Origin of the sequence: Thalassoroseus pseudoceratinae (assembly GCF_011634775.1) — a bacterium.
GTDB lineage: Bacteria > Planctomycetota > Planctomycetia > Planctomycetales > Planctomycetaceae > Thalassoroseus > Thalassoroseus pseudoceratinae.
The window spans coordinates 115,343-346,028 of record NZ_JAALXT010000001.1 but is presented as its reverse complement, the minus strand read 5'-3'; the positions used below and the strand labels follow the sequence as shown (position 1 = coordinate 346,028).

Here is a 230,686-nt window from a genome sequence, read left to right as displayed (position 1 = left end):
CGTTTGAGACAGCCGCGATTCTAACGGTTGACGGTGTCGGAGAGTGGGAAACCGCGACTTGGGGAGTGGGCCAAGGAAATCGAATCGAGTTGCAACGACGTCTCCGGTTTCCGCATTCGCTCGGGTTGTTGTATTCCGCGTTCACCGCGTATTGTGGCTTCCGCGTGAACTCGGGCGAATACAAGCTGATGGGCTTGGCACCGTATGGAAAACCGGTCTATGCCGATCGTATTCGCCAGCACCTCGTGAACGTTCGGGCGGACGGTTCCTTCCGGTTGGATCTATCGTACTTTCGATTTATCCATGGGCTGCAAATGACGTCACGAAAGTTTCATCGTTTGTTCGATGGTCCGCCGAGGAAGCCAGAGAGCGAATTGACAAAACGGTTCATGAATGTCGCGGCGTCGATTCAGGCGGTCTTGGAAGACATTCTGCTCCGGATGGTTCACGGGATTCATGAAGAAACGGGTTTGAAGTCACTGTGTTTGGCGGGTGGAGTTGCGTTGAATGCCGTCGCCAATGGTCGAATTCTGCGAGAGGGCCCGTTCGAACATGTTTGGATCCAACCCGCCGCGGGTGATGCTGGCGGTGCATTAGGCGCCGCTTTCTGGGTTTGGCATCAACGATTGAACAAGCCGCGTTGCGAGTCCAATGAGGATCGGCAGGCCGGTTCTTTGTTTGGTCCTGAGTTTTCGTCATCGGAAGTTCGGGACGCACTCGATCGAAGCCAACTTTGCTATGAGGAGTTTGCCAGTCACCAAGATTTGTGCGATCGGGTGGCGGCGTTGCTTGAGGAGCAGCGTGTCGTCGGATGGTTCCAAGGTCGTATGGAGTTCGGTCCGCGATCGCTGGGGAATCGGAGTCTGTTGGCGGCGGCGAATCGGAAGGAGATGCAGACCACGCTGAATCAATGCGTGAAGAGACGCGAAGATTTTCGCCCGTTCGCACCGGTGACATTGCACGAATTCACCCAAGAGAACTTTGAGATTCCTCCGGGAGCGGAGTTCCCCTATATGCTTGTTGTGGTGCCGGTCCGTGGGGAGCGATTTCCAACGATCACGCATGTCGACGGTTCCGCACGTCTGCAAACCGTCCGCGATTCGCAGAATCCGCAACTGGGTCAGTTGCTACGCACATTCCATAGCCGAACCGGGCAGTCGGTACTGGTTAACACGAGTTTCAACGTCCGTGGTGAGCCGATAGTCTGCACACCAGACGATGCCATCCGTTGCTTCCAAATGACAGGTATCGACGCTTTGGCGATCGATCGATTCCTTGTGACCAAGCCAAGTCATTCAGAGGACTGATGTTGATGAAGAAGTCTCCGACGATCGTGGAACTTCGCTTCTTTGCGGGCGGATTGCTGATTCTTGGCGGGATCGTTTGGCTGACGGCTTCGATACAACGACCTGAGACACTGTCTGTCGTATCGGCAGGCACTTTGACTGGATTGGGCCTGCTGGGTTTGCTTCGCCCAGATAGGATTCGTATGGTCTATCGGGGTTGGATGCTGCTTGTGACGCCGATTGGTTGGCTCGTTTCGCACTTGGTGATGGCTGCGATTTACTTTCTCGTCGTCACACCAATTGGATTGATGCGGCGAGTCTGCGGCACGGATTCTTTGGGACGAGATTGCACCAGCGAAGCCGAAACCTTTTGGGAACCAATTCACCAGACGGATGACCCCGTTCGTTCGTTCCGTCAGTATTAAAGGCGTACCGTTGGTGACGAAATCTCGCATGGTTCTGAAAAACGTTGATTCTCGGGAGTTCACGAGGGCATGGATAACATCGATGCTCGATCGTTATTGGAGCAACTTTGCCAGGGGCAGCGGCGTTGGTTGATTCGCCGCGGGGCTGGCAGTTTTCACGCGGAGTTCATGGAACGTCCGACGGGAATCCTGTGTGGCTCGTTCAACCCGTTGCACGAAGGGCATCTGCGGTTGCGGAAGATCGCGGAACAGTTGCTTGGTGGACCGGTTTGGTTCGAGCTGACGGTTGTCAATGCTGACAAGCCGCCTTTGGACGTGCCCACTGTTTCTTCACGGAGCAGACAGTTCCGAGGACACAACGCATTACTGACCAATGCCGCAACATTCGTGGAGAAAGCGAGCGAGTTTCCGAACACGGTTTTTGTCGTTGGTTTTGACACCGCGATCCGTATCCTCGAGCCACGGTTTTACGGCGACTCGATACCGCAAATGGAGTCGGCGATGCGTCGAATCCACAACGCTGGTTGCTCGTTCTTGGTTGCGGGAAGACATCATCGAGGAGGGTTTGGGACCCTTCAGACTCTCGACATTCCTATGGAATTCCGTTCGATCTTTCGGGAGATCTCGGAATCCGATTTTCGGATCGATATCTCCTCGACCGAACTCCGCAATCGACAGGCTGCCGACACTGATGCCGAATGAACGGTTACGCCGCGTCTTCGTCTTGGGATGTGTCTTCGGCGGGGGGATTGCTCAGCCGTCGGTTGAGATTGAGGCCACTGTCTTGCAGCGGATCGTGCGTGGAGAGCGTGTTGTCTGCCTGATACCGAATAGGAAGTTTTACCGTGAACGCTGAGCCTTTTCCGAACTCGCTTTCAAGTGTGACTTCGCCACCGAGTAACTTCGTCAATTCCATGACGATTGAAAGCCCTAGCCCTGTCCCGCCGTACTCCCGCGTCATTGTGTCACGTTGACCGGGGGCCGATCGCCCTTGTCGGAACTTCTCGAAAATCGTTTCTTGATCCTCGAGTGGGATTCCAACACCCGTATCCTCGACCACCACCTCGAAACTCGGTGGGGACTCCTCAAGCACGCCAATGTCGTCCGCAAGTCGAGCCGTCACACGCACACGGCCGCCTTCAGGCGTGAACTTAATGGCGTTCGACATCAAGTTGTTGAGGACTTGCTGAATCTTGCCCGAGTCCTGCCAGATCTTCGGGAGATCGTCCGCGACTGCGGTTGTCAGGGCGATGTTCTTTTTCTCGGCGACTACAGCCAAGGCGGCGACTTGGCGTTCGATGACGTCACCGATGATGAACTCGGACGGTTGCACGTCCATCTTGCCACTTTCGATCTTAGCGAGATCAAGTAAATCGTTAATCAACGTCATGAGATCATGACCGGATTTCTGAATGTTGCCAACGAACCGGTCTTGTTTGTCGGTCAGGTTCTTGGCACCAGCAAGCACATCGGAAAAACCGAGAATGCTGTTGAGTGGTGTTCGAAGTTCATGGCTCATTGTGGCCAAGAACTCGTCTTTCAGTTTGTTCGTTTCGTAAAGTGACAGGTTCGCTTGGGCCAACTCGTCGGCCTTCTGCCCGAGGTTGTCGTTGGCGTCGCGGAGTTCGTCCTGCACGGTGGTAAGGTGTCGCAACATCCGGTTGAATGCGTGGCTGAGTTCCTCGAACTCATCACCCGTGCGGATGTCTGCCCGCAAGTCGAGCGTGCCCCGAGCAATCTCATCGCTGACATCCTTAAGGTGCAGCACTGGTTTGACGATGACATACCGCACGATGACATAAGCCGCGAGCATGGCCAGGAATGCGGTCACGATCGCGGTGGCCAACAAGACCGCATTGTTCCAAGCCAAAGCCTCTTCGGTGCTGTTGAGAGGGAACATGACTTCCGCCATGCCCATCAGATCGCCCCGTTGCAGATTCGGTGACCAATCCCGATGGCAGGTGACGCACGATTGTTCCGCACGAACCTCTCGGTAATACGTGTATTTGCCGGCGTCGCGGTCGATGTCGATGACTTCGTTTTGGCCGCGGCTGATCAGTTCCCAAGCATCCCAGCCGGCAGAACTTCCTGGGCGACGGACATCTTCTGCCCGTGCCGTCGTCGAGTTGCCAGGCTTCGTCGATTCATCCGGCTTGCGTCTCGTGAAATAGAAATTCCACTGGTAGCCACGCAAGTCTTCGGGTTTCAGTGAAGTCGCCAACTCATCGATCAACGGTTTGATTTCGTCGCGTTGCTCGAAGTGCTTCCAATGCGTTTCCAGAATCATCGGCGTAATGAGCATTCGGCCGGTGAACTGGTTCTGCTCGTAGATCAGATTCGCATTGAGACGTGCATAGACGTAGAAACTGCCTGTGATAAGCAGCATGAGACCACCTCCGAACAAGAAGCGGCACTTCCGTTCGAGGCTGGTCTCGCCAAGCAATCGTTTCACGGTCCGGTACGACATGTTCGTACTAGACCATGAGACGATCGAATTTGTCCAGAGAAGATCGCAATTTTCTAGCAGCAATCTTGGACATATTAGTCATCGTTGACGTGTTGCATTGCACTCTAGTGTGCTGGCGGCGGGCTGGTTTGCACGGCACGATTGCGGAACAGGAATTCCGTGAGGTTTCCTTCGTGCGGTTGCATCCAGTTGATTTGCATCGTCTTGATCCGCCCGAGATTCAGCCGATCGATGTTCGTGGCGTCGAGCAGTTCTTGCTTCCACTTTTCGTCGTCGGTGATCGCCGTGCAAATGAGTGTCGTCTTAATCTTCTTGAGCATGTCTTTTTGCGGACAATCAACGACCGACGCATATGGGAACATGTATTCCGTGTTCGCCAAGAATGCGTCGGGGCTTTCACAGTGCACGATCGTTGGTCGCAAGAAATCGTAACGTTCGTTTTCGACGAGGCGGCTGCCTTCCCGGTATTTCGCTGTGACTTCCGTCACTCCCGACTCACCAAGCTTTTCTTCGATCTGATTGTGCATTGCCTCCGCGACACCTTTGGTTGTGAAGGCGGCGAGTTGGGCATCGGGATCGGTCATTGGTTTGGGAGCAATCGGACCCAGTCGTTCGGCCAGAGCTTCCGCGATCTCACGGCCGTGACGCGGAGTCCAAATCCCCGAGGCGTTGATGCAACTTCGTCCCGAGTTCGCAAAGACGCTGTCAGCGAGAATATCAATGAAGTCTTCCCACTGATCGACGACATCTTCACCGATCAGGATTTTCGAGAAACCCGGACCATGCGCTTGCACGCGTGGGTCACCGTGGTACTGCTCGACGGTCTGTGCACTTCCGAAGATCATCGCCCGATCGCAGCATTCCATCACGGCTTGACCGCAATCACGGGCACCGGGGTAGAGTCCCCAAACCTCGGCCGGGATTCCGGCTTGAGTCATGGCGGCGAACATACGGTACGGAGTCCAGGGCTCTTGGGAGCCCGGTTTCAGAACCAACCCCATTTGCAGGGGGATCACTGGCAGCCACAGCGTGTGGACACCCGGCGAGTTGTTCGGGAGAACGGCCCCCAAGACTGGTGCCGTGGCTTGGTAACTGACGGTCACGCCACGATCTTCTTCCCCGTATCCGCGTGAGAGAATGTCGAGAGGAAGACCGCGAGTCAGTGCATCCAACACTTCCCGCATCTTGCCAAGTACGAAAGCATTCTTTCGCATGTTGAACGCACACATGTGCTCCGGCAACCCGGTCGTAGCGGATTGAATTCGGCAAAACTCTTCCGGCGTTTGCGTGCCATTGCCGAGAGGCAACGTCGCTTCCATGTAGAGTTCCGCGGCTTTCTCGCAGAGTTTGCACAACTCCTCGATGGAAAACTCACGCAGCCGTTCGCGGGCCTTCTTCGCTTTCCGATTGTCCATTTTGATCTGGCCACCCACGGCCTGATTCATTTGGGCCAATTCCTCGCCCGTTTCAAAATGGACGACGGGGGCTTTCTCGGTCGACTCGTGCGGTTGACCCCAACGGATGACTGGAATTTCTAGCATGATTTTCTAGGGGTTAGGATTTGAAATATTCGGGGATTGATCTGCGGCGGTGGTTCCGTGTGCGTCAACGCTGCAACACGAATCGTCTGTGTTCATTGTCTTGCGATCCGCTGCGTTGGCGATGACGGCTGACAGAATTCGGCGGAGAAGATTGGTCTATCGGGCGACAACGACCTCAATCTGATTTGTGGCCAACCTGCCAAACGACTCGACCTCGCTTAATGGAAGTCGTGTCGTTTGGCGATGTCTCCGCCGTTTGCTTCTCGGTACCGAAGCCTGAATCATCGACTCTAATACACACCCACGGTCGTCGTTTTCGCGAAGACGTGGAACGGGCGTGTGCCACTGATGCCTTCCCAGGGGAATTTTTCGCAAGCGGGTTCGCGTTCGCCTTCGTCACGTTCCATAAAGCCGGGGATGAACAGTTCATCGGTGAGTGTGTAGAGCTTGGCTCGACCCGTACCACCGATTTCCACGACCTTATTGTAGTCATCGAAATCCACCACTTCGACAACGGCTCGCGGTTGCGGAGCATAGTAGGTGATCTTGTAGTTGTCGGCCGGGTCAAACGGTTTGCCGCAAGCCAACCCCATTAGAGTGTTGCCGTAGGTCGGTGTGATATACACATCCGGTCCCAACAACTCCTCCATACAGAACTTGTACCAATCGGGTTTGAATTCGGTTCCACCCCCGAAAATCCCAGTGATTCCCTCATCGGCGATGCTGGAATCGTTGTCGAACAGACGCATCGCCAAAGACTCCAATAGCTTTGGCGTGGTGAACATACATTTGATGTCATGACCGGCCGAGAGCACCGTCATCGCCTGATCGATCACGTGTTCTTGATAGGCCTTCGCTTCTTCGACTTTGTTCTTCTTCAAAAGCTTGACCACATACCGCGGGTCCAAGTCGACGCAGAAACAAATTCCGCCGCGGTGCTGGGCGAGGTGTTCAACTGCCAGTCGCAACCGTCGTGGACCTGATGGCCCCAACATTAGCCAGTTCGATCCTTTGGGGAAGTACTCATCCGGGAGCGTATCGCTGAAAACTTCGTAGTCGATGAAGTGATCTCGCACGACACAGCGACTCTTCGGAATCCCCGTGGTTCCGCCGGTTTCGAAGACGTAACGGGGTTCGTTGTGCAGTGATTTGGGAAGGAATCGCGTGACCGGACCGCCGCGGAGCCAATCGTCCTCGAAGAGTGGAAACTTCTTGAGGTCGTCGAAACAGTTGACGTCGGTCATCGGATCGAAATCGTACGTCTTTGCTTTCTCCAACCAGAACGGAGCGCCGTTTTCCGGGTGAAAGTGTTTGCGGACGATATCCACGGTGTGAGCATCAAGTTGTTCACGAGCGGCAGCTGCGCGTTGATCAAGAGTGTCGGACACGGTCGGCTCCAGGCAGGCAAAGTCTTGTGAGGCTAGGAAGGTTGATTCCGGTGGCTGGTGTGTCGCAAATTCGGAACATTTGCAGGAGTCCAGCACGGTCGGACGCATTTCCGTCCTCATCTTAGACATTGCCGATGCGATTTCCAATCGACCGCGACTTTTCCCCTAACACGACATGGCGTTTTTCCCCAACGCAACATCGCGAATGAAACGGATGCAACGCAGTGCGGAACCGACTAAAGTGGGGCTGGCTACTCAATGTCTTTCAGTACTCGATTGATTCGCGTCCCCCGCAGAACGGTTTTTTATTGTGATCATCCGACCCAAGACAAGCTGGATTCGCCTGCTGTTTTCTCTGCAAGGAAGCATTCTGGTCAAAACTTGGAAGCGAATCCTCTTCGTAATAATTGTTTCGAGCTTAGTCACCTACTGGTATTGGAGCACACCGGAGACCGAACCCAGCCTGACGCCACTGCCCTTTCAATTGATTGCGGTGGCGTTGGGGATTTTCCTGGGTTTCCGCAATAACGAAGCTTATGACCGGTTTTGGGAAGGTCGACAGTTATGGGGACGCATGGTGAATGTCTCGCGGACATTCGCTCGCCAAGTCACGATGTTGGTCGATCCGCTCCGAGAGCATGACGAAACAGATGTGGAGACATTCCGCCAAGATGTGATTCTCCGAACAATCGCCTATGTCCATGCGTTTCGTCATCGACTTCGCGATACCGATCCCTACCCAGAGTTGGAAGCATATCTGGAACCGGCGGAAATCTCCGAGTTGCGTCGACATACCAACGTCCCCATCGGGATCTTGCAGAACATTGGTGGACGGCTGAGAGAGGCTTACCGTCAGCGTTGGGTCAGCGAGTACCATTTGCCGGTGCTTGAGGCGAGTCTGACCGAAATGACATCGGTCCAGGGCGGGTGCGAACGGATCAAAGCCACGCCGATCCCGTTTGCCTATACCGTACTGATCCACAGACTTGTGGCTGCCTATTGCGTGGCACTGCCGTTCGGCATTTACGACAATGTCCAATTGATGACGCCGGTGGTGACGCTGCTGATCAGTTACTCGTTCTTTGGGCTCGATGCAATTGGCGAGGAAATCGAAGAACCATTCGGTATGGATGCGAATGATCTTTCGCTGAATGCCATTTCTCGAACCATTGAAATTGATCTCAGACAAATCCTGGCAGAGGAGGAAGTTCCTCCGCCATGGACCGCTGAAGATTCCGTTTTGACCTAACCAAAAATCGTTTCTGTTCGACATCTGCGGGCAGATAATGCCCGTCAACCGATCAGAACCCGACGGGAATCCAGTTCTGACCTTGTGGGCCATGATGGGTTGCAGTCGGTTGCGTTTGTCCGCCGTCCATTGGCATCGGCTGCGGATTCATCGGCATCGGCTGAGTCGATGGTCCCATGGGCTGGCCATTGTTCATCGGATTTGGCATGGGCTGACCCGGTGCCGAATGGGGGGCCATTGGAACGGGATGCGGAGCCATCGCCGGTCCCGGTTGTCCCGAATTCTGAGGCATTTGGAACTGGTCAGGCGTCATCGGAGTGGGGGCGTCGTAGTACTCGGTGGTTTGTGGCTGAAAGATTTCCGGGTAAGACGGAACCGGGGCATTTGGGATTTCCGTTTCACCACACGTCCCAGTGGGGCAGCCACCGAAATTCGTTGCTGGCGGAGTGTGGAGCATTTGCGGTGCCATCGTGGTTTGAGGCATCATCGCGGTCTGCGACGGCATCGGACCGTAGTTCGTCACGTTCGAACTCAGCATCGGTTGCCCGACTCCGGCACTGGCAACTGGTTGCGACGAAACAACTTGCCCCTGGACAAATCCGGTCGGAATTGTGCCCCGGAACACACCAGGTTGCAAATTCGTGCCCATACCGGTCGGAATTGCCGGTGGTGGGCAGGCTCCGGTTCCGCACGACGTTGGCGGACAAGGCGTTGGTGGGCAGACCGTTCCCGGTGTGCACCTTGCAGGTAACGTAATGGGCGACAGCGGTCCACCAACAGCCGGTGGCATTGGCCCGCATGGAGGAGCAACCGGATACGGTTGGACGCATTGCATCGGTGGCAGTCCCGCTGGGGTAACCACGCAAGCACCGTCCCCACAGGAGAACAGTCTCTCGATGAGACAATCGTCGTCGTCACAGTCTTTCCGGCATGTGACTCCCCCACCGTAATAGGCTTGAAGACAGCCCAATTCTCCGGTGTGCAGACAAGAACAGCCTGCCGAGGTCGCGATCAGCAACAATCCGAGTTGCAATTGAAAGATGCGTTTCATTGTTCATCCCTGACGAACGCACGAAGTGCGGAAGTTTGCGATGCCATTCCAATCGAACGGCATCACTTGAGTATTTTTTCCTCGCTACAGAAAGAATCGTCCTGGAAGCTGGGTGAACTTTAATGGTCCGGCCGGAAAAATCGGATTTTTTCACTCTTTCACACCGGATTGACTGAAGACTTGACGTGTTAAGCATTTATGATGACCAGAAAATTCGCGCCCGAAGTTGCCTTCTTGCCATTTGCCCCTCAGAATTTCATCCACACCCCCACGATCATTCTTCCTGCCTCGGACGGCTCATGATTGAGACATTCAAGTATCGGATTCAGCCCGCCATCCTCGAATTGCACGAGACATTGGTGGCACAGATGTCGGATTGCCCGCTTGCAGACGCACTTGGCGAAGACCTGGACCAACTCCGAGGAGACGGGACCGGGCGATCCATCGTGTTGTTGGCGGTGATGAATGACGTTCTCCGGATGAACCAAATCGCCTTGGAGTCTCATCCAGAGATTCCTTCCCGCACGCTCGATGCGATTCTTCCGTTCTGTCAGTCGGTCGCAAAAACGTTCGCGACCAAAGGGCTCGATCATTATCAGCCGTATACGGATCTCCAACGCGAATCTATCGAGTCGTTTTTCGATTTCTATCGAACCTCGCGTTTGCCATTCACGGCGGAGTCACCGATTACGCATTGGAGCGGACTGCAAATCTGTCGCAACGTGGCTCTGCAAACCCGTGATGGCAGTGTTGTGGATGCGTACGAGCAGCTCGTGAGTACCGTCATCGAATTTTTGGACGAAATCGGTCTGACGAGACGCCATTCACCGGCCATTGGCTCGTTGGAGGAATTCTTGCTCGACAGCTGTGAGGATATTCGGGACGATCTCAGCGATCATTCCGCCGATCGGAATCGGATGTCGTCGAGTGCGTCCCGCGAATTGGACAACGATCGCCAACGCTTGCTGAGTTGGCAAAAGAATCTCAATCATCAACAAAACGAATTAACCACCCTTCGGTCGGATTTGCAACGTCGTCTCGCCGATCTCCACAATCGTGAAACGCGACTCGGACAACTCCAAGATGAACTCGCACGAGAACGCGAGAAACTTTCCGAACTGCAACGACAAGTCCAAGCTGACCGGGAACGCTTGACGATTGATCAGTCGGCATTCGAGATGCGTCGGCAACAGATCGAGGAAAAACCTCAGCCGAAATCGGAAACCGTCCAATCGCCGAATACGTCACTCGACGAGGAGCGAGCGGCTCTTTGGAAAGATCGGGAGGAACTGGCCCTCGAACGGGATCGACTGTCGCTGGAGCGAGCTAACCTGGAGCGTGAGAGAAGAGCCTGGGAACTTGAACGCGAACAGGCCGATCAAGCCGAACCGTCCGCTTCCGGCCGCTCGGTCTCATCAGACGATGCGACCCCGCCAGCGACCGCAATGCCCGATGGCGAGGAACCGGATGGCCACGATTTGCTGTCCGTATTGATGCCCGCCTCGCAAGTCGGCGACCTTCCGACAGTTCGGGCCGTGCTGGACCAGATCCGTGGGACCAGCGACGAGAATCTAGTGTGGGGAAATCGTGAGTCCAACAATGCGGTCCTCGCTGCGACCGTCGGCCACGACGACGAAAAGTACGATATGATCGTCGAGCTAATGTCGGAAACCTGTCCGAACTGTGTCCGGTCTGCGTTTCCAACGCTCTTGCAAATCCTCCGGGATTCGAGTTCACCGCCGTCGGCCCGACGGAGAAGTGCTCAGGCGATTGGTAGCCTCCGAGAAGATGCCAGCCAAGCCATTCCCATTCTCCTAGGAGTTTTGGAAAGCGAAGATCGGTCCGTCTCGTATGCCGCGAGCGAAGCCATCGCGAAGATCGATTCCGAGGCTGTAGTGAAGGAAGCCATTCCCTATCTCAATTCGATTCTCGAGCAAACCCAGTCGTCGCAACAGAGTCGCTCCTGGACCGCAAATCTTCTGGCCGCACGTGCGGATTTGTATCGCCTCAGCGACCAACCGCAGCGAGCACTGGCCGACTACGAGGAAAGCATTCGTCACCGCACGAAACCAAATCGCACCGACGAGGAACTCTGTTCACAAATCCGGGAACAGCTAAAAAATTCGCCGAACGTGACGAAACGAGCCACTCGAACTTGACATCATCCCGCCCCCCTGATACGTTTCGCATCACCTGGAACGGGATTCAATCCACATCCAACCGGGGGATTAGCTCAGTTGGGAGAGCGTCTGGCTGGCAGCCAGAAGGTCAGGGGTTCAAGTCCCCTATCCTCCACTTTAGCCGCCTTTGGGCGGCTTTTTTCATGCGCTTCACTCGCCTTGTGTAACGGGATTCGCGGTCTTTAGAGTTTATGAGGGGCTGTTTTCTCGGTGGCTTTCTGGTCTGCGAATCCGTAGGCACCGTTTCGCTGGGACTGCTCTATCGCATGAGAGCATCGAATATCGGGAAAGTGGCAGTATCGAGCTGTTTTGGCTGTAGTGAAACTTCGGCGTAACCGGCAATGCGACTGGTCCATGATGGACTGTGTTTTCGAAGCCCGTCTATGCCAGAATTCCCATTCCCCTGCGGCTTGTGACAGGGGGATTCTTTCCTCATCCGTTTTCTGTTGCGCAAGCAACTGTAATCATATCAGCGATGACTTTTTTCAACGGCTCGATGCCTTGCTGCTCGATCATTTGATGAAGCTCGGAAAACATTTCCGGCTCGTCCCTAGCACCTGTTAACGCCTCCATTCCAGTTGATACAACCCCTAGGTAGTTTCTGAGGTCGTGTTCGAGTTGCCGAAGTTGCTTACGACGTTCTTGAGTCGAAAGTTGTGTCGTTTCTGATTCCCATGTCATTGGATAGTTTCTGTCTGAATGGCTATTGATTGGATGATTTTCTAAGCCGGGAAAGGATTTGTTGCAAATCTGCCGGCTCCGCGGGTTTGACCAAGTGGTGATCGAACCCTGCGTTTTTGGTCTGCCGTTTGTCTTCCTCCTGACCCCAGCCGGTCAGAGCGACCAGCATCATTTTCTTGCCCCAAGGTTGCTCGCGGATGTACCGAGCCGCTTCGTAGCCGTTCATTTTCGGCATACCAAGATCCATGAGCACCACATCGGGTAAGAACTTTCCGGCAACTTCGACGGCTTCTTGACCATCGTGGGCCATACGGACGTCATGTCCTAACATCTTGACGACCATTTTGAGCATCGTCGCCGCGGCCGTATTGTCATCCACCACCAGGATGCGGTGGCAGGTCTTTCCCTCGACTTTTTCGGAAGTCTCTTTCGTATCCGTTTTCGGGGCCGTCGTGTCAAGCAATCTTGGAAGTCGGACTGTGAACTCGCTTCCTTGATTGGCTCCTTCACTATGAACCTCAATGGACCCACCGTGTAATTCCACAAGGGTCTTGACCAACGTCAATCCGATTCCCAGCCCTGCGTATCCGCCTTCGGTCGTATGCTCGATCTGTCCGAACATCTCGAAGATGCGTTCCCGCATTTCGGCTGGAATGCCAAGGCCGGTGTCCTTCACAGCTACAACCACATCTTTTTCATGAGGCTCAGCTGAAAGGCTAATTTGCCCCTTCTCGATCGTGTACTTGGCTGCATTGTTCAGCAGATTAGATAAAACCTGAGCCAACCGGGTTGGATCGGCTTGCAGAAGTACCGGTTGTTCGGGAATGTTCACAGACAAATCGTGACCCACTTCGTCGATAAATGGTCGAGTCGCCTCGACTGCACTTCGCATGACATCAGCCAGTTCAACTCGGCGTAAACGCAGTTTCAACTTCCCTTGAGTGATGCGGGACACGTCGAGTAGATCGTCAATGAGGTGAACCATTTGTTCGGCCTGACGTTCCATCGTTTCGCGAACTTCCTGTCGCATTTTCGGGTCGTCTTCCGCCAACTTCAGAGCTTCTAACCCTGTGCGAATGGGAGCGAGGGGGTTTCTCAGTTCGTGAGCCAATGTCGCTAGGAACTCGTTCTTGCGACGGTCGGCCTCTGAGAGTTTCGCAGCGATGATGCGAAGTTCCTTCTGGATTTGCTTTTGCTCGCTGATGTCTGTGTTCGTTCCAAACCAACGAACGATCTTCCCATTGTCATCACGGAAGGGAACAATTCGTGTGAGGAACGGGCGAAACTGTCCATCGCTCCCTCGAATCGGGAACACCTCGTCGAATGGTTCACCGGTATCGAGAGAGTTTTGCCAGAGTTCAAGGACTTCGGGTAGGTTTTCGGGGGCAAGCACCTTCTGCCATCCCCAGCCTTCCATTTCTTCGAACGTGGTGCCGGTGTATTCATACCAGCGACTATTATACCAGTCGAGATGCCCATCGGGTTTCGCCATCCATGCCAACTGCGGAATCGCATCTGCCAGGTGCTCGAAGCGAGTTTCGACCTCTTGTAATTTTTCCGCTGCCGCTTTTTCTTCGGTCAAGTCGCGAACTTCAATGACGGTGCCGATTTGCTCATCACCTTCGTTGATGGGACGGGCGTTGCACTCGACGGGAAAAGCCTCGCCATTTTTCCGGAAGAATAAATCTTCGTGAGCGCGAACCACGAACTTCTCCGGGAGTGCCCGGTCGAGTGGGCATTCCGGCATCGGATAATGCGAGCCATCCGGACGAGTGTGATGAATCAGATCATGGAGAATCTGACCGTCAACCTCTTCGAAAGAGAATCCTGTCATCCTTTCCGCTGCCGGATTCATAAAGGTGCAGCGACTCTGGTTGTCCATCATAAAGATGGCTGTGGTGGCATTGTCGGTGATCGTTTTGGTGAGACGGAACTGGTATCGCAACGCCTCGTCGGATCGATATTGTTCGGTGATGTCGCGGAAAACCAGCACGGCTCCCGTTACTGCTCCCGCTTCACCCTTGATGGGAGCAGCACTGTCGTCGATATTGCGTTCCGTGCCATCCCGGGCGATCAACACCGTGTGATTCGCCAAGCCGACGATGTGGCCCTCACGTAAAGCCCGTAACGCTGGGTTCTCGACACGCTCGCGAGTGGTTTGGTTAATGATGTGAAACACGGTCGTCAGCGGCTGGCCCTCGGCCTCGGATTGCGTCCATCCCGTCAAAGTTTGGGCAGCTCCGTTGAGGAATGTCACCCGTCCTTCAACATCGGTCGCGATCACACCGTCGCCGATACTGCTGAGCGTGAGTCGTAGTAATTCAGCTTGTGCCCGGACTCGTTCCTCGGCTTCCTTACGCTCGGTGAGGTCGAACATAGACCCCACCATCCGGACGGGCTTGCCATTTCCATCATGAACGATCCGGCCCCGATCGAACACTGACGCATACGATCCGTCCGCTCGTCGATAGCGGTATTCGTCTTGCCACAGTTCCTCGCCGTTGTCGATGGCCTCGTGAATGTCGTGGACGATTCGCTCGCCGTCTTCCGGATGAATCTGCTCATACCACCATGTGATGTCGTCTCGAACTTGATCGGGCAGGTAACCGAATCGGGTTTGAAGTCCCTCGTTCCAGACAACTTGATTGGTGACCAAGTTCCAATCCCAAATGGCGTCATTGGCCGCCTGACCAATCAAGCGGTAACGTTGCTCGCTTTCTCGCAATCGCTGTTCGTTTTGCTTGCGTTTGATGTATTGAGCCACTTGGTGGGATAGCGGGTCAAGGTCCGTCAGCACTTCGGCGGAAATCGGTTGATGAGAGAACATCGCCAGCACGCCGACAGATTGGCCATCGACCAGCAGTGGATATCCGGCGAAACCGACCATCCTTTCTCGCTTGGCCCAGGTTGAGTCGCTGATCTGGGGATCATTGAGGACATCGTTCGTCAAATGAGGTTGCCGATTCTGGGCGATTCGGCCAATCTTGTATTTGCCCAGGCCGATTCGGCTATGCGGGCCGTCCAGATGAGTGTACATCCCGGCACTGGCTTGGAGCTCCAAGACCTCTTCATCTGTATTCACGTTCCAGATACGGGCGAAGGCCATGTCGAGATGTTCGACGAAAGCCTCGCAACACCTTTGAAGGACGCTTTGAACATCATCTCCCGTCGCCAAAGCCATACTGACATCGGCACGCAAGTTGGTGAGTCGGGCTTGCTCGGCCGCGGCAGCCTCCGCCAACTTGCGGTCGGTGACATTTCTGGCAATCTTGGACGCACCAATCACTCGACCGGTCGCATCATAGAGGGGGGAAATCGTTAGCGAAACGTGGACACGTTCGCCATCCTTCCGCTGTCGCACCGTGTCGTAGTGTGCCACCCGCTTGCCAGCCCGAATTTGGCCGAGGATGTGTTCTTCTTCGCCTGCTCGCTCGGCGGGGATCAACATTGTAATCGAGGAGCCCACGGCCTCTTCGGCAGAGTATCCAAAGATATTCTCGGCCGCGGCATTCCAGGTTTGAATGATCCCGTCCAATGACTTCGTGATGATCGCATCGTTTGACGTCTCAACGACGGCGGCCAATCGCCGTAACCCCTCTTCGCCTCGCTTTCGTTCCGAAACGTCCCGAAAGACTAAGACACTCCCGATAATGTGCCCATCGGCGTTCCGGATCGGAGCCGCATTGTCGTCGATAAATCTTTCCGTACCGTCTTTGGCAATCAGGATCGTGTGGTTCTTGACCCCCACAACGACCCCTTCCTGCAACACGCGGATTGCCGGGTTTTCGACCGGCACACGAGTTTCCTCGTGGACGATTCGAAAAACCTTGTCCAAGGGTTTTCCGTGAGCGTCTCCGCTTGTCCAACCCGTGAGTTTTTCCGCAGCGTCGTTTAAGGTTGTGATCTGCCCTAAGGAATCGGTGGCAATTACCGCATCACCGATACTACCGAGCGTGACTCGCAGTAACTCGGCCTGGTCACGCTCCTGGCGAAGTTCGACCAGTTCATCGAGAAGTGCCTGAGTCGTCTTGCTATCGACCTCGTCAGGAGAATGAAGAACGCATTGAGCCAATGCCTCCTGTGTGCTCAGCAACTGGTCAATGTCAGACTCTTGTTGAAGTTCTGGATGTAATTGTGTCCAAAAATGAGCAGTACGGACAAATGTAATGAACACCAGGAGGTGTTGCAGCTTGATGCTTCCTAAGACACGCTGCAAGCCTTCCAAGCATCGAGACGCGTCCGCAGTTTGAAGGAACACATGAGCCGCACATGCAAAGATCGTTTCCTCGGCAAATGATCCCGTTTCGGGCATTTCAGGAAGTGGGGTCTCGCGCGTCTGGCAAAACTCAATGTGCGGGACGAGAGCTTCACCTTTCGGGACCGGACGCTGGATGAGACGCACGGTCTCTTCAATCGTCGCCTGCGGGGATTCTTTGTCCCCCGATGGCCGCCCGAGACCAATCAGGAATCCGACATGCCGAGAAATGCAGTATCGAACCTTGCAGAATTGGGAGAGATAAACGAACAAACGTTCCTTAAACAGCGACGGAAGCGGATTATCGAGATAACCGAACTTGGCGAATCCCCAAAGATTCTCCATGACTTCCGGCGTATCGGGAGCCAAACGAAAAAAGTTTGGCAAGACGCCAAAGCGTTTTTCGACCTCTGTATGTAATGCAGAGAGACGGTCCGATGGTTCCGATTGTTTGCTCATCGACGCATTTTATCCAGAAAGTGATTCTCTGTCACTAATCCCGCGCACACTGTTGAAATGGGGTCGTCGCCATGACCGTTCGGTGATAGCCTAAATTTCCTGGATCATCGTATCTACTGAGTACAATTTTTCTCGGCTAAACTGTTGTCGTGTGAGTGATTATTTGGCCATGTTGATTGGGAAGAGGATGCTTGATGAGATTCATTATGAACACGTATTTCGCTTTGTGAACCCGAATCATGGTCGATCGCAATTCCGTCAGTCGAAGTGTGTCTGCAAGGCAGTCTTGGGTGTAAGTCTATTTACAGAAGACAATTGCGGAGACGGGGGATTCCCGGTTCTAGTGTTCGACAAATTGGCAAATGACATTATGAAATGGCGTTTTTCAGGTGAAGACTCGTAGCGGGCTAGGTAAAATCTTCGGACTGGGATAGCTGTTGAAGTTGCGGGATCATGACCGGTCCTTGAAAAATTGCTGTTGTTAAGTTTGCCCACCCTTCCAATAATCTGTGAGATTCTCTCATGGGGGGCGTCAGCGAACGGCAACAGACCGAATCTCAATCTGGATGATCGATGGATACGCAACGGGACTTGCAGGGGCGAAACGAACAGGAAGTCTGCGCGAGACAGTCGACGCCATGTGTCGAGATCCTAACGCGACTTCTAGAATCTCAGAAACGGACCATGGACCGTGCAGCGGTTCGTCGCGCCGTTAGTGAAGCTATTACCGCTTGGCCTGGTGATGTTTCAACTACCTGGTGGCGGTGGTTGGTGGAGGCGGCACGCAGCCTCGACATGGAACTCACGGTGCTGGACGTGGAACCGTTGGAAATGACCAACCTCGTCCTGAATCGCGAATGCGTGGCCACCTATCTTCCCCAGCAGGAAGCTCCTTGGTTGATCGCACAGTTGAAACGCCGACGCGTTGATACAGTTCGATTCACCGAAAAAACTGTTGTATCGCCAAAAAGAGAGCTTCTGTCCGCGAAGCAATTTGAACGCACCATTCGGCATTCTGACCATCCGTCTTCGGTCCGATGTGTCGTTTCCGATCCGGTCAAGCCGGTCCAGCATCCCGAACATGCCGGGCTTTCGCCACTCGATCGTTTGGTTCAACTTGTTCGACCGGAATGGCCCGATATTTGGGTGGTGCTGGTCTTCGCAATGATTGTCGGTCTGCTGACCCTCGCAACTCCGGTGGCGGTGGAAGCGTTGGTCAACACGGTCGCCTTCGGTCGGTTCTTACAGCCGGTTCTCGTTTTGGCACTGATGCTGTTCGCGTTTCTGGCGTTTTCAGCCGCCATTCGTGTGCTACAGACGTTCGTGGTCGAAATCATTCAGCGGCGATTGTTTGTGCGGATTGCCGGTGAACTGGCTCGGAGACTTCCACGCGTGCAAGTCTCCGCGTTCGACGACCATGACGGGCCAGAATTGGTGAACCGATTTTTCGATGTTGTCACCGTGCAGAAGGCAGTCGCAGGTCTGCTGCTCGATGCTGTGGTGATCGTGCTGGGAACATTCGTCGGGATGGCCGTGCTGGCCTTTTATCACCCGTGGTTGCTCGGCTTTGACGTCGTATTGCTGGCGATGATCGGTGTCATCGTGTTTGGTCTGGGACGCGGAGCCGTCAAAAGTGCGGTGAAAGAGTCGAAGCGGAAATACTACATTGCCGAGTGGTTTGAGTCCGTGGTGAGTTGTCGTCATACGTTCCGTTATGGCGGTGGACGGCAGTTCGCCATCGAACGGTCGGACTTGCTCGTTTCGGAATACCTTGAGGATCGACGCAAACACTTTAAGGTGCTGTTCCGACAAATCGCATTCGCGCTCACGCTTCAGGCCATCACCAGCACCGCGTTGCTTGGATTGGGCGGTTGGCTGGTGATTCAAGGCCAACTCACGCTGGGGCAGTTGGTGGCCGCGGAATTGATTGTGGCCGTGATTGTCGGTGCCTTCGCAAAATTAGGGAAACACCTGGAATCGTTTTACGACCTGTTGGCGGCCGTCGACAAAATTGGAATCTTGCTCGATCTGCCGCTCGAACGTCGCGATGGTTTACTGTTGATTCCGCATTCTCAACTGGCATCCGTGCATTTCTCTGACGTTTCTCATAAATATGCCTCGACCGGTCGTGGACTCAAACCCTTCAGTGCGGACGTCCGTCCTGGAGAGTCGATGGCCATTTTCGGGGAGCGGGGTTCGGGGAAATCGACCCTCGGCGACCTCCTATTCGGACTTCGAGCCGCGACTAGTGGTCGGTTGGAAATCGATGGTTTCAACCCACGAGATATCCGCCCGGATGTTTTTCGACATCACGTCGCGTTGGTAAGGGACCCGGAAATCTTCACGGGCCCCGTCACCGAGAACGTGCATTTGGAACGTACCGGTGTGACGACGACGGATGTCAAAGATGCGTTGCGGCTGGTGGGGATTTATGAAGAAGTCCTCAGCCTGCCCGACAGCCTTGAGACCAAACTAACGCCTAATGGTTTGCCATTGACGCAACGCCAGTCATGTCTGTTGGCGTTGGCCCGTGCCATCGCCGGACGTCCGAAACTATTGGTAATTGATGGGATTCTCGACACACTTTCGTCCAAAGAGATCGAGCAATTCTTCGAACGGCTCTCTCAGAAGACACTCCCGTGGACCTTAATCATCCTGACCGCACGCCGTGAAATTGCCGACCGCTGTCAGAACGTGACTTACCTCGAAGAGCCGAAACACGATTAGCCGGTCGCACCATGGCGGCTGTTGTCAGTCGCGTGTGTGATGGCCAATTTCGCACTCAATTTGACCTTTACACGAAGCCAGTCACGATATGCTCGATGAACGAACACAATCGACGATGGTGATGACCGAAACCACCTATTGCGATCAGGCACTGCCTGCGTTGCGGTTGGCGCGGTCGTCGCGGTTGGCCCGTCGGATCGCGCGGTTGCTGATCGCACTTATGTTCATCACGATTATCCTGCTCCTGTTCGCGCCCTGGCAGCAATCTGTCAGCGGGAGCGGCAACGTGATTGCATACGCACCGCTCGATCGGCAGCAAATCCTCGAAGCACCCGCGAAAGGGCGAGTCACGCGTTGGGGCGAGGGCATCTACGAAAACGCTTTCGTTGAGGAAGGCCAGGTCATCTTGGAGATCCAGGACCTTGACCCCGACTATCTCACGACGCTTGTCCAACAACGTGACCTTTCCCAAAGTCAGGTTGATGCGTTGGAACAGCAGTTAGAGGCGGAACAGTCGAATCTCCGTACGAACCGAGCAATCATCCCGATTCAAGAAGGCATGGTCGAGGCATATCGATCCGCGCGTGATGCTGACTTAGCCGCCACAGACGCCTTGATATCGGCGGCGGAACAAAAGGTGGTTGCGGCTCGCGAAAAAGTCCGCAAAGCCGAAGCGGAGAAAAGCCAACTTGAGATCGACTACGGTCGACAGAAACGTCTCTCCGAAAAAGGTTTGACGTCAAAACTGAAGTTTCAGGAAGTCGAAGCCAAGTATCTCGGGGCCGTCGCAACATTGGGCGTGGCAGAGTCACAGTTAGAGGCCAGTCAGAAGGAAGTCGAAGGCAAAAAGAAAGAGCGGGAATCGAAGTCTCAAAAATGGGATGCAGAAATCGCCGCTGCCGATTCAAAGCTTCAAGACGTGAACGCAAAGGTCGCTCAATCGCAGAGCAAGATTGCAAAAAGCCAAAGCGAACTTAGCAAGGCGAAGCAGGAGTTAGCGAAGGCGCAAATCTCAGTGAATCGACAACAGAATCAAATTGTCACCGCGCCACGGTCGGGGTACATCCAAGACTTGGTGGCGACGGAAGGAAAGATCCTCAAGGAAGGCGATAAACTCTGTACACTCGTCCCAAGAGGCGGTGAGCGGGCGGTGCAAATTTGGGTCGATGGCAATGATGCCCCGCTAGTGGAAGCGGGTCGGCATGTGCGACTGCAATTCGAAGGCTGGCCGGCTGTTCAATTTACGGGGTGGCCCTCGGTTGCTGTTGGGACCTTTGGCGGAACAGTCGCGTCTGTCGACAATACCGACGACAACAAAGGCCGATTTCGAGTCATCGTGTTGGCGGACTCAGAAGATCAGGAGTGGCCAGATGATCGTTACCTTCGCCAAGGTGTTCGAGCGAACGGGTGGATTCTGCTTGACCGTGTGGCTCTCGGCTATGAGGTCTGGCGTCAGTTGAACGGCTTCCCCCAAAGCGTGAAAAGCGGTAGTGAGGACAAGCCCAAGAAGATTCCCGTCAAGGTCGGCAAATAGCCGGACTTGCGGAAATCCACGACTCTCACAGGGCTTACGACTATTGAAGTCGTAAGCCCTGTTTTCGTTTCTCGCTATCAACCTGGCTGTATCCCGATACGTCACCCACGCAAAGATTTCAATTTCGATGCGACATCGCTGATAACATCTGGAGAAGCATTTCCGGTTATGACGATCAGAGAACTAGTATTCGTATTCCGTCATGACTTGCATGAGATATCCGATGGTACGCAAAAAAGTGTTCGCATGGGCATGCGTACTTTCGCTTTCTTGGGGCGGTTGTACGTCAGTAGAGCTGAGCGATCGTGCTGTCAGCAATGCTCGGCTGGGACACCGTGGTACGGTATCGGAACTGCCTCAAGACGCGGGTTCACCGCAAAAGCCACACGCATCGGTTGAACTTGCGGCGTTCGAAGAACCAGCGGACGAAAGCGAACCGACAGTCACTGCACCGTTACCGGAATTGTTGGGGCCGGAAGAATCTCCTAATGATTCCGCAGACCAAACAGCCGGTCAGCCGTTGTCGCTCGACGAGGTGTTGAACTCCATCGTGCGGGCGTATCCACTTCTTGAGGCTGCTCGACAAGAGCAATGGATCGCCTACGGTAACGTGATCTCGGCGAGTGGTTCATTCGATACGAAAGCCAAGGCCGGCGCGTTGGAAGCCCCGCTTGGATTTTATGAAACCTACCGCCATTACGTTGGGTTTGAACAACCGCTTTATAACGGGATGGATGTTTTCGCGGGCTACCGGATCGGCCGAGGCTTCTTCAAGCCTTGGTACAAAGGTCGTGAGACAGACGAAGGTGGTGAATTCAAAGCGACGATCAACTTGCCGCTAATGCAAGACAAAATCATCGACGAGCGTCGTGCAAATCTCGGCGTGGCAAACATCGAACAAGCGGCCGCGCAGCCGATGATCCAAGCCGAGCTGATCGACTATCTCCTTGCCGGATCCGTTGCCTATTGGGATTGGGTCGCGGCTGGACAAGGTGTGCGAATCGCGAGGGGGCTGTTGGATCTTGCCAACGAAAGAAAAGTGGCGATTCAGGAACGAGTCGATGAAGGTGACTTGGCAGAGATCACCATGACGGACAATCAACGGTTGATTGCATCACGTCGCTCAAAATTGATTGCTGCTCAACAGAAGTACCAATTGGCCGCTGTCAAACTCTCATTGTTCTTGCGAACTCCACAGGGGGAACCAATCCTACCTAGTGAATCTGCATTGCCAAAGGACTTCCCAGCTGTCGAGTCCATCGACCCTTCGTTGGGGCATGAATTAATTCAGACCGCATGGGCTCAACGTCCGGAATTAGCTTCGCTCATCCTGAAACAACAAAGTTTGGACGTCGAGTTGAACCAAGCGCGAAACATGGCGTTGCCGGAACTAGACTGGTACACCAGTGTCTCGCAAGACGTGGGTGATCCTCGGAAGGATAAGGGGAAAGAGAACAAGCAACCACTCGAACTCGATACACAACTTTTGTTGAGTGTTCCGCTCCAACGACGCAAAGCACTTGGTAAGCAAACTTCGCTCGAAGCGAAAATCGCACAAGTTCGGGCTAAAGAAGAGTTCACGCGAAACAAGATCGCCACGCAAGTACAAATGGCACTTGTGTCGCTCCAAGCAGATCTTGCGTTGATCGAGCAATCACAAACGAACCTAGAACTCGCGGAAGAACTCCAGACCGCGGAAGAAGATCGCTTCCGGGAAGGCGAGAGCACAATCATTCTCGTCAACATTCGCGAACAAGCCACAGCCGACGCCCGTGCGGGAGTCGTCGCTGCACGAGCCGACTATTTCCGGTCGCGAGCCGAGCTCGAAGCGGCACTTGGTTCTCTCCCAGACCACGTGAAGAACTAGGCTGAGCCTGAGTTTCGTTAGCGCCTGTCTAGTTTTAGTGGAGCAGCTGACGCTATATATCAACTCAACATGCGCTGGTCGTGACTTAGGATGACAGTGCAACTGGCCGATTGTCTAGTCCGGCTTCGATAGGATTACAGCGGTCACAACACGATTCAGTGGAAACCGTATCTTCTGTGGAATTGAACGTTCGTAGAATTCTCGACCAACGACAATCGTTCGATTCCGCAAACTCTTGCATGTCTTTGACACTCCATTTTGCCCGTTCGATCCTTTCTTCCCCAGCTCTTGCAATGTGATCGAACAGAGTGTGCCGAACTTCCGGAAGCACACACCGCCACTTCCCTCGCCCTGCCGGTGCAACCACACCGTGGGCCGCGAGTTGATGAAAACAGCGTTTCAAAGCTGTTCGCCCATACGGACTAATATCGACGAGATCTTTGATTCGCACACTGCCATCGGGGAAGCTATTCGTGTTCTTTAAACCCAAGACAAGTGTGTGATGTCCGCTCGCGAGTTGACAAGAGTCCGAGCCCCCGCTGGCGAATAACTTCTGGATGCTCAAATCGTCGGGGTCGTATAGCAATGTGCAGAGTGCTGGCTCACCATCGCGACCTGCACGTCCCACTTCTTGGTAATAAGACTCAATGGAACCGGGAAGGTGATAGTGAATCACTTGGCGAATGTTCGGCATGTCGATGCCTAGACCGAATGCGTTTGTCGCGACCATAACGCCGGATTCATGGTTGAGGAAATCGTGTTGGTTCTCAAACCGATCCTTTTTTCGCATTCGTCCGTGATACCGAAACGTATTTAGGCCCATGCCTTGAAGGAAGTCTGCAATTTCATCGACACCCTTCGTCGTTGCCGAATAAACGATGGCCGGTTTGCCGCAATGAAGACCGTGCTGATCTGTCAGTAACTCTCGAAGTCGGTCTTTCTTGATTGAGTCACCAGTTCGGCGTTCCACTCGCAACTCGATGTTCTCGCGAAACACTCCGGTCGAAACAATCTTGGGATCGCTGAGCTTCAAGATCGTCTTGATTTCCTCAATCATGCGAGGAGTGGCCGTTGCGGTCATGGCGAGCACCGGAGGATTGCCAAGTCGCTTCCGAACGTGTCCCAAGCTTAAGTAGTCGGGGCGAAAGTCGTGGCCCCACTGGCAAACGCAGTGGGCTTCATCGATGACAAAGATATCAACACCGATTTTTGCGATCGTCTCACAAAGTCCGGTGTTCTGGAGTCGTTCGGGAGTTGTGAACAAAAATTCGACTTCACCATTCCGTAGCTGCTCTTCAGCTTCACGAATCTGCTTTTTGGTCCGCGAGCTGTTCAAGACCACCGCTGAGAGTTCGAGGTCTCGGAGATGTCGCGCCTGGTCTTCCGCGAGCGAGATGAGTGGATTCACGATCACCGTGACTCCCGGCAACTCGTGTCCCGGCAGTTGATAGCAGAGACTTTTTCCGGAGCCGGTCGGCATGAGGACAATCGTATCCTGACCGGCTACTGCAGATTTGCACGCAGCGAGTTGACCCGGACGAAAACGGTCGTACCCAAACTCTTGGTGGAGTGTCGCGCGAAGGTTGGTCATCGAGTCTCTCGGGTAGAGGTGGAATCCAGGTGTCTCATACGTGATTGCACGGGAAGGCAAATGCCTTGCCAGTCCACCGGAATAATTTGGAATTCCCGAGCGTCTTGCACCTCAACCTGCTTTGCAGTAGGGACTTGCGAGATGTTTCAAGGAACATTTGAGGATTTGCTACGGACTTCGGTGTGATTCGATTCTGACCATTGGTCAAATTCAGACCGATGTTCGATGTCCCATCCTTGGTTTCATTCGATGTCAGAAATGTCCCTGCCAGAACCGCCGTGCGATCTGAAACGTGTGGCATTCAACGTTCCGGAATCCGAACCATGACAGAAGTGAGCTATGTGCGTCGGCTCCCAAACGAGCGTGCAGTTTTTCGCCGACGCGGAGTTCGATCGTTAGACCCATCGTGTTCAATACGCTGCCGATTTGTCTCAGCGGAACGCGAAGTCCTGGTTGCTGTCGTTTCAACCAAGAAATCGGTTGGATGGCGACACCAAGGCTGTTGGCTCGAACAACGATCGTCGGCCCATGACCGACGATCGTCAATGTGTCCGATCCATGTTGAAGACTGATTTCACCTTCAACATCGACTGGCCGGTAGACCGAAGTGTCCGGTTCAGTTGGCATTTTCGCCGACTCCGACGTTACGGGTTCGGATTTTCAGAGCACCATTAAATCGCCACTTGGCTTGGGGTGCGTCGGCGTTTTCGTTGGCGGCACTGGGAACACAGAGGTCGAAGTTGTCGAACTCGTATGTGATCTCGGCGTTATGTCCGGTCAATCGTTCGTACAATCCAATGGCGAGATCCGGCCAGTTTTGGGTTTCGTTTGTCATTGGGGCTCCAATCATGTCGTTTTGAGGTTCGTGTGTGTCAGCCCTCCGCTGGGCGACCTGTGAACTTATAGGCAGAACACTTCTGGCGTCCGCCAAAAAAACAAATTGCTTTCCGAAACTGGACCCGCTGCTTTACGTTGGGCGGAGTTGATCTTCGGATGGTCGCGGTCAAGTTGACCCGAATCCCACACGCTCTAGAATAGGCCGTTGCTGATCGAACGAAGTTATGCCAACATTGAGGCCCTGATGATTTCCATTCTCACTGCCCTGCCTGTCTACAACGAAGCTGATCATGTCGCTGACGTGCTCGCGGAGGTGCGTCGGTATGCCGACCGGATGGTGGTCATTGATGATGGATCGTCCGACGCCACGCCAGAAATTCTTCGGCAATTGCAAGTGGAGTGGGGTGAGGATGTGCTGGCGGTTGTCCGGCATGAAGAGAACAGTGGCTACGGAGCCGCGTTGAATACGGCATTTCAATATGCCCTGGATCATCGATTCGATGTGCTCGTCACGATTGATTGTGACGGTCAGCACGAGCCCAAGTTGATTCCGGAAATCGCCCGGCAGGTGTTTGACCCCAATCTCGATCAACCGAACGATATCGTTTCCGGTAGCCGTTACTTGACATCATTTGAAGGCGATAGCACTCCGCCGGAAGAACGTCGTTACATCAACCTACAAATCACCCGAGAACTCAACCGACGTCTGGGTTTGAATCTGACGGACGCGTTTTGCGGTTTCAAAGCGTATCGTGTGGATACTCTGAATTGTTTGGATGTCACGGACTACGGCTACGCGATGCCGTTGCAGGTTTGGGTTCAAGCGGTTGCGGCGGGAATGCGGATTGTCGAGTTTCCTGTTCCGTTGATTTATCTCGATGAAGAACGATCTTTTGGCGGATCGTTGGACGACGCCCAGCGTCGGATGGCATACTATCAAAGTGTGCTCAGTCGGGAGTTGGCCGCTCCGCAACCATGTGGTGCGGTTCCAGATGCTCCATAACGCCTGCGTCTCGGCTGCCTGCCCCGAAAACCGCTGTTGAAAGTCCCGCCTCCGTGAATTGTTCCGCCTCGGCTGCTGATCCAGCTTCGATGTCCGATTCGACCTTGGTTCCACAAAGCTTGCGTGTCCCAAGGGACAATCGCACCGTGTTTGCGCAGCCGGCGTTATCCGAGGCGTTGTTCTTGGCCGAGGCAAATCAGAAAGCACTCGATTCCACCCGGATTTCTCTCCAAGGACGCACGTTGCGACAATTGCGGGAATGGTCTCGCCGTGAGATTCTCAAATCGGCTCGCGACTATACGGAGAAACTCACGGGCCGTGCTTGTGATGACTTCAACGATTCCGCCCTGCTGTTCGCGACGGGACATCAACCGGAGCTGTACCACCCCGGTGTTTGGATCAAGAATTTTGCAGTTTCGGAATGGGCGAAGCGATCGAATGGATTGGGGCTGAACATTGTCATCGACAATGACACGCTTGGACAACGTGAGATTAGCGTGCCGACGGGGCGGCGGTCTCACCCCGAAGTCACGAACATTGCATTCGATCAGGATGTCCCAAGTTGTCCGTGGGAGGAAGCTCATCTGGCGGATGCGGACGATTTCCAGCGGTTCCTGAAACGCGTCTCTGAGGTGATGGATGCTTGGAATGTCGATCCACTTCTCAACGAGTTTTGGCCAACGGAGCCGATTCGGTCTGGCCAGGGCCTCCGAGATGTTTTGACAGCGTCTCGAATGCAACTGGAACGCAATTGGGGAGCGGGCAACCTGGAATTGCCGCTGAGTACTGTTTGTGAGACGGATCCGTTCTTGTGGTTCACGGGGTGGGTGTTGGCCGATCCGGAACGATTTCGACAGATTCACAACCAGGCGTTGCAAGAGTTCCGCAAAGTGAACCGCGTTCGTAGCGGTACTCGACCAGTGCCAGATCTCGTCCAGAATGGAGATTGGATTGAATCGCCGTTTTGGGTGTGGCGTGCCGGAGATGCTCAGCGTTCGCGAGTGTTTGCTCGGCAGGAAGGCCGTGAAACAATTTTGTCCGATGGCGACACAGAGTTCGCTCGGTTTCCGCTCGACCGCTCGATGGATGCGTGTTGTGCCGTCGAAGCCCTCCGCGAACTGCCAAAGCAAGGAATCCGCCTGCGAACGCGAGCACTGACAACGACTCTGTTTGCTCGTTTGTGTCTTTCCGATCTCTTCGTGCACGGAATTGGCGGCGCGAAATACGACGAAGTGACCGATTGTCTCATTGCCCGCTTACTCGGGATCACCGCACCCAAGTTCATGACACTGTCCTGCACGCTTCATCTGCCGTTGGGAGAACCGTTCGATGTGACGGAATCCGAACTGACACAGTTACGAGAAACCCAACGCGATTTGCAGTGGAACCCCGAGCGTTGGCTGGACGGTTCCGTGGACCCCGAAGTTGGTCAACTCATCACTCGCAAACGTCAGCTCATCCAAGAGCACAATCACCGCCAAGCCGCGGTTGGTTCGGATCGACAACTGATTCGCCGGGAAAACCGTGAGCGTCATCGAGAGTTGCGTTCCGTCTCCGACAAATTGAAGCAGTGGACGCAATTGCAGAATGAGCGAATTGCTTCCGATATTGAAGCCACCGAAGCCGAACTCTCGGCGAACAAGATTCTGAAAAGTCGAGAATTTCCGTTTGTGCTCTACCCGGCGGAGATGCTGCGGGATTTCTTGACGAGCACGGTTTCCTCGGACTGTTGACCGGAAAACGACGCATTCGCTTGGGACCGGTCAGTGGCATCGGGAAACGCCTCTTGTCGGATGTGCTTGGGCTGTGTAGTGTTGTGGTAAGGGGATGGTTTCTCCAAACCCGGCGAAACAATCTGTTGGTTTGACCACACGAAATCGTCTTCAATAGTGGTGCCCCAACCGTTTTTGGGGAAAACGATCTGTGAAGTCGATGCTGTGGATCAATCAGGGAGCGATCGATGCAAATTCGTCGAACCGTTGGACTGCTGGCCGTCGTAGTTTTGTCTTCGACATTCGTCGCTCCAGCTTCTGCCGAAAAGTTAGATCCGAAAATCGAAACGGCAGTGAACAAAGGTTTGGAGTGGCTCGCCAGTCGTCAACGTCGGCAGGGCTATTGGGAAGCCAATAGCAACCAGTACCGCGTTGCGATGACGGCGCTCGCCGGAAATGCGTTTCTGTGCGAAGGATCAACCACGACCCGCGGAAAGTATTATAAGAATATTCGCTCGGCGGTGGATTACCTCGTCTCTGTCGCTCGCCCGAACGGATTGATCGGTTACGAGAACGATTACCACTACACCTACGGTCATGGTTACTCGATGCTGTTTCTCTCGCAGGTCTATGGTGAGGAGGAAGACGCCGAGCGTCGTGAGAAACTGCGGAAGGTGCTGACGAAAGCTGTCGAGTTCTGTGCGAATGCCCAAACAACTGCCGGCGGTTGGGGGTACGTCTCCGCGAAAGATGGAAATGGTTTCGACGAAGGTTCGACGTGTATCACCCAAGTCCAAGGACTGCGTGCCTGCCGAGACGCGGGGATTCCCGTCTCGCGAGAAATTATCGATAAGGGTAAGGAGTACGTTTGGGAGTGCACGATCAAAAAAGGTCCGCAAGCGGGTGGCGTCCAATATAGTATTCGCGGTGGTGGGGCTCGTCCGCCGATTACCGCCGCTGGTGTCGCTGCCATGTTCAACTTCGGCGATTACGAATCCGAACGAGCGGCGTTGATGCTGGACTTCTGCAAGAAAAATGTCTGGCCGGGGCAAGGCAACATGTATAGTGGCCATTGGCATTACATGCACTTCTACTACGCCCAGGTGATGTACCGTTTCAAAGACGAATGGCCAAAGTACTTCAAAGAGATCAGCCAAGAACTCATCCGTAAACAATCGCACGATGGGGCCTGGAAAGAAGGCCACGTCGGACCGGTCTACGTGACGGCGATCAACCTCACCATCCTTCAATTGCAACGAGGATATTTGCCAATCTATCAACGCTGAGCATGGTCAAATACCTGCGGTCAGTCACGAAACGATTGCATCCGAACTAGGAATGCTTTAAGGTCATCGCCGATTCCATCGTTCACTCTTCGGGTGTACTTCCGTGCAAGAAGGATTGACCGTATTTCTGGGCTTGCTGTGTTTCTTGGCATTCACAGTCAATGCGGTGTTGCTTGCCGTGTTGCTGGTGCGTCGAAATGGACAAGGCTTGGCCCGCTGCCCACGTTGCAATCGGCAGATCATCTGTCCGCATTGTGAAGACGAAGACCAACCGCCCGACTTCACCTAGACGGGCTTGGAATGGTTCGGCGATCGACCGCCCCTACGCCGGATCTTTGAAGGCGAGTTGCCGGAGCCGTTCGTAGTCGGTGGGGGTATCCATATCGAGTCGAATCGCCGGATCATTGACGGCGACTTCTTCCACCTCGGAGGCGAACTCGCGAACCAAGGTGTTCAAACCTTGATCCGCAGGAATTGCTGCCACGTGATCTGCAAGTGTCCAACGGAAAATTACGGGGTGACCTCGTCGACCTTCATGCGTGGGAATCAAGATCTTTGCGTTGGAACTCATCCAAGTGGCGAGCAATGATTCAACAGTGTCGCGACTGATCAGTGGATAGTCGGCTGGGGTCAGCATCCACGCATCGTTTGTGTTCGGAGAGAACCGGCACGCGATTTCCGTGAGGGCAACTTCGACACTCGACCGCATGTCTGGCGGGGCGTGATCGGGTTGAATGACCGTTGCATTGGCGGCCCTCACAGCGTCTGCCAAATACACGTCGTCTTTTCGCATGACAACAAGACGCTCCGTGACTCGCGACGAATCCAATGCGTTCAACAAACGCTCGATCACCGTCTGCTGACCGATCGGCAACAGCAGTTTGGGTTGTCCCATTCGACGGCTGTGTCCCGCTGCGGGAATGATGACAAACACGCGGCCGCTCGGCATGGATTCGTCTCCTCGACAACGTCGTTCTTAAACCCCTTGTTCGCTGCTAGGTCACACCCTACGCTACATCGTGTTGCCACTGACGGTGTTTATTCGCGGAAAATAGCGGTTCAAAGGCTCTCAACCGAACCCAAAATTCGCCCGAGTTACTGTGACAACCTCGCAAGCCGAACACTCTAGGTCGATGGACTTTCGATGAAAATCTTACTTGTGAATGATGATGGAATCCATGCTCCGGGTCTACACGCTTTGCACGATGCATTGTGCGAACTGGGCGAAGTCACGGTCGTCGCGCCCGCGTTGGAACAGAGTGGAGTTGGCTTGTCGATTACGTATCTTCATCCATTGATGGTTCACAAGGAGCAACGTGACGGCGAGCATTTTGGCTGGGCGGTCCACGGGAGCCCAGCGGATTGTGTGAAGCTCGGCATGCTGGAGTTCTGCGAAAACCCACCGGATTTGGTCGTTAGTGGAATCAATTCCGGATCGAACGTGGGAATCAATGTTCTGTATTCCGGAACCGTCGCGGGAGCAATTGAAGGCGCGTTTTTCGGTGTGACGTCGGTGGCGGTTTCGCTCTCGATGGAGACGCTCCCTGACTATCCCAGGGCGGCCAAGATTGCTGGGAATTTGATCCGCGACCTACTTGCGACTGACCCGCCGACCGGATCGCTATGGAACTTAAATCTGCCGAAGACGACACCCGAGGGGCCGAAGGGCGTGAAAGTCGTTCGGATGGGGGTCAAACGCATTGACGACACCATTGAAAAGCGTCTTGATCCACGTGGCCGTCCCTACTACTGGAGTGGCTTAGACCCGGCTCGCAATCATGCTCAGATCCCAGAAACCGATAATTACGAAGTCTCGAAGGGTTTCGTAACTCTGACGCCGTTGCACTTTGATCTCAGTGAGACCACACTGATGGAACAAGCGGCGAAGATTTCGTGGTCGATTGATTCGGAAACTTAAGATTCCATCGCTTTGTGATTCGCTTCCGAGAGCATTTTCACCACGACACAAAAAACGTTTTTGAAAATCGTAAAGGTGTTTTATGAGCGTTCGGTCTTTCGTTTTCCCGTTAAGCGTTTTCCTTGTCTGCGGTTGCGTGGACATCAATCAGCCAGATCCCGCACCGCAACAGCAGACCAGCCAGGCTCCGACGGAACCGGGAACGGAATCACAGGCACCAAGTAGTCACGAACAAGCCCCGTCGGCACCGCCCCGTCCGACCATTGCCAAAGAAGATGGACGTCTCGTCGACTTGCAGGCCGAGCAGGCGAAGAACCCGGAGTTGGTCATCATCGATAACAAGATCAACGCCAGCGATCCCATCTCCGCCATTGGTTCGGCCTATGTCACGCAAACTTCGCGAGTCCAGGCGTTGAATATGCAGCATCAGCTGAAACTCATGCAAGCGGAAAAAGGGCGGCCACTCAATTTCAATGAGTTCAAAGATTTGGTCAAGCAGTTGAACATTCAATTCAACAAGTTGCCGCCCTATCGCATGTTCGGTTACGACTCGAAAACCGGTGAGATCGCCATCATCGAAGACAAAGCCATGAAGAAAAAGATCTACGACGAGAAAGGCATTCCCTGGGACGAATAGTCTCTACCGTTGAGAACTCGCGATTCGATTTCGTTTCGGCTCTTTGCGAACGGGGGCCTTGCGAATACCCGCGATTTGTCGCCGCAGGACATCACCTGTGAAGATGTTCGGCTTCTGCACAAACAACGACCGGAACAGCGGGAACTCCGTGACCGGGGTATCGTCGGTCATCACGGGAACATTGGTAAGTAGTTTACGAACTTCGTTTCCGTCACCCAGGTACAAGGCTTGGAGTTCGGCAGCGGAGTCCACAATGTCGTCCCACTCTTGCAGGTCGCGGACGACGTTTGCATCGCGATACATTTCGGTGATTCGCTGATCGACATCTTTAAACGGTTGACGTCGTCCCAGCATATAGAAGCCTTGCGGAAAACCATCGGACCCAGGGCCGGACCAAATTCGTGTATGCTCGAAAACATTCAGATAAGTTTTCATCACATAGCGAATTTCGTGTTCTTCCCAAGGCGGAATCCACAGGCAAAAAACTCCGCCGTCTGTGATGCGACTCTTCGCGAGTTCGAAGAATTCCTGCGTGTAAAGATTGACGGTGCCCGCACTGTAAAATGGTGGTGCAGGATCGACAGTGATGACGTCGTAACGCCGGTCGTTCATTTGGAGGTAGTTGCGTCCATCGTCCGCGATGGCATGCACATCCGGTCGACGTAGCAGGTCTTTCTGGTCGGGATGGAAGAATCCGAAGCAATCGAACACGTCTGGCAACAGTTCGACCACCCACGATTCCACATCATCATAGACCATCGCAGATTTCAGCGAGGTTCCCATTCCGCAACAAATCACGCAAACGCGTCGATCGCGAGCGGGTTGGTCTGGCGTGGCTTGGGGATCGTCGGCCAATGCTAATGGCAAATGAGCCATGAGTTTTGTCTCGACGCAGAGGTGCGTCATCCCTTCGCCATTGACCCACAGTTGTTTGTACGGACCAAACGCGGTCGTTGTGCCGGTTGCGGACTCGGTATGTCGAAAGACTTGCAGCGAATCGGCGCTTTTCGTCGCCATCCGTGCCTGCATGCGGCTTTCGATGACTCTCAAGTACGGATCGCCCACGGTCACCGCGAGTACGCAGCACGCGACCAGCAGCCCCCAAGAGACGTGTTTGCTCTTCGATGGAGTTGACTGTCCGAGGACTTGCCGACGAGCATCAAGTTTTAACAACCATCCCCCGACAAGGGCACTCGCGATGGCCAACACGATCCCGGATCGACTCACGCCGAATGTCGAAATGAACAAGAACCCGCCAGCAAGGGCACCCAAAATGCTGCCGAACGTGTTCCAGGCGTATAAGTCGGACACATCGCGACCGGCTCTTCCAGCCACTCGGGTGTAACAATGGGCGGCCAATGGAAAACCCATGCCCCATAAGAACGAGAGCGGTCCCAAAAGTAAGATGGGAGCCGTCAGTAGAACTCGGAGGTTTGTGCCTGTAAGGAACGACGGCCGAGCCATTCCGCCCATCCAGCCGAAAAGATGCAACGCGAACAACGCAGCCACAGCGGACAAAATTTGCACTCGGGCATACGTTCGGAGCGGGTTGGTCAACTCGTCCAGCGATCGTCCCATCCAATAACTGCCGAGTCCAATTCCCGCGAGGACGACACCCAACATCGAACTGAAAGCGTAAATGCTCGTGCCTTGATACAGCACCAACATCCGTCCCCAAATGACCTCGGTTGCCAAGGCGATGAATCCGTTAATGGCGAACGCGAGAAGAATAGCCCATCGCAATTTGCGGTCCGTTGGTTGTTGAACTGACGGCTCCTCGGCGACCTTGATTCGTTCAATGCGTGTTGCCGACTCATATTTTCGAGACAACCCGACCGCGACCATTGCGACGATTGCATTGAGCATAGCCCCACAAACGATGGTGGCAGTTTCCCCAATAGTTCCAAGCAGCACGAAGCCCGCGGTTAAACAGCCGACGAACGCTCCGAAGGTGTTCACGGCGTAGAGGTTCGCTACACCGCGTCGGAAATCTGGGAACCATCGGCCACCGAAGCTGCACAGTGTGGGCAAGGTTGCCCCCATAAGAAGTGTCGGAAGCAGCAAGACCACCGTAGAAATACAGACCTGCCATGTGGTGAGGATCGTACGAGAGCCATCGGCCGCGTGGTACAAAGTTCGATACAGTGGCAACAATTGCTGCGGCAAGATCAACGTCATCAAGGCTGCCGCCGCGACTGCCAGTTCCAGCATGGCGTACCATAGGAGTGGTCGGCGGACGCGATCCACAAATCGTCCGGAGAGAAAACTTCCGAGTGCCAAGCCACCCATGAAGACAGCGAGCACGGTCGATGTGGCGTACGAAGTGCTACCAAGGATCCGAGTGAGCATTCGCACCCACACAACCTCGTACATCAACCCGCACACACCAGAAACAAAAAACATTCCGAACAGGATTCGAGAGGCCGAAGCCGTCCAGCTTGCTTGGGGCGCGTCCACACGCATGGTTTTATCCAATAATGAGTCGTATGTGATTGCACATCGTTGCGCAGGGAATTGCAATTTGCGGGGGCAGTTCCTCGGAGTTCTTCACCGACCACGTGAAGTGTTTACGGAACGCATCCCGCCGCAATTATTCGTGGGATAAAAAACGGACCTCGTCAAATGGGACCTGATGGATCCGCATGTGTGCGGCGAGTTCAATATGATCTGTGGCGATATCGGCGGATTGTAGGAATTTTAACACCAGATGAACCCTTGCTTCGCTGATCGGAATACGTCACCCTCCGGGTTGGCGATTCACCGCCCCATATCAGAAGAGGAGCTTTTTGTATGTCCGACCGCGTGTTCGCCATTGGTGATATTCACGGCTGCGATACCGCATTGAACGCCCTGCTGGATCGACTCAAACTGACACCGACGGACACGGTCGTTGTTTTGGGTGATATCGTCGATCGCGGACCAGGAAGTCGGCAAGTCATCGAACGGTTGATGACGCTTCACGACGAATGCAATTTCGTGCTAATTCGTGGCAATCACGATGAAATGATGATCAAAGCTTACGAAGGCACCGATTCCTACATGTCCGCCATGTGGCTGCAAGTCGGAGGTTTGGAGGCTTTGGAATCGTATGGCGGACAGACTCTTGGTTTGGTTCCGGAAGCCCATATCAACTTTTTGAAGACCAGCGTGGACTATTGGGAAACGGAGACCGACGTGTTCATTCATGGGAACTTGCGGCCCGAAATTCCCCTGCAAAGCCAACATTGGGAAGCAATGAGATGGGAACACCTGAGCGGGGTCGAAGCCGCCCTGCCGGACGGTCGTCGTGTGGTCTGTGGCCATACCAGCCAGAAAGACGGTCGTCCTGTGGTTATGGAGGGCTGGGTCTGCATTGATACATTCGCCAGTGGGAGCGGCTGGCTGACCGCCTTGGAGACCGGCACGAATGAGATCTACCGTTCCAAAGAAACTGGCCAAATCGAAGGACCACTGTGGCTTGACGAAGTCGCCAACGAGTTTCACCGGTGAATGACCCGCCGCTTTCGTCGCAAAGTCGAACAGACCGAGCTGGTGGTGATCTTAGCGTCGTCTTCCTGTGGCCGTTTGAAAATCGAATCCTATAAACCGTATGCACTACGTCCCCGACTCCTTCCGTGAATTCCTCCCAACCGATTCCGATTCCAAGCGGGAGCGCAGTATCCATTACCGGTCTGCACCGCTGTATTTGTTAACGGGGATCGTGCTGGCATTGATCGGGTTCGATTTGCTGTTCGGCGTTGCTCCACCACCGGGATGGGAAACGCAGACCGTGTTCGGATTTCGTCTGGCGATGTGGGCTGCACTCGTCGGCGGTAGTCGGCTGCTCTACCACACGCTCGATGACTTGTGGGAAGGCAAAGTCGGGGCAGGATTGGCGTTGGTGATCGCGTTGGCGTCGGCCATTTTGCTGGGGGAGTACATCACCGCAGCGTTGGTTGTCGCGATTACGCTTCTCGGTGAGTGCTTGGAAGGTTACACGATTGACCGGGCACAAGCGGCGATCCGTGAAAGCCTCATGACGTGTCCGGCGACAGCGCTCGTCGTGAGAAACGGACAGGAAATCGAAGTCTCCGCGAGCGAAGTCGCAACCGAAGACACCGTTGTCGTGCGACCGGGGGACGTCATTCCGGTTGATGGTCATGTGACGGACGGGAGCTCCGAAGTCGATGAAAGTTCGCTCAGCGGCGAATCTCTGCCAGTCGCAAAAACGGAAGGCGCACGGGTTTTCGCCGGAACCATTAATCAACTCGGTCTGTTGAAGGTTTCAGCCGAGCGAACCGGAGAGGAAACGACATCCGCTAGAATTGCCCAGTTCACGCGTGAAGCAGCCGCCGAACGCACAGCGACAATGCGGACGGCCGACCGATGGGCACAATTGTTTCTCCCAATTCTGCTGTTGGCGGCAGTACTCACCTTGATCGGTTGGCGTCTTGCCAGTGGTGAGTGGAGCCGCGGATTCGAGCCGGCTTTGGCCGTGCTGGTGGTCTCGTGTCCGTGTGCATTGGTCTTGGCGACACCGACCGCTGCGATGGCGGCTCTGGCTTGGACGTCCAAGCATGGCGTCGTACCCCGGGGGACTTCGGTACTTGAGCGATTAGCCGAAGTCGACACCTTCGCATTCGACAAGACCGGCACATTGACCGAATCACGGTTTGCCATTGCGAGAGTCGAATCTTCGGAAAAGTTCGATGAAACCGATGTGCTGACTTTTGCAGCCGCACTGGAACAGCACTGCGAGCATCCGCTGGCCGATGCCGTCTGTGATGTAGTGCGGGAACGCGGATTGATTATCCCTGAAGTCCAAAGCGTCCGGATTCATCCCGGCTTCGGGGTGACTGGGGAGACCGTCACAGACGGTCGGCAGATTGTTGTCGGGAGTGAAGCGTTTCTTCGGTCTCGCGATGTCGCGATCACCGAAGGGAATCAGAGTGACGAAACGATATTCGGTGTCGCTGTCGACGGCGACTTTTATGGATGGATTACCTTGACGAGCCGCGAACGAAATTCGGCTCGGCAGACCTTGACCGAACTTCGTGCCCTTGGGGTGACGGAAATGGTGTTGCTCACTGGCGATCACCAAAAAGCGGCGGATTCACTCGCGAGCCACCTTGGTCGATTCGACGAAGTGCACTCAGGGTTGCAGCCCGAAGACAAAGCACGCTGGATCGCCAATCGTCAATCGGATGGTCGTCATGTCGCCATGGTCGGCGATGGGATCAACGACGCCCCTGCCCTGGCGGTTGCGTCGGTGGGGATCTCAGTTGGGAATACTCGCAATGAACTTGTTCGGCAGGCGGGAGATCTGCTTCTGCTCGGTGATCCGCTTCGGCCGCTCTCGGGGTTGGTCCGGTTGTCACGAGCGATGGTCGCGAACATTCGCCAGAACATTTTGGTGTTCGCGTTCGGGCTGAACATTCTTGGAGTGTTGCTTAGTGCAACGGGATGGCTGGATCCTGTTGCCGCAGCGATACTTCACGAAATCGGTTCCCTCGCCGTCATGCTCAACGCAATGCGTTTGCTGTGGTTTGAACCCGCACCAACAAGCTCACTCGCACGCTGGACAACTCGTTTGGGGCAAGCTGCGGACTCCGTCGCCCAGTTTTTGTCGCCGACTCGGATCACGTTTTGGTTCCTCGATCGTGCGAGTTTGCTGACGCGACTTGCAATGGCCGCAGTGGCGATGGTTTGGCTTTCTTGGAACATTGTGCAGATTCGCAGTGATGAATCGGCCTTCGTGACTCGTTTTGGCCGAGTTGAGCAGCAACTCGCGGCAGGTTTGTATTGGCGTTGGCCACCACCGTTCGAGAATGTTTATCGCAGTCGGACGGATGAAATCCATCAAATTCCGATCGGATTTCGACCAGTCGATGAAACTCAGTCGGAACAAACTCCAGACGTTGACTTCGACGCTTCCACCGTTGAATGGGTCAGCGAACATCACACGGATCGAATTCGTTCGGACACGCAGGAATCACTCATTTTGACCGGCGACGAAGTTCCGATCGAACTCACGGCCGAAGTGCTTTACCAGATTCACGATTTGCAAAAGTTCGCGTTTGGCATGTCCGGTGCAGATGGACTACTCCGGGCAGTTTCAGAAACAGAGATTCGGCAACTCGCGGCGGGCTTGACGCTGGACGAGATTCTCACCACCGAACGCAGCCAACTCGAACGACGTTGCCGGGACCGGATCGAACGGCGATTCAACCAAATGGATCTGGGACTCACCGTTGCCGCGGTTCGGTTGTTGGACGTGCATCCGCCGACATCCGTTGTGGCGGCGTATCGGGATGTGGCGGATGCGATGGAGAATCGCGAGCAACTGATTAACCTGGCATTGGAGTATGAGTCACAGAAGCTGCTGACGGTCGCCGGCGAGACGGCTTTTGACCGCTTACGCTCCGGGCTCGCTGGCGGTTCTCGCACGATTGATCCGGCGGCGTGGGATGCGGTCACGAAGTCGCTAACCGCCCATCCAGAGATTCCGCAAGACAACCAAAGTTATGAGTTGGCGGGGCAGGCAGCTCGATCAATCTTGGAAGCCCATGCCGATGCAATCCGGACACGCTCGAAAGCCGACGGTGAGTCGGATCGGTTTCGCAGCTTGCTGCAAGCCTATCAACAGCATCCCGAAGAAACCTCATTCGAGATCTTCTGGCAGACGATCGAAGAAAATCTAGCCGATCGCGAAATGACCATTCTCGACCCGGCGGTGCAGGGACGCCGACGTATTTGGATTGGAGCGGAAAGCCCGCTGACATTGCCGGGAGCCGTTCCGCGACCTGAAAGCCAACCTCAGGTCGATGCAGAACACACACCGACGAACTGAATCAAACGCATTGGCAATTTTGTTGAGGAATCGATGCCAACCGAAAAAGAGAAGATGCTCGCCGGCGAGTTCTATGATGCATTGGACGGGGAGTTGGTTCGGGATCGCGAACGAGCACGGGACCTGTGTACGCAATTAAATCAAGCCGATGCCAGTGACACCAACCGCATGCGTCAGGTCATGATTGACTTGTTTGGAACGGGCGGCGACACCGTTTGGATGCAGCCTCCATTCTACTGTGACTACGGTCAAAACATTCATCTTGGGCAGCGTGTCTTTTTCAATTTCAACTGTGTCGTGCTCGATGTTTGCCCCGTTCGCATTGGCGATTTTTGCCAGTTTGGTCCAGCGGTTCAGATTTTGACTGCCAGTCATCCGATGAACGCCATGAGTCGTCGCGGTCGGGAATTCGGGAAGCCTATTGAAATCGGTTCCGATGTCTGGGTCGGTGGGGGCGCGATCATTTGCCCGGGGGTAAGCATCGGTGAAAGATCGGTCATCGGTGCCGGAAGTATCGTCACCAAGGATGTGCCTGCCGGAGTTTTTGCCGCGGGAAATCCTTGCCGCGTCATTCGTTATATCTCCGAAGACGAGCAGTAAGGGCGGCAAATTCTTTGAGTGACTCTCGTCGTGGGAACCGACGGGCTACAATCGCTGGCCATTGCGGACTATGATTCGCAAAAGCCCAGGGCGTGTTTCGACTTTGTGTTTTGTTCGAGGAATGTGTTCCAACGAAATCACAGTGCCAGCCTCGACATCACGACTCGACTTGGTCCCAGATGCCACATCAAATCGAACAAGGAAAAATCCGTGGATCGCATTGTCTTTGACGTACTCTCACGATGGCTGCATGTGTTCTTCGCCATTGTCCTGCTGGGCGGTGGCATCTTCATCCGCTTCGTATTGCAACCGGCTGCTTCCGAACTTCCTGAGGACCAACACGCGGCTCTCCATTCTCGAGTGATGGCTCGATGGAAGCGGCTCGTGATGATCACCATTGGACTGCTACTGCTCAGCGGTTTCTACAATTACATCGTCGTCATGATTCCGAAGCACAAAGGGGACGGCCTCTATCACGGTTTGATGGGCGGCAAAATGATCCTGGCGTTCGTCGTGTTCTTCCTGGTTTCCGCACTGACAGGAAAGTCCGCAGGCTTGCAAAAGATTCGTGACAATTCTCGGCTGTGGACCACAGTCACGGTTGTTCTAGGAACCATCATTGTGCTCATCGCCGGGTTCTTGAAAATTCGAGGGTGACCCGTGGAACCAGACTTCGAACGCATCGCGTTGGGAATTCGCCAACCATGGGCGGAATTGATCCTGCGAGGGATCAAGACGATCGAGGTGCGTTCAAGCCACACCCGGCAGCGGGGTACGATCTATGTGTACGCTTCGAAAAAAATCTCGAACAATGCCGCCGCGGACCTTATGGTTGAAGAACACGGTTTGGATCTCGACGAACTCCCGCGTGGCGTGATCGTTGGCACGGTTCAAATCGTGGATTCCGTGGCGACAAGACCGCAGGACGAAGATCAAGCCTGTTTGCCACCGACGCTGCTCGATGGAAAGTTCGGTTGGCGCTTGCAGGATGCGAGTCGGTTGGAGGAACCACTCACTCCACGTTTTCTTCCGTATGGCGTGTGGTTTTATCCATTTCGTCGCCGATCGTCTGGTTCAGACGGCGAATAACGAGAAATCGGATTTGCTCGAAAAATCGTTTGGCAGTCCGAGTTTTGTGACCTACGGTTGGGAAGACATTCCCCGCCATTCCAGAACTCGGTCGGTTCGTATGTTTCAACGACATCAGCGAACCCTTGCCTACTTGTTTTTCGGAGCACTGATTGATGAAGACGTTGAGTTTCCGAAACCCGCCTGATGATCTTGTGTGTTCCTCGAACCAACTGGGGAATCGGCGTGGTGGAGTCATCATTGTCATGTCAGCCGCGATGATGGTCATGATTTTGGCCATGGCGGCGTTCTCGCTGGATGTCGGTTGGATTTCGCTCACCAAGGCGCAGATGCAAAACGCTGTCGATGCTGGTGCGCTCGCTGCCGCAATGGAGTTGAATCCGTATGCCAACCAGGAGGACGTCGAAGCTGCCGCTCGGCAAGCAGCGGGCGAGATTGCGGCGTTGCACCGAGCTGGCGATAAGCGAAGTGTGAGCTTAACCGCCGGAAACGGAAACGTCGAATTCGGTCGGCAGACCTACGACCCCGATACGGGAGAGACGATCTTCGACTGGGGGCCAGACGCAAGACCGTACAACATGGTCAAGGTCACTGCGGAAAAACGAAAAATCGAGACCGGCGTGACGACCGACGATCGGCGATTGCCTTTGTTTTTCGGACCGGTCATCGGACAGCCAAAAGCTCCGCTGGAAGCTCATGCGATCGCCACGTTCCAACCTCGGGACATCGTCCTTGTGCTGGACTATTCGGCATCCATGAACGACGACAGCGAGCTTCGTTCAATCGGCACACTCGGGCAAGACGCCATTGAAGACAACATCTATCAAATGTGGCAAGACCTAGGCTCGCCAACCTATGGCAACATGGGTTTTTGGCCAGATTGGGTGACTGTTCCTGGCCAGGATGTCGATTTCGACGTCACTTGGAAATCGGACGAAGTGTACGTCCAGAAGACCGGTTCCCGAAAAATTCGAGCAATTTATCTGGAATACGCCAACGGTCGCTATGACTATTGGACCATGAACCGAAATAGCGGTACTTGGAAAGGCAGCGGAAGCAATAATGGCCAACGCATCACATCGGCGTGGGTCAACGATGGGAACGAGTGGGAAGAATTCGATTTCTATCGAAACAGCACCATCCGTCGCGGCCTAGGTCTTAACGGCGTGAACTACCCGTCCTCCGGCGATTGGGACGACTTCATCGAGTATTGTCGATCACACAGCAACAATATGCCGTGGTACGACGGTGATGTTTACTCCGCCGGGTATCGTCGCAAGTTCGGTATGCTCACGCTGATCAACTTCTGGAATAAGAACAAACCGAAGCACAGTCAAACACCTGACCTGTGGCGAGCCAGCCAACAGCCGATTACGGCTCTGAAAGACGCTTGCGATATTCTGCTGGATTACCTCGTTGCCGTTGCGGCGGAAGATCAGGTGGGGTTGTCGATCTATACGGCGGCGGACTCTCATGGGCTTTTGGAATCCGGATTGACTCGTGACTATGGATTGCTGAAAACCATCTCCAGGCAACGACAGGCGGGACACTACCACACGAATACCAACATCGGTGCGGGGATGAACAAGGGACGCATCGAACTGGAAAACAACGCCCGTCCGAAAGCCTATCGAATGATGGTTTTGATGACGGACGGTTTGGCCAACATGTCGTCGACGGGAGCCAGCCCAAGGGATTATGCCATCGACGAAGCCCAATATGCCGCCGCTTCTGGAATCAAAATCATGACGATTAGCTTGGGAGCCGGGGCTGACACGGGATTGATGCAACAAATCGCCGACATCACCGGAGGCAAACATTTCAACGTTCCCGGTGGACAAGGGGTGGCTCAGTACACCGAGCAACTCAAAGAAACATTCGCAACGATCGCCTCGAGTCGTCCGCTCAAGTTGATCGAAGTTCCATAAGTTAGAAAAACATTCCGCAAACACCTCGGTGGGTCTTTCGATCGACCGAGGTGTTTTCGTGCGCGGTGCGGCAACGATTGGGTTTACACTTGCGTGCGAACCCAACGTCCGAGCGAAAACCAAGTCGATGCGAGAATCGCTCGCACGGCCATGTCGCCGCACATCCCGAACCAAGCTCCCCACAAACCGCCACCGAGCAGCACACCGAACACGTAGGCAACCGGGACGCGAACCACGAACACACAGATCAAAGTGAAGAGCAGCGGCGAAAATGTATCCCCTGCCCCGCGGAGTGCCGCCCCGTAGACAATTGAGATGATCAGCGGGATTTGGAATAGTGCGACCATCCGAAACGGTGCGGCTCCAACTTCTCTGACCGCTGGATCGTCATGCATGATGCCGTAAATCATCTCCGCACCGAAGAAGAAACTGGCCGTGACGAAAACTCCCAATAATACGCACTGTCGTGTGGCTTCGTGTCCGGCTTGGATGGCACGTTCTGGTCGCTGAGCTCCGAGCGATTGCCCGACCAATGTTGCCGCGGCGGCTCCCCAGGCAACAGCCGGAAGATACGTCATTGCTTCCACGCGAACGCAAATAATGTGTGCGGCAAACGCAGCCTTGTCCATCGCACCTTCGCCCAAGTTCGACACCACCATCAGGAACAAAAATTGTCCTCCCCACATGATGACCCCGTCGCCCGCCGCTGGACCGCCAATTCGGAGAATTCGCCCGGTGGTTTCGCCACGGAGTTTCCATTCACGCCAACTCAGGCGGAAGTCACCTCGTCCCCGCGCGAGGATTCCCAGAATCAATAGGCAACCACATACACGAGCTGTCACCGTACCGAAAATGATTCCGTCGATGCCGATTCCCCCGTCCGCCGGCCATGAGATGACTCCGCCCTGGAAAACCGGCACTCCGAAGACCAGCAGCGTCGAAACAACCATGTTGAGGACGTTGACCAATCCTAGGACGACCATCGGCGTACGCATGTCGCCGGACCCACGCAGCGCAGCGGATCCAGCTAAGGTGAGACTTGTGAACGCGAATGCAAGAGCGTCGATCCGCAGGTATCTGACCGCGTACGTGAACGTCTCGCCGTTCATTTGCAGAAGTGTCGCGGCAACGGGAGCCAACAACCAGACGAAGACGGAAAACAAAAGCCCCAACACGACGGCCATCGCCAGAGACCGATTGAGCACACGATTGGCGGTCTTGAAGTCCTGTGCTCCCCAACTTCGAGAAACTAATGCCGTCGTGCCGACTGCCACAAGACTGAAGATGAGCGAAGCCAACCAGCCGACGTACGCGCCGAGTCCGACGGCGGCGGTTGCTTCCTTACTGAGCCGTCCTGAAAGATAGGTGTCCGTCAGGCTCACACCGAAACTCAAAGCCTGTTCACACAAAACCGGCAACGCCAAATGAAACACCGTCGCGCGAATGGAACCCGTCATCAAAGACGATTCCACCGGTTGCTCGTCACTCATTCGACGTAACCATCGGCTCGCAAGCGGTCAATTGCTTGATCAAATGCCAGAATCGTTTTCTCAAGATGCGATGAGTCGTGTGTCGAACTGCTCATACCGCCCCAGCCCATCCAATCCACGCCGCCGAGTAACAACGCTGCTCGAAATGCGTGAGTCAACTTGCGGTCGATCGGTGAGTCCAAACGGCGGAAGTCGTTGTGATAGGGGCGGAATTCATCGGTTCCATCCCATGCTGGTCCGTCGTAATTCGGGCAGATTCGAGTGAGTGATGGCACGCCATACGCGACCCAATCGACCGTCTTGCGTTTGAACAATTCATTCAAGTTTCGGCGGAGTTCAATCGCGTATTGACAGGCTTTCTCACAGGGAATGCCGGTTGCGACTTGCTCCAATGCCGCGATCCCAGCTGCGGCGGACAACGGATTTCCATTGTACGTGCCAGGGTGTTTCATTTTCTGTCCGAAGGGGTTGTCGAAGGCCAGCGTTTCCATCAGGTCTGCTCGCCCAGCCAAGCATCCACCGGGCAATCCACCGGCGAGAATCTTCGCCATGGTGGTCAAGTCCGGCGTAATCCCCGTTGCCGCCTGCATGCCACCGGGATGAACACGAAAACCGCTGATGACTTCGTCCATAATCAGCAGTGAATCGTGTTGTTGAGTGAGGTTTCGCAGTTGACGCAGAAACGGCACATCAATCGGAACTTGTCCCCAATGCCCGCCGGTTGCTTCCACAATAACCGCCGCCGGTTGATGTGTTTCAATGGAATGTTGAACCGCTTCGACGTCATTCGGCGGAACGATGACAATGTCTCCCGCCAAACCATTGGGGACACCAGGAGTGGTGTATTCCAATGACTCTGAATGCGGCCCATCGCTGGCGATGATGAGCTGATCATGCCAACCATGAAAATGACCGGCGAATTTGATGATCTTCGGGCGACCCGTAGTAATGCGAGCGACACGCAAGGCCATCAGCGTTGCTTCCGTACCACTGCTGGTGAAGCGAACCTTCTCTGCCGATGGCACGAGTCGCTTGACCAACTCCGCCCATTTGATTTCCAATTCGTGACACGCTCCCCAGTGCGTGCCCTTCCCGACTTGTTCCTGAACTGCCGCCACGACCGCCGGATTGCCATGCCCGAGAATTAGCGAGCCGTGTCCCATCCAGTAGTCGATTAACTCATGCCCTTCCGGCGTCCATTTGAGCGGCCCGGCAGACCGCTCGACATAAACCGGATTTGGGGTGAGAAACCGGCTATCGTGCGTGACGCCACTCGGAAAACATGCGGACCCGCGTTCGTAAAGCTTCGCCGACTGAGCGAATGTGTTGCGGAACTCGGTTTCTAATGTTGTGCTCGCTGTGGGCATTCGTGGAACTCGATTCTCGAAACGGATGATGAGATTCGTCATTCAAAAGGTGCGTAGCTTCCATTCGGGTCTTCCGTCAACGCTGGAAGGACGGAACGGAGAGCCGAACAGACGCCACGCAAGGCATGCAGTCTCATCACCAATCGGGGTTATTCGCGTGGCAAATTGAAATCGCCATCGATGTTTCGCCAGATCGTGTGCAGGTGATTGGCGTCGTTCTGGGTGTTGTTGTACTCGATGATGAAGGTGTCGCCCTGCACGACATAGTGATGTCGTTCGTTCGGTTTATCACTACCCCACCAAGCGAAGTGAATGCCTTCCCAGCCGGCATCGTTAATGCGTTTGCGACGGTCGGCTTCAACGTCTCCTGGCATGTTCTTGAGGTACTCCGCCAATAACGCCCGCAGAAGTTTCTTCTGCTGGTCGTTCATATCGCCAGCCGCAAGCCCCACGGCTTCTGTGACCACGGGCTGCACTTCGCCACCACCACGAATGTCGTCAGGAGCTTCTTTGCTGATCCAAATCGTCTTCATCTCTTCTGGATCCGTTGCATTGAGGAGTTGGCGGGCCAAATCCTCTTCCGGGCCAAGGACGCGAATTTTTCGTTTCGGACCGGAATCCACCAAGGCGGGGTTCGCTCCGAAGAATTCCGGAGTCGATGCAACGACATGTCCGTTCTCGATCGTGTAGTTCAGCGAAAGGTGATGGCCTTCCACTCGCCATCCCCAAGTGCCCTGAGCGTTTGGTTCGCCGAACACGCTGAAGTAATACTTCTGCGGATCACGGCGGTCTCGTCGGTACTCGCGTTCGCCACCTTCGAGAAGAAAGAGAATTTCTTCCAAACTCATGACGTTCACAGCTTGGTCGTAGCCAGCTTCCGACAAACCAGCTTGGAGAAGTTGCTCAGCCGCTTTGCGAGCATCGCCTTCCAGGTCTTTCAGCGGCAGACCTTTCCGCTCGCGTGGAATGAAGTGCCAATTGACTCGTTCGTCGCTGTCATACGCGAAGGTGGCCTGTTCTTTCTGCTCTTCGCTGAGTGTTTCCAAGAAATTGTCTGCGGCGGCGATCATTTTTTTGCCGGCAGGATCGGGTTTCTTCTGGTTCTGGGCTGTCACTGTCAACAGCACACCGAAACAGCCGATAACCAAAAACGAAAGCAGAAGCTTTTTACGAGCCATCAGGAATCCCTTAGTTGAATTACGAATCTGAAGCTGAGATTGATCTCAGTGCGGCGCATTCCGTGTTTTTTGAATTACCCTGGTGGCCACGTCAGCTTGCGGCCACCCAAAACATGCAGATGCAAATGATCGACGGACTGCCCACCATCGGGGCCGGAGTTCGCCACCACGCGGAACCCGTCCTTCAGACCTTCCTGTTCGGCGACCCGTCGGGCCACACAGAGCAAGTGCCCCATCACCGCCGCGTCATCATCACACGATTCTTTGACCGAAACAATGACTCGCTTGGGAACGACGAGAAAGTGGGTCGGGGCTTGCGGGCTGACATCCTTGAAGGCAATGCAGTCATCATCCTCGTGGAGAATCTCCGCCGGAATTTCCCGCGCGATAATCTTCTCGAAGATTGTTCGGTCCGGATTGGACGAGTCGGAACTTGTCGACATCAATGCATTCCTCGCAATTATCCAATGGATCGGCACGTGTTTGTGCGAGTGAGCATAACGATTCAATGGCCGTTTCCCAACCCAACGCCCTTGTCGGAAAGCGAGTGAGTTGCCACAATTCGCGGGATAACTGGTCAATACGACCGGAGCCAAACGAAAAACACGCGAATGGAACCGCGACGATGTCTGAAACGCCAACGCCCGAAAAGACAGCTACTCACTTCGTTCATAAGATTATCGAGCAAGATCAGGCCGCCGGCAAACACGACGGTCGGGTCCATACCCGGTTTCCGCCGGAACCGAACGGATATTTGCACATCGGGCACGCAAAAAGCATCTGCTTGAATTTCGGCACGGCTGAGAAATACAGCGGCAAGTGCAACTTGCGATTCGACGATACCAATCCGGAAGCCGAGGATGTGGAATATGTCGATTCCATTCGCGACGATGTTCGTTGGCTTGGTTTTGACTGGGACGATCGCGAGTTTTTCGCCAGTGACTATTTCGATCAGCTCTACGAGTGGGCCGAAAAACTGATTCAGGACGGGAAGGCATACGTCGATAGTTCGTCTCTCGAAGATATTCGCGCCGGTCGCGCCGGTTGGGACAAAGCCGGTCAGGAGAGCCCCTATCGAAACCGCACTCCAGAGGAAAACCTCGATCTGTTTCGACGGATGAAAGCCGGTGAATTCCAGGACGGAGAGCACGTCCTACGCGCGAAGATCGATATGAATTCGCCGAATATGAATCTTCGCGATCCGATCATGTACCGGATTCGACATGCTCACCACCACCGCACCGGTGATAAGTGGTGCATCTATCCGATTTACGATTGGACTCACGGGCAAAGCGACTCCATTGAAGGCATCACGCATTCCATCTGCACGTTGGAATTCGAGAATCATCGCCCGCTGTATGATTGGTACATCGAGCAACTCGGCATCCATCATCCGCAGCAAATCGAGTTTGCTCGTTTGAATCTGACCTACACCGTCATGAGCAAACGCAAGCTCTTGGAATTGGTCAAAGGCGGACTAGTAAGTGGTTGGGACGATCCGCGAATGCCCACGATTCGGGGTATTCGGCGTCGTGGTTACACACCGGAAGCCATGCGAGCGTTCTGCGATGAAATTGGTGTCACCAAATACAATAGCCTGACGGACCTTGCAGTCCTCGAAAACGCCGTTCGTGCGGACTTGAACAAACGCTGCGAACGTCGAATGGCGGTCCTCAATCCGCTGAAAGTCGTCATCACGAATTACCCCGATGACAAGTCGGAGATGCTGCAAGCGGTCAACAATCCCGAAGATGAGTCGGCTGGCTCACGGGAAATCCCCTTCTCGCGGGTGCTCTACATTGAGCAGGACGACTTCATGGAGAATCCGCCGAAGAAGTTCTTCCGGCTCGGACCCGGTCGGGAAGTGCGTCTGCGGTACGCGTTTTTCATCAAGTGCGAGGAAGTCATCAAGAATGATGACGGCGAGATCACCGAGATTCATTGCACTTACGATCCCGAAACCCGTGGCGGAAATGCTCCGGATGGACGGAAAGTCAAAGCCACTTTGCACTGGGTTTCTGCCGCTCATGCTGTCGATGCGGAAGTGCGGCTATACGATCACCTCTTCGAAATTGAGAACCCCGCCGATGTGCCTGAAGGAAAAGACTGGAAAGATTTCCTCAATCCAAACAGCTTGGTCAAGGTCACGGGGGCGAAACTCGAGCCGAGTTTGAAAGAACTGGGTATCGGTGAGCGAGTTCAATTTGAGCGACTTGGCTACTTCTGTGTCGACAAAGACACAAAACCCGAGAACCTCGTTTACAACCGGACTGTGACTCTCAAAGACACATGGGCCAAAGCCAAGAAGAAGCGGTGAGCCTCACTGGGGATAGCAAGGTTGTTTGGAAACGCCGTTGCCATTCCGGGCCTTCCACCCAACTCCAAATTTGATGTAGCAATACGACATCAAGGATTGACGTTTTGGAGAACTAAGCAACCGTCGTCACACCTGTTCCCCATGCCTGGGTTCGGTCGGCGTTGGGAACAGGAACGACGGGCCGATCCGCTACATTAGGGTTTCGGCTTTACCCGGCGTGAAGAAGAACGGCCCGATAGAGTCCTCTAGCCAAGCGAAACTTTGATCATCGGCAAACGGCGCATCGCGTTGCTCTAGCGGAGAGTGCTAGTCGTGCGTTTCTTGGTTTTGGTCTTCGATGGGAATGGGGCGTCCATGCGGGTCGACATCGGGCAAACCGGTCGCCTCGTCTAGTTGTGCACGAAGTTGGCGGCTTGTGAAGTGCTCGAACTGCTCGGCCTTGTCGTGGATCTTCTCATGCTCTAGACCCGCATGTGAGACAAGATACTGCTCCCACAATCGGTGAGAGCGAACGAGTTCTCTGGCACGTGTCTCGCCTGCTGGTGTCAACCGATATTCCTGATCGTTGACTTTGATCTGCTGACGAATGCTTAACCACTTCAACGCGACTTGCAGTTGAAGATTCTTAGCAAACAGCATATTGACCAAATCATCCCGGTGGACCCATTCGCACGGTTCCTTCTCATGAAGGCGATACAACACACCGACGATGTCATCAGCAAGAATTTGGAACGACAGCAACTGATGTCGGAACACTTTCACGAGAACGCCATGACGGGGAGCAAAGAGCACCGCCAACCCCAAGAATAGCCCTGACGTTGTCGCCATCATTCCTGCTGTGGTTGTACTGGCATAGCCGAACCAAGCCGGCACGATGATGGCAAGCAAATGCCCGAAGCTAGCCGAGGCGATTGCGAGTATCACGCTCAGAAAGATCATGATCTGGAGGCGATCGGTCAGCAGATAAGCAGTCGCGGGTGGGACAACGAACATTGCGACAACTAAGATATTCCCAACGCTTTCAAAACTCGCAACAGCGGTGACCGCGACAAGCGTCATTAGTAGGTAGTGCATCAAACTCGCGCTGAATCCAGCTGTTGTCGCTAGACTTGGATCAAAGGAACTGAGTTTGAGTTCTTTGTAAAATAGAGTGACAAACAAGGTGTCAACAAGTGCGATAAAACCAAGAATCAAAGCAGCGCGTGGCACGTCGAGATTGAATATTTGAACTGTGTCGAGAGGCGTCAGTTCGAGAGCACCATACAAGACACAGTGGGCATCCAAATCAACTTGGTCAGCGGCTTGGACAATCATGATGAGGCCGATTGCGAAAAGCGATGTAAACACCACTCCCATTGAAGCACCTTCATCCACCCGGCCAGATTTTCGAATCCATTCTGTGAAGAATGCCGTCAACACACCAACTAACACGGCACCGATAAACATGACGCCGCTGTTTCGCGAACCACTAAGAAAAAACGCACCCGCCAATCCTGGCAGTATTGCGTGCGAGATCGCATCGCCAAGCATGCACATTCGCCGCAAGACCAAGAAATTACCGAGCAAAGCCGCAGATACGGCGGATAGGATTCCAGTCAGGATGATCCAGCCATCAAGGAACCAATCCCAACTTGTCAAACCCATTATTAGTTCTCCTCGCGTACGGCTATTGAATATCGTTAGAGAAGCTTAGTTTTCTAGTGCGGACTCGTTGGGACTTGGGGGTAGTTTTTTTCGAGCAATGCTTCAAGTTCGATGATGACCTCCGGTTCGAGAACATGTTCGATCGCGTCTGCCTCTTGGTCAACTCGGCTGGCGGCGACATCGGCATGTGTCATCAAGTAAAGTTCCCACAAACGGTGTTGCCGAGTCAATCGAATTGCTTCGCTCATACCGCGTGGGGTGAGATGCAGTCCATCATTCGTCTCCACGACAATGCGGTCGTTCTTTGCCCTTGCTATCGCTTGGTGAAGTCGTTTAGCAGACCAACTGCGTTTCGCGAGAAGCTGACAAAAGGGAATTGGAGGGCATTGTGGGAGCCCGCTTGTTGGGTTCTCCCCGAAACCTTCTTCAGCGAGCTCGAACATGCCACGGAGGAAGTGCTGCCGATCGATTGTTAAGTTGAAGTGTCGTCGCCGAAGCCACCGGACTAGCATTCCACGTTCGGTTCCAAACAACAGGCTAATCGCGAACATGGTCGAGCACACGAGGACAATCATGGCACCAGACGGCAGACGATAAAAAACAGCACTGACTGCTGCTCCGACGAAACCCGAACAGGCACCGATGATGCTTGAGATGAGAGTCATTCTCGATAAGGTCTTGGTCCAAAATCGAGCAGCAGCCGCTGGGATAATCAGGATTGCAATGACTAGAACAAGCCCGACCGCTTGGAGTCCTACGATGCAAATGACAGTGACTAGGCCCATTAGTGTGAGGTCGAGCCATTTCGATGGGAAACCCTGGGAATCCGTGAAACCCTCATCAAAACAGAGTAGTTTGAACTCCTTGAATAAGAGTCCGCAGACGATTAGGCAAATCGTCGCTGCGACGGCGATAGTCTTGATATCTTGGATTCCCATTGACGCGGTCTTGCCATAAATAAACGACTCAAGACCCGCGGCATTTCCTTTCATCTGCTGAATGACACCAAAAAGTGCAACGCCAATCCCAAAGAAGATACTTAGAACTGCTCCCAATGCGGCATCTTCTTTGAGACGCGTGGCATTACGGATTACAAGTATGAAACATAGTCCTAACAACCCACTGAGCGTGGCTCCTAGCAAGAGTGTTGCAAGTGACTTTTCATCCTGACCAAAGTTCTTGGCGATAATGAATGCGAGTGTGATCCCAGGCCAAGTGGAGTGACTCAAAGCGTCACCCATGAGTGCCCGTTTTCGCAACAGTGTCAAGCTACCCACCACACCTGCCGCACAACAGAGTAGCGTGACTCCGAGCAAGACTACTCTTGTATTATAGTCTTCCAATAGCACAAGCGGTTGCCAAACCGCGTGCGTGACTTCCTCCGACATTTCAGGACTCATGGGCTCTTGGTTTCCGGCCTCCAATGGTTGCGCCATACTTACGCTGAGGCAGAAAGACAGAGCCAAGAGAATATAGAGCGTTTTTAGACGTCGGCCAATCATAGTGACCGCTCTCGATGTCGCATGGCTTCCGAAACTTCTTCAAGTAGCGTTAGGCGTCCGCCGTACGTCTTCTGAAGATTCTCAGTCGTGAAAGCGTCTTCGACAGCTCCATACGCGACGACTCGCATGTTGAGTAAAACCACATAGTCGAAATACTCCGCGACGGTTTGCAAGTCATGATGAATGACTAGTGCCGTTTTTCCTCGCGATCGCAGTTCACGGAGGACATCGACGATCGCCCGTTCGGTCGATGCGTCAACGGCGGCAAACGGCTCGTCCATAAGATAGAGATCGGCGTCTTGGACTAATGCCCGTGCCAAGAACGTTCGTTGTTGCTGACCGCCGGAGAGCTGACTAATCTGGCGTTTCGCGAGGTCGGCCATCCCCACTCGACTGAGCGCTTCCATAGCCGCATTACGATGCTTCTTTCGTACAGGCCAACACCAGCCAACTTCCCGGTATAGCCCCATTGTGACAACATCGAGCACGTCGATGGGAAAATCCCAGTCAACGGACTCACGCTGGGGAACATATCCGACTCGATGACGATTCGTTGCGTAGTCGGCACCGAAAACTTCGACGATTCCTGACGCCCTCGGGATGAGGTCCATGATCGCTTTCAGTAGCGTGCTTTTTCCAGCACCGTTCGGGCCGACGATTCCCACAAGCGAACCGGCCGGCACCTCGAAGCCCACGTCCCAAATAACGGGTTTTCGATGATAGGCAACGGTGAGGTCGTATACGGATAACGGGATATCGTCTGACGAATTCCCGTCACTAGCTGATGTTTTCGTGTTCGATGGATCGCTTAGTGTCATGGCGTGTTCTGAGTTTCGACTTGAAGCCGATCTTGCATTCCCCTCGGAGCTGCCTCTCCCCCGAGCGCTCGGGCGATTCGTGTGAGATTTGCATCCAGCATGCCGATGTAAGTACCTTCATAGGTGCCAGCTTCCCCCATTGCATCAGAGAACAACTCGCCGCCAATGCGGACTTCATGACCCTTTGATTGAGCACCCTCGATTAATGCTTCGATGTTCTTCGGAGACACACTGCTCTCGACAAAGACCGCTGGGATTTGTCTGTCGACGATCAATTTGACTAACTCATTGACCCGTCGCAAGCCAGCTTCCGACTCCGTCGACAACCCTTGGACACCTTCAACTTGGAGATTATACGCTCGCCCGAAATAGTTGAATGCATCGTGCGAGGTGATCAAGATGCGACTTTGCTCGGGGATCGTTGCTATCACCTTGAGTCCGTACTCGTGAAGCGACGCCAATTGTGTTTGATAGTTTTTCGCGTTGGCTTGGTAATCGTCCTTGTGGTTCGGGTCGAACTCGATCAGCGCTGTCGCGACGACGTCAACCGCTTTCGACCAGAGAGAGACATTCATCCAGACATGCGGGTCACTTTGGCCTTGGGCACCGTTTGGCGTGAGCAAATCTGACTTGTCAAGACGGTCGGCCACCGCAACGATTCGTTGTCGTTTAGACAGTTTGGTGAGTGTGTCGGTCATTTTTCCTTCGAGATGCAGACCGTTGTAGAAAATCATGTCGGCCCGCATCAACTTTTGCACGTCGTCCCGTGTGGCGTTGTGCGTATGGGGATCGATTTGTGATCCCATCAACTGCGTGACCTGAACATGATCGCCACCAACTTCGCGAACAATATCTGCGACCATACCGACCGTCGCAACAATTTCGATAGGGTATTCTCCGGCGAACGTGCTGGGGGCTTCTGCGGGATCGGAAGTTGAGTTGCCCCCGTTACAGCCGGTAAATGACACGATGGCAATCAGACCAGTGATCCATGCTGTCTTTGACACGTAGTGATCCATTCTTTACTTGGTTTTTAGCAAATGCTAAATCTGCGTTTGCCCGATTCTATCCATGGCGGGAGCACTGTCAAGCCGCTAGACTACGACTGGTATGGCGTTCGGAATTTTCGCAGATTGGAATGAGGTGTGACAAAGGAACTCCCCAGTTCGGAGCCGCATCGGAGAACTCGGAAGGCTCATGCGACGGAAACCGCAGAAGACTACGTCGAGGCGATCGCTGAAATTCTCGGTCAGCGAGGCGTCTGCCGACTGAAAGATTTGGCGGAGCGGTTTGCGGTCAGTCATGTCACCGTGCACCGCATCGTGGAGCGGTTGACGAACGAGGGGCTCATCTCGACGGAACCTTACCAGCCACTTACGCTGACCGCAGCTGGAAGCAGTTTGGCCGAACGCTGTCGCCAACGACACGAGATTGTGTATCGATTTCTCGTTGCGATCGGTGTTGACGAGGCGACGGCCGCAGTGGATGCCGAGGGAATCGAGCACCATGTGAGTCCGGAAACGCTGCGTCAATTCGAGTCCGTCGTGAACGAACGTCAGAAGTCCGAGGATGTCGGAAGTCGGTAGACACTGCCGATCCTCAGTTGCGTCTTAGAACGTGAACGCTGTCGATTCATGTTGAAACACGCGCTGCGTTTTCACATTCGATCTTTGGTCCCAACGAAAATGTGTCCATTGTCGGTCCTTGTGGCGAGGTCGGTTACCGCCCCTGGGATTGCAAGTGAGTCAAGCCTTGCGAGTCAAGCCTTGCGAGTCAAGCCTTGCGAGCCAAGCCGCCGCCGATTACGCTGCGCAGCATCCTCCGGCCCGATAGTCCTCCAAACCCCATCGAAAACCTTGAAACGCTACTTCTCCGAATTTCTGCGGATTTTCGACCTACACGCCTCTGGGAAATGGTTTTTGTTGGCAAGCGCGATCGGCGTTGTGGCCGGTCTGGGGGCGATTGCGTTCCAGTTTCTCAGCCATCTCGTCCTGCATTATGCGTTGAGTTCGGTGACTGGGTTTCACCCTCGTGAAGCGGCGGGAGAACACGCGGTCTTTGAACCCGAAGAGACGCCATTCCAACCCTGGTTGATTGTTGTCGTGATGACCGGGGGCGGCGTTGTTTCCGGGTTGCTGGTTTACACGTTCGCGCCGGAAGCCGAAGGTCACGGAACTGATGCCGCCATCGATGCATTTCACAACAAACGGGGCCAAATTCGGGGTCGAATCGGGGTTGTGAAGACGTTGGCATCGGCGATCACATTGGGAACAGGCGGGTCTGGAGGACGTGAAGGGCCAATTGCTCAGATTGGTGCATCGTTTGGTTCGTTTCTCTCCCAGAAGTTGAACCTCTCCGCTCGTGATACACGTATTCTGATGGCCGCTGGGATGGGGGCGGGAGTTGGTGCGATTTTCCGGGCCCCGCTGGCCGGTGCACTATTCGCCGGCGAAATCATGTACCGCGATGCGGACCTGGAATCCGATGTCATCGTGCCCACTGCGATTTCCTCGATTGTCGCTTACAGCGTGTTTGCACTGTCGATGCCGCAAGAGATGTGGTTCACACACTTGTTTGGTCAGGGACTGACTTACCGACCAAGTTCGCTGTTGGAACTCATTCCATTTGGCCTGATGGCAATCGTGTTGGTCCTCTTTGCGATTGTCTACATCAAGACGTTCTACGGCGTTCACCACCTTTTCAAAAAGATTCCCGTTCCGCCGCACATCAAACCTGCGATCGGGGCGGCGATTGCCGGTTTGCTGGGGATTGGGACGTTCTTCTGGTGTGGGCAGAATCCTCAAGCGCTCGCGGTGCTGGCGACCGGTTACGGGACCCTACAGGATGCCATTACCCCGGGCGTCACTGTGAGCATGGCTGTGCTGCTGATCGTGGCGGTCGTCAAGATTCTTACAACATCACTCACCATTAGTTCCGGTGGTTCGGGTGGGGTTTTCGGTCCGTCGATGGTGATCGGGGGATGCATCGGCACGGCGACCGGGATGTTCTTCCAACAGACACTATTTCCCGAACTCGTCAAGAATCCGCAAATGTACGGGATAGTGGGGATGGCCGGTTTTTTCGCCGCGTGTGCTCATGCGCCGATCTCGACGATCATTATGGTGAGCGAGATGACAGGCGACTACAATTTGCTGCTGCCCACGATGTGGACGAGCACGCTTTGTTTCCTATTGTGTCGACGTTGGAGTCTCTACACCAAGCAAGTCCCCACACGCTTGGAATCGCCAGCCCACCGTGGTGATTTTATCGTGGATGTGTTGGAAGGCATCCTCGTCAAAGACGTCTACCGCAAAGATCGAAAAATTCGACTTGTGCCTGAAGGGACGTCTCTCGATGATATCGTTCACAAGTTGGCGACGACTCATCAGCACTACTTCCCCGTTGTGGACGCGGATGAGAAAGTCGTCGGAATTTTCTCCGCAGACGATGTTCGCAGTTGGTTGTACGACGACTCCATTTGGAAGCTGGCGAATGCTCGGGATGTGATGGTGACGAATATCGTTTCTGTCACCCCGGACGACGATTTGAACACTGCCCTTCGACGGTTCACGGCCCTAAACATCGACGAAATTCCGATCCTCGACCCCGCAAACGACGACCGTCTAACGGGCATGTTGCGGCGAAAGGAAGTCATTGCCGCTTACAATCGCAGGCTGATGGAGTACAAAGTCGCGGCGGAGGAAAGTCGGAGTCCCGTTTCGTCGAACTAAACAACAAGAACCGAAGGTTTCTTCGCGTCCACCACCATCGTTGAGAAAGGCAGAAAGCATCTACACCGAGGCCGATTTCACGGATTGGGGCGAACTGGTCAATTTGCGGCCTGGCAACACACGATGGAGAACTTGTCTCGCGGCGAACAGCACATCATGACTGAGGTCGCCCGCACGTCGCCTGAGCCAACGCAGCATCGATACCCGACTACGCCAACGTTGTGGAAATGGTAATTTTGCTAACGTGGTTGTTCTCCAAAGTTCACGTCCCTCACGCCAATGTGGAAAGAGGATCTTCCCGGCGAGTTTAGGATTGTGTGCGACTGCACGACTTCGGTTCGTCGCGTGAAGTTGATTGATCGCCTGGGCGTGAATTCGGCGATCGAGCAGTGTTTCTGGGATTGGTCGGATCTTGCCCCGAAGTGCTAATTCCACGACGAGAATATAGTCGTTGAAAGCGTACAGGCCCTCTAATCGTGTGGTGCGAAGGATGTCCAATCGGATCATCCCGAGTAGTGCCTCGCCGGTGTAGCCGTAGATGACTTGCCGAAATCGCTCGGATGGCGTGTCGCCATCAACCGCGTCGAGTGGCTCCCGAAGACGAAGAAACGTGCCGTTCGAATCGATCTCATTCATCCGGGGGACCACGATGGCAATCGATTCGTCGGCTTCCAACGCCGCAATGCATCGCCGATTGAAGTCCGGAGCAATCGGGTCGTCGTATCCGGCCCACCGGAAGAATTCCCCCCGAGCTTCCGCCACGCACCGGTTATGATTCCACGCCGATCCGTTGTTTTGCTCAGATGTGAGCAGTCGAATTCGGGAATCGGACTTCATGTACTCCTCGCAGATGGCAAGCGTCTCATCTGTCGAGGCGTTGTCAGCGATGATCAACTCCCAATCCGGATCGGTCTGGGCGAGAATCGAATCAATCGTCGGACGCAAGTAGTCCGCAGCGTTGTAAACGGGGAGTCCAATGGTCACTCGCGGAGATTCTGACATGTCACTTCGAGTCCCTGCTGATTACTAAGCAGCAATGATTTCGGGGGATAGTCCGAGTTCTTGGAGTTGATTGGAAATTTCCGTGAGGTACACGGGATTCATGACAATCACGACATCCGGCTGGCTTTGGCAGAGCGATTCCGGAGAAACGATTTGATGTCCACTGCCGGGAAGATAGCGATTCCATTTTCGCGGATTGACATCGACCACGCACTCGATGATGTCCGACAGACCGAGCGTGTTCACGAAACCGACCGTTTTGGAGCTTCCGCCCCAAATCACCACTTTCTTCCCAGACGCGGCGAACTCGTTGAATCGGTCGTGCCATAAGCGAACGGTTTTTCCGAGTTCGGTTTGGAACCGCTCGACATCATCGTGAATCGAATCGAGATCGAATTCGTCCGGCAGGTGTGGCAGCGTCGGAGCCACTGCGGGCGTGGCAACCAAGCAGATGTATTGATCACCGTATTCGGTCCACAAGTGAGTCACGTCGAAATCAGTCTCACGAAACAGCCGAGCTAAGGAACCCATTGTGAAATATGAACAATGTTCGTAGTAAATGTCCCAAAACGCAGCCTCTCGCAATACGCGTCCGGTATCGGGAAGCTCGAAGAAAACTTGGGTTTCGAGTCGATTGCCGATGGACTTGCGAACGGTTGTCAGAAGTTCTTTGGTCTTTGGGATGTGTTCCAAGGAGTGCCGACAAAGAATGGCATCGGCGGCAAGTTTCGAATGTCGCTCGCTGTAGTATTCGGGAAGGAATCGAATTCGGCTTGAATCGGAGTGGGCCAGTCGTTTGGGATCGCTCGCGGGATCAATGCCGATACCGAAGTTTTCACCGACGCGACAGATCAATTCGAGGAAATCCCCACCACCGGAGCCAATTTCCACCACCGTTTTCTCTCGGATTCCCAAATCGTTGACGAGACGATTGGCCAACGAATCCGCATACCGATTGAAGTGAGCCGAGAAGTGTTGCGTGTCTTCGCATTTCGACGAATAGTTGAGCAAAGATGGATCAAAACGCGTGTTCGTGATAAACCCGCAACCCTCACAGAGGCCGAGGCGAACCTCACCCATCGGGTGAGAGATGGCTTCCTCGTAGGTTTCCATGACGAGAACGTTATGCACCGGCAGCAAACCGGCGTCGTAGAATTCCCGGAGTCCAATGCGTCCGCAACTCGGACAGGCTACGGAGACGCGGCGGTCGCAAATCGGGTTGGTGTTGTGGCTGATGGGCACGAAAGAACCTCGGTCCATTGATCGGCGGTTTTTTCCAAATCTAGCACGTAAGCGAGTGACCTTTGTGCAGAATTCGGACACGCGTTCCGCATATCGATAGGCCGTTGGCCTTGGCATCCGTTTACCAGGGTGTGTTGCATTTCGACAACATGCTGTCCATGTCACTCAGATGGTGTCGCCGTGCTCGGTTGCCAATCTTCGAGCCGAAGTTCGACATTTTCGCGGCCGCGAAATCGGTTGATGCCGGCTGTGAATCCGATGTCGATCGTTCCGTCGACTGCGGCAATTTCCTCGGCCCATTCACCACGACCAAATGCAATCGCACGCAGACTTGTTCCGTGCTGTTTCACACGGATATCGAGATGCCTTCCGCCCTCGCCCATTGTCTTGGGAGGGGCCGCCAGTTCGACACGGTTGGCGGCAAAGACCGGTCGCGGGTTCTGTTCGCCGAACGGTCCGAGTCGGTCCAGCTCCTTCACACCATGACGAGTCACGTCCGCCAAACGCACTTCGGCGTCGATGCGGATTTCACCGACTTCACGCGGTACTTGGTGTGTAGACGCGTGTTGTGAAAGTTGCTGGCGGAAATCGTCAAGTCGGTCTTCCGAAACATGCACACCACAGGCGGCGTGGTGACCGCCGAACCGCACCAAGGTGTCCGCACACGCAACCAACCCGTCGTACAAATTGTAACCGCCGAAGCTTCGTCCGGACCCGTGGGCCACTCCCTCATTACGGTCGATCGTCATGAGAATTGCCGGCTTTTGGAATGTCTCCGCGATTCGACTGGCAACAATTCCAATCACCCCGGCGTGCCAACTGGCGTCGGCCAAGACCAGGGCGTGATGGTCTTCCCACTCCGGTTTGGCCTCGACCATTTCCTTGGCCGACTTGAAAATCCGACGTTCCACGGTTCGTCGGTTCCGATTCAATTCTTCCAAATACTGTGCCAGTTGTGTGGCACGATCTCGATTGGTTGTTGTGAGGAGTTCGACCGCCAACCGAGCTTGCCCAAGTCGACCGGCGGCATTCAAACGTGGTGCGATTCCGAAACCGATATCTTCCGCGTCTAGAGTCTGACCGATTTCGATCCCAGCGAGTGTCATCAGGCTGCGTAACCCAATCGAAGATCGCTGGGCAAGACTTCCCAACCCGTAACGAACGATTGTCCGATTCTCCGCTAGCAACGGCACTACGTCGGCAACGGTTCCGATGGCGGTGAGTCCGACGGCACTTTTCAGAAACTCGCGAAGTTGATCGTTCGCACGTTCGCCATCACCCAATTGAACGCAGATCGACCACGCCAATTTAAACGCCACTCCGACACCACAGAGGTCGCCAAACGGATAACTTGTGCCCGGTAAACGGGGATGGACCAAACACGCGGCGTCAGGTAGCTCCTCCTCGAATTGGTGGTGATCGGTGATGATCAACTCCAATCCCAATTCCTTTGCGAGTGCCGCCTCCTCAACCGAAGAAATCCCACAATCCACGGAGATGACAAGCTGCTTGGGATCGCTTTCGGCTAGTTGTCGAATTGCGTCACAATTGAGCCCGTAACCCTCTTCCAGTCGGCAAGGAATATAGTAATCGACTTCCGCACCGGCCAATTTCAGGCAGTTCCAGAGCAAGGCCGTCGCCGTCACGCCATCGACGTCGTAGTCCCCGTAGATCGTCACCTTACGCTCGGCTTTGATCGCAGAGACAACCCGCTCGGTCGCCTCGCTGATGCCGGGTAGCAAACTTGGGTCATGCAGGTCGGTTAGTTTCGTTTCAAGGAACTTCTTGCCGTCTCCGGGTGAGTCCATCCCCCGCGCAATTAGAACCTGAGCCGTCAACGGCGACACTTGCAACGCCTGACAGAATGCACGCACGCGGGCTTCGTCGTACGGAAAGAATCGCCAAGTTTTGGCCATGATGAAATATGGTCTGGTTAATGGGTCGAAACGATTATTACACCATGGCCCGGCAAGGCTGTCAAAGTGTACGATCCGCGAAAAAATGTCGGAAACTTGCGGAATAGAACAAGCGTCTGGAACTCTTAGAAATAGAACTCGATCAAAAGTGAAGTCGGCAATCGCCTGACTTTTCTGACTTTCCGAACTTCTCTTCCATCAAATGTATAAACCAGAGGCCGCAATGAAAACTCGCGCTATTGGATGTTTGATCTTTTTGCTTGTCGGTTGTGGAGCCAGTTACCAGTCGGACGGTGCCGCGAAATACACCGCAGCCGAGGGGGGCGAGGCTAACGCCGATTTCGATGCCCCAGCGGGTGCTGAGAGAGCGGCCGTTGCTGAGAACAACGGCGGTGTGGATGTCGAATCGGCCGAGCGGAAAATCATCTATGAGGCAAGAATCTCCCTCGTTGTTGACGACTTCGAAGCAGCCAGTAAGAGCATCCAAAAACTGGTCGAACGCTACGAGGGGTATCTCGGTGAAACGTCCGTCGATCGCACTCAAGGGGCCTATCGCACGGGGCGTTGGGTTGCGCGGATTCCGGTCAAAAAGTTTTCGGAATGTCTCGATGAACTTGCCGAGATCGGTGTGGCTGAACGACAAGGCCAGACGGCTCAAGACGTCACAATGGAATACCTGGACGTCGAAGCTCGCATCAAGACCAAGAAAGAATTGGAGCAACGCATTCTTGATTTGCTGGCCGATCGCGATGGAAAACTGCAAGACGTGATCGCTGCCGAGCAGGAGTTGGCTCGCGTGCGGAGTGAGATTGAGTCGATGGAGGGCCGCTTGCGTTATTTGCAGAATCGAACCTCGTTCAGCACCGTCACGATCGATGTTCGCGAAGAGAAAGATTATGTCCCTCCGAAAGCCCCGACGTTTTCCGACCGCATCGCCACGGTGTGGAATCGTTCGCTGGATTCTCTCCAAGACGCGGGCTTGGCGGTCGTCTTGGCAGCGGTCGCGTTCGTGCCTTGGATGATTCCAACACTGCTGTTTTTGCTGGTTTGCTACTTGGTTCTCAAAACGGTGTATCGAAAAGTTCGCCACCGGTTCTTCGGTCCCGCCGACACGTAATGCGGACAATTGATGGGGTTTCGGCTGGGCACTCCGTTTGCAATTTGCGACGCAACGCCGTGTAATGAGAAAAAAACTTCCAAGGAGCCAGTTGATGAGTCTAAAATTTGCGTTCAGTTTGATCGGTTGTTTGCTGATTGCAAACCTGAATTCGACAGCCGCTGACGAAAAGAACCCCTCGACGCGGTGGGAATCCACGATTCAGAAATTTGAACAAGCCGACAAAAAGCAATCCCCGCCAAAAGGGGCCATTCTCTTTGTGGGCAGTTCGAGCATTCGGTTGTGGGATCTGGAAAATTCCTTCCCAGAGCACACTGTAATCAACCGGGGTTTTGGTGGGTCGGAAGTGGCCGACTCTTTGTTCTACGCCGATCGGATTGTGACCAAACATCAACCCCGGCAGGTGGTCATGTACGCTGGGGACAACGACATTGCTCACAATAAGACGCCGGAGACGGTGGCTCGGGATTTCCGTCAGTTTGTGAAGAAGGTTCGTCAAGAGTTGCCAAACGTGCCGATTGCTTACATCGCGATCAAGCCTTCGTTGAGCCGATGGAAACTGGCGGAGACCATGAAAGAAGCCAACGCCCTTATCGAACAGCAATGCGAGGCGAATGAGAACTTGGAATACATCGATGTGTGGAACCCAATGATCGGCAAAGACGGCAAGCCACGTCCCGAGTTGTTCCGCGATGACGGTTTGCATCTCAACAAAAAGGGGTACACGCTTTGGAATTCCCTTGTCGAACCCGTGTTAGTCGATGAATAACACCGTCAAAATCGACCGAGGATTACCGGGACAACGTCCAGTTGAACGCGTCATTGGCTACCAAAAATGGCGCGATTTATTGTTCGTTCACTGGACCGTCTCTTCCGAGACATTGCGACCGCTGATTCCCGCTGGCTTGGAGCTTGACTTGTTCGACGGGAAAGCGTGGTTGGGTTTGGTTCCGTTTGCGATGCGGGGTGTCCGACCCTGGTGGGGTCCGTCGGTTCCGTTCGTTTCGAACTTCTTGGAAACGAACGTGCGAACCTACGTGTTGCTCAATGGTGAGCCGGGCGTGTGGTTTTTCAGTCTGGACGCCGCCAACTCTTTGGCTGTTCGCATTGCCCGATCACGGTGGGCGTTGCCATATTTCCGGGCCCAAATGAGCCTGCAGCAAACGAGCGGCGGCATTCGTTACTCGGGGCAGCGGTTGTGGCCGGAACCGTCCGATGCTTCGTATACGATTTCGGCGGAGCTTTCGCCGGACCAACCGAAGCCCGCAGAAATTGGCACGCTGGAACACTTTCTCGTCGAACGCTATCTCCTTTTCGCGGTACATCGCAGTGGAGAGATTTACCGCGGGCAGGTCCATCATACGCCCTACGAAATTCAGCCTGCGACAGTCATGCAATGCGAGGAGAACTTGAGCGTCGCCGCCGGTTTGCCGCCTTGCAAGGAGATTGCACACGCTTGCTTTTCGTCGGGTGTGGATGTCGAGATTTTTCCGTTGCGAGCACAGAAATACTCAAGTCGCGGTCGGTGAAGATGTTCATCGCAACTGTTCGGCGGTCTTCGATAAAGAGAATGCTGAAATCTTCATCACGGAATTCATGATTGGCCGATGAAAACTGCATGAGTCACGTGCGGTCCTGGCAATTATTCGGATTACTCCTGTTCGGCTTCGCCGCCGTGTCGGGGTGCGCACAGGTGACGGCTGGTCCGGGAATGCACGGATTGGGGATCGTCGCGGATCAGCATGTGACTTGGACTTGGTTCGACTGCAACCTGCTGCGTCGTCCGGCGTTATTTGTGGGAACGATCGATGCTCGTCCGTTGGCTGCCGATCGTGTTCGACATGCCCGGTGGCGGCACGGTGCGGGAATCGCTGATACGCCTGCCATGCCTGCCGGGGCCAACAACACCTGGATGACGAGTGCTGGCCCAATCGTGTCCGACACCTTCGAAGAACCGGTGTCGTCGGAATATCTTGACGAAACAGAGAGCTCAGCGGAAGACGCAGTCGAGAATGCTCCCGCACCAACCGAATCGTCCGACGTGCCAATCCCCTCGGAGTCGGAAACAGATGGCCTTGAGTCGGACGATAACGCTCGCGATCAGGATCTTCGCGCCGAGTTACCGATCGACGATCTGATTCTTGAGCCGGAGCCGTTTGCCGAGGATCGATCGTCCTTAGGGCAGCCCGTTCAATTTACGGACGAGCCACTCGCCGGTGAGCAATACGAAGAAGAGGATCAGAACGGGCCAGTGATCCCACAGCTCGAACTCTTCACGCCTCGACGATCGTATGTCGGGTGGAGTCAACCGTTCGGGCAGGCGGCTGACAGTGTCGGGGGTGAATAGTTCCCCACCACTGACGTCAGCAATCTGTTGCAGCAATTTGCGGTTGGCACTAACGTTGGTAAGTTCGGCGGTCGGGCGTTCCGTGACGTAAAACTTCGTTTCCAGGTTGCCAGGATCAACAGCCGCACCGGCGACACGGAGATTGACTCGGTACTCACCGGCGGGCAGGTTGGCAGCTTGTCCTTCGTGCATCAACGAGCCATCGGTGATCGGTGACAAGTCCACCTCGGTCATCGAGGACCAACGGCCCCGTGCGTCTTTTTGTTCGATCACTGCTGTTGCGGTGACGTCTGGGTTCTGACGCAGAAAATTCGCCCGCCACCGAGCTTGAAACACGGCGTCTTCGCCGGCATTCAAATCGGTCCGCAGCATGCCAAAACGAACAAAATCATTCCCCGCGACCGCTTTGTTCATTGCCGCCCAGCGAGCCAGTTGTCCCCAAAATCGGTGGTGGTAAGCATCTCCGACTCGGCTTCGCCATCGCCATGTGCTGTCGATACCCAACCACAAAACCTGACCGGCTCCGACGTACTGTTGGACGATCATGGCGTTGTTTCGTTCTTCGGTTAGCGTGTGACCGACAGGCCGGTTGGCCGGGTTGACGTCCGCGACTGCGTAGACCATCGCCTGAGGTTTGGCTTCGCCGAAGATGCCCCAAGTGTGTCCGGGTAAGTTCTTCCAAACCGACTGGTTGGCCGCTGCACCATCCGTGCTGAGTTGGAACATCGCCTCGCGTTCCGCTTCGGGAGTCAGACGCAGATGGAAACCTCTTTCGTGCGGACTTCCGAAGGAGTTTGCTCCCGCGACGACATGAGGCTGCGGGTTTTCGATCGGCAACAGACGCTCCACGATTGGTGAGCGATGTTGCATCGGGAAGTGTCGTTGTCCCGCGGTCAGCACAAGCGTGCCTGCGTCTTCCGACACGAATCGGTCCAAGAGTTCCCAAGCATTCGGGGGCAGATTCGCCGGTGCGACATCTCCCAGGATCACGAGATCCGCGTCCGCAAACGGTGATTGAGTTTGGTCATTCGCATCACGGGGGAGATTGAGTTTCCGGGGGAACCAAGTGTCTGGCAGCACACCCAGATAGGGTTGATCGAACACGATGGCATCGACGTTGTCCCGCCCGACCGCTTCGTCACGAATGTATGCGTTGTGAATGTAACGAAACTCCCAGCGAGCGACGCCATCCAAGAGAATAATTCGAACTTGATCATCTACAATCGTCATGGCGAACGTTTGCAGGTTGTTGTCTGTCCGTGTTTCGGTCTCTTGCGGTTCGATCTTGAGAGTTAGCTCGTGCCGACCGATTTCGTCTTCGTCGATTTCAAATTGAATGTCTGCTTCGTCGGATGTGGGAATGATCGTCTGTTTAAGCGGTTCTTGACCGTCTTGTTCGAGGGTGACGACAATGGACTGCCCTTCAAACCCGGACGTGCTGAGTAACGCCTTCACAACCCGTGTGTCGTTCGGGTAGGAGGTCTGCGGATAGTCGATATGGGCGATGGCCAAATCGCGAGGTCGCCGCTCCGATCCAATCATCACGGGGAACACCGGTGAAGACACATTTCCCAAACGGGCAGCCAATTCGACCGCGTTGCCATCCGACTGATCACGACCATCGGTCAGCAACACCACGCCAATCAGAGGTTTCTCGGAATCGCCATTGAGCGAACGTAGTCCCTGCGAAAGGTCTGTAGTCTCGGCCTGAATCTTATCGGGTGGTTCGAGTGATGTTTGCTCAATGAAGTCGGCCGTTTGCTCGTCGTCGAGAGCGGCGAGCATCTCCGATTGTCCCGCGAAGACGATGAGTTCCCTTTCACCGGCCTCGCCAATGGCGGACCAGAGTGGTGTTTCGTCTTCAAAAAGCAGTCGTTGCACCACGGCTTTGCGACTGAGTCGATCGACACTCTCAAAAACCGCGTTCAGGTTTTCCCGCCGCACCTGCGTCAGTTCACGACGCTCTTCGATCGTCTCGACCTCATCGGGACCCACCCACTCGGGTTCTTGTCCCTTCTCGAATGCTTCGAGGTATTCGTCGAGACGTTGATCGATTTGTGAGTTGCCGATCATCCCCAGGCCGCGTGCCCAGCGGAGTTTTTCGGCGGAAGTGGCGTGGGAATCGAGGGTGTCCATGCTGTCGGACAGATCAATTGCCACCAGAATGCGGCCGTCATGAGACTCGATTCGCTCCCAGACCAGCGACGGTTTGAGCAATGTCACGGCGAAGACAAACAATATCGCCAGCCGAAGCAGCAGTAACGTATTTCCGACGGAGGGGCGGACAAGACGTCGTTCATACTGGAGTAGAACGAAGATCAAACCGACAGCGGCCAGCACCGCCAAAATCGATCCGACGGCCCATGCTCCGAGCGATGACCATGCCAACTTACCGACGGCGAAAATCGTCAATCCGCTGAACAAGATGAGTGGAAGCCACCGGCGTTGTTTTTTCGTGGCGTTGGTGGCCAGACCGATCACCCCGACGGCGGCGATGACAATTGTGACGAGAATCCACAGCGAAGCGTCACCTTCTTGGAAGATCAATCTTCGTTCGAACATGACGACGATAAACCTTAGGGGACGGGACGTTCGAGTATCCAGCGGCGTTCACTGGGGAGGGAGTTGGCAATCACCACCCACGAAGATAACGCTACTGAATACGGATCACAACATCCGCGTCAGCCCAAGGTTTCGTCTTCCTCTGGAATCGGCCTGGCGGTTATTCCTCTGAATTCGCGGCATCGGTGGTTTCGTCGTCTGGTTTGATCGACTTCAATGCTTCCTGCATCGTGATCGTGTTTTCTTTGCTGACGAGTTCCTCGATTCGGATAGCCGCTTGCAACGCCGGAATCGCAACCTCTGCTGCTGGTCCGAGGTCACCCAGCGAACGAGCCGCACCGGTCCTGACATCGGGATCGGAATCGCTCAACATGGCGGTTAACCGAGGAACGACGGCAATTGCTGCCTGGCCGACTCCGCCAATTTCACCCGCAGCGGCCCCACGAACTTTTCCGCCAGGTAGCACAGCCAAGTTGGCAAGCGTCTCAACGGCTTGCTGCTTCGCTGATTGAACCGAGTTGTCATGTCCCGGCAAGTCGCCGATCAGGGTTGCAGCCTCGAGTGCTACATACTGGTTTGCGGTGTGCATCGATTGCAACAGCGGGCTTGTCAGCAATGTCGGATCCGCTTCCAGGTCGGACAATGTTCGCAGAACCAGCAATCGATTCTCGGCGGGAAGTCGGCGGATGTATCCGACCAATCCCACGGGAACGACACTGGCATCGAGCTCGATCTCAGTGAAATCAATTGAGCGTCGATGAAGGATGTCGAACAACGCGGGTTCCAACATCGCGCGGACATCCACCAGGGATTGTCGCCGTTGATTGGCCGATTTCAAAGTTGCACGCAGCTCGGTGTCCGTCTTGGTTCGATCCGATTTGGGACGGGCATTGATGCGATCGATCGCAGCTTGACGAACCGCTGCGGCATTTCGACTCGCGACCAATTCGATCAGCGAAATCACTTCGTAGGCACGGAATCGGTCGGGATTCGCGAGAGTCTCTGCCCAAAGTTCCGGGTGATCGGCAGCGGTTTCGGGAGCGAAGTTTCGCACGAGTTGAGCAGCGATCGCCCAACGTTGCGGCTGCAAACTTCGGTCCTGCATTAAGCGGTAGAGTGAGTCGATCAACGCATCTTCGACCGGTCTGCGTGGAGATGAGGACAGGTCAAGTTCGATCAACGCCGACCCAGCAACGACGGCGTATGGCAGTTCACCTCGTTCGATGACAGCGACAAGACCTCCCACTGCCGCCCGCAACGATTCTCCATCGAGTCCTTGAATCGCAGCCGCAGCCGCTTGACGGACATTGGGATCGCGGTGAGCCAAGGCGTCGACCAGCTCCCGTGCCACAGCGACTTTATCTGGCTCGGGCGGAGGGGCTTGATTCTGGGTTGCGTTGTCCTGAGCCATGACGGTACCGCAAAGCACAACGGCCACCGCCCCCAACCCAGAACACGTTCCTATCGACAATCGCATGAGAAACTCCCAAGACTCCGGTTTTATCGTGAATGCTGTTCAGTCTAAAGAACGTGCCCCCCGGAACGCATCTAGAATCTGGATTAGTCAAAGCAAAAAGAAACCTTGCAATCGGTTTGAACGACTGCAAGGTTTCAAATTGTTGGTTGATTTTCGGCAACACGACACTCGAGCCGGTCGCGTCAGGTTCGAGGCCAATGTGACCGAATTCGATTCCGTGTCACGTGCGGCAATTCATTGCGGCCTGTGAAGACACCCCGCCATTTGCGACACCGAAAACAAGCCTTTTTTAGTTACCGGAACCGAGGGAAACCGAACTGCCTTGGTTGCCGACTTGAACTTGAATCTGGTGTGGTTTGGCCCGTTCGGATTTCATCAAGACAATCGTCAGCACACCATCGTTGACCTCGGCGGAAACCTGTTCCGGGTCTACGGGTGCGGGCAGAGGCAGTGCGCGGGAGAAACTTCCGACCGCCCGCTCATCGAGGTGTGTCACCTGACCTTCACCACTTGGGGAAGGTGACTTGATGCCTTTGACTGAGAGCATGTTGCCCGTCAAATTGACTTCCAGCGTTCGCGGATCGACGCCGGGAATATCCAGAAACACACGCACGTCTTCGGTTGTCTCGACCAAGTCCGCACTAGCGATAAACCGATGATCGACGTTTCGCGGTTTCAGTGTTTCCCACGCCCGGGAACCGGAGCTTCGCACCACTTCAATCCACTTGTCCATTTCAGATCGCAATTTTTCGACCGAACTCCCCAGAGGGCCGTCGGCTTGGGGGTCTTCCGTCACCATGAGATGCCTCGTAGTTGAATTTTCAAAGTCGTTCTTTCCGGCTGTCGACCGGGAAACGCATTCTACCATACTTCGGCACAAGAACAGGACCTTGGAATCAGCAGACCCACAAAACGGTCAAAATTTTTCATCCGTACTAATCAGTTCACAGGCTAGTCGAACCGATGGTTCCATCCACCGTCGGGGAATGGTTGGGCAACTCCCGCGACAATCAACTCCTGAACTGACGGTTCCTCGATGGTCCCAATAACATGAATTGGAACCTTGCAAGTCGGAAGACGTGGACCGTCCGACGCCGCTACGGTGAAAAGCAGTTCGAAGTCTTCCCCGTCTTCGAAGGCGTTCTGCCAGTGATCACACTCGGGTTTGAGCGGAATGGCCTCCGCCTCGACTCTCGCTCCCACATTGGCGGCATCAAGTAGGTGTCGTAAATCGGAGGACAGTCCGTCGCTCACGTCGATCATGGCGTGAATATCGAGTGCTGTCCGTAGTTGGTGAGATTCGCGAATTCGTGGCGTGAATTTCAGATGGTGACCAAACCGACTTCCACCCAATGGGCCGGTGACACCGATTAAGTCGCCAACTTGTGAACCGTTCCGGGTGATCATGGGCGTGGCCGATTCCCCCAAGACGGTGACACTAATCATCAGCGGCCCGTTCCAGGTATTCGTGTCACCACCGACAATGGCCATATCAAATTCTTCGGCAAGTTCACGGACACCGTTCATCACTCGGCTGGCGAAATCGGCACCCCGCCGACGATCGAAAACGACACCCACCACTGCCGCAAGTGGATGAGCCGCCATCGCTGCGAGATCGCTCAGGTTCACTGCCAGTGCCTTGCGACCGGCAAGTTCCGGCGTTGCGGGGGGATAGTCGGGATTTTCATCGAAAACAAAATGCACGCCCTCGATGAGCGTATCGACAGCCATCGCCAAGCGGTCACCTGAGGCGGAAGAGACGATGGCGGCGTCGTCACCGATCCCCAATGGCACACGCGGATGAGCTGGCATGCGGGCTCGGAATGCGTTGATCCAGTCAAACTCGTTCATCACAACAGTCACTTGGCTTTGTCACAAAAAAAAGACGCCACCGGAGAACGGCGGCGTCTGTATCACAGACTTTTCGTCGTCAAAAATCAATCATCGAAGTCAATTCGGAATCCTGGCAGACTCAGGCTCCAACCGCCATCACGATACCCGCGATAACCGGTTCCATACCGTCGATATCCCGAGTCGAATCCTCGATTGTAAGAACGGGAATACGGACGCGGATAGTAACCATAGCCCCGATTCCGTGGCGCGTCGAAATACCGGGAGTACGGCTGACTATAACCATATCTGCGGTTTGGGCGGGGAAAGTAAGATCCGTAGGGACGCACGTAGTCTCGCCGAAAATCTTCCCGATCTTCGTAGCGGTCCTCAAGTCGCTCACGATATTCTTCGCGTCGCTCTTGGATACGCTCACGATATTCCTCTTGAGCCTCACGTCGATCTTCGAGGTAATCCTCATAGTCGTCGTCTGCTCGTGCCATACCGGCACTTGCCGACAACAATGCAGCGGCCAGGCTGAATGTCGTGATGTGGTGCAGTTTCATGATAGTCTCCTTCAATTCTGGAATCGACCCGTCATTGGTCATTCGGGGAAGTTGCAATTCACAGACCGTCGGAGAGCAAAATTTACAAGATTCGAATAAGTCGTTCTTCCTCAGGGATTTAGGATACGTGTTCGCTTATCTGGTTGTTTTCGTTGTGCGAGGGAATACACCGAGTTGGTCGGTTGATGACCAACTTCGACGGAATTGCGATCGGTAAGCAAAAACACCCAGGCAGGTGAATATCACCAGCCTGGGTGTTGTCACTCAATGGTACTCGTATCAGCCAAACAGATGTCGTTCCAGGCCTATTTTTGGCCGATTTCCGTCGGGATGGCCAAGTGACCGAACAGGGTTTCGCTTCCGCGAAGAATGTAGAACTTCAACGGGTTGAAGTTATTCAATTTCGGATGCTCGAGCACATAGGCCACGTTCTCGGCGTTCACGGTTTCCCAGATATGGAGTCCGACCAGGACATCACCTTTGCGAATGCCATTCCGATCGGCCGGGCTGCCGGATCGGACATCCGTGACTTTCATGCCACCCCGATATCGGGAGGAAAGCGAACCGAGTTGGATCAAGTTGGTCTTTGCCAATTGCAAGCCCAGCGTTTTCCAGGTGCTGCTTTCAATTTCGGTATCGGTATTTGCCGATGCGAGCATTCCGTAAGCGGGCTTCGTGCCACTCCCGGCTCGGCTCTCAATGGCCATCGAGAGAGTTTTCTCGTCGCCGTTTCGTCGGATCACAACCTTTTTCTGGTTGCCAGGGCGGACGCCAATCCAAGCTCGTTCAAAGTCGACGGCATCCACAATCGGTGTATCGCCAACACGCAACACGACATCACCGGCTTTCAAGCCAGCTTTGCGAGCCGGGCTATCAACCATCGTCGTGACAACTTCAAAACGACGTTCCTCAGCCTTTTTGTAGCTATTCCCCAATAGTCCGTGCCAAGTGCCGTCGATCTGCTCAATGCTGAGCAACTGAGCGATGGTTTCCCGAGCATCATCGATGGGAATTGCAAAACCAATCCGCTGGGCACCGGCTCGAATCGCGACGTTGATCCCGATGAGATCGCCATCCATATTGAGCAACGGCCCGCCGCTGTTGCCGGGGTTGATGCTGGCATCGGTTTGCAGCAGGTTGTCGTAGGATTGAGTCTCATTGACTTCGACATCTCGCGACAACGAACTGAGAATCCCACAGGTCACGGTATGTTCGTAACCATAGGCGTTGCCGACGGCGATCACGGTCTCACCGAGCATCAAGTCCGACGAGGTTCCCAATGGCATAATTGGCAAGGGAGTACTCGGCTCGATTTTGATGATCGCCAAGTCTTTGGCGGCATCGTACGTGAGAACACGTGCGGTATAAGTTCCACCGTCTTTGAGCGTGCAACGCAAGACGTCGACACCTTTAACGACGTGATGGTTCGTCGCGATGTAGCCGCGTTCGTCGATCACAATTCCCGTCCCCATGCCGTTGACTTTTCGGCTTTTATGCGGGGCGAAAAGTGTGTCCGCCGAGGCAGTTTTTTCGCTATGGATATTGATCGCGGACGCTTGCGCCCGTTTGACAGCCCGGACAATGGGCGTCTGGCGGAGTTCCGAAGCCGACGCGAGCGACAGCCACACGACTTGGAACGCCAGACAGAGTCCGTATGGCAGAATACGTCTAATCATAGGCCGGTTCAGTCGATACGCTGGTCAACCGGGCGTGTCGGTTGGGCGCGACGGATTTCAAAGCCGCAATACGACTGTGAAATCCCGAGCCGAACACGCAATGCCCGTTTGAGTTGCAGTCCAGTGAGTGCCTCATTCCTTTGGCCGACCGGAGAACGCTCCTTCAGGTCTCCGCAGATTGAGACATCGTCCGCACCGCCAAGCACCCTTGAAACGCCGGGGCCGATGACGCATAACTTGCCTAACCGGATAGCGAACGGTTCCTGCCTTTGATACGGAACCGGAGCGTTCGGCAAACTAATCCTAAACCTTGCAAACCTCCTGTATTCTCACCGAAAAGGACTCGACCATGCCCAGCCCGCAACAATTGGAAGCGATGTTGGAGTCCGATCCGGACGACGTCTTCCTGCGATATGCATTGGCGATGGCGCATCGTAGCGCCGGCGATCACGAGCAAGCCATCCAAGTTTTCGATGACGTGCTCGAACGCGATGCCGAACACGTGCCGTCGTATTTTCAGAAAGCGCAGACGCTCGCCGAACTCAAGAAGGTTGACGAGGCGCGGGCGGTGATCAATGACGGCATCAAAGTCGCCGACCGTGTCAACGACGCCCACGCCGCGGGAGAAATGCGTGAGTTTCTGGCGCTGCTGTAAATGTTTGCCTATCGACCGCAATGTGCCACAGCTCTGTGAGCCGTGTTTCCAGCAAGTTCACGTCGATCCGCCCGACTCTATGAGCCTTGGCACACTGAACTCGAAAAAGGGGGCCACTAGCTTCGCCAGTGCGATAAAGGTTCAACGTTCAAATGCTTTCACTGGCAAAGCCAGTGGCACCCGCGCACGAGTTTCTCGCACTTTTAGGAGAGCAAACATGATCGACGAAGCAATGGCGATTCAGATTGCAAACGATCGACTCAAAAAAGTGCGGGGAACCACGAAGCACATGTTCGCAGGCTGCGACTTTCGCGAAGAACGGACTGGTCGGTATTCCTCACCGGCCAGTTGGATTGTCACGTATCTGAAGCCGCCGCCGTCCGGTATGACGGTTGATGACGGCGGTCAACTTATTGCTATTTCGATCGATGCTGAAACCGGGAACGCGAAGGTTTTTCGCGGTCTCTGAAAGCGTGTGAACAAGCAAATTGGCCGTTCGGGATCATTCGGAGACGAGATTGTTGCCGGTTGCGTTCGGCGAAAGTTTGTTGAGTTCCGCTTCCACATCCGTGAACACGTTGCCGTCAACCAAGATGTTTTCCGTTGGCTCCGTGACAGCAATTGCTTTCGGTCGGACGGAAGAGAAACCGTTGCCCGTGATGGTAATCTCGCGGGTCTTTTCGAGAATCAAGCCGCCGGCCGCCAGATCATTCTCGGCTCGGCGAACTTTGTCGTCGCCAATGTAACTGTTAGAAAAACTGTTGCCGGTGACGGTGATTCGCCCGCTATTCGGGCTGATCCGCAGACCAAAATCCTTGTTGATCGTGAAGGTGTTCGCACTGACAGCACACCCGTGGCCGTCTTTCAGATCGATTCCGGAACCGTTGTGAGCGATCACATTCGCGCTCAGGGTGTCTCCGTAACAGTCGCGATCCAGGATAATGCCCGTGCCGTTGCATTCCTCAATCATGTTTCCGGAAACCACGGAACCATAGGTATTTTCCACAACAACACCGTGGCGGAGATGGTCGTCCAGGTTGTTTCCGTTCATGCAGAGGTTGTAGCCATCTGCGCATCGCACGGCATCTTGGTTTTCTTCGAAGTGGTTGGCGGAAACGACAATGTCGTGGCAGCCGATCAAATTGAGGCCGACTTTCTTGTTGTACGTGATCAAACAGTCACACACGCGTGGGTCTTCATAGCAGAAGTCGAGCCGAATGCCATCGCCGCCGTGCTCACTCACGGTCACGCCTTCGAGATAAATCTCGTTCACGAACTCCGCCAAAATGCCATGCCCACTCTTTTCTTGTCCGACAACACGGAGATCGCTGATTTGCACTCGCCATAGCCGGTCTTTTTTCGCGACTTCCTTCCGCGTGGGATGAGCGACCAGAATCGTGGGCTGACCATCTTGGTTGGTGTTCACAAGCTGAGTGGACGTTCCGGCACCTTTGATGTGAATGTCACTTCGTTCGATTCGCAGCGGTTCGGAAAGCTCGAATCGCCCTGGTGGAAGACGAACAAGACCGCCTTCTTCCGGAACGGCATCGAGGGCAGCTTGAAGAGTCTTGTAATCGGCGGCGTCGATGACCGTCCGTGCACCAGATAGAACGATCGGTTTCGTGGAGTCTGGCCAGAGCATCGTGCCGGTCAGCACGGAAATGACCAAAAGACACGGGATCAGCGTGTAAGTGTTCTTCCTCATCGAATGGGGAATCCTTCTTGGAGATTCGGCGGGTGGTTCGAAAATTTGACGTAAGAACACATCAGACTCGATTGATTCATGAATGTCAAACCGTCTAACCAGCGACACTTAAGGACTTTCCGCGCGCCGAATCTCAAAAATTAGGAATTCCGATGCAGATGGTCCGATTAGTCAACCGATACCGATTGTATCGGCGGATTGCGCCGACCGTTGACTATTGGAACTGACACGCCATGCGGATGGCCGATCCTTCGCCTCGCTGGAGACAAACTATGATGGATCGTCGGCTGGGCCGACCTTCTCGGGCACTTTTGTTACTAACGTGTTTTGCCGTTGGTTGTGCCCAAATGAAGGGAATTCCTGAGCGATACCTCGCCCTCCGCGATAGCGAGCTGGAGTACTACCGTGAGGTCGCGACGGAAGTCGATTTTCCAACACACGTTGAGACGTTCGAAGACGACCCGCTTGCCGGTTCGGAAGCTCCGTTACGCATCACGAATCCGGAACGACGGGAAGTTCGCGATATCACCTTGAGTGAAGCAATCCATACGGCATTGGCTTCGAGTGAAATTATTCGGGATCAAGGCTCGTTCTTCTCACCCAATAATACGCTTCTGCGAAACACAGTCAGTGCGCCGAGTGTGTACGATCCGGCGCTGAGCGAGACCGGTGTTCTGTTCGGAAACCGCGGCGTTGAGGCGGCGTTGGCTGATTTCGACGCTCAATTGACGAGCAGTTTGACTTGGAGTCGAAACGAACAGGTACAGAACAATCTGTTCACATCGGGCGGTTTGCGTCCGGGGCAGACACTCGCGGAAGAAGGCGCCCAGTTTCAGACTCGAATTCAGAAAACGTTGGCCAACGGCGGGATTCTTGCGGTCCAGCATGACGTGAGCTACTCGGGGAACAATGTGCCCTCGCGGTTGTTTCCGTCGGTGTTCACGGGGCAGGTTTCGACGGAATACCGTCAGCCGCTGCTGGCCGGACACGGTATGGAGTACACGCGGATTGCCGGTCCGATCTCGCAAGCGATTCGTGGCGTTGTTGGGGTGAACCAAGGGGTCGTGATTTCGCGGATCAACACCAGCATTTCCATCGCAGACTTCCAATTGGCCGTGCGAAATCTTTTGAAAGACGTCGAAGACTCCTACTGGAATCTCGCGTTGGCCTACCGAACTTGGGACGCCGAAGTCGTTTCCCGAGATGCAGCCTTGGGAACGTGGCGAACACTGCGGGCAGATTTGGAAGCCGGACGCCGTTCGATCACCGACGAAGCACAAGCACAGGAAACGTATTTCGACGCGCGTGCTCGGGCGGAGTCGGCACTCGCGGAACTCTACAGCACCGAAGCCCGATTGCGTCGATTGCTGAATCTGCCACCGGGTGACGGCACAATTCTACGTCCGATCGACACGCCCACAACGGCGGAAATTGTTCCAAACTGGGATATCTCGCTCGCCGAGGCCCTCACGAACCGTGTGGAGCTTCGTCGTCAGAAGTGGCAGCTCAAGAGTTTTGAACTCAGTCTGCAAGCGGCCCGAAGTGTGGCTCGACCGCGTTTCGATTTCGTGTCGAGTTACCAAGTCAATATGTTCGGCGACCAACTCTTTGGCAGCATGGACGACGACTCTGGCGACACCATGCAGGGTTTGAACTCGGCCTACGAAACTCTCACGCAAGGCGACCAAACCGGTTGGACGCTGGGATTCGAATTCTTCGTTCCGATCGGATTGCGACTGGCGAAAACGCAGGTTCGCAATCAAGAACTGCAAGTCGCGAAAGCTCGTGCGGCATTGGCGGCACAGGAGTTGGAAGTCAGTCACGAATTGGCTGAGGCATTCCGGCGGTTGGATCGTGCTTACAGAACCGCGAGAACCAACTTCAATCGTCGAGAAGCGTCTCGGAAGCGTTTGGCGGCGACCCGTGCGAGTTACGACGCGGGACGTCAGGAAACGACTGTCGACTTGCTGTTGCGTGCCCAGACCGCCGTGGCTCAGTCGGAAGTGGCGTACTTCCGAAGCTTGATCGAATACAACCAAGCGATTGCGGAAATGCACTACCGTAAAGGTACGTTGTTGATGCAAAACAACGTGCAGTTGGCCGAAGGTGGTTGGGACCCGCAGGCCTATACGATGGCATTGCGACAGGCGTGGGCAAGAACTCATGCATTCGAAGCCGATCCGCTACTGCATTCAACTCCGGAACCGTTCGCGACCGGCGAAACTCAAGAGATGATGCCGTTCACACCGACGGAAGCCATGCAGCCGACGTTGGACGAACTCCTCGCACCACTTCCACCAGAAGTCGGTCCGATTCCGAAGGAAGATTTCCAATTGGACAACCCGGCACCACTCGCCCCCGCTCCCGAACCGGAGTCAGATGACAGGGAGGAAGAACTGATCAACTGGACGTTGCCAGTTCCGTCGACCGAAGGCGAGCAGCACGAAAGTCTCTTTGCGAAGCCTGGCACGGCACGATTAGGGACCGAGTAGTCACGGTGTGATGCCCTGACGTCTTGTCGGGGATGGGGATCAACATCAAGCCTGGCACGACCGACACGGTTGTGCCAGGCTTGATCGATTCACACTCGCCACAATTGGCCACCTACTTTTGCGTCATGTCCCACACGCCGTCCCAGTCTTCGACCGGGTTTTCCATCATCGCTCGGCAGCGTTTCTGAAAGAGTCTGGACGGCGGGTCGTCAATCAAATCCAAGACGGATTGAAACGCCCGGCCCGCAGATTCCCAATGGCCTCGACGGTAGGCGTCTAAACCAGACCGATAGTGCGGGATCGCACGGAGAATTCGGGGGTCGATGTCGTGCTGCAAATCACCGATGAGTTCATAAATTCGCAACGGTTGTTGTTTACCAACGACCCGGATTAAGTCCAATTCACGGATGAGAAATTCGTCGGCGACTTCGGCACGGGTGAATTCACTGATGATGATCGTTGTACCGTAAGTTTTGGTGGCACCTTCCAACCGCGATGCCACATTCACGCTGTCGCCGATGCAAGTATATTCCAATCGGCGTTCCGATCCGATGTTGCCCGTGATGACGGTGCCCGTGCTGATGCCGATGCCAATACCGACCGGCGGCAACTCCGATTTAGAGAGCCATTGATTGAACTCTTTGAGTGCCCGTTGCATTCGCAGGGCGGATCGGCATGCGCGAACGGCATCATCGTCTCGCACGAACGGCACTCCGAAGACGGCCATCAAGGCGTCGCCGATATACTTATCGAGCACCCCACCTTCCGCGAACACCCCGTCGACCATCAATGAGAAGTATGCATTCAGGATTTCGACGATCCGACCGGCATCCAACGACTCGGTCAGCGACGTGTAGCCGCGAATATCGGAAAATAAGACGGTCACATCTTGCCGGACTCCACCGAGGCGATCGCCACCTTCGTCGAGAACTTTCTGAGCCAACACGGGGGACATGTAGCGTCCCAAAGTCGTCATGGCTCGTTTTCGTTCGGTAATGTCCTCTAGCACGATGACCACACCATCGTGATTGCCCTTCGGATCACGTAGCGGAACGATATTGTAGTTGAACGAAACCGGATGACCGCTGCCGTTCAAGTCGACATCGGCTGCGTAAATCGGGGTCGGATCATCGTAGACACGCTGGATGTGCTCCACCAAATCAGCGTTTCGATTGCCCGGCCACCATTCCGTGAACGACTTCGTTTGCATCTCTGCCAACTGCCCACCGAGTAGTCGTTCAAATGGGCGGTTGTTGCTGACGAGTTGTCCTTTTTCGTTGAGCGTCAGCACGATTTGGCTGATACTCTGCATAATGCCCTCAAGATAATTCCGCATCTCGAGAGCTTCATCGAACAAAGCGGCGTTTTCCATGGCGATGGCCGCTTGCCCACAGAACGCCCGGAAGAGTTCTTCGTCTTCATCAGTAAAACCGCCGGCACTCTTGTTGACCAACTGTGTGACGCCGACAACCTCGCCGCTTTTGCTCACGAGAGGCATGCAGAGCACACTTCGCGTCCGATAGCCGGTCGCCCGATCGACGGCCGGGTTGAATCGCTCGTCGGCGTGGGCATCGGGAATGTTGACCGGCAGACCGGTGCTGGCCACATGACCGGCGATTCCAACACCGATGGGAAACCGCACTTCCGCTTCCGCTCCTTCGATGAACGTGGAATACAATTCGTTCTTGCCACGATCGACCAGAAACACGCTGGCCCGCTCCGCACCCAGTAGCTCACGAGCGCGACTCATGATCGTGGCCATCAGGCGGCGGGTATCCAAGTGAGACGACATCGTCGCCGCCACGTCGAGCAACGCTTCGACACGCAGACGGACTTCTTGTCGCTGCCTTCGCTCTTCGTCGGCCTTCTCCTGCATCTGCCATTTTTCGACGCCGACCGCCGCGAAAATTGCCAAGGCTGTCAGAATTTCGAGGTGCTGCTCTGAGAACGCAATCCAATTGCTCACAGAGTCGACATAAATGAAACCGAGTACCCGCCCTTCCAAGTACAAGGGGGCACAAATCGCGGACCGGATATTCGCTTGGTCAATACTGTGAACCCCCGCGAATTCCTCGACCGCATTGCTCACCAGCAGCGACTGCTTCGCACGTACCGCCTTGTTGACGATCGTGCGACTGACCACGATGCGTTCGGAGCGATCCGGGTTTTTATGGAACGTGGCTCGATTCGAGACGGTTCCCTCGCCCGTATCGACAAGCCAAACCGAGCCACGCTCGGCCGGCAGTTCCTCGAAGCCCAATCGCAGGACTTGGTCCAACATCTCGTCCAGCGTTTCGCTTTTCAGCAACGCATGCCCCATGCGAGTGAACAAACCAATAATCACGGCGGAGTCCACCAAGCCCGAATGCGACTGGGGAACTTTGAAGTCCCGAGAACTTGTGCTCAAGGCATTGAGCACGCTCGACTTACCAGCTTCCAGATTCGGTGAATCTTGATTGGTCGGCGTAATTCGCTTCTCGTAATCCGCCATATTGATCATGGCGTTGACGCTCGGAGCCGACGATGGGTCGGCTTCCGCTTTGAATTCGACTTCGTCAGGAGCATTCGCGCTGGGCGATTCCTTGTCGACCTGCATCAACGGTTCGCTCTGGTCCCAAAAATCTTCCGGGACCGGCTCCGCGTCCTCAGGATCCTCGACCCGGGACGACGGAGCGTGAAACACCAATGTCACCGGAACCAAACCGGGTGGGCCAAGCGTGAGTTGATCACCGTCTTCGAGTCGAACTTGACTGACTTGCCGTTTGTTGACGAACGTGTGGTTGGTACTCTCCAGGTCATGGACAAACCAATCGGACTCGACACGCAGGATCTCGAAGTGGACGCGGGAAACACCCTTGAGTGGTAAAACAACGTGACAATCACGTCCACGTCCGAACACAGTTCGCGTCTCGCCAAGATCGACACGATTCTGTCGACCTCCACGGGAATAGGTCACATAGGCTGGCTCATTCGGAAGTGACACTCTCGGAAGACTCCCCATACACGCGATGCGTTGAAGGATTCCTATGGAATCGGAGGTTTCGGCGCGATTGATCGTGAATTGACACACCCAGTACCGGATCAAAGACGAAAATAGAGACGTCGATGATCGGAACGGTGCAAAATTGACACCGTTTGCCTCTTTCGATTTTGTCGCGAAAGTTCTATAATTTCAAAAGAAACTCAAACTCTTTTGTTTTAAGCATCGGTTGTAGTAGTCACTGTCATGGCAAAAACACAGCGAAAATTGAAGAAGGCCAACCATGGCCGCCGTCCAGCTAGCTCTAAAGCCCGCAAACTGAAGCGAAAAAAATTCAAGACCTAATGTAACGACCTCGCGGAACCCCGATTGACTCGTAAGATGCTCAATCGGGTCATCAGCGGCGGTAGTGGGGCTGCCCGCTCCACCCAAGTTTGCGATGTAAAGTTCTATAGTAACTGTGGTTTGGCAAACGAGCGAGTTGAAATGTGACCGGTGCACGGCGGATTTCGACGATATCGCCGCACGCGATCGGTCGTCGGATTTGACCGTCGACCACTACAAGTACGCCCTCGGGAGCTTCGGGGACTGCAAGTCGGTACACGCAATCGGCTCCGTCGACCAACGGTCGGTTGCTTAGGGTATGAGGGCAAATTGGCGTAATCACAAACGCCTGCAGGTTTTGCCGCAATAACGGACCCCCAGCTGACAGGCTGTGCGCGGTCGATCCCACCGGCGTACTCACGATCAGGCCGTCACACGAATACGTGGTGACCTTCTCGCCGTCGATGTTCAAGTCGACTCGGATCATTCGAAACGACGCCCCAGCCGTAATGGCGACTTCATTCAATCCGAGCCATCGTTCCTCACTGCCATCGGCACGGATGAGTCGGCATTCGTACATGAGATGTTCGACCACTCGGTACTCATGATTCTCAATGTGCTGGTAGTTGTCTCGAAACTCTTCGCTTGAGAGGTCCGCCAAGAATCCGAGACGTCCGTGGTTGATGCCCAAGATCGGCAGTTGCTTTTCGCCAAGCTGTCGACAGGCCCGCAAGATCGCCCCGTCTCCACCCAAAACGACGACGAGATCTGCTTGCAAACTATCGAGTTGCAAGTCCTCCGTAACTTCCGCCGCAACCAAATCCGTACCCGGCTGGGACTTCAGGAAGTCGGAGAGTTCACCCCAAGCTTGTTGCACCCGTGGACTTTGGTCACGTGCGAGAACGATCAACTTGAGACTGTTCGTTGCCATGTCGGTTTTGGTTCCGTAACGATCCTGCGGTAAACATATTGCATCGATAGTTTGACACGTTTCCCCGAGAAACGAAACCTTGCTTCCGATCAGGAAGTTTTTTTTCGGATTGCTTGGGGGCTCACGGGAATGATCCCAAGCCTTCTTCCAAATTACAGGACGTGCACGACCCGCCTGTCTGCGGAAACCTGCCAAAATATGATTGACGAATAATTCTTGATGCTCGGATCAAGGCTTGTTACGATCACTTATCCCTTTGTTCAATATTCACTCAGACACATCTCTTCTGAGCACTTTCTTCACCATGGTCTCTCGTGATCTTCTTCTGCGAGAATTCTCGCGATCCTCTCTCGACGGTGGAACACTGAGATGAAAATCTTCTCAACCGGTCTGTTGATTTGCCTTGTTTTCCCCACGTTGGCGTTCGGCGGCCGACCCCGAAATTGGGAGGATCCTTCCGGCGAGACGCTGGTACGAGGCGAGTACTTTGGGTGTCGGAACGGGCAAGTGGTGATTTCGCTGAATTCCGTCAAGAAGTTGTTTCCACTCTCCGCGTTTAGCCTGGAAGATCGGGACTATCTCGTTGATTTGATGCTCAAGCGAAAGCACGAGCGTTTGCTGGCACAGTTGATGGACTACGAAAACAGTCGCGCGCGTCAGCAGGTTGCGGCGGCTTCCGGGATCCCTGGTTTTCCGCGGCCTAACATTCCGGGAGTTCCGAATTTTCCCGAGGCACCCGGATTTCCAGGGAACACCGCGGAAACGCCCCAAGTCGACCTCAGACCCCAAGCAAACGTTCCGGAGCGAGACGTCTATGGACTGACCGTGCCCACTCCGGAACTTCTTGAAGAAGAGGCCGCCCGTGTTTGGACGGATCTCCGTGGGAGCAACGTTTCAGCCGTCTATCTGGAGTTGGTCGCGCCGGCCCACGTCAAGTTGCGGACGGAAAATGGTCAGGTCAGTGACTTTGCGCTCGTCAACTTCGTGCGAGATGACATCGACTACATCAAAGAGGCCATCAAGAAGGATCAGTCTCGCGATGTGTTTCCCGTGGTCGATCAGGAGCCACTAACCACCGATCAGAAGTCCGACGGATATCGAACCTGGACCGATCGCAATGGCCGAACACTCGGTGCGAAGTTTGTCCGAGTGTTTGGGAAGGAAGTCGTCTTGGACGTCGATGGTGAAAATCAAAACTATCGGATTGTTGGCCTGTCGGATTCGGATCGCGATTGGGTGAATGCGGAACTCAGACGAAAAGCGGCCGAGAAGGCGGCTCAATCGAGCGAGATCGCCGGCAACGGACCGCCAGGAATTCGAAACTTCGGCCCGCCTGCGAACCCGTACCAACCTGGTGTGGGGGCATCCGGTCCGGGAAGCCACGCCGAGCAGGCATCTCGCGATGAAGTTCCACCGGGTTACGACGACTTGCGAACAGGTGGTGGGTTCTTGACCTATCAAAACGTTTGCCGGGATTGCGGCTACAAATTTGTGACGTCCTCACACGCATTTGAGTGCCCGAAGTGCAAAGAGCAAAGGCGACAACAGCGGAATTCGACACCATCCTGGCCGAGCAATCAGATGGCATCGGGCAGTCATATGGAGATGGAGACGCCAGACATCACCATCCCAACGATGCCGGAGCCCAGCCTTCCCGATTTTTCCTCGTCCTTTGGTTCGAGCGGGATCAAGCCCGGTTTGGCCGACCACCGGACCGACAAGATCTCGTTGGTCTACTACGAATTCGATTGCGAACACTGCAATTACAAATGGGCGGCGAGCGAAAAATACGCCCGCAGTTGCCCGAAATGTCATAAATCGTTTGGTGGTGGTTTTTCAGGCGTGGGGATTGTCATCAAGCTGGTCATTGCGGCGGTTGTGTTCTTGGTGGTGAAGTTTTCTCGCGGTAGTTAGCCGACCGGAAACTTAGGAATCGTGGCGTCTCACTGTGAGTCACGATTCCGCATGTTTCAAGCCGAGTCTCTTAGCAGGAGGCGTGGCACACCTGACGAATTTAAGCGGTTGATTGGATGGCATTCCAATGCTGCCCCACGGTTTGGAGGACCTGGGAATCATCCCAGGTTTCCAGATCTGTATAGCGAGGATGACGAGAATCCTTGTATGGGTTGTTCGATCGCGTGTTGTAGCAACAGATGAATGCCCACCGTGGGTTGTCACTGTGGTTTTGGTCCGATCGGTGCAAGAGATTTGCGTGAAAGAACACCGCGTCACCGGGTTCCAAATTGACGTAAACACGTTCAAAACGCTCGCAAGCAACCGCTACACGCTCCGGGTCGGCCCCGGTTTGCTGCCCGACGGGACCATGATCAATCCGGCCGATTCGGTGCGAACCGCGTAAGACTTGGAGGCAACCGTTCTCCGGCGTCGCCCGATCCACCGCGATCAAACAACTCGCCATCGTCGGCATCAAACACCCGAAATTATACCAATAGCCGTAATCTTGGTGCCAAGCCCAAGCTCCACCGGTCCGTGGTTCCTTGCAAATCATCTTGTGGTGGTAATGGTAAACCGCATCGTCCGCGTCTTGGCAGAGTAGGTCCGTCATTCGATTGACAATCCGGTGGCTCCGCACGATTGCTCCGTAGACGGTATCCGTCGGAAGTTCATTCCGCACGACGAGTTCAACCGCTCCACCTTCGCCGTCAGCCCGACTCGATCGTTCCGCTTCCAGTGTTCGATCCCGACGCGCAATTTGCCCAAGTCGTTCGGTTGTCAACGAATCCAGCAGGCCCGGTACGATGAAAAAACCATCGGTCTCAAATGCGTGGGATTCTTCGGGGGCTATGGTGGTTCCTGTCATCGAATGCCTTTCAGTCGTGATCGGATCAATCCGCTTTACGATACCAAACTGATGTCGACTTCGCAGTCCGACAGCTTGTCCGTGATGCGCTTGCCGATTCTAAGGGCGACCGGTAGAGTGTCGTTTTGCCTTTCCATCAGTGCTTATGGATCGGTCGAACCGATTGGGAATACACTATATGTTGATCTTTGACGCTCATCTCGATATGGCTTGGAATGCTCTCGACTGGAATCGAGACTTGATGAAGCCCGTCTCGGAAATTCGCACATTCGAGAAGCACTTCCCCAACCAAATTCCGGGTGACTGCTCCGTTTCGTGGGCCGAGTTACGACGCGGGCGAGTTGGCATCACGATTTCGACTTTGTTGCCCAGGTTGCATCGCCCCTACCCCGAACTGACGTTCTTTCAATCGCGGGAAGCCGACTACGGGGCCGCCTATGGTCAGTTGGCGTATTACCGAGCCATGTCCGAACGCGGTGAACTGCGTGAGATTTCCGATTGGCCGACGTTGGAAAAGCATATCCAAGAATGGGTCGCCGATGACACCCCGGACGGGCAGAACGGTTTACCCATCGGCTACATTCTCAGTATGGAAGGCAGCCAGCCGATTTTGCATCCCGAGCAGATTCACGAGTGGTATGCGGCGGGCTTGCGAATCCTTGGCCCGGCACACTACGGCGAGAATCCTTATTGTTTCGGCACGGGGAGTGAAGGCGGATTGAAAGCCGACGGGCCAGAGTTGCTGAAGCAGATGGATCAGGCTGGGATGCTGCTCGATGCGACCCATCTGGCGGATCAATCCTTCTGGGAAGCCCTTGAGATTTTCGAAGGCCCCGTGCTCGCCAGTCATCACAACTGTCGGAGCCTGGTACCCGGTGATCGGCAATTAACGGATGAGCAAATCAAAGCGTTGATTGGACGAGGCTCCGTCATCGGGGCTGCCTTTGACAATTGGATGATCAAGCCCGGTTGGAAGAAGCATGTGAGCGACCCGAACACCGTCAGTCTCGAAGACATTGCGAATCACACGGACCATATCTGTCAGATTGCCGGCAACGCCAAGCACTGTGGCATCGGTACTGACCTTGATGGTGGTTTCGGCAAAGAACAATCACCTGGCGATATGGAGACGATTGCCGAGCTTGGGAAGTTCGCGGATGTCCTTGAGCGACGCGGCTATTCTCAGGAAGATATCGACGGCATTCTCTATCGGAACTTCGTCGAGTTCTTTCAGCGAGCATGGTCCTGAGCAAGTTGGGAAGCGTGTCTGGATTAGGCTTGGCTGACAGGGGTGGCTTCTGGCTGGGATTCCGTTGGGTTGGGCTCGCCTAAAATTCGGCGGTAGACTGCGACCGTTTCCCGAACCATTTTCTCCACACTGAATTCATCGTGAACCAAATCTTGGCCCGCCGAACCCAGTCGTCGGGCTTCTTGTGGATCGTTCAATAATTCCAAGATCCGTTCGGCCAAACGTGCGCTATCCGAAGGCGGCACAACTAACCCCGTTTCCTCATCTCGTACAACGCTGTAAACACCTCCGACACCAGTTGCAATGACGGGTTTCCCCAACGCCATCGCTTCGAGCATGATAGTTCCCAGTCCCTGCTTGAGCGACGGCAAACAAAAGATGTCCATCGCCCGGATACTGGTCGTGTAGTCGTGCAGCTTCGGAACGAAAGTGACGTGATTGGTCAGATCCAATACGCGAACCAGCCGCCGTAAGTTGGCTTCCTCCGGACCAGCACCGGCGACCAAAAACATTACGTCCTCACGAACCTGATGGATCGCATGTGCGGCACCCAGAAAGAAGGGGAGACCTTTTACTGTTTCGAGCGGACAGGCAGTTCCGACCACCGGAGTTTTCTGCGGCGACAAAACCGGGATGCGATCGAGAACCGCGGGCGTTTCCACACCGGTATGAACGATGCTGGTGAACTCGTCTTTAATTCCTGTTCGTTGACGAAGTTCGGACCGTACTGAACGACTCACACAGATGATATGCCGTTTGATTGAACGATCGAAATACAATCGCTCTCGGCTTTCGAGATATCCATGAAGCGTGAAGACCAGCGGGACATTCAGATGTCGTGCAAGCCAATTGCCGGTGGGCAGCATTTGCCGGGATTGGATGTGAATCAGGTCCGGTTTGAACTCCTTGAGGTGTTCTAAAACCGCTCCACGAACGACACCCCGCCAAACCGGTGTCTGAAGGTGTGGAAAGACCCGGATCGGTAGTCTGGCACGAAGCTCTGTTTCGATGACGTCAGCATTCGGCGTCACAATTTCTACAGCGACGTTGTAGGTGTTCAGATTCTGCGCCAGCCGCAACGTGTAGGCGGATGAACCTCGGACCTCGAACCGGTCCGCAAGCAGGACAACGCGAATCGGAGAGCCAATGGCCATACCGACTTTCTACCGAAGCGACTTCGGTTTGGCGAGAATCTCATTCAGGACAATCGCTTGCCGAACCTGATTGGGATCGCGGAAGATTTCTGCCCACGAATTGGCAGTCAACTTCGCTCCATAGACTGCTTGCATTTCCGCCGCGTTCGCCTCAGCTCGCTTCGCGGATCGTTCGGATTCCGTCAGGGGCACTGAAACGGCCTCCGCCACGATCGGGGCGGGCGAATCAGCTTTCGCCAGATTGCTTTCCAAATGTGGCAGTTCCTTTTTGCCAACTTTCGGACGCAACCGAGCCTTCTTCATGGCGGCTTTTCGAGCTTCCTGCTCAGCCTGTTTTTTCTTCGCTTCGATTTGCTCACGAAGTGATTCATGGTGCGGGTGAGGTTCTTCCTCTGGAATCACTTCCGCGACGAGTTCCGGCTCGGCCGATTTCTGACGCCCTTCCCGTTTGCCGCGAACTTCCTGCAGGAATACCTCGATTTCACTCTGAATGCGTTCGTCAGTGCGTTCGCGGCGACGCTGCGGAGGTCGCGATCGCTCCCGAGTCGGTCGCTCGTTCTTCTGCTTCTGGCTGTTTGCCAAATTGACAATCCAGCTGATTAACGTAAACACCACGACCAACAGATAGATCACCGCCTCACCGGCAGCTGCAAAAATTGGCTCGGCGATGGGAAAAGTCATGGGAAGACAACCTTTAGCAACATGATGTTACGAGATGATATTGCTTCAATTCGTCGAAGATCAGTCGCGTTGCGACAGACTTGATTCCTCGCCGGTCCCAGCGATCGACGTTCGCATTTTGGTGTCGGCCTGAACATTCTTGAGTTCGTAATAGTCCATGAGACCCAATCGCCGTTGCTGGAAAGCTTCCGCGGTTGCCTTTGGAACTTCCGCTTCTGCGAGCACAACTTGGGCACGGTTGGCTTGGACACTCGCCGTCATTTCCTGTTCCCGAGCCATCGCATCCGCACGTCGTTGTTCTGCCTTGGCTTGGGCCACTCGCATGTCGGCTTCCGCTTGGTCTGCGGAGAGCTTCGCCCCGATGTTTTCACCGACGTCGATATCGGCAATGTCAATCGAGACAATTTCGTAAGCTGTGTGCGCTTCCAGACCTTGGTTCAGCACGATCCGCGAGATGTTGTCGGGGTTTTCCAGCACAGTGGTGTAGGAATCGGTCGAGCCGATGGCTTGCACAATCCCCTGCCCGACACGTGCGACAATCGTCTCTTCCGTCGCACCACCCACGAGCTGTTTGATGTTGGTCCGCACGGTTACACGGGCGCGGGCTTTGAGTTGAATCCCATCGCCCGCGACAGCGTCCAGCGTGCCCGCTTTTTTCCGTGGGTCAGGGCAGTCGATCACCTTCGGATAAACACTGGTGCGGACGGCTTCAAGCAGGTCACGCCCAGCAAGGTCGATGGCTTGTGCGGATTGCCAATCGAGATCGATCTTCGCTTTGTGAGCAGCGATGAGGGCACGAATCACGTTGGGCACGTTGCCGCCCGCGAGATAGTGCGCTTCCAACTCCCGTGTGCTGATGCGTCGCTCGTTCATCACGCCGGACTGAACTGCCATGATTTTGGCCCGGACGATCACGGCGGCATTCACTTTCCGAAATGACATCATCACCAAGTCGGCGAATCCAATGTTCGCCCGTGTCATCTTGGCTTGAATCCACAAGGTGAAATAGCGGGCAAAGACCGCCAAGAATACGACGACACCAAGCAAGATAAAGCAGGCGACGACAACGATGGGAGTGCTTAAATCGTTAAAATCTGGGAGCACGAGACAGCCTCATTGCAAGTGGTGGAATTTCCGCTGTGGTATCGTCAGTAATTTTGGCTAAGTTTCTGGAATCTCGAAATCGAGCGAGTGTTCCGAAGGGCGACGGTCAGTATCTGCAGTTGTATCTTCGTTCGTCGCAGCCTTATGACCGTTCACGGTTTTATCGTTCGCGGTCGTTTTTGTGGAACTGGTATCTTGGTCGATTGATTCCCCATATTCTGGCTGATGTCGTCGCACAAACATACGATTTCCTTGAATCGCGACGACAACGACCGGTTGACCAGGGTCAAGCATTCCGTCCTGAGTGACCGCATGGTATCGCTCGCCGTTCACCGAGACCAGCCCACCCGGTGTCATGAGAGTCACGGATTGACCGATCTGACCGATGAGTTTCGCTCGTTCGTCGGCGTCGGCGGCATACGGGTCGACTTCTTCGCTACTGGGACCTTCCAATAGTACGCCGTTCCCCAGCCGAGTTCGCGAGAGCAGCCAAAGTGTCCCGACAACGGTGGCTGGTATCAGAGCCAACGTCGATCCGCAGAATATCCAAAACGCATCGCGATTGCTCTCCCACCAAACACGATGAGCGTAGACGACGGACGCGACAAAGCTCAGGATCGACAAAATGGCGATGAAGCCGCCGGACGGAATGAAGATTTCCGCGACGATCAACGCCAAGCCAATGGCGAAAAGCAAGAAGATGATCAGCGTCTGATAATCCATCACACTGTTCTGTTTTGAGTTTCATCCAAAGTTGGTGGCGGTGTGGCGGATGCGGTATCTCGCACCGATCGGACCACGAACCGCTGGCCCCGAAGTTCGATGACCTCGATTGTCTCACCGGGTTCGATCACGACACCCTCCGTTTCGGCGTGTTCGCGTTTGCCATCCAACAGCACCAAACCGCCGGGGTTCATCACTGTCAGCGTTTTTCCGCGACGCCCGATATATTGTAGGCGCTCACCGTCATCGGGGGCAAATGGAGTGACGTCGCCTGGCTCTGGTTCACCGAGCAGATTTTCGCCAATCGCCGAATGGGGAAACAAATACACGGCGACAATCGAGGCCAAAATGATCCCGCCGACCGCGAGGGCAGGATAGGCCCACCATGCAATTTCACGTGGAAGCCAAGTCGATCGCAGCATGAAGACGAATCCGCCGATGCCCGATACTCCTGCGAGAATCAGCAGTGAGCCATCGGTGCCGAAGAGCATCTCCAGCAGCACGAAGACGGCTGCCAAGCCGAACAATGCCAATGCTGTGAGAGCGGTGGAGTCCATACTCCGTATTTTACCGCTCTTCTCCGAATGAACAAGCCGGTGGCCTGTTTCGAGAGGCTCGGTTTATGACTCGCTGAGCTGTTGCTTCCAGCGTTGTGTCTGTTCGGCGACGGCCGCCCGTCCTCCCGAACCGTAACTCTGGAGAGCGGCAACGGCGTTGTCCGGACCGAGCACATCGAAAACGGTTTCGTCGACGCGGTCGGAAGCGGCTTGAAATTCGGCCAATGTGAGATCGGAAAGCCGACAACCACGCTGCTCGCATTCCGCAACCAACCGACCAACAATTCCATGCCCGGAACGCATCGGCACACCCCGTTTGATGAGGTATTCCATCAACGCCGTTGCATCGAGGAAGCCTTCATCGAGCCGCTCACGAATGCGATCGACTTGCAATTCGGCACCGGAGATAATATCCGGGACAAGTTCCAAACAGGCGGCGATGGTGTCGTATGCGTCGAACAACGCAAGCTTGTCTTCTTGCAGGTCACGGTTGTATGCCATCGGAAGGTTCTTGACCAACAATAGCAATTGCGACACGCTCGCCATCACACGGGCCGACTTCCCACGGATGAGTTCGAGCACATCCGGGTTTCGCTTTTGCGGCATGATGGACGAACCGGTGGTGTAGGCGTCGGGAAGTTTGAGGAAACCGAACTCCGTGCTGAACCACAGAATCCACTCTTCGGCCCATCCACTCAAATGCGTTGCGATCAACGCGAGTGCCGACACGAACTCAATTTGATAGTCGCGATCACTTGAAACATCCAAGCTGTTTGCCGCCGGTTCAGAGAACCCGAGCAGTTCGGTTGTATAGTCCCGATCGATTGGCAAACTTGTTCCGGCCAGTGCCGCACAACCAAGCGGACTGACATTGACTCGTCTTAAGCAATCGCTGAGGCGATCTCGGTCGCGTTGAAACTTCTCGCAATACGCCAACCAATAGTGTCCCGCCATCACCGGCATCGCACGCTGGAGGTGCGTGTAACCAGGAAGAATGACATCAACGTCTCGTTCCGTGCGGTCTACAAGAGCGCATTGCGCATCTTGCAGCAAACGATCAATGTGTTCGATCGCTTCACGCGTGAAAAGTTTCATGTCGGTGGCGACTTGGTCGTTCCGGCTGCGTCCGGTGTGCAGCTTTCGCCCGACGTCACCCAACTTTTCGATCAACGCCGACTCGATGTGCATATGGACGTCTTCGAGCGACGGGGAAAGCTCCAAATCGCCGTTCTCGATCCGAGCAAGAATCGCATTCAGTTCGTTGACGATCTGGTCACGTTCCTGCTCGGTCAGCAAGCCGACTTTCGCCAGCATTGTGGCATGGGCTTGGGAGCCACGCACATCGTGACGAGCCAATCGCACGTCGAAGCTAATGGACTCCGTGAACGATTCCACACGCGGGTCGGTTTCCTGTGCGAAGCGTCCGCTCCAGAGTTTCATAAGACACACGAGATTCTGTGAAAGGTGAAAATGTCACAACACGAGCAGCGTTTGAATGTCCTGGATCACAACTCACGAATGAGTTGCGATCAGGACCGTAAATCGTTGATGAAACCATCATCTCGATCGGGATGAGAAAATGAGGTTTCTCCTGGCCATCATCGTGCTTGTTCAATGAATTTGACGTTTGGATGATCCTTCTTGAACGCCTCAACCGCATCGTCCGAGACACCCGCGAAAGTCAAGATGACCTCTTTGAGTTTGGGGAACTCGGCGAGTGTGCTGAACACATCGTCGGAAAGTTGAGTTTTCGCCAAATTGAGGTGTTCTAGGTTTTTCAGCGTGGTCAAGTTTTTGACGCCTGCGTCGGTGACTGGCGTTGCTTCCAAACTGAGTTTTCTGAGGTTGCCCAACGTCGCCAGTGATTTTGTGGCCTCATCGGTAATCGCCGTCTGCCACAAATCGAGATTCCGTAGTGATTTCAATGGTTCCAGATTCTTAATGCCGGCATCGGTCACTGTTGTGACTTCGCTCAAATCCAACACTTCCAGTTTCTTCATGCCGAGCAGATGTTTCATGGCTTCATCGTCTGGCAGTGTTTGCCGAAGATTCAAATGCCGCATTTCGCTCAGGCCCTTGAGGTGAGCCAAACCGTCTCCGGTGACGAAGTCGTTCCACAGTTCGAGTCGTTGCAGCGATTTGACATCCTTGAGTGGCTCCAAGCCTGCATCGTCGATGTTTGTCGAACCCAGATACAAGGCTTTGAGTTTCGGCAACGTCGCAAGTTTCGGCATGATCGCGTTGCCGAAGTATTGCTTGTTCAAGTTCAACTCGGCCAAGTTCTTGAGTTTAGCCAAGTCGTCAACCGCAGCTTCTGTGATCTGGGTTTGTTCCAATTTCAAGTTCGTAATCTGTGGCATTTCACTCAGATGCTTGATCCCGGCGTCGTCGACGTTGGTGTAACGGAGATCAAGATCTCGAAGTGCCGGCAGCTTTTTCAGGTGTTTGAGACCATCTCCGGTGACGTTGGTCCGTCGAAGGTACAACGCTTTTAGCCCCTGCATACTTTCCATGCTGGCTAGCTTCGCGAGAGCCTCGTCACCGACGGTGGTGTCGCTTAGATCAAGCACGACTAGACGGCTGAGCGGTTCCAATCGGGAAATGCTCTCATTGTCGTAGTTTGGGCCAGAGAGGTAGAGTCGTTCAACGTATGGCAACGCGGATAACAACACGAGATCGTTTTTAGTTGCGAAGCTCTTGCTGAAATCGACTCGGGTGACGTTCCCATTCTGGATGACCACGCTTCCACCAAACGACTCAATCGCCTTCACGACACCCTTGCGAGCTTCTTCAATCTGTTCCTGAGCGGCTTTCTGGGCCGACTGCGTACGTTGATCAAGATTGTTCGCAAGCTCGTTCTTTTCCGAGAGAAGTTTCTTGGCCTTCTCTTTGTTGAACTCAACTTCTTGTTGGAGTTCCTCGTTCGCGGTTTGAACTTGTTTGAGTTCGAGCTGAGTTTTCTCGAGTTCAGCCGCAAGTTGGGCCGATTCGTCGGACTGGCATCCCCAGAAGCAGCCAATGAGTGCCATCATCAGGCACGCGGACACAACGCGATTCATGGAATAACCTTCGATTATCGAGCAAACAAGCAGGAGTGATTCACAGGTGCGGGAACCGTTCTTCCAGCCTGACATTGACGAGGTCGCGCGAGCAAAGCCGGTTGCGTATCCCCATCGAAAACGGAGAACGGTCAAATAACCCGAAATGTCAGGGTAATGACTGGGTTGTTCGAAGGCAACAAAGCACTCGGGGAGTTTTCACGCTCTCGCTTGAAGCGGGCGTGATCTCAACTGCCTGCGGGAGACTTTGCCAGAGTCGCGAAGAACAGGGCGGCCCAGCCGACCAAGAACGCGACGCCCCCGATCGGTGTAATCGCACCCCAAGGAACTCCCAGCCATCGTGGGCCAGCGACCACCAGCAGATAAAGGCTGCCACTGAAGACGACGATGCCGACGAGAAAACTCCAACCGGCGATCTGCAAGCTGGTAGATGTTTTCGTCGCGGACAGCAACCCGACAAATAGGAGAGCGAGAGCGTGGACCATTTGGTAATGGGCGGCCGTTTTGAAGTCGCCCAGATATTTTTCCGCAGCGGGAATTTCCCGACCGAGAACGGTTTTCGACTGCCCGTCATACTTTCGTTGCAAAACGCCATCCAAACCGTGAGCGGCAAATGCTCCGGTGACGACCGCGAGTCCCGCCAACACTGCTCCAAGAGCCGACCACGTCATGAGTTCGATCCTGTCTTGTTGCCGCTTTTGCAATCGGGGAGCGGGTCAGATTTCGATTTTCGCACCGAGCACTTTCAAGAAGTCACGCAACCAATTTGGGTGAGCGGGCCAAGCGGGAGCGGTCACCAAGTTCGCGTCGATATGCGACGCATCGATCTCGACCTCTACGAATTGCCCGCCTCCACTAGTCACTTCCGGTCGGCACGCCGGATAAGCGGTGCAGGATCGATCTTTCAGAACCCCTGCGGCAGACAAGACTTGCAAACCGTGACAAACGGCGGCGATTGGCTTCTGTTCGGTGGCGAACTCACGCACGATCTCTAAGACGCGTTCGTTCAACCGAATGTACTCCGGCGCTCGACCGCCCGGAACGACCAAGCCAACATAGTTCGCAGAATCCACATCTGCGAAGGAAGCGTTCAGGGTGAAGTTATGCCCTGGTTTTTCCGTGTAGGTTTGATCGCCCTCAAAATCGTGGATGGCGGTGCGGATGGTTTCTCCGGCGGATTTATCCGGGCAGACAACGTCCACCTGGAATCCGCACATTTGTAGAGCCTGTACCGGCACCATTATTTCGTAGTCCTCGACGAAATCACCCGCGAGAACCAAAATTCGTTTTGTGTCAGCCATCGTTCGATCCGTGTTGCGTCAAACTTGCTGTGAGGAACAGTTCGGACTTAGAGAAGCGTTTCCAGCAGGCGACGCAACTTTCGCATCTCCAGCATTCGATCCGATCCTTCCAACTGTTCTGGCAGCAATTCCACGGATAATGCAATCGAATACGGCTGGCGTTCGAGGAGGGAAACCAGCCGATTATAATCGACTTCGCCCAATCCGATTTGCACCTGGACTTGCTCCGGCGATGTGTCGCGAAGATGGGTATGATAAACGTAAGGGAAGACCTGGTCGTAAGTTTGGCCACGACTCGGGCCACAAATGTAATAGCTGGGGTCGAGGGTAATGCCCAGACCCTTCGCGGCCTGACACAGCTCAACCGCCGTGTGTGGGTCTTCGGTTAGATGGCCGGTCTTGGTTTTAATCGAGAGTCGCACGGAGTCACGGTTCGTGATACTCACGAACTCCCGCAACCGATCAACTTCCATGTTGAAGGGGGTTCCCATTTCCGATGACGGCACGGTGATTTGGGTCACCCGCATCTGTTTGGCGAGTCGGGACAGAGCCGTCAACGTTTCGGCGGAAACATCCTCTTCGAGACAGAACGCAATCGGCGTCAGCCGGGTCTGTTCTCGAAAATTGGAATAAAACGCGTCCGGGTCCGCAACTACATCCTCCGGACGCAGATGGTCACTCTGCGAACTCATCCAGATCTCGACTTTGTCATAGTCCAGATCGGTTAGTTGAACACAGGCTTCTTCGAAGGGAAGATCCCGGAAGCAATGGGTCGATGCAGCGACAAACACTCGGTCTACTCCTGGACCGTCGTCCTAAGCGTATTTGAGACATATATTTAAAGCTATCAACCATGACAGCTTCAGCGTCGATGATGTGTGTTAATCTATAGCGGTTATGCGGATTCTGCAAGTGCGACCGCTCGAACCTGTTATTCCGGGACGGCGTTTTGAAACGATTTTCCATGTTTTACCGGAGGATGTCCGATAAACACACATAGGGCGATGAGAGTTGTTGCCCTCAGTCAATGAACGGTTAAGGAAATCCACCCAAATTAGGGCTGAATTTCTGTTCCGACCAGTCACTGGATCGGCTGCAAAAGGGGAAGAGAGAATGCGACGAACGATAGGCTTGCTGGCGGTCGCCGTGACGGTCGCTGTGGCTAGTGGGGCATCACCGGCCAAAGCACAATACCCAGGTGGTGCACCTCAGTATTGTCCATCGGGAGCGAATCCCTATGCAAATGGCATGTACGGTCAGTCTGGAATGCCCGGCGGAATGGGGCAATACGGACCTGGCATGTACGGCCAAGCTCCGCTAGGCACCGGACAAATGCCGCCCGGTGTCTATGGAACTTCGTATCCCGAATTTGCACAGACATGGCGAGGGAAATTTGTTCAACCAACGAATCCGCAGGCTCCTCCGGGAACCTTCCCGACTCATCGGTACGATATTCGTTATCACGCACCGAAGAATCTCGTATACCCCCGAGCGGGGCAACCGGCCGGTGTTACGGTCTATCCGTATTACACCACCCGAGGTCCGACAGACTTCTTCATGGACGATGAAAACGCATTGAACCGCTAATACAATTCGCGGGATATCATCGAAACAACAACCGCCCGACGAATCCTTCGTCGCGGCGGTTTTTCTCATGGCCGATGTCCGTTTCACTTTGCGTGCGGCTTGAGACCTGCCAGACGCTTGAGATCATCGAGATCGTAGTATTCAAGCACGCCGTGAATCGTCGTGGCGAGTTGACCCGGAAGTTGCGGTTGATCGAGAATTTCCGTCCACGACGGCAATGGTTCTCGGAACGGTTGGAGGCGGCACATATTTGGTTCGAGTGCCGCAGTATGTAACGCAGCGACACGAGCGTGTCCGTCGACGACGATTTCAACTTTGGATTCCGCAGGTAATCCCTGTTGCATCACGCGGAGACACTGCAACACGTCTTCGGTTTGTTGCCCGACGAAAGCTTCGCCCAACAAGTAGGCCATGAAGAACGCTTTCCAATCGCCGTACAAGTCTTTGGCAGACTTCGTTCGGAGTTCCCCGATTCCCCGCAGATCCACGGCCCAGACTTCCGTGCCGTCTTCGGCTTCGGTCTTCAGCCGCTCAATCTTGGCGGATTGTTTCTCGACGCCCAGCAGCAGAACTCGGCGACCGTTCGGTTTCGATGGAACAAGCCGTAGGATTGGCAACGTCACGCCGTCACCGACTTCCATCGTCAGCCGACGAAATTCAATCTCTCCATGCTTCCCGAGCCCAAGCGTTCTCGTTTTGGGGGTTGGGAGTTGTTCGATCCGGCGGACACCCGCAATTTTGCGAATGGTAGCTCGCGCGGATTCCGGGGGCTTGTTGTCAAATTCTTCTCGCGACGTGCGATCTTGTTTGGCCAGATCTTCATTGAGATCGAAGACGGTTCGCTCGCCGTCGAGTAACAAGACCTCGCCTTTGGGTGTGCAATGCAGTGCCTCGACCGGCCAGACATTGAAACCAGGATCAGCCACGTCTTCGTCGACATCGGCCAGCCATCGTTTCATCCAGCGGACGATGGTTTCGCGACCAGTTTGTGTGATCCCGTGTTTGCCAGCGGTTTCGACAAGGTTGACACGTTCCGGTCGTCCAAGTCTCCCGTAGAATCGCTTCGCCTGACGGAACGTGTCCCACGCACCTTCGATGCCGAAATAGTCATCCGTCGTGCTGCAAATGAGTGTTGGTTTTGGAGCCCGCATGAGAACATAGTCAGTTTGCTCCATGCCAAATTCGATTTGCCCATAGATATTTTGTTCGGAATCTTGCGGACCGAGAGTTTCGATCAGGCCTTCCAGCGTCGTGATGTAGCAGGCCGGAGCGGCACACAGAATACGGTCATCCAAGGCCATCAGATAACTGGTGAGAGTCCCGCCGCCTGAGCAACCGGTGCAACCGAGTCGCGTCGCGTCGATGTCGTCTCGACTCGCCAAGTAATCTAACGACCGCATTCCGTCCCAAATCCGATATTGGGCCGTGTTTGTTCCCGTCAGAATTGCACCAACGCCGCTGAGGAAGTGCTCCGTGACGGAGGACAGGTTCGCGGGGTGTCCATCCTCCTCGGCAACCTGCGACCGTTCGCCCTGGCCGATGGGATCGTAACACATCGCCGCCATACCGTTCTTCGCCAGCAGAATACCGAGTCGCTGATTGTACTCCGCACCTTTCCCGGTTTTGGAATGGCCACACGCGATCAAAACCGCCGGATACGGAGCGTCGCCGGTCTTCGGTAAGTACAAAACCGCTGTGACGTGATGATTCGGTCGGCTCTCGAATAGGATCTTCTCGACGCGAATGTCGTCGTTGCCGATGTCGGCTCCATCGAGTTTACCCGTCACCTGGGCGTTCAGCAGTGTTCTTTCGGGAAACCCGCCGAGTTGCTCCACGAAGAACTCTCGTCGTGTGTCCTGCCATACACGATAGTCGGCATCAGTTCCCAATGATTCAAATGCTTGTCGACGCTCGGCAAATTTCTTCTTTGCTTGTTGAGTCAACGCGTCGTAAACCGATTCCGTCGCGTTGGGCAGCACGGTGAGGCTTGTAGAATCTGTTGGTTCTTGAGCCAAGACCAACAGCGATTGAGCCGCGCGGACTCGGACATCCAAAGTTTCATCGTCCAACATAGCAATAAGTTTGGGGACGGCATCGGCAATGCGAGCCTCGCCGGCGAATGTTGCCGCGTAGGTGCGAATGGCGGGGTCGTCGGAATCAAGGTTTTGGACCAACGCGGCTTGCGCTTCGGCGTCACCGAGGTTGGCCCGTGAGTGTTCAAAATAGCATCGGCTGAATTCGTCCGGCATCTTGTCCTGAGCGGTTTGAAGCCGTTTGATGTCAGTTACGTTGCCGATACGTCCGATGATCCAAGCCGCCGTTCGGGCGAGTTCCGGATTCCCGTGGGTAAGCATCGCCCGCACATACTCCAAAGCCGCTGCGTCGCCAGACTTTCCCAAAGCGGCCGCGGCCATGAGTTTTAGACGCTGGTCGTTGTCTTGTTGAAAGCGGAGCCACATGGCTTCACCGTCACCGAGCTCACCGACTTTGTAAAGACTTTCGGCCGCGTGCGTGTGACCGAACGATTCCTCACCGGTGAGAATATCGAGCATGATTTTCGCATGTTGACGCTGGCCGGCTCTCACCAATTCCCGAGCGATGCCGCAGCGTTTTTGGTCGTCGAATGGTTGTTGCAACATCGGTTCCAAGAACGCGACAACTTCTGCTCCATGACCGCCAAGCGTCAAGGCCTCTGCCGCATGGATTGACGGCCAGAATTCCGCCGACCGCAAACCAGTCCGAAGCACGTTCACGCATTTGGCTCGAGTGGCGTCATCCAGTTCGACGGTGATCTCAGCACGCGTGGGGTGGGCAACAAACGTCACGAGCAACAACGTTGCCCAGCACGTGAGGCGTCCTCGTCGACTCCATTGATCTAACTTGCGGATTCCAATGACGTTCATCACAGACGTTTCCTTCTCGATGCCGATTTTCTAGGGCCACTTGCGGTGGGAATCGGCTTGAGCATAAACGGAAGCGAATGCGAACGTCCAGCGGACGCGTGCCGCGTTACGACGACTCCGAGTGAGCCAGCCAACCGGGCGGTGGGGGCGGAACCAAGGATACGCTGTGTCCAATCCGACGGATGCCGTCGGGAGCCGGAACTTCAAGTCGCAGGGAATTGGCCATTGTGTGAGCCGCTTCGTGTCCGGGGTTGAGCCGAAAGACCCGCTCCAATCCCGCCTTTGTGCCCGGAATGTCTCCGCTTCGATGTCGAGCATAGGCGATGCGATACCAATCGTCCGCGGAAACCTCGCCGGACACGGAATCCGCAGCAGAGGCAAGTGTGGTCGCTGCATCGGACCAGCGTTCCAGTTGTCCATAAGCAATGCCCAGGGACCATGTTGCGTACTGTCGCTGTTCCGCGGTAGCAATCGGTGACTGAGCGGCGGCACGTAACAATGGTGCGGCCTCGGAGGGACGACCGGCGTTGATCTGCAAGCTCGCGAGGCGTATCTGAGCTTCGGTGTGATGACTATCAACCGCCAACAACCGATGATAAATTTCGCTGGCGAGTTCGGGATCGTCGGCTTTCTCTGCGTAGTCGGCCCGTTTGAGCAAAGCCGTTGGTTGCATTGGGTCGGCGACCAACGCTGCGTTCAAGGCGGCCACCGCGTCTTTCTGTCGGCCTTCTGCTTCCAATAATCGAGCCAACGTCACGAAGCTTTCCGAGTCGTCGGGCATGTTCGTCGTAGCGAATCTCAGGTATTCGATCGCAGCTTTGGAATCTCCCCGATCAATCGCCAAACGAGCAACTTCCCGGTGGAGTTCCGGATCGTCGGGGTTTGTTTCAACTGCCTGCCTTAGATAATGATACGCCTGATCCAAATTCCCGTTGCACTCAGCTTGGTGAGCCTTTTCCGCGAGAATTCGGGCTTCGTTGCAGGATCGATCGCAAAACTCTTGCAGCCAATGACACCCCGCGAGATTTCCACCGACTAGACAGAAGATCGCCACGACTAGCCATCCCCGAACACGCACTTGGCCGAGCGCACGAAGAACGTCCACCGCTCGGTGAACGCATTGCGCGTGCCTCGCGATGGATTGACAACTCCGGGATGGTCGGAGGTCAAATCGCATTCTTGCGTAACTATGGGGGTTCTAGGAGTTTGAGAGAGAGCGAGTGATTCGGCTCTGCCGCAGTTTAAGGAAGAATTCGGAATGTGAATAGACGAATTCCATCGCCGACAGAGGAGGTCAAGATCGGATTTCCAAGAGTTTTGGCTGTCGGCGGGCCAAGTCGGGGCGGTGGCGTTGGCGCGGAGACGGCCAACGCGGACAATGGCGGAAGAATTCGCATCACGAAACCCGAGATTGCAGTTATGAATGTCGTCATCTTCGGTGCTGGAACGGTTGGGACTTCCATCGCCGAATTGTTATGTTCAGCCAAGCACAACCACAACGTGTGCATTATCGACGCGTCCGCGGAATCGCTGCGTGAGGTGGAAGAGCGTTTGGATGTTCAGAGTGTGCAAGGCAGTGCCTGTGATGTCTCGACGTTGTTCCAAGCTGGCGTACAAAGCGCGGATTTGTGTCTTGCTGTGACAAGTGGCGACGAGACGAATTTGGTTGCCGCGAGCATTTCGAAATCGATGGGAGCCGCTCGGAGTGTGGCCCGGATTTACCGCCCTGCCCTGCGGGACACGAGCACATTCGACTATCGGCGACATTTCAAAATCGATCGCCTGTTTAGCTTGGAATACCTGACGGCACTCGAATTGGCGAAACAGGTTCGGGAGCGGGGTTTGTTCACCGTCGAGAATTTCGCGCGGGGTGGCATCGAAGTCCGGGAAGTGGGAGTGCATGCTGAAGCGTCAATCATCGGCGTACCCATGAGAGACTTGGATATGCCTCGCGGCGTGCGAGTCGGTGTGATTACCAGCGGAAATCGTTCGATCATCGCCGGAGCCGACGACGTCGTGCGTTCCGGTGATCACGTGACATTAATCGGCACGACCGAAGCTGTGGAGACGATCAAGAAACGTTTCGAAGCCAGCAAGCCAAAGACGATGAACGTGGTTGTCGCCGGTGGTGGGGAAATCGGATATCACTTGGCGAAATTGCTGGAACACCGCCGCTTTAATGTCACGCTAATGGAAGCCAACGAAGACCGGGCTGAGGAATTGTCGCGGCGATTGGACAAGACGACTATTCTTCACGCCGATGCAACACGACGCAGTGAGATGGAAGAGGCTCGTGTTGGACAGGCGGATGCATTTATCGCGTGCACCGGACGGGACGAAGATAACATTATCTGTGGTGTTGAAGCTCGCGAATTCGGATGCCGTCGGATTTTGTGTGTCGTGCGTCGGCCCGACTACGCGAACGTTCTCGCGAAGCTCGGGATCGATGTGGCAGTCAGCCCGCGTGAAGTGCTGGCTCGTCAGGTCCTTGGGCTTGTCGATGCCGGGCCGGTCCTAGATCGCACATTGCTGTCTGGCGAAGCGGAAGTTTGGGAAGTCGAAATTCTCGAAGGCAGCCCAGTGACGAAAGCCCCACTCAAAGACTTGCAACTCACGCACGCACTGATCGCAGCCATCGAACGGGACGAGTTTGTGCGTGTGCCCGGGGCGGATGACCAACTTGCCGCAGGTGATACGGCTGTGGTTCTCGTTCAAGGCGCCTACGCAGACGCAACCCGTGACATGTTTATTCCCTCAACAAATTCTTAGAACCATCAAAGGTCGAAACTTATGGGTATTATTGAAACCACATTGAAAATTTGGGAATTCAACCGTCAGCGGACGCTTGGCACATTGGATGAGATCGCCAGCCACGCGAATGCGACAGAGATTCTCGGTTGGCGTCCCGGTCCGGGACGGGCACACATCGCGTGGCAGCTCGTGCATGTCGGCGTCACGGAAGAATTGTTCGCGACCGAGAGAATTCTCGAAACGAGTCCTGCCTTCGCGGACTTGATACCACGATTCAAAGGCGGCAGCACGCCGGATGACGACATCCCCAACGTGGACACCATCCGGACCGTCCTCAATGAAAGTCGAGAGCATCTGCGGTCGACCGTTTCGAAATTTCAGGAATCGGAACTCGATACCGTTCCCGAACCGCTCCGAGAACGGAATTGGTCGATCGGCAAAGTGCTTCAAGTGATGGCGTGGCATGAGCCACATCACCAAGGACAAGCCCACATCACGTTGAATCTTTGGAAAGCTCAGCAGTAGTGATCGTTTTCGGCTCTTTCGATTCGATTTGAACGCTGGGTGACGCGTTGCTTGCCCAGCTGTTCGCACGGAGACAACCTCCACGTTTTTCGTGGGATATGATTTATGCAGTTAATCAAAGTTGCAGCGGCGGCGTTGAACCAGACGCCATTGGATTGGCAAAACAACGCTCAAAACATTGCCGATGTCCTCGCCCAAGCACGGTCCGAGAACGTGGGCGCGTTGTGCCTCCCGGAACTATGCATCACAGGTTACGGGTGCGAAGACGCCTTCCACTCAACTGGAGTCTGGCAGACCGCTTGGGATGTCTTGCAAGAACTGTTGCCAGAGACGCGGGGGATGGTGGTCGGGCTTGGTCTGCCGATCTTTCATCAAGATGCCGTCTTCAATGCCGTTGCGGTTGCCTGTGACGGCAAGCTTCAAGGGTTCGTCGCCAAACAATACCTCGCCGGCGACGGCATCCACTACGAACCCCGTTGGTTCAAAGCCTGGCCGGCGGAGGTGGTGACTCGATTACACCGGGGGCTCGATGACTACCAGATCGGCGATCTGACATTTCAGTTTCGCAGTCAATCCGGGAAGACGTTCTCACTGGGTTTTGAGATTTGTGAAGACGCATGGGTGGCGAACCGTCCCGGTAGTCGATTGGCTGGTTCGGGGGTGGATGTCATTCTCAACCCGTCCGCCAGTCACTTTGCGTTTGGCAAGAATGAAGTTCGGAAGCGATTCGTTCTTGAAGGATCGAGAGCGTTTGGCGTGACCTACGTTTACGCAAACCTTCTCGGCAACGAATCTGGTCGCGCGATCTACGATGGCGGCACGATGATCGCTACCAACGGTCGAATGCTGACGGTCGGCAGTCGTTTTCGCTACCACAATGTTCAACTGGCGTCGGCGGTCGTGGATGTCGATTTGACGCGGATGAACCAAGCTCGTGTGGTTAGCTTCAAACCCGACCTTGAACTGGAACCGCACTCTCGGATTTCAGTGCCCTTTGAATTTCCCACAGTTGACGACGATGACTTGCGTGAAGTCAGCGATACCGCCTTCAATCCAGCAGCAAAGGAACCGGAGTTCAACGCTTGGGAGACGGGGGCGCACGTCAAAGAGGAAGAATTCACCCGAGCCATCGCGTTGGCCTTGTTCGACTACATGCGGAAAAGCCGATCCCGTGGCTTCGTGGTTTCGCTCAGTGGCGGTGCGGACTCCGCTGCCTGTGCCATGTTAGTCGCATTGATGGTCGAATTCGCAGTTCGAGATCTAGGGGCGGATGGCTTCGCGGAAACGCTGAGTTTCATCCCGGAACTCAAGGATTGCCCAACCGTTCGCGATTGCGTGCAGCGGTTGCTCACGACCGCATACCAGGGGACCGCCAACAGTGGCGACGTCACACGGAACGCTGCCCGCAAAGTTGCGGAAACCATCGGGGCGACACACTACGAATTCGATGTCGAAAACATTGCGGCGGCTTACCGGGAGACAATCTCTGATGCCATTGGCCGTCCACTGACTTGGGAACAGGACGACATCACATTGCAGAACATCCAGGCGCGAGTGCGAGCGCCGAGCGTGTGGATGCTGGCGAATCTCAACAATGCCTTGCTGCTCGCGACCAGCAATCGATCCGAAGCGGCGGTCGGGTATGCAACGATGGACGGCGATACCTCTGGCGGATTGAGTCCCATCGCAGGGATCGACAAAGCATTCCTGCGGCGTTGGTTATCCTGGCTGGAAACCGTCGGCCCACATGCCGGTCGAGCCGTGCCGGAGCTGGAACTAATCACCCGACAAGCCCCGACTGCGGAACTTCGTCCGCAGTCCGCCGGTCAGACCGACGAAGACGATCTGATGCCCTATCCGTTGCTCGACGCGATCGAACGGGCCGCCATCCGAGACAAGCAAATGCCGGTTGAAGTTTTACGATACATGCAAGCTGAGTTCCCCCAATTCGAACGCCAGCAACTTGTCGAATGGATTCGTCGATTCTTTCGGTTGTGGTCGCGGAATCAATGGAAACGCGAACGCTATGCTCCGTCATTTCACGTCGACGACAAGAATCTCGATCCCAAAACGTGGTGTCGATTCCCTATTCTTTCGGGAGGTTTCGAACGTGAATTACGACAACTCGACGAAAACACCTCAACCGAGGGCCGTTCCGAATGAGCAATGAATTCGAGTCACATCCGACCCGCCGAGCAGTGCTGACGGCTTTAGCAACCGCCGGTATTGGGACGGGCGTTTTTCGGCGTGCATTGGCTGCGAATTTGCCAGTGAATGCTGAGGTGACTTCGGAAATGGTGCAGGCTGCGGAGTGGATTGCAGGAATCGAACTGGATGACGAAACTCGCCGAAAAACGGCTCGCTCGGCAACCGCCACGATCCGAGAACTCAACCGCCTGCGAGCGGTCCACATTCCTCACGAAACGCCAATTTCGCTCACTTTTGAACCGGCTCCTGGTCGGAGAGCCTTGTCCGATCGACGTTCGACATCCGAAGCTCGACCACTAGAAACCGCGACGCTGCCGAGACCATCGGAACTCGACGAGCTTGCTTTTCGACCAGTGACGGAATTAGCGGGATTGATCCGCACCCGCGAAATTACGTCGCTGGAATTGACGCAAATGTATTTGGATCGACTGCGACGGTTCGATCCGGCTTTGAAGTGTGTCGTCACACTGACGGAAGAGTTGGCCACGAAACAGGCGAATCACGCTGACCGAGAAATCGCGGCGGGTCGGTATCGCGGTCCGTTGCACGGCATTCCCTGGGGAGCGAAAGACTTGATTTCGGTTCCCGGCTATCCAACCACCTGGGGAGCCCCGCAGTTTCGTGAGCAACAATTAACAACGACTGCAACGGTTGCCCGACGACTGCAAGAAGCCGGTGCGGTGTTGGTTGGGAAGCTCTCTCTGGGAGCACTCGCAATGGGCGATCGTTGGTTCGGTGGCCAAACGAAGAACCCCTGGAATTTGCAGCAGGGTTCCAGCGGTTCATCCGCCGGTTCCGCTGCGGCAACGGCTGCCGGTCTGGTTGGGTTTGCAATCGGCAGCGAAACGAATGGAAGCATCGTTTCCCCATCGCGGCGTTGCGGCACGACTGGTCTGCGGCCGACTTTCGGGCGAGTCAGTCGACATGGCTGCATGACGCTCTCGTGGACCATGGACAAGCTTGGCCCTCTCTGCCGGTCCGTCGAGGACTGTGCCCTTGTGCTCGGCGCGATTCACGGCACCGACGGACTTGATGCCGCCGCCGTTGACGAACCGTTTCACTGGCCGCCGGTTTCCAAGCTCAGCCAGATTCGTCTGGGCTACATCGAAACGAGCCTTTCCGACGAAGACCGACGGGCATTGGAAGTCTTCCGCGATTTGGGAGTGAAAACGATTCCCGTGGAGCTTTCGAGTGATCGCCCAATCAGCGAATTGTTGATTATTTTAGAGTGCGAAGCGGCAACTGTTTTCGATGAACTGACTCGGTCGGGCGACACGCAAGGACTCAATTATTGGCCGGATATTTTCCGGAACGCTGAGTTCATTCCGGCGGTGGAATACCTGCGGGCGAATCGGATTCGGACTCAGTGGGTCCATGAGTTGCGAGAAGTTTTTCGGAACATCGATGTCTTACTTGGAAGCCAATTGGTCTCGCTGACGAATCTCACCGGACATCCGATGATCTCTTTGCCGAGCGGCTTCCATACGGATAGCAACGGCACACGCACGCCCGTCGCAACGCGATTGGTGGGCGACTTGTTTCGGGAAGAGGAATTATTGCAGATCGCGTATCACTACCAGCAGGCGACCGGCTACCACTTGGAACATCCCGAGTTGCCGGTCACCGCCGAGTGATTACATGGGCAGCTATTGTGTGACTCGCGAAGCGATTTCCTTCAAGCGTTTGGCGGCTTTCTGACTGAACTGCGACGTTGGGAACTCAGCTTGCACTTCCTCATAGGTCTCTTTGGCCTTGTTCCACTGATTCAGTTTTTCGTCACATAATGCGGCTTGATACAACGCCGGAGCTTGCCATTCCGGGTAGCCTTTGTGGACGAGGTAAACTTGCAGATACGCCTTCTGAGCGAGTAACCACTTTTCTTGGTGCCAATAGGTTTCGGCGATCAAGAGCTGAGCCTTAGCTCGGGTTTCGGTGCCTTGGCTGTTTTCATCGTTGAGGGTTCGTTCGAACGCGGTACGGGCTTTGTCCCATTCCGCCTGGTTTTTGTAGGCTCGACCGAGGATTTCATAGACTTCGTAGAGTCGATCACTCTTCGGATTCCAATTCTCGAACCCTGCGACGGTTTCAACAACCTTGTCGTAGTCTTTCTGCCGAAGGTAGGTCTCTGCAAGCAGCACCCACACACGGGGATACCAATACGATTGAGAAACGTCTTCGTTGGTTTGCTGATCTTTCAGCTCCAGCAAAAACTTTTGAGCTTCATCGAGTTTCTGTTCGGAAAGCAACGCCTCACTGGTGCGAAATTTCGCCGTGAAGCGGTAAGGGCTTTGGGGGTATTTCTGTTCGATCTGCGATGCGTACTTTTTGACGGTCTCCCAGTCCTCGTCCGAGACGGCAATCTCCATGAGACGGTAGGTGGCGTGCTCTCGAACTTCCGGATCAGATTTTTCGTTCTGCAACAGAGCCTCGAACGCAGTTGCTGCGTCCTCGAGTTTTCCGGCTATGAAGTCGCTCTCTGCCAAACTCAGTTTGGCGTTGTCGACCAGATCGCTATCGGGACGTTCCTGAATCAGCCGTCGATAGACCGCATCTGATTCCGCCTCACGGCCGGCTCGAAGATTGGACAGAGCCCATTCGTCGAGAAGCTTGTCCAAGTCCTCGGCGTTCGGGAATTTTTCGAGTAACGCTTTGTAGGCTTCGTCGGTTTTCTCGGGCTCGTCGAGCTTTTCATAGCCACGAGCCGTCAAGAGACCAGCAAGAAACGCATACCGAGTGGCCCCATTCTTTTCTTCACCCTTCGCGGCCGGTGAATCCGGGCTGAACGTCTTGAAGGCGGTTTGATACGCTTGAACGGCGTCCTTCAATTGGTCGGCATTTTGGAGACACTGCCCTCGCATGTACGCAGCTTCGGCGGCTTGGAGCTCGTTATCGGGGAACTCTTGGAAGTACTTGCGGAAGTCCGCGGCGGCAGCGGTGTATTCCATTTGGTTGAACCGTGCCCACGCCAATCCGGAAACACCCGCGGAATATTGCGGCGTTTTCGAGCCGAGCTTGACGAGCATCTCGTAAAGTTCTTCGGCGAATTCCCAGTCTTGCTTGTCGTAGGCGATCTCACCACTCTCAAGAATTTTTTCCGCCAACAAGGGACTATTCGGGAACCGATCGCGGAGTGCAGCCAAGTCGATGCGGACTTGGTCCTTGTCCCCTTTGCGTGTGGCCGCCACAACTCGGGCTGCCAATGCCAAATCGGCTTCCTTGCCTTTGGGAGCGAGTTCGAGATACGTCGTGGCTTTGGCAATGGCTTGGTCGTCGTTCTTTTCCGCGAGGTGACTTTGGGCGGCGATGATCAATGTGCTGATGAACTCCGATGACGCCCCGGTCTGCCGAACTTCCTCCAAGAGTGGTTCGGCAATCGTGAGAACTTCTTCGTGCCGTTTCAGCTTTTGCAGAACTCGACAGAGGTGGAACCGAGCCAAATTCTTGGTCTCGTCGGTCGCTGCTCCGTCAAGAACCGCTTGGAACCGATCGACCGCGGATTGGAGATTGTCCTTGCCACCCTTCAAGTCCAGGATCCGACCGTAGAGCAATTCGTGTTGAACGCTTAATGGTGAATCGGGGTACTTGGTGGAAAACCGGTCGGCAATCGTGGTCGCCTCGGCCAACTGTGTGGCTCGTTTTTTCTCGTCGGTAGTTTCTCGTGCCAGGCGGAGTGCAGCTTCGGCGGCGAGGTGAAGGGAATCCGCAGCGTAATTGCCTTCGGGCCAACGACGTTCCAATTCCAGGAACAGATCCCGAGCAATTGCGAAGTCTTCGTTTCTCAACCGACTGTCGGCCTGATGGAACCGAATCTTCTCGATCAATTCGGGGGCTGCGTCGGAATTCTCCTTGGTTGCCGCCGCAAAGGTTTCTTCCAGAATGCGAGCTGCCTCGGCGTGTTCCCCGAGCGACTTGTGGGAGACCCCTCGCCAATATCCGGCTGTGATGGTTTGGGACGGTTCCTTCGCGGCGGTCTTGAAATGTTCGATCGCCTTGCGAAAGTCACCGAGTTGATACCACGCATAGCCTGCGTTTAACGTGGTGAGTGGGCGAAGGGGATTGTCTTTCTCCAGCTTCGTGATCAACGAGTCATAAGTCTCCGCAGCCTTCGCGAAGTTTTCCTGATCGAACAGAATGGTTGCGAGATTGAAGCTCGCCTGATTCGCCAAGTATGGAACCGGTTTCTGAGCAACTTGTTGATAGGTCTCGACGGCGGAATCGAACTGCCCGGCATCTTCGTAGGCTTGGGCCAAGCCAAATTGCGCTTCGTCGACCAGACGGCCTTTCGGGAAATTCTCAACGGCGGTTTTGTACGCCACAATGGCGTCGGTTGGCTTGTCGAGCTCGAGTTCCGTTTCTCCCAGGAACGGCCACGCCCACTCGGCAAGTTCATGTTTCGGGTGGTCTTTCAAGAACTCTTTGAAATCCTGTTCCGCATTGGGGAAGTCGTCGACCATATAGCTGCACTCAGCAATTCGGTAGAGCGCATCCGGTCGCCGTTCACTCTTGGGAAACTCTTTGACGAATTTCTTCCAAATCGGACGGGCGGCTTTGTAGTCTTCCGCGTTGGTCAGCGAAAGACCTTGATACAGCCGAGCGGTTTCCGCTTGCACGTGCTTGGGATTCTTGTCCGCGAACTCACCGAAACTCTCCGCAGCCAGTTTCCAACGCTCTTGACGGTAGAACCCGGCGGCAGCGTTATAGATTTCGATCGCACTTTGTGCATAAACCACCGGCACGCTCAACGCGATGTTCAGTAGCAACACAGTTGCGATGACAGACCGAGTTCTCAAAATCCGCCCGGTCGGTTGAATTGGTCTCATACCTTTCCTCCGCAAAGCGAACCGGCTTTCGCACTTCGACGAAAACCAAACCGCGAACGCTGTTTTGCCGTATCGTATCTTGCAAGCCGGTGATGGGACAAGACTAGCGGTCGATCCGGCAACGTCGAATCCCGGATCCGACGTCTGCCGACATCCGTTTCCCATTGCCGTATGCGCAGCAAAACGCCTCGGAGTCGGAAAAACCCCGAGGCGTTCACGTTTTTGGATCGTGCCTTTCAAGCTCAGCGAACCACTGGGCCGGCACAGCGAATCAAGTGGTCGTGGTCGATGTAGACCACTGATTCGGTTGCGTCTTCGTGGCTGAAGGGAATCGGCCAGTCCGAGCGGATTCGTTTGTCGTAGTACACGGTGCACTTGTAGTGACAGTGATGCAAGCGAGCCGGTCCGACGAGCGGATAGAACTTACATTCGTCGATGCGGTCCACAATCGGCTCAACCACGATTCGCACGTTGTTGATTTGCGTTTCCGCGAGGAAGGCATAACCGCCTTCACCGGTTTCGGATGCTGGCAACGCTCGCACGACTTCATCTGGGCTTGGCGGATCGAGACAGAACAGCGGTGCGTTCTCGCCTTCGACCGGGTCCAGCACAGGAACGCGACCGTATCGCTCTTCCTCGTGGTAGACGTCTTCGATTCGTTGACTGAAGTACGCACCGACTGGAATGAACGGTGCGGTCTTCCAGAATGTCGAAAACGCTGATTGGACTTCAAAAAAGCCGTCAACGAGCTTACAGCCGCTCGCTCCGATCAGGGCGGTCGACAGTCCAAGGACCAGGACCGACCGCCGGACCAGTTGCTGAAAACGTGTCATGGGATCCCTCCGTGATTGGTCGTCCCGCCCATACGATTCTTGGCGGAGTCTCTGGTCGAGATGTGATGATCGTTCATCAGGCCCAGCGGCCTGCGATGTCTGGTTGGGTTGGCAATTTGTGAATCGCTTGAAGATCGTCATTCGTTGTGTCTCGTTGCGATTAAGTACCGCCCGAAAATTGGGCTTGCATCATTTATATCGTGTGGAAGCGTGCGATAACTTGGGGGAAAAGTCCGGATTTTGCCGATCGAAACGAGAATAATTTCTCGAACGCAAAGCATTACGGCTAAACATCTTCCGTAAATGCAAAGAACGCCCCCGGCAGCAGCCGAAGGCGTTCTGTATTCTGCGTGATCCGACCGGTTTGCGGACGCTTACCAGTTCTTCGGATTCACGAACCACCACCAACGATCGGTCTTGGAGTCGAAGTCGAGCATCCAGTGTCCGTCATCCCATTCCAAGCTGGCTTTTCGCCATCCCAGCGGGACTTGCGGGTAGGGGTAGAATGGTCCGATGTAAGGCCAGGCACTCGCCGAGTAATTCTTCGGATATTGAATCGCGGCAGAGTTCGGGTATTGAGCTTGGGCTGGCCAAGCGTACGGAGGCATGGCGGGGTTGTTGTAGAGCGTGGGGTTCGCTCCTGGTCCCGGCATTCCGTACTGTGGCGGAGCGGCAGGCATGCCACTAGGTCCACCAGGATATCCCATTCCCATTCCGGGTGCAGCTCCGGGGTAACCACCACCTGGCATTGGGTATCCACCGGCCGTTGGCGGCATTGGTGGGGTTCCCATTGGCATCGGTGCGGACGGTGCTCCACCGGCACCTTGTTGGTAGGCGGATGCTTGCATCACCGAACCAACACGGATTTGGTTTTCGACTTGGCCGACGCCGTAAACGCTACCGGCAACTTGCTCGGCGAGAGCTTTTTGCTCAGCCGTGGCGACCGAACCGGCCAACACGACTTTGCCGTTCTTGTAGCGGATCACGAGGGGCTGGTCACCCAAGTTGGCTTGCCGCAACGCAACACCGATTCGCTCGGCGACTTCTTGGTTGCCGACTTTCGGTGCGGAGTTCGCGGAAGCTTGCATGATTCCGCTCGACGGTGCCCCAGGTGCGGAAAACGCCGACATAGCCGGTGCCGTTCCACAGCTGGAGCAAGATGGGTCCGCACAACCGCTCGTTCCGCAAGATGGTTTGGTGAAACCAACTTGTTGAACGAAGTTGCTCTTCTCTGATGGGTTGTAACCGGCTTGTTGAACCGGAGCGCGTCCGGTCATCAAAGCCAGTTGGTTGTCCACGCGGGTGACGCCGGGGACTTTGCTGACCAGTTGAGTCGCCATCGCTTTTTGTTGAGCGTTGGCAATCTGACCAGTTAATTTGCAGACGCCGTTGCCGCAAACAATGTCAATGTTGGAACCAGCCAAACGGGCTGACCGCAGGGCGGAAGCCACGTCGTCTGCCAACCGTTGGTTACGTTCCTCGGCCGACACAGATGTTGCCCGCTGTGCTGTTGGGAAGTCTTTCGGCCCACCCCAGACGACACCGGGGGCGGCCATGATTCCCAATCCGAGAATCCAGTTCCGATACCTGAGCATGAAGAATCTCCTGCTTGTTCTCGCATGGAGTCGACCGACTTGGCCGTCTCCGTCCCGCCCCCATGCGGGGAGCCTACAATGTCCGTTTTCCCGTAGCGAAACTCACGGGTTGCATCTGTCACCGAACTTCCGTTTGGCCTTCTGGTCGAAACGGAACATTGCGGCCGTGTGCTACCACTTTCGCACCGCATCGCGTCATTCACGGCGACAAACCGAGCTTGACACGCTATGAATCACTTTCGGCGTTTCCCCACCTGTTTGGTCAGGTTATTCCGATTGTTTCTATTATTTCGGCGAGGTCCGGGGTCCGGCATTGGCTTTTCTCGGCTGAATTCCCATGGAAATCGATCGGATATTTATTTCCCTGCGTGATCTGTGAAAGTGGGAAGTAGATGTGTGGCTTTATGTGCATCGGTAGAGTCCCTGGTTTTTTCCAAGAATGCGAGTCGATCGTCTAGACAGACTGGAATCCGGTGGTCACAATCCATTTTGTACAGATAGCCTGTCTTTTCTGGATGAATTGTTGTTATGTGATGTAGCTAACATCACGGTTTTGCGTGTTCTGTAGAATTCGCCTGAATTAACTTCAGTTCGAGGTTGAACCTGTTCTGACAACTTGCTTTGGAAGCGGATGTCAGAGATTGGTTAAGGCTATCGCTGGAAAATCGTGGAGAGCGTTTTCCCCGGCAACTTACTTACGGAAAGAAATTCCCCATGAGGAAATTTGGTCCCCTATTCACGTCGCTGTTTTCGCTCGGTCTGGTTCTGATGGGAACCGGAATTAGCGAAGCAGGTTGTTTCTCGTCATGCAGCACCCCAAGCTACTCGTCGTGCAGCACGAAAGTGGTTTACAGCTCGTGCAGCACTCCTGTCAGCAGCTGTAATACAGTAACTTCCTGCAAACCGGCTGCTTCCCATGTGGTTTACAAGTCCGCTTGTGAATCCAGCTGCAAACCAGCAACGCACGTTGTCTACGAATCATCGTCCTGCACCACGAGCTGCAAACCAGCTTCCTGCGTGGTCGAAAACGCCTGCCCAACGACCTGCCAGCCGGCAATGACTTGCTCCAGCCCGGCACCTTCAAGCTGTGGACACGTCAGCTACAGCAGCCACAGCCCAGTTTCTCACGCAACTTACTACTCCACCCCAACGTCATCCTGCGTTGGTGGTGCCTGCGGTTTCTAAACCGTTTCGCCAATAGTTACCAAGAGGTGAACTCGAAGAGCTGTTGCTCGACCGGGTTCGGCCAACCACACAGCCATTGCGTATCTAACGTGAATGGTTTGCGATAAAAGACTTCACCTCATGGATGAGGACCGATCCAAAGGGAACTTGGACGTCGGATCGTGTTGACTGTTTGCCCTTACAAACATCCGGGAAACGCTCTCCCATCCCCTGCCAAGACACGAACAATCCGACGCTCCTACCGGGTCTCACGATTCGGTAGGTTTTTTTATTGCCGTCGTCATGCGTGGTCGGGTGAACATGCAGGTGGCGATTTCTCCAATCGCCGGAACGACTTGTTGCAAGCGACTTCATCAATCCGGGCTTTGCGTAGGCGACGATTGTGCCTACAATCGCGGCGCGCATTCCATTTTCTCCTTCCAACGGACGAATCATGACTCACGCTTGGCATGATGTCACGCCAGGGGCTCAGGCACCATACACGTTCATGACAGTGATCGAGATCCCCAAGGGGTCGAAAGTCAAGTACGAGTTGGACAAAGGGACCGGCTTGCTCAAGATGGACCGAATGTTGTACTCCGCGGTCCATTATCCGACGAGCTATGGCTTCATTCCTCAGACCTTGGCTGAAGATGACGACCCGTTGGACGTGCTCGTTCTCTGCCAGGAAGCTGTCTCACCGTTAACACTTGTGGAGAGTCGGGCGATCGGGTTGATGACCATGATCGACAGCGGCAAGCCGGACCACAAAATTCTGGCCGTCGCCACACACGACCCGGAATACAACTCGTTTAACGAAGCGATGGAACTTCCGCAGCATCGATTGAGTATGCTTCGCCGGTTCTTCCAAGACTACAAACTCTTGGAAGGCAAAGCGGTTGAAGTGGACGAGTTCCAACCAGCGTCCGAAGCGTACCCGGTCATTGAAGATGCCTTGGCCCGATACAGTACTCAGCGGCGTCGCGGATTTTGATCAACGCGATGGCGTTTGAATCCGTTCGATCAATTGCGTGATCACGGTTTCGACATCGACCTGAGTGGTGTCGATCAAAATGGCATCCTCGGCGGGCACGAGTGGAGCAACGTCACGATTCTGGTCCCGCTGATCACGTTCCAGGATTTGTCGGAGCACATCACCTTCGGTGACATCCGGATCAGAATCGGTTTGCTTTGACCGCAGGTCTTCGAATCGCCGCCGGGCTCGTTCTTCCGGAGCGGCGACCAAGAAGAACTTGCGTTCCGCCTTCGGGAAGACCACCGTGCCTTGGTCGCGGCCTTCGGTGACAATGTCTCTGCCCGAAGCTGCCAATCGTTGCAGTCGCACCATTGACTCACGAACTTCAGGAATCGCCGCGACAATCGAGGCCGCTTCGGAGGCGGCTTCCGTGCGAATTTCGTCGGTCACGTCCTTGCCGCTGGCCGACACGCGACCGTCATGGAATTCGATGACCACATTCCGTGATACTTCGATCGCCGCGGAATCCGTTCGTTCTCCTTGGCTCCATAGCAATCCAACCACGCGGTACATGGCACCGGTATCGAGAAACTCGAATCCCAGTCGCTGTGCGAGTTGCCGAGCCACAGTGCTTTTGCCCGATCCCGCCGGGCCGTCGATTGTCACAATCATAGGACTTTAGACTTGTTCAGTTAAAGCAGGCTACTGTTGATCGAAGCGTGATGTGTTCCGAAGACTTCAGGAAACAATGGACGTGCGTCTTTATCAGTCACGTAAGACCGAATTACCGTCTAGAACTCGAATTCGACATCAGCGATTTCGTAGGGGGCTATGGGTAGATGGACTTGGTCGTCTTTCACGACGAGTGTATCGAGCGTGCGGCCTTGGAAGTCACGAGTCCGGGCTTTTTGTGGGTTCCGAAAACAGCGGATCACGACGTTGCGACTGCGTCCTTCCGTCTCGAGGAGACGGAGGGCAAAACCGTTCGCGGTCCACTCGGGATTCTTCGAGTCGGACATTGCCGGCAAGACACGCAACACTTGGGCGTTCTTGGCGTTGATGTGAAACAGCCAACCCGTGTTCCCAGATTTCGGCGGACCGACTTCCGTTGGCACCATGACGATCGGTGTTTGGGCCGCTCGTGTGGCTTGCATGGGGTACGGTTCGTCAACCGCGATTGACAACTTGAATTGGCGTCGTGACTCCCCTTGCGTGATCAACAAGGAATCGAGCATTCGCGTGTCCGTCTTTCGATGACTTGGCAGACCGTGGAAGAGAATTGTCGTACGGTCGTCGTCGGAGGCAATTTCCAGGTAATCGGTCGATTCAAACCGTTCGCCCATAATCCCGTGTGCCCCCTGCTGAATGGCTCGCGTCAACACGGCTCCCGGATCATGCCACGCGAATCGAGCCGCGTAGTAGTTGGTCCACGGGTCCGCATCAGGGGTTTTTCGGGGTGTTAATTCGATATCCACATCGACCACGCGTCGAAAACGACTGACACGCACGGTCTGCCGATATTCCGCCAAAACGGTGTCAGTGGCGTCGTCGAGCAAATCGCCAGTCGTCACAATCTCACCAACCGCTGGCCCAGTCGAGGTGATCGAAAGATCCCGACAGACCATACGCGAGTAGTAGGATGGTTCCGTGTAGCCATCGTCACCAACGGGAATCTGACGTTCGTGCGGAAAACGATACGCGAGCTGCTGACTGAGCCGATTCGGAACCCGCCCGTAGTTCTTGATTCGCGCGATCCCGCCGGTGGTAGGGTTGATGCTCACTTCGAAAAACTCGTTCCGAAGCACATTTTCCTCCGCCATCGCGGGTTCCGACTTGGATTTGGAGACCGCTCCATCACGTGGAAGCCAAACGAACCCAGAACCGGGAATCTCGAGAATTGCGGTCCGTCGCATGTTGTCGAACTGTACGGCTTTCACCGGTCCGCTAATCGCCGGTGGATTCGGCCAGTCATCCAAGGCGATTGGCTCGGTCCGCGTCTCGCTGAGCGTGTTGATTAACAGGAGTCCCGGTTGATTATCCGCTCCATGCAGGATGATCTGAGACAGTTCACGTCCGGCGGACTGCACAAAGGAATTAAGCTTTTCGTCGACGTTGCTTTTGTCTTCCGCTTCCGCGTCGGGGTTGGATTTCTCAACGAGTTCTTCGATTTCCGCGGTTTGGTTATCGTCGACTGGTTGGCCGATCAGTACTTTCGACATCGCCGAACACCATTGGCCTGCTTCGAACCGTTCTCGTCGGGAAACGTGATCGGCGAATCGGCTCAGTGGATCGGGCAGCAAACGGGCCGCTGTTTGAATGAAAAACGGTGGGGCGTATTCTTTCGCCTCGAAGTTCGAGACGCGAACCGGTTGATCGGTATCGCGAAAGAACTTCGTGAGCGTGACAAATTCGCCCAGGACGGGGGCGTAGCGATTCATCCGGTGAAGATCACCGAGCCACGGCGATTTGACCTCCGGCCAACGAGCGAACAATACGGCCGCCGATTGGTCTTGCTCCATCGACTCCGCCATCAATAGCGGGAACCGCAGGAAACTTGCGGCACCTTCGGCCGTGAGAGGAAATCGGCAAACCGCATCGATTCCGCTTCCATCAATCCCTTCCCAGCGAATTTTGCTGGCATCTTCTTCTGGATATAAACCATCATCCATCACTAGATGGAGTGCCCCTTCAAATGCTGATTTCGAAAGGATTTGTGGCAACTGCCCCGACAAACCATATCGTCGCCGTCCCCATACGACCGGTGTGCGGTTGAAGAGTTGCTGAAACCGGCGGCGTCCTTGGTCAAATTCCCAAAGAACCGAACCGATCGGCATGGAGGTGAGCGGGGCTTCCCGAAGATCGCCGCCGATGAGATCCACGCGGTCCTCGGTCCAACGTGACTTCACACGTTCAACGAGTTCACTGTGATTATCCGCGATGGCTTGCCAATCTTCGGCCGACGTCACGAAATTGACCGAGTAATCGGCTTCCATCAACTGATTCAGAGCGTCCGACTGCTCATCGGCCAATCGTGGGATGAGCAAACAAAGATCGATGATGTAGCAACCGATCGGGTAGAATCGCTCCCGCGCCTCTAGCAACTCTTCAAACGCATTCTTGAGGTGCTTCTTTGCCGTTTCGTGGTCGTTGTTCTCGACAGCGGTAGCCGCGGTGACGGCCTCACGTTCGAGATGAACCTCATCGAGATTGCTATAATGATGCATATGCCGCGTGAGCAATTCCATTTGCAACCAGCACGTGCCCAGTGCAAGGAAGTCAGCGACAAATTCGGAGTCCGTTGTCTTCTCTGACCCCAAAATCCGCTCAATTTCCGCCAGCATTTCCGATCGGTCGGATAGCCCGGAGATGACAATCGCTCCCTGAAGTTCGGCATGTTCGACCCAACCGCCGGGAAGCCATTCTTCACATGCCGTGGGAACGATGAACAACCGTTCGTCGAGATCGTCCGGCGGTTCGTCGGATCGATCCCAAGTCGGCAACGCACCACTTGCAGCGAGTAACCGCGGATGCCAGGCGACCGCAAAGGCATTCAGCAGACTGGTCGCCTGATCATCGGGAAGCTCTGTGGGAAAGTCTTCCAGACTGTGGCAGGGAATGAGAACGGTAACGCTCCGGATGGTCATGGCAGCCCGGTTGTCAATTGGCAAAAGGTTTCACGGCGTTTTCAGAGGGTATGATAACGAATCTGCCGGGAAAACTTCGATGCTGCAAATTTCTTTGGAATTTTGGGAACGATTCGGGACTAGTCTTCGTCATTCTGTCGTGCGTATGATTCTCAAGCGCTCAACGGTGTTTTCCGCAACATCCGCAATGTCTTTTCATGAGTTCCAGGCGAACCTGCCGAGAATGCGTTTTTCGTTGACTTTTATTCAAACCCCGTGTTAGCTTTCACTTGAGCCGATGCGTCCGGGGTCTGTCTCGGTCACGTGGACGACAAGAGAAAACGATTCAAGCTGCTCAATCAATTTATTGATTCCAAACGTAAGTATGATAATCGGGTGTTGCCAGAGGGTGACGAGATTGCCGTATATACGTGGTTGGAAACTCAATTTCCGATCTTGTTCCGAATCATCGGGGCCGATTGGGCAGATACCATTGCAGTTCAATTTGATTGACGAATATTCCGAGCCGCGACCGCGTTTGCGAATCGCGTTGTGAGTGGATAGGAGACGAACCATGGCCGAAACTGGTGGCGGAGTTTGGGGAATCGAAATCGGTCAAGCCGGTTTGAAAGCCGTCCGCCTACGGTACGCCGAAGCGGCGAATCAGGTGGTGGCGGTGGCGTTTGACTACATTGCCCATCCGAAGATTCTGAGTCAGCCCGATGCTGTGCCGGAAGAACTGATTCCCCAGGCACTTACGGAATTCCTGTCCCGAAATACGGTTCAAGGTGACCAGGTCGTCATCAGTGTGCCCGGTCAAACCGCTCTCGCGAAGTTCGTGAACCTGCCACCGGTGCCGGGTAACAAAGTCGCCGAGATCGTCAAGTACGAAGCCAAACAGACGATCCCATTTGCGTTGGAAGACGTGATTTGGGATTACCAAGTGCTCTCAGCTGGTAGCGAGGAAAGCGACTTCCTCCTCGACGCTGAAGTCGGCATCTTCGCGATGAAGCGGGATGAGATTGCCGCTCGTCTGAAGTATTTCCAGGCTCAAAAGATCGAGCCGGACGGTATCCAGATGGCTCCGCTGGCCCTGTATAACATGGTCAGTTACGACAAAATGGGGTTGCGGCTGGATGGCGACAAAGAACCGACGGATGAATACAACATCGTCCTCGACATGGGAGCCGATAACACGACGCTGGTGGTCACCAACGGTGCAAAGATTTGGATCCGCAACGTACCGATCGGCGGCAATCACTTTACTCGCGCTCTGACGAAGGAAATGAAATTGACCTTCGCCAAAGCAGAACACCTCAAGTGTAACGCGACCAAAGCGCCGGACCCACGAGCCGTGTTCCAGGCGTTGCGACCGGTCTTCAATGACTACGTTTCAGAAATTCAACGGTCGATCGGCTACTTCTCCAGCGTTAATCGAAGTGCGAAGATCAAACAGGTGATTGGGGTCGGGAACGGTTTCAAACTCGCCGGTTTGCAAAAGTTCTTGCATCAGAATTTGCAGTACGACGTCGTCCGGTTGTCCAAATACGATGAACTCGCGGGTGATGCGGTCACTGGCAGTTCAATGTTCCAAGAGAACATTCTCACGTTCGCGGTTCCCTACGGCTTGGCGTTGCAGGGGCTGAAGCTCACGCGGATTCATACCACGTTGCTGCCGCCGGAAATCGTGACCGCTCGGAAGATTCGGGCGAAGAAACCGTGGGCCGCCGCTGCTGCAGCCGCGTTGCTCGGCGGAATCGCGTTGTCTGGTATTGGTTTCGCCCAGGTTGCGAAGTCGGTCAGCGAGGATCGCTTCGGCGATGCTGAGAAGGCCGTCGAGAATTTCCAATCGAAAGTCAGCGGTTATCAAAGCTCATATCAGGCGGAGCAAAGCACGCACGCCGGCATCATGGAAAAGGGTGCCGTCCTGATTCAAAACCTGGAATCACGAACGCAGTGGCTAGAGCTTTACAAAGCGATCAACGAAGCCCTTCCGAAAGAGGAAGTCGATTCCAATCAAAGCGACCTCAAACAGCAGAATCGGATCCACATTCAGTCGATCACTCAAGAACACATGGATGATCTGAAAACGTGGTACGCCGGGCTGAGTGAGACAGCCGCGCTCTACATGAAAGAAGCCGATCGCAAACCTCCCGAGGGGCCGGGGTTCGTGGTGACGATTCGTGGATATCACTTCCATGCGAACGGCCACAAGTTCCAAGAAGCAACCTTTCTGAAGAATCTTCAGGATTGGCGTGCAGAAGATGGCTTCCCGATTCGGGAAATCGGAATCAGCCATGCCACGTTGATCGATACCCAGGATTCAAAGTGGCTGTATAACCCGGATCTTCGCATCCAAAAGATGCTGGAGAGTCGTCAAACCGGTGGCGGCCGTGGCCGTTTCGGGGAAGGGGGGGGACCAATGCGGTTCAATCCTGGTAACCCGATGGAAGGGGGCGGTCCCGGGAGTGGTCTCTCACCGGAGGACCAAAAACTCTTGGACAGTTCCACGAAGGTCACTGAGTGGAAATTTGTCCTGCAATTCGTATGGCAACCGACCCCACTTGGCGAACGCGACTTGAACAACTTGCTGTGGCAATTGCTGTCACAAAATCCGGAAGCCACCATGACGGAGGCGACCGAACAAGTGACTGCTTACAACGAAGAGCTTAAGAAACGGAAACTCGTCGGTGAGGATACCGAGAAACAAGAGATCGAGTTGACCGAAGAGAAGTTCACAGCGTTCAAGACCAAGCACTTTGATACCGAAGCCGTCATGCCAAGTGCCGCCGCTCCAACCATGGGTGGGGGTGGTATGGATGGCGGGGGCGGCATGATGCCCGGTGGTCACGGTGGATATTGACGGAAATCAATTGTGGTTGGTCTTGTTAACGGAACTTCTGGTCAATCAGCAATGTCTTTAGAATTGGGAAACTTAAACATTCCGATTGGCTGAAACATGAGTGTTCAATCGGCTTTCCCAACAGCGAACAACTTTTGACGCGGATGCCATCATGGAAAAATTGCAGCCCATCCTGAAACACAAGTTCTGGATCATCAGCGGCATCGCCTTGTTGATTCCGTTGATCGGTTGGTTCATGGACCGTGGGGCGATCGCCGAGCGAATCCAAACCCGTTGGGATACGCTCTCCAAACTTGCTCCGCCTAGCGGTGCGAATACACCGAATCAGACCTATATTGACGGCATCAAATTCGTCAATGAACGGCAAGCCGAACGGCAGAAAGTTCTGGAGCGAGAACTTTACGAAGAGCAGAAACAACTCTGGTTCTGGCCAGCCGAAGTCGCAGATCGCATGGCGGAGAAATCCTATCGCGATCGCGTGAACAACAGCATCTTGCAAGACTACCGCTTTGCCTACACCGACCATTTCGTGAAGGATGTTGTCGAATCGACAATTCGCCCCTATCGAGTGAGTTACAGTGGGGAAGAGTCCGGCTTGGTCAAGGTGGATGGTGGTACCGGCAATTTCGGTGGCGGCATGGCCGGTGGTGGAATGCCAGGTGGACGAGAGTTTGCTGGCGGCGGTGGCACGGGACTTGGGATGGGGGAAAATTGGTTCCCCAGCAGTATCCAACACATTGATGCAAAATCTCGTTGGGCAACCGAACCCCCAACACCAAAAGAAATGTGGGATGCCCAGGAAGATCTGTGGTTGATTCAATCGCTCTTGGAAGCCGTTGCAGAAGTCAATGACGGTGCCCGACGCGTTTCCGACGCACCCATTCGTGAAATCCACACCCTGTTCCTTCGTGGGGGAAGCCGACCCGATCCCAACGCTGCGGCCGCGGGTGGGATGGATGGCGGTATGGGAATGGCCGGCATGGCTGAACCCGGTGGATACGCTGGAGGTGGCGGCGGTGGTGGCGCTATGTTTGGTAACCGCATGGGCGGGGGCGAAGGGGGCATGATGGGCCTCGGCGGTCAACAAAGTGCCGATTTCGCCGACGATCTTGATTCAGTCTTTGGCTCCGCTCAACCTGTCGCAGCGGGTGGCATGGGTGGTGATCCGATGGGTGGCTCACCCGGAGGCGGCTACGCTGGTGGTGGCAACATGATGCCCGGGGGAATGATGGGCGGTGGGATGATGGGCGGCGATGGCGTGGGAGGGAATCAGAATCTCCGCCGGTATGTCGACGATGACCCCGAACTTCCCTACAAAACCCGAGGTTTCTATCTCCACGTCACCATGTTGCATAGCGATTTGCCTCGTTTGCAAGCGGCTCTTGTTAGTCGCGGATGGCCGGTCACATTGCTTCGAGTGCAATTTGTCTCGAAACACCATGACTTCGAAGGGATGAACCTCGACGGTCAAGGCGGCCGCCGACGAATGGGACGAGAAGGCGGCGGACTTCCATTGCGACGTCGCCCCCGTGGTTTAAGTCCCATGGGTGGTGGACTCGCGGAAGGTCCGATGGGATTTGGTGGTGGAGCTGGTGGTGGAGCCGGTCCTGGCAGCGTGGTCCTTTCACCGAATGCGGACGAACAACAGACACTTTGGGACGCCGCCATGGAAGATCCGTATTTGGCCGACGTGGCGATCGCTGGTTTGATGACCTTGTACTCCTCACCGGACATCGACGAGGAAGCCATCCAGGAAGCCGAAGCTGAGGACGTCGCCAAGCAACAAGCGACGCAGCAAAATGCGACTCCCGACCAAACACAACTACCGGCCGGCGAGGGGGAAACACCGATGCCGACCGACGGGGCTCCGATGCCGTTGGGGCAGGAACAACCAGCGAACGGCGGTAATCCGGCCAATCCGAATCCGAATCCGGCCAACCCAATGCCGGCTACTAATGGAACGCAACCGGGAACACCGGCGGCGGTTACCCCGGGGAACGGTCCGCAGCCGAATCCGATGGGCAAACCGGATCAGCCCACTGGCAATACCGAACCCGCAACACCAGGAACAAACACGCCCGCGGCTACTGGGCCGACGACTGAAAATCCCCCTCCCTCTGGTCCGCCTGTGAATCCTTAATTGGGGCGCAGTCGGAGCACCGAGCGTTTTGATTTTCGGTCTCTCAACTTTTTCCGTTAGGATGAACACGTTATGAAACCTTCACTCTCAGGTCTCAAGAACATCGACTGGAAGCAGTTGGTCGTCAACCATGGCGAGAAGATCGCTTTGGGTGTCGTGGGGTTGCTCGTGGTCTTCATTGTGGCCGGGGGCACGCGATGGTCCACCTTCCAAGAGAAACAGCCTCAGCAGATCAAGGACCAAGTGGTCGCCGAAGATCAAACGTTGATGGCTGCGACATGGCCCGATTCCGAAAAGATCGCGTATCCGGCGGCTTACAACGTTCAAGAGTTGGTCTCGCAACGGCAAGGGCCAATTGACGTGCGTCCGTTCGTCTTCCTGCCTGGTCATCCACTGAAACGGCCACTTCACCGGCAGCAGAAGAAGATTCAGGAGCCGGAATGGCTCGCACCGCAGGACCCCGAAGTTTATGCAGGCCAAATTGCGATCGCTATGGCAATCCCCGGTATGAACATGGGGATGGAAGGTGTCGCGGGACTTCCTGGTGGTGAAGGTGAAGGCATTGAAGGCTTCGGTCAGCCAGCGGCAGATTTTGACAACCCATTTGGGCAACGACCGAACAACGCAGCCGGCGGCGAAGGCGCCATGGGACTGCCCGGTGGTGGCGGACCCGGTCGGGGGCCAATGCCGATGCCAACCGGCGGAGCACTGCCTGGCGGTGGTGGACACGGCGGCGGTGAAATGGAAATGACCATGATGGGCGGTGGTGGATATGGTGGGGCTACTGCTGCTCCGACATTCAATATCCAGGGCGAGCGTTATGTTTCGGTTCGGTTGGTTTACCCATACCGCAAACAGGTGGAAGCCATTGCGGAAGCTCGAAGTGATCGCACGCAGTGGCAGTCGGTCTTGCAGAAATTCCAGATCACTGATTTCGAAATCCAACGTCAAAAGGCGAAAGCCGGACCAAACCCATGGAGCGACAAGGACGAAGATTGGAGAACCATCAATAAAGAATTGGCGATGGGGATCCTCAACAAAGTGGATTACTTCGATGCGGACATTGTCGACCTAGCTGACGTCGACCCATCGATCACAATGCCATTGCCTGCACGATTGGATCGAAACTGGATCACTCGAGATGCAGGTCATAAACGGCTGAAGACGTTGACCGAAAAAGAGAGAGACGCCAACGAAGCGTTGGCAGAGATGCTGCAAAAGAGTCAACAGATGATGGAGACCGACGCAATTGATCAGCCGGTCGTGGTGGAAAAGGGGGGATTCGCGGGTTTGCTGACGGTGAACACTCGCGGCATCATGGATGAGATGGCGTCGAATCCCCAAGCACGTGGGAACTTCGTCAACATGTTGGAGCGTGAATACGGCGGCGAAGGCGGCACTGGCATGGTTGGTGCGATGGGAATGAACAACCTGGAATCGGCTTTGCAAAGCATTCCTGAATTGATTCTGTTCCGATTCTTCGATTTCGATGTCGAACCCGGTGCTGCGTACCGTTATCGAGTTCGTATTATTGTGACGAATCCCAACTATCAACTTCCATTGGAACAAATTGCCCGTCCAGAGGTCGCGCAAGAAACGACCCGCGAAACCGATTGGTCCGAGCCGTCACCGGCAGCCATCGTTCCCCGCGACGTTTACTACTACGTCAACAACGTCGAACCACCGCGGTCTTCCAGTGCGGAGGCAACAGCGGAAATGGAAATCATCCAATGGCTTCCAGATGTCGGAACACCCGTGCTCGCAAAGATTCCATTGCGACCAGGGCAAATGATCGGCGGACGAGAAGACGTCGAGGTCGTTGAACCCCAAGTGGTGCTGGAAGAACAAACGGTGATCTTCAAATCTAACGACTACGTCGTCGACACCGAGCCATCGGCGATCGACACTTCGGCTGGTCCCGGTGTGGGTTCCGGTGATCTCCATGCGGACCTGAATATTCCTTCGTCGCAACGTGGACAGGTCCGGATGATGCCACAAGCGTTGGTGGTTGACCAATCCGGACGGTTGAAGGTCCTCAGTCCCGAAACTGATGCCAGAGAGCGAAACGCGAAGACAGACTACATCAAGCAGATGATGGATTACTTTGCGTATCTCAAAGCCCCCGAAATTCCTGAAGGTGGTGAGGGAATGTTGGGCTTCGAAGGTATGGGCGAAGGTATGGAAGGCGGCTATGGATACGGGGGAGCACAACGGGGAAGTGGTTCTCGTTCGGCTCGCAACCGACTCCGAGCACGTCGCGGTTCTGCCGGTGGCGGATACTAGACGAGTCGATCTGTCACTCAAACGTACTAGACTTTCAGTACGGCAACACCAGCGAGTTTCTCTGTCAGCAGAGAACTCGCTGTTTTTTTTGTAAGGCTCGTCAAACGAGACGGAATTGCCGTCATGTTTTCTTCGCCATATGATGACAGGGAAAATGCGCGTCTTGGGATCGGGACTTCAGGAGGTCTGGGATGGCGGATTCATTCGAAGAAGAGGTCGAACTCAGCGGACATATCGTCGACAGTTTACTGTTGCCGAAGGTGCTCGATGAGATCACGGCATCCGGTGGTGAGTTTGAGATCCGTGAGATGCAGGTCGGTCACGGTCGGACAGATCCCAGCTATGCCCGGCTGCTTGTGAAGGCATTGACAACGGACTTGCTAGAAGAGATTCTGACCCAGATTGCCCATCACGGTGCCGTTACGACGAATCCGATTGATTGCGAACTGGCGACCGCAGACATGGACGGTGCGTTTCCTGAGAACTTCTACGCCACCACCAACGAGGACACAGACATTCGCGTGAACGGCGAATGGATTCGAGTCGATCCTCAGGAGATGGATTGTGGTGTGGTTGTCGATCTCGGCGAAAAGGCCGCACGCTGCGTGCCGATGTCTGATATCCAGAAAGGGCAAACGGTGGTTGTGGGCCGAGCCGGGACAAGGGTTCGGCCGGTCGGCCGCGATCAAGGGACCCGCGATGCGTTCGGGTTCATGCAAAGCACCGTATCGACGGAGAAACCGAAGGCCGCCACAATTCGCGAAATTGCTCACGCCATGCGTCGGGCCCGTGAGGGGGATGGACGAATTTTGCTGGTTGGGGGGCCGGCGATCGTGCACACCGGCAGTCGCGAGCATCTCAGCAACATGATCCGCGATGGGTTCATCAATGTGCTATTTGCCGGAAATGCGTTGGCCACGCACGACATCGAGCAATCGTTCTTCGATACGAGTCTCGGCGTCTCGATGTCTGACGGCGGTTCAATCGAGGAAGGACACGAGCATCATTTGCGTTCGATCAATCGGATTCGGCGAGCGGGGAGCATTGCTAACGCGGTCGAACAAGGAACGCTGCAAAGCGGCATCATGTATGAATGCGTACGAAATGAGGTGCCGTTTCTTCTTGCCGGCAGTATTCGGGACGATGGTCCCCTGCCCGACGTCATCACCGACACGATTGAAGCCCAGCAAAAGATGCGGGAGATGATTAACGGTGTGACGTTCGCGTTGATGATCGCCACAACGCTTCACAGCATCGCAGTGGGAAATCTTCTGCCAGCACGAGTCAAAGTCGTTTGTGTGGATATCAATCCAAGTACCGTCACGAAACTCGCCGACCGTGGGACGTTCCAAACGATCGGACTGGTGACGGATGTCGAACCATTTCTGCGTGTCCTTGTCGACGAGTTAAAGCAACCCGGTGGTTGAACCGAGGTTCAACTTCGCAAAGCGGAAAACTGATCGATCGGAATACGCCTCATTGGTTCTTCGGACCTTGCCGTTTCGCAATTGCGGCACGTTCGGCTTCGGCGTCGAACTTGGGGTTTTTCTTGGTTGGAATCGGTGCCCTGGTTTTCGTTTGCCAGTCTTGCAATCGTTTCAATAGCTCCTGACATTTTTCGGGACGACGATTAGCCAAGTTCTGAGTTTCGCCGATGTCGTCTCGCAAATTGTACAGTTCTAGCCCGCCATCTTCGAAGTACTGGTGCAGCTTCCAATCGCCGTATCGGACGATGCTGCACGGTCGCGAGCGGAACAACGGATCTCGTTGCTCGTTCCAGACAGCGTACGATTGCAAGTAAGCTGGAAAATGCCAGAACAAACCGCGTTCCGGGAGTTTCTGCACTTCACCCTTGAGAAATGGAACCAGGCTAATTCCGTCGACAGGTTGGTTTTCCGGTAACGGAGCATCCGCGATTTCACAGAAGGTGGGAAACAAATCCACGCCAGTTACCGGTTCGTCAGACTTCCGCCCGGCTTGCACGACGCCCGGCCAATTCACAAACATCGGCACACGGATGCCACCTTCATAGTACGTGCCCTTGTAACCTTTCAGCGGTGCCATGTCCGTCGCGGGTCCGTAGCCTCCGTTGTCGGAGAAGAACACGATCACGGTGTTCTTCTCCAATTTGAGATCGGTCAGAGCTTGCCGAATCCGCCCGACGCCATCGTCGACGGCTTGAATCATCGTCGCCATCGCAACGTGATTGTGAAGTTCGCCCTTCGGTTTAGATTCATACTTTGAAACGAGTTCACGCTTGGCGTTGAGCGGAGTATGAACCGCGAAGTGCGTGAGATACAACAACCACGGTTTCTCACGATGCGTTTTGATGAATCCGATCGCTTCATCGCTAAGCCGATCTGTAATGTACTCACCAGCCGGAGCGTCTTTCAAACCGGGGGCGTTTCCGTGCGGCGGATAATACCCACGCGGTGGACCACCCGAGTGCGTCCCGCCGATGTTCACATTAAAGCCAAACTGGGTCGGGTCGTCGCTCAGATGCCACTTTCCCATGGTCGCCGTCGCGTAGCTGGCGTCCTGCAGGACTTTCGCCCAAGTGGTGATATGAGATTTCAATGTGTCCGTTCCAGGAACGTGCAGCAGTCGGCGATGCTTGGCTTTTCCTCTCGGTCCGGTGCCAACGTTGTAGATTTCATGCCGAGGCGTGTACTGTCCGGAGAGCAAACACGCCCGAGCTGGTGCACAGTTCGCAGCGGCGGAATAGGCATCCGTAAAGACGATTCCCTCTGCCGCCAGCCGATCCAAGTGCGGGGTTTCGTAGAAATCGGACCCCATGTAACCGGTGTCTCGCCATCCGAAATCGTCAAGGAAAATGAACAAAATGTTCGGCCGACTCTCAGCAGACTCTGAGACATTCGGAGTGAGCAGTGGAAGCAGACTGAATGCGAAGAGAACGATGAAGCGCATGATGGCAAGTTCCGAAAACACGAGATGTTTTCAGGGCATCATACCAACGGACTCTGTTCAGTTCGACTTCACGAATGACCTCGAATGTCGGAAGCGTGGAAGCACCGATCAGCGAACCGGGGTCTCGGGAGCATAATGGGGATTCGGCCGAGTCGTGAGTGACTGTGCAAGCCGGTGCTGTAAGAATGTGTGCAATTGCTCGGCGTAGAAGGCGTGGCCAGTTTCGGAGAAGCCACGGGAATTGGTGAGGAAAAGGGAGTCAGCATCGGGATGGCTTCGGAATTCCGGAACCGGATTGTGGAACCGGATGTCCCGTTCATTGCAATAGGCACCCAGAAGTTCGAGTGGGCGACTGCTGAGAAAAACGCCATTCTGCGGCACATCGACGCGTTGACGCACACCCGGTCCATTGGAAGCCGAACCGGAAATCTGCCACGGAGCGGGGATCGCAGAAACGACAAAGTCGGCGTTGATTCGACGGGCAAACTCCGCCATCAACTCGATCGGAGAGAATGCTTGTTCGATGTAGACGGACCAGTCCGGCGGCTCATCACGCAGCCAGGCGTAGCAACCTTGGGGCGAATTAATATCGTTCGTGTCTTCGGCCTGTTGACGAGAGTCGGTCAACCATTCCAGTTGCGTCTTCAACCAGCGAACCGTCAGAAATCGTTGTAATCCAGCTCGTTCTTCTTCCGGACTGGTACGTTCAAACTCCGCGTTTGGACAACCCATCGGAGTGCCATCCGCGGCCATGCGTGTGTGTCTGCGGTAGAGATGATCGTCTGCGACATCGGTCATGTCGAAGTTCAGAACGATTAAGTCTGGTTGGAAGGCCAGTAGAGTTTGCCTCAGTTGCAAGTAACTGAGCAGCGGACAGTACCCTTTGACTCCCGCATTGATGACCTCCACTTTTTGTCGTGTGCCGTTCTCGAGTGATACCTGCAGGCGTTGGCAGAACGTGTCCGGCTCTGTGACCTCGCCGGCAAACACACTTTCGTCGCCTAAGCAAACGACACGGTAGACATCAGCCGGTTTTGGGATCAGAACATCGGGACCACGCAGCCCGTAACTGTTCGTCCGCCAAAGGATTGGCTTACCTGTATCGGGGTGTGGGTGCTTCTGAGCCTTCAACGGTTTTAATCGATGATGGACCGCCCAACTCGGCATGGTCAGGTCGAAGGTGCGATCGAGTGGGTTCCCTTGGTCACGCTGCCAGGAGTCGTGAACACGCAAACCCACTTCAACGCCGCCAAGCAGAAGAATCAGTAGGACGATTGCCTGGATGAAAGGTTTGAGTCGCGGACGCCGAGGCCGTGGCATAATCCCATCGCAAACCGAATCGAAATCGAATATACGGAGTGACTGCGGAATGTATGGGAACGGCGAATCCGCCTCAAGAGCGGTTTATCGAAGACCCTGCGTCCAGGACTATTCAGCCATCGGTCGGACCACCGGGACCGAACTCGCGTTCAAGAGTTCTTCCAGGTTCGTATGTGATTGGACATCAACCCGGATGGCATCGTAGGTCTTGTCCGGGTCTTGCAGAACGTCGAGGTTCGTCAAGATGACCTGGATTGGGTTTTGGTCCGTCTTCGGCAGGTCCTGAAAGATCGAACGATTCACGATGGCGACGGTCTGTAACTTTTCGTGCGGTCCAAGTGGGATTTCACGGAATGCGAACGACGAGTCATCCGTTCCGCCCGACTCCGGCCGCACTGTTACAAAAATCGAATTCCCGACGATTCCTTCCCGTGGCAGTACCGTTGCGTCGTCTAGGACGGGACCTTCAATCCGAGCATAAACGAACGTCCCAGGCAACAAGGGAACCGCTTGTTCGGCGTTATCGACTTCCACATAGACCATCAAAGTTCGCGTCTGTGCATCCGCTTCTGGCGAACGTCGAACCAATCGCCCGGTCCAAGTGACATCGTCTTGCAGGTTTTGTGCAAGTTCGACCTGCGGCTGAACACCGTTCGAGAGCAGTTGTTCGATCTTGGTGTAATCTGCTAATTTCAAAGGCACCGGGATTTCGACCACAGACACGTCCGTCAGACGAACCAGTGGGTCACCGATCCGCACATATTGGCCTTTTTCGACCATCACTTCGCTGATCACCCCTGCGAACGGCGGCACGATGATCGTGTGTTCCAGATCGCGTTCGGCAATCCGGTAGTCGGCTTTCAGGGTTGCCAATCGGGTTTCCGCAGTCTCAATGCGAATCGGATAGAGGTTCTTTTCGTTCTCCTCTTTGACAATCGCATCCTCATATCGTCTCAAATCCAGCAGAGCCTTGGTCAACTCGCTGGGGGTCGCCACACCGCTGGATCGCATATTCTGGATCCGGCGGTATTCCGCAGTCGCGGTTTTGTAGTCATCCTCGACCTTTTGCAGCATCCGCAGATTGTTTTTCTGCTCTTGCTGGAGACGCTTGATTTCCGCCTGGGCTTCGCGGACCTGGGCTGCCACTTGCGCGACTCTCTGTTCATACGCTTCGGGATCGATTGTCAGGATCTGCGTGCCTTCGGGGGGCTGGCTGTCGCCGGGACTTTGCGGCGTTTCCGGCTTCGGATAGACGTGCCAACCCCGTTCGAGATGTTCTGCGTTGATGATCCGCCCCGCAACTTCGGCGGATAACGTCACTTCTCGGTCCGCTTCAGCCGTTCCGTAGGAGACGATCAATTCACGGAGTCGTGTTGTCGAAACGTCGTAAACTTCAACGTTGTACCGTTTAATTCGAGCGCTGTCATCGACGACCGGTGGCTTGTTCAGAGACGCCAAACCCACAAACGCGGCAACGCCCGTGAAGAAAACAAAAACCATCAGAATGACACTGATCGAAATCCGAGGCCAACGCCGCAATGGTTTTTGAACCGATGAGGTCATGTGCTGAAACTATGAGTTGAGAAGGAAAACGGATTCGCGCTGCGTTTCAACTGTCCTACCAAAGTCATCTGCCCAACGTGCCAACAACTCGGTGACGTTGTCCCAGATTTCCCATAATCGCTGCTGCGATTGCCGGAGCTACTGCTTCAGAAAATGCGGGCAACTTATTTTAGCGGTGGGGTTCACGTCGCACATGCACTCGCGATAAGCGATCAGATAGCCGACTCTTCTCGTTTTCGCTTACAGTTCACGCATTCCTGAGTATAAGGAATTGCACGGAGCCGCGCCTTGGGAATCCCGCATTTCGAAGTCGGTTTGCCGGCAGTGATGCATCCCTCGCACAGCCCATATGTGCCATCTTGAATGCGGTGGAGTGCGGCGTCAATCTCTTTGAGAACTTCCTGATCGTTTTCCATCAAGAACAACGAGAAGTCCTGTTCATACGCCGTGGACCCCAACTCCGCCATATGCGTCGGGCTTTCGCCATCGCTTCGACCACGGTCCAACGCTTCACCGGTCAGGTGCTCGACATCACCTCTCAACCGGGCTTTGAGTAGTTGCAGTCGCTCCCGAAACTCTTCAAAGTCGGATTCTTTCAACATGATGCAACTCACCTCAGTGCCGGGTTGGAAATCAGTGGGGGTGTATTGTTGGACGTGGGTGTTGGGTGGTCAAGTGTTTGGATGTTCGGTTTTTGCAAACAGTTGCATTCAGTCGATCCGTATTTGAGCAACGCGTTAAGTTCGTGTTTGGATCACTTGAACGAGTTCATTTTCCGGAACCGCTTGCTGTTCGCCGTTCTGAAGATCTTTGAGTTGCCATTGCCCTTGGCTGAACTCCTCGTCTCCCGCAATGAGAGCCAATCGGAACCCTTTGCGGTTGGCATACTTCATTTGCTTGCCGAAGTTTTTCGTGTCCGCGTAGACCTCGGCAGCGATTCCCGCTTGCCGTAAGGTACGGCCAATTCGGAGGTAATCTCCCAAACGGCTTTTGTCCATAATGGTGACTAACACGGAAGCCGGTGTCGCGGCGGAGTCGATGAGTTCCAGGCTTTCCATCGCCGCCAAAAGACGGTCCAACCCCAAACTCGCCCCCACTCCTGGTAGCGACTGCGATGTGAACAGATTCGCCAAATTGTCGTAACGTCCTCCAGAACAAACACTTCCGATGTCCGGCAGGTCGCTGAGGAACGTTTCGTAGATTGTGCCTGTGTAATAGTCCAAACCGCGTGCGATGGACAAATCAAGAACCAATCGGTCGCTGGGAATGCCTGCCGTCTGAGCGGTCGAGAAGAGTTCTCGCAGTCGGTTCACACCTTCAAGCCCCTGCTCGTTCGTCTTCAACATTTCTTCGAGTTGATTGAGCACGGCTGTTTGATCGCCCGACAAATCGGACAGCTTCAGCACCCCGTCGGCTTGCTCCCGTGACAGGCCAACAACGTCGACCATCTCATCTAACACCTTGTCACGGCCGATCTTCGGGAGTTTGTCCAATGCACGGAGAATCTCTGTGGAATACTCCGCCACGGAATGCAGTTCCAGCAATCCATTGAGGACCATGCGGTTATTCACGCGGACTGTGAATCTTTCGAAACCGATCTTCTCGATCAGGTCATGAATGACAAGGAGGGTTTCGATGTCCGCGACGTTCGACGTCGTGCCGACCGTATCGAAGTCGCATTGCATAAACTCCCGGTAGCGGCCGGCTTGGGGTTTCTCGCCCCGCCAAACGGACGCAATATGATAGCGTTTGAACGGCGTTCCCAACTCGTTGATGTACTGAGCGGCAAAGCGAGCGAGAGGCACGGTAAGGTCGAACCGCATCGCGACGTCTCGACCACCGCTGTCTTCGAATCGAAACAATTGTTTGTCCGATTCTTGGCCGCCCTTTCCTGTCAGAATCTCGGCATATTCGAGTGCGGGGGTGTCGATCGGGCTAAAACCGTACGCGCGATAGACGTCACGCGCGGTTTCGATTAACCGTTCCCGGGCAATCATCTGGTTTGGAAGATAGTCCCGAAATCCTTTGAGGGTACGGGGTTGAATGCGTTGTGATTTCGACACGAGACTCGTCAGGGCAGAGGGAAAATTGATCGGTGAGGTCTTCAACGGAGGTCAAGCAGGCTGACCGTTTAATACGGGCAGTTTGACATCGCGGGTTTTTCGAGATCGCTTCCGCGGGGGCAGGATGGCTTCGGCGTACTCCCAAATTTGCTCGGCTGTTTCAAAAAGCTTGTCGTAACAATCGTTGGAATCGTACTCGCAATCATCCGTGGAATAACTGCGGCAGATTTTCGGCCGAGTCTCGTAAACTCCGCAGCGATGATCGTCTTGCAGATGTTCACAATCGTCGTGAACCATCAGGTACCACGTTTCACCATCGACGAAAATTGAGACTCGACCGTGAAACATATACCAGCGGATGTTATCAAAATCATCCCAGTCCGTGGGTGTTTCAATCGGCAGAGCAAAATATCGGCAGCAGCGAGCTGTGCAGTAACTGCACAAATTTTCGTCTGCCGAAACTTGGCTGCGAGGAACAATTTCTGGCATCTAACCCCCTTTGATATGCGAAGACCCCATTTTAGCCGACGGGTTCGCGCGTCGAAACGCTCAAGCTGGGAGAATTTCTGATCTGTTGCATTGAAGAACCTGTTTCGGCGGGAAAGAATGACATGGTGCGTTTTGGTTTGATGTCAAATCCGCGCGTACTCATGTAAAGTCAATGATTACCACCCTTCGACTGAAAATAGTTAGTGCTCATGGCTCATCCCGCTCGTGCTGCCGCCTTCATCGACGACAAACTCCGTGCGCGTTGGCATGATTCCTCATTATGGTTTGTGCGAAGCAAACGCGACCGCATGGTCAATTTGTTCCCGGAATGGGAACATCTTCGTGAGACCGCGTCGAAGATCAAACGGCACACCCAGGGACGGCTTGCGGATTATCTGGAGGAGTTCGAGAAGAACGCCACGGCACTTGGGGCGACGGTCCATTGGGCCAAAGATGCCGCCGAACATAACGAGATCGTGCTTTCGATCTTGCAGCAACACAACGTCGAACGACTCGTCAAAAGTAAGTCGATGTTGACTGAGGAATGTCATCTTAATCCGTTCCTAGAGCGACATGGGATCGATGTGATCGACACGGACCTGGGAGAACGCATCGTTCAACTTCGTCAGGAAGGTCCTAGCCATATCGTGATGCCGGCGATCCACACCAAGAAGGAAGAGATCGGCGAGCTGTTCCATGAGCATTTGGGGACGGAAGCGGGGGCGTCTGATCCGCAATATCTAACCGAGGCGGCTCGGCAGGATTTGCGAAAGCGATTTTTAGCGGCGGATGCAGGGCTGACCGGCGTCAACTTTGCAATCGCGGAGACCGGTGGCATTGTGATCTGCACGAACGAGGGGAACGCCGATCTCGGGACGAGCTTGCCGAAGCTGCACATCGCTTGCATGGGCATCGAAAAACTGATTCCGAAAGCCGACGATCTCAGTGTGTTCCTGCGGTTGCTTGCGCGATCGGCAACGGGGCAGCCAATTACGACTTACTCGTCGCATTTTCACGGCCCGAGACCTGGGGGCGAGTTGCATATCGTTTTGGTCGATAACGGACGCAGCGATATTCTTGGCAGCGACGATTTCCGGCGGAGCTTAAATTGCATCCGCTGCGGAGCGTGTATGAACACCTGCCCCGTTTACCGACGGAGTGGTGGGCATAGCTATGAGGCAACTGTTCCGGGGCCGATTGGCTCGGTGTTGAATCCTGCTCACGATGCGGAAAAGTATTGGTCGTTGCCGCACGCCTGTAGTTTGTGCGCGTCTTGTACGGACGTGTGCCCTGTGAAAATTCCGCTGCACCATCAACTTCTGACGTGGCGAAAGGAGATCGCCGCGAAGAAGTATCTACCGTGGACAAAGCGGACCGGCATGAAACTCATGGGATTTGTGCTGAAACGACCCGGTTTGTATCGCTTCGCCGGTTGGGCTGCCCGTGTGGGATTGCGGATGATGCCGCGATTCCTGATTTACAACCCATTAAATGTTTGGGGCAAGCAACGCGATTTGCCGACTCCGCCGAAGCAAACATTTCGTCAGCAGTATACTCAACGTCAGCAAGAAAAGTCTGTGGACACGAAATAGGGACGCGGTCGACGTGTTGCCTCGGGGGACACTCGGGGTAAATACGACATTTACTGTTTCTTCATCAAAAGTTCGCATTCGCGAACATAATCCAGTCACGCGTTGACCCGCCTACCTATTCATGGACCGCCGACCAAGCGTCTGCGGTACATGCCCAGCGTGATTTTTCTTCCCGTCTTTTTCTGCGGACCGACTTCCCAAGAGGCAATACATGCGACGAGACACCCAGAGACACCGACTTGGTTTCACACTTATTGAACTCCTTGTGGTGATCGCGATTATTGCCATCCTCATTGCATTGCTCCTGCCAGCAGTGCAACAGGCGCGGGAATCGGCGCGACGGACACAATGTCGAAACAACCTGAAGAACCTGGGCTTGGGGCTTCACAACTATCATGACCGCGTGCAGAAGTTCCCGTTTGGTTGGGATCAACGTGGTTCGGGTTGGACGACCATGATGCTGCCGGACATCGAGCAGAGTAACCTTTACGAAACGCTTGTCTTTCAGGAAAGTGGACTCGGCAACTGGGGCACCGATGGCGGTCCCAACGAAGCGGCGGCGGGCACATTGATTCCGACGTTCCGTTGCCCAACGATGCCGATCGTAGAACACATTGACAACAATGGGATTCCCGGTCGCGTGCCTGTGAGTTACCGGGGGAATGCTGGCTCGTTGGCCAGTTCCGATGACACCAGCACGATTGTTTCCGGCTCGATCTCTTTGGAGAACCTTGGCCAGAACGGAATTTTCTACGCGTGCAGTGCGACACGCATCGCGGACATCAAAGACGGGACATCAAACACGTTCCTCCTTGGTGAGTCGATGACGGACCCTGAGTTCGTCAAAGACGGTCAAGCGATGGATTACTGGGCGATCGGCTCACCACAGACTGACCCATGCCGATGCGACGGTGGCACGGGCGGTACGGAATTCACCGAATACGCCGGCACAACGTACTTCGGCATGAATTTGCGTACGAAAGATCCAGCCGCCGATGGGAAGCACATGGAAATTTCCTTCGGAAGCTACCACGCTGGTGGAGCGTTCTTCCTGTTGTGTGACGGTTCGGTGCGTTTCGTGGCGGAGTCGATCGACCTGGCCGCATACCAAGCGTTGTCCACACGGAAGGGCCGCGAGGTGATCGAAGAATAGAGCCTGCACGTCCGAATGCAGTGTATTTGTTCTCGCGGAAGTCGATCGCCCTGCGGGTGACCGCTTCCGCGTTTTTCGTTGCTGCCGGAATTCGTCGGGCAAGCGTCGTTGAATTCGTTCCCGGATCAGCCGGGAGTTATTGCTTACTGCTTTCTATTGATGGTCTTTGAAAACGTGATTCACTTCTCAAATTTTGCAGCGAACAGTCGACTCGTCCTGGCTTGCATCGTGACTTTGCTCGGTGTTGGTTGTGGCGGTTTGCATACCGATTACAGCCAGCTCGACTTGGCGGAAGTCAGCGGCACGATCACTCTTGATGGTGAACCGTTGCCGAACGCAAGAGTCAAGTTCGAGAATGAAACCGGTGGGTATTCCTACGGACTCACGGACGATTCCGGAGCGTACACGCTGATGTTCAACTCTGAGAAATCCGGGATTCAGCCGGGCGAGAAAACCGTTCGGATTTTCACGGTCGGCGGAGGCCCTGAATTTAGTCTCGGGCAGGAAGAAATGGTCGAGGAAGATCCTGATGCCCCGACTGAGCAGGAGATCATCCCCGCCAAATACAATAGCGAGTCGGAATTGACAGAGACCGTTGAGAGCGGAAGTCAGACGATCAATTTCGATCTACAGTCGAAGTAGCTTCGATCGATCGTTGCTATCGGGCGGCGGGCACCCAGACAAACTTATCCTCGCTGAGTTCCGCCTCGCCGTCCCAGCGATATCCGCAGAGCATACCGTCTTTGGCGACACTCCAATCCAAGCAGCAGATGTTCGTCGCCAACAATTCCGGTCGCTCACCTCTCAACCAATAATGCCCGCAAAACATGGGCGGCTCGTCGGAATCGTACGGGCGGATATGGGCCACTTCGGTGACAGCGTCGTTTGGGTATGTCTCGTTCGGTGGCAGCGCGTATGTTCGGAACGTCTCGCCATCCGGCAATCGATACCACTGCGCTCGAAGCGCGGATCGTGCGTGGCCATCTTTGTCAATATGCTTCGAACCGGGGGGCAATCGAATTTCCTTGCCCTTGAGGATTTCTTCCACCGCCTTGAACAACGGTGTTCCAGATCGACCCGCTTGGAACAGGAATTCGTCCGTCCAGATTTCCGGCTGGTCGTCGACGGTTCGTGACTCTGCGATGCGTTGAATTTGCTCTCGGTCCCAACATGCGTGAGCCGCTCGAAAACCGTCCAACTCAAGCCACATCGGGAGTGTGCGAAACCACTCCAGTGTCTCCCGCAACTGATCAGAACAAGATTCCGGCGTGGACTGGAATTGCTCCAAAGTCGCGGCGTGCTGTCGAACTTTAACGGACGTATGCGGACGCACCCAAGCGTCCGGGGCGGTGGATGTCTGCTGATCGGGCCATTTCAGATGAAATGCCAGTGCATTGAATTCATGGTTCCCCATCAGGGCGATCGCCGATTCCGCGTTGACCATCGCCCGGACAATTCGCAGGGTTTCGGCAATCTGCGGACCACGATCGATGTAATCGCCAAGGAACACCGCTCGACGTGTGGGATGACGGAAAACGCCGTCGGATTCAACGTACCCCAATTGTTCAAGCAACCGAACCAGAGCGTCGGCATGCCCGTGAATATCTCCGATCAAATCGTACACGAAATTCCTGATCCTTCTGCAATGGCCCACATTATTGGGAACGCTTGGGGGCTGCGTTTCGCGTCATCAAACAAGACCACGCCAACGGTCCCTCAACACCACCCGCATCTTCGAGATGAATTTCCCGCAAAAAACCGATATCGAACCACTCGGACCAGTCCGTGCGAATTTCATCAGCCGACAAACGGGGCGGTCCACCCGAACCGGGAGCGTTGGAGTTCCCCGTGATCATTAACAATTGAGTTCCCTGACGACAGGCAGACAGGACGGTTTCCTGAAATCCCGGCAGATCAATCTTCCGGACACAGTGGTAGCATCCCCGATCGAACAGGAAATCAAAAGGAGTTTCCACAAAGGAAAGGTCGGTGATGTCACCGCACTGCCAGTTGACCGACACACCATTGGCATCCGCTTTCTTTTGAGCAAATTCCAAGGCTGTTGGCGATAGATCGACAGCCGTCACGTGGAATCCACGTTCTGCCAATGCAACGGCGTTGGTGCCGGTTCCGCAGCCGAGTTCGAGGGCCGATCCCGGTGGAATCGCTTGTTCATCAAGAACCCGCAGGAGTTCACGTGAAGGCAACCCAGAATCCCAGGGCATGTCTCCTGTTCGGTAACGTTTGTCCCAATCTCGTGGTTTTTCGGTCATTGTTGCGGGAGCTGATGCCGGGAATTGGTCGGGATGTTTTCAATCGGTCGAGTGACTGCTATTCTATCGAGACGCTTCCTTGATAACAGAGACTTGGGTTCCCGGATCCGCCAGAAATTGAACGACTATGGCTCCTATCAACATCCTGCCTTTTGAGCGTCCCATTTACGAGTTGGAACAACAGCTCGAAATTCTCGAAAATCAGCCTGATCCCACGCCTGGCACGAAAGACGCCATCCGCAACATGCGGGTCGAAATCGCTCGGATGAAACGAGAGATCTTCGAGAACCTCGATCCGGCAGAGGTTTGTTTGGTTTCGCGTCATGGGAACCGTCCGCAAACTTTGGACTATCTGGAGTTGGTTTTCGACGAGTTCGTGGAGCTTCACGGCGATAAAGCGTTCGGCGACGATCGGGCAATCGTGACCGGTTTCGCCAAGTTGGATGACCACAAAGTTCTTCTCGTCGGCCAACAAAAAGGCCGTACGCTGAAGGAACGGAATCAGTGCTACTACGGCTGTGCCCATCCGGAGGGGTATCGCAAAGCACTGTCCAAAATGCAGTTGGCGGCGAAGTTTCAAGTGCCGATCATCTGTCTGATTGATACACCCGGTGCTTATCCAGGTGTGGACGCCGAGGAACGCGGTATTTCCTACAACATCGCGTTGAACCTGCGAGAAATGTCGATGCTCAACACGCCGATCGTGTGCGTGGTGATCGGCGAAGGTGGGTCGGGCGGTGCATTGGGGATCGGCATTGGCGATCATATCGCTGTCTTGCAGTTCGCGTATTATTCAGTGATTAGCCCAGAAGGCTGTGCCGGTATTCTTTGGAAAGGCGTTGAACACAAAGACAAAGCCGCCAAAGCTCTCCGGTTCACGGCTCCCGATCTTGCACAGCTTGGCGTGATCGACGAAGTCATCTCCGAGCCATTGGGCGGAGCACACCGCGATCACCGGGCGATGGCCACCATGTTGCGGGGATCACTGAACGCCGCACTCAAAGAGTTGTACACGATCCCCAAAGACGAACTGCTCAATCGCCGATACGAGAAGTTCCGCCGATTCGGTGTTTTCGAAGAAGGTGGAGACCCGGCCGCGGCGTAGGTTCGGAATCGTCGCCGAGATTCGACTAACCAAGCGGACGCAGGTACCACCACCACAAGGCGGCGACTTCGTGCATGACGTGTCGCCAACGAACCTGGTGAGTGGTTCTGTGCAGTGGTACTGGCAACACGGTGAAACCAGCTTGTTGCAATCGTAGTTTGGCGCGTGGAAGGCTGTACGCATCCGTGACAACCGCAAGCCGGCGGAAGTTCTGCTCGTTTGCATAATAAATCGCGGATTCGAGCGAGGTCTCAAGCGAGTTGCCGACGAACTGTCGCACCGATGATTCCTCGTCAGCGCGTGTGAGCGTAAGAACATCGGGCTTCGGCGATGATTGCTGGGATCGGCAAAGAACCACCTGCAATCCCGGTTGATGCCCGACCATCTCGTTCGCCATATTCAGCCGACGGTCCAATTCATGGGATGGCAGTGCGTGCCAGTCATCTTGGAACCCGAGCACGACGATCACATCCGCTGAATTATCTGACGGACATGCCCCAACGCAGTGCATCTGAGCGAGCGGGAAGCCTGCAAAGCACACACAGACCGCGAATGCTGCGATACCCCCGTCTCTCCAAGGACGCCCGACAACTCGCCGACCAGCCAACAATCCGGCCAGAACGGTTGCAGCGTAGGCGGCCATTTGCAGGGAGAGCGGAAACAGGACGCGGTTGGGTTGTAACGGAGACGCAGTAATTCGGTAGTGTTGGAAGGTCCGTTCCAACGCGAACGCGAAGACGATCAGCAATCCACAGATCGTCAGTAGACGCATGGGAAGTGGAAACCGTGGGGCAACGGCGAACCCGATCAGGAGCATCGCCGCAAGCGACAGGCCAGCTCGTGCGATTGGGCGGGCGACAATAACGCCGTCCATCCACCAGAATGTTGCATGCGGACCAACTTGGCGAAAGTCCCCTAGCAAGTTGAGCCAAGCCATTGTACCCAAGAATAGCGCCACACCCCGTGAGACGGCCAACCACGCAGGAGCTGGTGCAATCGGAGTATCTGACGATTCAACTGGGAGGGCTTCGGATTCCATTCCGTTCGACCGATCCGGTCCAATGATTTGATGGGTGGGTTCGGTGACGCCAATCCGTGACGTTTCGAATCCACCCATCCATCATATCGAACAAAGGAATTAGCCGCGAGACCAGTTTTGCCTGCGTCAATCTACTGCAGTTCACGCAGACGCCTGGGCAAGAATCGCTTCCAATTCTCCGACTCCCGCATCGAACGAGATGACGGCCATCTTGAAGTTTGTATGGAGTGATGCCTGCGGGGCGTCGATTTTGAATTGTTCGGCGGCTGCCCGAAGTTTACCGATTTTTTTCCGCAGCATGTGCTGATACTTGGCCGGGTCTTCGATCCGTGTTTCCAACGCGAGCGCGGTATCGAAAATCGTTCGGGCGGTCATCATCAATTCCGGGAAGTCTTCCACTTCGTCGCTGTGTTTGACGAACGTCCGCACCATCCACAGGTGAGCCATAATTTGCTCACATCGGTCCACGACGCGACCGTCGAAAACACTTTGCGATGAGGTTCCGTCGTCCGCCATGATTTATTCCTCCGCCGAATATTGAACGAGTGAATACACGTCATGCGGTTCCAAGCGTTGGCGTCCGTTCAGGAATGGAAGTTCGATCACGAAGGCCGCGCCGACGATATTCGCCCCAAGTTTCTCGGTGATCCGCATGCACGCTTCCATGGTTCCACCGGTGGCGAGCAAATCATCGACCATCAGCACGCGATCGGTGGCTGACAACGCATCTGTGTGCATCTCCAGGGCGTCGGTGCCGTATTCCAGTTGATATTGGAACGAGTGGACCTCGAATGGCAATTTGCCGGGTTTCCGCACCGGGATGAAACGGGCATTCAAACGGAGTGCCAATGGGGCCGCGAAAATGAACCCTCGGGCCTCAGCGGCGATGATCGCGGTCACGCCCTGATTCTCGAATCGTTCGGCGAACTGGTCGATTGTTCGTTGAAACGCCTTCGGAGATGCCAAAAGTGTCGTGATATCGCGAAATTGAATACCTGGTTTGGGGAAATCGGGAATCGTCCGGATGCTGGCTTTCAAGTCGTGGGGGTCACTCATGGGTCGGTAATTTCAGCGGAAGGAGCAGGCTGGGAGTCCGCGAGTCGAGCTTGGACATCGCGAATCAATTCGGATGCCATCGGTTCGGCCTCGCACAATTGGACGATACTGTTCCAGATTTCCCTCGCTTCCGCAACCCGTCCCATCTCGGCAAGTTCATTGGCGTGTCGCATGGAATCGCGAATGAATTCGGGCGGGAAGATGCGTGGGGCTTGCTCAGACATTGCGACGTCGATTTCCTTGATCACTCGTGGCAAAACATCGTCTCGCAATTTCATCAATTCTTGATTTTTTGATGACTCGATGACGGTGTCCAATGCGTCGAGTGTTTGGCGCGCGGAGCCGAGATTTCCGTCATGCAGGTCCAGCACAGCATTCTCGACATATTTGGCTGCCTCACTGGTGGGAGACGTTTGCAACCAGATGTTCAAACGAGTGATTGCCTGCCGAGAGGTCGGTGCTTCATTCTTATCCGGGGCGTTGACAATTGGTTTGGTTGGCCTGTCCACCGGAGTTGGGTCTTTGCGTTGAAACCACCAAATCCCACCGGCTACCAATGCCACCAATAGCCCGACCAATACCCAGGTGTTATCGAAGAATCGCTCGATCGGCGATTGGCCAGCGAGGTCGTCCAACTCTCGCCGCACAAGGTCACGGACCAGTGCCCCACTGAAAACTTGCTCTTCAGGGGCTTGCGTGGGAGCCGTGGCCACGGCGGATGTGTTCGCCATCGGTGCATCACGAGTTTCGTCGGATTCACTAAGCTCGACCTTCTTCAGCACTTCCGACAGTCGACGCGAAAGTACATACGCCGACGGCGGTCGGTCCTCGGGCGACTTGCTCAATAGACCACAGATAATCTCATCAAGCCAATGCGGCAGGTTTTCAACGTATCGAGCCGGGCGATCGAACTGACCGAACTTGTGTTTCTGGATGACTTCCAATGCTGTCTTCCCGGTGTACGGGGGGCGTCCTGTGAGCATCGTGTACATCACGGCACCGAGTGAGTACAGATCGCTGGAACTTGTGACCTGTTTTCCTTGAGCTTGTTCCGGCGACATATACTCGGCGGTGCCGATGATGCCATCGGTTGCGGTCAGTTTTCCGGCTGCAAACAGCTTTGCGATCCCGAAATCCGTCAGCTTGACTTGGCCCTCCGGATCCAGCAACAGATTCGATGGTTTAATATCGCGATGGATAATTCCCGCATCGTGTGCGGCTTTGAGCGCTGAACACACTTGGATGCCGATGTCGACGACTTCTTCCCACGGAAATTTCTTGATCTTCCGCAACCGCTGGGTGACGGTCTCGCCTTCGACGTACTCCATCGCGTAGTAATAAATATCGTTGTCGGCTCCACTGTCGATCAGACGGACCACATGTGGATTCGTGAGCTGGGCCAATGAATGAATCTCTTGATGGAACCGCTGTACGAAGCCCGATTCCCGCGCGAGGGCTGGTGAGAGCGTTTTCAACGCGACTTGCTCGCCGGTTTCTTCATGACTGGCCAGATAGACCGTCCCCATGCCACCGCTGCCAATTTTGCGGTCGATTTGGTACGGCCCAATTTGTTCGATGTCCATGACGCCCCATTCACCCGCCCACGAATTTTTGCCCCGATCGTCATGTCGACGTGAAACATGGATCAGACGTTGATCATCATTACGTTGCCCAAGCCCCACTGTCCGTAGCCCGTGCAGCGACTAAGATGTTGCATAGCTCGGTCCAATTATTATGCGATCGAGGACGACGTGTCACAACCGTTGAATTTTCTTCATACTTAGGAAAGATGGTTCATGCCGACGGAACAACAATCCATTGCCCTCTTACTCATCGCGCACGGTAGCCGTCGACCGGAAGCCAATGCGGATCTAGTCACGTTGGCAACACAGGTTCGTGAACGCTCGGATTTTGCAGCGATCGAGGTGGCTTATCTCGAGCTGACCGAGCCCACCATACCCCAAGGGATTGCCGCTTGCGTTCAACCGGGAATCGAAAACGTGCGGTTGCTGCCGTATTTTCTCTCGGCGGGGGTGCACGTCATCGAAGACTTAGAGCAGCATCGTCAGGACGCAGAAAAAAAGTATCCGCACGTGACCTTCGAGTTGTGCCCGCCGTTGGGGTTGCATCCGAAAATCATCGACGTGGTATTGGACCGGTCCGAAGAAAGTCTGGCATCTCGCGAAACTTGAACACGGACGGGCATCAATCGTGCGAACGGGATGCAAACCCGTATTCGAACGGCCGGGGCGTTGTCACTCAGGATTTCGGTATTGCCGCATGGAGTTGCACAAGAATGCCGTCAAGAAAGGTGGCTAGACGACTGGCTGCGTTGGTGGCTTGTTGACGGAGTCGCCACATATCTTTGGCACTGCTCGGACGCTTCCATAGCGACGTGACGGCGGCTCCAACACGCATCGAACCGCTCGAACCGAGAATACTCAGAACTTCCGGCGGCAGATCGGCTGAGAGATCATCGCTGATAACTCGGACCGCAAGAAATTTCGTATTGGTTTCACGACAAACTTGCGCGACGGCCAACGATTCCATGTCGACCGCGAGCGCGTCGTGTTTTTCCCCGAGTTTACGTTTCTCGTCCGCCGTGCGAACCATTTCGTCCGCTGTGACGAGACGACCGACATGCAATCCGTTGTCGGGATCCGCCGGCATGTTGAGATCAAGATTCAACGACTGCCCGTGTGTGTCGACAATACCGTTTGCCAACACAATGTCGCCGACCCGCATGCCATCACGGAGTGCTCCTGAAAATCCACAAGAGATCACCCAAGACGGCGTGTGTGCTTCCAGCAGAGCTAACGTTGCACGTCGGGCATTCGCAAACCCCATCCCCGCTTGGACAACAGCGAGCCGAATGTCATCGTACCGCCCACCACGAAACGTGAACTTGCCGCCGGTGTATTTGCGGACGCGATCACAGCGATCGAGCAAGGGGTTGACCTCAATCGCCAACGCACACACCAAGCCGATGTCTGCATGTGCGGTGTCAGCGGTCGATTGCGGTGCGTTCATGTGTTGTTCCGCGAGGGGTGAGAATTAATCGTTCCGAATAGCAATTGCGGTTGCCGTCGCATATGCACGGCAATGCGAAATGGTAATGAGAAAATCGTCGATGCCCAAGGAGCGAGCGTAGTCCCATGCACCACCGCGAACTTTCATCGTCGGTGCGCCCGAGGGCAACGAGACGACTTCCACATGTTGCCAACTCACTCCCTGAGAAACGCCCGTGCCAAGCGTCTTCATCACCGCTTCTTTCGCGGCCCAACGACCGGCAAAATTGGGATACGAGTCGCGACGACGATGGCAGTACTTGATTTCCTCGTCGGTGTATATTTTGCGTAAAAACAGTTCGCCATGACGTTCAATCATCCGGCCGATTCTTGCAATCTCGACAATGTCTGTCCCAAGTCCGATGATCGTCATACGGGCGACTCCGTTGATGTCAGAGCACGATGGGTGAGTCTGGCGACAACGCTAGCCGCCACGCCCGACAGCAGAATTTCGAACGTCCAAGAAACTAATGCGATGGTTCGGGACCGCCCATCAGTTCCGATACCAAATGCGGCGAGACGAGTCGTCAGGTAGGTGTCGAACGGCAAAATCTGTTGCAATGCGGCTTCACGGTCTGCCCGGAATTGCTCCCGAAGATTCGCAGGCGGGGTGGCATTCTCCGTATAGAGTTGGACGGCGTCCGGTGGAATCGCACTGCTACCATTGAGATCACCTAGGTACTCTTCGATCTTCGATTGGCGATAGAGCCAATAACGCTGTCCTGTCAGACCAAGGGCCGGAAGGATGCCCAATGTCGCCGCCAATCCGATTATGACCCGTTGGGAGTCAACGGAATTCTCCCGAGCGAGCCAGGCGACCAATGCACCAATGATACCGGCAAGCCACAACGATGTGATGCCAGGTTTCTGCATGGTGACTGGCAAGCGAGCCGTGATAAACGCTGCAATCCCCGAGAGGACCACGCAAAGGACCAACCAAGTCCATTGGCGTTTCGGGCGAGGAGCATCCGTCATGACGGCCTCGCGCTCAACCCGCATGCAGACTTGGCTCGTGCAAGTACTTTTCCGGCTTTCGCACGTGCCCGTGCCGCACCGTCTTGCAAAATCTGTTCGACGTCGTCGGGGCGTTGTTCCAAGTCGGCTCGACGTTCCCGAGCTTCGCCGAAGTACTCCATCGCGGCTTCGTACAATGTCTGTTTCGCTTCGCCATAGCCCATTCCGCCGGCCCGGTATCGTTCCGCGAGCGTCGCTTGCTGCTCCTCACTCGAGAAGAGCTTGTAAAGCGTGAACACCGCGCACGTCTCCGGGTCTTTCGGATCTTCCATGGGGGTGGAGTCCGTCTTGATCGACATGATCTTCTTCCGCAGTTTCTTTGGCGGCATGAATAGCTCGATGATGTTCCCGTAACTCTTGGACATCTTCTCGCCATCGGTGCCCGGCACTTTGGCGGTGGTGTCGAGAACCTTCGCGTTCGGCAGCACGAACGTCTCACCATAGAAGTGGTTGAATCGTTGGGCGAGGTCCCGGGTCACTTCGATGTGTTGGACCTGATCCTGCCCGACCGGCACGATATCACTGTCATACGCCAAGATGTCCGCGGCCATCAGAACCGGGTAGGTGAACAGCCCAGCGTCGGCGGCGATGCCCTTCTCCTTCTTGTCCTTGTAAGCATGGCATTTGTCGAGCAGGTGCATTTGCGTCACCGTCATCAAAAGCCACGTGAGTTCGGGAATCTCCGGCACATCGGACTGTCGAAACAAAGCGGCTTTCGCGGGGTCCAAACCCAACGCCAGCAAATCAATGGCGGCATCCTGGGTGAAGCCCCGCAATGTCTTGGGATCTCGGACCGTCGTCAGGGCGTGAAAATCCGCGATGAAGTAGAACGCCTGATCGTGATCCTGAAGGGCAATGTACTGTCGAATCGCACCGAAATAATTGCCCCAGTGGAATCGTCCGGTGGGTTGGATTCCCGACAGGACTCGTGGACTCATGGTGTTCACCGTTTCGTGGGGTCAATTGGAGTTGTGTTCAGATTCCGCGTCGTCGGATGCTGTCGGCGTTCCAAGAATCGCTTTGCTCGACTGAGGTTCGTTGAGCTGCAATGTGCCCACTAGATCCGTGACGTCGGCGATGTTTTCGTCTCGCAAAACTTGGTGAAGTTGGTCGACCAACTCACCAGCGAGTTTGGGATTGTAGAAGTTCGCTGTTCCAATTTGAACAGCCGATGCCCCGGCGACAAGAAATTCCAGCACGTCCGTCACATTGGAGATGCCACCGACCGCGATGATCGGGATATCAACGGCCCGGGCCACTTGGCAAACCACACGCAACGCCAACGGCTTGATGGCTGGTCCACTGAGACCACCGAAGTTCCCACCCAGAATCGGACGACGACGACGCCAATCAACCGCCATCCCTTGGAATGTGTTCACAAGCGAGACAGCGTCCGCCCCGGCCGAATGGACGGCTTCAGCGATCCGTGGAACGCTCGTCACATTCGGGGTGAGTTTCGCAATCACCGGCAGATCGCAAGCGTCCCGCACGGCTTTCACGACTTGAGAAGCGAGTTCCGGATCGGTGCCAAAATCAACACCGCCACTGACATTCGGGCACGAGATATTCAGTTCCAATCCGCCGAGCGCGGGGAACTCATTCAATCGACGAGCCATCATTGCAAAGTCGTCAATCGTCTTGCCGGCGATATTCGCAATGACCTTTGTTCCCAACCCGAGCAAATACTCAAGGTGCTTGGCAACGAAGGTTTCGAGACCATCGTTGTCGAGACCGATGGAATTGAGAAGTCCCGATGAGGTCTCAACGGTTCGTGGTGGCGAATTCCCGACCCGTGGTTGCGGCGTGATCGTTTTCGGGATCACTCCACCGAGGCGGTCGAAAGGCACGAACGCCCCCATTTCCCGGGCGTAACCGAACGTGCCGGACGCCACAAGAATCGGGTTGGCCAATGCGAGTCGGTTCAAGCGGACAGCAAGGTTGGACACGTCGCGAAGCATTCATTTGCAAGAGGTACGATGGAAATCCCCATCGTACAAATCACAAAGCCGCTCGGCAACGTGTCGCGTGCTGTTAGCTGATTGGTGTTGCAAACTTCACGCAATCGAACTAGGAAGCCCTAGCTAATGGCGAATGGGTTTAGATCACCCCACCGTGTGTCCGATACGGAGTCAGCAAGTCGGGCATATCGAGGAACCAAATTCGTTCCCAAATTTCCGGAATATGCCGTAGGCTTTCCGATTGGTTGATCAGTTGTTTGGTACGGACGTCGGGCGATGAGGAGTACAGCGGAATGAAACACCCCGCTTGGACCGTAATCATTGCCAACAACGCCACGGTGCAGAAGAATTTACGCATCATGTTCCTCCCTGAACAGGGCGTGACTCGGTCCCGTTGAACTTGCCTGTTCCGCCAGATCGGTTCCAGCAGATCACTTCCATGTTGTGTTTCACCGGTGACATTCAACGTCACCAGAGATCATGTCATCTTACGATTGTCCGTGTCCCGGCGTTTCGTTGATGGGGTTAGGAGTTGTCGGTTCCGCCGAGCCATATCCTTGCGGATAGCTTGAAGGAGTCGATGAAGAATTGGTTGGATCGGCCCCGGCTGCCGACGCGGAATTTTCCTGCGTCCGAGCCAAGCGATCTTCCTCCTCCATCTGCCGCACTCGTTCTTCCATTTCCTTACCCGGTTTGAAAGTCACCACGTACTTCTCGGCAACTTCCACCGGATCACCGGTTCTTGGATTTCTGGCCTTGCGGGCCGCTCGTTTTTTGACTTCAAAGACCCCGAAGTTTCGCAACTCGATCCGAGATTCCCGAACCAGAGTGTCGATAATGGCGTCAAATGTTTTCTGAACAATCTCTTTGGTCTTCAACTGGGGAAGGTTGAGTTCCTCGGAGATGGCTTTGACGATCTCTTTTTTGGTCACAATTCCGATCTCCCGGAGAGTCAGTTCGGGCAAGATCACGTCCTTGGGGAGTGACGTCCGTTCGTCTCAACTGTAAAGAGATGCAAGACTTAAAGTCAAGCCTCTCGAACAGTTTTGAAACATCGCCTCCGAATGATCTTGCAACTGCCTCCAGTCGATAGCACGGCCTGTCCCACAGAAACCCACATCTCGGTCGAGATTCTAGGGGTTTGTAGATTTCAGCCGCGGTGTCGATGAGGCGAACCCCGCCGACAGTTTCATATATCGGCAGACCCCCGATGACGCTGAAGCAAAATCCACAAAATCCGTCTAACCCTTAGACTTTATCAATCAACGAACCCCCGACGACGTTCCTCGGATGAGTATGGCTTCAAAGCCACCGGTTCGCGTGTGGGCAGGAATCCCACACGGGTTTTCCGTGGGAAACACGTGCGATTCGCGGTGGGGTTGAGCGATCGCAACGATTCTCAGTGGGAACGCTGCGGGATAACTGTGGGATTCTTGCCCAAATCCACGAAAACTGGTTTGCCTTCCACAATCGACTCGGATAAACTTCTTTCGGTGTGGGATTTCTTCCCAATAACACCTCATGGATCGAAATGAGGTGGGGAAAGTGCCCAGGCTGGAGTTTGAGTTTTCCAAGGAGTGGTTGGCTGGTTGCAACAGAGGAGGCTGAAAGTTAACGACTGGCAAGGTTCGTGATGCCGCCGGAATCGTTCATCACAGGTGAGGTCAAACGGACCATTGATGATCGCTTTCGCGTCTCGCTACCAACCGAGATGGCGCAAGCCGTCACTGATGAGGACGGTGAGACCATCATTGCCAAGGAACGCTACGGCTGTCTCAGTCTGTGGCGGGCCGCTGAATGGCAGAAGCGAATGGATGACGGTGTCGGGTTGATCAAGCAACGCATCCAGGCTGGTCGAATGGAACAACGTTGGGATGAAGTGCAGCGACTCGGTCGCCTCTTGTCCACGCGTTCGAAGACGGTGAAATTAGCGAATCGCTCGCGGTTGCTGGTTCCAGAGGGTTTTCGAGAGTTCTTGGATGTTGCAACGAACCAAGAAGTGATGATTGTCGGTGCGGTGATCTGCGTGGAAATTTGGCAGCCTGCCGCCTGGCTCGAAACATTGAAACAAGACATGCCCGGTTTCGGGACCATGTTCCAAGGATTAGCCGGGTAGGCTGGTCCGACCAAAAAACCAGTTAGACAAAAGGGTTTCATAGAAGACAAAGCGAATTTCGTGTTCACTCAGGTTGGGCGTTCGGCTCACTCACTCAACCCCAAAATCCGAGTTTTCGTCAAGCTCCAAGGCACCAGGGACGACTTGTGAAGACACGGATGTCGTTCACTCACTGAGTGGACACGAAAGTCTAAGAAAAAGCCGCTCACGGATTCGTCCGCGAGCGGCTTTTTTCATTTGATCAGGTTCGCAAATCAGCGATCGTCTCTCGGCGGACGACGAAATCGGTCATCGTCTTCCGGCGGACGTTCCCCTTCTCGTCTGAATCGTGGGCCGCGTCCGTCACGATCACCTCCGCCAGGACCACGGCCAAGATCTGGTCCACCGGGTCCGCCAGGGCCACGACCATCACGGTCCGGTCCGCGTCCACCACGGCGGGGTTGCCAATCGCGGAATAACCCAAGTGATCTCATCCGTTCCCGAAGCCGTTCACTTTCGCGACGAAACTCCGGTGCTTGCTGTTCAAAGTACAAGTCAGTGAATGTTCGACTCAGCTTTTCAAATGCTTCCGAACGAGATCGCTTAGACATCTCTTCGAAGTCGCGGCGATACTTCGGATCAAACTGATCGACGAATTCCAGCAATTCTTCGTGGTTTTTCGGACGGGGCCGTTCGCTGAGAATTTCCTCGAAGCCAATGAACAAGACGTTCCAGGCCAACAGTCGAGTGACGTTGCGAGAAGGGTCTTTGTCGTCTTCCCGAATCAACGGCGGACGGGGAACGCTCTGACGCTCTCGAATTTTCCGTTCGATCTCCTTGAAGATTTCCAAGGGGATTGGTTCTTCCTGGGCGTTCTCCCGGTCCGCATAGTGGTCCAAGACGTTCAGCAGCACGACGGCGCGTCGACTCTGAGTTGAAAGACTCTTTGACGGGCGTTCGTCCTTCGGAAGTTGCTGTTCCAAGAAGTCGATGGTGCGGTCCAGTGCGGCCGTTGGCATCTTGAATGACCGCGGCGGTTTGGCGTCCCAATGCTTGGCCCAAATCTCCTCGACACGTTGCTGAAGTTGCCGAGATTCCTCGCGTTGCTGTCGTTGCTTTGTGAGAATTCCTCGTACGACCGTGAGTTTTTTATCAACCGTCGATTGGCTCGTGAGTTCTTGCCGCTGCCATGGGGAAAGATTACTCAACCATTCTTCAAACTTCTCTTTTGTGTCGCGGAGCGCGGAATCGCTTTCAATCTGACGATGAAGTTCGACCAAGTCAGCTTGTTTCTCAGCCGGTAACGCCAGGAATCGCGAGAGGTTCTGCTGCAACCGACTGCGATCGCTCGCGGACATTGCTTTAATGCGGGCGCGTCGGGCGTCAATTTCGTCCGGCGAAATTGACGGTGTCGTCGGACGCTGATCCGTTCCCGACATGCAAAACACGCTGCAGACAATCAGCGCAGACCACACCGGCGTGGACAAGACTGCTTCGGGCAACCGCTTATTCGGGCTGAGTTTCCACCGCATCTTGGAAGTCTTTCATTTCCTGAAGCCGACGCAGAAATTCGGCGTCACCGATGTCCTCGTAAGTTTCTAGGTTCTCGATTACCGGAAGATTTTGCAACATGACGTCGGTTTTCGGGTCGCTAATACCCTGCACAAGAAACAGACCGGCTAGAAAACACGAGACCATTCCCACAACTAGCATCGCACTGATCAGCCACTTCTGCCCGTTGGGACGTTCGGAGTCTGCGTCCTCTTTCTCAACGATCGTGTCGAGCCGAACCGAACTGAGCGTTTTCTCGGTGAAGTCGCTCGAGACATCCACGCGAGGCAGTTCATCGAGAAGATCCCACGTGCGAGCCAACGCTGCGACTTCGTTGCGAGCGTGTTCGTCGTTGGCCAATGTGGATTCGACACTGCGTGAGGACGCTTCGTCCAACTCACCGTCCAAATAGGCGACGAACTGTTCGTAGCGATCTTCGTTGAGCGGTTCGGAGGAATTCATCGAAAGTGCTTTAATGCGACAAAAGGGGGCTTGAAAGGTTAACTGCTTTACTGAATTTGGGATTCGAGTTTCATCCGCAGGTTCTCACGAGCCCGCGATAACAAACTTTTTACCGCCGCCGGACTGAGTTCCATGGCCTGCCCGATGTCGGCGTAACTCATGCCTTCAAATTTATGTAGAAGTACGGCCATCCGTTGGCGATCACTCAGAGTATCAAGCGCGTCCTGCACAATTCCTTGTAGTTCACGTCTGGCTAACTGTCTGGTCGGCATCAGGCCGGACTTGTCCGCAACGTGGCTGGCGAAATCGCCGGACGATTGATCGGTGGGGCGTGATTCGTAGGAAACTTCCTTCCGACGACCCAACGATCGCCGAGCATTCTTCGCCAAATTGTTGGCAATGTGGAACAACCAAGTCGAGAACTTCGCCTTCGGTTTGTATCGTTCGCGTGAACGATAAACACGGAGGAAGACCTCCTGGGCTAAATCCTCGGCCGCTTCCTGACTGCCAATCATGTGCGTGAAGATGCCGACCAATCGGTCCTGGTAGGCCAACACCAGTTGTTCAAAAGCCTGTCGGTCCCCCTGCTGAGTTCGCAACATCAATTGCACATCGGGATCGTGCAGCCAACCGTTGGCCTCTTTTCCAGCCGTCGATGTCTGAGTACCTGATGTGTTATCAGTTTGAGAGGCGGCAGACGCCGGACCCATTCCGATCTCCTTGGACTTTCATTCGCTGCAAATGCAGGGTTGGTTTGATTGATGGAACCCCGTAATCTTGGAAAAGTTCCGCGAAACTGTCCGCAAGATTTTGCTTCAGTCGGTATTCTACCCGTTTCCATCAGGGAAATTCAGTGACGAGTCCCGGAAAACAATCGCAGAGGTCATTTCTCGTTGCTTTGAACTACCAAACTCGACTGTCCGACAAACGCTAATCGTCATTATGTCCAACTTGATTTTCTGCTACGGCTCCAACATGTGCATCGAACGCCTGACGGCACGAATCGGTGAAACGGAGCGGCTTGGTTGTGCTCGGCTGCGGGGATACGTCTTTCGGATGCACAAACGCGGATACGATGGCTCGGCGAAGGCCGATGCGATGTGGACTGGGCGTGAAGGCGACTTCATGTGGGGAGTTGTCCGCCGCGTGTCCGGTCTGAGCAAGTCGGAACTCGATCGCTGCGAAGGTGTCGGCGTGGGTTACGATTGTTCCACCGCGAAGGTCGAACTCAGTGACGGAGCGATCCAGACTGTCAATCTCTACACCGCCCGACCCGACTGGACCGTTCCGCGTCTCACGGCATTCTGTTGGTATCGAGAATACATCATCCGTGGTGCCGCCCAGCACGATCTTCCGGTTGAATATCAGCGTCAGCTTGCGGATATCCCATATACCGCCGATCCGGATGCTGCTCGACGTTCTGAAAACTGGATGATTTTGCAATCACCCGCATGACGCTCATCAGGACTTGAGTCGAATTGGAGAATCGTGACCTTTGTTCATGAACGGGACCTGATCCGCAGAATTAATCCGTAAAACCGGAAAAACTTCTCTATTTTGTCGGCCACAATGCCGATCTCGAACTAAGTAGAAATCCTGCGCGATTCGGCTGAAGTTCGAGCGTTTTCGGATCACGCGGATTCACGACCAAAACTCTCGGCAGGAAGCCGACTCGTTCAAGACACATATTGAGCGCCGGTTGCGGGCAGTGTTTTCGAATTTGGCCACGGAGGTCGACATGAAGAAGGTTGGGTTGGTGAAACCATTATTGATGTTGCTTGTCACGACCATCGCTTGGCCGCTGACAGCACACGCACAGTTCGACGGGAAACCGTTGCCAAAACCGGAACCAAGTTCCAATCCGTTCGCGGCTCCCATCGCGCCGCCGAAAAAAGCGGCTCCGACTTCCGACTTCAAAGTGCCGCCGGCAAAAACGATTTTGCCCACGGTGAAGAAGGAAGCCGCGAAACTGCCGGCGCAACCGAGTTCCACAGTTCGCATCAATGCATTGGGACCGTCGATCGGAATGAACGTCACTCCACGTGATGGTTCGACACCTTATGTGAAGACGTTTAAAAGCCAAATTCCGAGCTTGTCGGTCGATTGGGTCACGCCTGAAGCGATCATGGTCGGTGCGGAAGACGACTTCGAACTCGTTCTTCGCAACCGAGGCGCAGTCACGATTGAACAGGTGGCAATCGATCATGTTCTTCCGACCGGGTTCGAGTTGATCAACTCGCGTCCTCGTCCGGAGAAAGTCGGCGACGACCAAATGTGGATGGTCGAGAAGATCGAGCCGAACGAAGAAGTTCGGATCGCGTTGCGTCTGAAGCCGGTCAAAGCCGGACCAGCGGAAAGTCATGCTCGCGTGACTTACAGCACCACCGCGAACACAAAGTTCGAAGTGATCGAGCCGAAACTGACATTGGCTGCTGACGGTTCGGAAACGGTCGTCATCGGCAACCAAGCCATCATGAACATTGTGATCGAAAACCCGGGAACGGGCCCGACCACGAACACGCTGCTCAAAGTCGCTTACTCCGAAGGCTTGCGACCGCTCGCCAAAGGCACAACCTACGAAATCGGCACTTTGAATCCTGGCGAATCACGATCGGTTCGCGTGTTGGCTGATGTGACGAAACTTGGCGAACACCTCTGCACGTTCACCGCTGTTGCTGATCACGGTTTGAAAGCGGAGCAAACACGCAAGGTTCAAGGGATCGGTGCCGTCTTGGCGATGGAAATCGACGGCCCTGGATTCCGCTACGTGAATCGTCCGGCGACGTTCGAAGTCAAAGTGGTCAATAAAGGGACCGCTCCGGCCGACAACGTGCACATTCGATGTGCTGTCCCTCGCTCGTTCGGCTTCCTCGGAGCCACCGACTTCGGCAAGTTCGATGCGGCTAGCAAAACCGTGAACTGGTTTGTCAATCAGATTCCACCCGGCAAAGAAGTTGTCGTCAAATGTGATCTGAAAGCGTTGGATCGTGGTGAGTTCCCACTGTTGGCGGCCGCGAAAGCTGAACGCGGACTGACCTGCATGGCTCGTCATGCGACGACCGTCGAAGGGATTGCTGCTATCTTGCTGGAAGTTGTCGATATCGACGACCCAGTCGAAGTGGGAGCGGAAACCGCTTACGAAATCCTGATCACCAACCAAGGTACGGACTACGCCACCAACGTGCAGATCAAACTCGATGTGCCCGATGGGATGGAAATCACCAACTCCCGTGGCCCGACGAAAGCTACCGTCAAAGGCCAAACGGTCTTCTTCGGTGCCCTGCCCAAGTTGGCTCCGCGTGCCGATGCGATCTATCGCGTCAACATCAAAGGTACGAAACCCGGTGACTTCCGAGTTTCCGTGCAAGCTCAATCCGATACGCTGCGATCACCAGTTGTTGAGCAAGAAAGCACCAAGGTCTACCAAGACCAATAATGGTCGGCAGTTGCACCGGACGGTGTGACAACCGCGAATTCATGCGAAAAACCCGTGACCGAGGAAATCTCCTCGATCACGGGTTCCTTCGTTGAACATTCCGGTGGGGCGTCCGCCGGTTGGTTCGCTATTTCGTGGCCTTGATTCGGTCAGCCGAGGTGGCTTTGCGGATCACGTTGGCTCGATACAAGGGGCCACTCACGTACAAGCTGGGACGATCGGCCAAGATTTGACCTTCGACGTAGACAACATCGCCATCTTGGAATTCGTCGTGGCGAATATCCTCAGCGAGAACCATGCTGCCACCCCAAGCGTCCTGTTCGTCAAGACGAGCGTATCGCACTTTGGTCGTTGCAACAGGCGTGTTGACCTTTTGGATCACACCTAGCAACCAACGGTAATCGGAAGAGTGACCGTAAGCCGGTGCATCGTCCACCAACTGAGCGGGAATCTGCGTCACGGCTGGCTTTGCAGTCGTCGCAGGTTGTTCGCTCGAAGTTGGTCGAATGACTTGCTTCGCGGCTTCAGGTTGTTTCGCCGCTTGTTGAACGAACGGATTCGGTTGCGGTTTGGTTTCAGCTTGCGAGACGCACTTGGGCACACATGTCGTCGTGCAGCTGGTGGCACCCTTAGGAATGCAGGTGGAAGCACAGCTTGCGGGGCCGCAGTTTCCTTTGCCGGTTGCGTCGCCACAGCCGGGTTTGACGCAGCCGGTCGAAGCACAACTCACGCGGCTCTTGCCCAGCTTGCAACCTTTGGAGTCGCCGCAAAATGGAGATGTCTTCGAGCAAGACTTCGATGGATCACAAACTTTGGTGGCACTGCAAGCCACCGCACCTTGATCGGCACAGGTGGCTCCGCAGGTCGCGGTTTTTGAGGCTACCTTACAACCGCTGATCGAAACGACAGCAACAAGCATCATCGATGCGTAAATTTTCATGGTCACCCTCCAGTGGCAAATAAGACCGCTGGACCCGAGTCGCATCCATCCGAGATTCCGTTTCGGCAACCGGTACCAACCATTTGGAACCGGACGATTCCGCTTTCTCGGACGACTCGTTGAATTAGTCCTAAGCGGCGACATTCTCTATTCCGTGAGAACGCTTTCCACCTGAAACATCGTCACAACGGGATCGACCCCCAAACCCGTAGTCCTACTGAATCGCGATTGTCGTCCGATCGTCGCCTGTCGTACCGGCTTCGTTGAGTGTACCGGTTGTAACGACCGTTCGGCTTGTTCGTGTTTCAACGCTTGTGCAATCCGTCTTCGCGCTCGAAACGGAAGATGATAAGGTTTGGCCCTCAAAAATCGCACCGGGCAAGGATGCATATGATGCGTATTCTAAACCAATGGCTACTTGTGTTTTTCTGTGCCCTGATCGCCGGTGGCTGCGGCAACTCAGAGGAGGCAGACTCGGACCAACCGGCGGCCGCCTCGACTTTAGAGGGCATCGAGCCGGAAATTTCCGCTCCGGAACCGCCACCGGCAAGAACCATCGCACAAACACCGTCCGCAGTCCTGAAATTGAATCTTCAACCCGGGCGACGTGTTCCGCTGCTCAAGACCGTCCAACAAACGTTGATCCAGAAGATGCCTCAAGGGGACATCGTCAACCGGGATTGGCTGGAAATGCTGGTCACGTTGCGGTTGGAACAGATGACCGAGGACGGTCGGCGAAAACTGAGCGTCCATTATGAACGGGTGCGGTATCAGAACGAGATTGGTGGGAAAACGATCAGCTTCGATTCGGATTCCGATACCGGCCCTCTTCCGGCCGTAATGCTGCCCTATCGGGGATTGGTGAACAACGGTTTCGCATTTTGGATTGGCCCGGACCATCGAATCTTGAAACCCGTGGGATTTGCCGATTTCCTCAAACGATGTATTCGTGATGTCCCCCCTGCCCAACAGGAACAGGTTCTGAATGCCTTTGCGAATTCGACCGAAGAAGGGGTGGCGAATTTCGTTGACGACAGCATCGGGTACCTGCCGTTGGCTGATCACGCAGTCGCTGCGGGGGATACTTGGATTCGAGAACGATCGCTCTCGCGGCCGGTTCCTTTGTTCATTCAGAATCATTGTAGTCTCAGTCGGCTGACAGATCGGATTGCTGACATCGACATTGCTGGTACGATCGCGACCACCCGCACGTTCGGTGAGCAAGCCGACCACGAAAACCACGATGTCCAAGTCATCGTCCGTGGCGGCCACGCACATGGGAGTTGTCGAATTGACCGTGAGACCGGATTGCCGTTACACGCATCCGTGAAACACCTGCTCGACATGGCCGTGCGTCAGGCCGACGGACGGGAATTCGTGCAGCAGAAGATCACCACCACCACGATTCGACTGTTCCCCGAACAGTCCACACCCAACTCAAATGCCATTCAACCGGCGTCATACGAGCAAGTTGAGCGTTCGGCTGCGAATCGTTGACGCTGGGTGTCATCAGCCAATGAGATCTTGAAGTTGCTCTTCCAACCGGCGGTCCACTTCTGTGAGCCTCGCTTCTTTCCGGATCGTGATTTGCCGCTGGAGTGCAATTTCGTAGTCGGCGTAGCGAATCGCTTCGATCAACTCGTCCTGTGGGTCGGCTAGATTCATTGCCGAGGCTCGTGTCGATTTGTCTTCCGCATCTGCTTTGTCCTTAAGCCGTTCGACCCTTGTGGCAAGGAACTCGATAAACGCATTCTGCGAATTGACCAGGTTCTCTAAGAACTGCTCATCCGCAACGTTCACGTCAACGATCTCAGGCGGTTGGACGGTCGGGATGGGTTCGAGCGGTTCCGACTCTTCTTTGATGACTTCCGCAGCTTCTTCGTCTTCGTCGTCTTCGATTTCCGATTCGACCGACTCTTCGTCTTCTTCCTCTTCCGGAGCGTTCGCGGCTTCTTGCTTTTCGTGCCAGAGCCGAAACTGTTCTTCGAGATAATCTCGGAGTTCTTCCACCTGCATGCGGAGGGACGCGGTCGATTCGCTGGCTTGCACGTCCTCGTAGATTTCGACGACACGCGACATTTCTTGGACGAGTTCGGCTTGTTCGTCCACCACAGCTTTGGGGAACCCTCGCACGTGTTCACCACGTTCGACCCCCATCCGTTGCAATCGGTCTAACTGTTCCGCCGCAAGTTCCAACCGTCCGGTCAGTTCTTGGACCAATTCATTCTGCGACTCAACGCGTCGTTCGGCTTCTTCCAGACGCTTCTGCAAGTCGTCTGAAGAAATCGCGTTTTCAGCAATGGTTTGCTCGTCGATTGACATAGCGGGAGGGGCCAACGGAACGAAACGGGGAGATTTCCTGTTCCACAAATCTAGTACATATCCGGGGCCGACTCGGGATCAAATCGGAAATTGACCGCCGGTTTGCCGCATCCGCTAGAAAACGATCGTGATCGTCTGTTCCTCGTTAAGCAACTTCGATTTGACTTTGATGGTATCGCGGACCAGTCGTGCAGCCCCGGGGACGAGAACTTTCATCCGCACATGCTCGTCCACGATCGGAAGGTTTCCACGCTCACGACGTCCGCCGAAATCTTGTTCGTAATTATCCGTTCCGACCACAGAACCCGAGAGATCACGTTTGGGGTAACTCTTGAGTTTCTTGTCCAAGCTACTGATATCAACATCAATGATAATATAGTAAGGTTCTTTCGGGATCGGATCGCGGGGTTCGGTCCAGACCGCAAAACTTCCCTTCTTGAGTGCTTGCGGCGGCAACACAATACCGCCACCGACATCCCCAACGGGACCGTCCCCACCCTCAAGCAGCGTTTGCACATTGGCGTCAATGGCCAAGTTCTCCGTGCTGACTGGCGGAAGTTCGTCGACCGTGTTCTGTCCTTCCGGTTTGAATTCCGGGAGGGCATTAAATTGCAGGTCGACTTCCTCAAATTCCGTGGGTTGGGTCTGTTCGCTCAGTTCGGCCACAATCTCCACTTGCTGTTCTCGATCACGCGAAACGATCCAAAGCCCAAGTAATGCGAGAACCATGAAATGCAGTGAAAACGAGATCAGCAACCCAAGCCGAGCAAATTTGACGCGACCGGTGACAAGATTCTGTAAGTCCGTCAACCAAACCAGATACCAGGCCCGCGGGTGAACAATTTCATTCCGTTTGGTGGAATCGTCTGTCTCTGCATCCTGAATTGGAGGGCGATTCTGAAGTTGCGGCGGTCTGGAAGAAGAATTCCGCTGCTTGATCGGTGGACGACGTTCCGACACAACTCGTTCGGATGATGGAGAACCGTCTGAAACAGACTGAGACGGTTTCGATTTCCCGCGAAACCAGGGCGGGGGCACATCGGGTTCGTCGACAGCGTTCGCAACCGGGGGATCGTCCGTCATTTGATCTGGACGAAATTCGTCGAACGATATGGAATTCGAAGGGGAACGATCCGTCATGATTTACGCTCGGTTGGAGAATGAGAGCGAATGGCCGTCCGATCTTCAGTGAAAAGAACGTATGATTCTGACACTCAAGCGAAATGATTCTGTGAATGCCAGTATTGGCAATTCTACCATGAGTACGAGGGAGTGTGTAGTCCCGACCATTAAGACGCTACGAACGCCGTGCCAATCGACCAATGAAATCGTCGCTTGAAAAAATTTCTTGCCTCTTACTCGTTAAATAAGCCACTCAACCCCGTGCGATCGTCACTGAGCCACGCAAATGAGTCTTGTGCAGCCGGGTCGATGGGTTCTTCGGAGTCAGGTTGATCAGTATTCCGTCGCCGCAAGATTCCAGGTCGGCTGATCGCTGTCGAGCGAACTCGGACTCGAACACGCGGCCAATTCTCCATGGGCGTGAGCAATTCTCCGCCATTTGGAGTGATTAACAAGGTGTCTGCCAATGTCGCCGGACCGACAGACGGATGCCAAACAATCGCCATGCCCTGTTGCAACGACACATTTCCGTCGACCGGACCAACCACGATCGGCACTTCCGGATCGCGATATCCCACGACCGCACCTTGCGATGCATATTCCCATTCGTTGGGATATCCGGTCTTTTCGTAAATTCGGGCGACACGTTGCCAGACGTCTTGCAGCGTCCAGTTTTCTCGCGAGAAACAGATGCCCGTTGCTTGGATCTGAATCGCTGCTTGATAACTTTCGATCAAATCTCGGGGAAGTTCTCCGAAACAGACCGTTCGAGAGGCCGTGACGTGCAGTCCATCGCGGCGTCCGGTGGCGGTCAGTGTGCAGAATTTGCTGACCGGCGACTGCGTGTAACTCTGTGTGCGAAACCGGACACGCCGATAGTCCCCCGCGACTTGCAAACGACAGGGCACGACCTGTCGTTTGATCAAGCGATGAGCCACTTCCCCGGCGATAGCCGCTTCCGTGGAACCGCGGATCAATCGCCGAGCCGTTGCTTCGACAGCATGAGCCACATCACGTCCTAATTCACGGATGCGGATGGCTTCTTCAGTCGTGAGACATTGTCGAAAACCGGCCAAGGCATCGGAATAATCCTGACGAGTCGCGTGTGGCACATCGCCTCCGACCTGCCGACCGTGGCACAAATCTTCAATCAAACCCCGGTGGCCTTCCCGCCATGACCGTTCTTTCAATTGGAACCCAAGCCCCGCGAGTTCGCGTTCAAACAGCAACGGGGAAGTCACGTTGTCGGTCACGATGACCCGAGCTTCCGGGGTGATGAAAACCGCGGCTTTGCCAGCGGCACACGCGTCGCTGCCGTTCTCGGCTCCACAAGTAAACCACGCAAAATTGTGTCGCTTTTGGAGGAGCAAACCGTCCAACTGAAAGGACTTTAGGAAGTTGGCGATCCACTGTTGCTTGCGTTGGACTTCAGCAAGACGGTCCGTTTCCGTCAGTAAGGGGATTTCTGCCGATGATTGGGGGCGTTGGCGTTTCTCGGGCACAGACATATCCAGTGAACAATTCCAAGCAGACCATGCTTAGGTAAGCATCATGGAAATATACTACCAGAAACGTCAAGATGTCGCATATTCAACACGCTCTGACGAAAAACACCGCAACAGAAAACCACGGAATTATAAGCAAAAATAGCATGGCTCGAAACGAAAGCGATCGTGAAGATCTCATGCGGGAAGCCATCGCGCTCGTGCGGCGAGCGGAGTTGGAAATCCCGGAAGCCGACGAGCCGGTCTTCATCGGATTTCGCCGAACGGGAGCATTCTCGATTTACTGGGGGGCCGATCCCGTGTACCAGTTCGATCCCGAGTTCCGACTCCGACGCGCGTTCGTCGATGGATTTCTTTTCCGGACCACGGGCGAAACGATGGCCAAGTTGAATCGCGTTCGCTCTGCGTCAGCGACCGAATTGCACCGAACAGACCTGTCCTGGGAGGCACTTCGTGATTTTCTGAGCGAGGTTCGCGAGTGCTGTGAGCGGCTTCTTCACGTATTGGAGAGTCGACAGGCGAACGTGCTTGCTGCGATCCCGGACGAAGAACTCGTGATTCCTGAGGCCATCGGGTTCATCAAGAACGTGTTGGATCAAGCCGTTCCGCTCGCCCCACCAATTGCAGGACGCAAGTGACAATGAGGCCCGTTTTGTACGTCAGTCAAACGTCTTAACGCGACGCTCCGAAAATCAATTCTCACGGGAACTAGAACCCGTCCGCGCCTCCTGAGGGGGCGGGTGCGTTGTTGTTCGTGGGCGACGGATTCGTAGGGCCCGGGTTGGTTGTCGGAACGGGAGCGGCGACCACTTGTCCGCCTAGTTGTTCACGACGGGCGGCATAACGAATCGGGAATGACGGCCATGGATTATCGGGCCCGCCTTGTCCTCCGATCCGATAGATCGGATTGTCAAAGCGATTCTGCTCGTCCGAACGAGCGAATCCCCGAGCCGAGACAAAACGTGTAAATCCCAGCCATTGGCGATCGGGGTGAAACCCAAACAAATTGCCTTTCTCGGCTTGGAATCCCAGGAATTCCACGATTCCGGTTTTGGTAACCGTTCGTGGCAGTGGTGCGGTGTGCAAGGCGGTCAGAAGAAACGCCATCGTGACGTAGCCCGTCAGCACCCCAAAACCCCAGCGTCCGATTTCGTAGATGATTTCCTCGGTTTGGAAGAACGTGGGAACCAGTCGGTTACTGATTTCCCGCAGCCCAAATACGAACGCAGCGAACAAACCGACTAAGGCGATGTAATCCCATCGATACAACCACATGCCTGTGTTAGTGATCGACGCCAGCATATCGGCCAACGGCTCGAAAAAATTCATCGCGAGCAATCCGGCGAACAGCACGCACAGGAACGTGATACCGGCCCCCCACGGACCTTCACCCGCAACGCACCAAGCGACCAATGCCATAATGCCAAGTAAAATGAAAGCGATCATGAGGGAGTCATCGTTGTGGATTCAAGGTGTATCGAGTCTCGGCAGTTACTTCACGACGCGAACGAGTTCCTGCACACTGGTCACGCCACGCACAACCAGCCGCAACCCTTCTTCCTGCATCGTCAACATGCCGTTCTTGCGAGCTTCTGCTTTGATGGCGGACATGGGGGATTTCTCACGGATTAAGTCTCGCATTCGCTCCGTGATCACCAAGAGTTCAAACACCCCTGCCCGACCGTAATACCCGAGACCACCGCATTGCCGACACCGACCGGCTTCCCCGTTGAGACGCGGTCGGTACAGATGGTCGATGCGATCAATGGGCAACCCGGCTCGTTTCATCAGGTCCGCATTGGGGGAGTACGGTTCTCGACAGACGTCACACAGACGACGGGTCAGACGTTGAGCCAAAATTGCGGACACCGAATTCGCCACCATGAACGGTTCAACGCCCAGTTCGATCATCCGGTACAACGCGGTGATGGTATCGTTGGCGTGGATGGTCGAAAACACCATGTGCCCGGTGTTCGCAGCTTGGCAGGCGATGGAAGCGGTTTCCTGGTCCCGGATTTCGCCGATCATCACCACGTCAGGGTCTTGTCGCAAAATGCTGCGGAGAGAATTCGCGAAGGTTTGACCGGCTCGCGTGTTAATTTCAATTTGGTTGACGTTCTCCATCTTGTACTCGACCGGGTCTTCCACGGTGATGATGTTTCGCTGGTACGAATCAATCTCCCGCAGAGCGGCGTATAGTGTGGTGGATTTCCCGGCACCGGTCGGTCCGCAGGATAGAAACAACCCGTGAGGCTGATCGACAATGCCAACGATCTGCTCGAATAGGGACTTTCGAAACCCTAAGTCGGAAAGATTGCCAACCGAGTTGGTTTGATCCAAAATCCGCAGACTCATTTTTTCGCCGTGCCGCGTACCTTGGGTTGCGGTTCGGAAGTCGATTTCCCGACCTTCCAAAATAGCCCGAAAACTACCGTCTTGCGGTCGGCGTCGCTCGGTGATGTCCATCCCCGCGAGCACTTTGAAGATGTTCAAAATGTTCCGACCGGTGGCCACGTCGTACCCATCCGCCGGATACATCACGCCATCGATCCGAATACGGATGGAAAGCTCGTCCTCTTTCGGCTCCAGGTGAACGTCGGTTGTGCGGCGATTGATGGCGTCGTAGATGAGTTCTTTGGCGGCGAGATAACCTTTCGAGTTTTCGACCTGTCGACTCCGTCGTTCGGCCTCACCACGGTCCGAGCCTTCCGATTTGCCGAGGAATTGAATCGGCGGTCCCATGGTCGATTCGATGGTTTCCCGCGAACCGATGTGAATGCCAATTGCTGCAAGTTTCTTGAGTGTCCATCGCCGGATATGAGCTTGCGTCATGACTCGACGGGCTTCAGGGACCTTGGCGTTCCGCTCGCGAATATACATCCCCAATGGGACGCCCCAGGCAGCAGCCATCGGAACGAGGCCAATGAATTTGGGCAGGATCAACGCCAAAAACATCCCGCCGACACCCCCGAACAACATGGCGGAATTCCAGTTGGCTGTTCCAAGGTTCAAACCGCGACTGTCTTCATCGACCCAGCGGGAACTGTTCATCCATAAGCAGAAGGCTCCCAGGATTAGCAGCATCAAAAACCAGTTGAAATAGAAACCCACAGTCCGCGACGGACCAACAAGCTGCGTCGGTCCGTTGCCGCGAAAAAATCCGTAGGGATTCGGCGGGAATGCCGACTGCGGACGATCCAACTTTGAACCTGTTGACGGTGAGGCCAAGGGCTGACTTGCAGCGTTTTCGGAATCCTGCGTAGCGTTACTGTTCGCAGGTGTGGCAGTCTCGTCCTGAGCGTTCGCCCACGAGATCGTGGCAAGGATCAGCAGGACTGCCAGCGCTAAACGGCCCTGGGTTTCAATCACCTTCGGCGTTCCTTGTTACAAGGGCGAATATTGATATTGTTTGACTATACATTATGGAGGGGGGAAATCGTACTCGGTTTTTGACTTTCCGTCGAACGAACGCGAGAGTCTTTCCAGCGACCTGCCTGCGTCTCAAGGAGTGATTGTCAGCGGCTCGGCCAGTTTGGACTGAATGATCTGCAACACGGAATCGAACTCGATCCCTTCCTGCAACAGAGATTCAAGTTCATTGCGTGTTCGGATTCGCCATAGGACGGAACTGCTGGCGTCTTTTGCGACTGACGATAGCTCGTAGAGTTGATGGCTGAGGATGACCAAGTCGCGTCGCAACTTCACGTTCTTGGGATGGTACTTCAAAGCCGTTTCGATGTTTTCAACACCCGTTCGTAGCATTTTGACAGCGGCCTCATGGCGATGCATGCCTTTCAGTAGCGAGGCCGTTCGCTCTTGGACAATCGCCAAATCTCGATAGCGGTCGAGAAGTTTGGGAGCACGACGGATCAACCGTTCTCGAATCGTCGATGCTTGTCGATACGCCTTGAGCGCGGTTCCGCATTGACCACATTTTCGTGCGGTTTCGCCGACGCGAAACACACTCGCCGCCCAATTGGCTTGGCGAAGCGGATCGGCCCAGTCTCGAATCGCAAGCGAACGCAGATGGTCGTCAGCCAGCTGATAAGTCTTGAGTGCCTCCTGCCATTCGGATTGCTGATATTGCAAGTCGCCGATCCGCCCGCGTGTCTTCGCCAGGTTTGCTAACGCCCGATCAGACTTGGTTTCGTCGTAGAGTTTTTCCCGAGTCTCCAAAGCATCCGCGAGAGTCTTTGAAGCCAACTCGACCTGTTTCTGCCGCAGCAACGCAATGGAACGATGTTCTGCGATGGTGGCTTGCAGTCGTTGGACGGCGTGGGAATTTGGATTCTTCAAATGCGTTTCGCGGAACAAGTCGGCTGCAGCGTAGGCAAAGAGAGCCTGTTCGTCTTGTTCTTGAGCTAGGTATAAATCGCCAAGATGCTGCTGACTCAAGATCAAGTCGCAAACGGCGTCATCGGTTGCATTGGGTTGTTCCGCAAGACCGCGACGAATGTGTCGAGCTTCTAGGAAGCAGTTCTTCGCCGCTGTCCAATTCTGACGTGTTTGATGGAGCAAGCCCTGCTTGTCGCGAATAATGGCTAAGCCACGCGACGACAATTGACCCTCGTCCTGCTGAGTGAGTGTCTTCAAGATTGTATAGGCGGCGTCGTATGCGGCGGCGGCTTTATCTGCGTCGCCTTCTTCCGAAGCCGCATCGCCGATTTTCTCCTTGATGACGGCCCGCAGCGACATCGTACTGACACGCTCCGGAATCACGTTGAGTTCGGACAGTGCCCGGCCGTATTCGCGGGCGGCGTTCAGATAGTCGCCACGAAGTCGGTAGCCTTCGCCAAGTACGGAACGTGCATCCGCCAAGTGCAGGATGTCGTTTGCGTCCATTGACCGAATATCGGGAATGGAGTGATTGGCAACGGCGTCTCGGAGATACGGCATCGCTTGCAATGCTTCTCCGGACCGAAGCAACGCTCGTCCGACACGAACCTGAGCCTGTGCCACTGCGGGAAGGTGCCTCGGATCCTTGGCACTTTGTTCATAGACAGTCTGCGCGGCCTGCAACAACTGTTTGGCTTCGGTGATCGACTCTTGAGGGATTTCGAAGGGCAATCTCACTGGGGCACATCCCAAAACCAGATTCACAAGGCAACAAGCAGCTCTATTGGACCGAATCGCCGAATTTCGTCGGTCGACTCCGTCACGGTTGGTCTCTATTCTGAGGGCTATCGACTAAGATGGCAAAAACGGAGACAATGCGGACGATTGGTGGACAAGGTGACATTATGTGGGTCAAGATATGCGGGGTTCGGACGCCAGAACAAGCGGAGATGGTTTGTGAGTACCAACCGGACGCGATTGGCTTGAATTTTTACGAACCGTCCCCGCGTTGCGTATCGAACACAACAGCCCAGCATATCGCAGCAGTTTGTGTGGGAAAAGCCGAATTAGTGGGCGTTTTTGTGGATCACTCGCCGATGGAGATCGAAAACATCGTGCGATCCGTGGGATTGGACCGCATTCAATGTCACGGAAATGAATCCCCCGCAGCTTTGCGAGAAATCCAGAAACGATGTCCTGACGCATCGCTGATTCGCGCTTGGCGAATGAGGCCGGAAGGGCTGTCGGATTTGGCCAATTATTTAGCGGAATGCCACGCTGCGGATGTGCATCTCTCCGCCGTCCTCATCGACGCCTATGTTGCCGGGACATATGGCGGGAGCGGAAAAACCGTAGCGTGGGAGCAGTTAACTCAGGAATACCAGACCGGTGATTGGCCGTCGCTCATTCTTGCCGGCGGATTGCGACCAGATAACGTCGCGGAGGCAATCGAAGCAGTCCAACCGTGGGGGATCGACACCGCAAGTGGCGTGGAATACTTAGAAGGTGAGAAAGGCGTCAAAGACCCCGAACGAGTTGCACAGTTCATCACCTCTGCCCGGCAAGCCGACGAATCATAACGAATTGGCGGGAGTGTGCGTTTTCAAGTCTGCAATCATGTCGTGAGTGGCCGCCTCAATTGCTTGTTCCCACTCGGTGGGCGAGAATCGTTCCGCATATTCAGGTTTGCGATAAGCAAAGTTGATGCCTCGCGAACTGTTGATGACCGCACCGAGTCCGTCGTCACGGAACGCTGCGGCGGTATCCGCTGCCGATCCCCCTTGGCTTCCGTAGCCGGGAATTAGTAGCGGAGACGCCGACAGAACTTCCCGCAACTCGGCCAATTCATTCGGATAGGTTGCACCGACAACGGCTCCGACTGCTCCGTAGCCGTCAGTATCGGCAGTCCGCAGGGCCAAATCGTTTACCGTTTTCGCGACCGTACGATAATGCGGTTCGCCATCTGTGAGCCGATCTTGAAATGTTCCCGCTCCTGGGTTGCTCGTGCGAACGAGGACATAAATTCCACCTCCCCGTTCCGTTGCCACATCGACGAACGGCTCCAGTGTGTCGGCTCCCAGATACGGGTTGACCGTCAACGCATCGGCGGCCCATGGTGCGGCATCGGGGTCGGCACCCGCGAGATATCCTCGTGCGTAAGCTTCGGCGGTCGAACCGATGTCGCCCCGTTTCGCATCACAGATGACAACCAAGCCGGCGTCACGGGCTTTGCGAATCACACGGGCCAGCACCGCTGAACCCAGGGGCCCCAACTCCTCGAAGAAGGCGGCTTGCGGTTTCACAGCCGGGACTAACGGAGCAACCACATCAATCAGTCGGAAGCTGAATTCCTCGAAGGCACTCGCTTGCATCGCCAATTCATCCGAGGGATGCCGTTGGGCGGCAGCGTCGCGGATGGACTGCGGAAGTTGATCAAAACGCGGGTCAATCCCCACCAGGGCCGGTGTGCGTTTCGCGTGAATGGCGGCGTGTAAACGGGCTGCATAGTGCATGAATCGGAACTTTGTCGATCACAGAGTTAGGAATGCGTACCGCAATGAGTCAATAAGCTAATGCCACTACCTATTAGCTGGCAGCTTCAAATGGGGACTGGTGTTTTGGACTGACCCCACACATCACAATGCCCAACTGATACAGGATCACGAGCGGGAACATCATCAGCATCATACTCATCGGATCGGCCGGTGTCAGGAACATCGAGATGATCGCAATAACCAAAATCGCCATGCGTCGCTTGTCGCGATACGTTTCCACCGTGAAGATTGAAATGCGTTCCAGGAAGAGCATCACCAGTGGCAATTGGAAACTCAACCCGAACATCACCGGCAGCAACAACGCAAAGCTGATCCACTCCGATAACCGAATCTGCGGCGTCACCCCGAGCCATTGGTTAAAGCTGAGAAGGAAGTCCAACACGAACGGAAACACGAGGACGAAACAGAAGACCGCTCCGCCCAGGAACAGGCCCAAACTCAGCGGTAAGTAAATGTAAACATACTTGCGTTCATGGGGATACAACCCGGCCGCCACGAACAACCAGAGTTGATAGAAAATCCAAGGGCTCGCCAACAACAGACCAGCAACGACGGACACTTTCACGTACGTCAAAAACGCTTCTTGGACAGTCAGGGTGACCATCTTGTGTTGTTGGTCTCGTGTGTCTTTGAACTGAGCAAACTCTGGCGCTCGGAGGGATATCGTTAGTGGTTCCGAAGTCTTGGCTTCCGGCAGGACTGGGTAGGTCTCGGGATAGTGCTCGTGGAGTGCGCCAGCGAGTTCGCGAGCATCGATGACGACTTCAATCGTGGAACGAGCGATCTTTTCATCTTCGATTTCCTGGGCCGTTTTTTCCGCGGGTTCTTCGGTTTGCTCTTCCTCGTCGGAGAAAAATGCTTCCAGATAGGCGAGAAGATCAAAATCCTCTTTGATGTCATCTTGGACGTAATCCGTGACGCCGTGTTCGAGCAAAGCGGTGTCGATGGGGGCGCGAATGATCGAAATGACGCGGTTGCCGAAAAACAAAGTGGCGACGACGGCCACGGTCAGACCGAGAATGGCCTTCCACAAGTGCACCCGCAGAATTTCGAGGTGTTCCCCGAAACTCATAGCGGTATCGTCGAAGAGGTCTTTCGATTGCGTGTTCATAGTCGGCAGTCTCAATGATGCGGTGACGAATCACAATCGCTGGAGAGACGATCGACCGGGAATGGTGTGCGACGCAATCGCGGCAAGAAACGGTTCCGGTAAATGAACCGCATTAGATGAAGCCGCCCACGATTGATGGACACCATGCCCTCAGAAAAGGCGCGGTCGAGCGTATTGCCCAGCGTCCACTCAAGAGATCCGTCGATGACAGATCAAGGGGAGCGGCTCTCAAACTGCCGAGTTGGAAAGGATTCACCTGCGAACCGCCCAACTCGGATTGTGTTTGGGCTTATTGTAATCGCAGGGATCCGGGTGTCAACCAAATTCAATTCTCGGTCAGCGGATCAATACCGATCGGCTCCGCGGAGTCCCGCTTCCTCACGCGACCAGACCACATTGCCCGCGCTATCGACCTCCACTAGACCTGCAGAACTGACGATCAACGTGTGTCCATCCGGCAAGCGTTGGGCACGGTACAAGCTTGGTTCACTCTGATAGGACCAAAGTTCCTCCCCGGCACGGTTGATCTCCACGACACGATTTTCTGTTCGATTGGCCACTAACGTATGACCGTTCGGCAACCGTTGTACCGAGTATGGTCGCTCCATGCCTTCGACTTCCCACACGATTGTGCCATCACGATTGATTTCGACCACACGCCCGCTGTTGTAGAGAACTAGCAAGATGTTGCCACTCTCGAGCATTTGAGCCGACTTCGCCCGTTCGGGAAGCTCCAACTCCCACGCGATGCTCTTGTCGGGACGAATCTCCAGCAATTGCCCGCCGTAACACGGAACCAAAGTGTTACCGTTCGGGAGACGCTGCACGCTATACGGTTTGTCGGGAAGTTCTTCGAACCGCCAAACTTCATCACCGGCCGCGTCGAACTCCACGAGAAACTTACCCGTGTAAGATGCAATGAGTCGGTGCCCGTTCGGCAGTCCTTCACACCCCCAAGCCCCATTCACTTCGGCTCGCCAAATCACATTGTGTTGATGATCGAGTTCAATGACTTCCCGTTGCGTGTAGTTGGTCAACAACGTACGTCCCAGCAAGACGTCGATGTCTCGGAGTGGCAGTGTGAGTTCTGCGGTCGTGCTGTTGTTGGCGATCCATTCACGCCAAGCCTCTGCGGCGACTTGGCGGGATTGAAAACCTTCGTACGGTGAGTATCCGAACCGTTCCGGCGTGGAACTTCGTAGTGCTCGAATGGCTTGCAAACGGACTTCCAGTTCCTCTGCCGAAAGCAATCGCCCCAAACTTGCGAGTGCCGTTCGATTGCCATGATTCAATTGCGCTCGAGCAACAGCCACCTGGACTTTCATCGGCTGAGATGCGTTCTGCAACTCCTCCAAAATGGGATCGGCGTCACTGCCGAGAACACGTTCCAATGCTGCAATCGCGGCGGTACGCGCTGCGAGATTTCTACCGGCGATTTCGTGGGTTCCCATCGCCACCCACTTGAGGGTTTCGACATCATCCACGGTTGCCACGACCGCAAGTGCCGCAGCCGCTTTCCGTTCGAGATACGGAGCCTTGCACAACGGAAACGCCGACAAAATTGGCTCGGCCAAACCAGTAATCTGTCCTTGCTCGATCACCGAGAATGCCGCATAGAGAATCCGGCTCGATCGTCCACGGGCCAACTTCCAAATCTGTTTGGCTCGCCAACGAATCTCGGGGTCGGACTCCCGCATCGCGGCCTCCAGCAACTCTGGTAAGTGCACTGGTGATTTCAAGAGAGTTTTCGTCGCGGCTTCGCGTTTCTGGAAGTCGGGATGCCCAAGCTGAGCGATCAAGTCGCGAATGGCTTGCACGGCTTCCGGATCCGGGTGCAGCGATTGCAGGTAATGTTGCAGAGACTCGCGGGTCGGTTCCAGACCGAACTTTTGAAGCGTCTGCGTATACGGACCGGCGAGCGGTTCCTCGACTGCAATCTGGGAACCACCGAAAACCGGCGCGGACGCCGAAAGTAAACAGAACCCTAGAACCATTCCGTAGAGGGTACGATCGATACGGTCCATCCCTGACCTCCGGAGAAGTTTCATAGTCATAAGCCTGAAATGCGTCTTGCACTTCGAAAAAAATAGGAGATATTTCCGTGGAGTCAGCCGCACGGAAATGAAATGGGAGCAGTCTTAGAACTGATCAAGACATCGCATGCCAGATTCTTCAATTCGCCGGGTCACACGACCACGTAAATCGATCTCGGCTAGTCCTTCGTCATCCACGACGAGTGTCTTACCGTCAGAAGTGCGATGCACACAATTGAGCCGTTGATTGCCCTGCCAACGGTGAACCCAAACCGGCTGTCCGTTGGCGTTGAATTCCTGAATCAGACGTGTGGAACTATCAGCAACGAGCGTGTTCCCGTTAGGAAGTCGATGTGCCGCGACCGGAGTTCGGAAGGACTTGACCTGCCAAACGACTTTGCCAGTCAAATCGACTTCACGAACTTCGCTGGGGGTGGAGCCCGATCCGGTTAACGCAATGAGGATATTGCCGTTTTCCAATCGACTCACCCAATGCGGAATGCCAGGCAATTCGATGGTCCGAGCGACGGTTTCATCGCGGCGGAATTCGTAGACTTTTTTGTTATTGCACGCGACCAAAAGATGGCCGTTGCTCAGACGCACCGCCGAAAACGGTGTGCCGGGCAGATCGGATTTCTTCCAGATCTCCTGACCATTCTCATTGTATTCAATCACGGCTCGCGGGCTGGTTGTTGTCGTGATAACACGATGCCCATCCGGCAGTCCACGACAACTCCAAATATTCTTCACGTTGTTTTTCGACCAAACTTCGTCACCGTTCGCGTCGGTTTCCCGCAAACGTTGCAGCTTGTTGTTGGTGAGCAAGAGCCGCCCGATCGGAGCGTCATCGACTCGCACCGGCAACTTCAGGTCCGCTGCCAAGCCGGATTGATCGAACCAATCCAACCACTGTTCGATCGCTGCTTGATCGGCCTCGCCGACCGATTCATAGTGATAACCAAATTGCTGTGCGGTTGCCGATCGAAGTGCTTCGATCGCGCGTCGCCGAGTGCTCAATTCCGGGCTATTCAACAGAGAAATGAGTGTCCACAGGCTTTCTTGATGTCCTCGGTTAAGCAACGCGACCGCAGACCGCAAACGAACAGAGTCCGCAGGGTCTTCGAGTGCATGTTCCAGAGCCGACAACACCGTCGGAGACTGAAGTTGCTCTAAGCCGGCAATCGCGAAGCGACGCGCGAGCGGGTCTGGGTTTGCCAAAGAATCGAAAAGGTAGGAAGCACTGTTCTCTGCAACAATTCGTGCGACCGCCCGTGTTGCTTCATCCTCCAATTTGGCCATTCTCCACAACCATGCGTTTTGCAGGATCGGGTACAGCGAATCGCTCGCGTAGGACGGAATGGACTCGTCTTCCGCGCTCGCAAACCGAATTGGAGTACTTGGCGGTTGGGCCGACTTCGTCATCGCGGTGAGTGCCGTTGCCAGCAAGGCACGCGGTCGAGAATCAGCGACGGATTCATCATGCTGATCATCATTACGAGCATGCGCGTCGGATCCAGAGATCGTTTCTGCAATCGCGACTCGGTAAATGTCGGCCAACCATTGCACGGTGAGTTCGGGACGGGAATTCGCGAGATCAAGTTCAATCAAGCCATCGACAACCGCCTGACGTGCGACTCGCGGACCGGACTGTCGTCGCAGCATCCGTTCTACCACGCGCAAGTCCGCCACGGATTGATCTAAGTCTCCTTGGCGGGCATTGAGCTTCATCCGCAGTAATGATGACGAAGTGTCTCCCGCGAGAACTTCCTGACGCAACTCGTGGAGTTTTTCGTCGAGTTCAATGAGCGATAAGACCCGTTCGCATCCCACCACGAACAATCGCTGCCCATCGCTGGCAAGATTTCCCACGGGCTCATCGGTTGCACTGAGGAACGACGTTCGGCCAAGTTGAGATCCCGTTTCGAGATCGAGTTGACGGATCGTTCGGCCATCAGGAACGTACAACGAGTTGTTAACGATGATCCCACGTCCGCACGCATTCTCGAGTCCGGCTTCCCAAATCAATTTGCCAGAGTGAGTGCCATAGCAGCGGACCACTCGTCTTCCGCCGACATACAAGGATGTCTTCGAATGTCCGATCAGATATTCCGCGCTTCGGATGTCTTCATCGGCGTTCGGGGAGTACTCACGCGTTGCCGTCGGAGCGGTGATAGACTGGTCGGCATCGAAGCCGTAGCTAATGGTGTCTGTTGATCGTGGGGAATCCCATTTCAGGGCACCGGTTCTGCGGTCCAACGCGACCAACCGACCCAGGTCGGATGGTAAGACGATCAGAGTGGAACCGTCCGCGATCAATTGGTCGGTTTCCCATCCGTCAACTTCCGGGAGCCAATCGCTGGCTTGCGGCCGTCCACCTGCGTTCGCTTTCCGAACTCCTGTGCGATCGTAGCGTGTAGCCCAATGCATCTGCCCGGTTTGAACATCGAACGCAAAAACGAGTCCCATTCCGGTGGCAACGTACAAGTCGCTTCCGCTCACATTGAGGCCCACCGGTGACCAGGGGACCGCCCCGGAAGATGGTTCGTCGCAAAGTGTGGTTTGCCAAATCGTTTCGCCCGTCGCTGCAGACAGTGCGAGCATGACGATCTCGCCGGAGCGGCTCACGGGGACAAAAAGCTGATTGCCGGATACGGCGGGGGCCGCCAGGAAACCGCATGGCAACGCCGCATCTCCTTGCACACCAATGGCTTCTGTTGCTTGCTTCGACCATTTCAATTTGCCCGAATTCGCATCGTAAGCCGCAAGGGAAATTGGACCCAAACGTGTGCGATTCGTTGACGAATTTGCGAAAGGAGAATCTCCACCCGGGCTATGTTTGCCGATGTCCAAGACCCGCCCTTCCAGACAATAGAGATGTCCATGGGAGACGGTGAGCATGGGATGAACACGGTCGCCGAACAGCCGGACACTCTCAAGCTCGGAGGGACGAACTCGGTCTCGCCCACTAGCAGCATTGCCATACGCTTTCGATAGGCCATCGAATGCGTATTCATTTCCGTGAGTGGTCCGCCACAGGAATCGGCCGGTCGCAGCGTCGCAACACGAAACGTGTTCGGTGCCATAGAAATACAATTTGCCATCGCGGGATACCAAATCAACCGTTGGTCTCCAACCGTTGGATTGCCAACGCTCCAGAATTTCGTGATACGAAGTCTGGGACTTGGCAGTTGATCCTACGGTTTTGACGGTCATTGGATATTCAAACGAGTGGATCCAAGACTCCGTGACGGGCTCTCCCGTGAATGTACGGCCCAGACTGAATGAAGAACTCTGATAGCTCGTTTCTTCCAGTCCCGATCGATCTGCACGGACGAACATGCGCTCCAGTTCACGACCGACCGCTTGTTGAATTGCCGAGGGAACTTGGTTGTGATTCAGTGCGAGGAAGGCGGTCCAGCTTGCCTTGGCTTCACGCAATTCGCCGAGACGAGCTTCCGCAACAGATTTCCGCAGTAGCAACCAATCTCGCGGAATACTGCTACGCGGATGCTCCTGGACAATCCGGTCAATCATTCGACTGGCGACCACAAAATTCTGGCGATCGAACGCTTCGGACGCACGTCGCCAGAGAGCATCATCACCATGATCGCTGAGGAAATAGCGTTGGGTCACAACGCGATCGGCTTGGGAGGGGGACTCGTTCTCGGCGAGATTGAGGAGAACCTGAGCTTCCGTGTTGGCCTGCAATCGGTAAAGCCGACTTCCGGAGTCCGGCAATTGGGCCAATCGAGCTTCAATTTCGCGACGAATCGGTTGGAAGGTTCCGTAGCGAAACTTCTTCTCTCGTTCGCGGTCGCCAAGGAGCGTTTCGATCGTTTGGCTTGTGCTCGTCGATGCGGCACGGTCGGTATGGTTAAGAGCTTCTTGCCAGAGGGAAATCGCTTCTTGGAAACGATTCTCGGCGGCGAATTGATCCGCCCGTCGGAGAAGTTGCTGAAGACCGCGGTTCACACGCCAGGGAGCGTTTAAACCCCATGCGTCAGGCGAATTTGCGGCAGCGGGGCGGGCTTTCTGAGTCTGAGCTGCTGCCGGTCCCTCACCGCGTACCGGAGACTGATACCACAGTCCCGTCGACAGTAAAAAAGCCGTCAGGCTGATGATGTTGGTGCTGAAACTTCGAACGTCCCGTTCGATGTGTTCAGGCGTTACGGTGACTCCATCGGTCTTATGTGACATGGAGCGTGTCCTCGTGTTTGAGGCCGTGGACGGATGCGGCAGGAACCGCAGAAGCGCGGACAAGTTAGCCAGACCGACTCTATGCTAGATGTTGTGGTTGTTTTGGCAAGATGGAGCATTGGTGGTCGATTGATGTTGGAAGAATTCATGTGTGGATGAATTTTCACTATTGCCGTTGTTTGTGTGGTCGGTTATTCCTCGTACGAAGCCTTGCGCTTTTGGGGCTTCGACAAGCCTAATCTTTGATTATCGGCCGCTTCTCTGTCAAGATGGAAACAATTTTCGGTTTGTTGAGCATGAATTCGAAGTTTTCCGGCGTGCGAGTTCACGTGTTGACTCGAACGGCATCTGATTTGACCTGAGGGAGTTGCGGCAATCAATCGAACGAAATTATCAAGGACGACACTTCGACGCTTGAAGGGGAAGGCACCGTACATTGTCCGCCCCACTTGAGCCACCCGAATCCGAATTACGGCCCAGCACCCCGTTCTTGCTCACCCCGTTACTCGCGTTGCTCCTGTTGCCGCTGGGGTTAGCGTTCTTGGTCTGCGTGAGCCTATTCCGAGCGTTTTCCGGAGCCGTGCCGTGGATCGTCACTTGGCTGTGCGGATTTCTCGCGGGCGGAGCCGTCGCCCAAGTGATCGAATTTCTGCCAAATTCCCGTTGGACTAGCGAGCAACTTTGGCTTTTCGGGGGCGGCTTAGGGTTGTTCGCATTCAGCAGCTTGCGGGGCGTGGCGATTTCCTGGAGTGCCTGGGCGTCGCGTCACGACGTGAGTCCGTTTTCCGGACTTGGAGGCTTCCTTCCGCAATGGGAAGCCGAGCGGCAACAGTTCGCTAATCAGTTGCAGTTTCCAGCGGTCATTTCTGCGACATTGGCTGGTGTCTGCCCGATGTTTTGGCTCATTCGGTCGGCGTTGATGCCGGAACTCTCGTGGCCCTCGGCGGAAGTTTGGGCCCTCTGTGGAGCGGTTGGGTTGACACTCGAAGGAGCCCTGATGGGAGCCGTCTTGGGAACCCTGAAGCATAGGACGGCCGTCACGACACTCCAAGAATCATTCGGCGAAGCACTGGGACGAAGACTCGCCCGTGAGAACATCGGTTGGCGAGGCGGACTGGCCTGGTCGATCGGCTACGCGATCCACCAGGTCGCCATTGGTGCCGCGAGTGGTTTCGTCGTCGGATTCCTGCTCGAAACGATCTTTCAGTAGCCTATTCCAAACCCGGCGGGGAGGCGAATGCATCATCATCCGGAATGACTTGGAAATTGGATTTGGAAGTCGAGTTGCCGGTCGGAGTGGGTTCGACTGCCTGCGTTGTTGGAGCAGGTTCAATCGGCAGGGAAACATCCCATTCCTCGGCTTCGACGGGGCGGAAGGACATCGCTGGGAGTTCTTCGTCCTCCATCGGCAATGGAATGGCCCCGGTTGGAATCGCTTCGGTAGCTGGTTCCATCAACTCCTGCGGAGCGAATTCCTCGAAGGAAGCCGGTTGGATCGGTGAAGCCGATGGCCAAGCCGGTTCCGCTGAAGGCTGTGTCGGAAGCGGTTGGCTCGGAAGAGCTTCCGCAGGTTCGGTTTGCTCGGCGGTGAGAACTTCGGGAGCCGACCCTGTGTCGCCAGGCGATGGCATGGTTGGTGTCATCTTCTGTCGCGATGGCAACGTGTCTTGCGAGGCGTGGTATGCGATCTCCGTTCGCAGCACACGTTTGTGGAACGCTCGTTGTTCTGGCTGCTTGCCGTTCACAACGATGATGTCATCCACCAAGCGGTGCCCATGCTCATCGACGAGCATCACTTTCGCCCCAAAGTTTTCATCCCCCAACACCACCATCATGCTGTCCGTGCCGACTTCACGAATGTCGGCCAACGGGCAACCCAGATGGGAAATCACCGCCTGACCGGCTTTGGGGACAGACTCGGCTTGAGTCCACACCAACCGGTTGAGGTCATTCGATGAATACCGTTGCAAGGTCTCCGTGTCCCCCGCAGCCAATGCGGAGGCGTAGGTTCGGATCGGCAAGAGAATTTCCATCGTTTCTTTCATCGAAACGATCTGGTCGGCGTTCTCGAATTTCACGTCGTCAACTCGCACGCGACCCCGATGATCGAGCAGCACGTAAGTCAAATCCAGACCGCCTTGCGACACTGTGAACCGACTCACCGCTCCGTCGAATTGGGTCGAAACAACACGGTCGATCGGATTCGAGAACAAATGCGGTGCCAGTTGGGAGACGTCGTCGTTGGGAACCATCCGCCAGACGCGTTCGTTGAAGTCCGCGGTCACGAGATTGCGAATCATCGGGAGATTGCCATCACGGACCGCCTCTTGGAACAGTTGCAGAATTGCCTGCCCCGTGAACACGACCGAAAGGCGTTTCTCGGCAACTTCATCAGTGACACCACCGGTTTCGTAGAGCGTGACTTCTTCGACGACGTATGGGGAATCTTCCGGCAGCTCCTGCAATTCCACACCACCTCGTGACAGGCTCAAACGCACAACTCGGTTCGGTTGTTCGATGATGTAGTCCGCTTGGCGGCCTTCCATTTTGACGTAGTATTCCGCTCCATCGAGCGTGCTGCTCGGAAGTTGTTCTTGCGAGAGGTCGGCCAATGCCAGACAGTCCTCATAAAGTTTCGAGTGACACACTTTCGCCAAGCGTTCGCGATCTTGTTCGGCGTATGCAGACAAGAATTGCGTTACGGACTGCATCGCCATCGCCGTTTTTCTCAGCGATTCGATGTGCTCTTTGTCTTTCCGGGATTCCACGGCGACGTCCGCGACTTTCCAGCGGTCCTCGAGCAGTTTCATCTTCAGGATCATCTTGCCGGTGGGGCGAGGCAATGACACGATCGCAACATCGTCATCGAGTTGGGCTTTTGGTCGGAACGATTTCGACGCCCCGTGTTCGGCAACGACCTGTTTCGTCAGGCGGTCCAGGTGTTCTGGTGGAAGTGCCCGAAGCGAATCCGCGAGTTCCATCGTGACCACCGACAATACACGATCCCGTTCGCCGGCATGCCAGGTGTCGAGAAATTCCCGCACGCTGAGCAGCAAATCCATTTGCTCCGCGACCGACTTGTCCACCTTCACCCCGCCCTTGTTTTGGCGGAGGTAAACGTCGTCCACGACCCACTCTTCGGATTCGTCGGACTGTTTCAGGCGGTAGTAGACCTTTTTGGTTCGCTTCCCGTTGGTCACGGCGACGAGTTTTTCCGTCGGCGATTCCTCTTGGACTTCAACGACGGAAACTTCGCCGGTCGGCACGCGGAGAATCTGAATATCTTCCATCGCCTCGGCCGTCCGCAGTGCGCGGGCGTTGAAGTCGTCGCTGGTGTGGACTTTCAATGTTTGATAGTCCTCTTTTTCCAACGCCGTCGTAAATGCCGTGATAACCTGCCGTTCAGCCATATGAGCGCAGCCAACGCCCAGGCACAACGGCAGTACCGCGAGAACGGTCCGCATGAAGTAGTGTCGCATGTTCAGACCCCGACCGCATTACACGAGAGTACGTGCTTGCTCGGTCCGCGAAAGATGAGTGAGTTTTTGCTGTAGAGAGAGAGGTGCGGGCTTCTCGCAGATTCTTGGCAGTAGGTCAAGACGAAAATTCGAGCAAACACGGTCTGTTCTTGAGAACAGTCGGGTTTTCGGAACCAATGTCCATTCTCAAACGTCCATAGGCTGTTACGCAGTCGTTACGTCTGCCGGTCCGCTGTCGTCTATACTTGAGATACGTGTTCCCGTGAGGTCCAATTTCATGAAGCTACGAATTCTCACCATCGAAGACGACCCGGCAATTCGGCGTGGTTTGGTAGACGCTTTCGAGTTTGCCGGTTTCGAGATTCTCGAAGCCGGACGTGGCGATCACGGTCTAAAGCTCGCTCTCGAATGTGTTTACGACCTGCTCGTTCTCGATCTTGTGTTGCCTGGAATGAGTGGGTTAGACATCCTGAAGGCCGTTCGGATCGAACGCCCTACGGTTCCCATCATCATTCTGTCCGCACGCGGGGACGAAAACGATCGCGTCGCCGGGCTGCGACTCGGGGCGGACGACTACGTTGTCAAACCGTTTAGCATTCGAGAACTGACTGCCCGTGTCGAAGCGGTTTTGCGGCGTTCGCCGGAGCGTTCCTCGCACGACGTTCCAATGTGCTTACCTCACGCAACAATTGATTTCGAGCGTGGTCTTGTGGAGTTCGATGACGGGACCGAAGCGGAATTGACCGAACGCGAAGCGGATCTGCTGCGATATCTTCGCACACACGCCGGGCGAGTGATCTCGCGGGAGGAACTCATGTCGCACGTTTGGCGAATTGATCCTCGCGGGCTCAACACCCGAGCCATCGACATGCAGGTGGCCCGGTTGCGGGAGAAGCTTCGAGATCGCGGCGCGGAGTCCCCAATTCTGCGGACGGTTCGCGGTCGCGGCTACGAACTCATTGTGCCCGAAGTTGCCACTCAGGAGGACTGTTAATGCGTTCGCGGTTGCTGTGGAGTGGCTTCTTCGCCTCGCTGACTGTCGTGACGGCGGCGTTGGTGTGGATCAGTCAAACGGTGTTGGAATTAGAATCGGCCGAACGCGATTTGGTACGGCAATCGGAATCGAACCGATTGGCGTTGTGGCGGATGGATTCGTTCTTGGTCCCACTGATCGCCCGCGAAAGCGGACGTTCCGCGAGTGCATACCGTCTGCGATCCGAACCCACTGAATTCGTGAAGTTGCGGTTCGAGTTTCGGCAGGAAAACAAGTACCTCTGCGTCCTTCCGAATGCGCCAAAATCCGACACCGCCGAGATTCCCGATGTTCTCTGTGAGGCGGTGGAATCCAAAGATTTCCTGGAGCAAATTCAGAATCAATCACCGAATGAATTTGCTGTCCGCGACGAAGAGCCGCCTTTGCCCCAGCAATTCGAGAACGCCCCCCCCGAACCATTGTTGGGACAGGCGAATACGTCTTATCAGCAGTTGGCCGCTCAGGAGGTGACGCGGAATCAGAACGAATTCCGGAAACGTTCGCAAAACGTCTTGCAAAGCAATTCCACGATAATGCCCCCCGCGATGCGTTCGCCCGAACAATCGCCGGAGGACTTGGAAATTCTCGGGCCAATGCAAGGAGTTTGGCAAGATGGCTTGCTACTGCTCGTGCGACCTGTCAGCGGTGGTGGCGCACAGTTCGTTCAGGGTTGTTGGCTCGATTGGGAGGCCATCCGAACGCAAATGCTGGACGACATCCGCGATCTTCTGCCAAGTGCCGAGCTGGTCCCTTCACGAACCGCGGAAGATGGTTTGCAATTGGCTGCGTTGCCGCTTCGCCTGACTCCCGGTTTACCGCCCACCGAAATCTTGCCTGTCTGGACACCACTGAGAGTCTCGCTGTTAATCGCTTGGGGGTGTTGGCTTGTTGCGGCTATTGCGGTCGGCTGGGTGTTGTATTGTGCCATCCGATTGAGTGAACGCCGTGGTGCCTTTGTATCTGCCGTAACGCACGAACTGCGAACCCCGCTAACGACATTTCGGCTTTACACAGAAATGCTTGTAGACGGCATGGTTCCGTCAGATGAGAAGCGACAACACTACCTGCAAACGTTGCGAGTGGAAGCGGAGCGTTTGGGGCATCTCGTAGAGAACGTGTTGTCTTACGCCCGTTTGGAGAACACACGTCGTCCTGATGCCGTGGAGGAAATCAGCGTCGAAGACTTCTTACTGCGACTGCAATCGACTCTTCAGGAACGAGCGGTTCGTTCGGACCGCCGTTTGGTTTTTCTGCCATACTCGGAACCATTGCACATCTCTGCGGACGCCGCCGCGGTGGAACGGATTCTGTTCAATCTTGTCGACAACGCTTGCAAATATGGTGGCGATGCAATGAATTCGCAGATCGAGATTTCCGCCCGTCGTGATGGTCATCACGTTGTGATCGCGGTGCGGGACTACGGTCCTGGCGTCTCGCGTCGACAAGTCGGGCGGTTGTTTCGGCCCTTCTCGAAATCCGCGAGCGAGGCGGCACACTCCGCGCCTGGAGTCGGGCTTGGTCTGGCATTATCCAAACGACTCGCACGCCGAATGGGAGGCGATCTGCGTTGCGATCAATCAGTCGATCAAGGAGCGTGTTTTCAGTTAACGCTCCCACGAAGCACAGCGACGGTCCGTGACTGATCGATCATTTCTCGTCGGCCAGCCAATCTTTGTACTTCTCACGAACCTTGGCCAATTTCGGCATCGCGACGCACTGAATGTAGGGGTTGCTGCTTTGAAGCTTGGCGTAATTCTGGTGATAATCTTCCGCGTCGTAGAAACCTTCTAAGGGTTCAAGCGTAGTAACGATTGGGGCGTCGAAAATGTTCTTCGCCTGCAGTTGATCGATAAAATTCTGCACCACTTGCTTTTGAGCCTCGTTCGCGTAGAACACTGCCGAGCGATAATGCCGACCGACATCGGCACCCTGTCGATTCTTCTGTGTTGGATCGTGTGCCACGAGGAAGAAGACTTCCAAAATCTGATCGAGCTTGATCTGCTCCGGATTGTACCGAATGCGAATTGATTCCGCGTGATCTGTTAGTCCCGCCGAGACCATCGTGTAAGCTGCACTGTCTTCGGTCCCGCCGGAGTAGCCACTATCGACGGATTTCACACCCTTCAGTTCCTCGAAGACCGCTTCAGTACACCAAAAGCACCCCCCCGCCAACACGATTTCACCCGTTTCGGCGTCGGCAAGGTCAACATTTTCAGCGGAGTTTTGCGGTTCGGGATCAGGCATAGCTGCGACAGATTCTTGAGATTCGATATGGGTTCCACAACCGGACAACATCAGACCCATCATTCCAAGAAGTCCGACGCTGCCGAAGACAATTTGTTTATTGAGATTCATCATCGTCCGCCGAATCTGAGGGATGAAAATGGAGAGCGGCGGAATTCATGCAGTACCGCAATCCTGTCGGCTCCGGACCATCCGTAAACACATGCCCGAGGTGTCCTCCACAGCGGCGACACAGCACTTCGGTACGTGGCAAGAACAACTTGTAATCGACTTCTTCCGCGACGTTGTCCTGATCGATCGGTTGATAAAAACTCGGCCAGCCCGTGCCGGACTCGTATTTTGTGTCGCTGGAATACAGGGGTAGATCACAACCAGCACAGTGATAAACACCCGAGCGGTGTTCATCCCAGTAAGCGTTCTTGAACGAGGGTTCCGTTCCTTTTTCTCGAAGAACGAAGAACTGCTCGGCGGTGAGTTTGTCACGCCATTCGTCATCGCTCTGGTCGACCACGTTGAAATCGAGTTCTTCGGTTGGTGTCGTCTGTGGGACGTGGTTCGCGGAAATCCGCACGCAACTCCATCCCGCAGCCAGAATGACGACCAACACAATCAGTATTAAAAATGCCCGCGTTTGCACCGTTCACAAATCCTTTGTTCTGGTTAGCAAATGAAACTTGGGGAATTATACCACCGCCGGCCAAGTCTGTCAGGATGACTCTGACCACAACGCTCCCAGGATTTGGGAATTCTCGGGAAATTGCTCGCGAGTAGTCCGACGCGAATTTAGCATGGGGGCTTGGCTCACCTTGAAGACCGTCGCTCGCCCCCGGATTCCATGTCGAAGCATCAGAAAATGAATTGGCTCCGCCATTTGCTCGCGGTCGTTGTGTTGTCGGCCGCAGCGTTGGCGTGCATGCATCGCCTCGTTGCCGAACCCTCCGGCATTATTGTCGGACCGCAAAATGGCGGACGCAACGATCTCACTGCATTCTTCATCCCGTGGCGAAGTTTCTTGAAAATTGGATGGACGGAATCCGGTCATCCGCCGATGTGGAACCCGTACGGTTTGGGAGGCATCCCCTGGTTGGGGAACCCGCAGTCGGCGATGTTCTATCCGCCAAACTGGTTGTACCTCATCACCACCGCGACCTGGTTGCCCGGTTGGATGATGGTGGGGCATCTCATCTTCGGGGGGCTTGGTGCGTACTCGCTCGGCAATTGGTGGAAGTGGAATTGGGGAGTATCGGTTCTGGTCGGCTGCGCATTTTTGTCGGCTCCATTCCTAATTGCCCATCTGGCGGAAGGCCATTACAACCAAATTTGCGTCACTGCTTGGTTGCCTTGGGGGTTGCTGGGGTTTCTGCGAATGCGTGAAGGTCGTCGCTTGAGCGTGCCGATCTTGGCGGGAATTTTCTCCCTGGCATTCTTCGCTGGTCACGTACAAGAATTGTACTACCTGATTTTAACTCTCAGTTTTTGGGTCCTTTGCGATGTGCTCTTGCCGAGTGCCTGGCGAGGCGAACAATCACCCCTGAAGCTATTCGGCAATTGGGCGTTGACCGGTTGTGTCTTGATTGGAATCGTCGCCGTCGAGTTGGGGCCAATCTACAATTACACACGCCAAGCGGTCCGTGCGAGTGGTGTTGATCTTCAATCCGCGGCCGGCTTGAGTATCGGCCTGGAAAGCCTATGGCAGTTGTGGAACCCGTTCGTCCATGGCGGGCCGACAGATTACCACGGTCCTGGTGTTCTCTATTGGGAAAGCGTCCTCCACTTTGGTGTGTTGCTGACGGGATTAGCCCTGTTGAGCCCAATTGTGCGATTCCGCGATCCCATGGTTCGGCGGCTGTTTGTGACGTTGGTCATTAGTCTGGTCTTTGTCGCCGGCACACGAACGCCGCTGTTCATGATCTTCTTCAAGTACGTTCCGGGAATCGCGATGTTCCGGGGACCGGCACGGCTTTTGTTTTGGGTTTCGCTGTTGGTCTGTCTCCTGGGCGGTTTTACGTTGCAGACATTTGTGGAACGATTGACCAAAAAGCCGTCAATTGGTCGACTATTGGCTGTGGGCTTGATTGGTCTGGTTTACCTTGTCGTGATGACGGAGAACATTCGGCATGCCAACGCGGTCACCAGGGTTATACCCAACCAAGATTTCCGGTCGGACAGTGAGATCGCGTTGTTTCTCAGAGACAAGATTGGTTTCGAAGGTAATGACGACAGCCGGGTGATTGTCGATCAGAATTTGCTGTCTGATCGGGAAGCTTGGAACCACGGTATCGGCAAAGTGCACGCGTACGATCCAGTGCCATTGATGCGAGCAGCCTTGTTGATTGACGTACTAAACCCGCTTCATCCACCAAACGAAGAACTCGTCGGATTGTTGCCGACCTATCCGGCACGATACCGCAGCAATATTCTCGATCTGCTTGCGGTTCGCTATGCGGTCGTACCTGCGGGCGGTCCCAGTGTCCCAGAGGGCTGGGAGTTGCGGAAACGCGGGACGGTGCGACCGGAGACCGTTCTCGCGGGATCGTCGGCTAGCTTACTAGCCTATGAAATCTGGGAGAACACCGACGCATTGCCGAGAGCGTTCGTTCTGGGAAACACAGAGCTGGTCACCGGTGAATCGGTTTCAGACCTACTCGCGAAGGTCCAACCGCGTCGTCACGTGATCGTTGCCAAGGACGTGCTTTCCGCTGCCGAAAGTCGGCAACCATTCACTCCTGCTCAGATCGAAGAATTGACACCAGACTCACTGACAATCCGTGCAAAACTTGACGCACCAGGATATCTCATCGTCAGCGATTTGATCTCGCCGGGCTGGAAGGCCACGGTCGATGGGCAACCGACCCCGTTGATACCGGTGAATGTTGTCCATCGGGGTGTGGCATTGGGACCTGGCGAGCATACCGTAGAGATGTGGTACACACCGCCGGGTTTCAAATTCTGGGGCATCGTCAGCGTCACCACAATCTGTGTGTTGATCGTGATGACGCTTCAAACGATGCGTGCGGGTCGCGAGACGATTATTCGTCGTGATCCAACGGCTTGATGCGGATGTTTCGCCACATGGCCGTCAGGGGATCTTTGCGACCACCCACTCCGTGAACTTGCAATGCGATGAAACCCTTCGGGGTCATGTCGTCTTTGAAGTCGGCTCGCAATTCGCCATTCAAGTAGGTGCGGATTGAATCGCCCTTGGCTTCCACGCGGACTTTGTTCCAACCGTCCATCTTGTAGATCTTCTGGCCTTGAGCGGTGAAGGCTTTGCCGTCGCCCCCTTTTTGGCCTGGGTAAAGCCAACCGCGTCGGCCTTCATCGTAGATGCCACCCGCCCAGAGCCGGGTCGGTTTGTTAGGGTCGATTTCCACTTGGTAGCCATGCACGCGGCCGGCACCGACTTTGATTTTCTTTTTGCCGGTATCGTAGGTCATGGGCTTGTCGTACACATTCGACCGAATCTGCACGCCGGAGTTTAATTCATTGTCAACTTTGAATTCGTACTCCAGAATGAAGTCACCGTATTTCTTGGTGGTGGCCAAGAAGCTGTTCGGTGAGTTCGGGACCGACGTGCCGACGATGACACCATCATTCGCGGTGTATTTGGCTTTGCCGCCGTATTGTGTCCAGCCGTCGAGCGTCTTGCCGTCGAACAGCGAGATCATGCCGTCATCAGCGGTCGCGACAACGGCGTGACAAGCGACCAACGAGAGGCAAAGCAGCCAATTGCGTGTGGGAAGCATGTGCAAACTTTCTGAAAATAGGGTGTTTGGAAAGGTGGATTTGTGATTTTAACTTGGCGAACGTCAATTTCCCACCATGTCGAGTGTTGCTCGCCACTTCCGTTTCGCGGCGGAACTGCGTAAATTTCGGAAGACACGTCAATTTGTCGATTTCTGGATTGGATTTGCATCCGTATGGCTTTGCTCACATTGGAAGATGTTTCGATCGGTTACGGCGGCCCCCCGTTGTTGGAGGGTGTAACGATGCGGATCGAACATGGCGAACGGATTGCCCTGCTCGGCCGTAACGGCGTGGGCAAGTCGACGTTGCTCAAACTCCTCGATGGCGAATCAACACCGCATGATGGACAGGTCAAACGGCAGAAGAACCTCCGAACAGCCCGCATGATCCAAGAAGTGCCACCCGGTCGCGGTGGTTCAATTCGGGATATCGTGGCGATCGGCTTGGAAAACACCAACGATCAAACCCCGAGTTGGGAACTCGAAAGCCGGATGGAACGCATCATCGGTTGGCTCGGTCTCGACCCCGAGATGCCGTTCGAGTCGATTTCCTCGGGGATGAAACGTCGCGTGCTTCTCGGGCAATCTCTTGTGACTGAGCCAGACGTGCTGATGCTCGACGAACCGACGAACCACTTGGATGTCGAGTCGATCACCTGGCTGGAAGATTTTCTAAGCCGATTTGCCGGCACGTTGATCTTCATCACCCACGACCGTGTGTTCATGCAGAAACTCGCCACTCGGATCGTCGAACTCGAGCGTGGCCGGCTGTTTGATTGGACTTGCGATTTCGACACGTTCGTCAAACGCAAAGAAGCCGCTCTCGAAGCAGAAGCGCAGCAGGAAGCACTCTTCGACAAGAAACTGGCCCAGGAAGAAGCCTGGATTCGCACCGGCATCAAAGCCCGCCGGACTCGGAACGAAGGCCGCGTGAGAGCATTGCAGGAACTCCGCCGTCAACGTGCCGCTCGCCGGACGGCTGTCGGAACCGCGAAGATTCAAGTACAAGACGCCGAGAAATCCGGTCGGCTGGTGCTCGAAGCGAAGGACGTCAATTTTCAATATGACGACAAACCGATCATTCAAGACCTATCGCTGAAGATGATGCGTGGCGACAAAATCGGTTTGCTGGGGCCGAACGGGTGTGGCAAAACCACCCTGCTCCGCACGCTTCTTGGTGAACTTGAGCCGCAATCCGGGACGATCCGGCATGGCACGAATCTGGAAGTGGCGTATTTCGATCAACTGCGAAATCAGATTGACGAAGAAAAAACCGTCCAAGACAACGTCAGCGGCGGTGCCGAGATGGTTTCAATCGGGGGAAAGTCTCGGCATATTATCGGGTACTTACACGACTTTCTGTTCTCCTCCGAACGGGCCCGCAGCCCGGCGCGTTTCCTTTCCGGAGGTGAACGCAATCGCTTGATGCTTGCGAAATTATTTACCAAGCCATCGAACGTCCTTGTCCTGGACGAACCCACGAATGATTTGGACTTCGAGACGCTCGAACTGCTCGAAAGTTTGCTGGTGGATTACACTGGTTCCGTGTTGCTTGTCAGTCACGACCGGGCGTTCTTGAACAATGTCGCCACCAGCGTCCTTGCGTTCGAGGGTGAAGGACGTTTCAAAGAATACGACGGTGGCTACGATGACTGGTTACGGGCTCAGAAAGATCAGACCGCCGCGGAAGCCAAACCGAAGAACGCTCAAAAGTCGAAATCCAAGCCCAATAAATCGGCTCCGCAGGACAAACCGAAGAAACTCAGCTTCAAAGAAAATCGTGAACTCGAAGAACTTCCCCAACGGATCGAATCCCTCGAAACCGAGCAGGCCGAATTGCAAAACTCGATGACCGACCCGGATTTCTTCCGTCAAGACGGCGGCAAAGTTGCGGAGGTCTCAAACCGATTAGAAGCTATCCAAACCGAGTTGCAAGACGCCTACGCCCGTTGGGAAGAACTCGAAGCCCGCGCGGAATAAGTGGAACCCAAATGACCATCCTCTTCAGAAAATTTCGAAAAATCGGCTATGTCGACGGAAAAAACCGAAGCGCTGACGGTACGGCTTGCCGATTTTAGTGAAACCAGCAAAGTCGTGACGTTTATGACGGCCGACTTTGGAAAGGTCACGGCGATCGCTAAAGGTGCCAAACGTCTGAAAAGTGCCTTCGAGATCGCTCTTGACCTACTGACGAGATGTGAGATAGTTTTCATTCGCAAATCCTCGGGACTTCATATCCTCACGGAAGCTCGGCTCGTCCGGCGGTTCCAACCCCATCAAAAAGATATGTTGAGTTTGTACGGCGGATATTACGTCGCCGAACTTCTCGCTGGATTCACGGAAGAAGACGATCCTCATCCTCAATTGTACGAAGCAGCGATTCAGACACTCGATGCACTCACTAATCAACCGGACAGTCGGCTGACGATTATTCAATTTGAATTGGTGGTGCTAAGGGAAATTGGACAACTTCCCGCCTTCGATGCCTGCCTCGCCTGCGGAGAACCGGTCACGGAGAATCGAACTTATGCTCTCTGGGTCAATCAGGGAGGACTCATTTGCCAACGTTGCCAGCAGGAATCGTACCACCCGCAAAGCACGAGTGTTCCAGCAGGGACCGTGATGCTACTTCGGCGACTGAGTCAAACCGAAACCGACCCAGCGAGAATCGCAGTGAGCGAGCAACAATTTCGACAGATGCGACAGGTAACGACGGCCGCCATCTCCCACGGATTGGGACGGCGACCGAAGATGTTACGATATCTCCAATTTTGATTCCTTCAGTCCGTCATGGATGACGATGCGAAAATCATACCAAAATCAATCGCCTCGGCGTTGCGGCTTGTGTCGCGGCGGGCTGCTTTTCGGGTTCCTGCTCTTGGCGGGCTGCCAAGCCCCTGGCATGGCTCAACCGGAACCGGAAGGGTTTAGTCTTTCAAAGCTGAAGTTCTGGGAACGCGAGGAACGCGACATGACGTCCATCGACGGCATTCGCGGCCCGCTGCAACGGCAACTCGAACGAAGTGCTTCACTCCGTGGCACTTACGACGGGTCTCTTGCACCGATTGAAGGCCAGCAGGAATTCGACGAAGCGAAATCCGTCTTCGATAGCGGTGACTACACTGCCGCTCAAAAGCAGTTCAAACGAGTCGCCAAACGCTACAAAGATACGCCCATCGAAGAAGAGGGTCTGTTCTATATCGCCGAGTGTGAATTTGCACGCGGCCGGTATGCCAAGGCTCAGGACGCGTACGACACGTTGCTGAAAAAATACCCATCACCGCGGCAACTAGATTTGATGACACGACGACTGTTCGACATCGCTCGAACGTGGCTCGAATACCCTGAGTTCGTCGAAACCAGCGAAATTCAGCAAGTCAATTTGGAGAATCCCAAGTCCACACCGCGACCGGAAGCACCGATCGAACGGAGTTGGGACCCATCCCGTGTCATTCCGATTTTCCCGAACATGTGGGACAAATCTCGCCCGGCTTTCGACACCGATGGCCGTGCCCTGCAAGCGTTGCGAACGATCTGGTTGAACGATCCAACCGGACCCATCGCGGACGATGCCTTGATGCTCGCCGCGAGTCACAACCTTCGTAAAGGCAGCTACTTGGAAGCCGACCGTCTATTCGAAATTCTCCGCCGGGACTATCCCAAGAGTCCGCACATCGAGAATGCCTTCATTCTGGGTTCTCATGTGAAATTGATGTCTTATCAAGGCCCCAATTACGATGGAGACTCGCTGGCGGAAGCGGCTCAATTGAAGGAAAGCACGTTGCGACTCTACCCGAAAACGGAAGATCGCGAACGAATTCTTGATCAGATTCGGCAGATCGAGGAAGCGAAAGCCGAGCAAGAATGGGCGAACGTCGTTTTCTGGCAAAAGAAGAACAACCCCCTCTCGGTGGCAACGTGTTGTCGCGAAGTCATTCGACTCTACCCCAACAGTTCATACGCGAGTCGTGCACGCGACATTCTCGCGGAACTGGAGGCGAACGGAGCGTTGCAATAGTCGACGTAAAGACAATTTGAACGTCTCGAGCCGCCGGGAATACTTGGCGGCTGTACGTCATCAAGGAATGATTGGATGAAACGAACCTGGCCACTCTTGGCGTTACTGCTCGCGGGATGCGGGTACGTCGTCGGTTCGCCTTTTCGCCCCGATGTTCGCACCGTCGCCGTGCCGATCTTTCAGAATGACACATTCCGCAAGGGGGTGGAGTTCCAACTCACTGAAGCGGTGCAAAAGGAAATGCAACAACGTGGGTTGCAGATCGCCGAGGAACCCTATGCCGACACCCGTTTGACCGGGAAGATTGTCGAGATTCAGAAACAAGTCTTGACCGAGTCGGCCTTCGACGACCCTCGACAGTTGCAACTTCAGTATGCCGTCGTCATCCAATGGGAAGATCTTCGAACCGGACGCTATCTCGCCGATCAGCAGATTCTGTTGCCGCCCGAAGACACGGCGTTCTTTGGTCAGGGGCAGTTTGCTCCGGAAGTGGGGCAGTCACTTGCAACTGCGAAGGAAGAAGTGGTGCAACGACTCGCTCGGCAGATTGTCAACCGAATGGAAATGCCTTGGTGACCGCTGATCACTCAAAACTTCCATTCATCAATCAGATGTGGAAAATGACCAATTGACACTTTCGCCGGCCGCGTGATTGTCGTCCAATATATCCGACTCGGTTGTCGTAAAACATCGTCGAACATCAATACATCCTGCGACGTTGAATGGGATTTCTGACCGATGAAAATTGTGCCTTTGGGCGACAAAGTGGTCATTCAACGAATCGAAGCGGAAGCGGTGACAGCTGGCGGACTCGTTCTGCCGGACGATGCTCAAAAGCAAGCGACAGAAGGTCGGGTGCTCAGCGTTGGAGCTGGTGTGCGTCGTGCGGATGGCACGGTCACTCCGTTTCAGGTCAAAGAAGGCGACCGCGTGATGTTCACGCCCTGGGCCGGGACGGAAATCGACATTGACGGGGAACCGCTCCTGATCGCCAGCGAATCCGACATTCTCGTCGTCCTCACACCTTAAGCGAAACGATCGTCTCTGTGCGTGTTGCTAACTGGCATATCTATCACGTACGCATTCCGTTGAAGAAAACGATTCGTCACGCATCGCACACACGCAAGGCGACCGATTCCCTCATTGTGCGTTGCACGCTCGATACCGGGCAAACCGGTTGGGGTGAAGGATTACCCCGTGAGTATGTGACCGGTGAGAATATCGACGCTGCATTCGCCATGCTGCGGGAGCTTCCGAACTCCGCGACTTTGCATGCGAGTTTCGAGAACGAGCGAGAAGCCGTCCGAACGGCCTCAAATTGGGACATCGTCAGACCATCGAATGCGGTCCGCGCGTGTTATGGAAACTCGGCTCGCTGTGCGATGGAGTTGGCATTTCTGGACGCAATTTTTCGGGAAGTTGGGCGACCGCTCTCTGAACTTCCTGCGATGACGAACAGTTTGGTGGAACACCCGAAGATCAGAAAACGCGTGCGTTATAGTGGTGCGATCACTGCCGAGAGTGCAAAGAAGCAACTCCAGCAAGCCGTGAAAATGCGGTTGTTTGGCTTCCATCAAGTCAAAGTGAAGGTCGGAGTTTCCGAGATTGATGACGCAACTTCACTGAAAACGATTCGCCGCATCGTGGGTCGAAAAGTTGACCTCAGAATTGACGCCAACGAAGCTTGGCAGTGCAGTGATGTCGTGCGGAATGTTGAACGGCTCTCGTCATCGGGAATCACATCGGTTGAACAACCGGTGCCGCACTCGGACGTAGTGGGGTTGAGCAAGATTCGCCCGCAACTTTCGGTGCCGATCATGCTTGATGAATCGCTGTGCCATCGAGAAGACGCGGTTCGCGCGTACAACGAGGGACTCTGCGATTTGTTCAACATTCGACTGTCGAAGTGCGGTGGGATTCTGCCGTCGCTCGAGTTGAAACAGATGGCGGTCAACTTTGGACTCGGTTTCCAACTCGGTTGCCAAGTGGGAGAAACCGGCATCCTGTCCGCAGCGGGACGGCACATCGCGTGTGCGATTGAGCCAATTCGCTACCTGGAAGGCAGTTACGATCGGTTCCTCGTCAAAGAGCCTCTGACGAAAGAGAATCTCACCTTCGGATACGGCGGACGAGCCCGAGCGATCAATCGACCGGGTTTGGGAGTAATCGTCGACGAGGCCGCGTTGTCGCGAGTGACGATTCGTGAGCATTCGCAGACCGTGCATTAACGCTGCTCGTCAATCGGGCGTCCAGATCGACTGCCGTTGCTTGGGTTGATCCCCTTGCCGTCTCGCTTTGATTCGGACGTACGGGGCGACGAACCGGCCGCGATGTCGGAAGTCACCGACTGGGGCCGTCCGATCGGCACGGCTCGGTTCGACGAGATCTTCGATCACGAAACCCGTTTGGCATAATCCGCCGACAAGTTGCTCCCAGCGATGGAGGTGCTCGGTTGCATTGTCTTCGCGATAGGAAGTGTCGTCGACGGCAGGCAGTGGACCTTGATGATAATACTCGACACCCACGACGTAGTGATTGTCGCGTGTTCGGCGAGTGATTTGCAGGCTAGTCGGCGTTTTATGCTGGGAAATATACAGACCACCCGGACGCAGCACGCGAGCAACTTCGCGGTAGACCGCAGCCAAATCCGGCACATAACAAGTGCTGACAGGTTGATGAACAATGTCCTGACTCGCCGACTCGACTGCGGATAAGTCGTCCATCGACGTTTCAACCAGCCGGACGGTCAATCGTCGCCGGGAGGCTTCACGTTCATCAAGTCGCAGCATCGAGGGGCTGAGATCCACCACGGTGACATTCGCCCCGGCGGAAGCGTACAAAATGGATTGCCATCCGCCGCCCGAGGCGAGACACAACACGTTCAAACCACGAACGCTGTCCGGGAGCCATCCCCGGCTGTCAAGTGTCCCCAGTGGGTTAGCACACTCCTGATCGGTTGCGGCCCGAGCGAATCGGCTACCGCCGTCCGCCAAGCGATTCCAGGCGGCTCGGTTCTTTTCGCGATAGGACATCGAGCGTTAACCTGCCGATGTCTCATGAACCACGGCCGCCAAGAAACCAACGGCGTCGTCATTGTCCCGTGCAGCTTCACGCCAGGCGTCGGTCTGACCGGCTTGTTGACACAATTTCAAGAACGAAAATCCATTCGGGTCGTTCAACGATCGCAAGTGCTTCTTCCCTACTTCCACCGCATCATCGAGCCGGTCGATCTTCGTCAGAAGTGTCACCAGTTCATAGGCCAGATACGGTTTGTCTTGTTCGTCGGGCTCTTGGTCGAGTTTCGCTTGGAAGTACGCAATGTGCTCGTCCACGTTCTCCCCAAGAATGGCTTTGAAGAAGTGGATATGGGCCGGGTAAAAGTCGTCGAATGGCGGCTCACCGGGATACTGCAATTGGTCGGACAATTTTGCCCCGTATTCCGCCAGTTGCAAAACCTTGGGTAACTCAGCGGCTCCACGCTCCAAGCAACGAGCAAATCGCACGGTCGAATTCAGGTGCGAAACGTCAATGTGATAGTTTCCGTTTTCGAAGAGCCAGTCTCGACCCGCGATCAGTTCTCGCAGTGAATCCGTCGGCGGTGCCATTGCGATGCGTTGTTCGACGTCTTGCTGGACGGTCCGCTTCAAATCGTCGTAGAGTTCGTTGACCAACATGGCCGCTGCTTGTTGCTGATCCTCACCTTGCAAGAGTTGAGCTTGCAACGCTTGATCAAAAGCTGTGATTGTGTTGCACGTTCCATGCGTGTGCAACATGATCTCCAACCCCTTCGCCGGATGTGCGCCCTGGTGCAAACACAGCTGAATCAACTCTTCGGTCGAGTCATCAATGTCGTTCGGCAGCGGCATTTCGTCGAGCTTGTGACGGACCTTGTCCGTTTCGCCAATGGTTCGAAGATATGGCCAGGCCCGCGGAACGTTATCGTCGGCCAAAAACAACTCACCGACTTCACGAGCGGCTTCCACGTAGTAGTCTTCGAATTCCCGCCGACGATCTTCGGGTAAGTCATCCAACGCCGTCGGCATTGCCAACGGCATTCCCATCTCGTTTCGCTTCTTCAACAGCAACGCATCGAACAGCCGGTCGTAATTCTTCTGTTCTCGGAGATGTCCGATCAGCGAATCGATTGCCGCCGCGGGACCGTCACTTTTGCAGGTTGTTTCGAGTTGGGTTAAAAACGTATCGGACATAAATAATCGTTCTGTTTTCTGTTCGCTATCGCTCAAAACTTAGATGTCTACACCGGCCGCCCTGCTCAATGGCTGCATCCGCCACTGCCACATCCACCAGAACCGCATCCGCCGACAGGCTCCAACTGAATGATGCCATCACTTCCAACGGGTTGAACTGTCACCGTTCCCAACCCACCGGCAGCCGCATAGAGCGAGAGTTTGGTACAGTCGGGCCCACGTTCATTGAGGACGTAAAGGATTAATTGCTCGGTGTCGAGCGTTCGCTCGGAGTCGATCAGTTCCAACTCCAATTTCCATTCGTATATCCGTTCCCGCCAAGCTTCAAATTCGGCTTCGCACTGATCTCGCAACTCTCGATGTTTTCGGTGATCCGCTGAGTTCGCTTTCCGCACAACCTTCAGGTCGGCTAACTCTTGCGAGAGTCGATCCGACGTGGAAACGTCTGCAACCGTCTCCGGCGTCCAATTTTGGAGCATTCGTCCCAATTCCAGACCCCGTTGTGTTCGCAACACGACTTCATCGTCCCGGTGCAACGGCTCATCGCACGCGACATTGAAACGTCCAACTTCAGGAACTTGACCGTAACGGACCAAAACACTCATAGGGCAAAAATCACGTCCATCACAAAGGAGGGAAACGGGGTAGGACCATTGACGTTGCACAATCGGACGATACCGCCATCTTTCGATCACTTTAGCGTATCAGTCCGGTTGGGCAATTCCAAGGCTGGCCGTGGCGGAACCCGCGTTCCCCGCTTGAACTTGCAATCCTACGCGACGCCGATCATGTTGGAACCCTCAACTTCCATTTGATTGCGAAATCGAATTTTCTTCTGCCAGCAATAAACGACCAACAATGACCCGCAACAACCGCTTTCTCGGTGTGACTGTTCTCGGCGACTACATCTTGAGTGAGGGAGCGGAAAACGTTCTGAAGAATCTGCAGGAAATCGGAGCAACGGCGGTTGCAACGAATCCGACGGTCACGGCTCCGGCCACCAAAGAGAACGGGAGTTTTCAGCCCCCAACCGATGCCGGCAGCAGTCCGAGAGTCTTCGATCGCCCGCTCTTTGGTCAGACAAGTTTGTGGGTTCGGGGCGGTCCAAGTTACCACCCTGATCCGCAGTTCTATCGCGATTCGCCCTATTCACCGCGAAAACCAAACGATCTGACCGATGAATACGGGGCAGTCATTGGCGATTTTATAAGCTGCGCAGTCGACGCCGGTTTGAAAGTTTACTTCCAGCTCGGGGCGGCTCAACCCAGCGGGTTACGTGATGAAGATCGCCCACGACTCCCAAATGGTGAACTGCCGACCGGTCGAGTCGCTGACACTGCTAGTCTGGCCAGCGAAGCCGTCGACGCCTACAACGCCGCCTACCTTAGAGACCTGCTAGCCGCATACCCTCAGATCACCGGCTTCCGCCCAGATTGGCCTGAGTCACCGTGCTATACACTCGACGAATGTTTTCAGGATTTCAGTTCGCATGTCGCTGATTCAACGTTAGTGAAACAATTCTGTAAGGAACACGGTTGTGATTTCGCTCAGATTCAGTCGGACATGACCGAGCTATACTCACTGTTGAACCGACGTTTGAACACATCGATCGTTCAAGAGGTTTCGAAGTCATTGTCCGCACTCTCTCAGTATGGAATCGACTCTAATTCGATTGATCTTTGGTTGCAGATCAAGCAAGAGTTAAGCTACCAGATATTAAGCAAGTGGCGTGCGATTCTGGATGAAGTCGATTCCGGACGTTATGAGCTGTCTGCGAACAGTTTCATGCCACCATATAATCGGCTGACGGGTTTTGACTTCGCACGGAATGCGAACGTGTGCGATGCGATTTCGCCGAAACTCTATACGATGCACTGGACCCAAATGGTCGAATTTTGGGGGCGAAAAATGCTTGAAAGCAACCCCGGTGTCGATGAGTCCATTCTTGTTGAAGCGATCGTGAGATGGATGGGAATTGATCATGATCCGTCCGAGAAGCAACTGTCAGATTATGGCTATCCCCAACCGGACGAGCCTCATCGAGTTGCACATGACCTTCAGCGTCAAAAGATCCAAGACGTCGTTGACCAAGCCGCGGGCCAATGTGAAGTGACGCCTTTAGTCCATGGTTATGGTCCCCCTGCTGACTTCAAGAACCGCCTAGAACTCGTCGCGGATAGCAAGGCAGACGGCGTCTGGGTGAACCGATATGGGTACCTTAGTGATACGAAATTGCAAATCATTAAAGATGTTTGGAAGGCGTAATGGATCTCGATCAAATCAGGTATCAGTTTGAGCAAACACTAGACGATCGACGGTTGTCTCGGAGCGAGAAACGAGCGTTGTCACGCGTCCTGGATGGTGTCGCTTTGACTCCGCACAATCTCAGCGTTTTGCGAAGACTAGCATTCGAAGTCGCGGCGACTGGCTTCAACGATGTACCGGCTCGGGAAACGCTTGGTTGGCTCGAGGATGTGATCAAATTGCTCGTGCCGAGTCCTGAAGATTCGATTGCCGATGTCGAAAGCCATTTTAGTCCAGGCGATGATTGTCCAACGAGAATCGCGAGTCTCTTTCAAACGGCGAAGCGTACAGTTGATGTCTGTGTGTTTACAATTACGGACAATCGGATTGCTTCTGCGATTGCAGACGCTCATCGACGCGGAATCCTCGTGCGAATTATCACGGACGATGACAAATCATTCGATGCCGGGTCCGATGTTGAGCGATTGGCGTCGATTGGTATTGAGGTGCGTCGAGATCGCTCGCCCTATCATATGCATCACAAGTTCGCGATCTTTGACCAGCAAACTCTTCTCACTGGGAGCTACAATTGGACGCGTGGTGCCGCCGAATACAACGAAGAAAATTTTATTCTGTCCGGCGATTTGCGTCTGATCAAACCATTCCAAGCAACCTTCGACCAACTTTGGCAACAATTTGCCGCGACCAATTAATAAGGCCGATCTTGTCAGGAAATTTTCATCACATTGACAGGCGTCGGGAATCAAACTAAGTCCTATAAAACGTCGCTCACGGGGTTGAGTGTTTCGTTCGCTAGTTGTTATCTGATGAATTCCTAGAGTAATTGCACCCACTCTCTCATTGCTCACCTATATGTGCGGAAGGTTCGCAGATGAAATTCTTTAGGCGTTGCGTTCGGAAAACGATCACTGACAGAGAGCTGAGTCATCTCACTTCCTTGGCCAGTCGGATTCTTGTGTTCGTTCTGCTCGTGACTTCGTCACAAGACCGCTGTTCTGCGGAAAGCAAGGAGCGGCCGAATGTTGTACTCATTTTGGCTGATGATATGGGGTTCTCGGATCTTGGTTGTTATGGCGGGGAGATTCAGACACCGCACTTGGATCGTCTAGCAGCGAATGGACTTCGTTTCACACAGTTCTATAACACTGCTCGGTGTTGGCCGACCCGTGCTGCACTTCTTACGGGCTATTATGCGCAGCAAGTCCATCGAGATGCACTGCCGAATCTCGGCGGTGGCGGTCGTGGTCAACGACAAGAATGGGCCCGCCTGCTACCCGACTATTTGAAACCGCACGGGTACCGTTGTTATCACAGCGGAAAGTGGCATATCGATGGACCGGTACTTGATGGTGGTTTTGATCGTTCGCTAGACATGCGGAACCAAGGAAACTTCTTTGGTTCGGGTGGGAACCGGATCGATGATAAGCCAATTACTAGACAAGACGATACCGATTATTACGCGACAATAGCGACGGTCGATCATGCTATTGAATGTTTAGAAGATCATTCGAAGCAGCACGCAACGAAGCCATTCTTTCAATATGTCGCGTTCATCGCGCCGCACTTCCCACTCCACGCCTTGCCGGAAGATATTGAACGCTACCGTGATCGGTATTTGGACGGTTGGGGTCAGATGCGGAAGGCTAGACACAGTCGGCAACGTGAGATGGGACTGTTAAATACTTCCCTCTCGAAGTTGGAACGAGACGTTGGTCCTCCGTATCACTTTCCTGATGCCTTGGAAAAATTGGGACCCGGTGAAATCAATCGACCGTTGCCATGGGAAGACTTGACCGACGAGCAACAGAAGTTCCAAGCCACGAAGATGGCCATTCACGCGGCGATGGTCGATCGAATGGATCGCGAAATTGGGCGGCTTGTTAAACAGCTTCAAGAGATGCAAGCACTTGAGAATACATTAATCTTCTTCGCTTCTGACAATGGAGCCAGTGCAGAGATTATGGTGCGGCACGGTGGACACGATCCGAATGCAGAACCCGGTAGCGCATCAACGTATCTGTGTTTAGGACCTGGCTTCTCGAGTGCATGCAATACCCCGTTTCGTCGGCACAAGACGTGGGTTCACGAAGGAGGAATAAGTACACCTCTGATTGTGCATTGGCTAGCTGGGATCGACGCGAAAGGTGAATACCGTCGCACACCAGCCCATGTGATTGACATCGTACCGACCATTTTCGATGTGCTTGAGATTCAAAAGCCGACACAATGGAACGGTGAGCCAATCCCAGCCGCTCCTGGTCGTAGTCTACGTCCAGCATTTTCTGAGGATATTTCAGTCAGCCGTGATTCACTGTGGTGGTTACACGAGGGTAATCGTGCGATTCGCGTGGGCGACTGGAAATTGGTGGCTGCAGACAACGAAGAGTGGGAGCTCTACAATCTCAGGAAGGATCGCTCAGAGACGAAGAACTTGGCAAGCACGCACCCGGAGAAGGTTCGTGAACTTCAGCAAGCGTGGCAACGTCAACTCAATGAAATCAGTGCCCTTGCCCGAAAGACGAAAGAACTGGGTGGACAACGGAAGCGGACACGCCAACCACGTTCGAAGTCGTCGAATTGAGTTTGAAATTCATGACCTCTATTTCTAGTCATCGGCAGTTTGTCTCTCCTGTGAGCAAGGCAGAACGTGCATTGCTCCGAGATCAACTCGAGCAGTGGATTGTGCGTGGTCGTGTGCTCACCGCGCCCGCGCAACTCGCAGGGTATGACACGGACGGATTGGGTTATCGAATCTATCGCCCCGATGCTGTTGTCATCCCTGCCGATGCCGAGGAACTGACGCAGTTGCTGGAAAATGCTGATCAAATTGGTTTGCCGATTTGCTTTCGAGGTGCGGGAACGTCGTTGTCTGGTGGTCCTGTTGCGGCTCAAGGTGGAGTCGTCGTGCACTTGTCGGCGTTTCGGAAGATTCGTGAGATTGATGTCGAGAACGCTTGGTGTGAGGTGGAATGTGGTGTCACATTGAACCAATTGGAGCGGGCGTTGGCACCATTGGGAATGTTCTACCCGCCCGATCCATCCAGTGGACCGGTTTGCACCATCGGCGGGAATGTCGCCATGAATGCGGGTGGGGCACACTGTTTTCGGTACGGTGTGACGAGCCAATATATCCTCGGCGTAGAGGCCATTCTTGGGGATGGTTCGGTTCATCGTTTCGGCGGTCCCGCTGGCGGGCGGGGAGCGTGGCGAGAGGATTGGAAGCGGCTGATGGTCGGTTCCGAAGGCACTCTAGCAGTCTTCACTCGGTTTTGGTTGCGATTGCTTCCCTGTCCGAAGAAGGTTTGGACATTTCGCGCGACCTTTCCAGACTTGGAGACAGCGGAGCGGGCAATCCATCGATTGTCGGCTGATGAGTCGTGCCCGGTGGCGATCGAATTGATGGACCCGCGTTGTGTGGCAATGGTCGAAAACAGTCCCATGGCAGTCGGGTTGCCGACGGATGCGTTTCTGATTCTTACAGAAATCGACGGCCTCGAAGCTTTGGTCAACACGCGGGTCGATTCGATTGTGGACATCCTGAAGGAGTCGGGATCTGACAATGTGGCGTACAGTGACGATCCGAAAGAACGGCAGCGATTGTGGAAAGCTCGGAAAGTCGCTGGTGGCTTGATGGGGCAAATTAGCGCCGATTTTCTTGTGCAGGACGCCGTGATACCCAAGCGATCGCTGGCGGATGTTCTGGAACTTGTCTACCGGGAATCTGACGCGGCTGGAATTCCTGTTGTCAACGTATTCCACGCGGGTGACGGCAATTTACACCCCAATTTTTTGTTCGACTCGAAGACTCCCGGCGAACTGGAGAAAGTCGAGCAAATCAGCAAACGTTTGATGAAGCGTGTCATTGAAATCGACGGCACACTCTCTGGTGAGCATGGTATCGGGAATGACAAAACCGCGTACATGCCGTTGGTGTTCGGCCCGGACATGATGCGGTTGCAACTGGCTGTTTCGAAAACGTTCGATTCGCATTCTCAGCTCAACCCATTGAAAGTTTTTGCGAATCGCCGTTTTGGTGAAAGCACTATCAAGTGCGACTCACCCGACGAAATTCCACAACGGGATCATCGGTGCTTTTCTCACTTCTTGGACCCGATTGACGGCATTCTGTGCGTGTCCGTTGATGCTGTTGTCGCCGACGTGCAGGATTTGGCCGCACCTCACCGCCTGCGGTTCCCATTGGGTTTCGACGGGATGAATTCCAGTCTGCGAACGCAAACGGCCAGCACCGGGTACGCGTCTGCGTCGTCGCGGTTTGGGCCATATTTTGACAATATCGTTGGTATGAATTGGAAATTACCAAGCGGACGTGTTGTTCGGATTGGGGAGCGGGTTGTGAAATCGACGACAGGATACGACCTGTTGCGATTCCTGCTCAACGCGTGGCACGTGTGGGGTGATGGTCCCACGAAATGCCCTTGGGGGGAACCGGTTGATTATGTGTTGCGGTTGCGACCGGATTGCGAACAGACGAGGACGATCGTACTGACTGGCGATCGCCCCGCGTTGCATGCTGCGGCGAATCGTTTTCGCATGAGTTGCTGGAGTCATTGGTTTGATTCCATCGATTGCGTGCAAAGTTCCTTTGCAACGACCGACTTCCTGCGAGTCGCGGTCAATTGTTCGCAGCGGGATTGGCCGGTTTTCGAAGCCGCTATCCGTTCGATTGCTCAAGAGTGGTCATTGTCTTTTGAAGTTCACGATGAGCAACAGATCAACGATGATTGCCCCGACTTCGTCGTCAAAACCACGCCACAACACGCCTTGAAATTGGCTGAGAAAATCACACAGAATTTCGAAACGGCGACCTGCGTTGTGCTATGTGCGAACGGTGTCGTTCACAACTACTTCGACGGTTTGACACCGGAAAAGTTGACGAATTCCCTACGTGATTTGGCGACCTTCGTGGAGCCTTCACTTCAGCTTGTTGGTGGCGATTGGTCGTCACGGCATCTTTCACCGGATGCACCGGGACCGGTGGAACAGTCTTGGCTGGAGACTTTGGAACGGGAGTTCTCCATCTGATGGAACGGTCACCGAACGATGAGAATTCCCGAACGAAAATCGATCCTGAGTTGCTGAGTCACTGCGTACACTGCGGGTTGTGTCTGGAAGTTTGTCCGACGTACCAGCTGAGCGGCGACGAAAATAATTCGCCGCGGGGACGTCTGCGATTGTGGCGTGAAGAATCCGATGGAAGGCTTGAACCAGACCCATGGACCACGACGTACACGGCCGAATGTGTGGGGTGTCTGGCATGTGAACCGGCCTGCCCCGCAAATGTGCCGTACGGTCATTTACTTGAGCTAATTCGCAAAGACCATGTGGCGACGGGGCGAGCTCAAATTCCGAAGCAGCTTCGGATGGCTGCTTGGTTGGTTCAACGGCCGCGACTTTTTCAATGGTTGAATCTTCCCGTTCGTTGGTTGCGTCGACAAGGCTGGATCGGTCATCGACTTGCGTTTCCTGGCCAACCGAAGACTTTTCAGTCGACGGCTGCTTATGCCAAACGGCTCATGCAAATTCATCAACCGAAAGGGCCTCGTGTCGCTCTTTTGACGGGTTGCTTGATGGAAGCCGTTTTTCGGGAGATCAACTTCGCTACGGTGCGGGTCCTCATTGAAAATAATATCCAGGTGTTCGTGCCAGAGGAGCAAGATTGCTGCGGAGCGTTTGCGGAGCATCTCGGCTTGCCGACTCCGGATCAGAAACGCAATCGGCAGGTCTTCGATTCGAAGGATGTTGACGCTGTCGTTGCAAACTCGTCCGGATGTGGGCTTGCCCTGCAGAAGATCTTGGCAGACGGCGTGCCTGTTCTGGATGTGCTCAAATTTCTGTCAACGCAACCGTTGAAACATCGGCGACGTCCGGACGATCGCACACGAGTGTATGTTGATTTGCCATGTCATCTGGTTCATGGTCAGCGTGAAGCAGGGATTCCAGAACCGGTGCTGGATGCAACCGGCTATCAATGGGAACTTGCTCCGCAAGCGCGGGATTGTTGCGGGTCAGGGGGCGTCTACAACGTGACGCATCCGGATAATGCTCATCAAATCCTTGCCGAAAAGTCTTCGTTTCTGAGGGAAGCTCCGGGCGACCCTCGTATCGTGGCGACATCGAACCACGTCTGCATGATGCAATGGCATTCCGCCAGAAAACGTGGGCTGGTTGAGCGGCCATTTCAGGTCCAACATGTGATTCAATTGCTCGATCCGGGGCCGAACGGACTTCCGTGAGCCGGACATCTCGATGTGGTCATATTGCTCCGCCCCGTCGAGTTGATAGGATATAAAAAGTTGTCCTGCCTCGGCCCGGTTCACTTCGTTCGAAAGTGACAACGGAAATGACCAGGTTTGGGCAGCCCATCCGAGAGTACCGCAGCCGAATGGTTGCAAACAGATCGGTCCTTTCACCGCCTTCAACCATCGCAATTCCGTTCTCTTGCCTTGATGGATTGACCATGGAATCTGTTTTCCGTTTCGATTGGAATCGACTCGCATTGATTTGCGTTACGGCTGCGATGCTGGTGATTTCCTGCGAATGTTCCGTCGCGTATGCCAACGAGAAGGTTTCGACGAGCGAGCAACTGTTCGTTCGCCGCATCTCGACGTTGCTGAGAGAGAAGTGTCGTGCATGCCATGGTGGCGATCCGACGAATATCGAGGGATCGCTCGATGTCACCTCACTCAAAGGGTTGAGTTTGGGGGGCGACAGCGGTGAACCCGCCATCGTGCCGGGCAAACCCAGCGAAAGTTCCTTGTACCTCGCCGTGCTCCGCGACAGCGATGAGTGGTCTGCGATGCCACCGAAAGAGGCGGAACGATTGTCGAAAACCGAAACCGAATGGCTGCGAGACTGGATCAGCACCGGTGCCATTTGGCCATCGAAGAAACGCCAGGCCGAGATCGAAGAAGCCTACGCTGACGAGTGGTCGGTCGAGGACGGAATCCCGGTGGCAACGTCCGGGGGATTGTCCGATGAGTGGACAAAACGCAAGTATGATCCTGAATCATTGTGGGCGTACCAACCCGTTCAAAAGCCCGAAACGCGTCGTCATGGATCGCAGGCGATTGACGAATTAATCCGGAGTCGTCTCCCGGATGGCTTGGAAATTGCGGGGCCGGCCGACGCCGAAGTCCTGATCCGTCGAGCGACCTTCGATTTGACGGGACTCCCGCCATCGCCCGATGAGGTCACGGAGTTCGCAAATCGATATGCCGAAGACGCAGACCGCGCGATGCAGGATCTGATCGATCGGCTACTCAGTAGCCCTCACTATGGCGAACGGATGGCTCAACATTGGCTCGATGTGGTTCGCTACGCGGATTCATCGGGATTCGCGAACGACTACGAACGTGGAAACGCTTGGCGATACCGGGACTACGTGGTGCGATCCTTCAACAACGATAAGCCATACGATCAATTCATCCGCGAGCAACTCGCTGGAGACGAGATCGATGCCAACGATTCCGAATCGATCGTAGCGGCCGGTTTCCTTCGGATGGGACCGTGGGAGTTGACCGGCATGGAGGTCGCCAAAGTCGCTCGGCAACGATTTCTCGATGATGTAACCAATAGCGTGGGCGAAACGTTCTTGGCTCATTCATTGCAGTGTGCGCGTTGCCACGATCACAAGTTCGATCCCGTGCCCACTCGGGACTATTACGGTATTCAAGCTGTCTTTGCCACCACGCAGTTGGCGGAACGAAAGGCGGAGTTCTTACCGACGGAAAATCAGAGCGGTTTCAGCGAAAAAACAGTTCTTGAACGACGTCACAAGAAGTACAAGCAGACGCTTGCTGAACTCGATCAAGCCATGTTGGAGAATGCTCAGGAGTGGTATCGTCAGAACGACAAAGACCCATCGCAATGGAACAAAGTTGTCGAGAAGCTCTCGAAACAAAATTCGCAAAGCGTGTTCGGGCGTGCTCGCGGCGAGATGCGAAAATTGAAATTGGCCGAGAAAGATTATCCTCCGAAATTAGTGGGGTTCACACCGGAGCAATTTGGGCTCGAACGGGTCGCTCGCAAGGGAATACAACGCTTGCAATGGGAATTTGACCGGTATCAACCGTTTGCGTTGTCGGTTTATTCGGGACGGACACCGAAGTTAAAAAATGTGTCCTCGCCACTACGGATGCCACGGGAACCGATGAAGATTGGCGAACTCGAGCGAACCACCATCCTCACCGGTGGCGATCCCTTTGCGGCGGGCGAAGCAGTTCAGCCGAGTGTTTTAAGCGTCTTGGATTCCCAGGTTCCGTCGAAAATTCCCGCATCTATCACCGGTCGACGCAAAGCGTTTGCCGATTGGGTCGCAAATCCGGCGAATCCGCTGACGACCCGTACGATCGTGAATCGAATTTGGGGTTGGCACTTTGGGCAGCCGATTGCGGGGAATCCAAGCAATTTCGGCAGCACGGGGAAACGCCCGACTCATCCCGAATTGCTGGATTGGTTGGCCGCGACATTTGTGGAGGAGGGTTGGTCGTTCAAGCGGTTGCATCGCACGATCATGCTGAGTGACGCTTATCGTCGAAGTGCGGAGCATCCCGATCGGTCGCAACTTGCCGCTTACGATCCGCAGAGGAAGAGTTATGCAGTCTTCCAGCCACGACGACTCACCGCCGAAGAAATTCGTGACGCGATGCTAGCCGCAACGGGGGAACTCAACACTGCCTTGGGGGGGATCCCGAATCGTCCGGAAATCAACTTGGAAGCCGCTCTTCAGCCGCGACAGGTGATGGGCACATTCGCGTCGGCTTGGGTGCCGAATCCTAAGCCAGAGCAGCGTCATCGCCGGTCGATCTACGCTTTGAAACTGCGGGGGCTTGTCGACCCGGCCATGGACGTATTCAACAAGCCGTCAGCCGATTTCTCATGTGAACGTCGTGATGTCAGCACGGTGACACCACAAGTGTTTGCCTTGTTCAATAGCCAAGCAAGTTATTCACGGGCGCTGGCATTGGCGGACCGAGTCCTCAAGCAACAGCATGGGTCAGACCGCGAAGCGATCGACCGTTGTTTCCAACTCGCGTTCGGACGAGCCGCGAGTCCTGAGGAACAAAAATTTTGTGTCGAACATTGGCGACAAATGATCGAACGACACCGAGAAATTTCGATTGAATTTGAGGGGCAACCGCTCGAAGTTCAACGGAACGCGATCGAAGAGAACACTGGCGAAAAGTTTTCGTTCCAAGAGACACTCTACGCCAATTCCGAATTTGTCCCCGATCTGACACCGAAGGATTGTGATCTCCGCACACGGGCACTCGCGGATGTTTGCTTAGTCCTCTTCAACTCCAACGAGTTCTGCTATGTCTATTGATAATACCTCGTCGGTTCGATCGAGACGCGAAGTTCTCTACGGCCTTGGGGCCGGTTTGGGAAGTGTGGCGATGACCGCACTGCTCGCAGACGAACTCGCTGCGGAATCGGCCGATCACGAACAGAGTGGCTCTCCATTGGCACCCCGAGCGGGACACCTGCCGGCGAAGGCCAAAAACTGCATTTTCCTGATGATGGAGGGGGGACCGTCGCACATCGACACGTTCGATCCGAAGCCTGAGTTGGCCAAGCGACATCTTCAGAAATTTGTGCGATCTGGACAAGAGAAGTCCGCGATGGAAAGCGGCACACGCTACTACGTGCAAAGTCCATTCGAGTTTGTCAAAGCCGGCCAAAGCGGAGCGGATATAGCGGCGAACTGGCAGCATCTTGCCGAGGTCGCGGATGAACTTTGCTTCTACCGCGGATGCCAGGTCGATAGTGTCAACCACCCCACCGCGATGTACCAGATGAACTGTGGCAACCGGTTTGGTGGCGATCCCGGCATCGGAGCCTGGGTGACTTACGGGTTGGGATCAATGAACCAAGACCTGCCCGGATTCATCGTCTTGCCCGAGGTGAGCTATCCGCAGGGAGGTGCGGCGAATTGGAGCAACGGTTACTTACCGGCACACTTTCAAGGCACACCGTTGCGACCGAAAGGGTCACCGATTCTCGACCTGAAACCGCCGAAGGGCATCACGGCGGACCATCAACGAGCGAACCTGGATTTACTTGATCGCCTGAATCGCCGCCATTTCTCGGACCACGCCTGGCATGATGAATTGTCGGCTCGCATGACGAACTACGAGTTGGCATTCCGAATGCAAATGCAAGTGCCGGAAGTTCTGGATCTGTCCCAAGAAACGAAGGAGACTCAACAACGTTACGGACTGGATCAGGATTCCACGAGCGGATTTGGACGGAAATGTTTACTGGCTCGGAAACTCGTCGAGAAAGGCGTGCGATTCGTGCAGCTGTACCACGGTTCGTGGGATAGCCATGACTATATCGCTCGGGCACATGGCAATCTGGTCCAAAGTGTGGATCAGCCGATCGCAGCACTAATCGCCGACCTCAAAGAACGCGGGCTGCTGGAAAGCACACTCATTGTTTGGTGTGGTGAGTTCGGTCGAACCCCCGACAATGGAATCCGAGGCGGAACTGCGTACGGTCGAGATCATAACCCCAATGCGATGACGATTTGGCTCGCCGGTGGCGGGTGCAAAGCTGGCCACACGATAGGAGCGACCGACGAACTTGGTATGAGTGCGGTTGAAGAAGTTCATCACGTCCGAGACTTGCATGTCACGTTACTGAGACTGCTTGGTTTGGACGACAACAAATTGACGTTTTACCATGCGGGGCGTTTCAAACAACTCAGCCAATTTGGCGGCCAGGTCATCGAACCATTGATCGCGTGACACATTGATTGCAAGGTCACAAGCAACGATCAAATGAAGTACCCCGGGAGGGATTCGAACCCCCAACCCCTGGTTCCGAAGACCAGTGCTCTATCCAATTGAGCTACCGAGGCGAGTCGCCAATTCTCTTGGCGGGAAGAGGATTCTAGACGATCCTGCCGTCGTAGAAAAGTCTCCGCAGCCGAACAACAGCAAACATGCCAGATTTTTTTGAAACTCGTTGTACGTCCTGTGCCCGAACTCGATCTCAGTTGGCCGACGGAGTACGTCGGCGTTCGACGGCATGATAAAGAAGTGGAATTGCGATCAGTGTGATCAGTGTTCCCGACAGCAAACCTCCGATCACGACACGTGACATCGGGACTTGCAGTTCACTTCCCTCTCCGTACCCCAATGCCAACGGCAGCATCGCGAGAATAGTCGTGAGTGTCGTCATGAGAATGGGGCGGAATCGTCGGCGGGAAGCCTGCAAGACAAGTTCCGTGAGGTCCAGATCAGGCTCGCTTTCCCGGAGTTGGTTGGCGTAGTCGATCAGCACGATGGCATTGTTGACCACGATCCCCGCCAACATGACGACACCGATAAACGACTGAATGTTCAATGTCGTATCCGTCAGAACGAGCATCAGGATCACACCGATTGCTCCCAGCGGAATCGAAACGAGAATCAATAGCGGGTGCAATAGGGATTCAAACTGTGACGCCATCACCATATACATCAAGACAATGGCGAGTATAAAGCCGGCGTTGAGTGCCTCGAAACTGTCTTGTTGTTGTTCCCACTCCCCGGCAATGTTGAGCGAGAATCCTTCGGGAAGTGGCAGTTTGTCGAGACTGCTTTGCAGGTCACGCACGGTGCTTCCAAGGTCGCGGTCGACGATGTCGGCAGTGATTCCGATGAATCGTTGACGATCGCGACGACCGATTGAGACAGGAATATCCTTCGACTCGAAATGCACCAGGTTTTTCAGGGCGACGACTTGTCCAATCCCGGTTGGCACGCCCACGTACTGGACATCGCTCATTTGTTGCCGATCGAGTTCTTGCAGCCAGACACGAATGTTGAATTCATCCCCTTCTTCTCGGTACACCGTCGCTTCGGTTCCGCGGATTGTCGTTTCCAACGCTTGAGTGACATTCGAAACATTGACACCGAGCGTGCTGGCCTTCGAGCGGTCCACTGTCGCCACAAGTTCCGGACGCCGTTGGTCCATTTCCACGGTCACGTTGGCCAACCCCGGCACGCCCTTCATGATCTCGGCGACGGCAAGTGCGAGTTCCTCTCCGGTATCTTGGTCGTACCCGCGAACCTCAACTTCGATATCCCCCGACGCCCCACTCCGGTAGGAGATCATGCGGAAGACACGCATTTCCGTCGATGCCCGCACACGCACCACCATGCCGGGAACCGCACCAATGGCCTCGGTGACGTCCTGGCTGATCTGTTCCGCTGTCCGCTGACGATCCTTGTTCGGCTTGAGTCGCACACGCAGACGAGCCTCGTTCCAATCGTCAGCTTCGCTGCTGCTGTCTCCAATGAAGGCCAACCAAGTATCGGTTTCGGGAACCGCTTTCTTGACGATTTGGTCCAATCGTGTCGCCTTCTCCGCGAGTTCTTCAAGTTGAATTCCAGCCGCCATTTTGGTGTCGATTCGCAAACTGCCCTCGTCGGTTTTGGGCATGAGTTCTGTTCCGATCAGAGGATACAGACCCACAGTCATCGCGAACGACGCTAACAGTACGAATCCAACCACACCCGGAATCCGAAGGCACCATTGGAGTCCACGAGCGTAGACTACTTCCAGCATTGTGAACACACCGCGACTCGTTCGGTGGATACGGGCGACCTGACGACTCCACCAGGAATGATGCTCACTAGTGGTCGTTGTCGTGAGGTCACCTAACCAATACGCACTGAGCATTGGCGTCAACGTGAGACTAGCCAACAACGAGCAGAGTAGTGAAAACGAAACGACCCAGGCCAATTGGTTCAGCATGATGCCCGTCATGCCGACAATGAACATCAGCGGCAGGAACACAATCGTCGTCGTCAACGTACTGGCCAGAATGGCGGAGGCTACTTCCCTCGTGCCTTCGATGGCGGCTTCCTTGGGGGGCAACCCTTCTTCCCGTTTGCAGAAGATGCTTTCCAAAACCACAATCGAGTTGTCGACCAACAGGCCGATCCCTAATGCCAATCCGCCGAACGAGACAATGTTGAGTGTGAATCCTTGAAAGAAGATCAGGATGAACGTCGCCAGAATCGAGAGCGGCATCGTTACGGCAATAACAAGCGTACTGCGGAAACTCTGGAGAAAAATTACCAACACGAAGATGGCCAACGCCATCCCGTAAAGGCTTGACGATCGCAGGTTCGACATCACATTGCGAATGAAATCGGCGTTGTCGATGCGGATGGTGAGATGCCCATGCGTCAGTCGGCGGTTCAGTTCATCGACAGTTTCCCGGACGCGATTGCTGACCGCGACCATATTCGACCCGGATTGCTTGTTGATGTAAACCATTGTGCCGGGTTCACCATTGATCCGAGTGATTTCGGTAATTTCCTCGTGTCCGTCGACGATCTCAGCGACATCTTTCAATCGCACCAATGCACCGTTCTCTTGCCGAATGACCGTTTCGGCAATTTCGTCGAGGTTCTCGAATTGCCCTTGGCTTCGCAAAAGCAAATTGAGATGTCCGGACTCGAAATAACCCGCCGGGCGATTGACGTTCTCTTGCTGAAGAACATCGACAACCTCGGCGATTCCGATATTCAGCGTCTCCAATTTGCCTCGATCGAGCGCAACTTGAATTTCGCGACGGACCGCACCACGAAGTCGCACGGCAGCCACACCCTGGATGCGTTCCAGTCGCGGGATGATTTCCCGTTCGGTGTATTGGGTCAGCTTGACGGGTTCCAGTTCGCTCTTGAGGGCCAAGTACACAAACGGAAAGTCCGCCACGTCGAAACGCTCGATGTACGGCGATTGAATTTGGTCCGGCAGGAATTCCCGGATTCGCTCGATCCGAGCCCGCATATCACTCATGACAGTATCGAGATTGGTACCCCACGCAAACTGACATTGAATGATGCTACTACCTTCCAGACTCGTACTGGTCAGTCGCTCCACCCCTTGCACACCACCGAGTGCTTGTTCGAGCGGACGCGTGAGCACGGTTTCCACTTCTTCGGGCGATGCCCCTTCGTAAACCGTCGTAATACTGACGACCGGTAACGTGACGTCGGGCATCAAATCGATCGCTAACTTCGTCAGCGCGTGAGCTCCGAGAATCGCCACTACAAGACTCGCCATGAGTGTTGTAATCGGGCGATGGACGGCCAATCGAGTCAAAAACATGATCTATCCGAACCAGTTGAGTCGACGACGAAAACCAAGAACCACGGGTGAAGTGGACGTGCAGCACTCACTCGCTGGCAGTGCTGACACTGTCAGAATCAGACGACTCCGGTTCGGTTTGATCCACGACGACCTTCGGTGGCTTGGACCATGCAATTTCCACCGGCAAGACTTCTTGACCATTCTTGACCACTCGCACACCGAGCGTGACGATCTGTTCGTCCGGTGCCACTCCTGAGATCACCTCGGTCAGTTCGCCGTCTTCGATTCCGGTGACGATTTCTTGAACACGGACGGTGGGATTCTCGCCGTCTTTCGGGCGGTTCAAAACCAGTACGGCTGGCTTGTCGTCTTTCTTGGTGATGGCCGCCATCGGCAGAACAGTGGCTTCCCGTTCAACGAAAATCAGTGAAACACGAGCGTGCATCCCCGGTTTCAACTGCAAGTCCGGGTTGGGAATTTCGATTTCGACCGCAGCCGTTCGAGTTCCCGGATTCAGCACAGGGGCTTTTCGAATGACTTTGCCCGAGAACTCCTGGTGCGGGAACGCATCGACTTGGATGGTGGCCTGTTGACCCACTTTCACACGTGGATAGTCTTTCTCGACAACATGCACGACCGTGTGGACTTTGCGGTACGAGACAATCCGCAACAGCGGAACATCGGGTTTCGCGAGATCGCCGACATCGACCATGCGTTCGGCGACCACACCGGACATGGGGGCCAGAATCTTGCTGTCAGTCAAAGCCAAGGTTGTTCGATCAATTTCCGATTGAGCTTGTTTGACGCGTGCTTCTTCGAGTTCCCGTTGGGCCACCGCGATTCGCCACTGGGCTTCCGCTTGGGTGAACTCTTCTTCCGTAGCTGCGTTGCGGTCGCGGAGGCGTTTGTTTCGGTTGTAGATACTTTCGGCCAATTCCTCTTGGGCGTCTTGAGCCCGCTTTTGAGCTTCTGCCACAACCAACGCCGCCTTTGCACCAGCGACAAGTTCAACTTGTTCGCGATCATCCAGCACCACGATGACTTCACCTCTTGCGATGGTATCACCGACATCGAAAGGGATATCAGTAATGTAGCCATCACGTCGGGCAAGGATTTGAACTTCCGAACCGGCCATCAAACTTCCGACAAGTTCCGCTCGATCGGCGATGACCCGTTGAGCGACGGGCATCACCTCGACGGCTACAGGTTGCTTCTTGACCGGTGGCACTTCCTTAGCGACTAATTCCACAGATTGGTTATAGATCATCCAGCCGAGCCCACCTGCCACACAGATTGACACGAGAGCAGTCAAGGTCTTCAGGATGATTTTCATGGGCTTGCACTGTTAAGGAGGGATGATGTCAGTGGGGGACGCTTCATCAATTACAAAAGCAATTGACGAATCGCGGAACGTGGTGGTTGGATGTTGCTCGACCACTCACTCAATCTGTGCAGGGATTTGCCGACGGAGCAATGGTCGAGGCGGATGGCTGGGGGGAGGTTGGTTTTGGTGAGTTTGGCTGCAACTGTGACGAACCGAACTCGCAAGGTCGTCCCATCAGCACACGTTATTATATTGGCTGATGCGCAATCGAAATTAAAGCCGTGTTCCTAAAATTTGGAGAAAAGGCCCCAAATTCACTCGCCGGATTCCGCGACATCATAATTTCAACAGCCTCTTCAATCGTTACGTTCCGAATATAACACTGCAGACTATGTATCTTGCCCCGCATCACCAGTGTTGCATTGCATAAACGGTGGAAGGCAACCCGATATCTAATCCTAGCCAAGTAGTTCCCAAAGCCGCATGAAGCCAGTGTGGGATCGTCGGTAACAACACGAGTCGCAGGTCAGAAAGCCCTGCAGTTGAATTGTACCGACGCCTCAACTCACCGCGGCTCGACCGCTGGATTCTTCGCCCGTTTGCCTGCCGTGTATGGAAGCCGACATGACGATTCGCATAGTTGTTCTTGCTCTTTTGACAGGGTTGTTTGCCGCCGCGTGGTCTTCGGACACGGATTCGCAACCGGCGGTCGTCGGTACGACAGTCGCGCCGATTCAATCGACACCGGAACCGAAATCATCAGAGTCCATGGAGTCAGAACCTACCAACGACTTTGCGGTCAACGGACCAATTCTTAGAGTTCCCGAAGTGGTCACCAAGGTCACGGATATCGATCCGGTTCCTATGACGCCGATTGTTCATATGGTCTCGCAGTCAGATTGGGTTGCTCCCGAGGCCAGTGAATCTAAGGAGCAGCCGCCCACGCCACCGGGGATTGCATCTGGCCACTATCGGGTCGTCACCAATGATGGTGTCACGACGCACCTCACCGTGCCCGGCAACAATCGTCAGAGCGTTCGCGACATTTACATTTATCGCACTGCGGAACGTCGCTGGTACTACATTCGTCAAGAGAAAACACAGGCCACGCCGCAACCCAAAGTCAGCGGGCCGTCGGTTGCGATCGTTGACGAAAAAGCTCGCCAAGTTGAACTGGCGGACCAGGAAGCCAAACGGCAGTTGCAAGTCTTCACCCGTTGGTTGATTGGTTATCATCCGTCGGCAGCAATTAACGAGACAGCCGAGAAAACGGAAGACTCTGTTCCAACCACACGCACGGCTGCCGCTCCCGCGGACGCGGAACGTCAGTAAACGTTCCGGGCAGACTTGGTCGCCGCATCAGGCGAGAATCGGCTCGATCAGATGGCCGTGCACATCGGTCAAACGTCGATCCAAACCATTGTGATAGTGGGTCAACTTGCGATGGTCGAACCCTAGGAGGTGCAAGACCGTCGCATAGAAATCCCACACGGTGGTGGGATCGACTTCGGCTCGCCGACCGAATTCGTCGGTCGCTCCGTGACTCACACCACCCCGCACTCCCGCTCCCATCATCCAGCAGGTGAATCCATCTGGGTTATGGTCGCGACCTGCAGTTCCGGCTTGATGCGTTGGCATGCGGCCGAATTCGGTGGTCCACAGCACGAGCGTCTCCTCCAGCAAGCCGGATTCTTTCAGATCGGTCAGCAGGGCGGCGGTCGGCTGATCGAAAATCGGACAGTGACGCTCGTAGTCGGCTTTGAGCGTCTTGTGGGCATCCCAATTCAATAGGCCATCCACCCCAGACGCTCGGGATGCACAATACAAATTGACATAACGCACTCCGCGTTCCAAAAGTCGACGGGCCAACAAACAATTTCGAGCATACGCCGCCTTGTAATTGTTGGCATCCCCCGTGCCGTAACATTGATGGGTGGTTTGGGACTCTTGCGACAGATCGGAAACCTCGGGAGCCGACAACTGCATCTTCGCCGCCAGCGAATAACTTTCGATACGGGCTTGCAGCTCCGATTGAGCCGGATGACTCGAAGCAAATTTTTGGTTCAGTTGCTCCAACAGTTTTCGAGACGCCAACTCTTTCGCTTCCGAAATCTGTTTCGGACGCGTGAGATTTCGAATGGGTTGCTGATCACTCAACATGATGCCTTGATGCCGAGCCGGTAAGAAACCGTTGGACCAATTCGCTTTTCCGTTGGGCGGTTCTCCGCGAATGTCGGGGATGGCGACATACGTCGGCAAGTTTTCGTTTTCACTACCCAGAGCATAACTGAGCCACGCTCCTGCACTCGGGAAACCTTCGGTGGCATGGCCGGTGTTCATGAACACGCAACCGGGGCCGTGGGTGTTCGTCTTGCTCATCATGGAATGCACGAACGCGATGTCGTCCACGTGTCGAGCCATATGAGGCAACATCGAACTGATCATCTTGCCTGTTTGGCCCGCTGCTTGGAACGGCCAAGGGCTTTTCATCAAGTTGCCATTCTTGCCCTGAAACGAAACAAAACTCTCCTCGCCCGGCAGCGGTTGCCCGTGGTATTTCTCGAGGGACGGTTTGTGTTCCCACAGATCCATGTGAGACGCGGCCCCCGGACAAAAAATCTGTAACACACGTTTGGCACGCGGCGGGAAATGCGGTTGCTTCGTCGTGGATTCAGCGGCGTGCGTGTCAGATTGAAGCAAATCTGAAAGCCCGACGCCAAGCAAACCCGTGGTGACTTGCCCCAGCCAACCGCGTCTTGTGAGAGCATGCAGAGAGTTGGTCATCTTGTGAACTCCCCTTCCAATTATTGAAGGTAGATAAATTCGCTTGTGTTGAACATCACCCGACAGAAAGCCGGCAAACCGTGCTCGGCAACGAAGGTTCGACACGATTTTAACTCCGCTTCCGTCACACTGCGTGAGTAGCATTGTTCGAACGCGAGTCGGATTTGTGCATCGACCACGTCGCCAGCTTCACGTGTCAGTCGTTTCGCGAACGAGTCTGCCATGTCCAAGGTGAATTGATGATTGAGCATCGTCAGTGCTTGTAGCGGACTGATGGTTTCGGACCGTCGCGGTGCAGAGAAAGCACAGTCTGGCTGGTCGAACTCCGTCATCAAATCGACGACAGCAGCCCGAGCGTTTTGGTGATAGATGGCCCGCCGATAAGTTTCCGGACCGGGCCGATCTAGCGGGACATACGTGCAAACATTGTCCTGCATAAAGTGATAAAGTCGAAATCCAGGCCCACCCATGTCGGCATGCAACACGCCTGCCACTTGGAGAATCGAATCGCGAATTTCCTCCGCGGACAAACGACGCGGTGGGAACCGCCACAACAGACGAGCATCGCTATCGATTCGTGCTGGCTTGTCGCGATATCGCCCCGATTGTTGATAGGTCTGCGAGGTCATGATCAGCCGATGCATCGACTTGATTCGCCAACCGTTCCGACGCAGTTCCCCTGCCAACCAGTCAAGCAACGCGGGATGACTTGGCAGGGTTCCCATCGATCCAAAGTCGTTCGGCGTGCTCACCAATCCTGTACCGAAGTGATAATGCCAGAGACGATTGGCCAGCACGCGAGGCGTCAACGGGTTTTCGTCTTCGACCAACCAGTCGGCAAGCTCCAAACGCCGCGTGCTTTCCGATGAATCCACCGTCAATTTGTAACTCGGTGCGCTCTCCGAGAGTGTGCTCAAGCTGGCCGGTAGGACTTCCTCCCCCTTTCGCTCAGGACTTCCGCCAAGAAAAATATGAAACGGCCCCTGAGCATCACGCTGCGAACGTGTTCCTACGAAAACCGTCTGCAACGGGGGAATGGCGGCCAACGCCCGATTGACCTCCGCGATTTCGCGATCTAACTCCTTCATCCTTTGTTGGTCTTCTGGCTTCGTTTCGAGTTGTCGCAACCGATGTTTTCGATGAGCCTCGTTCACAGGCTTTCGATCGGAGGAATTTGCGACTTCACGCCATGTGGAACCATCCTCGGAAACTTCAATCCGATACTCCGCCACGAAATTGAATTTGCGTTGGTCTGGCTTTTCTTCGCCTCGTGCGCTCGAGAACGTCACGCGGTTGATCGAAGACGGTTCGGCCAATTCGATCGTCAGATGCCCGCCCGTTGCCAAGAACCGTTCGCCGGTCTTGCCATCAATGGCTTTCTGCGGACCATACACACCAGGCGTGTCTTGAATCGGACGACTCGGTCCCGTTGCCTTTGCACCGTTCGATGCCAACGCGACATTCACATTCGGATCGGTGGCGGTCCAAATTTCGAATTCATCAATGCCGAACTGGTTCCGATTGGCCAAATTCGCATCTTGCCCCTCGGAAACGAGTCGCACAAATTTGGCGGTCGTCGGCTCAAATGTTTCTACCGTTCCACGTCGATCAACGGGCGGACGGGTCCACGTCTTTTCGTGTTGTTCTCGATTCGCGTTGCCGCGTTCCTCGATGGATCGGCTCAACGTTTGACGCTCCTGTGTCAGGGCGTTGCGTTTGGCTTCCAATGGTTGACGGCGGTTCGCTAACGAGGACTTTTCTCCGGGAGTTGCCACAACACGACGCCCATGACGGACTCCCGCAAAAGTCGCGTACCAAGAGTAATAATCACTCTGACGGATCGGATCGAATTTGTGATCGTGACACCGAGCACATCCAATGGTCAGACCGAGAAAGGCCTCGCCAGCCGCTCGGATCATTTCATCAATCGTGTTCGCACGAATTTGTCTTGCTTGAACTGGGTCCTGATTGCCAACGTCGTCATACGGCCCGGCCACCAGAAACGCGGAGCCGATCTCCGATTCCGGCCGACCGTTGCCAAACACGTCCCCGGCTAGATGTTCTCGAATCAGGAGATCGAACGGTTTGTCCTCGTTGATTGATTGAATCACGTAGTCGCGGAACGGCCATAAATCGGGGATGAGCACATTGCGTTCGAAGCCGTTACTCTCGCCAAATCGCACGACATCCAACCAGTGTCTTCCCCAGCGTTCCCCATACTGGGGCGAGTTCAGAAGCCGATCGATCAATCGATCATACGCTAGCGGATCACGGTTCTGCTCGAATGCTTTCACGTCAGCCGGGCTTGGGGGCAATCCGATCAAATCGTAATAGGCACGGCGAATAAGTGTTCGACGATCCGCCGGGGGATTGGGTGAAAGTTTGTTTTCCGCAAGCTTTGCGTAGACAAAACGGTCGATCGGGTTGTGCCCCCATGACTCGGGCAGATTGCGTGGTTCGGGAGGGGATGTGTTGGCCAAACGCTGAAACGACCACCAGGATTTGTCGACTCGTGATCGCTCCCGAAGTATCACATCGTCAGGCCAATTGGCTCCCTGCTGAATCCAATTCCGAAGGATGGTTTGTTGTGCCGTAGTCAACGGATCCCCTTCTTGGGGCATCTCTGGCTTTTGTCCGGTCGAGGACGTGATGAGTTCCAACAAGTAGCTTGCACTCGGATCACCCGCACTCAGATATCCGTTTTTCGCCAGATCGGTAACCGTCGCCAACGAAATTTCACCCTTGGCATTGTTCGGAGAGTGACAACGAACACAGTGCGTTTCCAAGATCGGCGCGACATCACGGGAGAAATCGATAGCTTCCCCGGCTGGTAATTCCGACGAGCTGCCAAATAGCAGAAAGATAACCGGGAAAACCAATCTCGACTGATGGACCAGCGATGCGAGGCGACAACGCATGTTGTGCTCCGATGAATAAGCGACTATTCGCAACGATTCCAAGAATGCCACTCGGTGTGACCGGAACCGATTGTGTCGGTTCGTGACCGGATGGGCAACCGTCTGTTTACATTCGCCTGCATCGGTTACCCGGTTCTCTATCTCCGACCCGCAATCCGCAGCCGAATTGACTCTCTTCGGGGGTGCATTTTTGGCAAATGCTCACAAAAAGCGACGAACTGGCGCCGCCGGATCGTTTTGTGACCTAAGTTTGAGCGGTTGCTATGAAAACCAGGATCCCCAAATTCCCCTCAATTCGACTTTTCAGGAGACGATCGAATGGTCAGTGCCAACCCCTCACGTTCAGGGCGTGGTGGCGACGCAAGCCAGAATGACTTTGAGACGCTCAAACGCCTCATTCATGGCAAACTGGTCGATAAACTCGATCTCTCGCGTCTGGGTGATCTCGAAGGAGATACCCTGCGACGCGAGATCCGGCTTGTCGTCGAGCACCTGTGTGACACCGAGAACCCCCTGCTCAACCGAGCGGAGCGGGAACGCTTGATCGAAGAAGTTCTGGATGAAACGTTCGGTTTCGGTCCGCTGGAAATCCTTCTCAAAGAAGAAGGCATTGCGGATATTATGATCAACGGGCCTAAGCACGTTTTCATCGAAAAGAACGGCCGAATTCAACGTTCGCCGGTGACATTCCGCGACAACGATCACCTGATGCAAGTGCTTGACCGCATTGTGTCGAAGGTTGGTCGGCGGGTCGATGAAACGCAACCCATGTGTGACGCCCGTCTGCCAGACGGTTCACGTGTCAACGCGATCATTCCACCATTGGCGTTGGACGGCCCGAGCCTGACCATTCGTCGATTCGGCTCAAATCCACTCACACTCGAAGACCTCCTCCGATTCGGTGCGTTCACACCGGAAATGGTGATGCTCCTGGAAGGGGCTTCCAAAGCCCGATTGAACATCCTCGTCAGTGGTGGTACCGGCTCCGGTAAAACGACATTGCTCAACACGCTATCTAGTTTTATCGCTCCCGATCACCGAGTGATCACCATCGAAGACGCCGCCGAGTTGCAATTGCAGCAAGAACACGTGCTTCGTTTGGAGACCCGTCCGCCGAACATTGAAGGCAAAGGTCAAGTCAGCGCGACGGACCTTGTGAAGAACGCACTTCGTATGCGGCCGGACAGAATCATTATTGGGGAATGTCGTGGACCGGAAGCTCTAGACATGCTTCAGGCCATGAACACGGGGCACGAAGGTTCCTTGACTACGATCCACGCCAACACTCCGCGGGATGCTGTCAGTCGATTGGAAACGATGATCAGTATGGGCGGGATCGAACTGCCACTTCGCGCCTTGCGTCATCAATTCGCATCGGCCGTCGACTTAATCATTCAAGCCAACCGACTGCAAGGCGGCCCACGAAAAGTGACGCATATTACAGAAGTCGTCGGTATGGAAGGCGACGCGGTGATCATGCAGGACATCTTCCTATTCATTCAAGACGGTATCGACGAAGACGGCAAAGCATACGGCCACTTTGAGTCGACTGGCGTTCGTCCATCATTCATGGATCGCCTCGAGCAAGCTGGTGTTCGTTTGCCTTCAAACCTGTTTAGTCAACGAACGCTAGGTTACTAGTGTCTTGTTTTGATTGTCGCGATACTCAAGTAAGAATAATTTCATCAACATACGGGCCCTTAGTCGTCAGCCAAGTTAGTTCAGGTACAACATCATGGACCCGATTTTCATCTATTTAGCAATCTTCGTTGGGATTGCGACGCTAGTTCTAGCAGCTGCGTTTCTGTTTACCGATTTTACTCCGACAACGGCCGAAGACCGGCTTGCAAACCTGACTGGTAAAGCCAACGGCGACCAAGATGGTATGTCGCGTCAGGAGATTGTCAAAGAGGGGCTCGGTGGTCTCTCCTCAATGATGGGGGGATTCACAGACCGGCTCCAGAAGTTGACTCTGCTCTTTGAACAAGCAGACTCCCCCATCCGGCCGGATATGTTCTTCGGGATTTCAGTCGGTTGCTGCGTGCTTGGCGTTGCCATTGCGATTATCGCTGGTGCACCAATCCCGTTGTATCCAGTCGCGGGACTAATGCTTGGATCCTGCCCATTCATCTGGCTGCTCTGGCGGCGGAAGTCGCGTTTCAAAAAATTTGCAATGCAACTGCCAGACGCTTTGGAATTGATTGGTCGAGCCTTGCGATCGGGGCATAGTTTGGCTTCCGGTTTGAATGTTGTTGTGCAAGAAATGCCCGATCCGATCTCGCGGGAGTTCTCGATGGCCTATGAGGAACAAAACCTCGGTGTGCCGCTTGAGCAAGCCTTGAAGAATATGCTCAAGCGGATTCCAAACTTGGACCTCAAGTTTTTTGTGACAGCAACGATCATCAACCGCCAAGCGGGGGGTGATATGTCTGAGATTCTTGAGAAGATTAGTGGGATTATCCGTGAGCGATTCAAGATTCTCGGTCAGGTGCAAGCGTTGACTGGGGAAGGGCGAATTAGTGGAATCGTCTTGATGGCGTTGCCGATCGCATTGTTCTTCGCGGTCTACTACCTTAACCCGGACTACGTCATGCTTCTCTTTACTGAAGAGCAAGGCCGTCAGATGATTGCAGCGGCAGCCGTCTTACAAGTCTTAGGGGCGGTCTGCATCAAGAAAATTGTCAACATTAAGATTTAGACGTATTCGTGTAAGCTGTGATTCGGGCCACAACAGACTTTGGTTTCTCCTGCCTTCGCATTGAATGATATAAACGAGTTTCATCATGGAACCCAGCCTCATTATTTCTGCCTGCGTTTTTCTCGCATTGACTGGCGGTGCTTGGGCAGCCATCAATATGCTGTCCCCAAAGACAAGTCGTGCTAGCGAGCGGCTTGAAGAATTGCGAGATCCCGGTCGGCGAAATCGTGATAAGTCGGACGGGAAAGGTGGAGTTGGCGGTTTATTCGAACGAGCCGCACCACAGATGTCTAAGGCCCTCAAGCCAAAGACAGAACTCGAACAAAACAACCTGAAAGTTCGACTAGCAAATGCTGGGTTCAATAGTCCAGCCGCACCTCAGATCTATCTCGCATTGAAACTTGCAAGTCTCTTGTGTGGACTATTTCTTGGAGGCGGTTTTGCAGCTTTCAAATATGGTGTGACTATGAACGGCCTCACATCCATTGTGGTTGGGTGTGCAGCCGGCTTGTTCATACCGAGTTTTGCCCTGAGTTGGAAAATCAAAGGGCGAATGGAACGCATCTTTCTCGGTCTCCCGGATACGTTGGACCTCCTCGTTGTCTGTGTTGAGGCCGGACTTGGTTTGGATGCGGGCATGCGTCGGGTGGCTGAAGAACTGGAGGACACGCACCCTGATGTCTGTGCCGAGTTCAACCTCGCGAACATGCAATTGCAGATGGGGCGGAAACGCCGCGAAGTGCTTCACGATCTCGGTGTGCGTACCGGTGTGGATGACATGCGTGCCTTGGTCGCCATTTTGATTCAAGCGGATAAATTTGGATCTTCGATTGCCCAAGCACTCCGTGTGCAATCTGATAGTATGCGAATCAAACGAAGTCAAATGGCTGAGGAACGGGCGCAACAAACTGCGGTGAAATTGATTTTTCCGCTCGTGCTATTCATCTTTCCTGGGATCTTTGTCGTCTTGGTGGGACCGGCTGCTCTCATGATGATCAACGGTCTATTCGCCCAATAATTCCGCCAAGCGACTTGGATGGGGAACCGTCCGCGACCGACCAACCCGATCGCACCTCGTTCGCAGAATTCGGGTTGTTATCAATAGGAGAGAGTTATAGAATTCGTGAGAAGGAACAAAACTACCTCATGACTTCACGCGTACTTTCTCTATTGCTCATCGTCGCGACGCTCCTCTGCCCATTTGGGTGTGGCCGCGTCTTTGCGTCATGTTGCGCTGCGGAGGAAGTCACCGATTGCAAGGCTCCAGCGGTTGCGGAGCAATGCCATTGCTGTCATAGCGAAATGGCCGAGGCAGGTGGAGACGTGCTTCCCGAGATGATCACTCAGGAGCACGATCAATGTCCCCCGGCTTGTCCCCACAATGACAATGGCTCGTGCCAAGGGGTGTGCGGTGGAGCGGTCTACAGCGGCCCTCTTGCTTCAGTCTGCCTGTTGGATTGGGCGTTGCTGCCATCCTACACGGTGAATTTGACGGATCCGCCTGGTGTCACAGAATGGAACCCCGTTTCCTGCTGGTTTGACCGTGGTTCCGGTCTCGCGATTCGTTTGCTCCACATGTCATTTTTGTGTTGAGCCTTCTCTAAGTGACGATTCCTCCTGAACTGTCGACGTTTGTCAATGGCTTCAGTTGATGGACCGCTTCTTTGACGCGTTGGTCACGACTTGAGTTCGCGCAACGTATTGCCGCGTAGTTGTTTATGGAACAGCACGTGCGCAGGTCGCGAATGCGAGACGGTTTGGTCGATGTGTGGAAGGCCGTGGAGTACCCGCGTGTGAAGTGGTCGTCGGCACCGTGAGTTCTGCGTTGTCTCATCTGTTGAGTTGGGCACCATTATGTTTTTTCGCTTGCTCCCATGGGAGTACGCCATCCGTAATCTGTTCCGTCGCCCGTTGCGTACTTCGCTGACATTTGCCGGGCTGACGACGGTGATTCTGTTGGTGTTCGTGGTCGTCGGTTTCATCCGTGGTTTAGAACGATCGCTGGCCGTTAGTGGAGATCCGCAGACAGCGGTGGTCTTCTCATTGGGGATGGGCCGAAACCTCGAATATTCGTCGATCCCCATGCGGACGAGCGATTTGATTCCGGCTAGTGTTGCCGGCTTGCGGGAGCAAGCGGGGCAAAAATATGTGTCCCCTGAGTTATACCTCGGCACTCGGGTGACCACTGGCCGGTTCGATTCAATGGGGCTGGTCCGCGGAGTCACCCGCCCGGCATTGCTCGTGCGAAGTCGAGTGGAAATCGAAGACGGCGAATGGCCGAAAAGTGGCGAAGTGATGATCGGTCGACTGGTTGCGGCGAAACTCGAAGCTGGCGACGACGCATTATCAATTGGAAACACGTTGACCATCGAGGGGCGAGACTGGCGAATCAGTGGCGTATTTTCAGCGGGAGGATCGGCCTTTGAATCGGAAATCTGGTGCCGTCTCGATGAGTTGCAACAGGCCATGAAACGCCAGGACCTCAGTATTGTCGCCGTCACGCTCGCCGCCGATGGAGACTTCACCGATCTCGATTTGTTCTGTAAACAACGACTGGATCTCGAGCTTCAGACAATGAAAGAAACGGAATATTACGGTTCACTCCAAGAAGATTACGGCCCAATTCGCTGGTTAGCGTGGTTGGTCGTCTTGTTGGTGTCGGGAGCCGGTGTTTTTGCAGGTCTGAACACAATGTACGGTTCGGTGGTGGGCCGGATTCCCGAGCTGGCAACGTTGCAGACGATCGGGTTTGCGCGTCGGGCCATCGTGGTGAGCTTGATTCAAGAAGGATTGCTGATGGCCGCAGGCGCGAGCCTGATGGCGGCGATATTTGCGTTGGTGTTCATCAACGGTGCCGCCGTGCGGTTCACAATGGGGGCGTTCGCGCTTCGGATCGACAGTACGGCTGTCTTGATCGGCTGCTCTGTCGGATTGTTGCTTGGGCTGTTCGGTTCAATCCCACCGACGATTCGCGCACTTCGTATGCCCGTTGTCGACGGGTTGAAAGCTGTTTGATTGACAAGCTGGCTGCACGTTGCAGTCAGCATTCCTGACATTAAGGAGATGAAATCGATGAAGAAGTTTGTTTTGAGCCTTAGTGGCCTTGCCATGCTTTTGGCCATTGCCGGTTGTTCGCAAGAAACGGTTGAGCCGACGGAAACCGCTAGCGTCGATGGTTCCAAGTTTCAGTTAAGCTCGGAACCGAACGGGGCCTTGAATGTGATTCAAGCACGGGAAGACGCCGAGGATGGCAAAGATGTCGTCCTGATGGGGCGCATCGGCGGGGGTGCGAATCCTTGGATAGACGGGCTGGCGGCGTTCACGATCGTCGACGATTCTCTCAGAGCATGCAGTGACATCCCCGGAGACTCCTGTAAGAAACCGTGGGACTACTGTTGCGAGACTCCCAAACTTCCGACCTCGACGGCGTTGGTCAAGGTGGTCGATGAAGACGGAGAGTTGGTCAAAGCCGATGCATCCGAACTCTTGGGTGTGAAGGAGTTGTCGAGCGTGGTGGTTCAAGGAACGGCCGAACGGGACGACGATGGCAATCTGACTGTGCTCGCCAGTGGAATCTTCGTCAAGAAGAAATGAGGTTGATGATGTCGACAACCGTTGATCTTCGTGAACTTGCGATTGACCGGAACGGTCCCGAGAAAACACAACTCCGGGCTCGACGGCACTGGGGGACACGGTACGCCCTGCCCTTTGTGTTGATCGCCGGCTTTTTGGCATTGGTCGCATGGGCCTCACGTGACCTGATGTTTCCGCCGAAAGGTGTCACGGTGATGCCGGTGATAACATCCACCGCCGAGGTTCAACGGGAAGGCACACCGCTGTTCAAGGCAGCAGGTTGGATCGAACCAAGGCCAACGCCGGTGCGAGTTGCCGCGCTCGCACCTGGCGTGGTTGAGAAACTCCTCGTGGTCGAAGACCAACCCGTGAAGGCCGGCGAGCCGGTTGCGGAATTGATCAAAGACGATGCACGTCTGAGTTATCAGCGTGCGTCGGCTGATCTGAAGTTACGGGAGGCGGAGCTCGACGAAGTGCAATCGGAACTCAAAGCGGCGAACACTCGTTTCGAAAAGCCGGTTCATCTGCATGCAAAATTGCAGGAAGCTGAGGCACTTCTTGCCAAGATTGAGACGGAACTGCGGAACCTTCCGTTCGGTCTTCGGCGTGCATTAGCCGACCAGGAAGCCGCGGAGAAAGACTTCGAAGGCAAGCAGGCGGCAAAAGGAGTTGTCGCGGGAGTTCAAATTGACATCGCCAAGAGCAAAATGGATTCGGCGCGGGCCTCGGTTCAAGAACTGAGAGGACGTGAAGTGTCACTCAAGAAAGAACAGACGGCGTTGACCGCACGTCGAGATGCACTTCAAACACAACTTGAACTACTCGCCGACGAAACCAAAGCCGTCGAGCGGGCGACGGCTCAGTTGAAGGCTGCTCAGGCACGTGTTGATCAGGCTCGTGTAAGTCTCGCCGAAGCAGAACTCCAGTTGAATCGAATGACCATTACGGCCCCAGTCGACGGACGAATCTTTCGTTTGATCGCTCATCCGGGGGCTCGGATCGGTAGCGGAATGACACACACGGCGGGGTATGACGGGAGTACTGTTGTCACGATGTATCAACCGGATCGATTGCAGGTCCGAGTGGACGTTCGGTTCGAGGACATCCCCAAAGTGACGCTAAGACAACCGGTTCAGATCGACAACCCGGCATTGTCATCACCATTGACCGGCGAAGTTCTCTTTGTCGGTTCGGAGGCAGATATTCAGAAGAATACGCTCGAAGTCAAAGTGGCCATCCCCAATCCACCTCCGGTCTTTAGACCGGAAATGTTGGTAGACGTGACGTTTCTGGCTCCCGTGCAGCCAGAACGTGGAGATGAGGCAACCGAGGAATGGAAGTTATATGTTCCTCGGCAACTCGTCCGGGATGGGGATGATGGTTCGTATTTGTGGGTGGCGGATCAATCGGAGGGCGTTGCCCGGAAGAAGTCCGTGGAAACGGAATCCGCAGGTCGCAGCGGTTTGGTCGAGGTCAGAAATGGTTTGAACTCAACGTCTCGACTCATCGTCGGCGGAATTGAAGATCTCTATGACGGACAACGGATTAAAGTGACCCGCGAAGACACATCCTTGAACCCGAATGGTGCCAGTCCTAGTGGTTCCGGGCAACACCAAACAGCTGATCATCGAGCAAGCGGAGGTAGTTGATAATGGCGTTGATCGAAATTCAAAACGTGACAAAACAGTATCGAAAAGGCGGCGAGTCAATTACGCCTTTGGATGATGTGACCCTAGACATTGAGCAAGGCGAATTTATCTCCTTAATGGGGGCAAGTGGGACGGGGAAGTCTACATTGCTGAATCTGATAGCAAGCATCGACAAACCCGATCAAGGCAAGATCGTAATTGATGGCACGGAGATCACACGGTTGTCCCGCACCAAGCTTGCCAACTGGCGTGCTGCCAATTTGGGATACATCTTTCAGACTCACAATCTCATCCCAGTGTTAACCGCCTACGAGAACGTGGAACTCCCCCTACTTCTTCTACCGATGTCTAGTAGCGAACGTCGGAAGCGAATCGAGATTGCCCTGCAAGCGGTTGATCTGATTGATCGTGCTAACCATTATCCCCGTCAAATGTCTGGTGGACAGGAACAACGCGTTGGAATCGCACGAGCGATTGTTGCTCATCCAAAAGTGATTGTCGCGGACGAACCAACCGGTGACCTCGATCCGGAAACGTCGGATCAAATCCTTGATTTGCTCAAGCGTTTAAACGAACAACTCAATGTCACTCTATTGATGGTGACCCACGATGCCCAGGCCGCTCAAGTTGCCGACAAGCAATATCGGCTCGACTATGGCAAACTCGTTCAGACCGGCGGCCTGTCGAGCGTGACGTCACCCGATCCTGAAGCTCAAACAGTGTTTGAGGAATACGATGGTTAAGTTTCTTCCCTACACGTTCAAAACGCTTTGGCGGCATCGCTCTCGGACGATTCTCACTGTCATGGGTTCGGCGGTGGCGTTGTTCGTCTTCTGCTTTGTCGGTGCGGTGCAAGAGGGAATGAATGATTTGCAGCGTCGGCAGGAAGCCAAAGGGGCACTAGTCGCATTCCAGAAAAATAAGTTTTGCCCGGCAACTAGCCACCTTCCCCAAGACTATGAACAGCAGATGATTGGTCTGGAAGGAGTTCGGGACGCGATTCCGGTTCAGGTCTTTACGAATAATTGCCGAGCTAGTTTGGATGTGGTCGTGTTTTACGGCGTGCCACCGAAGAAACTACAGACGGCCCGTGATTTTGAACTTCTTTCGGGAAGTTGGGCAGAATTTGAGTCGCATCAAGACGCCGCTGTCGTCGGGCAGGCGGTAGCGAATCGGCGTGGTATTCAAGTTGGTGACAAGTTCTCGATCGGTGGACTCAGTGTCAATGTCGCTGGAATCTATACTAGTGACGACCCTGCCGAAGAAAACTACATCTATTCCCACCTGGAGTTTCTACAACGCGGCGCGGGAATGAACCTTGTGGGGACTGTGACTCAAATCGAAGTCCTATTAGCTAGCGGCGTTGACACTGACCGAATGTGTGAGCAAATCGACGATATGTTTCGCGGCGGCCCTGTTGAAACCGACACTAGGCCCAAAGGTATTTTTCAGGCGAAGGCGCTCGGCGATTTGACGCAGTTGATTTCCTTGGCTCACTACTTGGGATATGCGTGTGTCGGGCTTGTACTTGCATTAGTCGCTACGACGACGATTATGTCAGTTCAAGATCGCATCAAGGAACACGCAGTTCTGCAAACCATCGGTTTTACGGGACCAAGAGTGTTCGGTCTTGTGATGACGGAAAGCATCTTGCTAAGTGTTGGGGGCGGAATCCTTGGAGTTGGAACCGCGATGTTAACGTTGAAAGTGAGCAGTCTATCCGTTGGTGCGGAAGCGGTTACGATTGCGTTTACCCCGTCCCTCCGCCTCGCGATGGTCGGCGTTCTCATCTCTGGCGGTGCTGGAATCCTAGCCGGTATCGCTCCTGCATGGCACGCTGCTAATACGGAAATTGTCCCAGCTCTGAGACAAGCATAAGCAGCTTCACTATGGGACGGAATTTAGGAGTCGCGTCCGAGAGCAACGTCGACGTGGCTTCATTGTGTAGGGCTAGTAGAATCGCAGCGGGTGACTACGATTCTACCGTTGCCATATTCTTGATCGTTTCTAATCAATAGCAATATCTAACGCTATTGATGATTAATACTTACGAGGACGAACGCGACCTTGGACTCGCGATGGCAATCCCATGATGCGTAGGAAGCCTTCGGCATCATTCTGGTTGTAGCTACCACCGGCTTCCATACTCGCGATTTCATCGTCGTACAGACTGTTCGGACTTGTCCGACTAGCGACGAGGATGTTCCCTTTATACAGGTTGAGCGTCACTTCGCCGGTCACTGGCTTTTGTGTCTCCTGGATGAAGGCCATCAATGCGTCCATTTTCGGAACATACCAGAAGCCGTAATACACCATTTCCGCGACTTCAGGGCTGAGTCGGTCTCGGAAATGTGTGAGGTCGCGATCGAGTGTTAACTGTTCGAGTTGTTGGTGAGCGGCGTAGAGGACGGTCATGCCAGGGGCTTCATAAACGCCGCGGCTTTTCATCCCAACGAAGCGGTTTTCGACGATGTCAATCCGCCCGACCCCGTTGCGACCACCGATCGTGTTAAGTTCCTCGACCATTTCGAGTGCCGACTTCTTCTCGCCATTGATCGAGACTGGCACGCCGGATTCAAAACCAATGGTGACTTGCTCGGCTTTGTCTGGTGCGTCTTGTGGTGAAACGCCCATACCGAAATCGACAGTGGCAAAACCATCGGTCGTCAGTTCCTCGAGTTTTCCCGCTTCGTAAGAAATGTGGAGGACATTCTCATCGGAGCTGTATGGTTTCTCGACAGAGGCTTTGACGGGAATGCCTTTTTCCTCGCAGTAAGCGATCATTTCTGTTCGGCCGGGGAATTTGTTTCGGAAGGCATCGATCCGCCAGGGAGCAATAATTTCCACACCCGGATCGAGTGCTTCAGCAGCAAGTTGGAAACGACATTGATCATTACCCTTGCCCGTCGCCCCGTGAGCGTATGCGTCGGCTCCAACTTCGCGGGCCACTTGCAAGCAAATCTTCGAGATGAGCGGACGCGCGATTGAGGTTCCGAGTAGATAAATGTTCTCATACTTAGCCTGCCATTGCAGGACGGGAAACGCGAAATCCCGACAAAGTTCTTCACGGACGTCTTCGATTCGCGCCGACTTCGCACCGTTATCGTGAGCTTTCTTCAAGATGGCTTCGCGATCCTCGCACGGTTGGCCAAGGTCGACATACACGCAGTGAACATCGTACCCTTCATCCTGAAGCCATCCCAAAATAACCGAAGTGTCCAATCCGCCCGAATAGGCAAGCACGCAGCTAGGCATCGAAAGTCGTCCGTTGTTGATTGTCAGTGGATAGTCGCATTGTCCGTGTGCACTATAATCGACTCGGTAAGACCGTGCCACGGTTGGAGACTTCCCAACAGTTGGAAAGAAAGATCGTCCCGATGTTCCCTTGGAAAACCAACGAGTACCGGATTTTCGGCCACCAATCCGAGTTTGTTCGACTCGCCGAGGAAACGTTCCCTTTGGTCTGCCGCACGGATTTCATGAAACCGGGCTTTGCACTCATTGATTTGGGGGCGGAATTTGGTTCGCGAGCCATGCGATTAGGGATGTCGGAAGTCTGTGCCCGATTCGACAGCTTGTTCCAAGCTTCGCAAGGAAGGCGACTTGTGACGCGCTCGATGACGCGTTTCGATCAGCAAACGACGACGAAACCTCATGTCGACGGGTCGGAATTGGAGTCCGTGCTCGTCCTTGGCTACGAACCCACACAGGTTCGCAGTCGAATCTTCATGAGCGACTTCAGTGTCTGTGCCGGGACTCAAGGACTCTATCCGGCCGAATTTCTGGAAAAGTTCAATCCGATGTATGCTCATGGTACGAAAATGCTCGAACCATTCACGACCGAATTGACAGCGTTCGACCCAGGCCACTTCCAGATTCTGTTGGTCAACAATAGCTGTGCTCGGGGAAAGTTGAATGGTCGGACGATGCAAGGTGTTCTCCATCACGCGGACGTGCCGGAGCCTCGGACCGATGTTCAACGGATCATCAATTCGATTCTCTTGACACCTGGCCCACGCGATGCCGAGGACACGCTGCCACCGGCGGAACGGCAGCGATTCATGGAATCAGACGAGTTAAGCGAGTATTCGCGAGCGTGACGGTCGAAGCCCGGCGAGACAGGAAGCCGTAGCGGCTTGCTGCCTTCAGCAAATTCATGGCGCGTGTGGTTGCCAAGTTTACGTATGGCGGCGTTTTGACTTGTCAGAACCGGTTCGAGCTTTCGAAGTTCTCTGCTGTGGTTTCGTAGTGACCAAAATGGTCCGCTAGTGACCGAATCCGTACCGTATTCCGTGAAAGACGATCGATTTCCCTAGGTAAAAACGTTTGGCACATCGTTTGCGATATCGTTTTAGGCATTCGCCATCAACATCTATTCCTCAGGGAGAAAAAAACTGATGATTACCAGCGAAGAGCTCAAAGGCAATTGGAATCAACTTCGTGGGAAGGTCGAAGAGCGTTGGAGTCAACTCTCCTCGAATGACCTTGATCAGATCAACGGAAACGTGGATCAGTTGGTCGGCGTGCTGCAACAAAAGACCGGCCAAGCGAAGCAGACGATCGAGCACGAACTTAACGAATTGCTCGACTCGTCTGCACAAAATGCCAGTTCGGTGGCTGAGAAGCTTGGAGCCTACAGCAAAGAGGCCAACGAGTACGCCGCTCAGGTCGCGGAGCAAGCACGGCAACAGTACATGCAGATGGCAGGTGGGGTTCAGGAGGGCTACAACCAAGCCGGCGAGTACGTCAAACAGCATCCTGCTGAATCTGTCGCAGTTGCATTCGGAACCGGCCTGATCGCTGGCGTCATGCTCGGATTGATCGTCCGGCGTTAGTCGAATCGCGGACGCAACTCTCAGTACACAAGTTCGCCTACATGGAGTGAATAGCAATGCATAACGGGACTGAAGCACCAGCTGCTGATCGGACTAGCCAAACGGAAGCCCCTGCGACTTCTCAGCAGCAATCCTCAATCGAGCAACTAACCGAACTTTGTCGCCAACACCCCATGACCTCGTTAATGGTGGGGCTTGGAGTTGGACTTGGAGCCGGATTGTTGGTCGGTGGGGCGATCGGTGGTGGTATGAAATCGCGGACCGATCGATCTTACCTCGACAAAATCAATCGCCGAGTGTCGGACGCCCTTGCCGATGCCATTCCGGATTCGTGGCGATAGTCAATAACTCGACCTCGGTGTCACTACTTCGTAGCGACTTGGTCTATGATATTCCTCGATGGAGGCCGTAGCAGTGAGTGAACTCGATCGCGCGTCACAGATTCGCCAATCTATGGCGTATGTTCGCCATGAGTTGGATGATGAAGTCGATGACATTCGTGAGAGCGCTCACACGCTCGCTGATTGGCACTACTATATCAAGAATTATCCATGGGCTAGTCTGGGTGCTGCGGCAGTCATTGGCTATTTGGTGGTTCCTCGGAAGCTCGTTATCGAACGGCCGGACCCGGAAACGCTTGAAAAGCTGGCCCGCAAGAACCACCTCGTTGTGGATCGCAAGCCAGAGAAACAAGCGAGGACCGGCTTGCTTGGGACAGCCTTCAGCTTCGTGGGTGGCCTTGTACTAAAGACAGCGATGGCCCAGGTCGGTCATCAATTGGCAGCTGCCATGGACACCTCTAAGTCGGGCGATCAATCGGCCAAGGCGGGGGCTCACGTGAATCCTCACTCTCCAAGAGAGGGTTCGTAGTCCACACGACATCATTCGGCAAAGGAATAATAGAACATGCGACATCGTTGGTTGGAGTTGGTTGAACCGTCTCGCAAGGCAGCAGCTAGTGCTCCGCAGAAAGACTATAAGAGTTCACAGTCAGGTAACACGTTAGAGTGGTTAGAGCAATGCACCCGTCAGAAAATTATACAGAATCCGAGAGCCGCTCTGGGAATCGCTTTAATTACGGGGCTGCTGGCCGGCTATTGGGTGAAACGGTAGGGAAAACCCGCCGTCCAGACGCGTCACCGTCAAACGTAATGAATCAAGTTAGCCGATTTGGCGTCGACTTTAT

180 protein-coding genes and 2 tRNA genes (2 of these 182 cut by a window edge) are annotated in these 230,686 nt (G+C 54.6%); 87 read left to right on the top strand and 95 right to left on the bottom strand.

Annotation, left to right across the window (positions count from 1 at the left end):
* The 3 genes from G6R38_RS01240 to G6R38_RS01230 all read left to right on the top strand — a co-directional run.
* Window positions 1-1,307 carry the 3' portion of a carbamoyltransferase family protein gene (locus G6R38_RS01240; RefSeq protein WP_166819873.1) on the top strand. The gene continues 418 nt to the left of window position 1, outside the view, so the window shows 1,307 of its 1,725 coding nt (coding positions 419-1,725); the start codon falls outside the window, past its left edge; the stop codon is at window positions 1,305-1,307.
* A 5-nt stretch (window positions 1,308-1,312) separates the two neighbouring features.
* Window positions 1,313-1,711, top strand: a complete 399-nt coding sequence (locus G6R38_RS01235; protein ID WP_166819872.1) for an SxtJ family membrane protein — start codon at window positions 1,313-1,315, stop codon at window positions 1,709-1,711.
* Between the two features lie 69 nt (window positions 1,712-1,780).
* A complete protein-coding gene (locus G6R38_RS01230; RefSeq protein WP_166819871.1) occupies window positions 1,781-2,413 on the top strand; it encodes a nucleotidyl transferase family protein in 633 nt (210 codons plus the stop codon).
* A 4-nt stretch (window positions 2,414-2,417) separates the two neighbouring features.
* Here G6R38_RS01230 and G6R38_RS01225 read toward each other — a convergent pair whose 3' ends face one another.
* From G6R38_RS01225 to G6R38_RS01215, 3 genes are all read right to left on the bottom strand, one after another.
* Window positions 2,418-4,097, bottom strand: a complete 1,680-nt coding sequence (locus tag G6R38_RS01225; protein ID WP_240928019.1) for an ATP-binding protein — start codon at window positions 4,095-4,097, stop codon at window positions 2,418-2,420.
* Between the two features lie 185 nt (window positions 4,098-4,282).
* Complete coding sequence (locus G6R38_RS01220) at window positions 4,283-5,719, bottom strand: aldehyde dehydrogenase family protein (protein ID WP_166819869.1); 1,437 nt, start codon at window positions 5,717-5,719, stop codon at window positions 4,283-4,285.
* Between the two features lie 290 nt (window positions 5,720-6,009).
* On the bottom strand, window positions 6,010-7,107 hold the full coding sequence (locus G6R38_RS01215) for a phenylacetate--CoA ligase family protein (protein ID WP_206028422.1): 1,098 nt from the start codon (window positions 7,105-7,107) through the stop codon (window positions 6,010-6,012).
* A 310-nt stretch (window positions 7,108-7,417) separates the two neighbouring features.
* Between G6R38_RS01215 and G6R38_RS01210 the strand changes: the two genes are divergently transcribed.
* Complete coding sequence (locus G6R38_RS01210) at window positions 7,418-8,356, top strand: bestrophin family protein (RefSeq protein WP_166819868.1); 939 nt, start codon at window positions 7,418-7,420, stop codon at window positions 8,354-8,356.
* Between the two features lie 52 nt (window positions 8,357-8,408).
* Here G6R38_RS01210 and G6R38_RS01205 read toward each other — a convergent pair whose 3' ends face one another.
* Window positions 8,409-9,407 carry a hypothetical protein gene (locus tag G6R38_RS01205; protein WP_166819867.1) on the bottom strand — a complete coding sequence of 333 codons (999 nt, stop codon included), beginning with the start codon at window positions 9,405-9,407 and terminating at the stop codon, window positions 8,409-8,411.
* A 299-nt stretch (window positions 9,408-9,706) separates the two neighbouring features.
* Between G6R38_RS01205 and G6R38_RS01200 the strand changes: the two genes are divergently transcribed.
* Entirely contained in the window at window positions 9,707-11,566 is a 1,860-nt protein-coding gene (locus G6R38_RS01200; RefSeq protein WP_166819866.1) for a HEAT repeat domain-containing protein, read from the top strand.
* Window positions 11,567-11,629: 63 nt separating this feature from the next.
* A tRNA-Ala gene (locus G6R38_RS01195) sits at window positions 11,630-11,702 on the top strand.
* Between the two features lie 317 nt (window positions 11,703-12,019).
* Here the strand turns inward: G6R38_RS01195 and G6R38_RS01190 are convergent.
* Window positions 12,020-12,268 (bottom strand): hypothetical protein, encoded by a 249-nt coding sequence (locus G6R38_RS01190; RefSeq protein ID WP_166819865.1) that lies wholly within the window; start codon window positions 12,266-12,268, stop codon window positions 12,020-12,022.
* Between the two features lie 22 nt (window positions 12,269-12,290).
* Window positions 12,291-16,982 (bottom strand): PAS domain S-box protein, encoded by a 4,692-nt coding sequence (locus G6R38_RS01185; protein ID WP_166819864.1) that lies wholly within the window; start codon window positions 16,980-16,982, stop codon window positions 12,291-12,293.
* 573 nt (window positions 16,983-17,555) lie between these two features.
* On the opposite strand from G6R38_RS01185, the gene G6R38_RS01180 reads away from it, so the two are divergent.
* The 3 genes from G6R38_RS01180 (at window position 17,556) to G6R38_RS01170 (ending at window position 23,110) form a co-directional block, all read left to right on the top strand.
* Window positions 17,556-19,709, top strand: a complete 2,154-nt coding sequence (locus G6R38_RS01180) for a peptidase domain-containing ABC transporter (protein ID WP_206028421.1) — start codon at window positions 17,556-17,558, stop codon at window positions 19,707-19,709.
* A gap of 88 nt (window positions 19,710-19,797) precedes the next feature.
* The gene (locus G6R38_RS01175) at window positions 19,798-21,243 is read left to right on the top strand and encodes an HlyD family secretion protein (protein ID WP_166819862.1); all 1,446 of its coding nucleotides are present in this window, start codon (window positions 19,798-19,800) and stop codon (window positions 21,241-21,243) included.
* Window positions 21,244-21,466: 223 nt separating this feature from the next.
* Entirely contained in the window at window positions 21,467-23,110 is a 1,644-nt protein-coding gene (locus G6R38_RS01170; protein ID WP_166819861.1) for a TolC family protein, read from the top strand.
* A gap of 85 nt (window positions 23,111-23,195) precedes the next feature.
* Here the strand turns inward: G6R38_RS01170 and G6R38_RS01165 are convergent, their stop codons facing one another.
* The 3 genes from G6R38_RS01165 to G6R38_RS01155 form a co-directional block, all read right to left on the bottom strand.
* The gene (locus tag G6R38_RS01165; protein ID WP_166819860.1) at window positions 23,196-24,701 is read right to left on the bottom strand and encodes a RecQ family ATP-dependent DNA helicase; all 1,506 of its coding nucleotides are present in this window, start codon (window positions 24,699-24,701) and stop codon (window positions 23,196-23,198) included.
* Between the two features lie 252 nt (window positions 24,702-24,953).
* Entirely contained in the window at window positions 24,954-25,328 is a 375-nt protein-coding gene (locus G6R38_RS01160) for a hypothetical protein (protein ID WP_166819859.1), read from the bottom strand.
* Window positions 25,318-25,536, bottom strand: a complete 219-nt coding sequence (locus tag G6R38_RS01155; protein ID WP_206028420.1) for a hypothetical protein — start codon at window positions 25,534-25,536, stop codon at window positions 25,318-25,320. The genes G6R38_RS01160 and G6R38_RS01155 overlap by 11 nt, the downstream gene beginning before the upstream one ends.
* A gap of 246 nt (window positions 25,537-25,782) precedes the next feature.
* On the opposite strand from G6R38_RS01155, the gene G6R38_RS01150 reads away from it, so the two are divergent.
* The 4 genes from G6R38_RS01150 to G6R38_RS01135 all read left to right on the top strand — a co-directional run bounded on the left by G6R38_RS01150 (window position 25,783) and on the right by G6R38_RS01135 (window position 29,828).
* A complete protein-coding gene (locus tag G6R38_RS01150) occupies window positions 25,783-26,541 on the top strand; it encodes a glycosyltransferase family 2 protein (protein WP_166819857.1) in 759 nt (252 codons plus the stop codon).
* 146 nt (window positions 26,542-26,687) lie between these two features.
* On the top strand, window positions 26,688-28,274 hold the full coding sequence (locus G6R38_RS01145; RefSeq protein WP_166819856.1) for a hypothetical protein: 1,587 nt from the start codon (window positions 26,688-26,690) through the stop codon (window positions 28,272-28,274).
* A 227-nt stretch (window positions 28,275-28,501) separates the two neighbouring features.
* Window positions 28,502-29,539 (top strand): prenyltransferase/squalene oxidase repeat-containing protein, encoded by a 1,038-nt coding sequence (locus G6R38_RS01140; protein ID WP_166819855.1) that lies wholly within the window; start codon window positions 28,502-28,504, stop codon window positions 29,537-29,539.
* A 103-nt stretch (window positions 29,540-29,642) separates the two neighbouring features.
* Window positions 29,643-29,828 (top strand): hypothetical protein, encoded by a 186-nt coding sequence (locus tag G6R38_RS01135; protein WP_166819854.1) that lies wholly within the window; start codon window positions 29,643-29,645, stop codon window positions 29,826-29,828.
* 33 nt (window positions 29,829-29,861) lie between these two features.
* Here G6R38_RS01135 and G6R38_RS01130 read toward each other — a convergent pair whose 3' ends face one another.
* Window positions 29,862-30,488: a nucleotidyltransferase family protein gene (locus G6R38_RS01130; protein ID WP_166819853.1), complete on the bottom strand. Its 627-nt coding sequence runs from the start codon at window positions 30,486-30,488 to the stop codon at window positions 29,862-29,864.
* Window positions 30,489-30,683: 195 nt separating this feature from the next.
* Here G6R38_RS01130 and surE point away from each other — a divergent pair, with 195 nt between their 5' ends.
* Together surE and G6R38_RS01120 are read left to right on the top strand one after the other, a co-directional pair.
* Window positions 30,684-31,457: a 5'/3'-nucleotidase SurE gene (gene surE, locus G6R38_RS01125; protein ID WP_166819852.1), complete on the top strand. Its 774-nt coding sequence runs from the start codon at window positions 30,684-30,686 to the stop codon at window positions 31,455-31,457.
* An 82-nt stretch (window positions 31,458-31,539) separates the two neighbouring features.
* Complete coding sequence (locus G6R38_RS01120; RefSeq protein ID WP_166819851.1) at window positions 31,540-32,094, top strand: hypothetical protein; 555 nt, start codon at window positions 31,540-31,542, stop codon at window positions 32,092-32,094.
* Between the two features lie 3 nt (window positions 32,095-32,097).
* On the opposite strand, the gene G6R38_RS01115 is transcribed toward G6R38_RS01120, so the two are convergent.
* Complete coding sequence (locus G6R38_RS01115; protein ID WP_166819850.1) at window positions 32,098-34,557, bottom strand: fused MFS/spermidine synthase; 2,460 nt, start codon at window positions 34,555-34,557, stop codon at window positions 32,098-32,100.
* Window positions 34,558-34,884: 327 nt separating this feature from the next.
* On the opposite strand from G6R38_RS01115, the gene G6R38_RS01110 reads away from it, so the two are divergent.
* From G6R38_RS01110 to G6R38_RS01085, 6 genes are all read left to right on the top strand, one after another.
* On the top strand, window positions 34,885-35,583 hold the full coding sequence (locus tag G6R38_RS01110; protein ID WP_166819849.1) for a metallophosphoesterase family protein: 699 nt from the start codon (window positions 34,885-34,887) through the stop codon (window positions 35,581-35,583).
* A gap of 100 nt (window positions 35,584-35,683) precedes the next feature.
* Window positions 35,684-38,923, top strand: coding sequence for a cation-translocating P-type ATPase family protein (locus G6R38_RS01105; protein ID WP_166819848.1), 3,240 nt, complete (start codon window positions 35,684-35,686; stop codon window positions 38,921-38,923).
* Window positions 38,924-38,956: 33 nt separating this feature from the next.
* The gene (locus G6R38_RS01100; protein WP_166819847.1) at window positions 38,957-39,523 is read left to right on the top strand and encodes a sugar O-acetyltransferase; all 567 of its coding nucleotides are present in this window, start codon (window positions 38,957-38,959) and stop codon (window positions 39,521-39,523) included.
* A gap of 210 nt (window positions 39,524-39,733) precedes the next feature.
* Window positions 39,734-40,180, top strand: coding sequence for a hypothetical protein (locus tag G6R38_RS01095; protein ID WP_240928018.1), 447 nt, complete (start codon window positions 39,734-39,736; stop codon window positions 40,178-40,180).
* A gap of 3 nt (window positions 40,181-40,183) precedes the next feature.
* Complete coding sequence (locus G6R38_RS01090; RefSeq protein ID WP_166819846.1) at window positions 40,184-40,612, top strand: ASCH domain-containing protein; 429 nt, start codon at window positions 40,184-40,186, stop codon at window positions 40,610-40,612.
* A gap of 155 nt (window positions 40,613-40,767) precedes the next feature.
* Window positions 40,768-42,540 carry a pilus assembly protein TadG-related protein gene (locus tag G6R38_RS01085; protein ID WP_166819845.1) on the top strand — a complete coding sequence of 591 codons (1,773 nt, stop codon included), beginning with the start codon at window positions 40,768-40,770 and terminating at the stop codon, window positions 42,538-42,540.
* 83 nt (window positions 42,541-42,623) lie between these two features.
* On the opposite strand, the gene G6R38_RS01080 is transcribed toward G6R38_RS01085, so the two are convergent.
* The 4 genes from G6R38_RS01080 to G6R38_RS01065 all read right to left on the bottom strand — a co-directional run bounded on the left by G6R38_RS01080 (window position 42,624) and on the right by G6R38_RS01065 (window position 47,018).
* Complete coding sequence (locus tag G6R38_RS01080; RefSeq protein WP_166819844.1) at window positions 42,624-44,030, bottom strand: MATE family efflux transporter; 1,407 nt, start codon at window positions 44,028-44,030, stop codon at window positions 42,624-42,626.
* Window positions 44,027-45,397, bottom strand: coding sequence for an aspartate aminotransferase family protein (locus tag G6R38_RS01075; RefSeq protein WP_166819843.1), 1,371 nt, complete (start codon window positions 45,395-45,397; stop codon window positions 44,027-44,029). Before G6R38_RS01075 ends, G6R38_RS01080 begins: the two co-directional genes overlap by 4 nt.
* 149 nt (window positions 45,398-45,546) lie before the next feature.
* Window positions 45,547-46,575 carry a DUF3500 domain-containing protein gene (locus G6R38_RS01070; protein ID WP_166819842.1) on the bottom strand — a complete coding sequence of 343 codons (1,029 nt, stop codon included), beginning with the start codon at window positions 46,573-46,575 and terminating at the stop codon, window positions 45,547-45,549.
* A gap of 74 nt (window positions 46,576-46,649) precedes the next feature.
* A complete protein-coding gene (locus tag G6R38_RS01065; RefSeq protein ID WP_166819841.1) occupies window positions 46,650-47,018 on the bottom strand; it encodes a histidine triad nucleotide-binding protein in 369 nt (122 codons plus the stop codon).
* 182 nt (window positions 47,019-47,200) lie between these two features.
* On the opposite strand from G6R38_RS01065, the gene G6R38_RS01060 reads away from it, so the two are divergent.
* Window positions 47,201-48,892: a glutamine--tRNA ligase/YqeY domain fusion protein gene (locus G6R38_RS01060; RefSeq protein ID WP_166819840.1), complete on the top strand. Its 1,692-nt coding sequence runs from the start codon at window positions 47,201-47,203 to the stop codon at window positions 48,890-48,892.
* 306 nt (window positions 48,893-49,198) lie between these two features.
* On the opposite strand, the gene G6R38_RS01055 is transcribed toward G6R38_RS01060, so the two are convergent.
* The 4 genes from G6R38_RS01055 to G6R38_RS01040 all read right to left on the bottom strand — a co-directional run bounded on the left by G6R38_RS01055 (window position 49,199) and on the right by G6R38_RS01040 (window position 53,863).
* Complete coding sequence (locus tag G6R38_RS01055) at window positions 49,199-50,536, bottom strand: metal ABC transporter permease (RefSeq protein WP_166819839.1); 1,338 nt, start codon at window positions 50,534-50,536, stop codon at window positions 49,199-49,201.
* Window positions 50,537-50,589: 53 nt separating this feature from the next.
* Complete coding sequence (locus tag G6R38_RS01050) at window positions 50,590-51,936, bottom strand: metal ABC transporter permease (protein WP_206028419.1); 1,347 nt, start codon at window positions 51,934-51,936, stop codon at window positions 50,590-50,592.
* A 98-nt stretch (window positions 51,937-52,034) separates the two neighbouring features.
* A complete protein-coding gene (locus tag G6R38_RS01045) occupies window positions 52,035-52,856 on the bottom strand; it encodes a metal ABC transporter ATP-binding protein (protein ID WP_166819838.1) in 822 nt (273 codons plus the stop codon).
* A complete protein-coding gene (locus G6R38_RS01040; protein WP_240928017.1) occupies window positions 52,853-53,863 on the bottom strand; it encodes a metal ABC transporter solute-binding protein, Zn/Mn family in 1,011 nt (336 codons plus the stop codon). Before G6R38_RS01040 ends, G6R38_RS01045 begins: the two co-directional genes overlap by 4 nt.
* 138 nt (window positions 53,864-54,001) lie before the next feature.
* Between G6R38_RS01040 and mntR the strand changes: the two genes are divergently transcribed.
* Complete coding sequence (mntR, locus tag G6R38_RS01035) at window positions 54,002-54,442, top strand: manganese-binding transcriptional regulator MntR (protein WP_166819836.1); 441 nt, start codon at window positions 54,002-54,004, stop codon at window positions 54,440-54,442.
* Window positions 54,443-54,712: 270 nt separating this feature from the next.
* A complete protein-coding gene (locus G6R38_RS01030) occupies window positions 54,713-56,587 on the top strand; it encodes a chloride channel protein (RefSeq protein WP_240928016.1) in 1,875 nt (624 codons plus the stop codon).
* A 60-nt stretch (window positions 56,588-56,647) separates the two neighbouring features.
* On the opposite strand, the gene G6R38_RS01025 is transcribed toward G6R38_RS01030, so the two are convergent.
* The 3 genes from G6R38_RS01025 to recJ all read right to left on the bottom strand — a co-directional run bounded on the left by G6R38_RS01025 (window position 56,648) and on the right by recJ (window position 60,747).
* Window positions 56,648-57,589, bottom strand: coding sequence for a glycosyltransferase family 2 protein (locus tag G6R38_RS01025; RefSeq protein ID WP_166819834.1), 942 nt, complete (start codon window positions 57,587-57,589; stop codon window positions 56,648-56,650).
* A 24-nt stretch (window positions 57,590-57,613) separates the two neighbouring features.
* Window positions 57,614-58,831 carry a class I SAM-dependent methyltransferase gene (locus G6R38_RS01020; protein ID WP_166819833.1) on the bottom strand — a complete coding sequence of 406 codons (1,218 nt, stop codon included), beginning with the start codon at window positions 58,829-58,831 and terminating at the stop codon, window positions 57,614-57,616.
* A 161-nt stretch (window positions 58,832-58,992) separates the two neighbouring features.
* Window positions 58,993-60,747: a single-stranded-DNA-specific exonuclease RecJ gene (recJ, locus tag G6R38_RS01015; RefSeq protein WP_166819832.1), complete on the bottom strand. Its 1,755-nt coding sequence runs from the start codon at window positions 60,745-60,747 to the stop codon at window positions 58,993-58,995.
* A gap of 223 nt (window positions 60,748-60,970) precedes the next feature.
* Here recJ and G6R38_RS01010 point away from each other — a divergent pair, with 223 nt between their 5' ends.
* The 3 genes from G6R38_RS01010 to G6R38_RS01000 all read left to right on the top strand — a co-directional run bounded on the left by G6R38_RS01010 (window position 60,971) and on the right by G6R38_RS01000 (window position 63,393).
* On the top strand, window positions 60,971-61,864 hold the full coding sequence (locus G6R38_RS01010; RefSeq protein ID WP_166819831.1) for a DUF4349 domain-containing protein: 894 nt from the start codon (window positions 60,971-60,973) through the stop codon (window positions 61,862-61,864).
* Window positions 61,865-61,958: 94 nt separating this feature from the next.
* Complete coding sequence (locus G6R38_RS01005) at window positions 61,959-62,633, top strand: SGNH/GDSL hydrolase family protein (RefSeq protein ID WP_166819830.1); 675 nt, start codon at window positions 61,959-61,961, stop codon at window positions 62,631-62,633.
* Window positions 62,626-63,393, top strand: a complete 768-nt coding sequence (locus G6R38_RS01000; protein WP_166819829.1) for a YqjF family protein — start codon at window positions 62,626-62,628, stop codon at window positions 63,391-63,393. The genes G6R38_RS01005 and G6R38_RS01000 overlap by 8 nt, the downstream gene beginning before the upstream one ends.
* A 647-nt stretch (window positions 63,394-64,040) precedes the next feature.
* On the opposite strand, the gene G6R38_RS00995 is transcribed toward G6R38_RS01000, so the two are convergent.
* From G6R38_RS00995 to G6R38_RS00970, 6 genes are all read right to left on the bottom strand, one after another.
* Window positions 64,041-66,773: a hypothetical protein gene (locus G6R38_RS00995; RefSeq protein WP_166819828.1), complete on the bottom strand. Its 2,733-nt coding sequence runs from the start codon at window positions 66,771-66,773 to the stop codon at window positions 64,041-64,043.
* Between the two features lie 160 nt (window positions 66,774-66,933).
* The gene (locus G6R38_RS00990) at window positions 66,934-68,250 is read right to left on the bottom strand and encodes a HEAT repeat domain-containing protein (protein ID WP_166819827.1); all 1,317 of its coding nucleotides are present in this window, start codon (window positions 68,248-68,250) and stop codon (window positions 66,934-66,936) included.
* Between the two features lie 289 nt (window positions 68,251-68,539).
* A complete protein-coding gene (locus G6R38_RS00985; RefSeq protein ID WP_166819826.1) occupies window positions 68,540-69,049 on the bottom strand; it encodes an Hsp20/alpha crystallin family protein in 510 nt (169 codons plus the stop codon).
* Between the two features lie 152 nt (window positions 69,050-69,201).
* Window positions 69,202-70,101, bottom strand: a complete 900-nt coding sequence (gene thiL / locus G6R38_RS00980) for a thiamine-phosphate kinase (protein ID WP_166819825.1) — start codon at window positions 70,099-70,101, stop codon at window positions 69,202-69,204.
* 86 nt (window positions 70,102-70,187) lie between these two features.
* Window positions 70,188-70,646, bottom strand: a complete 459-nt coding sequence (locus G6R38_RS00975) for a hypothetical protein (protein WP_166819824.1) — start codon at window positions 70,644-70,646, stop codon at window positions 70,188-70,190.
* 305 nt (window positions 70,647-70,951) lie between these two features.
* A complete protein-coding gene (locus G6R38_RS00970) occupies window positions 70,952-72,322 on the bottom strand; it encodes a trypsin-like peptidase domain-containing protein (RefSeq protein WP_166819823.1) in 1,371 nt (456 codons plus the stop codon).
* 349 nt (window positions 72,323-72,671) lie between these two features.
* Between G6R38_RS00970 and G6R38_RS00965 the strand changes: the two genes are divergently transcribed.
* Window positions 72,672-72,977 (top strand): tetratricopeptide repeat protein, encoded by a 306-nt coding sequence (locus G6R38_RS00965; protein WP_166819822.1) that lies wholly within the window; start codon window positions 72,672-72,674, stop codon window positions 72,975-72,977.
* A 217-nt stretch (window positions 72,978-73,194) separates the two neighbouring features.
* Window positions 73,195-73,446, top strand: a complete 252-nt coding sequence (locus G6R38_RS00960; RefSeq protein WP_166819821.1) for a hypothetical protein — start codon at window positions 73,195-73,197, stop codon at window positions 73,444-73,446.
* 33 nt (window positions 73,447-73,479) lie between these two features.
* Here the strand turns inward: G6R38_RS00960 and G6R38_RS00955 are convergent, their stop codons facing one another.
* Window positions 73,480-74,682 carry a NosD domain-containing protein gene (locus G6R38_RS00955; protein WP_166819820.1) on the bottom strand — a complete coding sequence of 401 codons (1,203 nt, stop codon included), beginning with the start codon at window positions 74,680-74,682 and terminating at the stop codon, window positions 73,480-73,482.
* A gap of 272 nt (window positions 74,683-74,954) precedes the next feature.
* Between G6R38_RS00955 and G6R38_RS00950 the strand changes: the two genes are divergently transcribed.
* Window positions 74,955-77,174, top strand: coding sequence for a TolC family protein (locus G6R38_RS00950; protein WP_166819819.1), 2,220 nt, complete (start codon window positions 74,955-74,957; stop codon window positions 77,172-77,174).
* A gap of 112 nt (window positions 77,175-77,286) precedes the next feature.
* Here G6R38_RS00950 and G6R38_RS00945 read toward each other — a convergent pair whose 3' ends face one another.
* Complete coding sequence (locus tag G6R38_RS00945; RefSeq protein WP_166819818.1) at window positions 77,287-80,157, bottom strand: GAF domain-containing protein; 2,871 nt, start codon at window positions 80,155-80,157, stop codon at window positions 77,287-77,289.
* 243 nt (window positions 80,158-80,400) lie between these two features.
* Between G6R38_RS00945 and G6R38_RS28325 the strand changes: the two genes are divergently transcribed.
* A complete protein-coding gene (locus tag G6R38_RS28325; protein ID WP_390881359.1) occupies window positions 80,401-80,499 on the top strand; it encodes a 50S ribosomal protein bL37 in 99 nt (32 codons plus the stop codon).
* Window positions 80,500-80,551: 52 nt separating this feature from the next.
* On the opposite strand, the gene G6R38_RS00940 is transcribed toward G6R38_RS28325, so the two are convergent.
* Entirely contained in the window at window positions 80,552-81,409 is an 858-nt protein-coding gene (locus G6R38_RS00940) for an NAD(+)/NADH kinase (protein WP_166819817.1), read from the bottom strand.
* 369 nt (window positions 81,410-81,778) lie between these two features.
* Between G6R38_RS00940 and G6R38_RS00935 the strand changes: the two genes are divergently transcribed.
* Window positions 81,779-83,323, top strand: a complete 1,545-nt coding sequence (locus G6R38_RS00935; RefSeq protein WP_166819816.1) for a hypothetical protein — start codon at window positions 81,779-81,781, stop codon at window positions 83,321-83,323.
* A gap of 100 nt (window positions 83,324-83,423) precedes the next feature.
* Here the strand turns inward: G6R38_RS00935 and G6R38_RS00930 are convergent, their stop codons facing one another.
* Window positions 83,424-84,230 carry a phytanoyl-CoA dioxygenase family protein gene (locus G6R38_RS00930; RefSeq protein ID WP_166819815.1) on the bottom strand — a complete coding sequence of 269 codons (807 nt, stop codon included), beginning with the start codon at window positions 84,228-84,230 and terminating at the stop codon, window positions 83,424-83,426.
* Window positions 84,231-84,408: 178 nt separating this feature from the next.
* On the opposite strand from G6R38_RS00930, the gene G6R38_RS00925 reads away from it, so the two are divergent.
* Window positions 84,409-85,479 (top strand): dipeptidase, encoded by a 1,071-nt coding sequence (locus G6R38_RS00925; protein ID WP_166819814.1) that lies wholly within the window; start codon window positions 84,409-84,411, stop codon window positions 85,477-85,479.
* A 23-nt stretch (window positions 85,480-85,502) separates the two neighbouring features.
* On the opposite strand, the gene G6R38_RS00920 is transcribed toward G6R38_RS00925, so the two are convergent.
* The 10 genes from G6R38_RS00920 to G6R38_RS00875 form a co-directional block, all read right to left on the bottom strand.
* Complete coding sequence (locus tag G6R38_RS00920; RefSeq protein ID WP_166819813.1) at window positions 85,503-86,633, bottom strand: glycosyltransferase family 4 protein; 1,131 nt, start codon at window positions 86,631-86,633, stop codon at window positions 85,503-85,505.
* 9 nt (window positions 86,634-86,642) lie between these two features.
* Entirely contained in the window at window positions 86,643-87,314 is a 672-nt protein-coding gene (locus G6R38_RS00915; protein ID WP_166819812.1) for a hypothetical protein, read from the bottom strand.
* Window positions 87,315-87,374: 60 nt separating this feature from the next.
* On the bottom strand, window positions 87,375-88,418 hold the full coding sequence (floA, locus tag G6R38_RS00910; protein ID WP_240928015.1) for a flotillin-like protein FloA: 1,044 nt from the start codon (window positions 88,416-88,418) through the stop codon (window positions 87,375-87,377).
* Window positions 88,419-88,475: 57 nt separating this feature from the next.
* On the bottom strand, window positions 88,476-89,141 hold the full coding sequence (locus G6R38_RS00905; protein ID WP_166819811.1) for an NfeD family protein: 666 nt from the start codon (window positions 89,139-89,141) through the stop codon (window positions 88,476-88,478).
* Window positions 89,141-89,698, bottom strand: coding sequence for an NfeD family protein (locus G6R38_RS00900; protein ID WP_166819810.1), 558 nt, complete (start codon window positions 89,696-89,698; stop codon window positions 89,141-89,143). Before G6R38_RS00900 ends, G6R38_RS00905 begins: the two co-directional genes overlap by 1 nt.
* Window positions 89,699-89,761: 63 nt before the next feature.
* Window positions 89,762-91,138, bottom strand: coding sequence for an argininosuccinate lyase (gene argH / locus G6R38_RS00895; RefSeq protein ID WP_166819809.1), 1,377 nt, complete (start codon window positions 91,136-91,138; stop codon window positions 89,762-89,764).
* 158 nt (window positions 91,139-91,296) lie between these two features.
* Window positions 91,297-92,757 carry a leucine-rich repeat domain-containing protein gene (locus tag G6R38_RS00890; RefSeq protein WP_166819808.1) on the bottom strand — a complete coding sequence of 487 codons (1,461 nt, stop codon included), beginning with the start codon at window positions 92,755-92,757 and terminating at the stop codon, window positions 91,297-91,299.
* A 227-nt stretch (window positions 92,758-92,984) separates the two neighbouring features.
* Window positions 92,985-93,428 (bottom strand): DUF423 domain-containing protein, encoded by a 444-nt coding sequence (locus tag G6R38_RS00885; protein ID WP_166819807.1) that lies wholly within the window; start codon window positions 93,426-93,428, stop codon window positions 92,985-92,987.
* Window positions 93,429-93,473: 45 nt separating this feature from the next.
* Window positions 93,474-94,058, bottom strand: a complete 585-nt coding sequence (locus G6R38_RS00880) for a DJ-1/PfpI family protein (protein ID WP_166819806.1) — start codon at window positions 94,056-94,058, stop codon at window positions 93,474-93,476.
* 47 nt (window positions 94,059-94,105) lie between these two features.
* Window positions 94,106-94,750 (bottom strand): sugar phosphate isomerase/epimerase family protein, encoded by a 645-nt coding sequence (locus G6R38_RS00875; RefSeq protein ID WP_240928014.1) that lies wholly within the window; start codon window positions 94,748-94,750, stop codon window positions 94,106-94,108.
* Window positions 94,751-95,171: 421 nt separating this feature from the next.
* Between G6R38_RS00875 and G6R38_RS00870 the strand changes: the two genes are divergently transcribed.
* On the top strand, window positions 95,172-95,645 hold the full coding sequence (locus G6R38_RS00870; RefSeq protein ID WP_166819804.1) for a hypothetical protein: 474 nt from the start codon (window positions 95,172-95,174) through the stop codon (window positions 95,643-95,645).
* 83 nt (window positions 95,646-95,728) lie between these two features.
* Here G6R38_RS00870 and G6R38_RS00865 read toward each other — a convergent pair whose 3' ends face one another.
* Entirely contained in the window at window positions 95,729-98,548 is a 2,820-nt protein-coding gene (locus G6R38_RS00865; RefSeq protein WP_166819803.1) for a HEAT repeat domain-containing protein, read from the bottom strand.
* A gap of 106 nt (window positions 98,549-98,654) precedes the next feature.
* Entirely contained in the window at window positions 98,655-99,653 is a 999-nt protein-coding gene (locus tag G6R38_RS00860; RefSeq protein ID WP_206028418.1) for a tetratricopeptide repeat protein, read from the bottom strand.
* A gap of 155 nt (window positions 99,654-99,808) precedes the next feature.
* On the opposite strand from G6R38_RS00860, the gene trkA reads away from it, so the two are divergent.
* The 4 genes from trkA (at window position 99,809) to G6R38_RS00840 (ending at window position 105,666) form a co-directional block, all read left to right on the top strand.
* Window positions 99,809-101,317 carry a Trk system potassium transporter TrkA gene (trkA, locus tag G6R38_RS00855; protein ID WP_240928013.1) on the top strand — a complete coding sequence of 503 codons (1,509 nt, stop codon included), beginning with the start codon at window positions 99,809-99,811 and terminating at the stop codon, window positions 101,315-101,317.
* Window positions 101,318-101,338: 21 nt separating this feature from the next.
* Window positions 101,339-101,824 (top strand): DinB family protein, encoded by a 486-nt coding sequence (locus tag G6R38_RS00850; protein ID WP_166819801.1) that lies wholly within the window; start codon window positions 101,339-101,341, stop codon window positions 101,822-101,824.
* 105 nt (window positions 101,825-101,929) lie between these two features.
* Window positions 101,930-103,987: an NAD(+) synthase gene (gene nadE / locus G6R38_RS00845; protein WP_166819800.1), complete on the top strand. Its 2,058-nt coding sequence runs from the start codon at window positions 101,930-101,932 to the stop codon at window positions 103,985-103,987.
* Window positions 103,984-105,666, top strand: a complete 1,683-nt coding sequence (locus G6R38_RS00840) for an amidase (protein WP_166819799.1) — start codon at window positions 103,984-103,986, stop codon at window positions 105,664-105,666. The genes nadE and G6R38_RS00840 overlap by 4 nt, the downstream gene beginning before the upstream one ends.
* A 12-nt stretch (window positions 105,667-105,678) precedes the next feature.
* Here G6R38_RS00840 and G6R38_RS00835 read toward each other — a convergent pair whose 3' ends face one another.
* The 3 genes from G6R38_RS00835 to G6R38_RS00825 form a co-directional block, all read right to left on the bottom strand.
* Window positions 105,679-108,852, bottom strand: a complete 3,174-nt coding sequence (locus G6R38_RS00835) for a tetratricopeptide repeat protein (RefSeq protein ID WP_166819798.1) — start codon at window positions 108,850-108,852, stop codon at window positions 105,679-105,681.
* A gap of 242 nt (window positions 108,853-109,094) precedes the next feature.
* A complete protein-coding gene (locus tag G6R38_RS00830; RefSeq protein WP_166819797.1) occupies window positions 109,095-109,685 on the bottom strand; it encodes a hypothetical protein in 591 nt (196 codons plus the stop codon).
* Between the two features lie 374 nt (window positions 109,686-110,059).
* A complete protein-coding gene (locus G6R38_RS00825) occupies window positions 110,060-111,280 on the bottom strand; it encodes a BON domain-containing protein (RefSeq protein ID WP_166819796.1) in 1,221 nt (406 codons plus the stop codon).
* A 1,618-nt stretch (window positions 111,281-112,898) separates the two neighbouring features.
* Here G6R38_RS00825 and G6R38_RS00820 point away from each other — a divergent pair.
* Complete coding sequence (locus G6R38_RS00820; protein WP_166819795.1) at window positions 112,899-113,438, top strand: inorganic diphosphatase; 540 nt, start codon at window positions 112,899-112,901, stop codon at window positions 113,436-113,438.
* Here G6R38_RS00820 and cmk read toward each other — a convergent pair whose 3' ends face one another.
* Complete coding sequence (gene cmk / locus G6R38_RS00815) at window positions 113,439-114,092, bottom strand: (d)CMP kinase (RefSeq protein ID WP_166819794.1); 654 nt, start codon at window positions 114,090-114,092, stop codon at window positions 113,439-113,441.
* Between the two features lie 119 nt (window positions 114,093-114,211).
* Complete coding sequence (locus G6R38_RS00810) at window positions 114,212-117,064, bottom strand: glycoside hydrolase family 38 N-terminal domain-containing protein (RefSeq protein ID WP_166819793.1); 2,853 nt, start codon at window positions 117,062-117,064, stop codon at window positions 114,212-114,214.
* Window positions 117,065-117,617: 553 nt separating this feature from the next.
* On the opposite strand from G6R38_RS00810, the gene pilM reads away from it, so the two are divergent.
* The 4 genes from pilM to G6R38_RS00790 all read left to right on the top strand — a co-directional run bounded on the left by pilM (window position 117,618) and on the right by G6R38_RS00790 (window position 125,756).
* Window positions 117,618-119,906 carry a type IV pilus assembly protein PilM gene (pilM, locus tag G6R38_RS00805; protein WP_166819792.1) on the top strand — a complete coding sequence of 763 codons (2,289 nt, stop codon included), beginning with the start codon at window positions 117,618-117,620 and terminating at the stop codon, window positions 119,904-119,906.
* A 151-nt stretch (window positions 119,907-120,057) separates the two neighbouring features.
* Window positions 120,058-122,046, top strand: coding sequence for a hypothetical protein (locus tag G6R38_RS00800; protein ID WP_166819791.1), 1,989 nt, complete (start codon window positions 120,058-120,060; stop codon window positions 122,044-122,046).
* A 72-nt stretch (window positions 122,047-122,118) separates the two neighbouring features.
* On the top strand, window positions 122,119-124,329 hold the full coding sequence (locus tag G6R38_RS00795; RefSeq protein ID WP_166819790.1) for a hypothetical protein: 2,211 nt from the start codon (window positions 122,119-122,121) through the stop codon (window positions 124,327-124,329).
* Window positions 124,330-124,520: 191 nt separating this feature from the next.
* A complete protein-coding gene (locus G6R38_RS00790; protein WP_166819789.1) occupies window positions 124,521-125,756 on the top strand; it encodes an ornithine cyclodeaminase in 1,236 nt (411 codons plus the stop codon).
* A 49-nt stretch (window positions 125,757-125,805) separates the two neighbouring features.
* On the opposite strand, the gene G6R38_RS00785 is transcribed toward G6R38_RS00790, so the two are convergent.
* The 6 genes from G6R38_RS00785 to G6R38_RS00760 form a co-directional block, all read right to left on the bottom strand.
* A complete protein-coding gene (locus G6R38_RS00785; protein WP_166819788.1) occupies window positions 125,806-127,257 on the bottom strand; it encodes a sulfatase in 1,452 nt (483 codons plus the stop codon).
* A 108-nt stretch (window positions 127,258-127,365) separates the two neighbouring features.
* The gene (locus tag G6R38_RS00780) at window positions 127,366-128,577 is read right to left on the bottom strand and encodes an SGNH/GDSL hydrolase family protein (RefSeq protein WP_166819787.1); all 1,212 of its coding nucleotides are present in this window, start codon (window positions 128,575-128,577) and stop codon (window positions 127,366-127,368) included.
* Window positions 128,578-128,685: 108 nt separating this feature from the next.
* Window positions 128,686-130,140, bottom strand: coding sequence for an efflux RND transporter periplasmic adaptor subunit (locus G6R38_RS00775; protein WP_166819786.1), 1,455 nt, complete (start codon window positions 130,138-130,140; stop codon window positions 128,686-128,688).
* 212 nt (window positions 130,141-130,352) lie between these two features.
* A complete protein-coding gene (locus G6R38_RS00770) occupies window positions 130,353-130,742 on the bottom strand; it encodes a TraR/DksA family transcriptional regulator (RefSeq protein WP_206028417.1) in 390 nt (129 codons plus the stop codon).
* A gap of 135 nt (window positions 130,743-130,877) precedes the next feature.
* Complete coding sequence (hisS, locus tag G6R38_RS00765; protein ID WP_240928012.1) at window positions 130,878-132,203, bottom strand: histidine--tRNA ligase; 1,326 nt, start codon at window positions 132,201-132,203, stop codon at window positions 130,878-130,880.
* Window positions 132,204-132,254: 51 nt separating this feature from the next.
* Window positions 132,255-132,692, bottom strand: a complete 438-nt coding sequence (locus G6R38_RS00760) for a YkgJ family cysteine cluster protein (RefSeq protein WP_166819785.1) — start codon at window positions 132,690-132,692, stop codon at window positions 132,255-132,257.
* 209 nt (window positions 132,693-132,901) lie between these two features.
* On the opposite strand from G6R38_RS00760, the gene G6R38_RS00755 reads away from it, so the two are divergent.
* The 3 genes from G6R38_RS00755 to G6R38_RS00745 all read left to right on the top strand — a co-directional run bounded on the left by G6R38_RS00755 (window position 132,902) and on the right by G6R38_RS00745 (window position 136,079).
* The gene (locus G6R38_RS00755; RefSeq protein WP_166819784.1) at window positions 132,902-134,284 is read left to right on the top strand and encodes a lactate utilization protein B; all 1,383 of its coding nucleotides are present in this window, start codon (window positions 132,902-132,904) and stop codon (window positions 134,282-134,284) included.
* Window positions 134,285-134,495: 211 nt separating this feature from the next.
* Entirely contained in the window at window positions 134,496-135,437 is a 942-nt protein-coding gene (locus G6R38_RS00750) for a DUF1559 domain-containing protein (protein ID WP_166819783.1), read from the top strand.
* Window positions 135,438-135,611: 174 nt separating this feature from the next.
* A complete protein-coding gene (locus G6R38_RS00745; RefSeq protein WP_206028416.1) occupies window positions 135,612-136,079 on the top strand; it encodes a carboxypeptidase-like regulatory domain-containing protein in 468 nt (155 codons plus the stop codon).
* A 16-nt stretch (window positions 136,080-136,095) separates the two neighbouring features.
* Here G6R38_RS00745 and G6R38_RS00740 read toward each other — a convergent pair whose 3' ends face one another.
* Window positions 136,096-137,061: a metallophosphoesterase gene (locus G6R38_RS00740; RefSeq protein WP_166819782.1), complete on the bottom strand. Its 966-nt coding sequence runs from the start codon at window positions 137,059-137,061 to the stop codon at window positions 136,096-136,098.
* 31 nt (window positions 137,062-137,092) lie between these two features.
* Window positions 137,093-137,710, bottom strand: coding sequence for a class I SAM-dependent methyltransferase (locus G6R38_RS00735; RefSeq protein WP_261345346.1), 618 nt, complete (start codon window positions 137,708-137,710; stop codon window positions 137,093-137,095).
* Between the two features lie 127 nt (window positions 137,711-137,837).
* On the opposite strand from G6R38_RS00735, the gene G6R38_RS00730 reads away from it, so the two are divergent.
* The gene (locus tag G6R38_RS00730) at window positions 137,838-138,815 is read left to right on the top strand and encodes an acetyl-CoA carboxylase carboxyltransferase subunit alpha (RefSeq protein WP_166819780.1); all 978 of its coding nucleotides are present in this window, start codon (window positions 137,838-137,840) and stop codon (window positions 138,813-138,815) included.
* A 25-nt stretch (window positions 138,816-138,840) separates the two neighbouring features.
* Here the strand turns inward: G6R38_RS00730 and G6R38_RS00725 are convergent, their stop codons facing one another.
* From G6R38_RS00725 to G6R38_RS00710, 4 genes are all read right to left on the bottom strand, one after another.
* A complete protein-coding gene (locus tag G6R38_RS00725) occupies window positions 138,841-139,932 on the bottom strand; it encodes a YdcF family protein (protein WP_166819779.1) in 1,092 nt (363 codons plus the stop codon).
* Between the two features lie 63 nt (window positions 139,933-139,995).
* Complete coding sequence (locus G6R38_RS00720; RefSeq protein WP_166819778.1) at window positions 139,996-140,370, bottom strand: amidohydrolase; 375 nt, start codon at window positions 140,368-140,370, stop codon at window positions 139,996-139,998.
* A gap of 3 nt (window positions 140,371-140,373) precedes the next feature.
* On the bottom strand, window positions 140,374-140,910 hold the full coding sequence (locus tag G6R38_RS00715; protein WP_166819777.1) for an adenine phosphoribosyltransferase: 537 nt from the start codon (window positions 140,908-140,910) through the stop codon (window positions 140,374-140,376).
* A complete protein-coding gene (locus G6R38_RS00710; RefSeq protein ID WP_166819776.1) occupies window positions 140,907-142,493 on the bottom strand; it encodes a serine/threonine protein kinase in 1,587 nt (528 codons plus the stop codon). The genes G6R38_RS00715 and G6R38_RS00710 overlap by 4 nt, the downstream gene beginning before the upstream one ends.
* A 213-nt stretch (window positions 142,494-142,706) precedes the next feature.
* Between G6R38_RS00710 and G6R38_RS00705 the strand changes: the two genes are divergently transcribed.
* Complete coding sequence (locus tag G6R38_RS00705) at window positions 142,707-143,102, top strand: sirohydrochlorin chelatase (protein ID WP_166819775.1); 396 nt, start codon at window positions 142,707-142,709, stop codon at window positions 143,100-143,102.
* A gap of 67 nt (window positions 143,103-143,169) precedes the next feature.
* Here G6R38_RS00705 and G6R38_RS00700 read toward each other — a convergent pair whose 3' ends face one another.
* From G6R38_RS00700 to G6R38_RS00670, 7 genes are all read right to left on the bottom strand, one after another.
* Window positions 143,170-143,940, bottom strand: a complete 771-nt coding sequence (locus G6R38_RS00700; protein WP_166819774.1) for a phosphorylase family protein — start codon at window positions 143,938-143,940, stop codon at window positions 143,170-143,172.
* Between the two features lie 24 nt (window positions 143,941-143,964).
* Window positions 143,965-144,351: a holo-ACP synthase gene (gene acpS / locus G6R38_RS00695; RefSeq protein WP_166819773.1), complete on the bottom strand. Its 387-nt coding sequence runs from the start codon at window positions 144,349-144,351 to the stop codon at window positions 143,965-143,967.
* The gene (locus tag G6R38_RS00690; protein ID WP_166819772.1) at window positions 144,348-144,953 is read right to left on the bottom strand and encodes a hypothetical protein; all 606 of its coding nucleotides are present in this window, start codon (window positions 144,951-144,953) and stop codon (window positions 144,348-144,350) included. The genes acpS and G6R38_RS00690 overlap by 4 nt, the downstream gene beginning before the upstream one ends.
* Window positions 144,950-145,930, bottom strand: coding sequence for a tryptophan--tRNA ligase (gene trpS, locus G6R38_RS00685; RefSeq protein ID WP_166819771.1), 981 nt, complete (start codon window positions 145,928-145,930; stop codon window positions 144,950-144,952). Before trpS ends, G6R38_RS00690 begins: the two co-directional genes overlap by 4 nt.
* Window positions 145,931-145,951: 21 nt before the next feature.
* Window positions 145,952-146,950, bottom strand: coding sequence for a dihydroorotate dehydrogenase (locus tag G6R38_RS00680; protein WP_206028415.1), 999 nt, complete (start codon window positions 146,948-146,950; stop codon window positions 145,952-145,954).
* 139 nt (window positions 146,951-147,089) lie between these two features.
* A complete protein-coding gene (locus tag G6R38_RS00675; RefSeq protein WP_166819769.1) occupies window positions 147,090-147,311 on the bottom strand; it encodes a lipoprotein in 222 nt (73 codons plus the stop codon).
* A 127-nt stretch (window positions 147,312-147,438) separates the two neighbouring features.
* Window positions 147,439-147,882: an HU family DNA-binding protein gene (locus G6R38_RS00670; RefSeq protein WP_166820865.1), complete on the bottom strand. Its 444-nt coding sequence runs from the start codon at window positions 147,880-147,882 to the stop codon at window positions 147,439-147,441.
* A 701-nt stretch (window positions 147,883-148,583) separates the two neighbouring features.
* Here G6R38_RS00670 and G6R38_RS00665 point away from each other — a divergent pair.
* Window positions 148,584-149,066, top strand: a complete 483-nt coding sequence (locus G6R38_RS00665) for a division/cell wall cluster transcriptional repressor MraZ (protein WP_166819768.1) — start codon at window positions 148,584-148,586, stop codon at window positions 149,064-149,066.
* A 254-nt stretch (window positions 149,067-149,320) separates the two neighbouring features.
* Here G6R38_RS00665 and G6R38_RS00660 read toward each other — a convergent pair whose 3' ends face one another.
* Genes G6R38_RS00660 through G6R38_RS00650 form a run of 3 tightly spaced genes read right to left on the bottom strand, consistent with a single transcriptional unit; the run spans window position 149,321 to window position 151,768 of the window.
* Window positions 149,321-150,577: a hypothetical protein gene (locus G6R38_RS00660; RefSeq protein ID WP_166819767.1), complete on the bottom strand. Its 1,257-nt coding sequence runs from the start codon at window positions 150,575-150,577 to the stop codon at window positions 149,321-149,323.
* The gene (locus G6R38_RS00655; RefSeq protein WP_166819766.1) at window positions 150,552-151,058 is read right to left on the bottom strand and encodes an anti-sigma factor family protein; all 507 of its coding nucleotides are present in this window, start codon (window positions 151,056-151,058) and stop codon (window positions 150,552-150,554) included. The genes G6R38_RS00660 and G6R38_RS00655 overlap by 26 nt, the downstream gene beginning before the upstream one ends.
* 47 nt (window positions 151,059-151,105) lie before the next feature.
* Window positions 151,106-151,768, bottom strand: a complete 663-nt coding sequence (locus tag G6R38_RS00650) for an RNA polymerase sigma factor (RefSeq protein WP_240928010.1) — start codon at window positions 151,766-151,768, stop codon at window positions 151,106-151,108.
* Between the two features lie 232 nt (window positions 151,769-152,000).
* On the opposite strand from G6R38_RS00650, the gene G6R38_RS00645 reads away from it, so the two are divergent.
* Both G6R38_RS00645 and G6R38_RS00640 read left to right on the top strand, forming a co-directional pair.
* The gene (locus tag G6R38_RS00645; RefSeq protein ID WP_166819765.1) at window positions 152,001-152,513 is read left to right on the top strand and encodes a gamma-glutamylcyclotransferase family protein; all 513 of its coding nucleotides are present in this window, start codon (window positions 152,001-152,003) and stop codon (window positions 152,511-152,513) included.
* A gap of 283 nt (window positions 152,514-152,796) precedes the next feature.
* On the top strand, window positions 152,797-154,494 hold the full coding sequence (locus tag G6R38_RS00640) for a COG1361 family protein (RefSeq protein WP_166819764.1): 1,698 nt from the start codon (window positions 152,797-152,799) through the stop codon (window positions 154,492-154,494).
* Between the two features lie 127 nt (window positions 154,495-154,621).
* Here G6R38_RS00640 and G6R38_RS00635 read toward each other — a convergent pair whose 3' ends face one another.
* Entirely contained in the window at window positions 154,622-155,434 is an 813-nt protein-coding gene (locus G6R38_RS00635) for a hypothetical protein (protein ID WP_166819763.1), read from the bottom strand.
* A gap of 390 nt (window positions 155,435-155,824) precedes the next feature.
* Here G6R38_RS00635 and G6R38_RS00630 point away from each other — a divergent pair, with 390 nt between their 5' ends.
* Window positions 155,825-156,931, top strand: a complete 1,107-nt coding sequence (locus G6R38_RS00630; RefSeq protein ID WP_166819762.1) for a DUF6263 family protein — start codon at window positions 155,825-155,827, stop codon at window positions 156,929-156,931.
* Window positions 156,932-156,943: 12 nt separating this feature from the next.
* Here G6R38_RS00630 and G6R38_RS00625 read toward each other — a convergent pair whose 3' ends face one another.
* The 3 genes from G6R38_RS00625 to G6R38_RS00615 all read right to left on the bottom strand — a co-directional run bounded on the left by G6R38_RS00625 (window position 156,944) and on the right by G6R38_RS00615 (window position 160,386).
* Window positions 156,944-157,756, bottom strand: coding sequence for a hypothetical protein (locus G6R38_RS00625; protein WP_166819761.1), 813 nt, complete (start codon window positions 157,754-157,756; stop codon window positions 156,944-156,946).
* A 114-nt stretch (window positions 157,757-157,870) separates the two neighbouring features.
* The gene (locus G6R38_RS00620) at window positions 157,871-158,896 is read right to left on the bottom strand and encodes a hypothetical protein (protein ID WP_166819760.1); all 1,026 of its coding nucleotides are present in this window, start codon (window positions 158,894-158,896) and stop codon (window positions 157,871-157,873) included.
* A 215-nt stretch (window positions 158,897-159,111) separates the two neighbouring features.
* Window positions 159,112-160,386, bottom strand: coding sequence for a M24 family metallopeptidase (locus G6R38_RS00615; RefSeq protein WP_206028414.1), 1,275 nt, complete (start codon window positions 160,384-160,386; stop codon window positions 159,112-159,114).
* Window positions 160,387-160,529: 143 nt separating this feature from the next.
* Here G6R38_RS00615 and G6R38_RS00610 point away from each other — a divergent pair, with 143 nt between their 5' ends.
* A complete protein-coding gene (locus G6R38_RS00610) occupies window positions 160,530-161,021 on the top strand; it encodes a hypothetical protein (protein WP_166819758.1) in 492 nt (163 codons plus the stop codon).
* Window positions 161,022-161,091: 70 nt separating this feature from the next.
* Here the strand turns inward: G6R38_RS00610 and G6R38_RS00605 are convergent, their stop codons facing one another.
* From G6R38_RS00605 to G6R38_RS00595, 3 genes are all read right to left on the bottom strand, one after another.
* Complete coding sequence (locus G6R38_RS00605; RefSeq protein WP_206028413.1) at window positions 161,092-161,829, bottom strand: CvpA family protein; 738 nt, start codon at window positions 161,827-161,829, stop codon at window positions 161,092-161,094.
* A gap of 45 nt (window positions 161,830-161,874) precedes the next feature.
* Complete coding sequence (locus G6R38_RS00600; RefSeq protein ID WP_240928009.1) at window positions 161,875-163,752, bottom strand: GspE/PulE family protein; 1,878 nt, start codon at window positions 163,750-163,752, stop codon at window positions 161,875-161,877.
* A gap of 132 nt (window positions 163,753-163,884) precedes the next feature.
* Window positions 163,885-165,456 carry a tetratricopeptide repeat protein gene (locus tag G6R38_RS00595; protein ID WP_166819757.1) on the bottom strand — a complete coding sequence of 524 codons (1,572 nt, stop codon included), beginning with the start codon at window positions 165,454-165,456 and terminating at the stop codon, window positions 163,885-163,887.
* Between the two features lie 137 nt (window positions 165,457-165,593).
* Here G6R38_RS00595 and G6R38_RS00590 point away from each other — a divergent pair, with 137 nt between their 5' ends.
* Window positions 165,594-166,298: a phosphoribosylanthranilate isomerase gene (locus tag G6R38_RS00590; RefSeq protein ID WP_166819756.1), complete on the top strand. Its 705-nt coding sequence runs from the start codon at window positions 165,594-165,596 to the stop codon at window positions 166,296-166,298.
* On the opposite strand, the gene pyrF is transcribed toward G6R38_RS00590, so the two are convergent.
* The 4 genes from pyrF to G6R38_RS00570 form a co-directional block, all read right to left on the bottom strand.
* The gene (gene pyrF, locus G6R38_RS00585; protein WP_166819755.1) at window positions 166,293-167,231 is read right to left on the bottom strand and encodes an orotidine-5'-phosphate decarboxylase; all 939 of its coding nucleotides are present in this window, start codon (window positions 167,229-167,231) and stop codon (window positions 166,293-166,295) included. The two genes, G6R38_RS00590 and pyrF, sit on opposite strands and share 6 nt — an antisense overlap.
* A gap of 73 nt (window positions 167,232-167,304) precedes the next feature.
* Window positions 167,305-168,384 (bottom strand): twin-arginine translocase subunit TatC, encoded by a 1,080-nt coding sequence (tatC, locus tag G6R38_RS00580; RefSeq protein ID WP_166819754.1) that lies wholly within the window; start codon window positions 168,382-168,384, stop codon window positions 167,305-167,307.
* Between the two features lie 344 nt (window positions 168,385-168,728).
* Window positions 168,729-170,408: an outer membrane protein assembly factor BamB family protein gene (locus G6R38_RS00575; protein ID WP_166819753.1), complete on the bottom strand. Its 1,680-nt coding sequence runs from the start codon at window positions 170,406-170,408 to the stop codon at window positions 168,729-168,731.
* A gap of 114 nt (window positions 170,409-170,522) precedes the next feature.
* Window positions 170,523-174,614, bottom strand: a complete 4,092-nt coding sequence (locus G6R38_RS00570; RefSeq protein ID WP_166819752.1) for an outer membrane protein assembly factor BamB family protein — start codon at window positions 174,612-174,614, stop codon at window positions 170,523-170,525.
* Window positions 174,615-175,050: 436 nt separating this feature from the next.
* On the opposite strand from G6R38_RS00570, the gene G6R38_RS00565 reads away from it, so the two are divergent.
* A complete protein-coding gene (locus G6R38_RS00565) occupies window positions 175,051-175,824 on the top strand; it encodes a hypothetical protein (protein ID WP_166819751.1) in 774 nt (257 codons plus the stop codon).
* 1 nt (window position 175,825) lies between these two features.
* Here the strand turns inward: G6R38_RS00565 and G6R38_RS00560 are convergent, their stop codons facing one another.
* The gene (locus G6R38_RS00560; RefSeq protein WP_166819750.1) at window positions 175,826-178,093 is read right to left on the bottom strand and encodes a hypothetical protein; all 2,268 of its coding nucleotides are present in this window, start codon (window positions 178,091-178,093) and stop codon (window positions 175,826-175,828) included.
* Between the two features lie 277 nt (window positions 178,094-178,370).
* Here G6R38_RS00560 and G6R38_RS00555 point away from each other — a divergent pair, with 277 nt between their 5' ends.
* Window positions 178,371-179,087, top strand: a complete 717-nt coding sequence (locus tag G6R38_RS00555; protein WP_166819749.1) for a response regulator transcription factor — start codon at window positions 178,371-178,373, stop codon at window positions 179,085-179,087.
* A complete protein-coding gene (locus tag G6R38_RS00550; RefSeq protein WP_166819748.1) occupies window positions 179,087-180,769 on the top strand; it encodes a sensor histidine kinase in 1,683 nt (560 codons plus the stop codon). Before G6R38_RS00555 ends, G6R38_RS00550 begins: the two co-directional genes overlap by 1 nt.
* Window positions 180,770-180,773: 4 nt before the next feature.
* On the opposite strand, the gene msrA is transcribed toward G6R38_RS00550, so the two are convergent.
* Together msrA and msrB are read right to left on the bottom strand one after the other, a co-directional pair.
* The gene (msrA, locus tag G6R38_RS00545) at window positions 180,774-181,484 is read right to left on the bottom strand and encodes a peptide-methionine (S)-S-oxide reductase MsrA (protein ID WP_206028412.1); all 711 of its coding nucleotides are present in this window, start codon (window positions 181,482-181,484) and stop codon (window positions 180,774-180,776) included.
* On the bottom strand, window positions 181,468-182,007 hold the full coding sequence (msrB, locus tag G6R38_RS00540; protein ID WP_206028411.1) for a peptide-methionine (R)-S-oxide reductase MsrB: 540 nt from the start codon (window positions 182,005-182,007) through the stop codon (window positions 181,468-181,470). The genes msrA and msrB overlap by 17 nt, the downstream gene beginning before the upstream one ends.
* Before the next feature lie 216 nt (window positions 182,008-182,223).
* On the opposite strand from msrB, the gene G6R38_RS00535 reads away from it, so the two are divergent.
* The gene (locus tag G6R38_RS00535; RefSeq protein WP_166819747.1) at window positions 182,224-184,425 is read left to right on the top strand and encodes a glycosyltransferase family protein; all 2,202 of its coding nucleotides are present in this window, start codon (window positions 182,224-182,226) and stop codon (window positions 184,423-184,425) included.
* Here G6R38_RS00535 and G6R38_RS00530 read toward each other — a convergent pair.
* Complete coding sequence (locus G6R38_RS00530; RefSeq protein ID WP_166819746.1) at window positions 184,400-185,116, bottom strand: 3-keto-disaccharide hydrolase; 717 nt, start codon at window positions 185,114-185,116, stop codon at window positions 184,400-184,402. The two genes, G6R38_RS00535 and G6R38_RS00530, sit on opposite strands and share 26 nt — an antisense overlap.
* A 174-nt stretch (window positions 185,117-185,290) precedes the next feature.
* On the opposite strand from G6R38_RS00530, the gene G6R38_RS00525 reads away from it, so the two are divergent.
* The 6 genes from G6R38_RS00525 (at window position 185,291) to G6R38_RS00500 (ending at window position 191,362) form a co-directional block, all read left to right on the top strand.
* The gene (locus tag G6R38_RS00525) at window positions 185,291-187,096 is read left to right on the top strand and encodes an ATP-binding cassette domain-containing protein (protein WP_166819745.1); all 1,806 of its coding nucleotides are present in this window, start codon (window positions 185,291-185,293) and stop codon (window positions 187,094-187,096) included.
* Window positions 187,097-187,144: 48 nt separating this feature from the next.
* A complete protein-coding gene (recO, locus tag G6R38_RS00520) occupies window positions 187,145-187,891 on the top strand; it encodes a DNA repair protein RecO (protein WP_166819744.1) in 747 nt (248 codons plus the stop codon).
* A gap of 25 nt (window positions 187,892-187,916) precedes the next feature.
* The gene (gene bamD / locus G6R38_RS00515; protein ID WP_166819743.1) at window positions 187,917-189,134 is read left to right on the top strand and encodes an outer membrane protein assembly factor BamD; all 1,218 of its coding nucleotides are present in this window, start codon (window positions 187,917-187,919) and stop codon (window positions 189,132-189,134) included.
* 75 nt (window positions 189,135-189,209) lie between these two features.
* On the top strand, window positions 189,210-189,710 hold the full coding sequence (lptE, locus tag G6R38_RS00510; protein WP_166819742.1) for an LPS assembly lipoprotein LptE: 501 nt from the start codon (window positions 189,210-189,212) through the stop codon (window positions 189,708-189,710).
* A 162-nt stretch (window positions 189,711-189,872) separates the two neighbouring features.
* The gene (locus G6R38_RS00505) at window positions 189,873-190,163 is read left to right on the top strand and encodes a co-chaperone GroES (RefSeq protein ID WP_166819741.1); all 291 of its coding nucleotides are present in this window, start codon (window positions 189,873-189,875) and stop codon (window positions 190,161-190,163) included.
* A 17-nt stretch (window positions 190,164-190,180) separates the two neighbouring features.
* Entirely contained in the window at window positions 190,181-191,362 is a 1,182-nt protein-coding gene (locus G6R38_RS00500) for a dipeptide epimerase (RefSeq protein WP_166819740.1), read from the top strand.
* 9 nt (window positions 191,363-191,371) lie between these two features.
* On the opposite strand, the gene G6R38_RS00495 is transcribed toward G6R38_RS00500, so the two are convergent.
* The 3 genes from G6R38_RS00495 to G6R38_RS00485 form a co-directional block, all read right to left on the bottom strand.
* The gene (locus tag G6R38_RS00495; protein WP_166819739.1) at window positions 191,372-192,166 is read right to left on the bottom strand and encodes a class I SAM-dependent methyltransferase; all 795 of its coding nucleotides are present in this window, start codon (window positions 192,164-192,166) and stop codon (window positions 191,372-191,374) included.
* A 6-nt stretch (window positions 192,167-192,172) separates the two neighbouring features.
* Window positions 192,173-193,342, bottom strand: coding sequence for a hypothetical protein (locus G6R38_RS00490; RefSeq protein WP_166819738.1), 1,170 nt, complete (start codon window positions 193,340-193,342; stop codon window positions 192,173-192,175).
* Between the two features lie 65 nt (window positions 193,343-193,407).
* Window positions 193,408-193,947, bottom strand: coding sequence for a PSP1 C-terminal domain-containing protein (locus tag G6R38_RS00485; RefSeq protein WP_166819737.1), 540 nt, complete (start codon window positions 193,945-193,947; stop codon window positions 193,408-193,410).
* Between the two features lie 253 nt (window positions 193,948-194,200).
* Between G6R38_RS00485 and G6R38_RS00480 the strand changes: the two genes are divergently transcribed.
* From G6R38_RS00480 to G6R38_RS00450, 7 genes are all read left to right on the top strand, one after another.
* Window positions 194,201-195,607, top strand: coding sequence for a hypothetical protein (locus G6R38_RS00480; RefSeq protein WP_166819736.1), 1,407 nt, complete (start codon window positions 194,201-194,203; stop codon window positions 195,605-195,607).
* A complete protein-coding gene (locus G6R38_RS00475) occupies window positions 195,607-196,299 on the top strand; it encodes a phospholipase D-like domain-containing protein (RefSeq protein ID WP_166819735.1) in 693 nt (230 codons plus the stop codon). The genes G6R38_RS00480 and G6R38_RS00475 overlap by 1 nt, the downstream gene beginning before the upstream one ends.
* Before the next feature lie 179 nt (window positions 196,300-196,478).
* Window positions 196,479-198,188, top strand: coding sequence for an arylsulfatase (locus tag G6R38_RS00470; RefSeq protein WP_166819734.1), 1,710 nt, complete (start codon window positions 196,479-196,481; stop codon window positions 198,186-198,188).
* 11 nt (window positions 198,189-198,199) lie between these two features.
* Complete coding sequence (locus G6R38_RS00465; protein WP_166819733.1) at window positions 198,200-200,650, top strand: FAD-binding oxidoreductase; 2,451 nt, start codon at window positions 198,200-198,202, stop codon at window positions 200,648-200,650.
* The gene (locus tag G6R38_RS00460; RefSeq protein WP_166819732.1) at window positions 200,650-201,861 is read left to right on the top strand and encodes a (Fe-S)-binding protein; all 1,212 of its coding nucleotides are present in this window, start codon (window positions 200,650-200,652) and stop codon (window positions 201,859-201,861) included. The genes G6R38_RS00465 and G6R38_RS00460 overlap by 1 nt, the downstream gene beginning before the upstream one ends.
* A 284-nt stretch (window positions 201,862-202,145) precedes the next feature.
* Window positions 202,146-204,953: a PSD1 and planctomycete cytochrome C domain-containing protein gene (locus G6R38_RS00455; RefSeq protein ID WP_206028467.1), complete on the top strand. Its 2,808-nt coding sequence runs from the start codon at window positions 202,146-202,148 to the stop codon at window positions 204,951-204,953.
* A complete protein-coding gene (locus tag G6R38_RS00450) occupies window positions 204,943-206,376 on the top strand; it encodes a DUF1501 domain-containing protein (RefSeq protein WP_166819730.1) in 1,434 nt (477 codons plus the stop codon). Before G6R38_RS00455 ends, G6R38_RS00450 begins: the two co-directional genes overlap by 11 nt.
* Window positions 206,377-206,415: 39 nt before the next feature.
* On the opposite strand, the gene G6R38_RS00445 is transcribed toward G6R38_RS00450, so the two are convergent.
* The 3 genes from G6R38_RS00445 to G6R38_RS00435 all read right to left on the bottom strand — a co-directional run bounded on the left by G6R38_RS00445 (window position 206,416) and on the right by G6R38_RS00435 (window position 211,052).
* Window positions 206,416-206,489, bottom strand: a tRNA-Arg gene (locus G6R38_RS00445).
* Window positions 206,490-206,623: 134 nt separating this feature from the next.
* Complete coding sequence (locus tag G6R38_RS00440; protein WP_166819729.1) at window positions 206,624-209,737, bottom strand: efflux RND transporter permease subunit; 3,114 nt, start codon at window positions 209,735-209,737, stop codon at window positions 206,624-206,626.
* A 67-nt stretch (window positions 209,738-209,804) separates the two neighbouring features.
* A complete protein-coding gene (locus G6R38_RS00435) occupies window positions 209,805-211,052 on the bottom strand; it encodes an efflux RND transporter periplasmic adaptor subunit (protein ID WP_166819728.1) in 1,248 nt (415 codons plus the stop codon).
* A 615-nt stretch (window positions 211,053-211,667) separates the two neighbouring features.
* Between G6R38_RS00435 and G6R38_RS00430 the strand changes: the two genes are divergently transcribed.
* A complete protein-coding gene (locus tag G6R38_RS00430; protein ID WP_166819727.1) occupies window positions 211,668-212,375 on the top strand; it encodes a hypothetical protein in 708 nt (235 codons plus the stop codon).
* Window positions 212,376-212,402: 27 nt separating this feature from the next.
* Here the strand turns inward: G6R38_RS00430 and G6R38_RS00425 are convergent, their stop codons facing one another.
* Window positions 212,403-213,827, bottom strand: coding sequence for a DUF1501 domain-containing protein (locus G6R38_RS00425; protein ID WP_166819726.1), 1,425 nt, complete (start codon window positions 213,825-213,827; stop codon window positions 212,403-212,405).
* A gap of 20 nt (window positions 213,828-213,847) precedes the next feature.
* Window positions 213,848-216,745 (bottom strand): DUF1553 domain-containing protein, encoded by a 2,898-nt coding sequence (locus G6R38_RS00420; RefSeq protein WP_166819725.1) that lies wholly within the window; start codon window positions 216,743-216,745, stop codon window positions 213,848-213,850.
* 318 nt (window positions 216,746-217,063) lie between these two features.
* Between G6R38_RS00420 and G6R38_RS00415 the strand changes: the two genes are divergently transcribed.
* The 9 genes from G6R38_RS00415 to G6R38_RS00375 all read left to right on the top strand — a co-directional run bounded on the left by G6R38_RS00415 (window position 217,064) and on the right by G6R38_RS00375 (window position 226,543).
* Entirely contained in the window at window positions 217,064-218,386 is a 1,323-nt protein-coding gene (locus G6R38_RS00415; RefSeq protein WP_166819724.1) for a CpaF family protein, read from the top strand.
* Between the two features lie 94 nt (window positions 218,387-218,480).
* A complete protein-coding gene (locus G6R38_RS00410; protein ID WP_166819723.1) occupies window positions 218,481-219,443 on the top strand; it encodes a type II secretion system F family protein in 963 nt (320 codons plus the stop codon).
* 85 nt (window positions 219,444-219,528) lie between these two features.
* Window positions 219,529-220,461, top strand: a complete 933-nt coding sequence (locus G6R38_RS00405; protein ID WP_166819722.1) for a type II secretion system F family protein — start codon at window positions 219,529-219,531, stop codon at window positions 220,459-220,461.
* Window positions 220,462-220,589: 128 nt separating this feature from the next.
* Window positions 220,590-221,036 carry a hypothetical protein gene (locus G6R38_RS00400; protein WP_166819721.1) on the top strand — a complete coding sequence of 149 codons (447 nt, stop codon included), beginning with the start codon at window positions 220,590-220,592 and terminating at the stop codon, window positions 221,034-221,036.
* Window positions 221,037-221,297: 261 nt separating this feature from the next.
* Complete coding sequence (locus G6R38_RS00395) at window positions 221,298-222,458, top strand: ABC transporter permease (RefSeq protein WP_166819720.1); 1,161 nt, start codon at window positions 221,298-221,300, stop codon at window positions 222,456-222,458.
* A 57-nt stretch (window positions 222,459-222,515) separates the two neighbouring features.
* Window positions 222,516-223,037: a hypothetical protein gene (locus G6R38_RS00390; protein WP_166819719.1), complete on the top strand. Its 522-nt coding sequence runs from the start codon at window positions 222,516-222,518 to the stop codon at window positions 223,035-223,037.
* Between the two features lie 5 nt (window positions 223,038-223,042).
* On the top strand, window positions 223,043-224,665 hold the full coding sequence (locus G6R38_RS00385; RefSeq protein WP_166819718.1) for an efflux RND transporter periplasmic adaptor subunit: 1,623 nt from the start codon (window positions 223,043-223,045) through the stop codon (window positions 224,663-224,665).
* 2 nt (window positions 224,666-224,667) lie between these two features.
* Complete coding sequence (locus G6R38_RS00380) at window positions 224,668-225,408, top strand: ABC transporter ATP-binding protein (protein ID WP_166819717.1); 741 nt, start codon at window positions 224,668-224,670, stop codon at window positions 225,406-225,408.
* On the top strand, window positions 225,401-226,543 hold the full coding sequence (locus tag G6R38_RS00375; protein WP_166819716.1) for an ABC transporter permease: 1,143 nt from the start codon (window positions 225,401-225,403) through the stop codon (window positions 226,541-226,543). Before G6R38_RS00380 ends, G6R38_RS00375 begins: the two co-directional genes overlap by 8 nt.
* A gap of 162 nt (window positions 226,544-226,705) precedes the next feature.
* Here G6R38_RS00375 and G6R38_RS00370 read toward each other — a convergent pair whose 3' ends face one another.
* Entirely contained in the window at window positions 226,706-227,920 is a 1,215-nt protein-coding gene (locus tag G6R38_RS00370) for an argininosuccinate synthase (RefSeq protein WP_166819715.1), read from the bottom strand.
* Between the two features lie 122 nt (window positions 227,921-228,042).
* Between G6R38_RS00370 and G6R38_RS00365 the strand changes: the two genes are divergently transcribed.
* The 6 genes from G6R38_RS00365 to G6R38_RS00340 form a co-directional block, all read left to right on the top strand.
* Window positions 228,043-228,765 (top strand): hypothetical protein, encoded by a 723-nt coding sequence (locus G6R38_RS00365; protein ID WP_166819714.1) that lies wholly within the window; start codon window positions 228,043-228,045, stop codon window positions 228,763-228,765.
* A gap of 297 nt (window positions 228,766-229,062) precedes the next feature.
* Window positions 229,063-229,500 (top strand): CsbD family protein, encoded by a 438-nt coding sequence (locus G6R38_RS00360; RefSeq protein ID WP_166819713.1) that lies wholly within the window; start codon window positions 229,063-229,065, stop codon window positions 229,498-229,500.
* Between the two features lie 56 nt (window positions 229,501-229,556).
* Window positions 229,557-229,841 (top strand): hypothetical protein, encoded by a 285-nt coding sequence (locus tag G6R38_RS00355; protein ID WP_166819712.1) that lies wholly within the window; start codon window positions 229,557-229,559, stop codon window positions 229,839-229,841.
* A 73-nt stretch (window positions 229,842-229,914) separates the two neighbouring features.
* The gene (locus G6R38_RS00350; RefSeq protein ID WP_166819711.1) at window positions 229,915-230,370 is read left to right on the top strand and encodes a hypothetical protein; all 456 of its coding nucleotides are present in this window, start codon (window positions 229,915-229,917) and stop codon (window positions 230,368-230,370) included.
* 36 nt (window positions 230,371-230,406) lie between these two features.
* Window positions 230,407-230,613, top strand: coding sequence for a PDDEXK-like family protein (locus tag G6R38_RS00345; RefSeq protein ID WP_166819710.1), 207 nt, complete (start codon window positions 230,407-230,409; stop codon window positions 230,611-230,613).
* A gap of 38 nt (window positions 230,614-230,651) precedes the next feature.
* Window positions 230,652-230,686, top strand: the 5' end (the start) of a protein-coding gene (locus G6R38_RS00340) for a phage holin family protein (RefSeq protein WP_166819709.1). Its footprint extends 343 nt past the window's final position; the window shows 35 of its 378 coding nt (coding positions 1-35); the start codon lies at window positions 230,652-230,654; the stop codon falls past the right edge of the window.

Excerpts from the sequence above, each read along its gene's own strand:
- G6R38_RS01235 (WP_166819872.1), top strand. The coding sequence starts at position 1,313 with ATGAAGAAGTCTCCGACGATCGTGGAACTTCGCTTCTTTGCGGGCGGA.
- G6R38_RS01230 (WP_166819871.1), top strand. The coding sequence starts at position 1,781 with ATGGATAACATCGATGCTCGATCGTTATTGGAGCAACTTTGCCAGGGG.
- G6R38_RS01225 (WP_240928019.1), bottom strand. The coding sequence starts at position 4,097 with ATGCTGCTTATCACAGGCAGTTTCTACGTCTATGCACGTCTCAATGCG.
- G6R38_RS01220 (WP_166819869.1), bottom strand. The coding sequence starts at position 5,719 with ATGCTAGAAATTCCAGTCATCCGTTGGGGTCAACCGCACGAGTCGACC.
- G6R38_RS01205 (WP_166819867.1), bottom strand. The coding sequence starts at position 9,407 with ATGAAACGCATCTTTCAATTGCAACTCGGATTGTTGCTGATCGCGACC.
- G6R38_RS01200 (WP_166819866.1), top strand. The coding sequence starts at position 9,707 with ATGATTGAGACATTCAAGTATCGGATTCAGCCCGCCATCCTCGAATTG.
- G6R38_RS01190 (WP_166819865.1), bottom strand. The coding sequence starts at position 12,268 with ATGACATGGGAATCAGAAACGACACAACTTTCGACTCAAGAACGTCGT.
- G6R38_RS01185 (WP_166819864.1), bottom strand. The coding sequence starts at position 16,982 with ATGAGCAAACAATCGGAACCATCGGACCGTCTCTCTGCATTACATACA.
- G6R38_RS01180 (WP_206028421.1), top strand. The coding sequence starts at position 17,556 with ATGGATACGCAACGGGACTTGCAGGGGCGAAACGAACAGGAAGTCTGC.
- G6R38_RS01175 (WP_166819862.1), top strand. The coding sequence starts at position 19,798 with ATGCTCGATGAACGAACACAATCGACGATGGTGATGACCGAAACCACC.
- G6R38_RS01170 (WP_166819861.1), top strand. The coding sequence starts at position 21,467 with ATGGTACGCAAAAAAGTGTTCGCATGGGCATGCGTACTTTCGCTTTCT.
- G6R38_RS01165 (WP_166819860.1), bottom strand. The coding sequence starts at position 24,701 with ATGACCAACCTTCGCGCGACACTCCACCAAGAGTTTGGGTACGACCGT.
- G6R38_RS01160 (WP_166819859.1), bottom strand. The coding sequence starts at position 25,328 with ATGCCAACTGAACCGGACACTTCGGTCTACCGGCCAGTCGATGTTGAA.
- G6R38_RS01155 (WP_206028420.1), bottom strand. The coding sequence starts at position 25,536 with ATGACAAACGAAACCCAAAACTGGCCGGATCTCGCCATTGGATTGTAC.
- G6R38_RS01150 (WP_166819857.1), top strand. The coding sequence starts at position 25,783 with ATGATTTCCATTCTCACTGCCCTGCCTGTCTACAACGAAGCTGATCAT.
- G6R38_RS01140 (WP_166819855.1), top strand. The coding sequence starts at position 28,502 with ATGCAAATTCGTCGAACCGTTGGACTGCTGGCCGTCGTAGTTTTGTCT.
- G6R38_RS01130 (WP_166819853.1), bottom strand. The coding sequence starts at position 30,488 with ATGCCGAGCGGCCGCGTGTTTGTCATCATTCCCGCAGCGGGACACAGC.
- surE (WP_166819852.1), top strand. The coding sequence starts at position 30,684 with ATGAAAATCTTACTTGTGAATGATGATGGAATCCATGCTCCGGGTCTA.
- G6R38_RS01120 (WP_166819851.1), top strand. The coding sequence starts at position 31,540 with ATGAGCGTTCGGTCTTTCGTTTTCCCGTTAAGCGTTTTCCTTGTCTGC.
- G6R38_RS01115 (WP_166819850.1), bottom strand. The coding sequence starts at position 34,557 with ATGCGTGTGGACGCGCCCCAAGCAAGCTGGACGGCTTCGGCCTCTCGA.
- G6R38_RS01110 (WP_166819849.1), top strand. The coding sequence starts at position 34,885 with ATGTCCGACCGCGTGTTCGCCATTGGTGATATTCACGGCTGCGATACC.
- G6R38_RS01105 (WP_166819848.1), top strand. The coding sequence starts at position 35,684 with ATGCACTACGTCCCCGACTCCTTCCGTGAATTCCTCCCAACCGATTCC.
- G6R38_RS01100 (WP_166819847.1), top strand. The coding sequence starts at position 38,957 with ATGCCAACCGAAAAAGAGAAGATGCTCGCCGGCGAGTTCTATGATGCA.
- G6R38_RS01085 (WP_166819845.1), top strand. The coding sequence starts at position 40,768 with ATGAAGACGTTGAGTTTCCGAAACCCGCCTGATGATCTTGTGTGTTCC.
- G6R38_RS01080 (WP_166819844.1), bottom strand. The coding sequence starts at position 44,030 with ATGAGTGACGAGCAACCGGTGGAATCGTCTTTGATGACGGGTTCCATT.
- G6R38_RS01075 (WP_166819843.1), bottom strand. The coding sequence starts at position 45,397 with ATGCCCACAGCGAGCACAACATTAGAAACCGAGTTCCGCAACACATTC.
- G6R38_RS01070 (WP_166819842.1), bottom strand. The coding sequence starts at position 46,575 with ATGGCTCGTAAAAAGCTTCTGCTTTCGTTTTTGGTTATCGGCTGTTTC.
- G6R38_RS01065 (WP_166819841.1), bottom strand. The coding sequence starts at position 47,018 with ATGTCGACAAGTTCCGACTCGTCCAATCCGGACCGAACAATCTTCGAG.
- G6R38_RS01060 (WP_166819840.1), top strand. The coding sequence starts at position 47,201 with ATGTCTGAAACGCCAACGCCCGAAAAGACAGCTACTCACTTCGTTCAT.
- G6R38_RS01055 (WP_166819839.1), bottom strand. The coding sequence starts at position 50,536 with ATGGGTTTGACAAGTTGGGATTGGTTCCTTGATGGCTGGATCATCCTG.
- G6R38_RS01050 (WP_206028419.1), bottom strand. The coding sequence starts at position 51,936 with ATGAGTCCTGAAATGTCGGAGGAAGTCACGCACGCGGTTTGGCAACCG.
- G6R38_RS01045 (WP_166819838.1), bottom strand. The coding sequence starts at position 52,856 with ATGACACTAAGCGATCCATCGAACACGAAAACATCAGCTAGTGACGGG.
- G6R38_RS01025 (WP_166819834.1), bottom strand. The coding sequence starts at position 57,589 with ATGTCAGAATCTCCGCGAGTGACCATTGGACTCCCCGTTTACAACGCT.
- recJ (WP_166819832.1), bottom strand. The coding sequence starts at position 60,747 with ATGGCCAAAACTTGGCGATTCTTTCCGTACGACGAAGCCCGCGTGCGT.
- G6R38_RS01010 (WP_166819831.1), top strand. The coding sequence starts at position 60,971 with ATGAAAACTCGCGCTATTGGATGTTTGATCTTTTTGCTTGTCGGTTGT.
- G6R38_RS01005 (WP_166819830.1), top strand. The coding sequence starts at position 61,959 with ATGAGTCTAAAATTTGCGTTCAGTTTGATCGGTTGTTTGCTGATTGCA.
- G6R38_RS01000 (WP_166819829.1), top strand. The coding sequence starts at position 62,626 with ATGAATAACACCGTCAAAATCGACCGAGGATTACCGGGACAACGTCCA.
- G6R38_RS00995 (WP_166819828.1), bottom strand. The coding sequence starts at position 66,773 with ATGTTCGAACGAAGATTGATCTTCCAAGAAGGTGACGCTTCGCTGTGG.
- G6R38_RS00990 (WP_166819827.1), bottom strand. The coding sequence starts at position 68,250 with ATGCGATTGTCGATAGGAACGTGTTCTGGGTTGGGGGCGGTGGCCGTT.
- G6R38_RS00985 (WP_166819826.1), bottom strand. The coding sequence starts at position 69,049 with ATGGTGACGGAAGACCCCCAAGCCGACGGCCCTCTGGGGAGTTCGGTC.
- thiL (WP_166819825.1), bottom strand. The coding sequence starts at position 70,101 with ATGAACGAGTTTGACTGGATCAACGCATTCCGAGCCCGCATGCCAGCT.
- G6R38_RS00975 (WP_166819824.1), bottom strand. The coding sequence starts at position 70,646 with ATGAAACTGCACCACATCACGACATTCAGCCTGGCCGCTGCATTGTTG.
- G6R38_RS00970 (WP_166819823.1), bottom strand. The coding sequence starts at position 72,322 with ATGATTAGACGTATTCTGCCATACGGACTCTGTCTGGCGTTCCAAGTC.
- G6R38_RS00965 (WP_166819822.1), top strand. The coding sequence starts at position 72,672 with ATGCCCAGCCCGCAACAATTGGAAGCGATGTTGGAGTCCGATCCGGAC.
- G6R38_RS00960 (WP_166819821.1), top strand. The coding sequence starts at position 73,195 with ATGATCGACGAAGCAATGGCGATTCAGATTGCAAACGATCGACTCAAA.
- G6R38_RS00955 (WP_166819820.1), bottom strand. The coding sequence starts at position 74,682 with ATGAGGAAGAACACTTACACGCTGATCCCGTGTCTTTTGGTCATTTCC.
- G6R38_RS00950 (WP_166819819.1), top strand. The coding sequence starts at position 74,955 with ATGATGGATCGTCGGCTGGGCCGACCTTCTCGGGCACTTTTGTTACTA.
- G6R38_RS28325 (WP_390881359.1), top strand. The coding sequence starts at position 80,401 with ATGGCAAAAACACAGCGAAAATTGAAGAAGGCCAACCATGGCCGCCGT.
- G6R38_RS00940 (WP_166819817.1), bottom strand. The coding sequence starts at position 81,409 with ATGGCAACGAACAGTCTCAAGTTGATCGTTCTCGCACGTGACCAAAGT.
- G6R38_RS00935 (WP_166819816.1), top strand. The coding sequence starts at position 81,779 with ATGAAAATCTTCTCAACCGGTCTGTTGATTTGCCTTGTTTTCCCCACG.
- G6R38_RS00930 (WP_166819815.1), bottom strand. The coding sequence starts at position 84,230 with ATGACAGGAACCACCATAGCCCCCGAAGAATCCCACGCATTTGAGACC.
- G6R38_RS00925 (WP_166819814.1), top strand. The coding sequence starts at position 84,409 with ATGTTGATCTTTGACGCTCATCTCGATATGGCTTGGAATGCTCTCGAC.
- G6R38_RS00920 (WP_166819813.1), bottom strand. The coding sequence starts at position 86,633 with ATGGCCATTGGCTCTCCGATTCGCGTTGTCCTGCTTGCGGACCGGTTC.
- G6R38_RS00915 (WP_166819812.1), bottom strand. The coding sequence starts at position 87,314 with ATGACTTTTCCCATCGCCGAGCCAATTTTTGCAGCTGCCGGTGAGGCG.
- G6R38_RS00905 (WP_166819811.1), bottom strand. The coding sequence starts at position 89,141 with ATGGATTATCAGACGCTGATCATCTTCTTGCTTTTCGCCATTGGCTTG.
- G6R38_RS00900 (WP_166819810.1), bottom strand. The coding sequence starts at position 89,698 with ATGGACTCCACCGCTCTCACAGCATTGGCATTGTTCGGCTTGGCAGCC.
- argH (WP_166819809.1), bottom strand. The coding sequence starts at position 91,138 with ATGAAACTCTGGAGCGGACGCTTCGCACAGGAAACCGACCCGCGTGTG.
- G6R38_RS00890 (WP_166819808.1), bottom strand. The coding sequence starts at position 92,757 with ATGAATCGCGTTGTGTCCGCGTGCCTGATGATGGCACTCATTGGCTGC.
- G6R38_RS00885 (WP_166819807.1), bottom strand. The coding sequence starts at position 93,428 with ATGACGTGGTCGGCTCTTGGAGCAGTGTTGGCGGGACTCGCGGTCGTC.
- G6R38_RS00880 (WP_166819806.1), bottom strand. The coding sequence starts at position 94,058 with ATGGCTGACACAAAACGAATTTTGGTTCTCGCGGGTGATTTCGTCGAG.
- G6R38_RS00875 (WP_240928014.1), bottom strand. The coding sequence starts at position 94,750 with ATGAGTTCGCAGAGTGACCATCTGCGTCCGGAGGATGTAGTTGCGGAC.
- G6R38_RS00870 (WP_166819804.1), top strand. The coding sequence starts at position 95,172 with ATGCGACGAACGATAGGCTTGCTGGCGGTCGCCGTGACGGTCGCTGTG.
- G6R38_RS00865 (WP_166819803.1), bottom strand. The coding sequence starts at position 98,548 with ATGAACGTCATTGGAATCCGCAAGTTAGATCAATGGAGTCGACGAGGA.
- G6R38_RS00850 (WP_166819801.1), top strand. The coding sequence starts at position 101,339 with ATGGGTATTATTGAAACCACATTGAAAATTTGGGAATTCAACCGTCAG.
- nadE (WP_166819800.1), top strand. The coding sequence starts at position 101,930 with ATGCAGTTAATCAAAGTTGCAGCGGCGGCGTTGAACCAGACGCCATTG.
- G6R38_RS00840 (WP_166819799.1), top strand. The coding sequence starts at position 103,984 with ATGAGCAATGAATTCGAGTCACATCCGACCCGCCGAGCAGTGCTGACG.
- G6R38_RS00835 (WP_166819798.1), bottom strand. The coding sequence starts at position 108,852 with ATGAGACCAATTCAACCGACCGGGCGGATTTTGAGAACTCGGTCTGTC.
- G6R38_RS00830 (WP_166819797.1), bottom strand. The coding sequence starts at position 109,685 with ATGACACGTTTTCAGCAACTGGTCCGGCGGTCGGTCCTGGTCCTTGGA.
- G6R38_RS00825 (WP_166819796.1), bottom strand. The coding sequence starts at position 111,280 with ATGCTCAGGTATCGGAACTGGATTCTCGGATTGGGAATCATGGCCGCC.
- G6R38_RS00820 (WP_166819795.1), top strand. The coding sequence starts at position 112,899 with ATGACTCACGCTTGGCATGATGTCACGCCAGGGGCTCAGGCACCATAC.
- cmk (WP_166819794.1), bottom strand. The coding sequence starts at position 114,092 with ATGATTGTGACAATCGACGGCCCGGCGGGATCGGGCAAAAGCACTGTG.
- G6R38_RS00810 (WP_166819793.1), bottom strand. The coding sequence starts at position 117,064 with ATGACCATCCGGAGCGTTACCGTTCTCATTCCCTGCCACAGTCTGGAA.
- pilM (WP_166819792.1), top strand. The coding sequence starts at position 117,618 with ATGGCCGAAACTGGTGGCGGAGTTTGGGGAATCGAAATCGGTCAAGCC.
- G6R38_RS00800 (WP_166819791.1), top strand. The coding sequence starts at position 120,058 with ATGGAAAAATTGCAGCCCATCCTGAAACACAAGTTCTGGATCATCAGC.
- G6R38_RS00795 (WP_166819790.1), top strand. The coding sequence starts at position 122,119 with ATGAAACCTTCACTCTCAGGTCTCAAGAACATCGACTGGAAGCAGTTG.
- G6R38_RS00790 (WP_166819789.1), top strand. The coding sequence starts at position 124,521 with ATGGCGGATTCATTCGAAGAAGAGGTCGAACTCAGCGGACATATCGTC.
- G6R38_RS00785 (WP_166819788.1), bottom strand. The coding sequence starts at position 127,257 with ATGCGCTTCATCGTTCTCTTCGCATTCAGTCTGCTTCCACTGCTCACT.
- G6R38_RS00780 (WP_166819787.1), bottom strand. The coding sequence starts at position 128,577 with ATGCCACGGCCTCGGCGTCCGCGACTCAAACCTTTCATCCAGGCAATC.
- G6R38_RS00775 (WP_166819786.1), bottom strand. The coding sequence starts at position 130,140 with ATGACCTCATCGGTTCAAAAACCATTGCGGCGTTGGCCTCGGATTTCG.
- G6R38_RS00770 (WP_206028417.1), bottom strand. The coding sequence starts at position 130,742 with ATGTTGAAAGAATCCGACTTTGAAGAGTTTCGGGAGCGACTGCAACTA.
- G6R38_RS00760 (WP_166819785.1), bottom strand. The coding sequence starts at position 132,692 with ATGCCAGAAATTGTTCCTCGCAGCCAAGTTTCGGCAGACGAAAATTTG.
- G6R38_RS00755 (WP_166819784.1), top strand. The coding sequence starts at position 132,902 with ATGGCTCATCCCGCTCGTGCTGCCGCCTTCATCGACGACAAACTCCGT.
- G6R38_RS00750 (WP_166819783.1), top strand. The coding sequence starts at position 134,496 with ATGCGACGAGACACCCAGAGACACCGACTTGGTTTCACACTTATTGAA.
- G6R38_RS00735 (WP_261345346.1), bottom strand. The coding sequence starts at position 137,710 with ATGACCGAAAAACCACGAGATTGGGACAAACGTTACCGAACAGGAGAC.
- G6R38_RS00730 (WP_166819780.1), top strand. The coding sequence starts at position 137,838 with ATGGCTCCTATCAACATCCTGCCTTTTGAGCGTCCCATTTACGAGTTG.
- G6R38_RS00725 (WP_166819779.1), bottom strand. The coding sequence starts at position 139,932 with ATGGGTGGATTCGAAACGTCACGGATTGGCGTCACCGAACCCACCCAT.
- G6R38_RS00720 (WP_166819778.1), bottom strand. The coding sequence starts at position 140,370 with ATGGCGGACGACGGAACCTCATCGCAAAGTGTTTTCGACGGTCGCGTC.
- G6R38_RS00715 (WP_166819777.1), bottom strand. The coding sequence starts at position 140,910 with ATGAGTGACCCCCACGACTTGAAAGCCAGCATCCGGACGATTCCCGAT.
- G6R38_RS00710 (WP_166819776.1), bottom strand. The coding sequence starts at position 142,493 with ATGGACATCGAACAAATTGGGCCGTACCAAATCGACCGCAAAATTGGC.
- G6R38_RS00705 (WP_166819775.1), top strand. The coding sequence starts at position 142,707 with ATGCCGACGGAACAACAATCCATTGCCCTCTTACTCATCGCGCACGGT.
- G6R38_RS00700 (WP_166819774.1), bottom strand. The coding sequence starts at position 143,940 with ATGAACGCACCGCAATCGACCGCTGACACCGCACATGCAGACATCGGC.
- acpS (WP_166819773.1), bottom strand. The coding sequence starts at position 144,351 with ATGACGATCATCGGACTTGGGACAGACATTGTCGAGATTGCAAGAATC.
- G6R38_RS00690 (WP_166819772.1), bottom strand. The coding sequence starts at position 144,953 with ATGACGGATGCTCCTCGCCCGAAACGCCAATGGACTTGGTTGGTCCTT.
- trpS (WP_166819771.1), bottom strand. The coding sequence starts at position 145,930 with ATGAGTCCACGAGTCCTGTCGGGAATCCAACCCACCGGACGATTCCAC.
- G6R38_RS00680 (WP_206028415.1), bottom strand. The coding sequence starts at position 146,950 with ATGCTTCGCGACGTGTCCAACCTTGCTGTCCGCTTGAACCGACTCGCA.
- G6R38_RS00675 (WP_166819769.1), bottom strand. The coding sequence starts at position 147,311 with ATGATGCGTAAATTCTTCTGCACCGTGGCGTTGTTGGCAATGATTACG.
- G6R38_RS00665 (WP_166819768.1), top strand. The coding sequence starts at position 148,584 with ATGCCGCCGGAATCGTTCATCACAGGTGAGGTCAAACGGACCATTGAT.
- G6R38_RS00660 (WP_166819767.1), bottom strand. The coding sequence starts at position 150,577 with ATGCGGTGGAAACTCAGCCCGAATAAGCGGTTGCCCGAAGCAGTCTTG.
- G6R38_RS00655 (WP_166819766.1), bottom strand. The coding sequence starts at position 151,058 with ATGAATTCCTCCGAACCGCTCAACGAAGATCGCTACGAACAGTTCGTC.
- G6R38_RS00650 (WP_240928010.1), bottom strand. The coding sequence starts at position 151,768 with ATGGGTCCGGCGTCTGCCGCCTCTCAAACTGATAACACATCAGGTACT.
- G6R38_RS00645 (WP_166819765.1), top strand. The coding sequence starts at position 152,001 with ATGTCCAACTTGATTTTCTGCTACGGCTCCAACATGTGCATCGAACGC.
- G6R38_RS00640 (WP_166819764.1), top strand. The coding sequence starts at position 152,797 with ATGAAGAAGGTTGGGTTGGTGAAACCATTATTGATGTTGCTTGTCACG.
- G6R38_RS00635 (WP_166819763.1), bottom strand. The coding sequence starts at position 155,434 with ATGAAAATTTACGCATCGATGATGCTTGTTGCTGTCGTTTCGATCAGC.
- G6R38_RS00630 (WP_166819762.1), top strand. The coding sequence starts at position 155,825 with ATGATGCGTATTCTAAACCAATGGCTACTTGTGTTTTTCTGTGCCCTG.
- G6R38_RS00625 (WP_166819761.1), bottom strand. The coding sequence starts at position 157,756 with ATGTCAATCGACGAGCAAACCATTGCTGAAAACGCGATTTCTTCAGAC.
- G6R38_RS00620 (WP_166819760.1), bottom strand. The coding sequence starts at position 158,896 with ATGACGGATCGTTCCCCTTCGAATTCCATATCGTTCGACGAATTTCGT.
- G6R38_RS00615 (WP_206028414.1), bottom strand. The coding sequence starts at position 160,386 with ATGTCTGTGCCCGAGAAACGCCAACGCCCCCAATCATCGGCAGAAATC.
- G6R38_RS00610 (WP_166819758.1), top strand. The coding sequence starts at position 160,530 with ATGGCTCGAAACGAAAGCGATCGTGAAGATCTCATGCGGGAAGCCATC.
- G6R38_RS00605 (WP_206028413.1), bottom strand. The coding sequence starts at position 161,829 with ATGATCGCTTTCATTTTACTTGGCATTATGGCATTGGTCGCTTGGTGC.
- G6R38_RS00590 (WP_166819756.1), top strand. The coding sequence starts at position 165,594 with ATGCGGACGATTGGTGGACAAGGTGACATTATGTGGGTCAAGATATGC.
- pyrF (WP_166819755.1), bottom strand. The coding sequence starts at position 167,231 with ATGCACTATGCAGCCCGTTTACACGCCGCCATTCACGCGAAACGCACA.
- tatC (WP_166819754.1), bottom strand. The coding sequence starts at position 168,384 with ATGAACACGCAATCGAAAGACCTCTTCGACGATACCGCTATGAGTTTC.
- G6R38_RS00575 (WP_166819753.1), bottom strand. The coding sequence starts at position 170,408 with ATGGACCGTATCGATCGTACCCTCTACGGAATGGTTCTAGGGTTCTGT.
- G6R38_RS00570 (WP_166819752.1), bottom strand. The coding sequence starts at position 174,614 with ATGTCACATAAGACCGATGGAGTCACCGTAACGCCTGAACACATCGAA.
- G6R38_RS00560 (WP_166819750.1), bottom strand. The coding sequence starts at position 178,093 with ATGCGACACTACTTCATGCGGACCGTTCTCGCGGTACTGCCGTTGTGC.
- G6R38_RS00555 (WP_166819749.1), top strand. The coding sequence starts at position 178,371 with ATGAAGCTACGAATTCTCACCATCGAAGACGACCCGGCAATTCGGCGT.
- G6R38_RS00550 (WP_166819748.1), top strand. The coding sequence starts at position 179,087 with ATGCGTTCGCGGTTGCTGTGGAGTGGCTTCTTCGCCTCGCTGACTGTC.
- msrA (WP_206028412.1), bottom strand. The coding sequence starts at position 181,484 with ATGATGAATCTCAATAAACAAATTGTCTTCGGCAGCGTCGGACTTCTT.
- G6R38_RS00535 (WP_166819747.1), top strand. The coding sequence starts at position 182,224 with ATGAATTGGCTCCGCCATTTGCTCGCGGTCGTTGTGTTGTCGGCCGCA.
- G6R38_RS00530 (WP_166819746.1), bottom strand. The coding sequence starts at position 185,116 with ATGCTTCCCACACGCAATTGGCTGCTTTGCCTCTCGTTGGTCGCTTGT.
- G6R38_RS00525 (WP_166819745.1), top strand. The coding sequence starts at position 185,291 with ATGGCTTTGCTCACATTGGAAGATGTTTCGATCGGTTACGGCGGCCCC.
- recO (WP_166819744.1), top strand. The coding sequence starts at position 187,145 with ATGTCGACGGAAAAAACCGAAGCGCTGACGGTACGGCTTGCCGATTTT.
- bamD (WP_166819743.1), top strand. The coding sequence starts at position 187,917 with ATGCGAAAATCATACCAAAATCAATCGCCTCGGCGTTGCGGCTTGTGT.
- lptE (WP_166819742.1), top strand. The coding sequence starts at position 189,210 with ATGAAACGAACCTGGCCACTCTTGGCGTTACTGCTCGCGGGATGCGGG.
- G6R38_RS00505 (WP_166819741.1), top strand. The coding sequence starts at position 189,873 with ATGAAAATTGTGCCTTTGGGCGACAAAGTGGTCATTCAACGAATCGAA.
- G6R38_RS00495 (WP_166819739.1), bottom strand. The coding sequence starts at position 192,166 with ATGTCCTATCGCGAAAAGAACCGAGCCGCCTGGAATCGCTTGGCGGAC.
- G6R38_RS00490 (WP_166819738.1), bottom strand. The coding sequence starts at position 193,342 with ATGTCCGATACGTTTTTAACCCAACTCGAAACAACCTGCAAAAGTGAC.
- G6R38_RS00485 (WP_166819737.1), bottom strand. The coding sequence starts at position 193,947 with ATGAGTGTTTTGGTCCGTTACGGTCAAGTTCCTGAAGTTGGACGTTTC.
- G6R38_RS00480 (WP_166819736.1), top strand. The coding sequence starts at position 194,201 with ATGACCCGCAACAACCGCTTTCTCGGTGTGACTGTTCTCGGCGACTAC.
- G6R38_RS00475 (WP_166819735.1), top strand. The coding sequence starts at position 195,607 with ATGGATCTCGATCAAATCAGGTATCAGTTTGAGCAAACACTAGACGAT.
- G6R38_RS00470 (WP_166819734.1), top strand. The coding sequence starts at position 196,479 with ATGAAATTCTTTAGGCGTTGCGTTCGGAAAACGATCACTGACAGAGAG.
- G6R38_RS00465 (WP_166819733.1), top strand. The coding sequence starts at position 198,200 with ATGACCTCTATTTCTAGTCATCGGCAGTTTGTCTCTCCTGTGAGCAAG.
- G6R38_RS00460 (WP_166819732.1), top strand. The coding sequence starts at position 200,650 with ATGGAACGGTCACCGAACGATGAGAATTCCCGAACGAAAATCGATCCT.
- G6R38_RS00455 (WP_206028467.1), top strand. The coding sequence starts at position 202,146 with ATGCTGGTGATTTCCTGCGAATGTTCCGTCGCGTATGCCAACGAGAAG.
- G6R38_RS00450 (WP_166819730.1), top strand. The coding sequence starts at position 204,943 with ATGTCTATTGATAATACCTCGTCGGTTCGATCGAGACGCGAAGTTCTC.
- G6R38_RS00440 (WP_166819729.1), bottom strand. The coding sequence starts at position 209,737 with ATGTTTTTGACTCGATTGGCCGTCCATCGCCCGATTACAACACTCATG.
- G6R38_RS00435 (WP_166819728.1), bottom strand. The coding sequence starts at position 211,052 with ATGAAAATCATCCTGAAGACCTTGACTGCTCTCGTGTCAATCTGTGTG.
- G6R38_RS00430 (WP_166819727.1), top strand. The coding sequence starts at position 211,668 with ATGACGATTCGCATAGTTGTTCTTGCTCTTTTGACAGGGTTGTTTGCC.
- G6R38_RS00425 (WP_166819726.1), bottom strand. The coding sequence starts at position 213,827 with ATGACCAACTCTCTGCATGCTCTCACAAGACGCGGTTGGCTGGGGCAA.
- G6R38_RS00420 (WP_166819725.1), bottom strand. The coding sequence starts at position 216,745 with ATGCGTTGTCGCCTCGCATCGCTGGTCCATCAGTCGAGATTGGTTTTC.
- G6R38_RS00415 (WP_166819724.1), top strand. The coding sequence starts at position 217,064 with ATGGTCAGTGCCAACCCCTCACGTTCAGGGCGTGGTGGCGACGCAAGC.
- G6R38_RS00410 (WP_166819723.1), top strand. The coding sequence starts at position 218,481 with ATGGACCCGATTTTCATCTATTTAGCAATCTTCGTTGGGATTGCGACG.
- G6R38_RS00405 (WP_166819722.1), top strand. The coding sequence starts at position 219,529 with ATGGAACCCAGCCTCATTATTTCTGCCTGCGTTTTTCTCGCATTGACT.
- G6R38_RS00400 (WP_166819721.1), top strand. The coding sequence starts at position 220,590 with ATGACTTCACGCGTACTTTCTCTATTGCTCATCGTCGCGACGCTCCTC.
- G6R38_RS00395 (WP_166819720.1), top strand. The coding sequence starts at position 221,298 with ATGTTTTTTCGCTTGCTCCCATGGGAGTACGCCATCCGTAATCTGTTC.
- G6R38_RS00390 (WP_166819719.1), top strand. The coding sequence starts at position 222,516 with ATGAAGAAGTTTGTTTTGAGCCTTAGTGGCCTTGCCATGCTTTTGGCC.
- G6R38_RS00385 (WP_166819718.1), top strand. The coding sequence starts at position 223,043 with ATGATGTCGACAACCGTTGATCTTCGTGAACTTGCGATTGACCGGAAC.
- G6R38_RS00380 (WP_166819717.1), top strand. The coding sequence starts at position 224,668 with ATGGCGTTGATCGAAATTCAAAACGTGACAAAACAGTATCGAAAAGGC.
- G6R38_RS00375 (WP_166819716.1), top strand. The coding sequence starts at position 225,401 with ATGGTTAAGTTTCTTCCCTACACGTTCAAAACGCTTTGGCGGCATCGC.
- G6R38_RS00370 (WP_166819715.1), bottom strand. The coding sequence starts at position 227,920 with ATGCCTAGCTGCGTGCTTGCCTATTCGGGCGGATTGGACACTTCGGTT.
- G6R38_RS00365 (WP_166819714.1), top strand. The coding sequence starts at position 228,043 with ATGTTCCCTTGGAAAACCAACGAGTACCGGATTTTCGGCCACCAATCC.
- G6R38_RS00360 (WP_166819713.1), top strand. The coding sequence starts at position 229,063 with ATGATTACCAGCGAAGAGCTCAAAGGCAATTGGAATCAACTTCGTGGG.
- G6R38_RS00355 (WP_166819712.1), top strand. The coding sequence starts at position 229,557 with ATGCATAACGGGACTGAAGCACCAGCTGCTGATCGGACTAGCCAAACG.
- G6R38_RS00345 (WP_166819710.1), top strand. The coding sequence starts at position 230,407 with ATGCGACATCGTTGGTTGGAGTTGGTTGAACCGTCTCGCAAGGCAGCA.